The 230,686-nt window shown below is 41.7% G+C and carries 221 protein-coding genes, 5 tRNA genes, 1 other RNA gene and 2 pseudogenes (2 of these 229 only partly in view); 89 read left to right on the top strand and 140 right to left on the bottom strand.

The window, feature by feature from the left end; translation table 11 throughout:
* Both WC407_RS01750 and WC407_RS01745 read right to left on the bottom strand, forming a co-directional pair.
* A protein-coding gene (locus WC407_RS01750; RefSeq protein WP_373020538.1) for an FAD-dependent oxidoreductase crosses the window boundary here: on the bottom strand, positions 1-1,030 show its 5' portion. Its footprint begins 683 nt before the window's first position; only the first 1,030 of its 1,713 coding nucleotides appear in the window; it begins with the start codon at positions 1,028-1,030; the stop codon falls past the left edge of the window.
* A gap of 177 nt (positions 1,031-1,207) precedes the next feature.
* Entirely contained in the window at positions 1,208-2,401 is a 1,194-nt protein-coding gene (locus WC407_RS01745; protein WP_373020536.1) for a GGDEF domain-containing protein, read from the bottom strand.
* A 142-nt stretch (positions 2,402-2,543) separates the two neighbouring features.
* Here WC407_RS01745 and WC407_RS01740 point away from each other — a divergent pair, with 142 nt between their 5' ends.
* The 3 genes from WC407_RS01740 to WC407_RS01730 are packed head-to-tail and all read left to right on the top strand — an operon-like array spanning position 2,544 to position 5,289.
* Positions 2,544-3,368: a thiamine-phosphate kinase gene (locus WC407_RS01740; protein WP_373020534.1), complete on the top strand. Its 825-nt coding sequence runs from the start codon at positions 2,544-2,546 to the stop codon at positions 3,366-3,368.
* Positions 3,369-3,379: 11 nt separating this feature from the next.
* Complete coding sequence (gene truD / locus WC407_RS01735; protein ID WP_373020526.1) at positions 3,380-4,474, top strand: tRNA pseudouridine(13) synthase TruD; 1,095 nt, start codon at positions 3,380-3,382, stop codon at positions 4,472-4,474.
* On the top strand, positions 4,471-5,289 hold the full coding sequence (locus tag WC407_RS01730; RefSeq protein ID WP_373020524.1) for a phosphatidylserine decarboxylase: 819 nt from the start codon (positions 4,471-4,473) through the stop codon (positions 5,287-5,289). The genes truD and WC407_RS01730 overlap by 4 nt, the downstream gene beginning before the upstream one ends.
* On the opposite strand, the gene WC407_RS01725 is transcribed toward WC407_RS01730, so the two are convergent.
* The 11 genes from WC407_RS01725 to folD all read right to left on the bottom strand — a co-directional run bounded on the left by WC407_RS01725 (position 5,286) and on the right by folD (position 14,087).
* A complete protein-coding gene (locus WC407_RS01725; protein ID WP_373020522.1) occupies positions 5,286-5,882 on the bottom strand; it encodes a hypothetical protein in 597 nt (198 codons plus the stop codon). The genes WC407_RS01730 and WC407_RS01725 overlap by 4 nt on opposite strands.
* Before the next feature lie 19 nt (positions 5,883-5,901).
* On the bottom strand, positions 5,902-7,002 hold the full coding sequence (gene ychF, locus WC407_RS01720) for a redox-regulated ATPase YchF (protein WP_373020520.1): 1,101 nt from the start codon (positions 7,000-7,002) through the stop codon (positions 5,902-5,904).
* Between the two features lie 105 nt (positions 7,003-7,107).
* Positions 7,108-8,541, bottom strand: a complete 1,434-nt coding sequence (locus WC407_RS01715; protein WP_373020518.1) for a leucyl aminopeptidase — start codon at positions 8,539-8,541, stop codon at positions 7,108-7,110.
* Complete coding sequence (locus tag WC407_RS01710; RefSeq protein WP_373020516.1) at positions 8,522-9,115, bottom strand: DedA family protein; 594 nt, start codon at positions 9,113-9,115, stop codon at positions 8,522-8,524. The genes WC407_RS01715 and WC407_RS01710 overlap by 20 nt, the downstream gene beginning before the upstream one ends.
* Positions 9,116-9,123: 8 nt before the next feature.
* The gene (gene trpB / locus WC407_RS01705; protein WP_373020514.1) at positions 9,124-10,323 is read right to left on the bottom strand and encodes a tryptophan synthase subunit beta; all 1,200 of its coding nucleotides are present in this window, start codon (positions 10,321-10,323) and stop codon (positions 9,124-9,126) included.
* Positions 10,323-10,871 carry an adenine phosphoribosyltransferase gene (gene apt, locus WC407_RS01700; RefSeq protein ID WP_373020512.1) on the bottom strand — a complete coding sequence of 183 codons (549 nt, stop codon included), beginning with the start codon at positions 10,869-10,871 and terminating at the stop codon, positions 10,323-10,325. Before apt ends, trpB begins: the two co-directional genes overlap by 1 nt.
* Positions 10,872-10,954: 83 nt before the next feature.
* The gene (locus WC407_RS01695) at positions 10,955-11,287 is read right to left on the bottom strand and encodes a hypothetical protein (RefSeq protein WP_373020510.1); all 333 of its coding nucleotides are present in this window, start codon (positions 11,285-11,287) and stop codon (positions 10,955-10,957) included.
* A gap of 3 nt (positions 11,288-11,290) precedes the next feature.
* Positions 11,291-11,728 carry a ribose 5-phosphate isomerase B gene (rpiB, locus tag WC407_RS01690; RefSeq protein WP_373020508.1) on the bottom strand — a complete coding sequence of 146 codons (438 nt, stop codon included), beginning with the start codon at positions 11,726-11,728 and terminating at the stop codon, positions 11,291-11,293.
* Positions 11,729-11,736: 8 nt separating this feature from the next.
* Complete coding sequence (locus tag WC407_RS01685; protein WP_373020506.1) at positions 11,737-12,420, bottom strand: site-2 protease family protein; 684 nt, start codon at positions 12,418-12,420, stop codon at positions 11,737-11,739.
* The gene (lepB, locus tag WC407_RS01680) at positions 12,401-13,219 is read right to left on the bottom strand and encodes a signal peptidase I (protein WP_373020503.1); all 819 of its coding nucleotides are present in this window, start codon (positions 13,217-13,219) and stop codon (positions 12,401-12,403) included. Before lepB ends, WC407_RS01685 begins: the two co-directional genes overlap by 20 nt.
* 10 nt (positions 13,220-13,229) lie before the next feature.
* Positions 13,230-14,087 (bottom strand): bifunctional methylenetetrahydrofolate dehydrogenase/methenyltetrahydrofolate cyclohydrolase FolD, encoded by an 858-nt coding sequence (folD, locus tag WC407_RS01675; RefSeq protein ID WP_373020496.1) that lies wholly within the window; start codon positions 14,085-14,087, stop codon positions 13,230-13,232.
* A gap of 68 nt (positions 14,088-14,155) precedes the next feature.
* On the opposite strand from folD, the gene WC407_RS01670 reads away from it, so the two are divergent.
* Together WC407_RS01670 and WC407_RS01665 are read left to right on the top strand one after the other, a co-directional pair.
* Positions 14,156-14,518 carry a cytochrome c gene (locus tag WC407_RS01670; protein WP_373020494.1) on the top strand — a complete coding sequence of 121 codons (363 nt, stop codon included), beginning with the start codon at positions 14,156-14,158 and terminating at the stop codon, positions 14,516-14,518.
* Complete coding sequence (locus WC407_RS01665) at positions 14,487-15,431, top strand: CoA ester lyase (RefSeq protein WP_373020492.1); 945 nt, start codon at positions 14,487-14,489, stop codon at positions 15,429-15,431. The genes WC407_RS01670 and WC407_RS01665 overlap by 32 nt, the downstream gene beginning before the upstream one ends.
* Here the strand turns inward: WC407_RS01665 and WC407_RS01660 are convergent.
* From WC407_RS01660 to WC407_RS01645, 4 genes are all read right to left on the bottom strand, one after another.
* The gene (locus WC407_RS01660; RefSeq protein ID WP_373020490.1) at positions 15,418-17,256 is read right to left on the bottom strand and encodes a GGDEF domain-containing protein; all 1,839 of its coding nucleotides are present in this window, start codon (positions 17,254-17,256) and stop codon (positions 15,418-15,420) included. The genes WC407_RS01665 and WC407_RS01660 overlap by 14 nt on opposite strands.
* A 102-nt stretch (positions 17,257-17,358) precedes the next feature.
* Positions 17,359-18,210: a hypothetical protein gene (locus WC407_RS01655; RefSeq protein WP_373020488.1), complete on the bottom strand. Its 852-nt coding sequence runs from the start codon at positions 18,208-18,210 to the stop codon at positions 17,359-17,361.
* A 104-nt stretch (positions 18,211-18,314) separates the two neighbouring features.
* Positions 18,315-20,831, bottom strand: coding sequence for an ATP-dependent helicase HrpB (gene hrpB / locus WC407_RS01650; protein WP_373020482.1), 2,517 nt, complete (start codon positions 20,829-20,831; stop codon positions 18,315-18,317).
* Between the two features lie 16 nt (positions 20,832-20,847).
* Positions 20,848-22,062, bottom strand: a complete 1,215-nt coding sequence (locus tag WC407_RS01645) for a putative glycoside hydrolase (RefSeq protein WP_373020480.1) — start codon at positions 22,060-22,062, stop codon at positions 20,848-20,850.
* Positions 22,063-22,177: 115 nt separating this feature from the next.
* On the opposite strand from WC407_RS01645, the gene WC407_RS01640 reads away from it, so the two are divergent.
* From WC407_RS01640 to arfB, 4 genes are read left to right on the top strand one after another with little or no spacing between them, the layout of a single operon-like run.
* Positions 22,178-23,554 carry a DEAD/DEAH box helicase gene (locus tag WC407_RS01640; RefSeq protein ID WP_373020478.1) on the top strand — a complete coding sequence of 459 codons (1,377 nt, stop codon included), beginning with the start codon at positions 22,178-22,180 and terminating at the stop codon, positions 23,552-23,554.
* A 53-nt stretch (positions 23,555-23,607) separates the two neighbouring features.
* Positions 23,608-23,898: a nucleotidyltransferase family protein gene (locus WC407_RS01635; protein ID WP_373020476.1), complete on the top strand. Its 291-nt coding sequence runs from the start codon at positions 23,608-23,610 to the stop codon at positions 23,896-23,898.
* A complete protein-coding gene (locus WC407_RS01630) occupies positions 23,891-24,283 on the top strand; it encodes a DUF86 domain-containing protein (RefSeq protein WP_373020474.1) in 393 nt (130 codons plus the stop codon). Before WC407_RS01635 ends, WC407_RS01630 begins: the two co-directional genes overlap by 8 nt.
* Positions 24,258-24,680 (top strand): alternative ribosome rescue aminoacyl-tRNA hydrolase ArfB, encoded by a 423-nt coding sequence (gene arfB / locus WC407_RS01625; RefSeq protein WP_373020472.1) that lies wholly within the window; start codon positions 24,258-24,260, stop codon positions 24,678-24,680. The genes WC407_RS01630 and arfB overlap by 26 nt, the downstream gene beginning before the upstream one ends.
* On the opposite strand, the gene WC407_RS01620 is transcribed toward arfB, so the two are convergent.
* From WC407_RS01620 to WC407_RS01610, 3 genes are all read right to left on the bottom strand, one after another.
* Positions 24,681-25,319 carry a hypothetical protein gene (locus WC407_RS01620; protein WP_373020468.1) on the bottom strand — a complete coding sequence of 213 codons (639 nt, stop codon included), beginning with the start codon at positions 25,317-25,319 and terminating at the stop codon, positions 24,681-24,683.
* A 77-nt stretch (positions 25,320-25,396) separates the two neighbouring features.
* Positions 25,397-25,750 (bottom strand): DUF86 domain-containing protein, encoded by a 354-nt coding sequence (locus WC407_RS01615; protein ID WP_373020466.1) that lies wholly within the window; start codon positions 25,748-25,750, stop codon positions 25,397-25,399.
* On the bottom strand, positions 25,743-26,057 hold the full coding sequence (locus WC407_RS01610; RefSeq protein ID WP_373020464.1) for a nucleotidyltransferase family protein: 315 nt from the start codon (positions 26,055-26,057) through the stop codon (positions 25,743-25,745). The genes WC407_RS01615 and WC407_RS01610 overlap by 8 nt, the downstream gene beginning before the upstream one ends.
* A 50-nt stretch (positions 26,058-26,107) precedes the next feature.
* Here WC407_RS01610 and WC407_RS01605 point away from each other — a divergent pair, with 50 nt between their 5' ends.
* Complete coding sequence (locus WC407_RS01605; protein ID WP_373020461.1) at positions 26,108-26,983, top strand: alpha/beta hydrolase; 876 nt, start codon at positions 26,108-26,110, stop codon at positions 26,981-26,983.
* Positions 26,984-27,017: 34 nt separating this feature from the next.
* Here WC407_RS01605 and WC407_RS01600 read toward each other — a convergent pair whose 3' ends face one another.
* Complete coding sequence (locus WC407_RS01600) at positions 27,018-27,497, bottom strand: peptidylprolyl isomerase (protein WP_373020458.1); 480 nt, start codon at positions 27,495-27,497, stop codon at positions 27,018-27,020.
* A complete protein-coding gene (locus WC407_RS01595; RefSeq protein WP_373020456.1) occupies positions 27,484-27,957 on the bottom strand; it encodes a peptidylprolyl isomerase in 474 nt (157 codons plus the stop codon). The genes WC407_RS01600 and WC407_RS01595 overlap by 14 nt, the downstream gene beginning before the upstream one ends.
* A 159-nt stretch (positions 27,958-28,116) precedes the next feature.
* On the opposite strand from WC407_RS01595, the gene WC407_RS01590 reads away from it, so the two are divergent.
* Positions 28,117-28,530 (top strand): molybdopterin-binding protein, encoded by a 414-nt coding sequence (locus WC407_RS01590; RefSeq protein WP_373020454.1) that lies wholly within the window; start codon positions 28,117-28,119, stop codon positions 28,528-28,530.
* A gap of 60 nt (positions 28,531-28,590) precedes the next feature.
* Here WC407_RS01590 and WC407_RS01585 read toward each other — a convergent pair whose 3' ends face one another.
* The 30 genes from WC407_RS01585 to WC407_RS01440 all read right to left on the bottom strand — a co-directional run bounded on the left by WC407_RS01585 (position 28,591) and on the right by WC407_RS01440 (position 55,928).
* Positions 28,591-29,493: an ABC transporter ATP-binding protein gene (locus WC407_RS01585; RefSeq protein ID WP_373020452.1), complete on the bottom strand. Its 903-nt coding sequence runs from the start codon at positions 29,491-29,493 to the stop codon at positions 28,591-28,593.
* On the bottom strand, positions 29,490-30,164 hold the full coding sequence (gene modB / locus WC407_RS01580) for a molybdate ABC transporter permease subunit (RefSeq protein ID WP_373020449.1): 675 nt from the start codon (positions 30,162-30,164) through the stop codon (positions 29,490-29,492). Before modB ends, WC407_RS01585 begins: the two co-directional genes overlap by 4 nt.
* Positions 30,154-30,555 (bottom strand): hypothetical protein, encoded by a 402-nt coding sequence (locus tag WC407_RS01575; protein ID WP_373020447.1) that lies wholly within the window; start codon positions 30,553-30,555, stop codon positions 30,154-30,156. The genes modB and WC407_RS01575 overlap by 11 nt, the downstream gene beginning before the upstream one ends.
* Positions 30,552-31,400 carry a ModD protein gene (modD, locus tag WC407_RS01570; protein WP_373020445.1) on the bottom strand — a complete coding sequence of 283 codons (849 nt, stop codon included), beginning with the start codon at positions 31,398-31,400 and terminating at the stop codon, positions 30,552-30,554. The genes WC407_RS01575 and modD overlap by 4 nt, the downstream gene beginning before the upstream one ends.
* A complete protein-coding gene (locus tag WC407_RS01565; RefSeq protein WP_373020443.1) occupies positions 31,397-32,191 on the bottom strand; it encodes a class I SAM-dependent methyltransferase in 795 nt (264 codons plus the stop codon). Before WC407_RS01565 ends, modD begins: the two co-directional genes overlap by 4 nt.
* 61 nt (positions 32,192-32,252) lie before the next feature.
* The gene (locus WC407_RS01560) at positions 32,253-34,328 is read right to left on the bottom strand and encodes a TonB-dependent receptor plug domain-containing protein (RefSeq protein WP_373020439.1); all 2,076 of its coding nucleotides are present in this window, start codon (positions 34,326-34,328) and stop codon (positions 32,253-32,255) included.
* A 15-nt stretch (positions 34,329-34,343) separates the two neighbouring features.
* The gene (locus WC407_RS01555) at positions 34,344-35,354 is read right to left on the bottom strand and encodes an LLM class flavin-dependent oxidoreductase (protein ID WP_373020437.1); all 1,011 of its coding nucleotides are present in this window, start codon (positions 35,352-35,354) and stop codon (positions 34,344-34,346) included.
* Complete coding sequence (locus WC407_RS01550; protein WP_373020435.1) at positions 35,351-36,331, bottom strand: LLM class flavin-dependent oxidoreductase; 981 nt, start codon at positions 36,329-36,331, stop codon at positions 35,351-35,353. Before WC407_RS01550 ends, WC407_RS01555 begins: the two co-directional genes overlap by 4 nt.
* A gap of 54 nt (positions 36,332-36,385) precedes the next feature.
* On the bottom strand, positions 36,386-37,357 hold the full coding sequence (locus WC407_RS01545; protein ID WP_373020433.1) for an ABC transporter substrate-binding protein: 972 nt from the start codon (positions 37,355-37,357) through the stop codon (positions 36,386-36,388).
* Positions 37,354-38,145: an ABC transporter ATP-binding protein gene (locus WC407_RS01540; protein WP_373020428.1), complete on the bottom strand. Its 792-nt coding sequence runs from the start codon at positions 38,143-38,145 to the stop codon at positions 37,354-37,356. Before WC407_RS01540 ends, WC407_RS01545 begins: the two co-directional genes overlap by 4 nt.
* Positions 38,136-39,155: a FecCD family ABC transporter permease gene (locus WC407_RS01535; protein ID WP_373020426.1), complete on the bottom strand. Its 1,020-nt coding sequence runs from the start codon at positions 39,153-39,155 to the stop codon at positions 38,136-38,138. Before WC407_RS01535 ends, WC407_RS01540 begins: the two co-directional genes overlap by 10 nt.
* A gap of 8 nt (positions 39,156-39,163) precedes the next feature.
* Positions 39,164-41,416: a TonB-dependent receptor gene (locus tag WC407_RS01530; protein WP_373020424.1), complete on the bottom strand. Its 2,253-nt coding sequence runs from the start codon at positions 41,414-41,416 to the stop codon at positions 39,164-39,166.
* Positions 41,413-42,435 carry an ABC transporter substrate-binding protein gene (locus tag WC407_RS01525; protein ID WP_373020422.1) on the bottom strand — a complete coding sequence of 341 codons (1,023 nt, stop codon included), beginning with the start codon at positions 42,433-42,435 and terminating at the stop codon, positions 41,413-41,415. Before WC407_RS01525 ends, WC407_RS01530 begins: the two co-directional genes overlap by 4 nt.
* 10 nt (positions 42,436-42,445) lie before the next feature.
* On the bottom strand, positions 42,446-43,210 hold the full coding sequence (locus WC407_RS01520; protein WP_373020420.1) for a TonB family protein: 765 nt from the start codon (positions 43,208-43,210) through the stop codon (positions 42,446-42,448).
* The gene (locus WC407_RS01515) at positions 43,207-43,770 is read right to left on the bottom strand and encodes a globin (protein WP_373020416.1); all 564 of its coding nucleotides are present in this window, start codon (positions 43,768-43,770) and stop codon (positions 43,207-43,209) included. Before WC407_RS01515 ends, WC407_RS01520 begins: the two co-directional genes overlap by 4 nt.
* A 40-nt stretch (positions 43,771-43,810) precedes the next feature.
* On the bottom strand, positions 43,811-44,563 hold the full coding sequence (modA, locus tag WC407_RS01510; protein ID WP_373020414.1) for a molybdate ABC transporter substrate-binding protein: 753 nt from the start codon (positions 44,561-44,563) through the stop codon (positions 43,811-43,813).
* A 220-nt stretch (positions 44,564-44,783) separates the two neighbouring features.
* Entirely contained in the window at positions 44,784-45,428 is a 645-nt protein-coding gene (locus WC407_RS01505) for a hypothetical protein (protein WP_373020412.1), read from the bottom strand.
* Positions 45,429-45,545: 117 nt separating this feature from the next.
* Positions 45,546-45,785 (bottom strand): DUF2442 domain-containing protein, encoded by a 240-nt coding sequence (locus tag WC407_RS01500; RefSeq protein WP_373020408.1) that lies wholly within the window; start codon positions 45,783-45,785, stop codon positions 45,546-45,548.
* A gap of 9 nt (positions 45,786-45,794) precedes the next feature.
* Complete coding sequence (locus WC407_RS01495) at positions 45,795-46,064, bottom strand: DUF4160 domain-containing protein (protein WP_373020406.1); 270 nt, start codon at positions 46,062-46,064, stop codon at positions 45,795-45,797.
* Between the two features lie 61 nt (positions 46,065-46,125).
* Positions 46,126-46,902 (bottom strand): TOBE domain-containing protein, encoded by a 777-nt coding sequence (locus tag WC407_RS01490; RefSeq protein WP_373020404.1) that lies wholly within the window; start codon positions 46,900-46,902, stop codon positions 46,126-46,128.
* Positions 46,903-46,911: 9 nt separating this feature from the next.
* Complete coding sequence (locus tag WC407_RS01485; protein ID WP_373020402.1) at positions 46,912-47,436, bottom strand: hypothetical protein; 525 nt, start codon at positions 47,434-47,436, stop codon at positions 46,912-46,914.
* A gap of 36 nt (positions 47,437-47,472) precedes the next feature.
* Positions 47,473-48,264, bottom strand: coding sequence for a shikimate dehydrogenase (locus WC407_RS01480; RefSeq protein WP_373020397.1), 792 nt, complete (start codon positions 48,262-48,264; stop codon positions 47,473-47,475).
* Positions 48,261-49,673: an anthranilate synthase component I family protein gene (locus WC407_RS01475; RefSeq protein WP_373020395.1), complete on the bottom strand. Its 1,413-nt coding sequence runs from the start codon at positions 49,671-49,673 to the stop codon at positions 48,261-48,263. Before WC407_RS01475 ends, WC407_RS01480 begins: the two co-directional genes overlap by 4 nt.
* Before the next feature lie 3 nt (positions 49,674-49,676).
* Positions 49,677-50,573 (bottom strand): SPOR domain-containing protein, encoded by an 897-nt coding sequence (locus WC407_RS01470; protein WP_373020393.1) that lies wholly within the window; start codon positions 50,571-50,573, stop codon positions 49,677-49,679.
* Positions 50,574-50,618: 45 nt separating this feature from the next.
* A complete protein-coding gene (locus tag WC407_RS01465; RefSeq protein WP_373020391.1) occupies positions 50,619-51,161 on the bottom strand; it encodes a DUF1882 domain-containing protein in 543 nt (180 codons plus the stop codon).
* Positions 51,162-51,180: 19 nt separating this feature from the next.
* The gene (locus WC407_RS01460) at positions 51,181-52,428 is read right to left on the bottom strand and encodes a serine hydroxymethyltransferase (RefSeq protein ID WP_373020387.1); all 1,248 of its coding nucleotides are present in this window, start codon (positions 52,426-52,428) and stop codon (positions 51,181-51,183) included.
* On the bottom strand, positions 52,425-53,939 hold the full coding sequence (lysS, locus tag WC407_RS01455; RefSeq protein WP_373020385.1) for a lysine--tRNA ligase: 1,515 nt from the start codon (positions 53,937-53,939) through the stop codon (positions 52,425-52,427). The genes WC407_RS01460 and lysS overlap by 4 nt, the downstream gene beginning before the upstream one ends.
* Before the next feature lie 16 nt (positions 53,940-53,955).
* Positions 53,956-54,441: a Fur family transcriptional regulator gene (locus WC407_RS01450; protein WP_373020383.1), complete on the bottom strand. Its 486-nt coding sequence runs from the start codon at positions 54,439-54,441 to the stop codon at positions 53,956-53,958.
* A 3-nt stretch (positions 54,442-54,444) separates the two neighbouring features.
* A complete protein-coding gene (locus WC407_RS01445) occupies positions 54,445-55,002 on the bottom strand; it encodes a CvpA family protein (RefSeq protein ID WP_373020381.1) in 558 nt (185 codons plus the stop codon).
* Positions 55,002-55,928: a GGDEF domain-containing protein gene (locus tag WC407_RS01440; RefSeq protein ID WP_373020379.1), complete on the bottom strand. Its 927-nt coding sequence runs from the start codon at positions 55,926-55,928 to the stop codon at positions 55,002-55,004. Before WC407_RS01440 ends, WC407_RS01445 begins: the two co-directional genes overlap by 1 nt.
* A 163-nt stretch (positions 55,929-56,091) precedes the next feature.
* Between WC407_RS01440 and WC407_RS01435 the strand changes: the two genes are divergently transcribed.
* A complete protein-coding gene (locus WC407_RS01435; RefSeq protein WP_373020376.1) occupies positions 56,092-57,438 on the top strand; it encodes a class II 3-deoxy-7-phosphoheptulonate synthase in 1,347 nt (448 codons plus the stop codon).
* An 8-nt stretch (positions 57,439-57,446) separates the two neighbouring features.
* On the opposite strand, the gene WC407_RS01430 is transcribed toward WC407_RS01435, so the two are convergent.
* The 4 genes from WC407_RS01430 to gatC all read right to left on the bottom strand — a co-directional run bounded on the left by WC407_RS01430 (position 57,447) and on the right by gatC (position 59,694).
* Positions 57,447-57,848 (bottom strand): Fur family transcriptional regulator, encoded by a 402-nt coding sequence (locus tag WC407_RS01430; RefSeq protein ID WP_373020374.1) that lies wholly within the window; start codon positions 57,846-57,848, stop codon positions 57,447-57,449.
* 140 nt (positions 57,849-57,988) lie between these two features.
* On the bottom strand, positions 57,989-59,059 hold the full coding sequence (locus tag WC407_RS01425; RefSeq protein ID WP_373020372.1) for a type IV pilus twitching motility protein PilT: 1,071 nt from the start codon (positions 59,057-59,059) through the stop codon (positions 57,989-57,991).
* Positions 59,056-59,400: an arsenate reductase family protein gene (locus tag WC407_RS01420; RefSeq protein ID WP_373020370.1), complete on the bottom strand. Its 345-nt coding sequence runs from the start codon at positions 59,398-59,400 to the stop codon at positions 59,056-59,058. Before WC407_RS01420 ends, WC407_RS01425 begins: the two co-directional genes overlap by 4 nt.
* A 3-nt stretch (positions 59,401-59,403) precedes the next feature.
* On the bottom strand, positions 59,404-59,694 hold the full coding sequence (gene gatC / locus WC407_RS01415) for an Asp-tRNA(Asn)/Glu-tRNA(Gln) amidotransferase subunit GatC (protein ID WP_373020364.1): 291 nt from the start codon (positions 59,692-59,694) through the stop codon (positions 59,404-59,406).
* A gap of 127 nt (positions 59,695-59,821) precedes the next feature.
* On the opposite strand from gatC, the gene WC407_RS01410 reads away from it, so the two are divergent.
* From WC407_RS01410 to WC407_RS01375, 8 genes are all read left to right on the top strand, one after another.
* Positions 59,822-60,418 (top strand): hypothetical protein, encoded by a 597-nt coding sequence (locus WC407_RS01410; RefSeq protein ID WP_373020362.1) that lies wholly within the window; start codon positions 59,822-59,824, stop codon positions 60,416-60,418.
* Positions 60,415-61,416 carry a hypothetical protein gene (locus WC407_RS01405; protein WP_373020360.1) on the top strand — a complete coding sequence of 334 codons (1,002 nt, stop codon included), beginning with the start codon at positions 60,415-60,417 and terminating at the stop codon, positions 61,414-61,416. Before WC407_RS01410 ends, WC407_RS01405 begins: the two co-directional genes overlap by 4 nt.
* The gene (locus tag WC407_RS01400) at positions 61,416-62,267 is read left to right on the top strand and encodes a tyrosine-type recombinase/integrase (RefSeq protein WP_373020358.1); all 852 of its coding nucleotides are present in this window, start codon (positions 61,416-61,418) and stop codon (positions 62,265-62,267) included. Before WC407_RS01405 ends, WC407_RS01400 begins: the two co-directional genes overlap by 1 nt.
* Positions 62,254-62,871: a type III pantothenate kinase gene (locus WC407_RS01395; protein ID WP_373020356.1), complete on the top strand. Its 618-nt coding sequence runs from the start codon at positions 62,254-62,256 to the stop codon at positions 62,869-62,871. Before WC407_RS01400 ends, WC407_RS01395 begins: the two co-directional genes overlap by 14 nt.
* Complete coding sequence (gene hisG / locus WC407_RS01390) at positions 62,865-63,485, top strand: ATP phosphoribosyltransferase (protein ID WP_373020354.1); 621 nt, start codon at positions 62,865-62,867, stop codon at positions 63,483-63,485. The genes WC407_RS01395 and hisG overlap by 7 nt, the downstream gene beginning before the upstream one ends.
* A gap of 64 nt (positions 63,486-63,549) precedes the next feature.
* Positions 63,550-64,068, top strand: coding sequence for a glycine zipper 2TM domain-containing protein (locus tag WC407_RS01385; RefSeq protein ID WP_373020351.1), 519 nt, complete (start codon positions 63,550-63,552; stop codon positions 64,066-64,068).
* Between the two features lie 107 nt (positions 64,069-64,175).
* The gene (gene gap / locus WC407_RS01380) at positions 64,176-65,171 is read left to right on the top strand and encodes a type I glyceraldehyde-3-phosphate dehydrogenase (RefSeq protein WP_373020349.1); all 996 of its coding nucleotides are present in this window, start codon (positions 64,176-64,178) and stop codon (positions 65,169-65,171) included.
* Complete coding sequence (locus tag WC407_RS01375; RefSeq protein ID WP_373020347.1) at positions 65,171-66,409, top strand: glucose-6-phosphate isomerase; 1,239 nt, start codon at positions 65,171-65,173, stop codon at positions 66,407-66,409. Before gap ends, WC407_RS01375 begins: the two co-directional genes overlap by 1 nt.
* A gap of 20 nt (positions 66,410-66,429) precedes the next feature.
* Here the strand turns inward: WC407_RS01375 and WC407_RS01370 are convergent, their stop codons facing one another.
* From WC407_RS01370 to flgL, 7 genes and pseudogenes are all read right to left on the bottom strand, one after another.
* Positions 66,430-66,774 (bottom strand): CZB domain-containing protein, encoded by a 345-nt coding sequence (locus tag WC407_RS01370; RefSeq protein WP_373021090.1) that lies wholly within the window; start codon positions 66,772-66,774, stop codon positions 66,430-66,432.
* 45 nt (positions 66,775-66,819) lie between these two features.
* Positions 66,820-67,434 (bottom strand): annotated as a pseudogene (locus WC407_RS01365) (methyl-accepting chemotaxis protein); the annotation flags it as partial.
* 421 nt (positions 67,435-67,855) lie between these two features.
* A complete protein-coding gene (locus WC407_RS01360) occupies positions 67,856-68,344 on the bottom strand; it encodes a PAS domain-containing protein (protein ID WP_373020343.1) in 489 nt (162 codons plus the stop codon).
* Positions 68,345-68,387: 43 nt separating this feature from the next.
* Positions 68,388-69,740, bottom strand: coding sequence for an ATP-dependent RNA helicase DbpA (dbpA, locus tag WC407_RS01355; RefSeq protein WP_373020341.1), 1,353 nt, complete (start codon positions 69,738-69,740; stop codon positions 68,388-68,390).
* 80 nt (positions 69,741-69,820) lie between these two features.
* Complete coding sequence (gene acnB / locus WC407_RS01350; RefSeq protein WP_373020339.1) at positions 69,821-72,430, bottom strand: bifunctional aconitate hydratase 2/2-methylisocitrate dehydratase; 2,610 nt, start codon at positions 72,428-72,430, stop codon at positions 69,821-69,823.
* Between the two features lie 228 nt (positions 72,431-72,658).
* The gene (locus tag WC407_RS01345; RefSeq protein WP_373020337.1) at positions 72,659-74,875 is read right to left on the bottom strand and encodes a DNA translocase FtsK 4TM domain-containing protein; all 2,217 of its coding nucleotides are present in this window, start codon (positions 74,873-74,875) and stop codon (positions 72,659-72,661) included.
* Between the two features lie 118 nt (positions 74,876-74,993).
* The gene (flgL, locus tag WC407_RS01340; RefSeq protein ID WP_373020335.1) at positions 74,994-77,096 is read right to left on the bottom strand and encodes a flagellar hook-associated protein FlgL; all 2,103 of its coding nucleotides are present in this window, start codon (positions 77,094-77,096) and stop codon (positions 74,994-74,996) included.
* A gap of 147 nt (positions 77,097-77,243) precedes the next feature.
* Here flgL and WC407_RS01335 point away from each other — a divergent pair.
* Together WC407_RS01335 and WC407_RS01330 are read left to right on the top strand one after the other, a co-directional pair.
* Positions 77,244-77,327 (top strand) — tRNA-Leu (locus WC407_RS01335).
* Between the two features lie 513 nt (positions 77,328-77,840).
* On the top strand, positions 77,841-78,443 hold the full coding sequence (locus tag WC407_RS01330; RefSeq protein ID WP_373020333.1) for a gamma-glutamylcyclotransferase: 603 nt from the start codon (positions 77,841-77,843) through the stop codon (positions 78,441-78,443).
* 194 nt (positions 78,444-78,637) lie between these two features.
* Here WC407_RS01330 and WC407_RS01325 read toward each other — a convergent pair whose 3' ends face one another.
* Entirely contained in the window at positions 78,638-78,838 is a 201-nt protein-coding gene (locus tag WC407_RS01325) for a helix-turn-helix domain-containing protein (RefSeq protein WP_373021089.1), read from the bottom strand.
* Between WC407_RS01325 and WC407_RS01320 the strand changes: the two genes are divergently transcribed.
* Positions 78,812-79,198, top strand: coding sequence for a lysozyme inhibitor LprI family protein (locus WC407_RS01320; protein ID WP_373020330.1), 387 nt, complete (start codon positions 78,812-78,814; stop codon positions 79,196-79,198). The two genes, WC407_RS01325 and WC407_RS01320, sit on opposite strands and share 27 nt — an antisense overlap.
* A 215-nt stretch (positions 79,199-79,413) precedes the next feature.
* Here WC407_RS01320 and WC407_RS01315 read toward each other — a convergent pair whose 3' ends face one another.
* Positions 79,414-80,247, bottom strand: a complete 834-nt coding sequence (locus WC407_RS01315) for a DEAD/DEAH box helicase family protein (protein WP_373020328.1) — start codon at positions 80,245-80,247, stop codon at positions 79,414-79,416.
* A 71-nt stretch (positions 80,248-80,318) separates the two neighbouring features.
* Entirely contained in the window at positions 80,319-80,879 is a 561-nt protein-coding gene (locus WC407_RS01310) for a recombinase family protein (protein ID WP_373020326.1), read from the bottom strand.
* 285 nt (positions 80,880-81,164) lie between these two features.
* Here WC407_RS01310 and WC407_RS01305 point away from each other — a divergent pair, with 285 nt between their 5' ends.
* From WC407_RS01305 to WC407_RS01255, 11 genes are all read left to right on the top strand, one after another.
* Complete coding sequence (locus WC407_RS01305; RefSeq protein ID WP_373020324.1) at positions 81,165-82,112, top strand: fatty acid desaturase; 948 nt, start codon at positions 81,165-81,167, stop codon at positions 82,110-82,112.
* Positions 82,113-82,273: 161 nt separating this feature from the next.
* Complete coding sequence (locus tag WC407_RS01300) at positions 82,274-82,756, top strand: hypothetical protein (RefSeq protein ID WP_373020322.1); 483 nt, start codon at positions 82,274-82,276, stop codon at positions 82,754-82,756.
* Complete coding sequence (locus tag WC407_RS01295; protein WP_373020315.1) at positions 82,749-83,360, top strand: hypothetical protein; 612 nt, start codon at positions 82,749-82,751, stop codon at positions 83,358-83,360. The genes WC407_RS01300 and WC407_RS01295 overlap by 8 nt, the downstream gene beginning before the upstream one ends.
* Positions 83,361-83,372: 12 nt before the next feature.
* The gene (locus WC407_RS01290; protein ID WP_373020313.1) at positions 83,373-84,098 is read left to right on the top strand and encodes a hypothetical protein; all 726 of its coding nucleotides are present in this window, start codon (positions 83,373-83,375) and stop codon (positions 84,096-84,098) included.
* A complete protein-coding gene (locus WC407_RS01285; RefSeq protein ID WP_373020311.1) occupies positions 84,074-85,609 on the top strand; it encodes a GH3 auxin-responsive promoter family protein in 1,536 nt (511 codons plus the stop codon). Before WC407_RS01290 ends, WC407_RS01285 begins: the two co-directional genes overlap by 25 nt.
* Positions 85,584-86,957: a radical SAM protein gene (locus WC407_RS01280; RefSeq protein WP_373020309.1), complete on the top strand. Its 1,374-nt coding sequence runs from the start codon at positions 85,584-85,586 to the stop codon at positions 86,955-86,957. The genes WC407_RS01285 and WC407_RS01280 overlap by 26 nt, the downstream gene beginning before the upstream one ends.
* A 5-nt stretch (positions 86,958-86,962) precedes the next feature.
* The gene (locus WC407_RS01275; protein WP_373020307.1) at positions 86,963-88,321 is read left to right on the top strand and encodes a radical SAM protein; all 1,359 of its coding nucleotides are present in this window, start codon (positions 86,963-86,965) and stop codon (positions 88,319-88,321) included.
* Positions 88,321-89,439 carry a hypothetical protein gene (locus WC407_RS01270; RefSeq protein WP_373020305.1) on the top strand — a complete coding sequence of 373 codons (1,119 nt, stop codon included), beginning with the start codon at positions 88,321-88,323 and terminating at the stop codon, positions 89,437-89,439. Before WC407_RS01275 ends, WC407_RS01270 begins: the two co-directional genes overlap by 1 nt.
* Positions 89,436-90,749, top strand: a complete 1,314-nt coding sequence (locus WC407_RS01265; protein WP_373020303.1) for a radical SAM protein — start codon at positions 89,436-89,438, stop codon at positions 90,747-90,749. Before WC407_RS01270 ends, WC407_RS01265 begins: the two co-directional genes overlap by 4 nt.
* Before the next feature lies 1 nt (position 90,750).
* Positions 90,751-92,082 (top strand): radical SAM protein, encoded by a 1,332-nt coding sequence (locus tag WC407_RS01260; protein WP_373020297.1) that lies wholly within the window; start codon positions 90,751-90,753, stop codon positions 92,080-92,082.
* A complete protein-coding gene (locus WC407_RS01255) occupies positions 92,079-92,765 on the top strand; it encodes a hypothetical protein (protein WP_373020295.1) in 687 nt (228 codons plus the stop codon). The genes WC407_RS01260 and WC407_RS01255 overlap by 4 nt, the downstream gene beginning before the upstream one ends.
* A 236-nt stretch (positions 92,766-93,001) precedes the next feature.
* On the opposite strand, the gene WC407_RS01250 is transcribed toward WC407_RS01255, so the two are convergent.
* Both WC407_RS01250 and WC407_RS01245 read right to left on the bottom strand, forming a co-directional pair.
* The gene (locus tag WC407_RS01250) at positions 93,002-94,252 is read right to left on the bottom strand and encodes a Fic family protein (RefSeq protein WP_373020293.1); all 1,251 of its coding nucleotides are present in this window, start codon (positions 94,250-94,252) and stop codon (positions 93,002-93,004) included.
* A 149-nt stretch (positions 94,253-94,401) separates the two neighbouring features.
* Positions 94,402-95,691 (bottom strand): tyrosine-type recombinase/integrase, encoded by a 1,290-nt coding sequence (locus tag WC407_RS01245; protein WP_373020291.1) that lies wholly within the window; start codon positions 95,689-95,691, stop codon positions 94,402-94,404.
* Between the two features lie 158 nt (positions 95,692-95,849).
* Here WC407_RS01245 and WC407_RS01240 point away from each other — a divergent pair.
* Positions 95,850-95,940, top strand: a tRNA-OTHER gene (locus tag WC407_RS01240).
* Between the two features lie 278 nt (positions 95,941-96,218).
* Here WC407_RS01240 and WC407_RS01235 read toward each other — a convergent pair.
* On the bottom strand, positions 96,219-97,004 hold the full coding sequence (locus WC407_RS01235; RefSeq protein ID WP_373020285.1) for a DNA adenine methylase: 786 nt from the start codon (positions 97,002-97,004) through the stop codon (positions 96,219-96,221).
* Positions 97,005-97,106: 102 nt separating this feature from the next.
* Entirely contained in the window at positions 97,107-97,349 is a 243-nt protein-coding gene (locus WC407_RS01230) for a hypothetical protein (protein WP_373020283.1), read from the bottom strand.
* Between the two features lie 379 nt (positions 97,350-97,728).
* Here WC407_RS01230 and WC407_RS01225 point away from each other — a divergent pair, with 379 nt between their 5' ends.
* The 3 genes from WC407_RS01225 to WC407_RS01215 all read left to right on the top strand — a co-directional run bounded on the left by WC407_RS01225 (position 97,729) and on the right by WC407_RS01215 (position 100,347).
* Positions 97,729-98,952 (top strand): tyrosine-type recombinase/integrase, encoded by a 1,224-nt coding sequence (locus WC407_RS01225; protein WP_373020281.1) that lies wholly within the window; start codon positions 97,729-97,731, stop codon positions 98,950-98,952.
* Positions 98,953-99,022: 70 nt separating this feature from the next.
* Positions 99,023-99,631: a hypothetical protein gene (locus tag WC407_RS01220; protein ID WP_373020279.1), complete on the top strand. Its 609-nt coding sequence runs from the start codon at positions 99,023-99,025 to the stop codon at positions 99,629-99,631.
* Positions 99,628-100,347, top strand: a complete 720-nt coding sequence (locus tag WC407_RS01215) for a nucleotidyl transferase AbiEii/AbiGii toxin family protein (RefSeq protein ID WP_373020276.1) — start codon at positions 99,628-99,630, stop codon at positions 100,345-100,347. Before WC407_RS01220 ends, WC407_RS01215 begins: the two co-directional genes overlap by 4 nt.
* Positions 100,348-100,511: 164 nt before the next feature.
* On the opposite strand, the gene WC407_RS01210 is transcribed toward WC407_RS01215, so the two are convergent.
* The 5 genes from WC407_RS01210 to WC407_RS01190 all read right to left on the bottom strand — a co-directional run bounded on the left by WC407_RS01210 (position 100,512) and on the right by WC407_RS01190 (position 106,001).
* Positions 100,512-101,702 (bottom strand): DUF445 domain-containing protein, encoded by a 1,191-nt coding sequence (locus tag WC407_RS01210; protein ID WP_373020274.1) that lies wholly within the window; start codon positions 101,700-101,702, stop codon positions 100,512-100,514.
* A gap of 133 nt (positions 101,703-101,835) precedes the next feature.
* Positions 101,836-102,774: a hypothetical protein gene (locus WC407_RS01205; RefSeq protein WP_373020272.1), complete on the bottom strand. Its 939-nt coding sequence runs from the start codon at positions 102,772-102,774 to the stop codon at positions 101,836-101,838.
* A 3-nt stretch (positions 102,775-102,777) separates the two neighbouring features.
* Positions 102,778-104,478, bottom strand: coding sequence for a hypothetical protein (locus tag WC407_RS01200; protein WP_373020270.1), 1,701 nt, complete (start codon positions 104,476-104,478; stop codon positions 102,778-102,780).
* A 416-nt stretch (positions 104,479-104,894) separates the two neighbouring features.
* Entirely contained in the window at positions 104,895-105,065 is a 171-nt protein-coding gene (locus WC407_RS01195; protein WP_373020266.1) for a hypothetical protein, read from the bottom strand.
* A gap of 54 nt (positions 105,066-105,119) precedes the next feature.
* The gene (locus WC407_RS01190) at positions 105,120-106,001 is read right to left on the bottom strand and encodes a helix-turn-helix transcriptional regulator (RefSeq protein WP_373020264.1); all 882 of its coding nucleotides are present in this window, start codon (positions 105,999-106,001) and stop codon (positions 105,120-105,122) included.
* 431 nt (positions 106,002-106,432) lie between these two features.
* Here WC407_RS01190 and WC407_RS01185 point away from each other — a divergent pair, with 431 nt between their 5' ends.
* The 6 genes from WC407_RS01185 (at position 106,433) to WC407_RS01160 (ending at position 110,879) form a co-directional block, all read left to right on the top strand.
* On the top strand, positions 106,433-107,248 hold the full coding sequence (locus WC407_RS01185; protein ID WP_373020262.1) for a DUF932 domain-containing protein: 816 nt from the start codon (positions 106,433-106,435) through the stop codon (positions 107,246-107,248).
* Between the two features lie 32 nt (positions 107,249-107,280).
* The gene (locus WC407_RS01180) at positions 107,281-107,862 is read left to right on the top strand and encodes a hypothetical protein (protein WP_373020257.1); all 582 of its coding nucleotides are present in this window, start codon (positions 107,281-107,283) and stop codon (positions 107,860-107,862) included.
* Entirely contained in the window at positions 107,859-108,551 is a 693-nt protein-coding gene (locus tag WC407_RS01175) for a Rad52/Rad22 family DNA repair protein (protein WP_373020255.1), read from the top strand. Before WC407_RS01180 ends, WC407_RS01175 begins: the two co-directional genes overlap by 4 nt.
* A complete protein-coding gene (locus tag WC407_RS01170) occupies positions 108,521-108,856 on the top strand; it encodes a DUF2958 domain-containing protein (RefSeq protein ID WP_373020253.1) in 336 nt (111 codons plus the stop codon). The genes WC407_RS01175 and WC407_RS01170 overlap by 31 nt, the downstream gene beginning before the upstream one ends.
* 809 nt (positions 108,857-109,665) lie before the next feature.
* Positions 109,666-110,556, top strand: coding sequence for a hypothetical protein (locus WC407_RS01165; protein WP_373020251.1), 891 nt, complete (start codon positions 109,666-109,668; stop codon positions 110,554-110,556).
* 113 nt (positions 110,557-110,669) lie between these two features.
* The gene (locus WC407_RS01160; RefSeq protein WP_373020249.1) at positions 110,670-110,879 is read left to right on the top strand and encodes a DNA-binding protein; all 210 of its coding nucleotides are present in this window, start codon (positions 110,670-110,672) and stop codon (positions 110,877-110,879) included.
* Between the two features lie 193 nt (positions 110,880-111,072).
* On the opposite strand, the gene WC407_RS01155 is transcribed toward WC407_RS01160, so the two are convergent.
* From WC407_RS01155 to WC407_RS01120, 8 genes are all read right to left on the bottom strand, one after another.
* Positions 111,073-111,606, bottom strand: a complete 534-nt coding sequence (locus WC407_RS01155; RefSeq protein WP_373020245.1) for a hypothetical protein — start codon at positions 111,604-111,606, stop codon at positions 111,073-111,075.
* Between the two features lie 127 nt (positions 111,607-111,733).
* Positions 111,734-113,341 (bottom strand): type I restriction-modification system subunit M, encoded by a 1,608-nt coding sequence (locus WC407_RS01150; protein WP_373020243.1) that lies wholly within the window; start codon positions 113,339-113,341, stop codon positions 111,734-111,736.
* Positions 113,338-114,513, bottom strand: a complete 1,176-nt coding sequence (locus WC407_RS01145; RefSeq protein ID WP_373020241.1) for an AAA family ATPase — start codon at positions 114,511-114,513, stop codon at positions 113,338-113,340. The genes WC407_RS01150 and WC407_RS01145 overlap by 4 nt, the downstream gene beginning before the upstream one ends.
* 10 nt (positions 114,514-114,523) lie before the next feature.
* Positions 114,524-115,291 (bottom strand): DUF1828 domain-containing protein, encoded by a 768-nt coding sequence (locus tag WC407_RS01140; protein ID WP_373020239.1) that lies wholly within the window; start codon positions 115,289-115,291, stop codon positions 114,524-114,526.
* Positions 115,279-115,794, bottom strand: coding sequence for a hypothetical protein (locus tag WC407_RS01135; RefSeq protein ID WP_373020237.1), 516 nt, complete (start codon positions 115,792-115,794; stop codon positions 115,279-115,281). Before WC407_RS01135 ends, WC407_RS01140 begins: the two co-directional genes overlap by 13 nt.
* Positions 115,794-117,038 (bottom strand): restriction endonuclease subunit S, encoded by a 1,245-nt coding sequence (locus WC407_RS01130; protein ID WP_373020235.1) that lies wholly within the window; start codon positions 117,036-117,038, stop codon positions 115,794-115,796. The genes WC407_RS01135 and WC407_RS01130 overlap by 1 nt, the downstream gene beginning before the upstream one ends.
* On the bottom strand, positions 117,031-119,985 hold the full coding sequence (locus tag WC407_RS01125; protein ID WP_373020233.1) for a type I restriction endonuclease subunit R: 2,955 nt from the start codon (positions 119,983-119,985) through the stop codon (positions 117,031-117,033). Before WC407_RS01125 ends, WC407_RS01130 begins: the two co-directional genes overlap by 8 nt.
* Before the next feature lie 204 nt (positions 119,986-120,189).
* Positions 120,190-121,206 carry a hypothetical protein gene (locus WC407_RS01120; RefSeq protein WP_373020231.1) on the bottom strand — a complete coding sequence of 339 codons (1,017 nt, stop codon included), beginning with the start codon at positions 121,204-121,206 and terminating at the stop codon, positions 120,190-120,192.
* A gap of 201 nt (positions 121,207-121,407) precedes the next feature.
* On the opposite strand from WC407_RS01120, the gene WC407_RS01115 reads away from it, so the two are divergent.
* Positions 121,408-122,100 carry a recombinase family protein gene (locus tag WC407_RS01115; protein WP_373020229.1) on the top strand — a complete coding sequence of 231 codons (693 nt, stop codon included), beginning with the start codon at positions 121,408-121,410 and terminating at the stop codon, positions 122,098-122,100.
* 134 nt (positions 122,101-122,234) lie between these two features.
* Here WC407_RS01115 and WC407_RS01110 read toward each other — a convergent pair.
* The 3 genes from WC407_RS01110 to WC407_RS01100 all read right to left on the bottom strand — a co-directional run bounded on the left by WC407_RS01110 (position 122,235) and on the right by WC407_RS01100 (position 122,533).
* A tRNA-Met gene (locus WC407_RS01110) sits at positions 122,235-122,311 on the bottom strand.
* Positions 122,312-122,371: 60 nt separating this feature from the next.
* Positions 122,372-122,448: transfer RNA gene (locus WC407_RS01105), tRNA-Met, on the bottom strand.
* 10 nt (positions 122,449-122,458) lie between these two features.
* A tRNA-Gln gene (locus WC407_RS01100) sits at positions 122,459-122,533 on the bottom strand.
* Between the two features lie 158 nt (positions 122,534-122,691).
* Here WC407_RS01100 and WC407_RS01095 point away from each other — a divergent pair.
* The gene (locus WC407_RS01095; RefSeq protein WP_373020227.1) at positions 122,692-123,729 is read left to right on the top strand and encodes a bifunctional 3,4-dihydroxy-2-butanone 4-phosphate synthase/GTP cyclohydrolase II; all 1,038 of its coding nucleotides are present in this window, start codon (positions 122,692-122,694) and stop codon (positions 123,727-123,729) included.
* 25 nt (positions 123,730-123,754) lie between these two features.
* Here WC407_RS01095 and WC407_RS01090 read toward each other — a convergent pair whose 3' ends face one another.
* The 11 genes from WC407_RS01090 to flgA are packed head-to-tail and all read right to left on the bottom strand — an operon-like array spanning position 123,755 to position 132,750.
* Entirely contained in the window at positions 123,755-124,162 is a 408-nt protein-coding gene (locus WC407_RS01090; RefSeq protein WP_373020225.1) for a glycine zipper 2TM domain-containing protein, read from the bottom strand.
* A gap of 3 nt (positions 124,163-124,165) precedes the next feature.
* Positions 124,166-124,786, bottom strand: coding sequence for a penicillin-binding protein activator LpoB (locus tag WC407_RS01085; protein ID WP_373020220.1), 621 nt, complete (start codon positions 124,784-124,786; stop codon positions 124,166-124,168).
* A 12-nt stretch (positions 124,787-124,798) separates the two neighbouring features.
* A complete protein-coding gene (locus WC407_RS01080; RefSeq protein WP_373020218.1) occupies positions 124,799-125,155 on the bottom strand; it encodes a DUF1425 domain-containing protein in 357 nt (118 codons plus the stop codon).
* A complete protein-coding gene (locus WC407_RS01075; RefSeq protein ID WP_373020216.1) occupies positions 125,142-126,524 on the bottom strand; it encodes a COG3014 family protein in 1,383 nt (460 codons plus the stop codon). The genes WC407_RS01080 and WC407_RS01075 overlap by 14 nt, the downstream gene beginning before the upstream one ends.
* A 22-nt stretch (positions 126,525-126,546) precedes the next feature.
* Entirely contained in the window at positions 126,547-127,248 is a 702-nt protein-coding gene (cysE, locus tag WC407_RS01070) for a serine O-acetyltransferase (RefSeq protein WP_373020214.1), read from the bottom strand.
* A gap of 9 nt (positions 127,249-127,257) precedes the next feature.
* Positions 127,258-129,087 carry a biosynthetic arginine decarboxylase gene (gene speA, locus WC407_RS01065; protein ID WP_373020212.1) on the bottom strand — a complete coding sequence of 610 codons (1,830 nt, stop codon included), beginning with the start codon at positions 129,085-129,087 and terminating at the stop codon, positions 127,258-127,260.
* A complete protein-coding gene (hisS, locus tag WC407_RS01060) occupies positions 129,084-130,313 on the bottom strand; it encodes a histidine--tRNA ligase (RefSeq protein ID WP_373020210.1) in 1,230 nt (409 codons plus the stop codon). The genes speA and hisS overlap by 4 nt, the downstream gene beginning before the upstream one ends.
* On the bottom strand, positions 130,310-130,891 hold the full coding sequence (gene tmk / locus WC407_RS01055) for a dTMP kinase (protein WP_373020208.1): 582 nt from the start codon (positions 130,889-130,891) through the stop codon (positions 130,310-130,312). The genes hisS and tmk overlap by 4 nt, the downstream gene beginning before the upstream one ends.
* On the bottom strand, positions 130,876-131,367 hold the full coding sequence (gene coaD / locus WC407_RS01050; protein WP_373020206.1) for a pantetheine-phosphate adenylyltransferase: 492 nt from the start codon (positions 131,365-131,367) through the stop codon (positions 130,876-130,878). The genes tmk and coaD overlap by 16 nt, the downstream gene beginning before the upstream one ends.
* Complete coding sequence (locus WC407_RS01045) at positions 131,360-131,890, bottom strand: UbiX family flavin prenyltransferase (RefSeq protein WP_373020204.1); 531 nt, start codon at positions 131,888-131,890, stop codon at positions 131,360-131,362. Before WC407_RS01045 ends, coaD begins: the two co-directional genes overlap by 8 nt.
* The gene (gene flgA / locus WC407_RS01040; protein WP_373020199.1) at positions 131,887-132,750 is read right to left on the bottom strand and encodes a flagellar basal body P-ring formation chaperone FlgA; all 864 of its coding nucleotides are present in this window, start codon (positions 132,748-132,750) and stop codon (positions 131,887-131,889) included. Before flgA ends, WC407_RS01045 begins: the two co-directional genes overlap by 4 nt.
* 81 nt (positions 132,751-132,831) lie before the next feature.
* On the opposite strand from flgA, the gene WC407_RS01035 reads away from it, so the two are divergent.
* Positions 132,832-135,177, top strand: a complete 2,346-nt coding sequence (locus WC407_RS01035; RefSeq protein ID WP_373020197.1) for an EAL domain-containing protein — start codon at positions 132,832-132,834, stop codon at positions 135,175-135,177.
* Here WC407_RS01035 and WC407_RS01030 read toward each other — a convergent pair.
* Complete coding sequence (locus WC407_RS01030; RefSeq protein WP_373020195.1) at positions 135,174-136,844, bottom strand: SulP family inorganic anion transporter; 1,671 nt, start codon at positions 136,842-136,844, stop codon at positions 135,174-135,176. The genes WC407_RS01035 and WC407_RS01030 overlap by 4 nt on opposite strands.
* Positions 136,845-136,957: 113 nt before the next feature.
* Between WC407_RS01030 and WC407_RS01025 the strand changes: the two genes are divergently transcribed.
* Both WC407_RS01025 and WC407_RS01020 read left to right on the top strand, forming a co-directional pair.
* Positions 136,958-137,584 carry a hypothetical protein gene (locus tag WC407_RS01025; RefSeq protein ID WP_373020193.1) on the top strand — a complete coding sequence of 209 codons (627 nt, stop codon included), beginning with the start codon at positions 136,958-136,960 and terminating at the stop codon, positions 137,582-137,584.
* Entirely contained in the window at positions 137,581-137,988 is a 408-nt protein-coding gene (locus tag WC407_RS01020) for a hypothetical protein (protein ID WP_373020190.1), read from the top strand. The genes WC407_RS01025 and WC407_RS01020 overlap by 4 nt, the downstream gene beginning before the upstream one ends.
* On the opposite strand, the gene WC407_RS01015 is transcribed toward WC407_RS01020, so the two are convergent.
* From WC407_RS01015 to WC407_RS00950, 14 genes are all read right to left on the bottom strand, one after another.
* Positions 137,981-139,156 carry an MFS transporter gene (locus WC407_RS01015; protein ID WP_373020188.1) on the bottom strand — a complete coding sequence of 392 codons (1,176 nt, stop codon included), beginning with the start codon at positions 139,154-139,156 and terminating at the stop codon, positions 137,981-137,983. The genes WC407_RS01020 and WC407_RS01015 overlap by 8 nt on opposite strands.
* Before the next feature lie 148 nt (positions 139,157-139,304).
* Entirely contained in the window at positions 139,305-139,874 is a 570-nt protein-coding gene (locus tag WC407_RS01010; protein WP_373020186.1) for an ABC transporter substrate-binding protein, read from the bottom strand.
* Positions 139,875-139,972: 98 nt separating this feature from the next.
* Complete coding sequence (locus tag WC407_RS01005; RefSeq protein ID WP_373020182.1) at positions 139,973-141,376, bottom strand: chloride channel protein; 1,404 nt, start codon at positions 141,374-141,376, stop codon at positions 139,973-139,975.
* Between the two features lie 153 nt (positions 141,377-141,529).
* A complete protein-coding gene (locus tag WC407_RS01000; RefSeq protein WP_373020180.1) occupies positions 141,530-142,285 on the bottom strand; it encodes a hypothetical protein in 756 nt (251 codons plus the stop codon).
* A gap of 13 nt (positions 142,286-142,298) precedes the next feature.
* Positions 142,299-145,865: a pyruvate:ferredoxin (flavodoxin) oxidoreductase gene (gene nifJ / locus WC407_RS00995; RefSeq protein WP_373020178.1), complete on the bottom strand. Its 3,567-nt coding sequence runs from the start codon at positions 145,863-145,865 to the stop codon at positions 142,299-142,301.
* Positions 145,866-145,935: 70 nt separating this feature from the next.
* On the bottom strand, positions 145,936-146,883 hold the full coding sequence (locus WC407_RS00990) for a cation diffusion facilitator family transporter (RefSeq protein WP_373020176.1): 948 nt from the start codon (positions 146,881-146,883) through the stop codon (positions 145,936-145,938).
* Positions 146,880-149,945, bottom strand: coding sequence for an efflux RND transporter permease subunit (locus WC407_RS00985; protein ID WP_373020172.1), 3,066 nt, complete (start codon positions 149,943-149,945; stop codon positions 146,880-146,882). The genes WC407_RS00990 and WC407_RS00985 overlap by 4 nt, the downstream gene beginning before the upstream one ends.
* Before the next feature lie 3 nt (positions 149,946-149,948).
* Positions 149,949-151,019 carry an efflux RND transporter periplasmic adaptor subunit gene (locus WC407_RS00980; protein WP_373020170.1) on the bottom strand — a complete coding sequence of 357 codons (1,071 nt, stop codon included), beginning with the start codon at positions 151,017-151,019 and terminating at the stop codon, positions 149,949-149,951.
* Positions 151,016-152,299, bottom strand: coding sequence for a TolC family protein (locus tag WC407_RS00975; protein ID WP_373020168.1), 1,284 nt, complete (start codon positions 152,297-152,299; stop codon positions 151,016-151,018). Before WC407_RS00975 ends, WC407_RS00980 begins: the two co-directional genes overlap by 4 nt.
* A 7-nt stretch (positions 152,300-152,306) precedes the next feature.
* Positions 152,307-152,543, bottom strand: a complete 237-nt coding sequence (locus WC407_RS00970) for a thioredoxin family protein (RefSeq protein WP_373020164.1) — start codon at positions 152,541-152,543, stop codon at positions 152,307-152,309.
* Entirely contained in the window at positions 152,540-152,800 is a 261-nt protein-coding gene (locus tag WC407_RS00965) for a hypothetical protein (RefSeq protein WP_373020162.1), read from the bottom strand. Before WC407_RS00965 ends, WC407_RS00970 begins: the two co-directional genes overlap by 4 nt.
* Before the next feature lie 16 nt (positions 152,801-152,816).
* A complete protein-coding gene (locus WC407_RS00960) occupies positions 152,817-153,767 on the bottom strand; it encodes a permease (protein ID WP_373021088.1) in 951 nt (316 codons plus the stop codon).
* Entirely contained in the window at positions 153,767-154,171 is a 405-nt protein-coding gene (locus tag WC407_RS00955; protein ID WP_373020160.1) for an arsenate reductase ArsC, read from the bottom strand. The genes WC407_RS00960 and WC407_RS00955 overlap by 1 nt, the downstream gene beginning before the upstream one ends.
* On the bottom strand, positions 154,168-154,491 hold the full coding sequence (locus tag WC407_RS00950; RefSeq protein ID WP_373020156.1) for an ArsR/SmtB family transcription factor: 324 nt from the start codon (positions 154,489-154,491) through the stop codon (positions 154,168-154,170). The genes WC407_RS00955 and WC407_RS00950 overlap by 4 nt, the downstream gene beginning before the upstream one ends.
* Positions 154,492-154,572: 81 nt before the next feature.
* Between WC407_RS00950 and WC407_RS00945 the strand changes: the two genes are divergently transcribed.
* From WC407_RS00945 to WC407_RS00895, 11 genes are all read left to right on the top strand, one after another.
* The gene (locus WC407_RS00945; RefSeq protein WP_373020154.1) at positions 154,573-155,847 is read left to right on the top strand and encodes an arsenic transporter; all 1,275 of its coding nucleotides are present in this window, start codon (positions 154,573-154,575) and stop codon (positions 155,845-155,847) included.
* 204 nt (positions 155,848-156,051) lie between these two features.
* Complete coding sequence (locus WC407_RS00940) at positions 156,052-156,585, top strand: EF-hand domain-containing protein (protein ID WP_373020152.1); 534 nt, start codon at positions 156,052-156,054, stop codon at positions 156,583-156,585.
* Positions 156,586-156,601: 16 nt separating this feature from the next.
* A complete protein-coding gene (locus WC407_RS00935) occupies positions 156,602-157,429 on the top strand; it encodes an FAD:protein FMN transferase (RefSeq protein WP_373020150.1) in 828 nt (275 codons plus the stop codon).
* Between the two features lie 333 nt (positions 157,430-157,762).
* Positions 157,763-161,053, top strand: coding sequence for a PAS domain S-box protein (locus WC407_RS00930; protein WP_373020148.1), 3,291 nt, complete (start codon positions 157,763-157,765; stop codon positions 161,051-161,053).
* 111 nt (positions 161,054-161,164) lie between these two features.
* Positions 161,165-162,352, top strand: a complete 1,188-nt coding sequence (locus WC407_RS00925) for a TolC family protein (protein ID WP_373020146.1) — start codon at positions 161,165-161,167, stop codon at positions 162,350-162,352.
* Positions 162,349-163,413 (top strand): efflux RND transporter periplasmic adaptor subunit, encoded by a 1,065-nt coding sequence (locus tag WC407_RS00920; protein ID WP_373020144.1) that lies wholly within the window; start codon positions 162,349-162,351, stop codon positions 163,411-163,413. The genes WC407_RS00925 and WC407_RS00920 overlap by 4 nt, the downstream gene beginning before the upstream one ends.
* A complete protein-coding gene (locus WC407_RS00915; protein ID WP_373020141.1) occupies positions 163,410-166,481 on the top strand; it encodes an efflux RND transporter permease subunit in 3,072 nt (1,023 codons plus the stop codon). The genes WC407_RS00920 and WC407_RS00915 overlap by 4 nt, the downstream gene beginning before the upstream one ends.
* On the top strand, positions 166,478-166,783 hold the full coding sequence (locus WC407_RS00910) for a DUF3240 family protein (protein WP_373020139.1): 306 nt from the start codon (positions 166,478-166,480) through the stop codon (positions 166,781-166,783). Before WC407_RS00915 ends, WC407_RS00910 begins: the two co-directional genes overlap by 4 nt.
* A gap of 2 nt (positions 166,784-166,785) precedes the next feature.
* A complete protein-coding gene (locus WC407_RS00905) occupies positions 166,786-167,436 on the top strand; it encodes a response regulator transcription factor (RefSeq protein ID WP_373020137.1) in 651 nt (216 codons plus the stop codon).
* Positions 167,423-168,640, top strand: coding sequence for a sensor histidine kinase (locus WC407_RS00900; RefSeq protein WP_373020134.1), 1,218 nt, complete (start codon positions 167,423-167,425; stop codon positions 168,638-168,640). The genes WC407_RS00905 and WC407_RS00900 overlap by 14 nt, the downstream gene beginning before the upstream one ends.
* A gap of 26 nt (positions 168,641-168,666) precedes the next feature.
* Positions 168,667-169,944, top strand: coding sequence for an OprD family outer membrane porin (locus tag WC407_RS00895; protein WP_373020132.1), 1,278 nt, complete (start codon positions 168,667-168,669; stop codon positions 169,942-169,944).
* A 44-nt stretch (positions 169,945-169,988) separates the two neighbouring features.
* Here WC407_RS00895 and WC407_RS00890 read toward each other — a convergent pair whose 3' ends face one another.
* The 4 genes from WC407_RS00890 to lolA form a co-directional block, all read right to left on the bottom strand.
* Positions 169,989-171,233 (bottom strand): ArsS family sensor histidine kinase, encoded by a 1,245-nt coding sequence (locus WC407_RS00890; protein WP_373020130.1) that lies wholly within the window; start codon positions 171,231-171,233, stop codon positions 169,989-169,991.
* The gene (locus tag WC407_RS00885; RefSeq protein WP_373020128.1) at positions 171,226-171,894 is read right to left on the bottom strand and encodes a response regulator transcription factor; all 669 of its coding nucleotides are present in this window, start codon (positions 171,892-171,894) and stop codon (positions 171,226-171,228) included. The genes WC407_RS00890 and WC407_RS00885 overlap by 8 nt, the downstream gene beginning before the upstream one ends.
* 61 nt (positions 171,895-171,955) lie before the next feature.
* Positions 171,956-172,669: an EF-hand domain-containing protein gene (locus tag WC407_RS00880; protein ID WP_373020125.1), complete on the bottom strand. Its 714-nt coding sequence runs from the start codon at positions 172,667-172,669 to the stop codon at positions 171,956-171,958.
* Between the two features lie 100 nt (positions 172,670-172,769).
* Entirely contained in the window at positions 172,770-173,285 is a 516-nt protein-coding gene (lolA, locus tag WC407_RS00875) for a LolA-like outer membrane lipoprotein chaperone (protein ID WP_373020121.1), read from the bottom strand.
* A 117-nt stretch (positions 173,286-173,402) separates the two neighbouring features.
* On the opposite strand from lolA, the gene secA reads away from it, so the two are divergent.
* From secA to WC407_RS00860, 3 genes are read left to right on the top strand one after another with little or no spacing between them, the layout of a single operon-like run.
* The gene (secA, locus tag WC407_RS00870; RefSeq protein ID WP_373020119.1) at positions 173,403-175,970 is read left to right on the top strand and encodes a preprotein translocase subunit SecA; all 2,568 of its coding nucleotides are present in this window, start codon (positions 173,403-173,405) and stop codon (positions 175,968-175,970) included.
* On the top strand, positions 175,967-177,163 hold the full coding sequence (locus WC407_RS00865) for an ABC transporter permease (protein ID WP_373020117.1): 1,197 nt from the start codon (positions 175,967-175,969) through the stop codon (positions 177,161-177,163). The genes secA and WC407_RS00865 overlap by 4 nt, the downstream gene beginning before the upstream one ends.
* A 9-nt stretch (positions 177,164-177,172) precedes the next feature.
* Positions 177,173-177,886 carry a ZIP family metal transporter gene (locus WC407_RS00860; protein WP_373020115.1) on the top strand — a complete coding sequence of 238 codons (714 nt, stop codon included), beginning with the start codon at positions 177,173-177,175 and terminating at the stop codon, positions 177,884-177,886.
* Here WC407_RS00860 and WC407_RS00855 read toward each other — a convergent pair whose 3' ends face one another.
* Entirely contained in the window at positions 177,887-181,066 is a 3,180-nt protein-coding gene (locus tag WC407_RS00855; protein ID WP_373020111.1) for an AsmA-like C-terminal domain-containing protein, read from the bottom strand.
* Between WC407_RS00855 and mltG the strand changes: the two genes are divergently transcribed.
* From mltG to rnpB, 12 genes are all read left to right on the top strand, one after another.
* The gene (gene mltG / locus WC407_RS00850) at positions 181,065-181,940 is read left to right on the top strand and encodes an endolytic transglycosylase MltG (RefSeq protein WP_373020109.1); all 876 of its coding nucleotides are present in this window, start codon (positions 181,065-181,067) and stop codon (positions 181,938-181,940) included. The genes WC407_RS00855 and mltG overlap by 2 nt on opposite strands.
* Before the next feature lie 101 nt (positions 181,941-182,041).
* Positions 182,042-184,237, top strand: a complete 2,196-nt coding sequence (locus WC407_RS00845; RefSeq protein WP_373020106.1) for an NADP-dependent isocitrate dehydrogenase — start codon at positions 182,042-182,044, stop codon at positions 184,235-184,237.
* 144 nt (positions 184,238-184,381) lie between these two features.
* A complete protein-coding gene (gene mdh, locus WC407_RS00840) occupies positions 184,382-185,341 on the top strand; it encodes a malate dehydrogenase (RefSeq protein WP_373020104.1) in 960 nt (319 codons plus the stop codon).
* Positions 185,341-186,732, top strand: a complete 1,392-nt coding sequence (fumC, locus tag WC407_RS00835; RefSeq protein WP_373020102.1) for a class II fumarate hydratase — start codon at positions 185,341-185,343, stop codon at positions 186,730-186,732. Before mdh ends, fumC begins: the two co-directional genes overlap by 1 nt.
* A gap of 20 nt (positions 186,733-186,752) precedes the next feature.
* A complete protein-coding gene (gene sucC, locus WC407_RS00830) occupies positions 186,753-187,922 on the top strand; it encodes an ADP-forming succinate--CoA ligase subunit beta (protein WP_373020100.1) in 1,170 nt (389 codons plus the stop codon).
* Between the two features lie 3 nt (positions 187,923-187,925).
* Positions 187,926-188,798 (top strand): succinate--CoA ligase subunit alpha, encoded by an 873-nt coding sequence (sucD, locus tag WC407_RS00825; RefSeq protein ID WP_373020096.1) that lies wholly within the window; start codon positions 187,926-187,928, stop codon positions 188,796-188,798.
* Positions 188,798-189,097 carry a heavy-metal-associated domain-containing protein gene (locus tag WC407_RS00820; protein ID WP_373020094.1) on the top strand — a complete coding sequence of 100 codons (300 nt, stop codon included), beginning with the start codon at positions 188,798-188,800 and terminating at the stop codon, positions 189,095-189,097. Before sucD ends, WC407_RS00820 begins: the two co-directional genes overlap by 1 nt.
* A 23-nt stretch (positions 189,098-189,120) precedes the next feature.
* Positions 189,121-189,450 carry a 4Fe-4S dicluster domain-containing protein gene (locus WC407_RS00815; RefSeq protein WP_373020092.1) on the top strand — a complete coding sequence of 110 codons (330 nt, stop codon included), beginning with the start codon at positions 189,121-189,123 and terminating at the stop codon, positions 189,448-189,450.
* Positions 189,450-190,601, top strand: coding sequence for a 2-oxoglutarate synthase subunit alpha (locus tag WC407_RS00810; protein ID WP_373020090.1), 1,152 nt, complete (start codon positions 189,450-189,452; stop codon positions 190,599-190,601). Before WC407_RS00815 ends, WC407_RS00810 begins: the two co-directional genes overlap by 1 nt.
* Positions 190,601-191,455 (top strand): 2-oxoglutarate ferredoxin oxidoreductase subunit beta, encoded by an 855-nt coding sequence (locus tag WC407_RS00805; protein WP_373020087.1) that lies wholly within the window; start codon positions 190,601-190,603, stop codon positions 191,453-191,455. The genes WC407_RS00810 and WC407_RS00805 overlap by 1 nt, the downstream gene beginning before the upstream one ends.
* 9 nt (positions 191,456-191,464) lie before the next feature.
* A complete protein-coding gene (locus tag WC407_RS00800; RefSeq protein WP_373020085.1) occupies positions 191,465-192,028 on the top strand; it encodes a 2-oxoacid:acceptor oxidoreductase family protein in 564 nt (187 codons plus the stop codon).
* An 81-nt stretch (positions 192,029-192,109) separates the two neighbouring features.
* An RNA gene (gene rnpB, locus WC407_RS00795) (RNase P RNA component class A) lies at positions 192,110-192,440 on the top strand.
* 70 nt (positions 192,441-192,510) lie between these two features.
* Here the strand turns inward: rnpB and WC407_RS00790 are convergent.
* The 11 genes from WC407_RS00790 to WC407_RS00740 all read right to left on the bottom strand — a co-directional run bounded on the left by WC407_RS00790 (position 192,511) and on the right by WC407_RS00740 (position 205,850).
* Positions 192,511-193,521, bottom strand: coding sequence for a site-specific integrase (locus tag WC407_RS00790; RefSeq protein WP_373020083.1), 1,011 nt, complete (start codon positions 193,519-193,521; stop codon positions 192,511-192,513).
* A 50-nt stretch (positions 193,522-193,571) separates the two neighbouring features.
* Complete coding sequence (locus tag WC407_RS00785; protein ID WP_373020081.1) at positions 193,572-193,787, bottom strand: hypothetical protein; 216 nt, start codon at positions 193,785-193,787, stop codon at positions 193,572-193,574.
* A gap of 8 nt (positions 193,788-193,795) precedes the next feature.
* The gene (locus tag WC407_RS00780) at positions 193,796-195,100 is read right to left on the bottom strand and encodes a hypothetical protein (protein ID WP_373020077.1); all 1,305 of its coding nucleotides are present in this window, start codon (positions 195,098-195,100) and stop codon (positions 193,796-193,798) included.
* Between the two features lie 188 nt (positions 195,101-195,288).
* Complete coding sequence (locus WC407_RS00775) at positions 195,289-195,546, bottom strand: hypothetical protein (protein WP_373020075.1); 258 nt, start codon at positions 195,544-195,546, stop codon at positions 195,289-195,291.
* Positions 195,547-195,680: 134 nt separating this feature from the next.
* Entirely contained in the window at positions 195,681-196,730 is a 1,050-nt protein-coding gene (locus WC407_RS00770; RefSeq protein ID WP_373020073.1) for a hypothetical protein, read from the bottom strand.
* Complete coding sequence (locus WC407_RS00765; RefSeq protein ID WP_373020071.1) at positions 196,730-197,500, bottom strand: nuclease-related domain-containing protein; 771 nt, start codon at positions 197,498-197,500, stop codon at positions 196,730-196,732. The genes WC407_RS00770 and WC407_RS00765 overlap by 1 nt, the downstream gene beginning before the upstream one ends.
* Before the next feature lie 28 nt (positions 197,501-197,528).
* Positions 197,529-199,841, bottom strand: coding sequence for a hypothetical protein (locus tag WC407_RS00760; RefSeq protein ID WP_373020069.1), 2,313 nt, complete (start codon positions 199,839-199,841; stop codon positions 197,529-197,531).
* Positions 199,838-202,369, bottom strand: coding sequence for a hypothetical protein (locus WC407_RS00755; RefSeq protein ID WP_373020067.1), 2,532 nt, complete (start codon positions 202,367-202,369; stop codon positions 199,838-199,840). The genes WC407_RS00760 and WC407_RS00755 overlap by 4 nt, the downstream gene beginning before the upstream one ends.
* Positions 202,370-202,810: 441 nt before the next feature.
* Positions 202,811-203,884, bottom strand: coding sequence for an HD domain-containing phosphohydrolase (locus tag WC407_RS00750; RefSeq protein WP_373020062.1), 1,074 nt, complete (start codon positions 203,882-203,884; stop codon positions 202,811-202,813).
* A 41-nt stretch (positions 203,885-203,925) separates the two neighbouring features.
* Positions 203,926-204,291 carry a response regulator gene (locus WC407_RS00745; protein ID WP_373020060.1) on the bottom strand — a complete coding sequence of 122 codons (366 nt, stop codon included), beginning with the start codon at positions 204,289-204,291 and terminating at the stop codon, positions 203,926-203,928.
* Positions 204,288-205,850: a PAS domain-containing sensor histidine kinase gene (locus tag WC407_RS00740; RefSeq protein ID WP_373020058.1), complete on the bottom strand. Its 1,563-nt coding sequence runs from the start codon at positions 205,848-205,850 to the stop codon at positions 204,288-204,290. Before WC407_RS00740 ends, WC407_RS00745 begins: the two co-directional genes overlap by 4 nt.
* Positions 205,851-206,488: 638 nt before the next feature.
* Here WC407_RS00740 and WC407_RS00735 point away from each other — a divergent pair.
* Both WC407_RS00735 and WC407_RS00730 read left to right on the top strand, forming a co-directional pair.
* Complete coding sequence (locus WC407_RS00735) at positions 206,489-206,779, top strand: type II toxin-antitoxin system RelE/ParE family toxin (protein WP_373020056.1); 291 nt, start codon at positions 206,489-206,491, stop codon at positions 206,777-206,779.
* Positions 206,780-206,781: 2 nt separating this feature from the next.
* Positions 206,782-207,075, top strand: a complete 294-nt coding sequence (locus WC407_RS00730) for an addiction module antidote protein (RefSeq protein ID WP_373020053.1) — start codon at positions 206,782-206,784, stop codon at positions 207,073-207,075.
* An 11-nt stretch (positions 207,076-207,086) separates the two neighbouring features.
* On the opposite strand, the pseudogene WC407_RS00725 reads toward WC407_RS00730, so the two are convergent.
* The 4 genes and pseudogenes from WC407_RS00725 to WC407_RS00710 form a co-directional block, all read right to left on the bottom strand.
* Positions 207,087-207,341 (bottom strand): annotated as a pseudogene (locus WC407_RS00725) (helix-turn-helix domain-containing protein); the annotation flags it as partial.
* A 379-nt stretch (positions 207,342-207,720) separates the two neighbouring features.
* On the bottom strand, positions 207,721-209,958 hold the full coding sequence (locus WC407_RS00720; RefSeq protein ID WP_373020051.1) for a DEAD/DEAH box helicase family protein: 2,238 nt from the start codon (positions 209,956-209,958) through the stop codon (positions 207,721-207,723).
* A 3-nt stretch (positions 209,959-209,961) separates the two neighbouring features.
* Entirely contained in the window at positions 209,962-211,182 is a 1,221-nt protein-coding gene (locus WC407_RS00715) for an ATP-binding protein (RefSeq protein WP_373020049.1), read from the bottom strand.
* Between the two features lie 49 nt (positions 211,183-211,231).
* Positions 211,232-211,783 (bottom strand): recombinase family protein, encoded by a 552-nt coding sequence (locus WC407_RS00710; RefSeq protein ID WP_373020047.1) that lies wholly within the window; start codon positions 211,781-211,783, stop codon positions 211,232-211,234.
* 385 nt (positions 211,784-212,168) lie between these two features.
* Between WC407_RS00710 and WC407_RS00705 the strand changes: the two genes are divergently transcribed.
* The 4 genes from WC407_RS00705 to WC407_RS00690 are packed head-to-tail and all read left to right on the top strand — an operon-like array spanning position 212,169 to position 215,032.
* On the top strand, positions 212,169-213,068 hold the full coding sequence (locus WC407_RS00705; RefSeq protein ID WP_373020045.1) for a helix-turn-helix domain-containing protein: 900 nt from the start codon (positions 212,169-212,171) through the stop codon (positions 213,066-213,068).
* Complete coding sequence (locus WC407_RS00700; protein WP_373020043.1) at positions 213,058-213,453, top strand: hypothetical protein; 396 nt, start codon at positions 213,058-213,060, stop codon at positions 213,451-213,453. The genes WC407_RS00705 and WC407_RS00700 overlap by 11 nt, the downstream gene beginning before the upstream one ends.
* Entirely contained in the window at positions 213,450-214,658 is a 1,209-nt protein-coding gene (locus tag WC407_RS00695; protein ID WP_373020041.1) for a tyrosine-type recombinase/integrase, read from the top strand. The genes WC407_RS00700 and WC407_RS00695 overlap by 4 nt, the downstream gene beginning before the upstream one ends.
* Positions 214,655-215,032, top strand: a complete 378-nt coding sequence (locus tag WC407_RS00690) for a YbgC/FadM family acyl-CoA thioesterase (protein ID WP_373020036.1) — start codon at positions 214,655-214,657, stop codon at positions 215,030-215,032. The genes WC407_RS00695 and WC407_RS00690 overlap by 4 nt, the downstream gene beginning before the upstream one ends.
* Here WC407_RS00690 and WC407_RS00685 read toward each other — a convergent pair.
* Genes WC407_RS00685 through WC407_RS00665 form a run of 5 tightly spaced genes read right to left on the bottom strand, consistent with a single transcriptional unit; the run spans position 215,024 to position 218,437 of the window.
* A complete protein-coding gene (locus WC407_RS00685) occupies positions 215,024-215,479 on the bottom strand; it encodes an ankyrin repeat domain-containing protein (protein WP_373020034.1) in 456 nt (151 codons plus the stop codon). The two genes, WC407_RS00690 and WC407_RS00685, sit on opposite strands and share 9 nt — an antisense overlap.
* Positions 215,476-215,985, bottom strand: coding sequence for a ferritin-like domain-containing protein (locus WC407_RS00680; RefSeq protein WP_373020032.1), 510 nt, complete (start codon positions 215,983-215,985; stop codon positions 215,476-215,478). Before WC407_RS00680 ends, WC407_RS00685 begins: the two co-directional genes overlap by 4 nt.
* Before the next feature lie 60 nt (positions 215,986-216,045).
* The gene (locus WC407_RS00675) at positions 216,046-216,681 is read right to left on the bottom strand and encodes a Crp/Fnr family transcriptional regulator (RefSeq protein ID WP_373020030.1); all 636 of its coding nucleotides are present in this window, start codon (positions 216,679-216,681) and stop codon (positions 216,046-216,048) included.
* A gap of 2 nt (positions 216,682-216,683) precedes the next feature.
* Positions 216,684-217,778, bottom strand: coding sequence for a hypothetical protein (locus WC407_RS00670; protein ID WP_373020028.1), 1,095 nt, complete (start codon positions 217,776-217,778; stop codon positions 216,684-216,686).
* Positions 217,775-218,437 carry a uracil-DNA glycosylase family protein gene (locus WC407_RS00665; RefSeq protein WP_373020023.1) on the bottom strand — a complete coding sequence of 221 codons (663 nt, stop codon included), beginning with the start codon at positions 218,435-218,437 and terminating at the stop codon, positions 217,775-217,777. The genes WC407_RS00670 and WC407_RS00665 overlap by 4 nt, the downstream gene beginning before the upstream one ends.
* A gap of 117 nt (positions 218,438-218,554) precedes the next feature.
* Here WC407_RS00665 and WC407_RS00660 point away from each other — a divergent pair, with 117 nt between their 5' ends.
* Positions 218,555-219,250 (top strand): tetratricopeptide repeat protein, encoded by a 696-nt coding sequence (locus tag WC407_RS00660; protein ID WP_373020021.1) that lies wholly within the window; start codon positions 218,555-218,557, stop codon positions 219,248-219,250.
* An 85-nt stretch (positions 219,251-219,335) separates the two neighbouring features.
* Positions 219,336-221,498, top strand: a complete 2,163-nt coding sequence (locus tag WC407_RS00655) for an EAL domain-containing protein (RefSeq protein WP_373020019.1) — start codon at positions 219,336-219,338, stop codon at positions 221,496-221,498.
* 53 nt (positions 221,499-221,551) lie between these two features.
* Here the strand turns inward: WC407_RS00655 and WC407_RS00650 are convergent, their stop codons facing one another.
* Positions 221,552-221,971 (bottom strand): class II SORL domain-containing protein, encoded by a 420-nt coding sequence (locus WC407_RS00650; protein WP_373020014.1) that lies wholly within the window; start codon positions 221,969-221,971, stop codon positions 221,552-221,554.
* 169 nt (positions 221,972-222,140) lie between these two features.
* Here WC407_RS00650 and glyS point away from each other — a divergent pair, with 169 nt between their 5' ends.
* Together glyS and WC407_RS00640 are read left to right on the top strand one after the other, a co-directional pair.
* Positions 222,141-224,177 (top strand): glycine--tRNA ligase subunit beta, encoded by a 2,037-nt coding sequence (glyS, locus tag WC407_RS00645; RefSeq protein WP_373020012.1) that lies wholly within the window; start codon positions 222,141-222,143, stop codon positions 224,175-224,177.
* Positions 224,149-225,291, top strand: a complete 1,143-nt coding sequence (locus tag WC407_RS00640; RefSeq protein WP_373020010.1) for an NAD(P)/FAD-dependent oxidoreductase — start codon at positions 224,149-224,151, stop codon at positions 225,289-225,291. The genes glyS and WC407_RS00640 overlap by 29 nt, the downstream gene beginning before the upstream one ends.
* Here WC407_RS00640 and WC407_RS00635 read toward each other — a convergent pair.
* Complete coding sequence (locus WC407_RS00635; RefSeq protein WP_373020008.1) at positions 225,282-225,746, bottom strand: hypothetical protein; 465 nt, start codon at positions 225,744-225,746, stop codon at positions 225,282-225,284. The genes WC407_RS00640 and WC407_RS00635 overlap by 10 nt on opposite strands.
* Before the next feature lie 11 nt (positions 225,747-225,757).
* Positions 225,758-226,549, bottom strand: coding sequence for a C40 family peptidase (locus WC407_RS00630; RefSeq protein ID WP_373020005.1), 792 nt, complete (start codon positions 226,547-226,549; stop codon positions 225,758-225,760).
* Between the two features lie 134 nt (positions 226,550-226,683).
* On the opposite strand from WC407_RS00630, the gene hemH reads away from it, so the two are divergent.
* The 4 genes from hemH to WC407_RS00610 all read left to right on the top strand — a co-directional run.
* Positions 226,684-227,631, top strand: a complete 948-nt coding sequence (gene hemH / locus WC407_RS00625) for a ferrochelatase (protein ID WP_373020003.1) — start codon at positions 226,684-226,686, stop codon at positions 227,629-227,631.
* Between the two features lie 70 nt (positions 227,632-227,701).
* Complete coding sequence (locus tag WC407_RS00620) at positions 227,702-228,943, top strand: hypothetical protein (protein ID WP_373020001.1); 1,242 nt, start codon at positions 227,702-227,704, stop codon at positions 228,941-228,943.
* A 30-nt stretch (positions 228,944-228,973) separates the two neighbouring features.
* Complete coding sequence (locus WC407_RS00615) at positions 228,974-229,684, top strand: DUF695 domain-containing protein (RefSeq protein ID WP_373019999.1); 711 nt, start codon at positions 228,974-228,976, stop codon at positions 229,682-229,684.
* On the top strand, positions 229,684-230,686 hold the 5' portion of the coding sequence (locus tag WC407_RS00610; RefSeq protein ID WP_373019997.1) for an MFS transporter. It continues 833 nt past the right edge of the window; 1,003 of the gene's 1,836 nt are visible here — the first part of the coding sequence; it begins with the start codon at positions 229,684-229,686; its stop codon lies off the right edge, out of view. Before WC407_RS00615 ends, WC407_RS00610 begins: the two co-directional genes overlap by 1 nt.

The raw sequence follows: 230,686 nt of genomic DNA, 5'->3' as shown, positions 1-230,686 counted from the left end.
AGTGCGCCGTAGCCGAGATGAGGATCGGTTCTTTAATCATATCAAGGCCGAGGAATGTGATCGCGAGATCGCGAAGTTCCGGAAGGCGTTCCATGATTTTTTCTTTACCAAGGTGGACAAGGTCAATATAGACGGCATCTTTACGTGGGCCTACACCGCGACCCTCGCGGATCTCTTGGATAATAGCGCGGGCAACAACGTCCCGTGACGCTAGCTCCATGGCGTTAGGAGCGTATTTTTCCATAAAACGCTCACCCAGTGAGTTAAGGAGTTTTCCCCCCTCACCGCGAGCCGCTTCAGAAATCAAAACACCGTTTCCTGAAAGTCCTGACGGGTGAAATTGAACGAATTCCATATCTTCGAGAGGGAGACCGTGGCGTGCAACAAGAGATAACCCATCACCCGTATTGGCGTGGGCATTGGAATTGATTTTAAATGCTCTCGCGTAACCGCCGGTTGCAAACATGACCGCTTTGGCATTGAAAATCGCTTTTTCGCTGTTTCGGATGTTGTAGGCAGCTACACCGTATACTTTTCCCTCAGTATAAAGCAAGTCGGCAACGTACCATTCGTCCCAAAACTCAACACCTTCACGAAATGCTTGTTCGTATATGGTTTGGAGCAATGTTAAGCCGGTACGGTCTTTTGCAAAACAGGCACGAGGTGAAGATTGTCCGCCAAAAGGGCGTTGTGCAATAGTGCCATCAGCGTTACGGCTAAATGCCGCACCCATGCGCTCAACCCATCGGATTGTTTCGGGTGCTTTTTCACACATAAATTGAACGACATCTTGATCTGCGAGATAATCGGACCCTTTTACGGTATCAAATTCATGAAGTTCAACGCTGTCAGCTTCGCTGAAAGCGGCATTGATGCCGCCTTGTGCCGCACCGGAGTGAGAGCGCAGGGGATGAAGCTTGGTAATTACGGCTACCTTTTTACCTGCTTTTTGCAATTCACGAGCCGCAGCACATCCGGCTAAGCCGGCTCCTACGATCACCGCATCATAAGTATAAACGGGAATACTCATACGCCATCCTTGAGTGTAAAATCTATTTGTCGATTATAGCGTGCCGCTCCTTGGGCAAGATTAAAAACAGTTATGTGAGCGTAGAGTTTTGGAAAGTAGGGAGTCTTGTCCAAAATAGTAACAAACTGGAACTCTTGCACGCTCATAATGAGTGGAAAAGTTACAGTCTACGACGTTTTATCGATAAGAGTCGGTTCGCCCTCTGAGTTGTGCGATCCGATTCCCACCGGTTTCTTTGGCTTTTTCGATCAGTTTGATCCCCTCTTCAATGATGTCTTCAAGAGATTTAACTGGTGGTTTTAAAAGAAATCCGGCGCTCAAAGTAATTTTGATGGGGCCTTTAGTCGTACTGAACGTTGATTCTGCAACCGACTGAATAATTTTATCGCATTCACTTAATGCAATTTCTTTGCTATTCCGAGAGAGGAAAAAAACTATATGGTCATTCTCCAAATGAGCAATTGTGTCCAACGGTTGTTCGTACATGGAAATAATATCGCCTAGTTTTTTGAATATAGCGGCCATATCCTCTTTCGTGAGGGAATTAACAAGGGAAGTGTAGTGATCAATTTCAAATGCGCATAAGAACAGGGTATTCGCTGCTCGCCCAGCTTTTTTTGCATTAAATGTTATGATGAGTCCTTTCTCGTTATTTAAACCGCTGGCAGGGTGTAATAGCGCAGGACTGGTAGTTGTTTGTGACGATTTGCGCGCAAGCCGTTTAAGGACAAAATCAAACTCTTTAGTAAAAACACTCGCTTTTGTCCCCTCCAAATCTAAGGCACACGCTTGGTCAATATCGTGATAAATTTGATTGAGTCGACGGTGGTAGAGAAAGAAAATTATAAAGATATAGATAAAAATAACTATAGCCGTCAATTTTGTGGTAGAAGCTACTTTACTCATTATGTGTATCTGGTAATCCATCATACGGTCTATATCTCCGAGATAGATGGTGCGTGATTGCATCATACGTGTGTGCATAGCATCACGTGCAGAGGGCATTGCCTCGATCCAAAATAGTGTGCTGTCTTGAAAATTTTGAGAAGAGGTCGATAACGTTTGCATTAATGAAATTTGGTCGTTACTCGAAGCAAAAATAGAATCTAAAAACGTTTCTTCTCCTGAATGTTTAACCGAAAGGACTATCTCAGAGAGAGCCCCATTTATCTCGATAGAAGCCATTTTTAGATCAGCTGTAGAATTGGTAATGATTTTTTCTATCAATATATGTTGATTTTTTAGGGCAGTTAAGCGTTCTCCATATTCGTCTAAATGAAAAAGTTCTAACGTTAAAAAAAAGATTCCGGCAGCTAGAAGCAACAAAAATAGTTTGAGGTTTGAAAAGATTTTGTGAATTGAGAGGTGCAAGCACAATCCTTTTACAGTAATTTTTGTCTATCTTTATGAAGAATTATTTTATCACGTATACGTTAATACGAAACTCTTAATCCATACTTTACCCAATTTTTATTATAATAGAGTAATTAATTAGAGTTGTAGTGGGCGAATAGTGAACAGTGAGCAATATTTTATCCACGCTATGAGAAGTGTTCACTCCAAGATCGGGGATGACGGTGCGGTGTTGGGGCGTGCGGTTTACAGCAAAGATGTTTTTTTTGAAAATGTCCATTTCAAACGCACTTGGCTCACCCCATACCAAATCGGTGCTAAAGCAATGATTATTAATGTCTCTGACGCGATCGCTATGAATGCGACTCCACGTTACGCGCTATTAGGGATTGCAATGCCTTCTACCATCAATCGGCATGCAATGGATGAGCTTGCGCGGGGTCTTAAAGAGAGTGCTGATGCGTATGGGATTGAGATTATCGGAGGCGATACCATCGCCAACGTTAAACTCGATATATCTATTACGATTATTTCGGATTCGGCAAAGCCGCTTATGCGTCATGGGCTTAAAATCGGAGATAAAATTGCTTATACCGGTGTAATCGGCCAATCAGTAAAGCAGTTACGCTATCTTTTAGCCAGAGGAAAGGTGCATACGCAAAGCCGGTTTGTAAAGCCGATTTTACGTCAAAAATTTATCCAAGAGTCCCGTCCGTATCTACGGTGCGGTATGGATATTTCGGATGGTCTCTTTAGTGATATGAGTAAACTCTGTTCGCTGAATCGCCTCGGTATCCGATGGGAGAAGCACATCTCCAAATCTATCGGATGCAGCGGAGAGGAGTATGAGATGCTCATTGCATTTTCGCCCCGGAATGAAAAAACCGTTCGACGGATTGCGTTGCATACGCGTACTCCGATTCGTATCGTTGCTACCGCAAGACGCGGAAAGTTTATTAATCGCTGTAAAGCGCATCATTTTTAGGATATATCATTATGGAACGTCAATACTATCTTCCTCACAGCCCTATCGAGTTTCATTTCAGACAAAGTCCTCGTGATTTCGTCGTCGATGAGATACCGTTATACCCTTTTAGCGGAGAGGGGGAACATCTGGTCTTACATGTACGTAAGAAGAACCTTTCAACGTGGCAAATGGTGGATATCTTCAGTAATCATCTTGGGATTAAAGGACGTGATATCGGTTACGCCGGATTAAAAGATAAAAATGCGCAGACCAAGCAGTATATTTCTATTCCGAAAAAGTTTGAAGCCGCGCTAGAAAATTTTGAACACGAGGGGATTAAAATACTTGATCGTGTTTATCATAACAATAAAATTCGGATCGGCCATCTCAAAGGGAACCGATTCTTTATCCGTCTCAAAAAAGTAACCCCGGTTGCCGCCACCAAGATTACCCAAGCCCTTCGAATTATTAAACGTCAGGGGATGCCCAACTATTTCGGTTTTCAACGTTTTGGTATAGGGGGAGAAAATTATAAAAAAGGGCAAGCGATTTTAGAGGGAACTCTCAAAGAACGGAATAAAAAATTGTCTCAGTTTTATGTCAATGCCTATCAGAGTTTTCTCTTTAATGACTGGCTCAGCCGCCGTATTGAAATTTCTAAAATGGTAGAGGGGTTTGGAATTGATGAACTTTTGAGTGTTTTACCTCTTCCAAAAGAAGAAATTCTTACAATGAAAGCACAAAAACACCCTTTTAAATTGATACACGGCGATGTGATGATGCATTATCCGTACGGTAAGCTTTTCAATTATGAAGAGGAAAGCGAAGTAGAGCGATTTGAAAAAAAAGATATCTCATTCACGGGATTGCTCAGCGGAAAGCGAGCCACAAAAGCCGTTGGTTTGGCTGGAGAGATTGAAAACAACTACGATACGATCACCACGGGAATTGACGGAGCGCGACGCTACGGCTGGATATTTCCTGAAGAGTGTGAGGGCGAATACAAAGAGAATGAAGCATGGTATGAACTTCATTTTACCCTCCCTAAAGGGTGTTATGCAACGGTATTAATTGAAGAGATTGCTAAAAGAGAAATTCAAAGTGATGAGGAACAAGATACATGAATAAACGACATATGACTTCTGCACTCTCTCAAGTGTTTGGACGATTTGCGTCAAAAGCCCATTCGGTGAGAGTCCAGAATGCCATTAACCACAGTTATGTACGGATGATGGGATTGGATATGGGTGAATTTGACTCCCCTGAATCGTATCCGACATTGAATGCTTTGTTTACCCGAACATTGAAGCATAAAAGGGTCTTTTCATCGGATCCTCGTGATGTTATCAGTCCGTGTGATTCTTTGATTACGGAATGCGGTGTGATCCATGATGACTTAGCACTGCAGATAAAAGGGATGAACTACAGTGTAGACGCCTTTTTTGGAGATCATATCAGTGATGAGTACAAAAAAAGTGTCCATAACGGGTCGTTTATCAATTTTTATCTTTCTCCGCGCGATTATCACCGTTATCATGCTCCTCTTGATATGCAAATTCTTGGTGCGGTTCATATTCCCGGGAAACTTTATCCGGTGAATATTCCGACACTCAAGAAAAAAGTGAATCTTTTTATTGAAAATGAGCGGGTAGTGTTGGAGTGTTTGAATGGGGAAGGGAAACGATTTTTCCTAATTCTTGTGGGTGCGCTTAATGTGGGTAAAATGGAGGTGAGTTTTGAACCTCGTATCCAAACCAATACGGTTTTAACCCCGACACACTATTCGTACAGCGGGCTCTATTTGAGTAAAGGGGATGATTTCGGATGTTTTCAGATGGGTTCAACCATTGTTATGATCTGCGAACCGAATATGATTGAACTGGGAGTTTCAAGCGGGCATAACGTTAAATTTGCTCAAACGATAGCCCGTCTTTACTAAACTCGAATTTTAAGCTGAACGCTTAGATGTTTATCTTCGGTATAAATATCGATAGTGCTATCTACAGGGGGATGGAGTTTTGTTAATGCTCCTTGGACAGAGTGAAATACATGAAAAAATTTCGGATACATCGGCGCTGTAATATGCTCGATATGCCCTTTATGAATAATGCGTGCCAAGGTTTCAATGGCACTGTAGTAGACGGTTTTATTGATACTGCGCTGAATACGGTAGGCGCGTAACAGCTCGATATTATTAATTAACACCTGACGCTCTTCCTCACACAGCAAACGATTCTCATGTGCATGTTTGATCTGGGAAGCAATTTCGGCTTCTACCAGAGTTTGTCGTTCTTCAATTTCACGGTCTAATTGGGGGTCATAACGGCGGATCAGAGCAAATATTATTTCCGGAGTAATGGGTTTGTCACCTGTTAAGCAGGTATATGATTTGTCTTCGATGTATTCATGATCCAGTGCTTGGATCAGCTCTGCTGCAATACTAAGATAAACGAATTTATCCTCTTTGTTGTGATCGAATTCGATCCCATGTGCTGAAATAAGCGGTTTGGGCCCGGCGTATTCGAGAGTCATAACAATCCTTTTTCAGTGATTACACGTTAAATCTAAAATGCATTATATCACCATCGGCAACAATATACTCTTTTCCTTCCAAACGCATTTTCCCTGCTTCTTTGGCTTTGGCTTCACCGCCGCAGGTAACAAAATCGTTATACGCGATCACTTCAGCACGGATAAACCCTTTTTCAAAATCATTGTGGATTACCGCTGCTGCTTTAGGTGCGGTGGTGTTTTTGTAGATCGTCCATGCTCTAACCTCTTTGACCCCTGCCGTGAAATAGCTCATAAGACCTAGCTTGTCGAACCCTTTACGGATGATTTGCTCCAAGCCTGATTCTTCGACACCGAGATCACGTAAAAACTCATCCCGCTCATCTTCGTCTAATCCGACCAATTCTTCTTCGATTTTAGCGCAGAGTTTGATCACTTCACAACCGTGTTTAGCCGCATGTTCGCGGAGACGTTGAACGTATTCATTGTCTTCAGTGAGACCGTCTTCATCGACATTTGCACCGTACATGATCTCTTTGGCGCTGAGCAGGCGGACTTCGCTGATGAGTTTTTCATACATTTCCGAATCGGCTTTTGGGAAGTTGCGGGCAAGATTTCCTTCCGCCAAAAACTCTGCCAGTTCTTCGGCAAATACCGCCATTGCTGCGGCATCTTTTTCATTTTTCGCCTGTTTTTTGAGTCTCTCGATACGGTTGGTCAATACTTCGATATCGGCGAAGATAAGTTCATTCTCGATGATTTCAACGTCGAGCAATGGATCGATGCGCCCTTCGGTATGGACGATATTTTCATCATCAAAACAACGGACAATTTGTAAAATCACTTCGGTTTCACGGATATTGGAGAGGAATTTGTTTCCCAACCCTTCCCCTTTGCTTGCCCCTTTAACGAGACCTGCGATGTCCACGAAATCGAGAGTAGAATATTGGATGCGTTCAGGATTGACGATTGCTGCGAGGGCATCGAGACGTTTGTCGGGAACGGGAACGGTTGCTTTGTTCGGTTCAATGGTACAGAACGGATAGTTGGCTGCTTCGGCATTTTGTGCTTTGGTCAGTGCGTTAAAGGTGGTTGATTTTCCGACGTTTGGTAGTCCTACGAGTCCGATTGATAATCCCATTAATTAATTCCTTGTCTTATGTTATTTTTACGCCAAAGGGGAAAAGCCCCTTTAGCTACGCTAATGCTGAGTTCTCTTCGGCAGAGTGCCCAGCCCACTCGTGTGCTATTTTAAATTTAGCAGCCATTCCATGCTCATACGCACACCTGCACCCGTACCGCCGTAGGTATGAACATCCCATGCACTCTCGGTGTAGGCAGAGCCTGCAATATCGAAGTGGACCCATTTTTCTTTCATCTCTTCATCGATAAAATTATCGAGGAACAATGCTGCTGTGATCGCTCCGCCGTAAGGTTTGGATGAGACGTTGCAGACATCGGCGAGGTCGCTTTTGATCAGTTTTTTGAGGTGGCGATTGAACGGCAAGTTTCCGCAGTATTCACCGCTTTGTTTTGCCGCATTGAGCCACTCTTGTTTGAGTGCTTCGTTGTGTCCCATCACTCCCGTCGTGTACGGTCCAAGTGCTACCATACATGCACCTGTGAGGGTAGCGTAGTCGAAGATGTAGTCCGCTTTGACATACTCTTGGGCATAGCCTAGAACGTCAGCGAGGACGAGCCGTCCTTCGGCATCGGTGTTGCGCACTTCGATGGTTTTGCCGTTTTTGGCACGGAGGACATCGTCCGGCTTGTAGGCGTTACCGCCGATCATGTTCTCGACTGCTCCGATCAGCGCATGTACTTCGATATCGAGTTTTAGCTCGCTTACCGCTTTGATAATCCCCATTACGGCGCAGGCTCCCGCTTTGTCCATTTTCATCGTTACCATCGATGCGGCGGCTTTAAGGCTGAGCCCGCCGCTGTCGTAGGTGAGACCTTTACCCACAAGGGTGATCACTTTACGAGGATTTTTAGGTTTGTAGGCGAGATGGATCAGACGGGGAGGATTGGTTGATGCCCGTCCTACCGCCAGCATCGCATTCATATTTTCGGCTTCAAGTCCGTTTACGTCGAGAATGGTACATTCCAGATTATTGCTTTTGGCAAGTGAATCGGCGGTTACTGCCATCCCTTGAGGGGTCATGTCATAAGGGGTTTGATTGACCAAATTACGGACGAAATTGGTCGCTTTAGCAATGATAAGGGTTTGGTTTAAAATTGCTTCTAGAGTGTCAATGGCATTGGATGATCCATCGTTGTTTTCATTGGAAAAAATCACTTCGATCAGTTTAGAGGGTTTAGGTTCTGATTTGTAACTCTCAAACGTATAGCTCCCCAAAACCGCCCCTTCAACTAATGCACGGAAACGCTCAGGGGTGTATTGGGCACATTTGAGTGAACTATAAGCGTAGTTCATTGCAGATTTGAGAGCACAAGCCATGGCAGAACGGTAAAGCTCATCGCTCATCTCTTTATCGATGCCGCAGACAAGAAGGCGGTGTTCATGGAGCGCACAGAGTTGTTCTTGTTCCGCTTTAAATCCCGCTTGGGTTAAGAGGGCGTGATGCGGATGGGATTCAAGTGCTTTTGCAGTGACAAACTCCAATGTGAGATCGGCTCCGATTTGTTCGAGAGGTTGGTTATACAGTTTGACGTTCACGGCGTTTCTCCAAAAGTTTTTTTTCAAGTCGGTTTAGATTATAGACAATAGTAGTGACGATAACAATAATAAGGGGGATAGCTAAGAACCAGTGGCATTTGATCCATGTTATCAGGGCTAGCAGTTCATCTCCGTAATAGTAGGCCGGGATTATCGTCATAGATGCCCAAAAAACGGCGCTGATAAAGTTGATAATGGCAAATTGGCGACCGGAATATTTTGTCAGCCCTATGGCCATAGGGATAACCGTACGCATCCCGTACATATAGCGTTGGAAAAAAATAATCGGCCAACCGTATTTTTTTAACAAAAGGTGGGCAATCGCAAATTTACGCCGTTGTGAACGAAGTTTATTGTGAATATAGTTTTTATTGAATCGTCCAATGTAAAAATAGATCTGATCTCCTATAAATCCTCCAAAGGCACCTACGAAGAGGGCAATAGGCAAGAACATATCTCCGGTATGAGACATAATACCGGCCATAATAAGCCCAAGTTCACCCTCTAATATACTCCACGCAAAGAGGACAATATAGCCGTATTCTTTGAGCCATTCTAAGAATAGATGTTCCACTAATCCCCTTAGTTATCGAAATTCAAAAGTTGTTTGGCCTGTATCATATCCTTGTCTCCGCGACCGGAGATATTGACAATAATGAGTTTGTCTTTGATATCGGTCATTTTTTTCAGATAGGCAACCGCATGGGAGGATTCAAATGCCGGGATAATCCCCTCAGCACGGCTGAGCCATACGAAGGCATCGAGAGCCTCGGCATCGGTGATGTTGTCGTAACTGACCGTACCGTTGTCTTTATGGAAGGCGTGTTCGGGTCCGATACCGGGATAATCAAGACCTGCCGAGATGGAGTGCGCTTCGAGAATCTGACCGTCATCATCTTGGAGGAGGTAGCTCATCTGACCGTGCAGCACCCCAGGGCGACCTTTGAGGAGAGAACAGCCGTGTTTGTCGGTATCGACTCCCAATCCTCCTGCTTCGATCCCGATACAGCGCACCTCTTTATCTTCCAAAAAGTGCTGAAATGTTCCGATAGCATTGGAACCTCCACCGATACAAGCGATAACGTAATCGGGAAGAGCGTTCTCTTTTTCTAAAATCTGGGCACGGGCTTCACAGCCGATGATCGCCTGAAAATCACGTACCATCATAGGATATGGGTGTGGTCCTGCCACGGTGCCAATGATATAAAAAGTATCGCGCGCATGGGTGACCCAGTGGCGGATTGCGTCATTCATCGCATCTTTCAGGGTTTTAGAACCGCTTTGTACCGCATGAACTTTTGCCCCCAGCAGTTTCATCCGAAAGACATTGAGCTCTTGACGCTCTACGTCTTTTGCTCCCATGAAGATTTCACACTCTAATCCGAGGAGTGCGGCAATAGTCGCGGTGGCAACTCCGTGTTGACCCGCACCCGTTTCGGCGATCACTTTTTTCTTGCCGAGACGTTTTGCCATTAATCCTTGCGCTATAACATTATTGACTTTATGTGCACCCGTATGGTTCAAATCTTCGCGTTTGAGATAAATTTTGGCACCAAGTTCCTCAGAGAGGTTAGCGGCATAGTAAAGTGGGCTAGGGCGGCCGACGTAATCGACCAGATAACTGTCTACCTCTTTCCAAAATTCTTTATCAAATCGGATTTGCTGATACGCTTCATCCAGCTCAAGTAAGGCCGGCATAAGGGTTTCTGGGACATAGCGTCCGCCGAAAATGCCGAAATGTCCATCAATAGGATCAAAGGGGGAAGGTTTGGGAATGTACATTAATCGACTCCAATTACAGTATAGACTTCAGTTAACTCACGGAGTTTGGATTGGCCGCTTAAAAAATCAAGCCCCATGATAAAGCAGGCTTCGACACATTCGGCACCCACTTTATTAATAAGATTTGCTGCCGCGTAAGCCGTTCCTCCGGTCGCGATTAGATCGTCGATCAGGAGAACTTTCGGATTTTGAACGTTGCTGAAAGCATCGATATGGATCTCTACTTCATCGACACCGTATTCAAGAGCGTATTTCTCCGATACGGTAGTGTAGGGGAGTTTCCCTTTTTTGCGAATGGGGACAAATCCTACTCCAAGCATCTGTGCCAATGCCGCGCCGAAGATAAAACCGCGTGCATCGATGCCGGCAATATGCGTTAGATTATACGATTGATAGCGCTCTTTTAAATGGTTCATAAGCAATGCATAGGCATCTTTATTATTCAAAAGGGTGGTAATGTCTTTGAATACGATTCCAGGTTTCGGAAAATCGGGAATATCGCGGATTGATCGGATTAAAAATTCTTTATCGTGCATATTTAACGTCATATAAACCCTTCATAAATTTTTTGTCTCATATAGAGAGAAGTGCTTCAGTGCTTTGTCAGCTTTTTTACTACCGGGTTTGCACCCTAAATTAATGCGTCTATACGCCCTTCAAGCTCTTTGATCTTGTTCTGGAGACGGTCTGTTTCTGAACGATGCTTTGAATTACGGGTTTTAAGGGCTTTGAGTTCGTTACGAAGATTATTCAACTCTTCACTCAGAATATCCACATTCCCCAAGGCACGCTGAAGTTGAATTTGATATTTTCGTATCAAAATCTCTGCCTCTTTAAGGGTCATTTTCATCATTTCGCTCGAACGCTGCTCTTTGACGGTGATACTTCGAAAATAGAACATTTTTACTAAAAAGAAGAGTGCTCCCAAGGTAACAACAGTAAGCAATGACCACTCTAGAAACATCGTTTATCCTTTGATTGCTTCGATTTTATCAACACGGCCGCAGTGGCGACCACCCTCGAATGTTCCTGCGATCCATGCGTCTAAAATTGATTCTGCAACTCCTTGACCTACAATCCGTTCTCCGAAACACAGCACATTGGCATCGTTATGACCGCGTGCTACCGTAGCGGTATAGGCATCATGGCACAGCGCCGCGCGAATTCCATGAAAGCGGTTGGCTGCCATGGACATACCGATACCTGAGCCGCAAATTAATATGCCGTGTGCTGTTGGATCGGCAAGGACGTTTTCGCACACTTTTACGGCATAGTCCGGATAATCAACACGTTCTTTTTCAAAGGGGCCGAGATCGATAACCTCGTGCCCTTTTTGACGGAGGATCTCCACTGTAAAGTTTTTCATATCGATCCCTGCATGATCGGTTGCGACGTAAAATTTCATAGTGCTCCTTATTTTAACAATAAATTTAATACAGAATTGATAGGCCACATAACCAACGGTACTTTAAGCGGAGTGACCAATATAATGATGATAACAATCATTCCATAAGGTTCGGCTTTGGCGAAAAATTCGGCAACTTTTTGAAGACGATATTTTAAACTCAGGTAGATGAGAACATGGGCACCGTCAAAACTCGGAATAGGGAGGAGGTTAAATACTGCCAAAACGACGTTGATCAGCAATAATTTCATGATCAGTATGTAACCAAACAGGTACGCGACGTCACTCCCTTCGCTTGGTTGTACAAGAGAGAGCAGTACTATGGAGGAGAGGGTTGCTAAAAATAGGTTATAGGCTATTCCCGCCAAACTCACTTGTATTGCTGCATTGTATCCGCCATTACGGATGACAGTTTGCATATTGACCGGCACCGGTTTTGCCCATCCGAAGAGAAATCCATTGCTTGCCCCGAGGAGTACAGGTATAAAATAGGTCATGAGAGGGACAAGAATCGAACCGAAAGGATCGATATGGGTGAGGGGATTGATACTCAGCCGTCCTTGGCTTTTTGCGGTATTATCGCCGTATTTGTATGCGACCCAGCCGTGCATGATCTCATGACCGATAATGGCGATGAGGAGGGCTATGATCGCTGCAGCGATTTCGAGCAAATCAATAGAGTTCATGGTCATTGGCGTCTTGTCGTACTCTCTCGGCGATGGCACGATCCAATGGCCCTTTTTGTTCTAAATCACTCGGAGTTTTTCCGATGCGGTCCCAGCGGACAACATAATCGTCATCCATGCTGAAATAGACAAACCACGGAGTTCCCTCGATAAGACCGTAAGGGACGGCTCCCCAAAATCGGCTGTCGTTTGAGTGGTCGCGGTTGTCCCCCATCATAAAGTATTGTTTTTCAGGGACCACAACGGGGCCGAAATTGAAAATCTCCATCGGCATCATTCCATCATTGACAATTCGCTCATCATTATGAATCCCCGGATGTTGTGCGATATAAGGATTTTTAACCCAAAGTTTCCCTTCAATCTCTACAAATTCAGAACCTGCGAATGCTTTGCGGATGTATTCATCCCCCTCATGCGGGTGGATATAGAGGACTTTGTCCATTACAAACAGTTCGTCTCCCGGTAGGGCAACACAACGTTTGACGTAGTGAAGCTGCGTATTGTTCGGATATCGGAAAATTACAATATCTCCGCGTTTAGGTTCGTCACCGTCGAGAATGTGTCCGTCTGTTCCGGGAATTAATGGAATTTCAAGAAAAGGGATATGGGGTGTAGAGATACCGTACGCAAACTTTTTGGCAAACAGATGATCGCCGATAAGGAGTGAATCTTTCATAGATCCGCTAGGGATTCGAAACGCTTGAGCGACGAAAAAAATGACAAACAAGACGATGATAATCGTCCCTGTCCATGAATTGGAAAATTTGTATGCACTGTGTAAGCTGTTGAGTACTTTTTTCTTCATAGGGGTATTATTATCTCTCTTCTTTAGCATGATTTTGAGCGGCTTTGAGGGTGTTGGCAAGGAGCATGGCTATTGTCATTGGTCCGACGCCGCCCGGTACCGGGGTGATGTAGGAGGATTTAGGGGCGACGGCATCATAATCGACGTCACCCACGAGGCGGCCATCAGGGGTACGATTGATGCCGATATCGATAACGATGGCATCGGGTTTTACCATATCTTCTTTAATAAGATTGATTACCCCTGCACCTACAAGTAGAATGTCGGCTTCACGGGTATGCGCGGCAAGGTCACGGGTGTGGATATGGGTAATCGTAACGGTAGAGAAAGCATTGAGCAAAAGGGCTGCCATCGGTTTTCCGACGATATTGGATGCGCCGACGATAACGGCATTCATCCCTTTGGGATCGATATGGTATTCAGCCAATAATTTCATCACACCCAGCGGTGTACACGGTACGAAACCATCCAGTCCCGTAGCGAGGCGTCCTACATTGTACGGGTGAAAACCGTCTACGTCTTTGGAGGGGGCAACAATTTCGAGGATTTTAGTCGTGTCGATATGCGAAGGCAAAGGGAGTTGGATCAAAATACCGTCAATGTTGGGGTTTAGATTCATCATTTCGATGGTTTTAACGATCGCTTCTTGAGAGATGTCTTCGGGCATTTCATGGGTTACCGAATAAAATCCGGCGCGGTCACACGCCTTTTTTTTCATCCCGACATACGCTTGACTCGCCGGATCATGTCCGACAAGCAAAACGGCTAATCCAGGGACACGCCCCGTATTTTTTTTGAGTTCTTTGGCTTCGATAGTAACGTTTTCTTCGATCTTTTTTGCGAGAGCTTTACCGTCAAGTAGTTGCATTTAGTCACCGTCAAATTGTTTTTGGGTATGATACCGTCAAAAGACTAATAAACGGTTAAAGGGATCATGTGCGAGGGATATTTGCGTTATTTTTGACGATTAGCCTATACGGTGCAGAATCGTTTATTACCAAGGAAGAATACGCAAGTGGGCTTTACCACAATCCGCGCGGCATTGGGTGCCATTTATGCCATGGCGAAGGGGGCGAAGGAAAGCTCATTGCCCGGTACCGAGATAAAGGTGAGATGAAGACTTTTGCCGGAGCACCGATTAATAAGATAACTTTTAGAGATTTTTACGATAAGGTGAACAGTCAAATTGTGGGTATGCCTCGATACTATTTAACCGATACTGAGATCCAAACGCTCTATTATTATCTCCACCGTGAGGAGTTTAAACGTGCCGCTCAAAAACCAAGAAAAGCTCAATAATCTGGTTACTTCTGGAAATCTTGAAACACTCCGCTCTTTAGCCGTTCCTACTGCTAGAATCCAAAATCACTCCCTCTCTTTTCGCAGCGCCATGATGCTTTCGACCTATAATCTTAAACATTTGTCTAAAATCCCACTTCTTAACGCCGAGTGTATTATGCTCAATCTAGAAGACGGTGTAAGTTCTGCACAAAAGCCTTATGCTCTTGTTTTATGTGCAATGGCACTCGCTTCTAACCCTCAAATCGACAAAAAACTGGTCGTACGGGTAAATCCTCTGAATGAGGGGGGAGCCGAAGAGATAGATTATTTAAACCCGTTTATGCCCGATGCGATCCGTATTCCTAAGATTCGAACGATAGAGGATGTACAACGGGCATTAGAATTGATCGATGAGGGGATCGAAGTGCATCTCTCCATCGAGACCAAAGAGGCATGGTTGAATTTAAAAGAGTTGGCGATCAGTCCACGGATAAAAGTCTATTACTTAGGTGTCCTTGATTTTTTTGCTGATTTGGGACTTTCTCAAAGTCTCCTTATTCCGGATAATCCGACTGCGCACTATCTGCTCTCCCATTTTTTAATTACCAGCCGTGCTTGTGGTGTTAAACCCGTGTCTTTTGTCTACCAAGATCATAAAAACAGTGACGGACTTCGCAATTGGCTGGAGTTGGAAAAAATGATGGGATTAGAGGCCAAAGGGTGTATCTCTCCGACTCAGGTCGAATTTATTCACGAGATGTTTGGACATAAAGAGCATGAGATCATGCGGTGTCATGAAATTGTAAAGCTGTTCGAAGAACACCGTGCACGCGGAATCATCGGATTTGTGGATGAGCGGTACGGGTTTATCGACGAGCCGATTTACAAAGGGGCATTAGCAGTACTTTCTCATACGACTACCCCTCGATAACAACCTGATCTCTCCCTCTCTCTTTTGCCATATAGAGGGCATTATCAGTTTTATGTATTAATGCTTCTATGGTGTCATCCGTTTTGAGTTCGGCTACACCGATACTTATAGTGAGATGTCCTAACGTGTTGAAGTTATAGTCCGATATTGCTTGACGAAGTTTTTCTCCTATATCGGCGGCACCATTTTTTGATGTTTCCGGGCATATTATCATAAATTCTTCTCCGCCGTATCTTCCAATGAGATCACTTGTTCGGATATTTTGTGAAAGTATCTGGGCAACGGTTGTTAATGCGTAATCTCCGAGTTGATGTCCGTAGGTATCATTAACATTTTTAAAATAGTCAATATCAATCATGAGCAATGTTAAGGCTCTTTGATAACGTTTTGCTTTTTGGACTTCATTGCCGATACATTCATCAAGTTTTCTTCGATTATATATTCCGGTTAACTGATCAATGATCGAAATGCGTTCCAGCTCTTTTTTGGCGGTAATATCAATACCCACAGATATGTATGAAATAAGATTATCGTTTTCATCTTTGATAGGGATGATTGTCTCTTCAAGCCAATACGCTTTCCCGCTTTTATCCTTATTTTTTAGTTCACCATTCCACTCTTTATTGAGTTTTATTGTTTTCCAAAGGTCGGTATAAACTTCATCTGGTGTGTCAGTGTGTCTAATAATATTCATTTTTTTACCGATCAAATCTTCCTTCGAATATCCTGAAACTTTTTCGAACGCACTGCTTACGGCAGTAATGATACTATTGGTTTTGGTAGTAACAGAGATGACATATTTATCGATGATATCGGAAAATCTTTTGAGTTCATTGTTTGACATTAAAAGGGCTTTTTGAAGTTTTGAAGGGACACTAGAAGCATACATGGCAAGAGGAATACTGAGAATAATACTAAGAATAATCACGACTAAAGCAGATTGAATATTAGAGATAATAAGTGAATATTTATATTCAGCTTTTGGCTTTAGTACTAAAATAGCGTCATCGTCGTTGTTTAAAATATCATCTAGCGGGTAAGCATAATAATTTTCCCCTTTATGAACACCGGCAAGAATTTTGGATACTTCAGTCGGGAAGTCTGTCCTTAGTTGATTGGAGTTATGGGTATATTTTGACCATGAAAATTTATCGTTGGGGTGGATAATAATATTCCCTTCTCTATCGATAATGTAGTGTTCAAATACCGGTGATGTTCTTAGGCTCTCTAAAAGCTTATTGGTAAGCATATTGATGATTACTATCCCCATGAATTTGTCTTTGTTATAAATAGGAGTTACTATGCGGATGGTAGGTCGAAACGGGACTTCTATCTTGCCGTTTTCAATATTCAAATCCAGTTTGGAGTGCCAGATGTGATCGGGAGCCATTTTACTAGTAATTTGAAAATAGTCCCGATTGCTTTTATCCTGAAGGTTTGAATCTTTTACTACAAACGGTGTACTTGATTCTTTGAGCCTGTCAACCCGTATCTTCTCTTGTCCTGTCGCATCGATAAATCGGGCTTGCATAATCAGATTATCAGACATAGCAATGGCAAAAAAAAGATTGGTAACATTCTCCTTGTTTTCGTTGTTTGGTTTTTGAATATATTCTCGGAGTGTTTTGTTAGTGGCGAGGGCTATAACCATACTGTCCATTTTATACATGGCCGGTTTGAGGGTATTCATTTTTTTATTGAATGCGACCTCTTCGGCATTTTTGTTAATACGATCTTGGACATGAATCATCTGGAGTTTATATCCGATCAATGATCCAAAAAGGGCAATGACAATGCCGAAAATGATAAAGTAAATTGTAAACATAAATCTAAAATTTTTTTGCGTCATGAATCTTCCTATATCGAGATAAAGAAAGTTTGATTGTACTGTATAAAATTGAAATTTGATTATGAAGTGGAAGCGCTCTTAATAGCCGGTAAGGTTATACCAAACGCGGTAGCGGATCAGTGTCTTTTGCTCAGGGCGCGGATATTTTGCATAAGCGAGTTCGATCGTCTCCTTGGTCGTATCATCGAGGATAGAGAGCTGACTGTTTTTAAGCAGGTGCATATCGGAGATACTTCCGTCGGGATAGAGATAAAATTCAACCATATTGGTATCGTTGATTCGTATGTTGTCAGGAATTTTTGAGCGGCCGTAGCGATCAAGTACCCCTTGGGTAATACGGCGCATGGCCTCTTGGTTGTCAATAATGTATTTTTGCTCCCCGGCGGAGAGCTCATTAAATTTATCACCGTAAAGACGTTGGATACTGTCGCTAATCCGTGTCATTGATCCTTTGGGCGCGGATTGGGCGCTTGGATCGGCTTTTGAGAGATAATCGTACAACCCTTGGGATTTGATCGGTTCTCGCTCAATCGTTGCGACGGTTTTGGCAACATGACGCTCAAAGGCTTTTTTGGGCTCAATCGGTGTTGTTACGGGTTGAGAAACCGGAGTAGGTTGTTTTACCGGCGGCTGTGGTTTGGGGGGCTGCGGTGTGGGGACACTCTTATTCGGTTTTATGAGTTGCTCACCTCTGGGGATGGAACGTGTCTTAGTTATTTTCGGAATATCATTTTTGATGATAGCCTCTTTAGATGCATTCGGATGCTCTTTTAACGAGAGTTTAAAGCGCTGTTCTTGTGGTGGAGGGGGAGGCTGTTTCTGTGGTTTCGGGACAAACAGATTAAAAATAACAAGCAATAAAACGACTATAAAATGGACGAGAAAAGCGATGATGAGTGCATATAAAGAATAAGAGTGAGTTCGCTTCATGGTCTCGCAAAATAGTGTAAATGGTTTAAGGTCGGCAATTGTATCGGGATTTTACTTGAATTCGTTAAATGAATAACAAACGCCATGCTCGTCTGGAGTATTATTTAGGTATTCATAAACTTTTTGGTTCGGCTTGTTGCTTGCGCATGATGGGGATCATCGGGCCAATAATGTTTCGGATATCTCCCTTTTAGCTCTTTTTTGACGTCATTGTACGAACCGTTCCAAAATCCGACGAGATCGCGGGTCATTTGGATAGGGCGGTGAGCAGGCGAGAGGAGATGGATCAGCAGCGGCAGTTTTTCCTCCCAAACGTTTGGATGCGCATTGAGACCGAACAGTTCTTGTATCCGTACTGCTAAAACGGGGGATTCTGGATCGGAATAATCGATACCAAATCGGTTCCCGGTTGGTGCGAGATAGTATTCAGGAAAAAGGTGATCGAGGCGTTTGAGGCTCTCCCAATCAAGAGCAGAAGAGAGAATGGTATAAAGATCGAGTGTTTGCAGATCGCGTAATGAATTGTGCCTCGTAAGATGCGGCAGCAGCCACGATTCCAACGTTTCAAGAAGTTCTGAATCGCTATAGGAATGGTTACGTTTTTCGTGGTGATGCAAGCAGCGAAGCCGATAGAGAAAGGAGCGTCCCTTTTCCGACCACGGCAGAGATCCCAATCCACTGATACGGATCCCTTCACACAGTTTTTTGGCTACTTTATCTTTGTCTTGAGCTTCTATGGAGCGAGACTCAAGGAGGATGGCACCCAGCTGCGTGATTTCCCGACTTTCGACCCGCTGAGTCTGTTCATTCCACGTGAGCGTTTGTTCGGTGGAAATCAAATGGGAAAAACGGTTGTGGACCGCTTCGTCAGTGATGGGAGCACACAAATGGATACGCGAGGTTTTGGTGTCTCCGTCACTCCGAGCAATGATGAGCCACTCACGACCGGAGAGATCGTCTCTGCTATCCAGCATTGCCTCTTTACCGGTGGCAGTGAGATAACGATTCGTAGAGGTTTGACGGATACGAGCAATACGGTCAGGATAGGCCATAGCCAGTAAAACAGCAACGGTTTCATCCGAACACTCCGTATCGAAACCGATCGATATTCTCAAACGCTGTGCAAGCTCTCGGACACTGATACGGAGCTGATCCAGTCTGTCATGCAGGTGGGGCGGAATCGTGCGATTTTGAAGATAATCTCTTAAAAGCCAAAATCGCTCCCGAATGTCGGCAGATTTCTCTTGTAATCCGGCAAACGGATCGCGTTCGCTTAAGAGGGTGGCCAGTAGAATCGCTTCGCTTTGATACCCTTGGTGTTTTGCCGCCATAATCATATGGGCAAGTCGCGGATGAAGTCCCAGAGTAAGGAGGGATGTCCCATGCGCAGTGATACGTTTCGGTGAATGGAGTGCATCTAATCCCTCCAAGAGGGTATACGCCTGTTCGAGTGCGTGAGAAGGGGGTGGATCGATCCATCGCAGTTCGTTGGCACTCGAACCCCACGCGCTTAACTCTAATGCGAGGGGGGTAAGATCGCATTGGAGTATTTCAGCCTCGCTGTGGGGTGCGAGGGAGTGGTGGGCAATTTCACTCCATAACCGATAACAGCTCCCTTCGCATAGGCGACCTGCACGTCCGGCACGCTGTGTTGCGGAGGCACGGGAAATTTTTTGGGTGACCAGTCGCTCCATCCCGCTCGAAGCGTCAAATTTAACGACCCTTTCCAATCCCGAATCGATCACGATTTTCACCCGGTCAATCGTGAGGCTGGTTTCGGCGATATTGGTCGCTAATATCACTTTTCGCATTTTAGCCGGGGTGATGGCTCTCTCTTGATCGGCTTTTGAAAGATCACCGTAAAGAGGGGCTATAAGCAGCTCGGAGGATCTCTCTTTGGCATAACTTTTTAGGAGAAGTTCAAGCGATTTTATTTCACGAACTCCGGGTAAGAAAATCAAAATATCTCCGCTCTCTTTCTCTAAAACCTCACAGCTCAGGGTGAAAAGAGGAGGGACAATATTGTTAGGATCGATCGGTGTTGTATTGGGCTTTAGATGGGTGAGGGCAACGGGATAGCTTTTTCCCTCACTGGTGATGATCGGTGCCGATTCCAATAGTGTACTTAATCCGCGTGTATCGAGGGTTGCCGACATCACCATGATTTTGAGATCATCGCGCAGACACTCTTGTGTTTGAAGGGCAAAAGCTAGGGAGAGGTCACTGTGCAGATGCCGTTCGTGAAACTCATCAAAGATGATAAGGGCGACATTTTCCAGAGTAGGATCGCTTTGGAGACGACGGGTGAGAATCCCCTCCGTAACCACCAAGATTTGGATTTGATCACTCACTTTTTTTTCAGAACGGATTTGATATCCGACCCTCATTCCGACAGACTCTCCGAGCAATTGTGCCATCCGTGAAGCACTTGCACGAGCCGCAAGGCGTCTGGGCTCAAGCATAATGATTTGTTTTCCCTCAAGCCAGGGTTCATTTAACAAAGAGAGGGGGACGGCAGTTGTTTTACCCGCTCCGGGAGGAGCTTGCAGTATGAGACGGTTATGATTGCTGAGTGTTTGACGTAGGGTCTCAATAACGTCGTGGATAGGGAGGGTATTCATGCGGCAATGATATAAATCAGAGCTTCATCAATCCGGCGGCTGTGTAAACGTTACGCGGATTCCACAAAATCCATCCGCAGCTTCCGAAATCATCGCTGGCACGGATTTGATCTCGTATCTCTTTCTCTCCGTAGATGCGGCGGTCAAAGGCGTAATCACGGAAGGCTTGGAGCCATGGACGGTAACAAAGCGGTGAATTGGCCGATTTTTTCAAGGCATTATCAAGCGAGAGTTTAACGATCTCGTAGTTCGCCGCTACCGGATTGCGATACCCCGGAATTCCTGCATTAAAGCCGGATGGGTAGAGCATCGGAGAGAGATAATCGACATACGGTGAAAGGGCATCGACACGTTGACCGATTTCAATGTCGGCATCATGCCAGCTGACGTATCCGAAGATATCGGCAGAGATAAAGACGTTGTAGGGGAGGAGACGTTCGCGGGCCGCTTCCAAAAATCCGGAAATCGCTTTTACCCTCTCGGACTGAGTGTTTTCGACCGAAAATTTCACCCCTTTTCGATCCGGAAATCGGACATAGTCAAATTGAATTTCATCAAATCCCGCCGCTGCAGCTTCTGCCGCGATACTTATGATGTAGTCGCGCGGTTCTTTGCGTGAGGCATCGATCCAGTAAAGACCTTCTTTGTCTTTGAAAAGCGATCCGTCTGTCGTTCGTACACCCATATCCGGATGAGCTGTGACATAAGGGGTATCTTTAAAGGAGACAATACGGGCAATGGCGTATATTTTTTCTTTATGGAGATCAGCAACGAATTTTTTAATATCTTTGAACAAAACAACGTCCTGCGCACCGATACTGTTGGCCGTAGGGTTGGCCGTTTTAAACGCGATTTGTCCGCGATCCATTTTCACATCGATAACAAAGGCATTGATCTCGGTCGTTTGACGAAGGTGTTTGGCATTTCCCATGATTTTGCTGCTTGTAGCACCGAAACTGGAGAGATAGAGTGCTTTTGGGATAAAACGGTTCAGATACATTTTTCCGCCGCTTGTGTAAAACTTGCGATCATACCCGACGGCTCGTACCCCAATCATGCTAGAAGCCGGTACTCTAAACGACCCGTTGCAATCGCTTCGATACTCTTTGTTCTGCGAAATAATAATCGCATTTTGGATCGGTTTGGAGGTCGCTTTGTCGTAAATGACTCCGCTGATCGACGCTCCCCATGTTAAGGTTACACACACTGCTAAAACAACTAATACCTTCAATTTTCGCCCTTGTAATCTAATGGCGACATCGTAGCAAAAAAAAGTCCATATAGAGGAGGATTGAAGCGATAAAATGTTAAAATTAATGAATTAGATACCAAAAAAGGGTAAAACCATGTCATTCACGACTCTGGGGCTCACTCCCCACCTACTCGATACCCTAGCACAAAAAGGGTACACGGAGCCGACACCGATCCAAACCCAAGTGATTCCGCTCGTATTACGAGGACGTGATATTCTCGGCGCGGCACAAACCGGGACAGGAAAAACCGCAGCGTTTGCCTTGCCGATCATCCAAAAACTCATCAAAGATACCGAGGCAGGACGTTCAAGCGCCCGTGCCCTCATTATCGTACCGACACGTGAACTCGCTTCTCAAGTGGCAACGGCGGTAGAGTCGTATGCTGAGGGGCTGGATATCACCTGTATCGCTCTGTACGGCGGAGCCAATATGGCTCGTCAGGCCAAGGAACTGGGTGAGGGTGTCGATATTATCGTTGCAACCCCCGGTCGTCTGATCGAACTCAACAAACAAGGGCATGTGCCGTTGTCAAAAATCGAATATTTGGTATTCGACGAAGCCGATACGATTTTCGATATGGGATTTATTCGCGAAGTGGAGCAGATCATTGATTTGCTTCCCCTCTCTCGCCAAAACATGCTCTTTTCGGCAACATTAACCCCGGCCGTAAAACAGTTGAGCGAAAAAATTCTCAAAAAACCGCTTCTTGTTGAGATCGATAACCTAAAAGCCGCCGATATGACGCTGCGTCAAGTGGTTCATCCGGTCGAAAAAAGTCGAAAAAAAGAGCTGTTGTCCTTTATCATCGGTTCAAACAATTATCCCCAAGTCCTCATCTTCACCCGCACCAAGATCGAAGCCGATGAGGTGAGTAATGATTTGACCCTCAGCGGGCTTAAAAACGTCGTTATCCACGGCGACAAAAAACACGGGGCAAGGGATCGCGCACTGAGTGAGTTTCGAGAGGGAACCGCCCGTATTCTCGTCGCGACCGATATCGCTGCACGCGGTTTGGACATCGAGGGGCTTCCGGTCGTTATTAACTACGATATTCCCCACGTCAGTACCGACTACCTCCACCGTATCGGACGAACCGGACGTGCAGGCAATGAGGGGTTGGCAATCACGCTTCTCTCCTCCGCAGAGCACCACTCATGGGAAAAAATCATAGCGATGCTGGGTAAAAATGTCGAAACCGTTTTGGTCGAGGGATTTGAGCCTCCGGCCAGTGAAGGGCTCCTCAAAACGCGCGGTAAAAGCATGAGCAAAGATGTCGAGAAAAAAGGTAAAACGGCCGGAGCTTTCGGTAACAAGCGTAAAAAAGAGCCGGTTCAATCGAAATTTGCCTCCAAACGTGGACCGCGTTTAGCACGCGATGAACCTGCCGGTAAGAGCCCGTCTGGCAGAGACAGTGCCTTCGGCAATAGCAAAAAACCTTCACCGAAAAAATCGGGCGGACGGGGGAGATAATAGATCGAGTAGAATATGCTACAATCACTCTATCTAAAATCAAAAGGACACGGATGCAAAAAGATCAAGCTCTTGATATTTTAAAGCAGTTTAAAGATGATTTTGCCGATCATTTTGGGATCATCCGTATAGGTCTTTTTGGCTCAACTGTTCGTAATGAAGCGAACTCAAACAGTGATATCGATGTTGTAGTAGAAACCAAAACGCCGGATATGTTTGCTATCGTCCATGCTAAAAATACTCTCGAAGAACTTTTTCATCTCAATGTTGATCTCATCCGCTATCGTGAAAAAATGAATCCCTATCTTAAACGCAGTATCGAAAATGAGGCTGTCTTTGTCTGATAACAATCGAGTCCTCATTATCCTCGAACAAATCAATGAGGCACTTAAAACGGTTTTAAGTCGTTTTGAACCTGTAAAAAATAGCAACTCTTTTACCGATTCGCCAGCAGGAAAAGAAAAGCTTGACGGTATTTGTATGCAACTTATTGCTATCGGTGAAAGTCTAAAAAAAATAGATAAATTAACGGATAAGCAATTACTTCAAGAATATACAGATATAGACTGGACGGGTGCAAAAGGGGTGAGAGATATCATTTCTCACCATTATTTTGATATTGATGCCGAAGAGATTTTTTGGATTTGTGATCAGCAGATTAAACCGATGCAACAGACAATAGAAAAAATGATAAGAGATATCCATGTTACAAATCTCCCATACCGTTAGTATCCCCGACGCTGAGATCGAGATAACTGCTATCCGCTCCCAAGGAGCGGGCGGGCAAAACGTCAATAAAGTCTCCACCGCGATCCACCTCCGCTTCGATATTAACGCCTCGTCCCTTAGCGACTTCTACAAAGAACGGCTCCTTGCCATTACCGACCACCGCATTACCAAAGAGGGGATCATCAACATCAAATCTCAAGAGTCGAGAAGTCAGGAAGAGAATAAAGAAGCGGCGTTGGAGAGGCTAACAGAGCTTATCAAAAGCGTTACCATCGTTCAAAAAAAGCGCCGCGCGACCAAACCGACCCGCAACTCTCAAAAGCGACGGATGGACAGCAAAACGAAGCATGGGAATATTAAGAAGATGCGAGGGAAAGTTGACAAAGGGGAAGGGTAATTAATTACTCTTCTCAGATTTAATAGTTTGACATAATACTTCAATTTTTTGACAGAAAAAGACACCAAATATTATAAGTAAATTGAGATAGTTGTCATCTTCCAATAGTGCTTTAAATGAGTTTATTTTTATTGATGATGGATGAATTAATTTTGAGCATAATTTATGAATAGCTTGATAGTCAAGTAAATAATCATAGTCGATTGCTAGATTTTTAATATTAAATTCACGCTTTGATTCAAATGGGCTATTTGCTAAACTTTCATTTATAAAATCTTGAATATCATGTAATTCAGAGATGTCCTGATTATGGCTAGAAAAAAGATTCATAAACCCATTTTGAAGATCAATTGAATCTTTGTGCATTTGACCATACCAGTCATTTAAGCCCTCTTGATTGGTCGATACATGTTTTGTTATTAGATATAGCTCAAAGATATTTCTAACTTGAAGACTTGTAAGTGTTAAATCGCTTCTTCCGGTAATAAATCTCTCCACTTCTCGTAAGATTTCTTCTAAAAGATTGATTAGTGCCATATTAAGTTGATTATATGTTTTGTTTCGAAGATGCATTAAACAATCTTCAATAATTGTTTTAGTGATATTCAAATTTTCAAGATGGTTCAATGGTGTATCCATACTTCTTTATGCCGAAGCTTTCGGAACCAACACTTCGAGCGGAATATGAAGCTGTGCTGAGAGGTTTGAGATCATATTCATGAGAGAATCTTTTTGATTCCTTGTTTGATAACCGGAAACCTCTCTTCAATCACGTTTTCAACGATATAAAGATCGATCCCCTCGTAGTCATGGGCGATGAAATTGCGAAGCTCATAGCTCCCTTTGATATCTTGTTTTTCGAAGTTTGATAGGATTTCGAGCTCACCTGAGTGTAAGAGTTTATCGAACTGTTCTGCAATAGAGGTGAGGTGCATGAGGATCGAAGCGCGGGAGTTCTCTTCATCTTCGAGTGCTTTTATGATTGAACCGCTGTTTCGGACGATATTTTCGATAAATCCGATTTTCTTATCGATAACGCGAATTCGCTCCATCGCTCTGTCGCTATACATAGATGATATCCTTGATGATAGAGTCTTTCATACTCGAAGTACTGTCCAAATCAAAAATATCGCTGCTGCGATGAAACTTTTCAAAGATTCGCTGTTTAATCTTCGCAACTTCGTCAAAATAGGTGTATGCATTACGATATTGTAGATAATTTTCCTCTTTTTTAATCGCGATGTCGATGTCACTGTATAGGGTGTTTTCTCCGCGTGCATAACTGCCAAATAGGCCGAGTTGGACGATGCCGTCACTGTGAAGTTCGTGTTTAAGCTCGTGGAGGTAATTTAAAATATGTTCTTTTGTCGGTTTCATAATGATTATTATACAATGGCTAACAGAAAAATAGATACAAAGAGGGGACTATGAAATATATTGGATATCTTTTAATAGCTGTAATGATTTCATCCGGGGCGGAAGCCGGAGTGATCCGTGATTGGATCACAAACCGCTCTCACAGCGAAGCGTCTTCTCAAATTAAAAAGCTCTCCGATCTTTCTTACGGAGAGGACAAAAAACAGTCTCTCGATCTCTATCTCCCCGCAAATCCTAAAAACGCTCCTATTATTGTAATGGTTCACGGCGGTGCATGGAAAATGGGGGATAAAAAATCGGAGAACGTTGTTCAAAATAAAATGAATCGATGGGTTTCGAAAGGGGCTATATTTGTATCGCTCAACTACCGATTAGTCCCGAAGGTGGATCCGCAGCAACAAGCTGAGGATGTCGCAACGGCTCTTGCGTATGTTGAGTCGCACGCAGTTTCGTGGGGCGGAGATGCTTCAAAAGTGATTTTGATGGGGCATTCAGCGGGGGCACATTTGGTCTCGTTGATCTCGGCTAATCCTCAAAAATACGTTTCGCTCGGTCTCAAACCGTGGCTTGGGACGGTTTCGCTCGATACGGCGACAATGGATTTGGTACAGACGATGGAGCGAAAACATTACGATTTTTACGATGATGTGTTTGGACGTGATAAAAATGTTTGGATGCAGGATTCTCCGCTCTATCAGCTTGATCGTTCCGCTCCCCCAATGTTGCTTGTATGTTCAAGCGTGCGAGACGATAAACCGTGTGAGGCTTCGAAGCCGTTTATGGCAAAAGGGACGAATATGGGGTTGCGAATCGAGATGAGCGAACAACCGCTTAGCCATGGCGAGATTAATGATGAACTCGGCAAGCCAAACGGTTATACCGAGAGGGTAGAGCAGTTTATCCGCTCCCTTGGAGTTGCTCTATAGAGTTACCACGCAAACACATTGCGGTGATAAAACATTATGAAGCACTCCACAGGGGTATGAATTGTTTCGCCGCAATCTCTTTTTTGCTGGCGGTTCTTAATCCCTGTACGGTTCCCTCAAAAACAAGATTCATTCCTGCTAAAGGATGATTGGCATCAAGTACGGCGCGATCGGATTGAATCTCCGTAACGGTATAGATCACGACATCATCCGGGGCGCTTTCCAAATAGCCATCGATCTGCATCCCGATCTCTATATCCTCAGGGAGATCCGATAGCGCTTCGACAACCACCAGCTCATCGTTGTATTCGCCGAATGATTCTTTCGGTGTCAGTGCGACTTTGAACGAATCGCCGATATTTTTACCCTCTAACGCCTCTTCTATAGGTTTGAAAATATTGTCGTATCCGCCATGCAGATAAACAATAGGTGCTTTCCCCTCATCGACGATATTTCCCTTTTCATCTGTAACGTGATAATTAAGGGTAACCACGGTGTTTTTAGTGATGGGCATGAAACTCCAACACCTCTTTAATCTCCTCTTGGGTCGCCTCGTGAATATCCAAGACCGTCCCTTCGAAAATAAGATCCATCCCCGCGAGCGGATGATTCCCATCGAGGGTTGCTTGATTACCCGTTATTTCGGTGACGGTATAGATGACAACATCTTCGGAATCTTCATCGAAATATCCATCAAGCTCCATCCCGACGCTTACTTCTACCGGAAGTTCGCTGAGTGCTTCGGTGACAACGAGAGAGGGATCGTATTCTCCGAATGCTTTATCGGCTGAAAGGGTGATTTTAAACGACTCTCCGATACGTTTACCCTCTAACGCTTTTTCAACCGTGGGGAAAATATGACCGTAACCGCCGTGGAGATAAACAAGGGACTCTTCCTCTTCATGAAGAAGATTCCCCTCCGTGTCGTTAATGTGGTAATCGAGGGTGACGATACAGTTTTTTGTTATTATCATGCTATTTCCTTCATGGTCAATTATATTTGGTAGAGATGAACGTTTAGGATGCAATAATATAGTAAAAATATATAATAAAGCATTATGTCAAAAATTAGAAAAAAAATATTTTAAGTAAAATTGTTTCATACTATTGTGTTTTAATTACAAAGGAGCAATATGAAAACGAGTGCACGTAATGAGTTAAAAGGGTCAATTACCGAAATTAAGGCGGGTCAAATTAACAGTGAGATCGTACTATCGGTCGGAGGAGTCGTTTTAAAAGCGGTTATAACGAATGAATCGGTAGAAGAGATGAATTTATCTATTGGTGAGAGTGTCTATGCCATTATTAAAGCACCGTTTGTAATGGTGGCTAAAGAAAAACCGGGGAAAATCAGTACTCGTAATATCATTGAAACAACCGTTAAAGAAGTTAAGAACGGTATGGTAAACAGTGAATTAAAATTGGCGATGGGGGATCAAGTCTTAACCGCTGTTATAACCGAAGATGCAGCAGAAGATTTGGATTTCAAAGTAGGTGATACGGTGTATGCGCTTATCAAGGCCAGTTTCATTATCCTCGCAAAATAATTCTTTATTTTTGGGCAAAGTCTAAAACCCCGTCGTATTGAAAAACGAGAGACTGGATGATTATTTTTTATTGTAGTGATGTAAAAAATTATCCATCGGCATTACGATAGGGTTAAATGCTTTCGATGAAATGATCGCTTTTTCTCCTACGTGAAGTTCTGATGCCTCTGTTCTGCTGATGACGGTACGTACTATCGAGGAGCCTACCAGCAGTGTGATAACCATGGCCGGAAAATCCTCTTCTATTTTTAACACCTCTCCTATGAGCTGAAGTTTGCCGCTCAGGGTTTTGGGGCTGAAAAAATCCATCGGATCAGCAATACGGACTATTTTACCCAGCTCAACGGAAGCCAGCCGGTCGGAGAGCTTGACCGTTTCGGCAATGTCGTGGCTTACCAGCAGTGTGGTGACCCCTAGACGTTCATGGATCAAGGCAAGCTCATCTTGGAGCTTTTGGCGCATCGATGGATCAAGCGCCGATAGCGGCTCATCCAATAAAAGTATTTTAGGATGGCGTACCAAAGCCCGAGCAAGGGCTACACGTTGTTTTTGGCCTCCTGAGAGGGTGGCGGGGAGACGGTTCGAGAGTTGCGTTAATTCGACAAGTTCGATTAACTCATCCACATTGCGATATTGTTCTTCGTTATCGGCAGCAAATAAGAGATTGTCTCGTACGCTCATGGTGGGGAAGAGGGCATAATCTTGGAAGACAAATCCGATGCTCCGTTTTTGAGGGGGCAGGCTGATTTTTTTGGTACTGTCAAACCACACTTCGTCATCCACTTCGATGATACCGCGATCCGGTGTTTCCAAGCCTGCTATCAGACGCAGGAGCGTTGTTTTCCCCGCACCGGAGGGGCCGAAAAGGGTCAGAAACTCGCTATCACGGATACTGAGCTCGAAATGGGCGTTAAGTGGCCCTTCGGCGGTATCGAGATGCTTGGTAATATTAAGACGTATCATCGCATCTCCCCCAAAGACTTTTTATTGAGGGTATAAACGAGGAGTAAGATCGCAAAGGTGACCGCAAAGAGGGTAAGGGCGTATTGGTGCGCCATCGCGTAGTTGAGCGACTCGACTTCGTCATAGATAGCGATGGAGGCGACACGTGTTTCACCGGGGATATTTCCCCCGATCATCAAAATGACCCCGAACTCTCCCACCGTATGGGCAAATGCGAGGACAATACCTGAAATCAATCCGTGACGAATGGAGGGGAGGACAACTTTTAGCATTGTCTCTACTTTGGATTTGCCGAGAGTATAGGCGGCTTCGATAATCGAGAGAGGGACTTGGGAGAGTGCTGACTGGATCGGATGAACCATAAAGGGGAGACTGAAAAGGACCGAGGCGACCACCAGCCCCTCGAAACTAAATGCCAGCCGAATACCGTGTTCGGTGAGAAAACTTCCGATCATAGATGCGGGGCTAAAGGCGAGGAGGAGATAAAACCCCAATACGGATGGCGGGAGGACGAGAGGCATGGATACGACGGTTTCGATTACGCTTTTAAATCGCATTTTCCCGAACACTAAAAAAGAGGCGAGGGGAATCGCAATCATTAAAAGGATAGCCGTGGTAATAGCCGCGAGCTTGAAGGTCAAGAGCATTGTGGTTAGAAATTCAGATTCCATTCGAGCCTCGCAGCAGTGAAATTTCGCTGGGTTGCACCATCCAGTAGACGTCGTCACCTTCACGTATGTCGAGGGTATCGAAGGTCAACGTCGGAACCAATGCCGTGATTGACATATCGCCATAGGTGAGGGTAATTTGGGAGAGGACGATTCCCCGCTCTATCCGAAGGACTAGGGCATAGTGGATATTGGCGGTAGTGGCGCTCAAGAGATTGGAGAGGATTACTTCGGTCTCTTTGAACGCCAAGGTGACGTTTGTCCCCAGCAGTTCCTCTGCATCGGAGGCTTCCGCGAGGAGAAGGTGAAACGGATGATCTCCTACGGCTACGGTGAGGATACTGAGATGCTCGGATGTCGTGAGCGCGGTGATGGTAGCGGGTAAAATATTCATAACGGTTCAATTCTCACTTTGATATCGGCACTCTGTGCGTTGTAGGGTGATGAGGTGACGATCATATCGACGCCGCATCCTGCGTATTCGGCGATATTTTTGGTACTGATTCCCCCTGTGGCGATCAAGGTAATATGGGGATAATCGGTGCGGAGGATTCGGACGGCATCGGCTAACTTGGTGAGGGGAAGTTTTTCCATCTGGAGAATGTCGGCTCCCATTGCGGCAAATTTCAAGGCCTCAGCGATATCACATACTTCAATGACGATTTTTTTCTCGGGATTGGATTTTTTAGTTTTACGGAGCGCTTCCGCAAACGCTTCATCATTCGCAAAAAAGATACGGTGATAATCAAATACGAGGATCGATTCGGAGAGACCCAAACGGTGGGCGACGCCACCGCCCGATTCGACCGCTTTGATCGCTATTTTTTTCGTAAACGGAGCCGTTTTACGGGTGGTGGCGACGACAATGTCGGGATTGACGGATCGGGCTAAGAGCACGGCTTCGCGGGTGTAGGTGGCGATGCCCCCTGCGTAGTCGAGGAGGTTTTGGATACTTTTCCATACGCGGTGGATATTTCCCGCTTCGCCGTGCGCTTCTAAAAAGATACTTTTGGGAGGGATAAGGGTACCTGATTTAACAAAACCGTCAATCTCCAGACCGTAGAGTCCGCACAATCGAACCGCCTCTTCGGTACATGCGGCGACCAACGGACGATCTCGGGTAGAGAAGGTGATACGGGCGCGCTGATCGGTGATTCCCAGTGATGCGGTGGTTAAATCGCCGTAGGGGACATCTTCGGCGAGGATGAGTTCAAGTTCCTGGTCACTTAATAAAATCATTGGGCGGTCTCCCATCCGATAAATGCCCAGTTAACTGCGCGAGGAGGTCTGCTTTGTCCGATGATTACGTCGCGGTAGTATTGGCGTGCTTTGGTTTTTTGTTCTTCGCTCAACTCATGTACGCTCCAAATCAACGACTCGACGAACTCCTCTTCGGTTCCGCTTCGGACACTTCCTCGACCTGTTTCGATGTAATCGACACGGGGGAGGTAGCCTTGAGAATAGAGAAGAATCGGGATGTACCAGTAGTCGGGTTTGGTTTTAACCTTTTTACCGATGGTATCGAGGATATTCATATCGACAAAACTTCCCCCCACTTTGTAGGTGAGGTAGCATGCTTTGGTAGCATGAGCGGACATCTTAGAGAGAGCCGCATCGATATCGGAGACTTCCATTGAGCGTGATGCAACGACGATATCGGCCTGGGGCAAAGCGCTCCAGTCATCGTCCCAACTAAGGTGATATGTCTTAATATTAGTAACCCCTTCGCGCGCAGCATAGGCTTTTAGCTCTTCAAGCATTTGTGCGGAGAAGTCAATGGCAATCACCTCTTTGACCAATTTTGCCAAAGGGATTGCTAGGGTTCCCGGTCCGCATCCAATGTCAAGAACCACTTCATCTCCGGTGATATTCATGCGTGATATGAAATCGTTCACATAAGGGGTGTTGATAACAGAGGCTGCCATATCGGCAGATTTTTCATCCCAGTCACTGCTGGTTTTACCTTTGAAATCGGTAGTCGCTTTATGCTCACGGTACATTTGGGCAAAATCGATCGGTTCTAAAAACATGGTCTCTCCTACGTTGTTATTATTATACTTAAATATCGGGGAGATCGACTCCCCAAGGTGATTAAAATTTGTAACGGACATTGCCGAAAAATATTCGTCCTGCTTCCGGAAAACCGTAACTATAGTAGTTGTTGCGATCTAATACGTTATTGATACCGAAATCACAGGATAGTGCTTTAGTCACATGATAGGTGCCTTTTGTATTCCATACAGAGAGAGATCCGGTGTTGTCATAGATATTTTTAGTAGCTGCGCCTGAGCCGGTAGTACCGATGGATGCATAGCGGTCTGAATCATATTCAAACGTATTGAACCATGTGAATTTTTCCATCGGGGTATATGCAGCGGTGAGAATGAGCTTGTTTTCCGGAATATCGGTAATTTTTTGACTCTCATCCGCTTCATTGGTCATTTTGAGGTACGTATAACTTCCATTAAATACCAGTGAATCCAAAGGTGCATATACGGTGGAAAGTTCAAACCCTTTTAAGCTCACTTTACCGACATTTTGGAGTTGTTGCTGTTGGGTGTAGAGGCTACCGCTTTTATACCACAACGGTATATAAGCGCTTTGGATGTAATCGCTCACATCGGCATAAAAAATGGCCCCACTGATGGAGGCCGTTCCCCATCTCTTAGTCGCACCAATTTCGTAATTGATAGTTTTTTCGGAATTTAATTCAGGATTTGGGACAAAGGTATTGAATTTAAACGAATAGCGGTCTTTGATAGAGGGAATTCGACTTTTGTGTGCTACCCCGCCATACCATGTGAGCGAATCATCTATTTTTCCGTCCAGCTTGAACATAGGGTTAAACATTCCTGTACTTCCATTGCTAAACTCTGGAGCGGTGGTATATCCGGTTGTTGTATTTTGGCTTACACCCAGGGTATCATTATAGTATGCGGTATTGGATTTACCGTATTGAGTGTTTTGAGCCGTATCGATTTTTTCTTTATCATAGCTCCCCCCAAAGGTGAGCTTGAGCGCATTGGAAAAGACATGGGTATCTTCTACTCCAAAGGATCCGATAGTATCTTTCATCTCATAAACAGCCGCTTGATTATCTCCACCTTCTTTGTGATCGTCTATTTTATAGTGAAGAGCCATTTTAAGGGTATTGATCGTGGAAAGTTTTACCCCTGTTTCCACTGATGCTCCCTTGGTGTTTTCATCATACCAGCTAGGATTTCCTATGCCGCCAAAAGAGTAGGTTGAGTAAGTCGGAGACGTATACATTGCAAGTGAATTTTGAAATTTGTCATAAAACACGCGGCTTTTGAGATACCAATTGCCAAAGTCGGTTTTGGAGAGGAAATAAAGACTTTGTTTATTCCAATAGTTCCATTGCCAAAATTTTGCACTGTTTTGATTGACAAGACTTGCGTAGGGAGGGACACCTTTGTCAGCATTTTGCCGAATATAGTTGATAGAATATTCATCCGTTGCATTCGGAGTATAGCCTGCTTTTAGATTAATTTTATCATCTTTGGCATACGAATTGTTGCGGCTCCCTCCATCTTCATAGGTAAGTCCTGATGGAAAATTATGTGATAGCGGATAATCGTCCTGTTGTGTTTTAGATGCGGAAGCTTGTACGTAATAGCTCCCTTGGTTGCTTCCCATATTGATGTATCCGGTACGTCCATTTCCGCTGAATGCACCGATACCCATATCCCCTTCGAACGATTTGGTCGGTTTTTTGGTGACAAGATTGATCGCACCGGCAAAGGTATTGGCCCCTAGAAGCGGTGACGTAAGCCCTTTTGAAACTTCAATCTGAGAAAGATCAAATGTCGTGAAACGGGAAAAATCGACGTATCCGTCATACGGCACGGCAATAGGGATACCGTCAATATAGAGGGGCGCATGTTTCACATCAAAGCCGCGGATCATAATCATCTGCTCATTTCGAGCACCAAAATTCTGGATTGTAGCACCCGGCAAAAGATTGAGTGCTTCGACAATAGTTTTTCGCTCCTGATCTTGGATCTCTTGAGCATCAATAACGGTTATAGTAGAGTTTGTTGCTTCTCCGACGCCGTTAACGTCGATTTTACCCAGATCAAAGACGCCATCAGCGCCATAAAGCGCCGATACAGCAGCGAGTGAGAGTACGAAAATGTGTTTCTTCATTGGTTTTCCTTACGTTTAAAGATGGGGTCTAATATGGGTGTTGAACACGTTGAGCATCATTCGATTTTGGCTTGAATCGGCGGATGATGGTTTGAGGATGAGATGGATATTCGGTAGCTCCTTTTGGATGATTTTAATGGTATTCAGACATTCTCGGTACGTTCCGATAATGCCGTTGTCGAAAAATTTTTGCCCATCGAAAAAGGCTTCACGCTCTTTAAGAATAGCGTCGTATTGTTCGCGATTCCACTTGGGTGCGGGAATCTCAGAAGAGGCAGCACGCATTGATTTGACGAAATGATCGATGGAGGGGCGAGCGATGCGGTAGGCATCGTCATGGCTATCAGCGACACAAAATACCCGCATGAGTACGATTTCAGGGTTGACTCCTGCGATAGAGTGATAAAGATTTTGTGCTTCGATACACTCGTTTAAACTCGCCCCTTGCGACATCAACAGCCCGTATCCCTGACGTGCAGCGAAGCGGATTGTTTCGGGATTGGCAAAGGTGGCTATGAAAAAAGGGATTCTTTTTTGGAGCGGTTTGGGTTGGGTTTGAACATTATCAAATGTCATATACTTTCCCTCATACGAAGTGGGTAATGGGTTATGTAATAGTTCATCGATTACCTCTACTGTTTCGAACATGAGTGTTCGTAACTCTTCTGGATTGCGTGAAAAATGGCGTGTATCCGGGGCAAATCCACCCTTGGCAAATCCGGCATTAATCCGTCCGTCGGAGAGGTTATCCAACACAGCAATCGTCTCAGCTAATCGAACAGGGTGATAAAACGGGGTAAGAAAGCCTGCTGTTCCCAGACGAATACACCCCGTTCGAGCTGCAGAATAGGCTATCATTGCCGCAGGATCAGGAATGACACTGAACCCATTAAAATGGTGCTCACCGAACCATGCTTCATCAAATCCGAGTTGATCGGCTAACTCAACCAGACGCAGTTGTTCCATAATACTCTCTTGAATGCTCCCTCCGAAATGTTCGGTAAGGCAAAACAGACCTATTTTCATTTAATCTCCTTAACGTCAGTGAGCTGAGGACGGATGTCACGGGTAAATATTTCCATCAACTCCCTCGTTCGATGGTTATCCATCGCCGCAGGTTTGATAACGAGAGAGCAGGGATCGACACTTTCGCGAAGTTGCTCAATCGCTTCAACGCATTCATCAACACTGCCCAGTATGGCATTATTCAAATGGCGTTCAGGATCGAGAAAGTCGGTATGGGCAATATGGGGATTGTCCCGCATTCGGCTCAAAAAACGCTCAATGGAAGGGAGCACTTCGCTGCGAGCCTCTTTCCGATTTTTGGCGACTAGAAACGTTTTAAAGACTGCGACTTTTTTGGAGGAATTACCGCCGCATTGTTCATAATACGCCAGATGGCGGCGAATCATCTCAACGCTCCACGGCTGTGCGGCTAAGAGTTTGTGATTATGACGTGCCGCATACGCAATCCCCTCATCACTATGAGTTGCGTGATAAATAGGGATCGGTAATTGAAGCGGTTTTGGTGTGAGGGTGACATTTTCGAGATTAAAACGTTCTCCGCGATAGCTGACATGTTCTTCGTAGAGGAGTTTTTCCAATATCTCGGCAACCTCCAATGAGACCGTGCGACTCTCATCAGGCATTATTCCGAAATTACGAAACTGTTCATCAAAAGGTCCCCCTTTGGCAATCCCTAGATTGAGCCGACCTCGGGAGAGGAGATCGATCGTTGCAATATCTTCTGCCAAACGGATCGGGTTGTAAAAGGGGAGCAGTACTGCGGCACTGCCGAGTCGTATCTTAGAAGTTTTAGCCGCTGCATATGCCATGATCGGTAAAAGTGCTGAGCTGATAGAACGATTATTAAAATGGTGTTCCGCCATCCACATCTCGTCAAATCCGAGTTGTTCTGCGTGAAGCATCAGTTCAAACTGTGAATCAAAAGCGTCGATATGACCGATTTTGTTTTCAAAAAGGGCAAATAGTCCGATGTTCATATTCTCTCCATAATTGTAATATCTTTTTTGATATAATGATAGTCAAAAAAACGGCTAACCCCGATAAGAGGGGAAAAATATTTTTTCAAACCGTTTTTTCTCCTGATCGATCGGTTTGATCAAATCGGGATAAAACGCATGTATTAGCCACCGTATTCCCAACAATCTCATAAATGACGGTGGGCGGGTTATGTAATTAAACGGAACGGCAGGGATGCTCAGTACTCGACCTGCTTTAACGGCACGGAGCATTTTCCATTGAGGATTTGATATGATCGAATCGGCAAAGGGCTTTTCCATTGCAATGATGACATCAGGGTCCGAAAAAAGTATTCTCTCCATGGACATTTTTTCCATTCCGTAGTTGGAGCTCATCTTACAATCGATTGCATTTTTTCCACCACTGTAGATAAATGGCTCCAGATGAAACGACCCTTCGCATTCACTGGAAAGTCCGTCTACCCCCTCGGCAAAGTAGTAGCGAACGTCTTTGCGGGCATTAACTTTGGTCTGCAGCGATTGGATAAGTCCTAACGTGTCTTTGGTATAGGCAATAAGTTCTTGCGCACGTTTGGTATTTCCGGTGAGTCTACCGAAAAGGTCGAATTGTCCTATGAGATCGTTAATCGATTCATTGTGAACCATCAGAACCGGAATACCGAGTGCGGAGAATTTTTTTAGATGATTCTCAGCCCCTGTCGCACCCCCCCACATGAGGATAACATCAGGTTTTACACTTGCCAAAATCTCATAATTCGGGGTATTTCCCTGTCCGAAAAAACCTCCGACAATTGGACGTGAAACAGCGGTACCGACGTAAGGTTTTTGTTCATCGTTGAACGGGAAATTGAGTGCTGCTACAAGGTTTGGATCAAATGCTAAAAGGCTCATAGTAAGAGGAGGGTGAGATGCATAGATTTTGGTGATGTTATCGGGTATCGTGACCACTCTTCCGTAGTCGTCGATAATGGTACGTGCTTGTATATTTGTAATCAGCAAGGCGATAATGAGGAAAAATATTCTCATAGGGTTCCTTTGTTAAAGATGGGGAGACAGCGGGTATGGGAATTATGGACGATGAGATCGGCTTCGATACCGTATACATCATGGATCATCTCAGGAGTAATCACCTCTTCGGGAAGGCCGTCTGCGATAATTTTACCGTGGTTCATGACCGCAACACGGCTGGAAACCAGTAGGGCATGATCGGGATAATGGGTTGTTTTGAGAAAGGTATACCCTTGGGCACTGAGTGTGACGATCAGTTCCAAAAGACGGATTTGATTGCCGTAATCCAGCCCCGATACCGGCTCATCCATGATAAAGGTATCAACCCCTTGGGTAAGGGCACGTGCGAGAAGTACCATTTGCTTTTGTCCGCCGCTGAGCTGACCGAACGGGCGTGCAGCCAAATCGGAAATTCCGACTCTCTCCAGTGACTCCTGTGCAATGCGATGATCCGCGGCCGAAGGGGCAGCGAAGAATCCTAGTTTAGAGACCCTCCCCATAAGAACCATCTCCAACACGCTGTAGTTAAAGGGGACATTGTGATATTGTGGGATATAGGCGATATGCTCTGCGATTTCACGGTGCGAATAGCGGTGAAGGGTTTTGTTATGGAGCCATATTTCACCTCGTTTGGGATGGATGAGTTTAAGGATGAGACGGATCAGAGTACTTTTGCCGCATCCGTTGGGTCCCAGTAGGCTTACTACTTCGCCGCGACGAAGGGTGAAATCGATCCCCTCTAAAACGCTGCGGGTAGGGTAGGAAAAATGGAGGTCATTGACCGTGATAAGAGGTTTTAGTTCCATGCTGCCCTCGCGTTTTTAAGTACGATGATAAAGACGGGGATACCGATGAGTGAAGTGAGAATACCGATAGGAACTTCGACACTGAATGCCAGACGAGAAATCGTATCGGCGAGGAGCAAAAATGCCCCGCCCACTATCGCCGAAAGGGGCATTAACAGACGATGTGACGGCCCCACCGCCATACGGATGATATGGGGGATAATAAGGCCGATCCATCCAATGATACCTGCCATCACGACTGAGAGCGAACTCGCCAGTGTCGCCAGAGTAATAGCACCCAGCCGAACCATCGTGACATTGATCCCCAGAGCTTTTGCCTCTTCATCACCTAAACTCATAAGATCAAAATATTTACCCAATACGATCATCCCTATGATACTGGTGAGCATTGGAATCGAGATCAGCAATACCCCGTGCAGATCTGCCATTGTTAGGCTTCCCATCAGCCAATAGACGATAGCGGGGAGGGTACTGTAGGGGTCGGCAAGGTATTTGATGATCGAGAGGAGCGAGGTAAAGAGCGCACTGCTGATAACACCGCCGAGTACCAGCATCACCGTTGAGCGTGAGTTGGTGACCATTGTCCCGATGAGTACTGCGACACCGACGGCGACAAAACCGAATACAAAGGCGAGCAATTGGACGACGTACCATTGATCGCTTATGAGCATCCCCATTGCCGCACCGAAGGATGCACCTGCCAATACCCCTAAAATTCCGGGAGAGACGAGTGGATTGACGAACATCGCCTGAAATGCGGCACCCGAAGTTGCAAGTGCCGAGCCGATGAGAATAGCAAGCAGTACGCGCGGAAGGCGGATTTGAAGGATGATATTATCGAGCAAGGTATAGGTATCGTTTCCTATACCGCCGAATACTTTAAACTGGAGGTAGCCGATCAGCGTATCCAATGTGATCGGGTATTGTCCCCACAGGAGGGATAATGTAGCGGCAACGATCAACAGTAGGGTCGCGCCTATTATCCATCCGGCCGGTTTAATCTTTTTCATCATAATCCTTAAAACTTCAGATTGATACTGCCGTAAAGCCCGAATGGTGCACCCGTTTGGTAGGTTGTTGCTGTTGTCGAAGCGGCCAAAAAGTTATCTGCCGTATTGATCGTTGAAATGTATTTTACGTTGGTTAGATTGGTTCCGGTGAGACGGAATACGGCATTTTTAGATCCCATAAAACTGTCCATTCGGTATGCCATATCAAAATCGACAAGGGTAGAGGGATCAATTTTCTGAGTATTTTGTACATCTCCCCAGCGACTGGAGGTATAACGGACACTCGGTGTCAATGTCCATTTGCCTAGATGATAAGAGAGTGCCGCTTTCGCCATATATTCAGGTGCATCGGGAAGTTGTTTTCCATCCGTATTTACTGTAGTGGTCGCACTGCTGCTGAAATTTTGGGTAAAGGTGTATTTGTTGTAGGATAATCCCAACAAAAATTCGAGTTGTTCATTAATTGGACCGTAGGCAGATAGTTCAGCACCGTATCCGAGCGCATTTCCGACATTGGTAGGATACATTACCGCATACTGTGCATCATAAACAGTCGCCTGTTTGTTTTTAACAAATGAAACATACAAATTAGGATTTAGCGTAATGGCGCCGACCATAGTTTTGAGTCCAAGATCAATGTTATCAGAGATTTCAAGACCTTGTTTATCCCATAGCTGCTGGAGCGTTACCCCTTTGGCGACGAAACTGGCTCGGCTAGAGACATACGATGGAAAAAGATTAACATCAAATCCGTACGTGCGGGCATAATCGACATAAAGTGTCGTATCGTTGGTTAGGTTATAGCCTAAATAGAGCGAAGGGATAAAGGTATGAAACGTTTTGGCATCTACACTCGCCCATGGATCAAGTGTTCCGGTAGCAATAGCGGTATTGTAGTCTGAGCTTGTAGCGGCATTGGTTCCATTGGTATAGCTGTGGAGCGATCCAAGTTTGAAGGTTTGGTAGCGTGCTCCGATAAGATAATTAAATCGATCCATCGTCCCGCTTAACTGTAAAAAGGGTGATTGAATCGTATGATAGCCATTGTCAGCCAAAGTAGCATACCCGTCATAAACAAGATTTCCGCTGGCATCCACTTTGTATTTTGTCTGATCTGAGGGTGGTCCTGGCGGCAGTTGTTTGTGAAACCAGTATCCGATTTTGGTATTGAATGCTTCGGAAAACTCATGATCATAAGCGGCGACTCCCCCAAATACATCATGGTTCATATGCCAGTCTATCACACGGTTGGTAGCAGTAGGAGTTGCAAGATTTCCACTGGAATACCAATAATCACCGCTGTCTTTTTTGTAATAGGGTTTAAATGAAAAGGTGTCTTTGATCGTCGGTTTGTACTCAAAATTGGCTAATACGGTCGTGGTATCAAAGCTTTGTTTATTCCAATCATAATAATTGACATTATTGGAGGTTGTGGGATGTGCCGTTCCAAAATCTTTGTTATAAAACTGTCCCAAATTGGTTGCTTCGGTATAGGAAAGATTATAATAGTTGTGATGATCATCGGAATTTTTGATTGCGAAGAGCTCGGCTTTAAAGGCATTGTTCGGTTGATACTTCAGTCCGAACATTCCATTGGTACGTTTAAGGTCTCCTGAGCCTTTTGTTTTGTCAGCGGAGGTTTGGGAAAATGAGCCAAATACACTTACGTCCCCAATTTTGCCGGTATCAAAACGGACAAAAGTGCGATTAAAACTGTCCTTACCTAACGATTGGGAAATATTGGCTCCCATTGTATCACTTGGACGCAAGATATCCATATTGACCTTACCGATAAGACTGGAAAACCCGAGATTTTTATCTACGGGGAGATATCCTTTAAACAGATCAATCGAGGCGACATTTTCCATATCCATCATCAATTTTCCTCCGCCCGGATTGCTGGATACGGGGAGAGATTCGATAGAGTAAACCCCTCCGGGGCCTGTTTGTGATTTCCCACGGATACGGATTGGATCATGGTATGAGGGTTCATTTGACCCTGCAGGATCGACAGGGGTAAAATTCACCGATGGCGAAAACTGGATAATGCTGTAAGGATTCATATTGGCTTGTGTCCCCAGCGTTGCGATGCTTTTTGCGGTAAAGGTTTGATGATTTTCATGCGCCGATAGATTACCATCGGCAATGAGCTGGTCGTTATCGCTTTGCGTATCGGTTACGACGATCCGCTCGATGGTGATTGGATTCGCGGCAAGTACCGCACACGCGGCAATCGAGATCATAAGGGGGGAAAGTTTCATTGCTTTTCTCCAATTAAATTTTTGGTTTGCTGATCGCTGAGTTTCACCCCTAAAAAGAGGGTGTAGAACTCTTTAATTCGTTGATTAAGATCGATTTTATAGGTATCAGGATGGAAGGTATGCGCAAGCCATTGGACACCGATAACACGCATAAAAGAGGGCGGACGGTCAACCCAGTTGAACGGTGCAGTCGGAACCAAATAGACGCGCCCTTTTTTAATCGCGTGAAGGTGCTGCCACATAGGATCATTCACAAGATCATTGTAAACGGCACGATTTTGGACGATAATCACTTCCGGATCATACGTCAGAAGCGTTTCGAAGCTGATCTTCTCCAGTCCCAAAAGACCGCTTTGCTGGCACTTATGGACGTTTTCCCCTCCGGCGAAATTCAGTGCTTCGACATGAAAGGAGGTATCGCACTCGGTGGAAAGACCATCCGTTCCCTCCGCATAGTAATAGCGGGTGGGTTTGACCTTAGCGACGCTTGTTTGCACCTCATGAATGACTTTTTGCGAATAGAGGGCCAAGACATCTCCTCGCTTTTGAGCGCCTAATGCTTCTCCCACGAGACGGAACGCTTTAGGCATGTCGCTTACTTCGCGAAAAGAGACGGAGAGGGTAGGAATTTTTGTTTTCTCAATCTCACGGCTCACCGTTTGTACCAACATATCATCTTTCCATACAAGTATGAGTTGAGGTTTATAGGCCATGAGTGTTTCAAGATTGATGCTTTGACCCCCTCCGTGGAACGATCCGACGACGGGTAGAGAGAGAAAACTTTTACTCAAAAATTGCTCATCCGCACTGTTGTTTGGATTTTTAGCCGCAAAATTCAGCCCTACCATGGTGTCAGGTTTAATGGCATAGAGGAGATAATTCATTGGTGGAGATGAACCAAAAACACGATCAACATGATCGGGGATCGTTACAGGATGATTGTCCATATCAGTGATGGTTTTTGCACTGAGTGAAAAAGCAATTACCGATAAAAGGATGAGATGCACTATAGCTTTCATAGGAAGCTCCTTAAGATTTTTTGAGGGAAAAGGCGATGGGAATTTTCAAAAAGAGGGTTTTGTCCAGAGGGGGATAATCACCATTTAACGACAGTACCGTTTGAACCGCCTTGCTATCAAGCAAAGAACTGCCGCTTGTGGTGAGAACCTCCACTTTTTCGACATAACCGTCTTGTTTGAGGATAAACGATACGACTACTACCCCCTCTAGCCCCAGCTTTCGGGCGATTGATGGGTAGGTTATTGCATCTTCGATCATGGTGCGTATGCGCCCCAGTGTTGCTCCATTAAACTCATCATTGGACGTTTTTGGTAATTCGTTCATTAATGCAGTAGGGGTGATTTTAGGAGAATCATGTGCAACAATTGGATGATCCAAATGAGGTGAATCATCCGTTGTTTGGCTGAGTTGTGATGGAGCAACACCGGGGCGCACGGGCGAGGGTTGAGGCGTAAACGTCTCAGGAGAGACCGTAGAAGGGAGCGACGGTTTCGCCTGAGGGGTTGATGCACATGGTTTTAAAACGCTCACCGGTGTGTTAGCAGGTGCAGAAATATCGATAGGGGCAGTGAGCGATGAGGGGGCGTAATCAGCTAATGAAATCGTAATAGGCAGTTCCTCAGGGACAGAGGCAGGTTTGAATGCGCTAAGATAAAGGGCAGAAGCCAGCAATATACCGTGCACTGCCAAAGAAGCGGTGAACGATTTCGCGGTTAATGCGGAATTTTTACATTGTATCTTATTAGATATAACGATAGGGTTTAAAAAAATCATACTTCACTCCAAATAGCATCATGCGCGTGACGTTGGATATCCGCCGTAGTCGTTCGTCGATTAATCATCCGAATGGATAAGGGTTCTATCCAGTTCCAAAACTCATGAATACATTCATCCGGCATGTGCAGATCTTTTATCGTTTTTTTATACATCATCAGCCAAATTTCTCTCCCCTTTTCATCAATAGTAATGTGGAAGTGGCGCATTCTAAGAGCCGGATGACCGTGTATAGGGGTATAACATTTCTCACCGCCAAGTGCTTCGACGAAGAAATCGGCGGTTTTTTCGGTTGCGAAATTAAACATCTCATCATTAGCGGGAAAGAGATTGCCAATAACACTTTTTCGAAGCAATTGATGGTGATGGCGTACCATTTTACGTATGTTCTCTTCTCCCCACGTTTGAAAGAGGAGATTAGAGGGAAACGGCACTTCGGGATAGACAAAATCAATTTTTGCTTCAGCGGTATGCGGTGTTTCACTCGCTCCGATAAAGGGTTTGGTACCGCAAGCATTGAACGATGCTACCGGTATCCCTTTGGGTGTAAACAGTGTCATGGCTTTCCTCCTATGAAATTAAAAGTAATTAAAGTTGCAATTATTGTTTTGGACAACGATAGCCGTTAGCTTTGAGAATCGCCTGCGCTTTTGCCGAAGAGATAAAGCGGATGAATTTTTTGGCGGCAATTTGATTTTCGGGTAAACCGTTTTTGAGTCCCACCATCGCTTGATCGATGGTGTTGTATGCTTTTGGATCGATTTCGACCCATTTGCCGACATTTTTCATTTCGGGGGACATGACAATAGATTTCGCCATAAATCCGACATCGACCGCTTTGGTGGTGACATAAGCCCCCACTTGAGAGATCGATTCCGCCGTAATAATTTTGGATGCGGCATTATCTATTTTGTAATATTTCATCGCGTTCATCGCTTCGATACCATAGGGTGCCGTTTTTGGATTGGCGACAGCAATTCTTTTAACGCTTGGGTCAGCAATAATGGCGATCCCTTTTGATAAATCCACGCCGGTATCGCTCCATAGAATCAAGGTTCCATACGCATACACTTGCGGTGGCGTGGTAGTAAATCCACCCTGAGCCAATTTAGCGGGATATTCGACATCCGCTGAAAGAAATGCATCATAGGGCGCACCGCTCATGATTTGCTGGGTAAGTTTACCGGATGCCCCCGTAATGATTTTGACGTCGATCCCGCTTTCTTTGCTAAATTCACGCGCAATGTCATCAAGCGCGTATTTGAGATTGGCGGCAGCCGCCACCGTGATCGTTTGGGCAGCCATCGCCGTAGCAAAGGCAAGCGAGGCGAGTAAAATTTTTAACGGTTTCATAAAAACTCCTTTGTATCTGTTTTAATATTATGGTAATAACAAACTTAACAATGCAAAAACGATTCGCAGAAAAAGGCGACATTTTCGTTATGTTTTGTAAGATATAACGAAATTATAGGGAAAATGGCTTAAAGTTTTTAGGATAGAGACAAAAAAGTGTTATTTGCTATAGGAAAAAATGGAGAAAGTTGAGAACTAGTCTATCTTAATTTTCTCATTCCTAGATTGGTTTTTTAACTGTATTTTTAGTTGCTACCCAGCCATTTAAATAATGAAAAAAGATATTGACTGACTCTGTAAAGCAATCAACAGTTTCTACCCAAGACCACTCTGGATATTGTAGGTCTTCTTTTCCAATTTTGATACTTAATGTTCGCGTATCATTATTGACTTTTTCAACAGCATTAAATAAATGCTTCGCTGAAAAGTGGATATAACCACTTAAATTATCATACACATCTTTGAGCCATGGGTACTCTTTAGAGAGTGTATCAACTAAATAGCGGTCTGTCATTTTATTGCCTGCCCTATCCTTAATATTTCTGATATGTTTTCCAGAAATAATTTCATTAGCAAAATCCTGTGGTGAATCAACTATCCATATTGCTGAAAAGCGCATGAAAGTATCTAATTGAACTCTTAATAATGAACGTGCAGCCGTCATATTCTGAGCTTCAACTAGTGTAATAAATCCTTCCGTATTGCTTGTTGTCCGTTTCATTGCTCCTATAGCAATGAGGTCAATTGGAAATAGATTTCCACCATCGGCAGAAAACATATTCATACCGACTTTTAATAACTCAATTTCAGTCTTCTTCAAATCAGATAGTGAATCATTTAATTTTTTAGGGGCTTTTTTGCTCATTATCTTTCTTTGGTAGGAAATTTATTCTCTCGTTTCCACTTTCTAAGTGGGAATACTGGTGGCTGAATATTTATACACTCCCACTTGGGAGAGCGGGAGCAAGGAAGGGCGTTTGCCTCAAGATGATGGAACACTCTCCAAATAAAGAGTTTCAGGGGCGATATCTATCTCATCTGACCAAACGACGGTGCCGTATTCCACTTTTGCCATATCGAAGAAATATTTATCTTTTAATTTTTGAAATGGTTTTTTTTCTAACAATGGTTTACAGTCGAATTCTCTTACTTCACCGTTTTCAAATTTTAGCCATAAGGTAAAATCATTTTTTGGTTTTACATTGATTACATCGATTAGCATCATAAACTCCTATTTTAAGGGTTCAATTTTATAAGGTTGTTCACCTGAAATAGCCAATTCCCAATCGGCTATTAATTCATCTTTATGTATCTCCATCCAAGCCTGTACGAGTCTTTTTTGCTTATTTGGCAAATCTCCTTCAAGCATTTCTGCCGTATCAATACAAAAAATTGCTTTAGAATCTTGATATCTTACATGGATATGAGGTAAATTGTGTTGTTTATTATCATAGTAAAAAATCATTACCACAATCCCATAAAACATACTGATCGTCGGCATCATTGATCCTTAAAATTTCTTAAAACAATTATATCCAAAAAATAAAAGAGATGACGAGAGGTTACAACCCGATAATAATATGCAACGGTGAGATAATCGCGTAGGCAGTCCTGCCGACTTCCAAATTTTGGAGGGCATCTTGTTTTTCAAGGGCGATGAGAAGCGTTCCTCCTGCGAGACGAAGAGCAATCTCGATATTATCCCCTGATCGTTCAAGGGTTTCTATGGTGCCGGAGAGGAGATTATCTCCAGCCTCGGAAGAGGGGGGTACGGAGACGACATGAATATCGCTGGATTTGATGATAGCATACGTGTCACATCCGATGCTCAATCCCATGTTCTCTACCGATTTGGCGGTGATGGTAGAGCGGAGGGTGTCTGAACCGCTGAGGGCTAGGGTGAGGGTAGAATGCAGTCCGTTGCTTTCAATAGATGAGAGGGTTGCGGGAAGCTGATTGCGTGCACTGGTGGTGAGAAAGGTACGACTGAGGATTCGGGCGAGCCGTTCGGGATCGTTGCCCGCTTCGGAAAAGCGGTCGATAAATTGGCGATGCAATTCGTTTAAACGGTGAAACGTAGAAATCAGCTCGCGGGCATAGGGGGTGAGTTTTGTCCCTCCGCCCCCTTTGCCTCCGGTTGTCCGTTCGATGAGAGGCTGATCGGCCAGGGCATTCATCCCGTTGATCCGCTCCCATGCCGCTTTGTAGCTCATTTTCATCTCTTTGGCGGCAGCATGGATTGATCCGATCTTATCGATCCTCTCCAACAGTTCTATCCGTCCTGAGCCTAGAAAACTTTGCCCCTCTTTGGTGAGCCAAAAACGCCCGTCAATTTTCATGCGTCCTCTTTATTCGCTGATTGCTTCACTGGCGGTGGGTGAGTCGGTAAAGTTGAGCACTTTTTTCGTCACGTTCACCGGACAGAAAAAGAAGATTTCGAAGATAGGATTCATCACCGTGGTATCTTCATCAAGGATGTCGAATGCTTTGAAGGTAAACCCTTTTCCATCTGATTCGTTATTCATGGCAACCGTGAATGTCAATGGTCCGAGAGAGCGAAGCATGTTGGTCACATTTTTAAAAGATTTGTCCTCTTTGGAAACCATAAGATTTTGGTTCTCTTCACTGCGGGCATTCATGCGGACGCCCAGAAGGGTAAGATTATCGCGGTGGACATTTTTGTTCCATTTGATAAGCCCTTTGGGGAATCGAAGCAATGAATTTTTCGAGATAAGCGGATGGGGAGAGGTGTTTTTAATCGTCTCCAAGAGCTTTAGAAAAGAGTTTTTTCCACCAATCAAAGCGGCAAGGGAAAGTAATTGATCACGGAGGAGAATTTTTTCAGCTTCATTGAGCTGGTGGAAACGGCACATATAGAGCCTTTACAATAAGATGTGACATTATAGCGCTTAGTAGTGGAAACTTTCCCGCATGATCGGTTTAATGACCTCTGTATCGTATTGACAATGCAAAAAAAGGTGATTGGCGAGTACCCCTTGGGCAAGTAACATATCTGAACCGTCTTTGTAGGGGAGGTCAGTGATTTTGATTTCACGTAAAAACGGGGTCTCTTTGCCGTAAATAACATCAATAGCCCCTTTTGTCCGTGAGAGAAGTTCCATGAGAAGAGTTCGCGGGATCGGAAGCTCCTCATCGGATAACCCCGCCGAAGTGGTGTTAATAATTAGATCATATGTATCAACGGTAAAATCATCCCACGTGCAGGCATTAAGACCTTCTGAGAGAAAATATTCCAGTCGTCCTGACGAACGGTTAAGGATCGTAGGGGTGATTTCTCCTTGACGCAGTGCGATAGAGAGGGCGCGAGCAGTTCCTCCTGCCCCGAGTATGAGGGCATTTCGGACAGGGCCGAACGATTGGATCGCGCTCATAAATCCATCTGCATCGGTGTTGTATCCGATGAGACGTTCATTTTCGAGGACAAGGGTATTGACAGCTTGGATCGTTTTGGCGATACCGCGTACTTCGTCACATTGCGCGTAAGCAGCTTCTTTATGGGGAACGGTGACATTGGCCCCGCTGAGCCCTTTGGCAAAAAAAACGTTACGGAGTTCGGAGCCCTCATCGAGTTGTGTACGGGTATAACAGGCCGATATCCCTAATGCTTTAAACACGGTGTTGTGCATAAGAGGAGAACGTGAATGAGAGACGGGATTCCCAAATATGGTAAAAATTTTCATCGCGGGTCTAATAAATCATCCAGCGTACTGGTAAGGGCTCCGAGTTTGTTAGTAACTTCGAGGTATTCAAGTTCGTTTTGCGAATCGGCGACGACTCCGGCTCCTGCTTGCAAGATCACTTGGTCGGGTTTGATAAGGGCGGTTCGGATTGTTATTGCACTGTCCATATTGCCGTCAAATCCAAAGTAGCCGATGGTTCCACTGTAAAAGCCCCGTTTGACTCCCTCATATTCGGCGATCAATTCCATGGCACGGATTTTAGGGGCACCGGTCATGGTTCCGGCAGTAAAGGTTGCTGCGAGGAGATCAAACATATCTTTATCTTCCGCAATTTGAGCATGGACATCCGAGACAATATGCATGACATGCGAATATCGCTCTACGTGCATCATCTCTTCAACCCTTACCGTACCGGTTTTTGCTACGCGGCCGACATCATTACGACCTAAATCAATGAGCATCAGATGCTCTGCCAACTCTTTGGGATCGGAGAGAAGTTCCTCTTCGAGCTCTTCGTCACGTTGTTTGGTATTTCCCCGTTTACGGGTTCCGGCAATCGGTCTTAGGAGAATATCGCCATCACTTAGACGTACCATAACTTCCGGAGAGCTGCCGACGATACTGAAACCCTCATACTCCATCAAATACATATACGGAGAAGGATTTTTAAGGCGTAAAATACGGTAAAAACTAAACGGATCAACCTTGGCATGACGGACATAGCGATTGGTCATCAGAATCTGAAACACATCCCCGCTTTTGATCATCTCTTTGGATTTATCGACCATCGAGAAAAATTGTTCTTTCGTATGGATGAAATCTCCACCTTGATCTTCACGTATAGGGGTGAGTGGCGTGTAGTTATAGGGTGCTTTGAGGGCTGATTCGATCGATTTGAATTGCTCTTGAAACGCTTGCAAAGAGGACAATATTGTAATGGTTGCATCTTTATGCGATAGAACAAGGGTTAATTTTGGGAGGATGAGATCCATATCGGGGATATCGGTTTGATCCTCTAAGTGGGACATAGATGCATCCAATACGGGCTCAAATACTTTCACCATGTCATAGCCGATATAGCCGATAAACCCGTCTACATAACCGATTTTCAACTCTTGAGCTATATCTCGATACATTTTTGGATCAATCTCGCGGTAATACTCTTTTAAAAATACAAAAGGGGAGAGGGAAAGGGTGTTTATCGTTCCTGATGCATCGGTATAGGTTGTTGTTTTAGAACGGTAAACAAGACGTTCACGCGCACCAATCACTAAAATCGTATAGTTTCCGTCACTTTTACCGGCACTTTCAAATAAAAAACTGACTTCTCCGGGGAAAAGGGTTTTAACTTTTTCATAGACGGCGATAGGGGCAAACTGATCGAGAGAAAAACGACGAGATTCGATCACGCGTTATCCCTTTACTTTAAATGCGTGGGATTCGATATTCTTACGAACGGTTCCTAATACGTCATTTGCTGCTTTTTCACCTTGGAACGGTCCGATCATTACTTTGGTTACTGCGCCGCTTGGAACATTGGTGTATTTCAAGCCGCTTGCATTAAGTTGCTCATAGAGTGCTTTGTTCGGGGTATTGGTAAATGAGCCTACTTGGATATACCATGTTCCACCGGCCTCGGCTGCTTTTTGTGCCGGTTTTTCCGTTACTTTTTCGACCGGTTTCTCGACGACTTTATCGGCAGATTTTACTGCAGGAGCCGGCTGAGCTTTTTTGACTTCGGCAGATTTTGTTGTTTTGATCGTCGGCGTATTGACAACCGGAGCTGTTTTTTTAATTGGAGCAGGTTGCACGGCTGTCTCTACCGGTTTGGCTTGGATCGGTTTAGAGACAATTTTGGGGGCGGTTGGGGCAGGAATTGCTGCTGGAATATTTTGCGGTACCGGTTTGCTTTGAACCACCGGAGCGTTTTGTTGAGCTACGGGTACAGATGCCGGAACAACAGTGTTTTGTGCCGGAGCATTGGAAAAAGACTCTTGCTTGATTTTTTGGGCAATTTGACCTAAGTCTTCTGAGCTTTTGGCAGCTTGTGCACTGTTATTTCCCTCTTGGATGACCTCTACCGGCTCAAATAACGGGTCATTGATAATTTCCGTAGGAGCAGAGGGTTCAGGCGGTGTTGCAGCTTGCGGAGCAGTTTCCGTGCTTTCACTTTTCAGTGAATTCATAATAACCAATACAATAATCAGAATAAGGGTTAATGTTGCAATCGCAAGGAGCAATTTTTTGCTTCCAGAACTTCCGCCACTTTTATTGAGGATGATATCGTTGAGTTCGTTTTTTTCTTCCATTTGAGTATCCTTGAATTTTAATCCGATTTTTCGCTTAAGACGATCTTACATGTGCTTTGACCACGAAGCACCGCGCTCTTTTGCGTAGACCTCGTAGGGAAGATTGAGAATATTATATTCCGGCGGTAAATCAAGAGAAGGGAACATTCTCCACTGTTTTGGTTGTTTCGCGGCTAATTTCATGGAGATCATTTTACCCAGTTGATCGGCTTCTTGTAAAGTTGTATGCCCTTTATGGATATAAACATGCAAATGCCCCGGTGTTTTGGTCTCAAAAGCGGTGAAATTGATGTAGCCCTCTTCTCGAAGTAAGAGTTGCGTTTTATGGTAAAAACGTTGTGGATCGGTGCCGTTATAATCAATGACAATATTTTCTACTTTATTGAATTGATTAATTAGCGAATGGGCAACCGTTATTTGCCCTTTAAGGTGTTGATCGATGATCGCTTGGGTAAGTGACTTATCGATTCGCTCATATTTATTAAAAAGGGTACGCCCTTTGAAATCGATTTTATTGACAACGTTATCGTGCTTGAGCCAGTAATGATCTGAAATCATTTTAATTAGTTTCATATCCATCGAAGTCATACGTGCGACACCTTTTTTATTAATATGTAGATTGTTTATAAATGACGAATCCGCGTGCTAATGCCTTTAACTCTTCTTTGATAGTGGCTTGTTTCTCGACGTTTTCAATATCATCCAAAACATCGGCAATTTTATTGGCGATAAGTTCAAACTCTTTCTCTTTCATACCGCGTGACGTCAAAGCAGGGCTTCCGATACGGACACCCGAGGTAACAAACGGTGAACGTGTTTCGCCGGGAACCGTATTTTTATTTACGGTAATCCCTGCACGTCCGAGAGCTGCATCGGCCTCTTTTCCGCTGAACGGTTTGTTCAGGAAGGAAACGAGGATAAGATGGTTGTCGGTTCCCCCGCTGACGATATCATAACCGCGTTTCATTAATACATCTGCCAATACAGCCGCATTCGCTTTCACTTGCTTAGCGTATACTTTCCATTCAGGGGATAGATTGAATTTAAATCCGACCGCTTTTGCCGCAATAACATGAACCAACGGTCCACCTTGAAGCGCAGGGAAAATAGCGGAATTGATTTTTTTAGCAATCTCTTCGTCATTGGTCATAATCATACCGCCGCGAGGTCCTGCGAGGGTTTTGTGGGTTGTTGTGGTGACAACATCCGCATACGGGAATGGGCTTGGATGCTCACCGGCACATACGAGACCTGCGATATGAGCGATGTCAGCGAACAAAAGTGCCCCGACCGCATCGGCGATTTCACGGAACTTAGCGAAATCGATCTCGCGAGCATACGCAGACGCACCACAAACGATGATTTTCGGTTGAACGATTTTTGCAATATCCATAACACGCTCATAGTTGATACGACCATCAAGCTCTACTCCGTAGGAAAAACTGTGATAGTTTTTACCCGAAAAGCTAACTTTAGAACCGTGAGTCAAATGTCCGCCGTGGCTGAGATCCATCCCTAATAATTTATCACCCGCTTGAAGAAGCGCTGCATATACCGCACCGTTTGCAGATGAACCCGAATGGGGCTGTACGTTGGCAAAATTACATCCGAAAAGTTCACAGGCACGATCAATAGCCAATTGTTCGACACCATCAGCGTATTCACATCCGCCGTAGTAACGTTTAGCCGGGTAGCCTTCGGCATATTTATTGGTAAAAACACTTCCCATCGCTTCCATAACGGCAGGGAGGGTAAAGTTTTCCGAAGCGATCATCTCTAGGTGATCCGTTTGGCGTTCGAGCTCTTGCTCACATAGGGTGTAAATTTCGTTATCGAATTCTTTGAGGAAACTCATTCTTCTTCTCCGTTGTTAAGTTGGTTGTTGTGCGGTTTCATAGCCGGGAAGAGCAATACGTCCCGGATCGAGTGTTGGTTGGTTAGCATCATGACAAGGCGATCGATTCCGATCCCCTGACCCGCTGTCGGTGCCATACCGTAGCTAAGCGCGGTGACGAAATCTTCATCCATCTCATGGGCTTCATCATCTCCCGAATCTTTGGCTGCCATTTGTCCTTCGAAACGTTCCAGTTGATCCACCGGATCATTAAGTTCACTAAAGGCATTGGCAATTTCACGTCCGGCAATGAAAAGCTCAAAGCGGTCGGTCAGTTCAGGTCGTTCATCATTACGGCGTGCAAGCGGCGAAATTTCAACTGGGTAATGGGTAATAAAGGTTGGATTGATCAATTTCGATTCAACAAATTCATCAAAAAGTTCCCCCTGAAGCTGTCCAAGGTTCATGTTTGCCTTGGCTTCGAGCTTATTGGATCTAAGATAGGCCAAAATAGCTTCTTTGTCATTAACGATCTCTTCGGGAACACCACCGATGACGCTCAGACTTTTAATCAGTTCGATTTCGGTGAATTGATCGAAATCGACTTCGAGCTCACTGTACGGGAGACGTTTCGGCAACTCAAGATGATCGAAAAGATAGTCGAAATACTCTTTGGTGATTTCAATTAAGTCTTTATAGGTTTTATACGCCCAGTAAAACTCGATAGAGGTAAACTCAGGGTTATGGGTCGCATCCATCCCTTCATTACGAAAGTTTCGGTTAATTTCAAAGACCGCTTCAAATCCGCCGACAATAAGACGTTTGAGGTAGAGTTCCGGTGCGATACGTAAATATCGATCAACTCCAAGGGCATTATGGTGGGTGATGAACGGTTTTGCATTCGCTCCGCCGGCGATTGGATGCATCATCGGAGTTTCAACTTCCAAGAATCCTTTATCTTCAAAAAAGCGACGAGTCAGGCTGATCACTTTTGAACGGATATGAAATGTTTTACGCACTTCGGAATTCATGATCAAATCAAGGTAGCGCTGGCGATAACGCATCTCTTTGTCTTGAATACCGTGAAACTTTTCAGGTAGAGGAGAGATCGCTTTAGTGAGCATTTTAAGGCTGTCGGCATGAAGAGAAAGTTCCCCGTGCTGAGTCACGAACGGATATCCGCTCACTTCAATAATATCTCCAACTTCGAAAAGCTTTTTGAAAACATCGTTGTAAAAGTTCTCAGGAAGGTTATCCCGCGCAACGTAAATCTGGAGCATACCGCTCTCATCTTCGATTTTGATAAAGCTTGCTTTTCCCATCAAACGGTACAGTTTGATCCGTCCGGCTACCGTGTAATGACGGTGATCATCACGTTGTTCTTCTCTTTTAAAGAGATCTGAATTAACGTTGTGAAATTTATCAATGGTCGTATTGCGGGCAGAATTATTTGCATACGGATCGATTCCGAGTGCTCTGAGATTTTGTGCTTTCTCAATCCGTTGTTGTACGTATTGGTTGTCGAATGCCAATGGGGTTCCTTTTTACTTAAGTAGTTTGTGATTTTTCTTGGCATGTTTTACAAATGCCGTAAATCTGCATAGAGTGTTCTTGCATAACAAATCCGAGCTCTTCACTGATCTTTTTTTGACGTAGTTCGATTGCTTCATCGACAAACTCGGTGATACTGCCGCATCCGGTGCAAATGATGTGATCGTGATGATCTTTGGCACCAAGCTCGTATTTTTTTCCCTGAGCACCAAAAGATAATGAAGTGACCATCTCTGAATCTTCAAGGAGAGAGAGTGTCCGATATACGGTAGCAATACCGGTGTTTAAGTCCGGGTGTTTCTCTTGTATGAGATGGTGTAACCCCTCCGGGGTAAGATGCTCATCCGAATTGTAGAGCATTTCTAAAATGACTTCACGCTGAATCGTAAACTTTAGTCCGTTAGCTTTGAGCAATTGTTTGAAATCACTCAAAAGCTTATTGTATTCTACGGTTCGTTCCGTAAAATCGGTATACGCGTTCATGAATTATTTCTCCTTGCCTTGCTTCGAATCGGTGCTGCTACTTTCATTTTTATCATTCATCAAAGAGGTGACATCCTCCGTCTCAATATGGAGGATAAAGTCACCTGTGGCCATCATCGGTTCAAAGAAAATACTGCTTTTCATTTTTTCTCCGAAGTTTTCACGGATAGCAGTAACACTAAACAGCGCGTAAACGATTACGGATATAATAAAGAAAAATTTGCTTGCACCAACAATAAATCCCAACGCACGATCCACACTGCCCAAACCGCTAAGAGAGCTCAGTTTTTTAAATCCTGCCCCTAATGCGACCATTAAAAGCCAAAAAATTCCAAGGGCAAAGATAAAACCCACTAAATTAATCGCCGTCACCGTCTCGAAATGAAACAAATTGTCACTTAAAAATTTACCGATGAGCCCACCAATGTGAGAAGCAATAAAAATACCTCCAACAATGCCGACAAGACCGAAAACTTCTTTCGAAAAGCCGTTTAGCAATCCTTTTAATCCCAATAGCAGTACGATTGACCCAACAGCAACATCAAAATAATTCAAATCCATTAAAACTCCATTTCCATTCTATCTTTACCATTATTTTTAGCTCGGTACAAAGCAGTATCGGAACGCCCTATAATCGTATCGATAGAGTCCCCTTCGGTAATCTTTGTTAATCCGATACTGAGTGTTACCGGAATCTGTTTATTTTGGAAGAGGGGTTTATTGTTACGACACAGACTTAATAGCCGTTCTCCAACCAGACGGGCCCCTTCAATGTCGGTACGGTTAAGGAGGATGATAAACTCTTCTCCTCCGAATCGGTAAACCCTATCTCCGTCTCGAAGGGCTTTTTTAAAGAGTTTTGCAATAAAAATTAGAACTTTATCTCCGGCAATATGACCAAATTGGTCGTTAATCGATTTGAAATTATCAACATCAAGCATCAGTGCAAAAATTTCAAAATCCAAATGCTCTTTGGTTAGGACAGCTTTTAGATGTTCTTGGAGCGCGTGGCGATTGAATGTTTTAGTCAATGGGTCTAATGACGTTTTGATTTCCAAGTTTTTGACTTGATCCACAAGCCCTTTTATCACTTGATTGGCACGAACGACTTCATCGCTCAAATGTGTTTGTATATCATTGAATTTTTGAGATATTTTTCCAAAATCGATAAGATCCGACGAGGATGTTTCTTCAATGAGTTCGGCATGCTTTTCCGTAATTTTTTCAATCGTCTCATTGCTGGCGGAATACGAATCAATACTTTTTTGAGCAAGAATTTTGTATTCGTTGATCGAACATTCTTTGTAAGCTTCAAGATCAAATTCGCCGTTTGTATAGGCTTCAAGTAAGTCTTGTACGGCAGTTGTAATTATTTCGGCAAATTCAGCAGGGGTCACATTCGCCTGACGTCCTTTGGCCGCATCAAGATGTGCCGATAGCTGTTGACACAAATGGGCTAAAAAAGGGTTGTTTTCGCTGTATGACATCAGTAGCCTTGAATATCTTAAAATGATGATATTATACTTTTTAAAACATAAATCTAACTTTTGGTACCTTTAATCAGTCCCTTTTTAGGATAAAACGATAGAATTCGGATACTTTAAAAAAAAATTAACGTTTTTACGAACGGTGCGAATAGGAGACGATGTAATGAGCGCTTGGAGCCGATCGAGCTGGAGAGATAAACCGATAAAACAGCAACCTACATATCCTAATCCGATAGAGTTGGAAAAAATTGAAGCACAGCTTCGTAACTATCCACCGTTAGTATTTGCGGGAGAAGCGCGTACACTCAAGAAAAATTTTGCTGACGTGTGTGAAGGAAAGGCCTTTTTGCTTCAAGGCGGTGATTGCGCTGAAAGTTTTTCAGAATTTCATGCACATAATATACGAGATACATTTAAAGTCATTATGCAAATGGCGGTTGTCATGACATTCGCTGGTGGGGTTCCTGTTGTGAAAATAGGACGTCTTGGCGGGCAGTTTGCAAAACCGCGTTCATCGGACAATGAAAGCCTTGATGGTTTGACATTGCCGAGCTATCGCGGCGATATTATTAACGGTGTCGATTTTAATGAACAAGCACGTATCCCTGATCCGCATCGAATGGTTCAAGCGTATAACCAATCGGCTGCAACACTTAATTTATTACGTGCATTTGCTTCAGGCGGTCTTGCCGATCTGCATCAAGTTCATGCGTGGAATCTTGGTTTTGTCGGGCAAAACGAGATGACTAAAAAATACGATGAACTATCGCGTCAAATCGATGATTCCCTCCGTTTTATGGCGGCGTGCGGAATAACTTCCGATACCTATCGCACATTGAGAGAGACCGATTTTTACACCTCTCACGAAGCGTTATTGCTCAATTATGAAGAGGCATTTACCCGTCAAGACTCCTTAACGGGTGAGTGGTACGATGTCTCATCGCATATGCTTTGGATTGGAGATCGTACCCGTCAGCTTGATGGTGCACACGTTGAGTTTATGCGTGGAATTCAAAATCCGATCGGCGTTAAAGCCGGCCCTTCTATGGATCCGGAGGATTTAATCCGATTGTGTGATGTTCTTAACCCGAATAATGAAGCAGGGCGGCTCAATGTAATCGTTCGAATGGGTGCGGATAAGGTTGCTGATGGAATGCCTGCATTGATCCGTGCGGTTGAGAGAGAAGGTAAAAAAGTACTTTGGAGTTGTGACCCGATGCACGGTAATACGATCACGAGTAACGGATATAAAACCCGTCCGGTTGACTCGGTACTCAAAGAGATGAAACAGTTTTTTCAAGTGCATAGAGCTGAGGGGACATATGCAGGAGGGGTACACTTGGAAATGACAGGGAAAAATGTTACTGAGTGTTTAGGCGGATCGTTTGAGATTACGTCAGAAAATCTAAAAAGCCGTTACCATACCCACTGTGATCCTCGTCTAAATGCGGATCAATCGCTCGAACTTGCTTTCTTAATTGCTGATACCCTTAAAGAAGCACATCGTTAAAAGCAAAGCTATTTTTGACATTTCGGGCAAATGCCCGAAATAACAATCGACACTTCATCTGCAATATAATTACTTTCCTGAATCGTATTTTTTAAGAGTTGTATCGAATCGAATGGAATATCGATGAGCTCTCCACACCTCTTACAGAGTGCATGCGCATGAGGCTGCTTTTCAATTTCATATTTTGACTTCATACCCGGAACTTTTACTTCCCGTATTAAGCTTACTTCCATCATTGTATGAATATTTTTATAGAGAGTGGCCAAGGAGATCGAGGCAAAAATTTCCCGAATCAGATAAAAAAGTTCATCTATACTGATATGTCCTGCACGCTGCATTAATGCAATAATTGCCATACGCTGCGGTGTAGCTTTTAACTGATACTTCTGAAGTAGGTTTTGATAATTCATAATAAAGAATTATAAGAAGAATTTGCAAGAAGTTTACTAAAATGAAGCGAACACGAGAAAAAATTCAAGCTATTTTTAGAACATCAGTGTGAAGTTATCCCCTTGACCCAAGAATAGGACTTGGGTAATTTTAAAAGTACTTACAGTGTGCTGATAAAACGAAGAAGTTCGTCGGGCTTATTGGAATATTGCATTGCAGTCTCTTTGCTAACAATTTTTTTGCGTAAAAATTCGACAATCTCTTGGGTTTGGGTTGTCATATTTGTCCCCGTTTGATTCAACTGCATTTGGGAATAAAGTTGATGTACTTTGTCTTCACGGATAAGATTGGCGATAGCAGGATTGGTGATCATAATCTCTTGGGCAGCAATACGTCCCCCGCCTATTTTTGGTAATAGTGCTTGAGAGATAACAGCAATCAATGAGGTTGAAAGTTGCGCACGAACTTGTGGCTGCTCATCTCCTGAAAAAACGTCAATGATACGGTTGATAGTTTGAGGTGCCGAGTTGGTATGGAGTGTTCCAAAAACCAAGTGACCGGTTTCGGCCGCAGTTAGAGCCGCTGAAATAGTTTCGCGATCACGCATCTCCCCAATCAGAATTACGTCAGGATCTTCACGCAAAGCATATTTAAGTGCTGCAGAGAAACTTTTTGTGTCAGTACCGACATTACGGTGCGAAAATAGGGCTTTTTTATTGGTGTGTACAAACTCTACAGGATCTTCAACGGTGATAATATGTCTGGCTTCATTCATATTGATCTCATTAAGCATCGCTGCAAGGGTGGTTGATTTACCACTACCGGTCGGACCGGTTACAAGGATCAGCCCTTTTTCACGTTTAATAATCTCTTTAAAGATTTTTTTGGCATTCAGATCATCAAGCGAAGGGATGATAACCGGAATGATACGAAAAGCACAGGCAACCTCGTCCATTGTTTTATAGTAATTGGCACGGAATCGGCCTACTTCAGGGATTACAATAGAAAAATCGAGTTCATTGTTCTCTTCAAATGCCTTTTTTTGTTTTTCCGTCAAAAGAGTATAGGCCATCTCTTCAATATCTTTTCCGTCCATTACCGGAAGATTAAGGGCTACCAAGCGTCCATCAATGCGGATTTGCGGTTCTGATCGGCTAACGAGGTGTAAGTCGGATGCTTTGTACGCGACTACACTTTTAAGGAGTTTGTGGATATCTAATGCGTTATTCATGAGTTAAATATTCCTTCGTATTGGTGTAAATCAAAGCCAACGATTAAGTCGGCATCTGTTTCAATAACAGGCCGTTTGATGAGACGATTATCTTTGGCCATCCATTCGATTTTACCGTGCTCGTCGAGATTGAGAGATTTGAGTTCCAACGTACGGTAGGTTGTCCCTTTTGTATTGAGTAAGCGTGAAATATCACTCCGTTTAACCCAATTTTGGATCACTTCTTGAGAGACGGGAGATGATTTAAAATCGTGGAAGATATAGGGAATATGCTTTGTATCTAGAAACTGGAGTGCTTTTTTGACACTACCGCAATTTTTGATTCCATAGATATGAATCATAAGTTACTCGATGATTTTCGGTACGATGAAAAAATGTTCACCCGCATGGGGTGCATGGGCAAAAATATTATCGTTGATAGCTCTATCAACATGTCCCATATCCTCACGAAGAGGTGTCGCGGCATTACTCATAGCAAAAGTAGGATCGATCCCTTCGGTGGAAAGTTCAGAAAGATTATCAACAAATGAGACGATTTCACTCAATTGGGAAATCATCTCCTCACGTTGTTCTTGCGGGATTTGAAGATAGGATAGCTTTTCCAACCGTTGTAATAAAGTTTCGTCGATTTGCATGGTTGCCTTTCGTGAGGGAATGTGAAAATTATTGTACCGAAAAAAAAGGAAGATTCACTCGGTTTACAAATATTTAACGAATCATAAGATATGATTGTACAATTTATGATAAAAAACAGGAGCATTTTTGAGTCTGAAAGAAAATATTGAGGCCCTCAAAGAGGAGCTGAATTCCGAAGAAAAATTTTTCGAAAGTGCGGTGAGAACGGAACGTTTTGTAAAACGGTACCAAAAACCTTTAATCGGAAGTGTAGTTACTTTATTACTCGCTTCCGGTGGTGCAATTGCGTATAGCGCTTATACCAATGCGAAAATTGAGAGTTCGAACGTGGCATTTAATACACTTCTTTCCAATCCCAAGGATACAGTTGCATTAAAAACGCTTAAAAATGATAATCCTGAGCTATATGATGTTTGGAGCCTTTCTCAGGGAATCGCACGAAATGATGTGACTCTTTTAGACTCTTTAAAAAATTCAAAAGCTTTTGGAGTCTCCGATATCGCTAGCTATGAGTCTGCTGCAATTAATGAGGACAAAGCCGGACTTGAGAGTTATACCAAAACACAAGGGGCGTTATATAAAGACCTTGCTTTGGTTGAACTTGCTGTAATGGCTATTCATCAAGGTAATATTTCCCAAGCGCATGAACAGATTGCCCTTATTCCGGAAGATTCACCTATGTATCAAGTGGGACGTTCGTTATCTCACTACGGAGTGAAATGATGAGGACTATTTTACAGGGATCGTTGATTTTATCGATGTTCATTTTTAGCGGGTGTTCTCATAAAGAGGTCTATAAACCGGAAAATATAAAAGGGACTTGGGAAAGTGCTGGCCGTTTAAGCGGCTCAATTCAGCAGGTTTCTCAATCAGCGGCTGTATTGGAAAATGGAAATTTGCTAGCTCATGACGGTGAAAAACATCTTAAAATCCCGCATGATTTTAAACTGATTAATCTAAGTGACGGATGGATTATTACCGAAAGCCCGGAGAGTAATTTGGTGTTGTTCCCTGAAGATGGTACGGACACTAAAGTGACTTTTGAATTAAAACGGGGTGTTGCCGCTGCCAGTATTCAAGGAGATACGGTAGCTGTATTGTTTAGCAATAATGAAATGGCTCTGTATTCTCTTGAGAGTAAAAAACTTCTCTTTAAAGAGACGTCGAATGCTCCAATTGCAGTGGATGCACGGATTGCCAATCCTTATTTTCTCAAAGAATTGGCACTCTTTTTAACTTTGGATGGGAAAGTTGTAATTGTCAATACACAAACCAAACAGGTATTGCGATCGGTTGTTATTAGTTCGGATGAACTTTTCAACAATGTGACTTATTTGAATGTCATTGAAAATAATCTTATTGCTTCAACAGGAAGTGGGATTTTAGCGCTATCACAAAAAGAGGCTCGTGAAAAATACGAGCTTCGTAATATCGCGTATACGGCGGATGGAATTTGGCTGACAACAAAACAGGGAGAAGTGATCGCCCTTAGTCCGACATTGCAATTTAAAGCCAAGAAGAAATTCCCTTTTGCCCACTTTGTGGGGATCAGTGTTCAGAAAGACCGCGTGTATGTTTTGGAACAAGAGGGGTATATGATTGCGCTGAGCAAAAATCTTCTTGCGTATGATATTTATAATATTGATATGAAAAGAGATAATAAGATTTTCGTTGGCGACGGACGGTTCTATTTCGATAATCGCTATCTTGAAATTAAGTAATGTCTCCAAGCCTTGATGCTTTTATAGAATACATCACGGTTATTAAAGCACTCAGCCCGCGTACTATTGAAGCGTATAGCCACGATTTAAGCGAGATCGAAAAGAGTACACACAAAGATCTTATCTCATTAGATTCCAAAACTGTTTTTACAGTATTGGGAACTATTGTCAATAAGCGAACCCTCAATCGTAAACTTTCTGCGATAAACTCTTTTTTGGATTTTTGCCATCGAAATCGTTTTGACTCTGCTTCCTCGAAATTTCCCCTCTCTAAAATACCCAAAAATCTTCCTAAATACTTGACCTATGACACAATCCAAACCGGACTTGAATGGATTGAGCGAAGCGAATGGATTGGATTACGCGATTACGCCATGATCCTTTTTTTATATGCGACCGGTGCACGTATTAGTGAATGTCTTGCGGCGGAAGAGGGGGATATCGAGGGGGAATGGCTCCGTATCCGTCATGGGAAAGGGGAAAAAGAGCGTTATGTCCCTATTGCGGAGGAAGCATTGAGAGCATTACGAAGGTATCAAGATGCATCTCCCTATAGTAAGAGAACCTTATGGCTTAATTATCGCGGTGAACCGCTTAGCCGTATATCTGCCTTTAAAATTACCCAGAAATATTTGGGAGTTTCACCTCATGCATTGCGTCATTCCTATGCGACGGCACTTATTCTCGGCGGTGCGGATCTGCGTGTCGTCCAAGAGTTGCTCGGACATGCATCACTGTTAACGACACAGATATATACCCATGTCCAAAAGCATAATCTTCAAGAGACGGTATTGAAACATCATCCGATGGCAAATCTCTCAGCAAAAGGAGATCAAAATGATTCTTTGTGATATTGGCAATACTTCGGTTGATCTATTCCGTGATGGGCAGCGCATCAAGTTAAGTCTAGATGAGTTTGATCCTGGATCGATAGACGTTGATATCTATTATGTCAGTGTTAATGCCTTTTTTAATGAACGTATTCAAAACCATCCGAATTGGCATGATCTGCGAGAACTCATCGACTGGGATAAATACTATCCTACGATGGGCATTGACCGAATTATGGTGTGTGAAGCGGTAGAAACGGGTGTTATCGTCGATGCAGGGAGCGCCATTACGGTCGATGTCATGGGTGGCGGGATCTATCAGGGAGGATTTATCGCATTGGGGCTTCGTACAGCACAAGAAGCATATGGAAGGCTCTCTCCTGCATTGAATATGTCATTTAACTTTGAGGTAGATTTGGCTAAAATGGCAAAAAATACTCCCGATGCACTCACTGTCGGTTTTTTGGCTCCTTTGATCTTTAAGATCGAGAGCTTGGGAAAACCCATTTATGTGACCGGAGGGGATGCCGTACTGTTGTCCCGCTTTTTTAGCGAGGCAGTGGTGGATGAAGATCTGATCTTCAAGGGGATGATAAAGTTGATAGAAAAAGGTGTTAAATGCTAAGTGTCGCACTCCCGAAAGGGCGGATTGCCGAAGATACGTTGGAAATTTTTGAGACTATTTTCGGGAGCAGTTTTAAATTTGATGATCGTAAATTGATCCTTCAGACCGAAAATTTTAAATTTTTGCTGGTAAGAAATCAGGATGTAGCAACGTATGTTTATCATCAAGCTGCCGATATCGGGGTTGTAGGACTCGATACACTGGAAGAGCAGGGGTTGGATGTGATTCGCTTACTTGATCTGCAAAAGGGGAAATGCCGTGTCGCTATTGGTATGCGTGCGGGGGAAAAACCGGATTTTACGAAAAGTGAGATCAAAGTTGCAACCAAAATGGTGAACATCACCAAGCGCTATTTTGCCGAACGTGCCGTAGCTGCCGATATTATCAAACTCTACGGTTCGATTGAACTCGCTCCGCTTGTCGGGCTTGCTGATATGATTGTGGATGTGGTTGAAACCGGGAGCACGATGAAGCAAAACGGGCTAGAAGTGGTTGAAACGATTATGGAATCAACGACGCACCTTATCGCCAATAAAAACAGTTTTTTTGAGAAAAAAACTGAAATCTTAGATATTTATGAAAAAATAAATACTCTTTTGTATGCTAACAAGTAAAAAATTCACTATTGGTTAACAATTACCCTCTAGAATCTCAAAAATATATATAAAGGATATGACAATGTCAAAAATTATAGTTCCAGCCGCATTATCTCTACTTTTAGGAAGTTCTGTATTAATGGCAGACAGTTTTACGACGGTTGAATATGTCAATGTAATACGTTCTGTTCCAAGCTATTCAACCGTCCAAGAACAAGTTCCCAATGAAAAATGTTATGATGTTCAGGAACAAGTTAATTCAGGAGACGGTGGAAATAACGATGTCATTGGTGCCGTCGCCGGAGGTGCTTTGGGTGGAGTCTTGGGCCATAATGTTGGAGGCGGAACCGGAAAGACTGCAGCTACAGTCGCTGGAGCCGTTCTTGGAACATTAGCCGGCCAAAATGTGGGGAGTAAATACAATACCCCAACCAATGCAACCTATCGGACCGTTCGTCGGTGTGAAGTGGTTAATACCGTTCAAACCCGCCAGATTCTGAATGGTTATAGTAATGTGGCTAAGTTTAAAGGTAAAGAGATTGTGGTTGACAGCGATCAAGCGCTTAAACAAATTCCGGTTACCGTCACGTACAGTTACTAAGTTTATATGCCCGCAAGACGGGCATTTCACTTCCACTCTTAATCCTTTTTTAGCCTTTTTTAGTTAATATACTTTATATTTTTTAGAAGAATTGTAGAGGAGACTTTATGGCACTTAAAGTAGCAATCAACGGTACCGGAAGAATCGGAATAATCGTAGCAAAAATTATTGCTGAGCGTAGCGATATCGAGTTGGTAGCGCTTAATACCACCTCAAAACCGGAAATGTTGGAGTATCTTCTTAAATTTGACAGTGTACATCGCGGTATTGATGCCAAAGTTATTGATGAAAATACTATTGCGATCGGTGGCAAAAATGTTCGTATGTTTCGAGACCGTAATATTGAGAATGTTGATTTCGGGAGTATGGGTGCAGAAATTGTTATTGAGTGTACCGGTGTTTTCTTAGATCAAGAAAGTTGTCAAAAACATCTCAAAAATGGTGTTAAAAAAGTCATTATGTCGGCTCCTGCAAAGGATGATTCTCCAACGTATGTATATGGTGTTAATTCTGATGCCTATAAAGGTGAAGCAATTATCTCTAATGCCAGTTGTACAACGAACTGTCTTGGTCCAATTTGTAAAGTGCTTGATGATGCATTCGGAATTGAGAATGCTCTTATGACCACTATTCACTCCTACACAAATGATCAAAATATATTAGATGTTAAACATGCAAAAGACCCTCGTCGTGCTCGCGCGGCTGCTTTAAATATGATTCCTACCTCTACGGGAGCGGCTAAAGCAATAGGGAAAGTAATGCCACATCTCCTTGGAAAGTTAAACGGTTATGCAATGCGTGTGCCCACTCCGGATGTGTCGGTCGTAGACTTGACCGCTAATCTCTCTACGACAGTTACCAAAGAAGATATTCATGCTGCATTTAATACTGCAAGTACTGGGGCTTTCAAGGGACTAATTGAAGTAGATACTGACAAACGTGTATCGTGTGATTTCATAGGTTCAACTTTCAGTGCTACCTATGTACCTGATATGACCAGTGTGGTCAATGGTACTACGGTAAAAGTATTAGCTTGGTATGACAACGAGTGGGGATACAGCAGTCGTTTAGTAGATATGACGGTTCTTATCGGCACCCATTAATGCCTACGTTTACTAACCACTTCAATACTAAAACGCTTGACCCTTTTACATTAGAAAAAGGGTATGAAGCATTGCTCTATGAGATGCAAAGCGGAAATATAGGGTATTATGATCTACCCAAAAGTTCAGTTGCTTTGGTTGAAGAAATTACACCATTGCGTTTAGAGATCGAGAAATACTATGATACGATTGCCGTTGTCGGTATTGGTGGTTCTTCCCTTGGAATTAAAGCGATTGATCGTTTACTGCGTCCTAAGACTCCAAACGCAAAAAAAATTGTTTATTTTGAAAACTCAGATCCGGTAAGCATTCTTCATGAAATGAATCGTATTGACAAAACTAGAACCTTATTTATAATTATTTCCAAATCAGGTGGGACGGTAGAGACTCTTTCTATTTTTAAACGATTGATTATTACTTTTGACCTTGTTTTAGACCATTCTCAACAAATCCTTATTATTAGTGATGAGGGATCAATCTTATCCCAATTTGCAGATGAATATCATTTAAGACGATTTGTCATCCCAGCAAATGTAGGAGGACGTTTTTCGGTCTTGAGTTCGGTAGGTATAGTACCACTCACTTTGGCAGGTTTTGATACGCTATCTGTACTTCACGGTGCGCAAGATTTTCTAGAGAGATTTTTGGCGCGTAAAGAGGAACATGTAATTCAAAAAGCCTCTTATTACGTCACCCATTCAGCACGTATGCCTATGAATGTGTTGTTCGCGTATTCTGATATGTTTGAAGAGTTTGGAAAGTGGGTTGTTCAATTATGGGGGGAATCACTTGGAAAGCGTAACCGTTGTGGAGAGCGCGTAGGATTGACTCCTATCTCACTTATCGGTTCCGTTGACCAACACTCCTTTTTGCAGCTTATTATTGAAGGCCCATTGAATAAAACAGTTACGTTTATGCATATAAAACACTCTGACGTAGAGCTATTGATTCCGAAGCTTTCTCTCAAATATCTTGAAAAAAGTGATTTCGTTAATGGGATAAGTTTTAACCATTTGATAAATGCCCAATGTCAAGCAACAATGCAAAGCGTATTGCAAAGCGGAGCAAGTGTTGACGAGATCGAATGGGATAAATTGGATGAAGCCTCCATCGGAGAGATGATCCTTTATTATGAGCTTCTGACCTCACTTAGCGGTGCATTATTGGAAATTAATACCTATGATCAACCGGGTGTGGAGCTTGGTAAACAGATCTTAGCGGGTTATTTTCAAAAATAAAACGTTTTTAGGGATATTGCCTAAGAACGTTTTATGATGAGATGATCTTCAGATTCTTTGTTAAGTGCATCCATGAGCTTGAATAGTGTTTGGCTTGCCTCTTCCATTGACTGAAAATTCGTGAGAATTTCTTCTTTATGATCAATCGAATGATCTCCATCTTCAACAAAGATCAGATTGCTGTGCACTTTGTTATGGACCAATGTGTGAGGAGCTTCAATCTCTCTATAACTTGGTAAATGAGAGAACCGTTCTTTTCCTGCACCTGTTTCGTACCATTTCCCTAATCGACAGTTGTGATGATCGGTAAAATGGTCTTCACTTTGTCCGTTAGCGATCGCTTTATAGGCATTGGATTTAAACATGATATGATCAATTTTAGACAATGTAATGAATGTCGTATTCTCAATAGCCGTTGTTTGAAGGGCAGCTTTTTTGGCATTTTCGTTGAACATATGAAGTGTGTGGGTAAATGATTCAATGGATTGACTTGACTCATTAGCGATATCACTCATATCTTCAGCGTTAGAGTGGATTTCCGTGGTCTCTTGCTGGAGAGTTTGTACTGCAATAGCGATTTCCCCTGTTGCTTTCTGCGTCCGTTCGGCAAGTTTTCGTACTTCGTCTGCGACGACGGCGAATCCTCGTCCGTGTTCTCCTGCTCGTGCTGCTTCGATAGCGGCATTGAGGGCGAGAAGATTGGTCTGATCAGCAATGTCTTTGATCAAATTGACAACGGAGGATATTTCACTGGTCTTTTCATTGAGTGAATTGATCGCATCGGCAGAGGTTTGAACCAATTCAATGAGCCGGCTGAGTTTGATGTTAATAATCTCTAATTCACTGACGGAGTTGGATGAGCTTTCGGAAGTTGTTTGACTGATTTCGGCAATTGTGTGCAGTCTTTTGATGGTATTTTGTAAATCACCTTGGATGACTTCCAATCCCCCTCCGACACCCGAACCGATTTTCCCAAGTTCGCTGTTGAGTACTGACTTTTGTATATGGATATAGGTAGAGTGCATCGATTCAATCGCTTTGTTAACGTAATTACTTGCCTCTTTGAACTCACCTTGGAGCCCTCTGATAATAATTCGACGATGGAATTCATCGCGGCTTGCAGCTTCGACACTGGCACGAATTTCGCGCATAAATACTTCGGTTTGATCAAGCATATTGTTGGTATTCCAACACAAAGCGCTTAACTCACCAAAGTCTTCTATGTGCGTTATCCGATTTTCGAGATTTCCTGTTTCAGCCCCTTTTATGACGGCAGCGACTTCATGAATTGTTTTTTGAGCTTTACGTATATTTATAAAAACAAACCATGCCAAAGCAAAGTTTGCAATATTGAGAAGTCGAATCCAACTCCATCCATACAACACTATTTCAACTAATAAGCCTATGACAAAAAGGGCGATTGAAACAATATTGGCATATTGAACTTTAGAGAGAGAGGATAAATTCGTCATAAGAGATCCCTTTGTCTTTAAGTAATTGGTTTAGTGCTGCTTCAGAAGCATTGATTCCACCACTGCGTTCTTTTTGGAGTAATGACGCATAAAGCGGTTTGATGGCTTCAAGTGCTTTTTTTGAGGGTTTACGGCGAACAGAATGATAATTACTTATTTTCCGATCGGAAGCAAACGATGGTGTTACATGGGCAAAAACCCAATAATAGTCACCGTTCTTTGTTTTATTTTTCACATAGGCAAATATTTCTTTTCCCTCTTTAATTCGGTTCCATAAGAGCTTGAATATGACAGAGGGCATATCAGAATGTCTTAATATATTATGTGGTTGATTAATAATTTCAAGTTCAGTGTATCCTGACATTTGGATAAAAAGCGAATTTCCATAGGTTATATTCCCCTTTAAATCGGTTTTAGAGATAATAAATTCTTCTTCACTAAATAGTAATTCTTGATTGGCCATAACGCTCCTTCTATATCCTAAAACATACCATAAACGGTTTTCGTTAGTGTAACAGCCATTTCCTGAATGTTTTCCCTTTTATTGGGCGATTGACAAATTTTTGGTAGATACTTTCAGCTTTGTTACGAGGAACCGCAACATAACTGAGATGATCGAGTTGATCGATTTTACCGATCTCTTCATGTGTTAATCCACATTCATTAATAAGCGCCCCAACAATGTCTCCTGCACGCAATTTTTCTTTTTTACCTGCATCGATACAGATAGTGCGCATCAAGGTCTCAATAGAAAATTTTTCTCGAATATCAGGAAGATCGATAGGGGTAACAGGGCGTTTAAGTTCCATAAAACGTTCATACTGATGGTGATTGACGAGGGTGATAGCGATGCCATTTTTCCCAGCACGTCCAGTTCTACCTATACGGTGTGTATAGCGCTCATTTTGAATTGGTACTTCGTAGTTAATGATGGCGTCAAGACCTTCAATATCGATTCCCCGTCCAGCGACATCGGTCGCAACGAGAATAGGGGCACTTAAGTTACGAAACTGGATGATTGCTTCATTGCGGTCAAATTGCTCCATATCTCCATGCAGGGTTAGAACATGGATACCTATACGGTTAAGATCGTCACATAAGGCATTCGCATCCACTTTGGTATTACAGAAAATGATCGTATTGGTAATGTCGTGAAGATGGAGCACTTTGGCAATAGCCGGAAGCTTATCATTACACAGATAGGCGATCTCTTCGATTTTAGGCTTGCTGATAGCGTGCTGGGCTTGGAGCATTACCGGATTTTTCATAAACTCTGAGGTGATCGTTTGAATCGAATCGGGAAACGTAGCGGAGAAAAGGAGCGTTTGTCGTGATGGTGGGGTAAATCCCAAGATCGAGGTAATATCTTCGATAAAACCCATATCGATCATCTGATCGGCTTCATCCAGAACGACGGTTTGTATTTGTGCTGAATCAAAGGCATCCATTTGAAGGAGCTTTAAAACACGCCCCGGAGTACCGACGATGATGTGTGCCCCGTGTTTGAGTGAATGGAGTTGTCCACGCATCGGGACACCGCCACAGAGGGTAAGAATCTTGATATTGCCAATTTCGGAGGCGAGTGAGCGGAGTACTTTTGCCACTTGTTCGGCAAGCTCACGGGTAGGACAGAGGATAAGGGACTGGATACCGAAAGATTTAGGGTTAATTCGATCCAATACTCCTAAACCGAAGGCTAAGGTTTTTCCGCTTCCGGTAGCTGCTTGGGCGATGCAATCTTTTTTGTCCAGAATGACAGGAAGAGAAGTCGCTTGTATGGGGGTCATAGTGGTGAATTCAAGGCGTTTTAATGCCTCTTTTAGAGGTGTGCGTAACGCTAAAGAGTCGAATGAGGACATTGTGTCGCTTTGTAATATAGATAAGGGATTATAGCACAGATGGGGGAAACCCCACAAAGAGGGGTTTTGGGAGGGGCTACTTATACGGCTTTAATAGTAACACCGTATTTTTCTTCAGCAACGTTGCGCGCTTGAAGTGAATACGAAGAAATTTCATTAAAGTTGAGATATTTATAGACTTGATCCGCTTTTCCTGCCAATTTCTCAGGAACGATGCTCATATACTCAGCTACTGTTGGAATATGTCCGAGTTTTGCACATACGGATGCTAATTCAGCTGAACCGAGGTAAACTTGTGTCCCTTTACCTAGACGGTTGTCAAAGTTACGTGTAGAGGTTGAGAATACGGTTGAACCTTCACGTGAACTTGCTTGGTTACCCATACAGAGTGAACAGCCTGGAACTTCCGTTTGTGCTTCGATTGCTTTATAAACGTCGTAATACCCTTCGTTGATGAGTTGTTGCTCATCCATACGGGTAGGCGGAACGATCCAGAATTTCTCAACCGCAATTTTGCCTTCGCCGCGCATTACTTCACCCGCCGCGCGATAGTGACCGATATTGGTCATACAGCTTCCGAGGAATACTTCGTTGATTTCAGTTCCAGCAACTTCGCTGAGCAATTTAACATTGTCAGGATCGTTCGGACATGCCAAGATCGGTTCGGTTACTTCTGCAAGATCGATTTCAATAATCGCAGCATATTCCGCATCCGCATCTGGTTCCATCAATGTAGGAGCGGCTAACCACTCTTTCATTTTATCGGCACGGCGTTGAAGAGTACGAGCATCTTCGTAACCATCAGCTACCATTGCTTCGATCAACGTAACGTTGGATTTTAAGTATTCGATAACAGGTTCTTTGTTCAAACGGACGGTACAAGCCGCCGCCGAACGCTCAGCTGAAGCATCGGAAAGTTCGAACGCTTGCTCTACTTTCATATTCGGAAGACCTTCGATCTCCAAAACACGTCCGTTGAAGATGTTCTTTTTCCCTTTTTTCTCAACCGTCAAAAGACCTTGTTTGATTGCATAATATGGGATTGCGTTAACGAGATCACGCAATGTGATACCCGGTTGCATTTCACCTTTAAAGCGAACAAGAACGGATTCTGGCATCTCAAGTGGCATAGAACCGGTAACAGCTGCGAACGCTACAAGACCTGAACCTGCAGGGAAACTTACACCGATTGGGAAACGAGTATGGCTATCACCGCCGGTTCCGACCATGTCAGGAAGAACCATACGATTCAACCATGAATGGATAACACCATCCGCCGGACGAAGAGCGACACCGCTGCGTGAACTGATGAATGTCGGCAATGTTGCGTGCAATTTCACGTCAGACGGCTTAGGATATGCCGCTGTATGACAGAAAGATTGTAATACAAAATCCGCCGAGAAACCAAGAGCAGAAAGTTCTTTGATCTCATCACGTGTCATCGGGCCTGTTGTATCTTGGCTACCTACGGTACTGGTGATCGGCTCACAGTACATACCAGGGCGTACGCCCTCCATACCACATGCTTTACCCACCATTTTTTGTGCAAGAGTGTACCCTTTACCGGTATCGGCAGGTTGGATAGGAGTTGCAAACACGGTAGCCGGCTCCATACCAAGAGCGGTGCGCGCTTTTGCTGTCAAACCGCGACCGATAATAAGTGGAATACGTCCGCCCGCACGTACTTCGTCTTCGATGGTGTTCGGGCGAAGTGAAAAATTAGCGATTACGGTACCATTTTTAGTGATGGTACCTGCTTTCGTATCGATATCGAGTACATCGCCCGTTTCCATTTGAGATACATCAGCTTCGATCGGAAGTGCACCGGAGTCTTCACAGGTTGCAAAGAAGATCGGAGCAATGATACTTCCGATAACGACACCTCCTGTGCGTTTGTTCGGGATCCCCGGAATATCATCACCCATATGCCACTGGACAGAGTTCGCAGCAGATTTTCGGCTTGAACCGGTTCCAACAACATCACCAACATAAGCGATTTGCATCCCTTTTTCTTTCAGTTCAGCGATTTTAGCAATACCTTCAGGCATTTTTGCGCTTAGCATAGTTGTCGCATGAAGTGGAATGTCTGAGCGAGTAAATGCTGCACTCGCAGGAGAGAGATCATCCGTATTGGTTTCACCCGGGAATTTGAAAACAACAACACTGAATTTTTCAGCCAAAGTTTTTTTACTGGTAAACCACTCTGCATCAGCCCATGATTGGAGTACCTCTTTTGCAAAGTTGTTAGTTTTTGAAAGATCGACGATATCATTGAACGCATCGTATACCAAAAGAGTATGCTTGAGCTCATGAGCAGCTTCGTTTGCAATAGCATCATTGCTCAGTGCATCGATAAGAGGTTTAACATTGTAACCTCCAACCATTTTACCGAGGATTTTGATTGCCGCTTTTTTATGATCATTGTTGTTGATGTCACTGTTACCTGCCAAGAAAGCTTTTACTTCCCCTTGAACGACCTGATGCAAAAATGCCGCTTTTACATATGCGCCATCATCAACACCAGGGTTGACACGTTCTGCCAACATTTCAACTAATTCACTGCTTTTAGAACTCTCGCTTGTGATGAGTGCTACTAATTCGGTAACTTGCTCTTTCGTAAGGGGAAATGGAGGGATTCCCTGTGCTGCGCGTTCCGCTAAATGTGCTTTGTATTCGTCCATAAAAGCCATTGTGACTCCTGTGCCAGTTAATTTTAAATGATTATATCAGAAGAAAAAAACCGTTTTGAGTATATGTTACAAATATACTCACTAATATTGTTAATAGTAAGCTTATATGTGTAATAAAGTTACATACTTAACTTCATGAAAAAAATAAAGAGATATAAAAAAAGAAAAAGGAGTTTAAAGTGAGAAAATAATTAACACTATTCTCCATAATAGGAGAAAGTTCAAATTCTAAAAGGGATCGTTAATAATAATATCGCGATTCCCTTTGGCATTGGGGGCAGATAAAATACCGTTGTTTTCAAGTTGTTCAATAAGAGTGGCAGAACGGTTATAACCAATTTGAAGTCTACGCTGAAGATAACTGATAGAGGTTTTTTGTTCACTAAGGATAATGTTTTTAGCCTCTTCGTACAGTTCATCAAGAGGTTTGTTGTCAATAGTATCATTACTACCTTTTAGGGTACTACCATTATCTGCTAAGAATCGGCGATCATAATCAGGTTCACGTTGTGCTTTGAGAAAATCGACTACTTTCTCAATTTCACTTTCTGTACTCCATGGCGCGTGCAAACGGACAAGTCCGCTCATGCCGGGAGGAGTGAAAAGCATATCTCCACGTCCGAGAAGAGATTCCGCTCCCATTCCATCAAGGATGATTTTACTGTCAATTTTTTGTCCGACTTTGTAACTGATTCGTGAGGGAAGGTTGGCTTTAATAAGACCTGTTACGACATCAACACTCGGACGTTGGGTTGCTACGATGAGATGGATACCGCTGGCTCGTGCCATTTGAGCCAATCGTGCGATCGAATATTCGACATCCTTTCCGCTTGTCATCATCAAATCGGCAAGTTCATCGATAATCACAACGATGTAGGGGAGTGGATCCCGTTTTTCTACCTTTGCTTTTTCATTGAAGTTTTCGATATTTTTGGTACGTGTTTCACTCATCAGCTGATAGCGACGTTCCATTTCACTTACCATATTATTGAGGGCTGAAATAGCCTCTTTTGGTTTGGTTATAACGGGAGTAAGAAGATGGGGAATATCGTTATAAACTGAAAATTCAAGCATTTTAGGATCAATCATCAATAAGCGCAGTTGATCGGGCGAATTTTTATACAATAAACTCAAGATCATTGAATTTATTCCGACACTTTTACCGCTTCCGGTAGTTCCTGCGATGAGAAGATGCGGGAGTTTTTTCAAATCAGTAATAAACGGATTTCCGACAATATCTTTCCCCAGTATAAGAGTGAGCGGAGAGGCCGCTTCTTGAAACAGTTTACTTTCTAGCATTTCTCGTAAATAAATTGTCTCTACCGTTTTATTGGGGATCTCGATTCCAACCACATCTTTTCCTGGAATGGGGGCCTGAATTCGGATGGTCTGGGCACGCAATGCCATTGCCAAATCATCTTGTAGTCCCAGTATTTTAGAGACTTTGATATTGGCCGCCGGTTTAAACTCAAATGTAGAAACAACAGGACCTGCGTAGGTACGAACCACATCGCCGTCAATATTAAAATGTGCTAGTTTCTCTATCAAATCACGGATTTTGTCATCCAGTTCCGCCTCATCGACCGTATTTTGTTTTTTTGGAGCATTTTGAAAAAATTCTACGGGAGGAAGTTTGAAATTTTTTGGCTTTTCACTGATGCCACGATCAATTTGATCTAAAAGAATTTTATTCTCTTCGAGTTCTTCTACGACTAGGGCATGTTGCTTGGATTCTTTAACTTTTTTTGCCATAGAGAGAATCGTTGATTCTTTAGGTTCTGAAGGAAGTGGTATATCATCCACTTGAAAGGTTGTTTCACTCTTATGGTTGGAAGTAACTTTATCATCTATAGGTGGAATCGGTGTTGAGAGTGTATGTATTGGGAATTCCACTGCAGGCGAGGGATCAAACGAACGGGTATCAAAAAGAGGTTTCTCTTCGGTAGGATCATTTTTAGGTTCCAATTCATAAACGTCTGTGGAAGGTTTAGTAACTTTTAGTTGTTGTTTTTTTGGGGATACTAGGGGCTTATCCATATATTCTTTAAGTGGACGTGCTAATTCGGAAAGTGTTTGTTCGAGCACCAGTACAACCGATACGCTGACGAGTATCAGCCAAAATATCCATAACCCGAATGCCCCGATATAAACAGCTAAAAAATCGGCGATAGTTCCGCCGAAAGCTCCACGATACGGACCCGTAACTACCATTGCCTGAAAAAAGAGGAGGGCAAAAAATAACAGGGAGAATACCCCTCCAATTTCAAGACGTCTGTGAATATTACTCTCATGTTTATATACATAAAACAAAGGAACCATTAACAGTAAAAGATAGGTATATGCAACGTAGCCAAAAATATAGATATTGGCGGAGGCAAAAGAAGCACCGTATGCACCGATAATAGAACTATCAGCAATTATAGTTGCAATTCCAAGATAAAACAAAATGCCGAAACCGACGATAAACAGAGTGTCACGTAAAATAGGAGATCCTTGAAATAAGGTTGAAAAGTAAGTAGATTATAGCAAAAAAGGGGAGAAAGAACCCTTTTATTGCAGAATGCTATAAATAATTGACGAGAGAAAGTTTTGAAATTTTAGAGATACCAGAGAGCATAGCTTGGTAATTCGTAGTGAGTTGCGTCATTTGAAGAGTTGCTTGGGCAACGTCTGTGTCCATTACACTCGATTGTAGAGTTTTAGTACTGACGATTAGCATATCGGTTCGATCCGAAGAGGCCTGTAAAACTTGCGAGTATGAACCTGCTTCCGTCTGCATTCTTGTTACATGATTGTTTAAATCATCTATCTTTTGAATAGAATTTTGTATTCCAACATTTCTTGGATCGGATGCACTGGTACCATCCGCTCTGGTTTTTCCCTCTTCTACTGATTTTATGGTTTCTTCAATGGTAGCAAAAAAATTAGTTTTTGGATCACTGATTGTGAGCGCATTGTTGGCATTAAAATTGAGAATAGAACCCGGTATTCCGGCCGCGGCATTGGCTCCGGTAAAGTTTGAAGAGGAGCTGTCATATATAGACATTTGCGCTTTAGTAACGGGTGCAGTTTTGTCATTGAAAATGATTTTTCCTGACGCATCAAGTGTTGTTGAACCTAAGGTATTTGCTGTCGTAATAGCCGCATCGTAATTAGCGGCAGTTCCTGGTGCCGCTGCTGGTAGCGAATTGGTTGTAGCCATGTTAACAACATCCATAAGCTGTTGGTAAGTCATTGTGTCGGCATTAACCGCAGCGCGAGGGACATTGGTGTTGAATATAGAATAATTCGTTATTCCACCATCAAGTGAAAAGGTCGAGCCCGCTGTTTTTAAATCGATTTGCATCGTATATGCGGCTCCGGTTATTGTTTTTCCGGATACGGTTAATTGTTGAGCATTCAGTGTTGCAGGACTTGCGACATCAAGCAATTTAGTAGAGGGGATAGCAAATGAATTATCTGCTTTTACAATTTGGGATACATTCGATGAAAGCTGGGCACCCGATTGGGTAAAGTTTGTTCGGTCGTAGTTAATCCCTTCAATGGTATTTGGAACACCGGCAGGAGTGGTAAATCCACTTTTTGTGAATTCTTTGACATAGAGTAAATTAGGTGTTGCTGTTGGACCAACAACATTTTGAAAATCTGTAGTTCCTGCTTGAAGTGAATCAATATTAGTAACATTGGCTGTATCGACACCTACAGGGTTAAAGTCGATAGCACCTACCATCTGAAAATCAAGTTTACTAGAGCCACTATGTTTGTCTTGTATCTCAATTTGGCCATTAGCATTCATCGAAACATTAACTTGATTAGGACCGTATACATTAGAAATTTTTTGGAGTAAATTATCGACAGTATCTGTAGTATTGAGATCAATTTGTTGTTTGAATGTTGTACCGTCTGTTTTTGTCCCTTGTACATAAAAATGGGCTTGCCTTGGGTCGTTAGTGGTAATATTATCCGTATCACCAATCAAATCACGGATTGTACTTGAGGGGGATATATAGGTAGGCGTTCCCGAATCACGTGCCATACTTGGGTCTTGCATAATATCAGGGTATTGTTGTGTTAAACTGAGCTGAGGAACGTTGGTCGTAATATTGCGGCTTATTTGTGTTTCTTGCCCTGAAAAAAGTTGAGCACCGGATATATTATATTTTTGCTTTACCCCTGAACCTAAAAATGCTTCAAGATTTTGATCATTCCCATGATAAACTCCATTTGCATCGATTGGCTTTTGTGTGGTGGCAGTTCCTGAAAAGAGATACGCTCCACCAATCGATGTGTTGGCAAGGGATAATAAATGACTTTGTAAACCGCGTAATTCTTTTGCAATTGCTTGTAGACTTGTATTAGAATTTGTAGGGTTAGCGGCATTGATCAATTTTACTTTCATAGAATCGAGAGTTTTTGTAATTTCGCCAATCGTTGTATCGGTTTGTGTACTGGTTTTATAAGCACTTTGTGCACTGGTTTTTACTTGTGTAAGAGTAGTTATTTCATCATTAAGACGCAGTGAGTCAATAGAAGCACTTGGATCTTCATACGCATATTGTATTTTTTGCCCGGAAGAAATCTGTTGGTTGACGTCAAAAAGTTGCTGATTTATTTTGTTGTTTTCACCATAAATATTATTGTAAAACGATGATGTTGTTACTCTCACGTCAAATCCTTGTGTGCAAGTTAATTTAAGATTAAAGCAAATTAAGTTCCATACTCAATATCGGCAAAAGTGATTAATTTATTAGTCTATGCAATTTTACATAGTTTTAAGCAAACCACCCCTATAATTCCATCTCTTCACAAGCATGCCAGTGTGGTGAAATGGTAGACACGCCGGATTCAAAATCCGGTATAGCGATATGTGGCGGTTCGAGTCCGCCCACTGGTACCACTCCTTAGAAATCCCCATAAACAAGCGCTTTCAATAGGTTTCAAAATCACAAAAAGTTATATTGTTTTTTTGTGAAAAATACAACGGGTGCCAAAAACGGGTATCAATTTACTGTCAATAGATATATTGACTTATCTACATTTGTATTTACTTTGAGAAAAGAATACTTATTCTTTCAAATCATTTGTCTATGATTCTTCTTTTTACTCTTATCATTTCTATGGTCAATATGACACTTTTATTTATCATTTCACAGACAATAAGCCAGCCACTTCAGTTTTTAGTGCATATTTCACCAAGTGTTACAATAGACTTTCTAAAGTACACCAAGAAGTAGCCACAGAATCACTAGAATATTTCTTTAAAAGAGTCAGATAGGTTTTAAAAATCTAGCTTATCTCTTATAATAAATACAAAAAAATCCCTATTAATTGGGATTTAATATAAAATTAAACGTGACACTTTTATAGAATAAGTTCTATAATTCAGTCACGATAAATAAGGAGGAATGCAATGCAAACAATCGATAAGCTTGAGCGTAAAATAAACGCTTTGCCTATAGATGTAGTAGTTCCTTTTTCCGATGTGAATATACAGGGTGTTTCCAAAGACACCATCAGAAAATATTTGCACCGACTGCATGAACGCGGCAGTATCTCTATAGTTCAAAGAGGGCATTTTAAGCGTATAGAGCCTTTTCATGAACTTTTGTTCGTCTACGGTTCGCTAAAAAAAGGATTTTATAACAACATACTTTTGGAAAAATCGACACGGAGATTAGGCAAAGCGTCTACGGTTGGTAAATTCGCTATGTTCGAAGATAGTTTTGGAAATTACCCGTATTTAGTCAACAAACCGATAAATAGAATATTGGGTGAACTTTACGAGATTCAGCGTAAAGAGCTTTTAGAGCGGATCGATGAGTTTGAGGGTGTGCCTGATTACTATAAAAGAAAAAGGATCAAAGTTAAAACACATGAGGGCGTGTGTTTCGCTTACGCATACATCCGAGTAGGTGTCGATATTCCCGTTGATCAAAAGCCATTGAAAGTTTGGAAAAATAATAGTGACTATAAAGTCGGAGAATTGAAAAGTTTTTTGGAAAAGTTGCAGTAGGTTATATCCTCTGCAACTACAAGATACCATTCCAAAGCCGATAACGAGCTAGATATTCATAATATTACGCAGAATGCTGACTATCTATAAGGGTATGAATTTTGATTTAACATTGACAACATTAAAAGATGCGATTTTTTGATGCGGTGGAGAAGATCAAAAATCAAATACTAATTTTTATAAAGTGATAAACTTTATCTCTCTACGTTTGCCACTTCTTCATGCTTGAAAAATTCGCAAACATCGACTTCCAACACATCCGCAATTTTGACCAAATGCTCAATATTAAAATGCTTATTGTTGATTCCAAGCTCTGCCATAGAAACTGTACCTACGGCTTTATGTTCGATTGCCAATGCAAGACTTAGTTGGGAAACATTTTTTGCTTTGCGGATGGATTTTACGTTCTGTCCGATTTGTTTGTAGAAGTAAAATTATCTCCTGCACATTCAAAATGCGTCGATAAATCTGAAGGCGTTACATCGATGATGCTTGAATGTGATGCTAAAGAGTACAAAATTCAAGATGCTAAATTGAACAAAATGTATAAAGCAGCCATGTCGAAATTGGATACCCAAGGAAAAGCAAGGCTCAAAAATGTTCAACGTATTTGGGTGCAATACAAAGAAGCGAAATGTAGTTTTTACGATGGGTTGAACGGTGGAACGGTTGACGCATTTAACTCGTCAGGGTGCACAGTCCAAGAAACCGCTCTTCGGGCACAAGAACTCGAAGATATTGCAGGAATGCTGTAATTTTATAAGTATTACTCTCGTAAGTATTAGAGTCACACATAAAAGTGTGGCTCTAACACCACTAATCTGACCACAAAAATCTAAAATATCGTCTCCAACTGAATCCAATCTACCCTTCACGAACTCCGCAATAGATGTATTGCTGAATAGCAATAGAATCTCCGCTGATAAACAACAAGCACCGCCGTTTCTTCCCCATAAATCTTGATTTCCAACTACTTTAAATCACATATCATTAAGCTGTTGTCAATTATAATCAAGTCAAAAAAATGTGATGATAGAGTTTGTTCTTCATTACGTATGACGTTTAACATCGTTGGATAAGTCGAAATATAAAGTCTTCTATCTTTTGAAATCGTACTTTCTCCAAATTTTGGCCAGTAAGGCTCATTTGGCATATACTCCTTAAAAGCTTCAATCGCTTGTTCACGTAGAGCAATTCTATCTATTAGGAAAAGCGTATTTTTAACAATTCCAGCACGCATTAGTGCATCAATCAAAGCGATTGTAGTTCTAGTTTTTCCGGTACCGGTAGCCATTACAAGTAGAAAATCTCTTCTTTTTCTGTCGATTGCCTCCATTACAGAACGTATAGCACTGACTTGGTAATCCCGACCAGCAATTTTGGTATCAATAAATTCATGTGAAAGAGATTTTTTATACTTTTTGATATGTCTTAATCGCTCTAGATCTTCTCGTGAGGGGTAGCTATAAATTTTTCTAGGTGGATAGTTTCCAATATCCCAGAAATAAATATCATTCCCATTAGTATAAAAACAAAATGGCAAGTCGATCGATAATTCTTTTTGAAGATTTTGGCAATATTGTTTTGCTTGCTCACGACCAAGTTCTGCATCTCTAGATGATTTTTTTGCTTCGACTACGGCTAGTGGTTTGCCATCTTTTGCGTATAAAACATAATCTATATATTCTTTAGTAGTTGCAATCAATAATTCTTCAACCACAAGAGCTTTATTAGCAATATTCCAACCGGCTTGCATTAAATGTTGATCAATTAATTCTTTTCGTGTTATTTTCTCACTAATCAAGCGCGTTTTATCCCATATTCAAGATATTTTACTGTTCAATAATATTGAAGATTGATTATACAATATTAACTTTAGATACGATTCAAAGTGTCGATCAATGTTGATCTTTTCACTTCGAACGTTCGACAAACTGCCGCTTTTGACATCCCGTTATTTAACGCTTCCAAAATAGCATCCATCTTTTCCTGTGGAATTGCTCTCGGACGTCCACCAACTCGCCCCCGTTTTTTTGCGGCTGCCAATCCAGCATTAACCCGTTCTTGGATCAATGAACGTTCAAACTGTGCTAAGGCTCCAAACACATGAAATAAAAGCTCACCTGATGGACTGGATGTATCCATTCCTTCTGTCAGAGATTTGAATCCAATACCTTTAGATTTGAGCTGATTGACGATTTCGATGAGATGCGGTAGTGATCGACCAAGACGATCAAGTTTCCAAACCACAAGAGTGTCACTGGATTTTATATATTCGAGCGCTTGAGCTAAACCAGCACGATCATCTTTGGATCCTGAAGCTTTGTCTTCAAATATATGCCGTTCATCTATTCCTGCACTTATTAATGCATCCCGTTGTAAATCTGTACTTTGTCGATCACCGTCTGTTGATACCCGCATATATCCTATTAGCATGTCGGAAAACCCTAAAAGTTAGTATTCGTATATTATACAATTCCGATAGTGTTTTTCGTATGGAATATCACAGCTTTTTTGGCTTTAAAAGTAGGGTCGGGGAAAGTGTATGGAAAATACTTATATTCCGTCATAATGAAAATGTAAAACATAGTGAGAATGAGGAAGAGTTCAGTGTTTGAATTCCTTCATTTCAAAAAAACTACCTTCACCAATCATTAATAATTCAGCCATATAAAGTTTATATGAGTTACAATTTATTAACTTGAAATTTTTGGTGAAAGTATGAGTTATACAAATAGTATTAATAGCACTCCTATTCCAGAAAAAAGAAATTTAGCTATCTTTTTTATAGTTCTCCCAACAACGTGGTGGCTCTTGTGGGTAGCTTCGCATAGTACTTTTCTCTATATGTTTCTAGCTGCATGGGCCTATTCTTTATTACATAACACAATCTTTTCTTTGTTGCATGAAGCTGCACATGGCGTTTTATCAAATAACAGATTACGAAATGATTTTTTTGGTATTGTAAGTGCAGCTACCTTTCCTACTTCATTTACGATGCAAAAAATTGCTCACTTGGGGCACCACGAGCGTAATAGAACTGATAAAGAGCTCTATGATTATTATCTCCCCTCTGAGTCAAAAACTGTGCGTAATATTTGGATGTATGGCGGTAATCTGTTTGGCTTATATTGGTTTATGATCCCCTTGAGTAATTTACTGATTCTCGTCGCTCCAACATACTTTACTTCGGAACGTTTTATCCATGGTCCTGCTAGAGCTCTTGGTTTTGAATCGTATCTTGAAGAGATTGCTCAGCACTCAATTACACGCATTTGGTTTGAATGTTTGCTGGCTCTTGTATATCAAGTAGCACTCTATTATCTGCTGGATTTGAGTTGGCAGGGTTGGTTATTATGTCATTGGTTCTTTGCTCTACATTGGTCGGCATTACAGTATGTTGACCATGCATGGAGTCCACGCGATGTGATCAATGGTGCATGGAATCTTAAAGTGTTGTCTATTTCACGTTTGCTGGCATTGAACTATCACTACCATTTAGCCCATCATCGTCATCCTCAAGTTCCATGGATTTATTTGCCTCAATATGTTAATGTTAATGAGCTGCAACCGACATTTTGGTCGATTTATTCAACGTTATGGGGTGGTGTTAGACCTGCACCGCCGATGTATTCACCTGCACAATTTCCGTTTAAGGCTCAAGAATGAATGAGTCTATGACCCGCGTTCTATCGACAGAAGAATATAATACTAAGGCTATATGGAAGACATATGGGTATTGGGCTTTCTGGGTAGGGATAGCCTTTTTTTCTGTTTATCCATTTTGTAATTGGCTTAGTGCTCAACGTGCAAATGTTTACCATCTATATTTGAATACAGAGTTATCTATCCCTTTTATCCCTGATTTCATTTGGCTCTATATGTCGCTGTATCTCCTTTTTATTCTTCCTCCTTTTTTCTTGGGAGTTTCACAGTTAAAGTTACTTGGCAAACGTATTATTCTAGGTACGCTCATTAGCGGAGGGATATTTTTGCTTTTTCCCTCACAGCTGGGATTTGAGCGTGTTATTCCCAATGGATTTTATGGTGAGATGTTCACCAATATTTTTTCTCTTGATCTTCCTCATAATATGGCACCATCATTGCATGTAGTATATAGTGCATTTATTCTATTGGCGGTAGTTGAGTCCTCATCAAAAAAATCAGTTCGTATGATGCTGCTGTTATGGTTATTGCTGATTATGATCTCAACGTTAATGGTTCATCAGCACCATATTCTTGATATCGTGTCGGCAATGGCGATTATGCTTTTGGTTACATTAACATTCATTAAAGGAGAGAAAAATGTTTAAATGGGTTTTTATCATACTGGTGTCCCTGGGTGGGTTTAACTTTCTTTCGGCTGCTGCCGATGAGCCGGATCATGCAATTCATGAAGAGCTTCGGGGCGTTCTTGGTGGGATTCAAAACGCGGTTAATACCGAACATTATGATCAACTTGGTCAATATTTTCATAAGAATATGAGAGTTACTACCAGCAATCAAGAAATACTCGGTTCACATGAAGATATCACCAAATTTTTCAACTTCTGGTTCGGTCCAGGCGGTTTTTTAAAAAAAGTTGAGATGAAATTTGATGCCGATGCTTTGACAGAGTTTTATGCTGATAAAACAATCGGAGTTGTTCGTGGATCGGGAGTTGAGAATTGCTATTTGTCCGATAGCCGATTTTTTCCGATGAAGACACGTTGGACGGCCACCGTTATTAAAGATGATGATGGAAAATGGCGAATACTTACATTGCATATCGGAATAAACTTTTTGGATAATCCGGTGTTAAGTGTCGCTAAAGAAAGTGCAAATTATTTTGGGATTATCGGTGGAGTTGCAGGACTTTTGATCGGGTTGTTGATCGGATTTTTTGTATGGCGCAAGCGCAAACCTTTGAGTTTATAGGCTCGTGTATTGATGCATCAATATTCTACCTGTTTTAGAGATATTCACTCATTATCGGAAGATGAAATAAATGCCATTGCAACGTTGTATCTTTGTTATTACGATGGTTCAGATCAATCGATTGTTATCTCCGATCTGAAAAAAAAGACACAAATTTTGTTGTTGTTTCATGAGGCCGTATTGATCGGATTTACGACATTTGAACTCTACGATCGTATATGGGACAATCGACTGATTAGTGTTATATATTCAGGGGATACGATTGTGCATCATAAACACTGGGGTCAGCAGGCGCTGGCTTTTGCGTGGATACGTTTTATTGGGGAATTGAAACGGTTGGCGCCTCAGAAACCGATTTATTGGTTTCTGATCGTTAAGGGGCATCGAACCTATAAGTATTTACCGGCATTTACCAAATCGTTTTACCCGCACTGGTCCATCGACCGTAGCGATTTAAAACCGCTTTTGGATTTTCTTGCAGAAGAAAAATTTGGTGAATTTTACGATAAAAACAGCGGTATCATTGCCTATGAGCGTTCTCGTGGACATCTAAAAAGTACTTTTGTTTCACCGTTGGAAAAGGAGACAGGGAAGCCTTCAGTGCAGTTCTTTTTGGAGCGTAATCCGAAGTACGGTGAAGGGGATGAACTTGCATGTATCTGTGATTTTGATGATACGAATCTCAGACCTTTCACTAAGCGGATACTCCAGGAGTGCAGTATGGAGAAAACAGCTTGAACCAAGCAGGTGCGGATTCATTGCGAAAGAGGCAAGAAAAATGGCTTATGGAATGTCTACAACATAATGCCATGAGCCGTTATGGGCAAGATTATCGGTTTGAAGAAATAGAGACCATCCAAATGTATCAAGAAAATGTACCGATGGTGGATTATGAAACCATTGAACCATTGATAATGCGGATGGCGATAGGGGAAGCAGATGTATTGTTTCAAGGAGTCCCCATTGCCTTTGAAGTGACCGGAGGCAGCGCAGGCGGGGGAAAACTAATCCCTTATACCGAGAAAAGCTTTGAAGATTTTCAGAGTGCGATTTTGCCGTGGTTATTTGATGTTTCGCAGCGATACGGCATTAGCGGAAAAGCGGCTTATTGGTCGATCAGTCCTGCCTTGCGGCGCGCTACCGCTACCGATGGAGGGATCAAAATCGGTGTATCGGATGCGGAATATTTAGGAGATATTGCTACAGGAACTTTTAATGCTTCGCCAGTTGTTCCATCATGGGTGGGAGAGCTGTATGACATCGATAAATGGCAATTGGTTACACTGTACTGGCTAATACGATGCAAGGAACTTGAGCTAATTTCCGTTTGGAGCCCAACATTTTTATTGATGATTATGGAAGTGCTCGAAGAACGTTCTGATGAGCTTTTATTCCTCTTTGCCGAAGGAGGTATGATAGCTGAGTATGTATTATCTCCCGATGGGGATGCTTGCGAGCGATTGAGGAATTATTTGGTGAATAAAGAGAGTGCGACGCTTTGGCCACGGATTAAACTGATCAGTTGCTGGCAAGACGGCTCATCGAGACCGTTTTTTGAACGGTTGAAGCATCGATTTCCTCATGCCTCCTTTCAGTCTAAGGGCTTGATCTCTACAGAGGGTGTCGTCACGATGCCAAATGCGGATGGATTACCATTGCTGTCATCGGCTTCTGGGTTTTATGAGTTTATAGATGTTAATGGAGATAATTATTTAGCACATGAACTTGCAACCGATAAAATCTACGAAATTATTCTAACCACTTCCGGTGGGCTATATCGTTACCGGACAGGTGATATGCTACAGTGTGAAGGATATGAAAATAATTTACCAATATTACGTTTTATGGGAAGAAAAGGGATCGTTTCGGATATGGTTGGTGAAAAATTGAACGAGGTTTTCGTTCGAAGTGCTTTGCAATCTATCGGAAGCTTTTCAATGCTGATACCGGATAAGAGGATAACTCCTCATTATATTCTTCTGAGTGATTTACCAGACACCCCTGATAAAACAATAGAGGTGGAAAAAAAACTGATGGAGAATCCACAGTATGCGTATGCGCGAAAAATAGGTCAGTTAGGATCATTAGAGCCTCTTATCATAAAAGATGCCATGCTCTTGTATATCGAGTATAAGACCAATACCGGCAGCAGAGTCGGGGATATAAAAATACCCTCTTTAAACAGTGATGATGAGTGGATCCAGATTATTATAGGAAATAATAATGAAAATAGTACTGATCTCTCCTAAAGGACCGCTCTATCGACACAGAGGGGGTATTTTTAAAAAATCCCTTCGTTATCAGCCTTTAACATTAACAACATTAGCCGCACTGGTACCTGAAGATCTTAATGCGGAGATTCAACTGATTGATGAAAGCATTCAGGTAATTCCTGAAAATCTTGAAGCTGATATCGTTGGAATGACGGTGATTACCGGTACGGCAAAACGGAGTTATGAACTGGCCGCACAATTCAGACAACAAGGGATATTTGTGGTATTGGGTGGTCCACATGTTACTTTGGTCCCCGAAGAAGCGGCTGAACATGCCGATGCTATTTGCGTCGGTTATGCCGAACAGAGCTGGCCGCAATTGTTACGAGATTTTAAAGAAAAACAACCAAAACATAGATACGACCAAGACAGTACGTTTACCCTGGAAGGTTCTCCGTTTCCCAAGCGCGATCTTTTTAATAAACACTCATTTTTGACCCAAGCTGTCTTTGAAGCAACACGTTCTTGCGCTCATCATTGTGATTTTTGTGTAGCTCCGAGCGCATGGGGAAGCAAGCAGTATCAGCACCCTGTTGACTGGGTAATTGAAGATATTAAACGACTCGGGCAAAAGAAAATTATTTTTGTGGATTTGAATCTAATTTCCGATAAGGGATACGCTACAGAGCTTTTTACACAGTTGATACCGTTGAATATTCAATGGTTCGGATTATCTACGGTGCTGATTGCGCATGATGATCATCTATTGGAACTGATGGCACGAAGCGGATGCAAAGGGTTGCTTTTGGGTCTTGAGACGGTTTCAGAAACGAGCTTAAAAGAGACGCATAAGCAATTTAACGCATCGGTCAATTATTATGATCTCATCAAAAAACTGCATGGGCTGGGTATCTCTATACAGGGGTGTTTTGTTTTTGGTCTTGATAACGATTTGATCGATGTTTTTGATGAAACAGTTGAGTTTGTCCTTGAAACCGGTATCGATTTGCCTCGTTATGCTGTGCTTACCCCTTTTCCGGGGACTCCGTTGTATCAAAGACTCAATGATGAAGGGCGAATTTTGACCCGTGATTGGGAATTGTATGACGGTCAGCATGTCGTATTTGAACCCAAGCAAATGAGTGTGGAAGAACTTCTTCTTGGTCATGAGCGAGCATGGAAAAAAACATATACGTATTCAAATATTGCCAAACGTTTATGGCAAGCAAAGAACTTTCAATCCCTCGCCATTACTTCAAATCTTGGGTATCGATTTTATGCCAACAATCTCGATAAGTTCTATAACTGCGATTGGCATATTCAATCTATGATGCCCAATCCGCTTGCCGGATTTGGGACTGAGATCAAAACGATGAAGCGTTGAGAGCGATGCATATTACGATCATTCATCCGGCAATAGGGCATATTAAAAATGAACGATATATTCGTTCATGGCAGATGGAGCCTCTACCAGCTGCTGCTATTGCCGGATTGACTCCTGATGATGTCGAGATTAGTTTTTATGATGATCGTATGGAGAAGATTCCTTTTGATAATTCTACCGACGCTGTGGCTATTTCCGTTGAAACTTACACAGCCAAGCGGGCTTATCAAATAGCAAGTGAATATCGTAGAAGAAACATACCGGTCATAATGGGAGGATTTCATGCAACACTGCTTCCTGATGAAGTAGAACAGTATGCTGATGCAGTTCTTATCGGCGAAGCAGAAACGATTTGGAAAGAGGTTGTTTCAGATATTAAAAACGGAAAATTGCAACAACGGTACAAAAGCGATGAACGACCATCATTAGCGGATATACGATTAGACCGTTCTATATTTAAAGGGAAACGTTATCTCCCAATAGGGTTGGTTGAGACGGGGAGAGGTTGCCGGTTTTCATGTGAATTTTGTGCTATTCAATCTTATTTTGAGAGCACCCACCGTACACGACCAATTGAGGATATCATCACAGAGATAGAATCGCTTAAAAAAGAGAAAAATATTTTCTTCTTCGTGGATGATAATTTTATCGGCAATATCAAAGAGGCAAAAGAACTTTTACGTGCACTGATACCGCTTAAAATCCGATGGATTACCCAGATGAGTATCGATGGAGCATTCGATGATGAACTTTTGTCACTGCTGAATGCAAGCGGTTGCAAAGGGGTTCTGATCGGATTTGAAAGTCTGGATGAAAAAAACCTCAAATTGATGAACAAAAGCTTCAATACGATGCATGGGGGGTATTCTAAAGCCCTTGAAAATCTTCGTCGGCATAACATCCGCATTTACGCCACATTTGTCTTCGGCTATGACCACGATACGATGGATTCATTTGATGAGGCGGTAGATTTTGCACAAGAGCATCAGTTTTATATAGCGGCCTTTAATCATTTGACCCCTTTTCCAGGTACTCCACTCTATACTCAGCTTGAAGCACAGGGACGATTGAGGTTTAAACAATGGTGGCTTGATGATAATTACCGCTATAACGATTTACCGTTCTCTCCTCGTAACATGCTGCCTGAAGAAGTGACCAGCCAATGTGTTGCCACTCGGCGTAAATTTTACAGTTTTTCGAGTATTTTCAAGCGGGTTTTCGGTAAAGCAAATCGAAGCGATGGATTCATGCTACGCAACTATTTACCGATTAACTTTATGCACCGCAAGGATGTCAGCAGCCGAAACGGCTATCCTCTGGGGGATGAAAACTGGACGGGTGAACTGTTGAGAGTGAAGCGATAATGGCAGAGTATCGAATCAAGGATACACTTTATCGTCTCGCTACGCCTAAAGACGATACGACGCTCAAACGTCTCCTGCATGAGAACCCTATGAAATCGTGGGTCAATATTTCCACGGAACGTGAACCGTCTTATTTTGATGGAGCATCATTGATGGGAGAAACGTATGCTCTCATCGCCCAAGATGCCATCGTTGAAGAGAATATTATCGGTATGTATTCGTGTTCGTATTTACCGGTTCATATTGACGGTAAACCTGAAATGATCGGGTATCTTGGAGGATTACGTGTTGTCTCTGAATTTAGGCACAAAATCCACTATATCAAGCATGGGTTTGAAGCCCTAAAGAAAATCGTCCCTTTGCGTGGGAGTGTGCCGTTTTATTTTACAAGCATTGCCAGTGAAAACACTATAGCACGTAGATTACTCGAAGCAAATATGAGTGGGATGCCCTGTTATTCGCCTGTAGGTGAGATGACAACGATGATTTTTTCGGTTAATCAAGGAAAAAATGGAGGGATACTGGTTCAGGCCAGATCAGAAGACATTTCGGATATTGTCTCCTATTACAATAAGAGAGCCTCATCCTATCAGTTATCCCCGTATTTGAGTGAGGAATGGCTGCAAAATACTGCCGGACATCTGGGATTGGATATTAGTGATTTTTGGCTACTCAGAGATAAAAATGGAGTGCTACGTTGCTGTTTTGCTCTTTGGGATCAACGGGCGTTTAAACAGAGTGTTGTAAAAGGATATAAAGCTCCGCTCAACCATTTACGAATACTTTACAATGGATATGCTCGAATGATGAAACGGGTGGAATTGCCTCAGGCTGGAAAAGCATTGGAACATCTTTATGTAGCTTTTTTCGCTTGCGATGACGACGACACCGATTTGGCCGTCAATGTGCTCAAAGAAGCTGCTTATATTGCCCGTGCAAAAGGGGCGACAAGTTGTGTGATGGGGATATCCTCACAGCATGTACTATTACCGATTCTAAAGCACACGCTTAAGCCTGAAATTTACCGAACACAGATCGAGGTAGTAACGCTGAAGGGGGATGATCAATACACGAACACGTCTGAGCGGATCATACAACCTGAGGTGGCATTATTATGAGACTAGAACGCCTAACGCTTATACGTCCCAACATGGGCAATTATCGCTCAAACGATGCATTGCCACCACTTTCTATCGCAATCTTGGCTGCACGTACCCCTAGCGATATTGAAATTCGCTTTTTTGACGATCGTATTGAAAGTATTCCTGAAGACGACACTCCTGATTTAGTGGCACTAAGTGTCGAAACGTTTACCGCACGCAGGGCATACGAAATAGCCAAAGCGTATCGGAGTCGTGGAATAGCTGTTGTCATGGGAGGATACCATCCGACACTGATGGGCGAAGAGGTACTTGAACATGCGGACTCCATTGTTGTTGGTGATGCGGAAGAGTGCTGGGAAAGGTTACTGAATGATTTTAAAGAGGGGAATCTTCAACAGCATTATAGTGGAGGCAATGCTCACTCACTGGATGATTATCGAATCGACCGCACTATCTTCAAGGGTAAAAAATATATTCCTGTAGAGTTGGTTCAATACAGTCGAGGATGCAGGTTTACCTGCGAATTTTGTTCGATTGATGCTTTTTATAAAAACAGCGTACGGGTTCGACCGGTTCAAAACATTGTAGAAGAAATTGCCACTTTGGATAGAAAAAAGCTCCTTTTCTTTGTGGATGATAATCTTTTCAGTTCAAAAAAAGAGCTTTATGAACTTTTGGATGCCATTACACCTCTTAAATTCAGATGGTCATGTCAAATCAGTATCGATGCAGCACGGGATGATGCACTGCTGGACCGTTTGGCGGAATCGGGATGTATTTTTGTTCTCATCGGCTTTGAATCGCTCAGCGAGGAGAATCTAAAGCAGATGGGGAAAAGTTGGAACAAGGTGAGCGGTGATTACCTTGAAATTGTCAAAAAATTTCATAGAAGGGGGATGTCCGTTTATGGTACTTTTGTATTCGGTTATGATCATGACACTCCCGAACTCATCGAAAAAAGTTTGGCGTTTGCACTCGAAGCAAAACTGGAAATCGCCAATTTCAATCCGTTGACCCCGACTCCCGGATCAGCACTTTATGATCGGCTCAAGAGTGAAGGGCGGCTCATCCATGAACTGTGGTGGCAAGATTCATCGTATCGTTACGGTGACGCTATTTTTTCACCCAAAGCGATGAGCCCTGATGTGTTTTCCGAAAAATGTTTCGAGGCTAAAAAACGGTTTTATTCATGGAATTCCATAGCATATCGGCTTTTGCTCAGCGATACAAAATTTAACCTCTTTAGATTTGCTATGGTCGCATTAGCTAACATCGTATCGCGTAAAGAGGTACTGAAAAAACATCATCGGCATCTGGGAAAATAGCATGAAAATAACCTTGATAAAACCAACCATCGGACGCCTTGAACATAGTCTTTATGTCGATGAGGGACGTATGGAGCCATTGATGCTCGGTGTACTTGCCGGTCTCACTCCCGATGAACATGAGGTAGTTTTGCATGATGACCGCATGGAATCAATCCCCTATGATGAACCGACTGATTTGGTTGCTATCACCGTCGAGACCTATACAGCACGGCGTGCCTATGAGATCGCCTCAGAGTATCGCGAACGCGGTGTTCCTGTCATTATGGGGGGGATGCATGTTTCTTTGGTTCCCGAAGAGGTAGGGCAGTATGCCGACAGTATTTTTATCGGTGATGCAGAAACCTTATGGGCTCATGTTCTTGATGATGTTAAACACAATAAACTACAAAAGGTATATAAAGCTCCTCCCGGCATCGGTCAAATCGGAGGAGTGAAACCCAGACGGGATCTGTACAAAGGCAAAGGCTACCTGCCTATGTCATTGATGCAATTTTCACGCGGTTGTCGGTATGAATGCAACTTTTGCGCAGTTAGCCGTTATTTTGATAAAAAACATTACATACGGCGTATTGATGAAGTATTAGAAGAGATTGCAGAGCAAGACCGAAAGTTTATTTTCTTTGTGGATGACAATATCGCTTCACATAAACATGCACTCAAAGAGCTCTGCCAAGAACTTATACCGATGAAGATAAACTGGATCAGTCAGGCAAGTTTGGATATAACGCATGACAAAGAGATTATGAAATTGATGGCCGATAGCGGATGTATCGGCAATGTTATGGGCTTTGAATCAATCACGCCTGAGAGTTTAAAAGATGCAAAGAAAGTTTCGAATATCCGTGGCTTTTCAAATTATGAACGTGAAATCGAAACACTGCGCGATCACGCGATGCAAACATGGGCCGCATTTACTCTCGGATATGATAATGACACGTATGACTCTGTTCTGGCGACGATGGAATTTGCCCGAAAAAATAAATTTACATTTGCGGCATTCAATATTTTAATGCCGTATCCAAATACCCCTTTATACGAGCAGCTTGAACGCGAAAATCGACTCTTGTATTATGGAAAATGGTGGCTTCATCCCGAATATCGCTTTAATCAGGCAGCCTTTATCCCCACTCGAATGACGTCCGATGAATTGACAAAGGCTTGTCATGAAGCGCGAGAACAATTCAACAGTATCCCATCATTACTTTATCGCTTTTCCGATGTAAAAACCAATCTCAAATCTTTATGGCGCGCTACAAATTTTCTCCGTTATGCACTCTTATTTCGAAAAGAAGTTTACAAAAAACACAGAATGAAATTTGGACTCAAATGATGAATAAAAAATTCTTTACTTACTACCAATACATCGGGCCTATTGTATTAACACCGCTCTCTTTTTGGCTCTGGTGGCATACCTATGATGGCAATATGACATTGACATTGATCGCATGGCTGGTACCGGTACTTTTTGCGTATATCGTTCCGGGAATCGGTACAAACGTACTTAAAGTATGGGAGTTTAATACCAAATATCGGTTGGGAAGGTTTAGACCCCATCACGGGTTTGTGTTTGGCAGTGCGACATCAACACTTGCATGGTTATGTCATACCCAAATGGCAGTAAATATGGTTGACGTCTTACAGACAGCATTTGTTTTGGCTTCTGTATTGGGATTTTGGAACGTGATTTATGATATCAAGGCTATTAAAGCCGGTATTTTGATCGTTTATAATCAACCTTGGGCAGATGGCAAAGATGCTGAAGCCATCACTATGGACTATGCGCCTATATTTTTTGCTGGATTTGGGTTAGTTTATGGATTTGGCCTTGGGGTTGCAGAATTACTTTATATGAAAGGATTGATGAATACGACTTTTTCAATACTATATATCACCTTTTTACTCGGGATATCTATAGCTATTCCTGTCGTTCTTTACCGAAAACGTTCATTATGTAAACATGGGCATTCAGGGTGCAGACCTATTCAAAAGAATGAACCTGAAATAGTTTTATAAGATGCATTGTGTAGATATTTTTCAATATAATTTATCTTTTAATCAAATTATATCGACGCTTTAATAAGAACTTTGACGTATATGAACCGCATTTTCTTTCACTTGAAAAACGATCGTATATTTTTTGTGTATCAAATCTCTAATGGTTTCATTATCAATATGCAGACTACTTCTCCAACGCATCAGCCTTGATAATAAAGTTTCAATTGTTTTTTTTATATTAAATATTGGATGCTCTATTTTTTTGGGCGTCCAACACTTTTTTTCTTTGACATATCTTTAGCGTGTAGTGTCACAATCGGCATGAGTTCTGGAAATACAAATGATGCCATATGGGCTGGAAATCTCAAACGTATTGCACCTTTTGGTGATGGTGATGCAATAAAATCCCTTCTTAATAGCTCTTGAATAACATTAGTGGTTGTTCTATCACTTGCACCTATGACCTGCGCCATAGCGCCTCGTGAACTTTCACCATGGACTAATAAGTGCTTAAAAATTTGGATGGAACCTTTAGGAAACGATTCTACCCCTATAACTCCGGTATTTGCAAAGGTTACATATTGATCAATTCTATCAGCAAGTCCATCTGTTTTTAATAAGCCTCCCATATAATCAACCTGATCTTCTGCAACTTCAAGCATATATTTTACAAACTCTTTGAGTGCAGCCGTCGATAAATCACCCTTACCGTCGTATGAACCTTGCTTAATCATGTCGGCATGTTTTAAATAGCTTTTGTAATCATCGACTGACCGTGCCAACCCTCGGGAGATATTCCATAATCCATACCCGCTTAGCCCGGAGCCGATAAGTGCACCGTCTAAAACCAATCGAGATACTCTGCCGTTTCCATCCAGGAAAGGATGTATCCAAACGAGACGGTGATGAGAAGCGAGTACATAGAGTAATTTTTTCGCAACCGATGTTTGCTTGAACGCACGTTGATAGTGATCTGAATACTCCATCATCAAGCCGGATAATTCCTCGGATGGGGGTGCAATATATCTACCGACCGACACATCTCTTGTTCGATACTCACCGGGTACCATTTCAACAATTTCATTAGTATCGGAATGGCTTATTTTTAAAAATTTCTCCATTCCGTCTTGGGTATACATTTCACGATGTACAAAGCGTATAAAATCACTATCAAAAGGTGATGTATTTGAGATAAGATTTTCAATTTTACGCTGGGTATGAATGTGCGCTATCGATAATTTTTGAAGCTTGCTGCTATTTTCTTCTTCAGAAAATTCTTGTTTCATCGCTTTTTCGATATCGACTGGGTGTGTGCCGTCTGATTCGATACGGTTCGAATAATAGCTGTTGGTAATACGTAAAAGCTCTTTTATTTCATCCAATACGTCATTATTAAGCCCACCTAGCAAGATTGCACTCTTCATGCATATTCGCTCCGACCACTGTAGTAAATCATCATCCAGTTCACCTCTTAAATTTAGAGGAGCGATCGGTGTAAAAGTCATGATGGTACTCCTGAATAGATATAAACAATTGTAGCATAATTATTGCTGATTAATTTTCTGATTTAAAATGCTTTAAATATGGACTTTTTTGCAATTATGTATAAAATTATTGCTGATTAATTTTCAGATAAAGAAGTAACCAAAATTTATTAGCTATTCAAAAACATACTCAACTGCTCAATAGACTTTTCAGGAAACATCGCTTGTAACTGTTTTAATTTCTCATCATTAACTTCAATAACTTTATTTTCATCTAAAAGTCCATCAAGTGCAGTATCTACAATTGGACCGACTGTTGTGTTTTTCATAGTTGCGTATCGTGATGCAATGCCGCTAGGTAGATGCCCTAAAACCGTATCGACAATATTATCACTCTGCAACATCTGATTCATAAGATATTCACCCAGTAGCTTTCTTAAATCATGCATTCTCGTAAATGGGAATTTATTATCATCACTCACGCGCATCCAATGGTTTCTCAATGTGGCTTCACAAAGTGGTTTTTTATTATCTGAGCTTTTAAAAACGAATCCTTTCATCTTATCGATCTTTTTAATGCCTACTAGAGCTTCGAGAGTGGCAAATAATCGATTTGATAGCTTATAGGTCATATTGATACCTGCTTTATTCGAAATCTCTCTGATGGTGTAGGTACGATCTTCAAAATTTATATCTTCCCATTTGAGAGCAAGAACTTCTCCTCTTCTTCTTCCATGTAACAACCACATAAAAACTTCTCTATACGGCGACACCGGATAATTCCTTAGTGCTTGCGCGACAGCTTTTGATTTTTCCAATGGTAAATCCAAGTTGGACTTATTTCTTAAAGGAGGTAATCCCTTCATCGATGCTGGGGAGATTAGAACAAATTCTGTAGTTGACTTATTGATTTCACTATAAATATAGTTCACGACTTGATAGGTTCTTCTTTGGGTTCGATCTGATCTATTTGCATTTTTTAACGTATTAGCAATATCTCTAATATCATTGGGTGCTATTTTGTTTAACGGCTTATTGTATATTGGTTGCAACCAGTTTTTATAGAACTGCATTTCAGTCGAGTTATCTTTCCCATTCTTTGTCTCTTTATTGCGAATGAGTTCCCACGCATTCTCAAATGTCATATCTGGCTTGATGACCTCAGAAGATTTTTTCTTGTATATATCGTTATTGAGTTCATCCATCAATTCTTCATATCTTTTGGAGGCTTCTTTTATTGCGTCTAGTAAAGTTGTGTTTTTATCAAAAGTCATTGTCTCTTTGTTAATAGACCTTTTCCCATTAAGAACTTTTGATGCTCTGACTTGAATTTTATATGGCTTTGTAAAAGTGATATTGGTATTAACTATTTGACCATCTACAATTTTACTAGATGGAATTTGCCCATCATCTTTGTAGGTTAAACCAGCAGTTCTACGATTCTTCAAATTAAAATTCATGTGGACTCCACGGGTATCATTTTTGGTTAAAACGGGTATCAATTTACTGGAAACGGGTATCAATTTAACAATATTTGGCTGTGGTAAATTGTAGCTAGTTGTATCTAATGATTATATAAAGAAGCCCGTATAATAGGGGTTTTGAGTGGGTATTTATAGCTAGTTGTAGTTTGATATAGATTGAATATTAATTGGATTCAAAATCCGGTGCAGCGATGCGTGGCGGTTCGAGTCCGCCCACTGGTACCACAACCAATGATTTTATAGTCATTTTTCCCCAGCTAAACCCCCTAAAATACGAGCTTTAAAAACTTCCCTAAATATAAAAGAAAACTTAGTGTACAACCGATTTTAAAATGATAGTAATTTGAATTTAAAATGATAGTAACATACCTTTTTTAAGCTAAATATGAACAAATCACTATAATTTCATATTCAAATCTAAATAACTGCAATATTCATCAATTACAATCAATTACTTGCATTTTAAATTCAAATCCTAAAAAGTTATTAGGAAGCATCGCCTCCTAATAGTTCGTAATAAACACCTCCCGCACTGTCTTCTTACTTCCCGCCCCTCGAAGGGTATAGTTAATCTCTTTGGTGGATGTAATCTTCATATCCGCATATAGCTCTCTAACGAGTTCACAATCGTTATAGCTCAATAGAAACTTACCTTTGATGCCATGAAGCAGCTCTGAGAGCTGACGGTGCTCTGCCTCTCCAAAACCGCCCGTATGTTGATAGTACTTCTCGGTCGATACGTAAGGCGGGTCGCAGTAGAAGAACGCGTCCTCTTTGTCATAGGTAGTGATCAGCTTATCGAAGCTCATGTGCTCTATTGTGACAAACTTCAACCGTTTAGACCACTGTCCGAAGTCTTTGTAGATATCTTTTGGTCTGCGTCCACTCTTAGCCATCATAGCAAACGTCGTCCCTTTGGCTCCGAAGCTCTGAGACAGGAGGTAAAAATAGAAAGCAGCTCGTTCGATATTATTCCGTGGCTTCATACGTCCGGATAGAATATCAGCGAATAGTTCCCGGCTGATCAGTAGAGTACTCAGGTACATCGATAGGGATTGTGGATTAGTGCGGATAGCGCGATGGAGGTTGATCAGCTCACCGTTAATGTCGTTGACAACTTCGGCTTGTTTGATGGTACAGGACTTGCGGTATATAACGTTGAGAGCACCTCCAAATACTTCGACATAGAGCCGATGATCAGGGAAGAGTGCGACTATATCGTCGGCGAGTTTTGATTTTCCACCTATCCAAGCAAACGGGGCTTTGAGGGGGACTTTACGATGCTGCATATAATTTCCTGACACCGTGTCATATTTTCACGGTCGAATTAAGATACCGGAGATAATTCCGGTACCGCAGCTTTCTGTCAGAGGTTGGCTGTGGGACTTATTTTACTTACACTTCTCTATTGCCGCCTCCAAATCATAAACATAGCTCTCCAGCTTCGGATAGTTTTCCAAACGTGCTTTTAACCATGTCACATTTTCACCGCCTTCATCGCTCATTTGTGGCTTGATGATATGAGGTACCTCGCATTTTTTTGTGATCGTGATAGGTTCACATGGGGATACTTTAGCAGCGCACCCGGAGAAGATCAAAACTACGGTCAAGACTATTAAATAAAACGTTTTCATGATTGATTAACTCCTGAAATAATTGGCATTATGCTCAAATCAATATACGATATCTGAATCAAAATATTTGTGTTGTACTTGATAGCTTGAAGAGGGTAGTAAAAGTGAGTAAAGTCACGCTTAAATGGCTATTTATTGGAGTTTTGTTGGTTGCGGAAACAGGATTTGAACCTGTGACCTACGGGTTATGAGCCTGCAAATTCAAGAAAAGTATAAGTATATACAAATGACTACAATGACTCAATAAATCCCTTAATATAGGGATTTTATAAGGTATAAGTAGCTACAATAAGCTATACAGAAGTGTACTTGATTTTGCTTAGGTACACCACAAAATTGAGTTTTTGGTGTACCTATCGGTGTACCTAAAAGAGATGTTATGAAGCATATAAATATTGATATAGCCAATAAAGATTGCAGGGGAATAAGTCTTATTGAAGAAGATAACTTTCCTTTGGACTTAATATCCGATATTAAACAATATAAGCCTATCGGAAAATATAAACTGCAATTGAGAGTTACAATAAGTACGGAATATAAAAAGCATCAGAAAAAAATTATTAAAGAATTCAATAATAATCAAACTCTCTTACAAGCAATTAGTTTCATGAATGCCCAAAGAGACGTAATACAAAACTCTTTGAAAGATGGTTCGATACAAAAAGAAAGGATCGCAAAAAAGTTATCTCTTAATAGCGGTCTAATGGATGGAAACAGTTGCCTGAATGATGTGTTTGATGATTATATACAAGGGAAGAAAAATACGTTAAAACCAAAAACAATTCTCTCTTATGAAGGATTCTATAAAACGTGGTTACGAGATGGAATCGGTGAATTAAAGGTTGTAAACATTTCACGAGCTGATCTACAAGCGGTAATTTATAAAATATTATCTCTCAGAGCGCCAAGAACCGCAAAAACAATAAAAGAAGTGTTAAACCCAATCTTTAAAAATTTTGTACATTCTGGCTTTATTACCAGTAATCCGGTAGAGCTATTAGAATTTAAAAAATTTGACAATGTGAAGAATCCAGAATTGTCTGATGGGCAGATAAAAGCTCTTTACGAAGCTATCAATAACTATGTTTCTGAGCCGTTTAGAAGCATATTTGTATGGCTGGCAACAGGTAGAAGGGTAAATGAAGTTCTTTCGCTCCAATGGAATAATCTCAATTTGAACACGAATACGTATACTATTTTGCCTGAAAACAATAAAGCCGGCAAACGGATGGAATACGTTTTAGATGACGATTTACTCTATATCGTAAATAATATTCCCAAAAAAGGTGAATATATTTTTCCTGCTATCAAAAATCCAAAGTTAAAAATGCACAACGACACGCTAAAAAAACACTGGATAAAAATATTAGAAGATGCTAATTTGGTTAAAATTGATAAAAAGACAACTAAAATTATCCCAATGGTACGAATACATGATCTTCGACATATTGTTGGATTAAAACTTGTCAATGCTGGGGTGAGTTTGGAAGTTATCGCCAGTGTTCTTGGGCATACGACCACCAACATTACCAAAAGATATTCTAAAGTCAGAACTGAAACGGCTGGAAAAGCATTATCTCAGTTTAAAGAGCTTATTAAATAATGGCTAATATGATTGTATAATTTCCGATATACGGATATAATACAATCGTCTGAATGTGGAGGAAGTGACCATGACAACTGCTCAAATTACGCAAATGTTTCATATCTCTGACAGTACTCTCAGCGATTGGGAATCCAATCCTAAACGTCAAAGACTCCTTACTCTCCTCCGTTCTATGAGCGTTGATGAGGCTCAATCGTATTTGCAACCTAAAAATATTCCATCCAAATTCAGTTCCAAAACCCGTTTTATCAAACTGCGAAAAGAGTGGTTTACTATCGATCTGTTATGGTCACGTCAAGATCGCTCTTTGATAGAGATCAATACTCTTATATCCATTTATCTCTCAACACCTAATCAAAACGATACGCAAACCCTGCTTCGTTTATTTGGTATTGAACGGGTTCAATCGGTTTTATTAAAATTAAAAGAGACTATGGCTTTAGAAGACTATAACGAGGCAAAAGAGCAAATTGATTTTGCGATAGATGCGGAGGGTTATTATGCTATTCATCCTCTTCCTCCGATGGAAGAGCTTTTACGTCATCCTAAAGTTCGCTATATTGCTTACTTGGCAAAACAGTATAGTACTGATGAGTTAGTAAGGATGGCTCAAGAGAGAAAAGTGCCTTTTAATTCTATCTTTCAGATCAAAAAAATGATGGGGTATAGCGCATGACCGAAGCAATAAAAAAGATACTCCCCGTTATTCAGGATCATGAAATTTTTAAACAACATGATTTTAGGTTGGTGGGTGGAACCGCTTTATCGTACCATATTAACCATCGTATTTCCGAAGATTTAGATTTTTGTTTGACACAAGAACTTCCATTGGAAGCGATACAGAGATTTATCGAATTTTGTATTGAAACATTCGGTATGGATAATATCCATTACATCGAACCATCACAAGCGATTAAAGAAGATTTTTTACTCGGTGGAGATAATGTCGAATACTACCTCCAGACGTGGATGGTCAACGGTATAAAAATTCAGTTTTTTGATGGCGGAAGCAACACCGGAACCAAAGAGTTCTTAGTGCAAGATCACTATACAACTATCGGAAATATCAAAATAGCATCTATCGATACTATTTTCAAAATGAAATCGTTGATGTTCTATAAACGGACTAAATCGAGAGATTTGTACGACATGCTTTGTTTTTATGGTTTAAAAGAGGATCAATTTACTCCGCAAGAGACCAAAAAAATTATTATGAGATATGAACCGCTATATTGCAATGATGAGTATTTTAGAACGATGTGGCTGGCTAGTTTTAAAAGTAAGAAGTATATGGAAGAAAGAGATGAGGGATTGGCAGGGCTTGTTGGCGAGCCGAAATCATTTGAGACTATGAGAGTAGAGTTGATAGAAATTTTTAATAATTACAGATAAATTGAATGCCATTGAAATATTGATTGACTCAGATGTTCAGATCGAAGAATCTCTCTTTTCGATCTGTTTGTTGCACGAAATGTAATGCCTCATTAGATCACGAGGATCAATTACGTCACTCATTGGGGTGATTATTTATGATTTTGTTGTCTTAGACGCATTTTCTAAAATACAAACTGACTGATCAAATAGATCATCAATCCTGCAATACCACCGACGACCGCTCCGTTGATACGGATGAATTGTAAATCCTTTCCGATTTCAAGCTCTAATTTTTCGGCTACCTCTTTACTGTCCCAACTCTTCACGGTAGATGCTATGAAATGGCTAATAACACCTTTGTACTCAATCAATTTGTCGATTACCGTTGTCTTAATGAATCCATTGATTTTGTTTTTCAATGGTTCATCTTGATTTAGTCCACTGCCCAAGTTTTGGAACATATCGGTTAGAGCATTTTTGATTTTTGACTCTTCTTTTCGAGATAAATCGTTAAGCACCCATGTTTTTATTTCATTCCAAATACCGTTAATGTATTCATTAACCTCATGATTATGGGAGAGCTTGTAGATGAAATCATTGATATTGTCTTGCATTTCCGGTGATGATTTGAGCTTTTCTACCATTTCTACGATGTAGTGATTTACTTTTTTTCTAACGTCACTTGAAGGGCGTTTTGCGTCACGTAAAAAAGCGTCAATACCGTTGATTATTCCGTTCGCAATTGTTTCATCTGCCACTCCAAGTGACCACCACGGGGTTTTTTCGGATACTCTTGTATGGATACGATTTGCGTAATTATGAAATTCAATATGCACTTTTTCGAGTATCGTCGTAAACAGTTCCTGATGTCGTCCATCTTTGGTAAGTGTATCTAATCCTGTGCCTAGCCATTTGCCGAAATTGATCGATTCAAGTTTGTTTATAAATTGAGCATGGATAAATCGTTTAACATCGTCATCGTTAACAACGTTTAAAATACCGGGGATTATGTCTTTGACAATGAGATTAGATACTTTGAGAGCATTTGATCTTTCGGCTAGCCAATGTGATGCTTTTTCAGCAAAATCAAATTCATTAATTTTCGGCTCTAATCTCTCTCGAGTTAAAAATTCTCCGGCGACGAATTGTCCAAGGTTTTCTCCGATGCTATCTTTGTTGTTAGGAATCAATGCTGTGTGTGGGATAGGTAAACCCATAGGACGACGGAAAAGTGCTACTACTGCGAACCAGTCGGCTAATCCACCGACCATTGCAGCTTCGCTAAATGCTTTTAGTGCTTCAACATGAAAGTGCATTCCTATCAAATAACCGATAAAGGCGAGTGCAAGTACTGACAAAGCAATTAATTTCATTCGTTGTAATTCTTTGTTCTTATCGACAAATATATTTATTGCACTCTTCATTAACTTCCATTTTTCACTAGTTTTTATAATTTATCTTATTAAATTGTCTCTACATGGTGATCTAGCAAAGACTTAAAATATTTTATTTAAAAAATAAATATGCAATAGAAGAAAATGAGACTACTGCAAGGACACTAAAAATAGCCACTATTTTATTGTTATATTTATGTTGATTCTCACGGTAAAGTTTGAATTCTTCTTGCATTGTATTAAAATTATTTTTTACTTCTATAAAACGATTGTCGGTATAGGTTGTAAATGCAGCAAGTTTCTCTTGTTCGGCAGAAAATGCTACAGTTGTTTCTGAAAATATAGTATTAATATCAGATAATTTATCCGCTAAAGAATCATTCTCAGATTCCAAAGTCTGACATCGGTCGATAATATCATCTACATTTTTTTTCGTATGCTCTTCTAAAACTGAAATTTTTGATGAAATCTCTACAAGAGTTTTTTCTTGCTGTTCTGTGATCCAATTACGGGATTTTTCCATCGAATCCAAAAGATCATCACGAGTATGTTGTATCTCGTTAGCTATGGAAATAAGCTTTTTTGCACCATCTTGCGTTAATCCTCTAAGTTCAAAGTACTCATTCACCAATTTTTCAAGATCAGCATTCTGTTTTGCTAATACTTCATGCTGTTTTTCTATTTCATGTGTCTGTGACTCAATTTGTTCAGTTTGATTTTTGATGATTCCTTGCTGTCTTGCTAATTCTTCTTGTTGCTGTTGCAAGTACTGAGATTGAGTGACACTAATCACCATCAATTGACCAAGTGATTTTGAAAATTCTGCTTGTATTTCAGTGGCATCCAATTGGGCATTTTTCATAGTATTGTCAAAAATATTTAATTTCGCCCAAAAACTTCTATTTTCATGAGCGTCACGAGCCTTTTTAAAATCATCCAAACGAGCATGATTATCTCTAAATTTTTTTATCAATCCTTTCATATCAACTTGCTTAAGTAGATCATCACTAATTGTGACTTGCGACATTTCTCTTATTATTACTTCTGTCATGGTTTATATTTCCTTTTTATTTTGTTCATACGCTAATAGAAGGCTATCTAATTCATCGTCCATACGTTGAAAATTAGATAACCCTTCTTTCATCGTTGATAGTGTAGTAGCCCTTACTGTGACAGCATGTTCAGCATGAAAAACTGCATTATTGAGATGGGTGTTACTTTCCGATAAAGCTATCTCTATTTGATTGTACTCTGCGATACATAACTGGTATTGTTTCGAGTTATTAAACTGCGATTCGACCATTTGTGCTACATGTTCAAATAATGCCACATTTGCTTCCATATATTCAATTTGAGCACTTAACATCTCCGTACCGCTTTCATTAAGCCAGTCGAAGAATTTATCAATGGCGAATATAACCAAAGCTGTCACAACCCCAGTTAACAATCCCGTAATAACAGGTGAAATAAAAGGCGCTAAAGGTGCCAAGATCGGGATAGAAAGAAGAAATGCTTCAATAGATTTTTCGAAAATTATACCCAAGCTGGTGGTTATCACAGTAGCAATAATTTTGCTGGCATTCCGTGCAACGTCAACGCCACTCATATCTTTTGGCGGATTCATTATTAATTTTACCGCTTCCCATAATCCTTTTAATCCTTCTCGGATAACCGTAACAATTTTTGCTGAAGTAGTGACAATATTATTGATAATAAAAGTCAAAAGGTTACTAATAAACCCTTGCACCCCACCAGATAAAACACTTTTCAAGATATGCTCAGCTTTAGCTTTAATTTTTTCAATAATATTACGCATTGCTTCTATGAGATGATCCACAAAATTTTCTTTTAGCGTTGGATCATTTGCAATGCGTTTGACTTCTATAAAAGAACTATTAACAAATTCATGCAAAACAAGTCCCATTGCTTGTCGTAATGCATTCCTCCCTGCTTCTTCAGCTCCAGTAAGCAAAAGTTCTTTTCCTTGTTTTATCGCTTGTTTTTTTCCTTGTTCATGTTTAATATGTTTTTTTGATTCTTTGTATGCTTTTTCAGCCAACTCAGGATTTAATTTATAATATTCTGCATTAGTCATATTTGGGTTACCAGTTTCTTTAGCATGATCCTTAGAAATTGGTGCATTAGCCCATTCCTTTAGATCCTGATCTCCTTTTGAACTATTCATACTGCCTTCAGCAAAAATCAAATTTGTTTCATCGCTTGATATTTTAACTCTATCATCTAACCTTTCTTCGGTATCTTTACCAGTTGCAAATAGATGACTTTTTGAATCTCTCTCTACTTCGCCTACAGATGTTATATGTTCAGCATCAATCCTATTTCCCTGCTTATCGATTGTCGTACCAGTTTTAACACCTAAGACTTTCCCAGTATATTCATCTATAACCTCTTGCCCATTATGCATAGATTGGTATGTGTCTTTTTTCCATTTGTCTTTAGCTTTATCATGTAGTTTTCTATCAACATTGTTATTTAAAGCGCTTTGCCATTCATCATATCTTGCTTGATCCTCATCAGTTGCAACGACACTTTTTTCAAAATTATGCCGAGTTGTTACATTCCCGCCATCTTTATCATCAAACATTGCAGGAGTTAATCCAAATGGACCGATAATTTGCTTTATCACTTCATCTTTGCAACTATCAAGAAGTTCATCAACTCTTTGTTTCTTGAGTTCTTGACGTGATGGGTTGTTCACTTGTTTTATTATTAATTCTTGATTACTTTCATCCATAGCATTCTTCTTTTCAATGTGAAATTTTTATGAAATATAACTTTCGATGTTATATAAACTCTATTTAAGGCACTCTTTTTTGCAAGGTATAAAAAGCAATATATGCCTCAAGCATATATTAACGTTTCTGAATGAAACAGTGTTTTATTTTGTTAAAAATTCTTTTAAAAGATCGAGTACCCCGATATCTCTATTCTTTTCCATCTCTGATGTACATTTGGGACAGCGATTCATAAAAGCACTAGGGTCTAGTGCATCACTTTTTTGAGTGACCACTTTTGAATAGCCACATTTGGGACAAACCCATTTAAACGGTTTTGGCGCAACCACTTCAAGCCTCTATACTTTCGTATAATTTTTTATCTGCTTCGAAAAAAACTGCTTTGACAGAATCGGAAAAACTTAACCCTCTGCCGCTAATCGCTAAGATTGTTTTCATTTTCTTCCTCCAAGGTATTATCTGTATCATCGCTTCCCTCATCTTCGTCTTCGTGGTGAGGGCAATAGCACTCCTCTTCATCGAGATACTTTTTGAGTGCGTATCCAGTTGCTACTCCGGCAATGCCACCTAATAAAACTCTTAACATGCTATCTCCTTGTAATCGTTTGATACAAGAAGTGTAATATCTCTTTTAGACAGGTTATGTCTTTTTTATGTACTCTTGTAAATTTTGGAGAAATTTTTTTTGTAAATATTCGGGTTCGATGATCGTAATATGGGGGAGCCAGTATTGAACGATTCGAAGAATCTCTTCATCGTAGGAGATTTTTGTTTTTATGATCAGATTGGAAGGTGTGTGCTTTAGAACGGTTTGATTGGGGAAAATCTTTCGTTTCAAAAAGTATTCGGAAACTTCGGGAGAAATTTCAAGGGTTACATCAAACATAGTTTGCGAAAACCAATTTGAATTAGGATTCTTGAGTGTTTCTAAAAAATCGGCTTTGGGTTCGAATCGTTCCTTATCCAGTATCTGTATGTTGGTAATTTTGGAAAAGCTGAAGTTTTTCAATACCTCCCCATCGTCTGCGACGAGATACCAAATACCGTGTTGGTTGACCAGCTTGTAAGGGTGGAGTAAGCGGGGTTTATCTTTGTAAATACAACGGATAGGAATATTCTCTAAAATAGCAGCAGTAATGGATGTGAATTCATCTGATTTATTCGAAAGATCTTCGTGTGTTGGTGGTTTGATAAAATACGCTGATCGAATTTTGGTGTTTAAAATATCCGCGATGAAATCATCGGATAAGCTTGGAAAGAGATGCTTCACGCCGCTTAGAGCTGCAAAGTTTTTAATGTCATCATATGAGAGTTTCCCCAAAGCATAAGGTTCGAGGGAATAACATCCCTTTTTATCAGAGTGAATTGGTAGAAACGAGAATGCTTTAATGTCTCTTTCGATAGTTTTTGTGCTAACGCCGTATTCTTCCGCTAGTTCAGAGACGCTAACATTTTCCCCGACATTGAGTTTTCCAAGTATAGAACTAAGTCGGGCAAGGATTTTATCTCTGTCATTTTTCATCTATTGTTCCATTTTTTTTTGTGAATAATAACACAAACTGCTTTTTTAGACGACTCAATATTGCATTTTGGTGTGTTGAGTAATTAAAATGATATCTCTATGTACGGCATATATGCCGTACATAGAGATTCATCTGAGCATTGTCTGACTTTGATTAGCTTGCCTATAGATGTTTAAAAATAGCGATATATTTCTCCCATTAACCTCTCATTACCGCCGATTAATTCCTACAAAAAATTGACTTCCAATTCTTTTTACCCCCATATTATCAAATTGTATCCAATATAAAATCCCCCAAAAGGAGCACTAATGTTCCCCATTTCGCAGTGCTTAAGCATCGTAATCGCAGTTGCTACCATAGTAGTTAAAACTCTCAACGATCAAAGTCCTAAATCAGGCTCTTGATTGTTCAACCATACAAAGGATCAAAAATGTTAACAATGCCATTGACCCAAGTTCAGCTCCTAGAGCAATGCCCCGCGCTCTTCACCAGTGCTCCTCATACTAGTACCTCAGATCAATACCACTTCGTAAACACAGTTGAAGTCATCGATGAAATTCGTCAACACAGTTGGTTTCCTGTATCCGTCCAAGAAGCCTCCGTACGAGATGAGGACAAAGCGGGATTTCAGCGTCACCTAGTGCGCTTCCGTCATTTCGATGACCTTGTTAATCCAAAAGCAAATGCTGTAGAGCTGTTGCTCTTCAATTCCCATGACCGTAGTACCGCATTTTCTATTAGTGTGGGCATTTACCGCTTTGTCTGTGCGAATGGTCTTGTTGTGGCTGACAGCGTGTTTGAGAGCTATAAAATCAAACACATCGGAGATCGTGAGAACGATGTCACTACTGCTATCGCTAATATTGGTACATTCAAACCACTTCTGCAAAAGAAGATCGACACTTTTGAAGCTATTATCCTCACTCCCACTGAGCAAGAATCATTTGCAAGAGCAGCGATACCGCTACGGTTTGATGAACAGCTTCAAGTTGATCACCGTGACTTGCTTATTCCCCATAGGGTAGAGGATGAGAAATCGGATCTCTACACTACCCTAAATATCATCCAAGAGAACCTCCTGCGTGGAAATGTAAAAGGGGTCAATACTCAAACAGGACGCAACTTCACTTCGAGAGAAATTACGTCCATATCCAAGGATGTTGATGTCAATAAGGGGCTCTGGGGTATTGCAGAACGAATCGCTTCTATTAAATCACCTGAGTCAACCATGGCTATTGCAGCCTAACCATTACACCTACACCACAAAGGAACGTCATCATGAAGACAGAAAGTTACAGACTCGTCAAAGAGATGGAACACATTAACCCTACGAACGTCGATTGGTTTAAGCATCAGATCAGAGGCATATTAGAGTCGCAAAAGCCTTTTCACGTCAAATGCGATTATATCGGACTCTCATTCCAAGAAATTGACGAAAAGATTGAATTCCTTGCATCACAGATCAAAGAGATTCAGACCATGAAAAAATCGTTAGAGAGTGCGAAGAGCATAGCACTTGAAGCCGTCGCCTCTGTATTGGGGGAATACGGAGTGGATCGTATTGATGGAACAATGATTAGCTCAATAACCATCACCCCCTCTAAAACTAAGATCAAAAACACTCTCACCATCCTCGATGCCAATGCTCTCATCTCATTGGGGTATGTCAATGTCACCATCGATGAAAAATCAATCATGGAAGCCATGTGTACTATAGAGGGGATGGAGGAGGTCGATCAATACGTTGAAATGATTGTTACGGAAGAGCATATCCCGTCTCATATCAAAGTCAATACAAAACGAAGCAGCGCCAACAATCAAGCGACAGAACTGCTGAAATATACAGAGGATGCAGCATGAGCACTCAACAGGAGGAAGAAATGTTCACAGAAAAACAGATACAGGCATTACGCTATAACCTCGATGGAAGCCGTGTAAAAACCCGGCAGCAAGGTAATATCAATCTCTCTTATTTGGAGGGATATGATCTAATCGATACTGCGAATACCGTATTCGGATTTGGAAACTGGAGTTACAGTATCAGCTCTCTAGAGCAAGTCAGCGAAGAGACAAATGAGAAGCAGAACAAAGTCCTAGCATACAAAGCTGTAGTCAAAGTCATTGTCCAAGACCTGCATCACTCTAAACATACTTCGAGAGAAGATTGCGGATTCGGGACAGGTATCGCCAAGCAATATGCCGATGCTCATGAGTCGGGAGCCAAAGAAGCTGTGACCGACGCACTTAAACGAGCTTTACGTACTTTCGGATCACAATTTGGAAATGCCCTATACGATAAACAGCAACGCAATGTCGATCACATACCGCAAGTGCAAGATACAGCCTCACCCTCACCACCCGTCAATCAATCAATCCGACATGCCAATGCATCGTCCTTGCAGCAGCTAGGGCTAGAGGTTCAGGAACATAATGGGGAACTGATAGTTTTAGGGAGTACGTATGGGAAGCAGGAATCGCTAAAAAAGGAAGGGTTTAGATGGGATTCTCGGCGTAAGGTATGGTGGCAAAGCTCTCAAAAAGTCGCGTGATGATGAGCATATTAATACCTCTAGAATTTCTAAACGTTATTCCTGATTTGTACGAAACGGAAGAAATATTCGATCCAATATGCTATATCAAACTGTTCACACCAGATAGCAATTGGACGTGGTACGTTATAGAGTACTCAAAACAAGACTCAAAAACGTGTTTTGGCTTCGTTCAAGGTTTTGAGTGTGAATTAGAATATTTCACTCTTGATGAATTAGAATCGATACGCGGCTCATTAGGACTTCCAATTGAGCGAGATTTATCATTTAAGCCCACACTATTATCCAAGATTAAAAGAGGGTGAAAACTAAGGAATCCCCCCAGAGGGCTAACGCCGTATTCTTCCGCTAGTTCAGAGACGCTAACACTTTCTCCGACATTGAGTTTTCCAAGTATAGAACTAAGTCGGGCAAGGATTTTATCTCTGTCATTTTTCATTTATTATAACATATACTACTTTTTAAATGTTATACACGTTGTCGTCAACTCTGTATTATGAAAATTCAGTGTAAATTCTATAAGCGCTTTGGTAAGGGATAGTTTTTTGTTTTTATAAGGAGAAAATAGATCATTGTTTGGTGTCATCCTATTCAGACTGAGGAGAATAAAAAAGGATGACAATTGCATTTTACCATAAAATGACAGTTTGATCCTCAAAATCCACATTCTACTACTATTCAAGATTCTTAAAAAGAAGAAAACCTTCTTGATGAGATTATCAAAACATTTAACGAACGATGGTTTCAAGTTGTGATGCAACTAGAAGAGTAGCGGATAAAATTTACCTCATTAATGGATAAGGTAAAAACACACCAATCCGGTTATATTAATACCTGCTTTCGATGATCTATTTTTTTTTGATGGATATAAGCTCTTGGAATTGAAGAATTGTCACGAGGTATTTCTAAGTACATATTTTTTTAAATAAATCTCTTTGGATGAAAGAGAATAAAAATAGCTAATCGACTGAATAAATCTAATATTTGCCGTCTTTAATTGTCATTCCTACTAGAGACTTATTCCATTCCTATAATATAAGAGGTATTGAAAGGTATTAGTTTTATAAAAGATATCTATCTTTTATTCTCTTATCTTTCATACGGGAGAGGTAAGATGAAATACCTAACCACCATAGATACAGTCAGTTTACAAATAGATACTTATGATGAAGTTACTCGTAACTTCATTGTAGATGGAATACTCTCACTCTTGCATAAAAATAAGCTTTATATTGCACAGAAAGATTATCCTATTAACCTGCATTCAAACTTTTTTATCAGAGAGTATAAAATCTACTCTCAGGGTGTAGTTTTAGCGAGTATTCGGATGGGGAGTTTTTCTATGAAAAATACTTTAAACAATATAGTGACAACATATTATATTGCTGTCGAGTTCGCTGGTTTAAAAAGATATCATGATCAAACGGATGCAATCACTAACAAGACATTGCTTGGTATCTGTGCCTATCTCAATAGCAGAAATATTTTCTACAAACTAACGGGGCTCGATATTAGCATTGATCTACACACGAAGTTTGAAAATGTATTGGCGCTTTGTACAAAGAGATCGCCTAAAACCTCTTATTATATGGCTAATGAAGCACAATTTTATCCAACTACCTATTACATAGAAAAAATTTCAGAAGGTAATGAAGATGAAGTGGTACAACGATCCTATCTGTATGATAAATCTTTCAAAGAAAATTTGCCATATGCCATTACACGATTTGAATTAAAGCTGGAGCAAAAGTTCTTTAATAAGTATCGAGATACATTAGTGTATTCAATTGCTAAGACATTCAAAAAATATCATGTGATGTATGTACCTGTTAAAAAAGAGAGGCAATATTTAATGGAGCAATATGATAATCATGCGATTCTAAGAGATAGAGACATCAAGAGGATAGGATTTGATAACTATAGATGCCATTTTGATATCACAGTGGTCAATAGCTTTATTGTTCGCATATTCTCTATCAAGGAGCAAGACTTATTATCATCCTGATTTCGGAATATAAATTATTCCGCAATTGTAAATCTACTATTGAAATAAAAATTTTAACACTTCCTCTCTATTGAGAAAAACCCTCTAATTCAACATCACTCAGGAAAACCACCATGAAAACGAACTACGATGAACTTCTTCCCAAAGCTATATTATATAGTCTGCGCACCGTAGAAGAAATAGGATTAATTAAAGTAGATATGATGAAGAAACTGATCGCAAAAAGAGAACTTGAGATTATCAAAATTGGCAATAAAATTCATATTTCAAGAATCGAATTAATACGGTATCTTGAAAAAAATACTATTGAAGCTACAAACTAAGTTAAAACTTCACTCCTTATACACAATCTTCATCCCTTAATTATTCCAATCTTTCAAAAACGTGTAAAATTCACTCGGAGTTTCCAGCCGTTTCACAAACATGTTTCTAGATTTTCAACGGCGAATCAGGCTGTAAAATTGTAGATTAAAGCTACGCTTCGACCTCTTCTTTTTTTCGATTTGAGTTAAATTATCACTCTTCATCAGAGTAAATCTTCTCTTTAAATTTTAACTCGATCTCTTTGTTAAGATGCTCTTGCTCTATTGAGATGATGTGGATTAACTCATCTATTTTACGTTCAAATTCACTATCACCACCTTGATCTACTTTGTAATTTAGCTCGAAATGGGCGATTTGTTTAATCATCTCTTCTTCTGATAGGTTATCATTATCTTCATTGCTATATTCCATCTCATGTGCATGTCGTAGGCTCTGAAAAGCTACTCCCAATTTATGAGTTGAGTATGAAGCATGATCGAGATAAGTATTACGAAGCTCTAAAAAGAATTGGTAATATTCAATCTCATATCGTGAACGGTCACGGTCTTTGAGAAATGACAGGTATTTTTCCCGTTTTTCGATTAGAGCATTGAGGGGATTGTAGAGGTTTTTAAGTTTTTCTTTTGCTTTGTCGTAACGGCGATTTTGTGAGTAAATATAATATGCTATGCCTGTGCTGAATAAGACAGCGAAAAAAGGGAGTAGGGCATTACAGTTGGTGAACACTAAAACATCCTTTTATATTGCGCCCATTCGGAGACGATGAGTAAATTGCCTATGACTTTGAGAGATTAAAGATATTTTTTGGAGATGGTCATATGTTTTCTTTCTATTTAATATGTGCCTATTTTGATCACGGTAACAGCGGCAACCCAAGCTCTTTTAAGAACTCATTATGTTTTTGGGTTGATTTGATAATGCTATCTTCCAATGTGACCAATGTATCATTAACTTCTTTTAGATCGATCTCTTTTTCTGCCACGGCTGTGCTGATATATCGCGAGATATTGAGGTTATACCCCTCACGTTCGACCTCTTCCATTGATACGCGACGAGAATAGCGATCTTCCTCTTTACGGTATTGATACGTCGAAATGATTTTTTCAATATCTTTCGGACGTAGTTTATTTTGACGTTTCCCTTTTTCAAAATGTTCACTGGCATTGATAAAGAGGACATCATCTGATTTTTTACATTTTTTAAGTACCAAAATACATACAGGAATCCCAGTAGAAAAGAACAAATTAGACGGTAAGCCGATCACCGTGTCGATATGACCGTCTTTGAGGAGCTTCGTGCGGATACGCTCTTCTGCACCGCCTCGAAACAGTACCCCATGCGGTAGGATGATCGCCATCGTCCCCTCTTTACCCAAAAAGTGGAACCCGTGGAGTAAAAAGGCAAAATCGGCGGCGGATTTGGGTGCTAACCCATAGTTTTTAAAACGGAAATCATCCCCCATCGCATCGGTTGGATCCCATCGGTAGCTAAACGGCGGATTGGCAACAATCGCATCAAAGTGCATTTTTTTAGCGGGATTGGATTCGCGTAGCATCTCCCAATCGTTGAGGAGTGAATCACCGTGATGGATTTCAAACTCGTTATCTTTGACTCCGTGCAGGAGCATATTCATCCGTGCGAGGTTGTAGGTCGTGATATTTTTCTCTTGTCCGTATATCTTACCGATACCATGACTCCCTAATTGCTTACGGACATTGAGGAGCAATGACCCAGAACCGCACGCGAAGTCAAATACACGCTCCAGTTTTTTCTTTTTGCCCGTGGTCGGGTCTTGACTGTCGAGGGTCACTATCTCTGAGAGAATGCTTGAGATTTGTTGAGGGGTATAAAACTCTCCCGCTTTTTTACCACTTCCTGCCGCGAATTGTCCTATGAGGTACTCATACGCATCACCTAAAACATCGCTATTGGTCGAAAAGTTGGCGATCCCTTCGGCGATTTTAGAGATGATAGTGCAGAGTTTGGTATTACGCGCCGTATAGTTTTTACCGAGCTTTTCAGAATCTAGGTTAATTTCCGAAAATAACCCCACAAAATTAGCCTCAAACGATTCATTTTCGATATATTTGAACCCTTTGTGCAAATTATGTAGTAGCTCTTCGTTTTGGGTACGCGCTAACTCAGCGATGGCACTCCACAGATATTCAGGCTGGATGACATAATGCACCTTTCGACGCATCTGTTTTTCAAACTCCACTATATCATTAGGATTTGCGTGATACCACAGTTGAAGGGGTGAGGTAGTTGGTGTAGCACTATTATCGGGATAATCGCTCCCTAACTCTTTTTGTACCGCACTCTCATAGTTGTCTGAGAGGTAGCGTAAAAATAAAAATGAGAGCATATAATCGCGGAAATCATCGGCGTTCATCGCCCCGCGTAAATCATCGGCGATAGCCCAGAGTGTCGCCCCTAATAGTCTTTGTTCTTGTTCGCTCATGATTGGCTCTCTTGTGTAATATTTTCAGGGAAAAGTTCAGGATTAAAATGATATTTATTTATAAAGTTATTAAAGATTTTACGAAAGTGTTCTTTATTTTCATCGACCATTTCTTTTGGTTCAAATAGAGAGTAATTTCCATGACTTAATATATTTATCATTCTTGAATAAATTATTTCTTCCTCATCCGAAGCTGATTGAATACAATCAGAAAATTTCTTTAATCCTAAAAATGTGGAAGTTTTTTCCATAATATTTCGTAAAACATTGAAATGATAAGCATAAAGTTTGCCACTTTCTACTGCTTGATGCAACTCTTTTATGATGGCAACATGATGAAAGAAAGGTGTTTCTTTTGTATATTGCAATGTATACTCATTAGTCTCTTTAACTTTATTTAGAAAATATGGTTTTAATTTTCCTTTTTCATTAAGTTCGTTCCACATAACATTATAAAAGAGAGAATGGTGTGAAGATATAATAACTTTTAATTTGTTATTGCTATCTTTGAGTAGTTGCGCTAAATGACTTGCCACATATATTGCATTATTATCATCAAGCGATGAAATAGGGTCATCAATATATAAATATTTTACCCATTTATACTCTTCATGTTCATCTATTGCTAATTGCGCAATAGCGAGAAAGAAACACCATATAAATATACTTTCTTCACCTCGTGATATTTTAATATTGTCAATAGTTCTCATAGTACCGTCGATCAAAGCTTCACGATTAAAATTTACAGTTCGATATTTAATTTCTTTTCCCGTTACTATGTCTATTCCATCTTCAATCTTAATTGAAAAATTAAAGTCTACATAACGATGCAAAAATTTTCTGATTTTATCTTCTATCTCTAAGCTTTCCAAATCAGGAAAGAATTTAGAATGAGCATTCATAGTCAAAACTCTTTCATTATCACCCTCTAAATCATTGTCCCAATGAAAAAGATCCTCTGTAAAAGCATTAAAATACAATGTGTCTCGTTCAGTTTCTTTTTTACCTGCTTCTTTGAACTCCATCGATAATCTTGTCTTACCTGTACCGTTATAAGCAAAAAGTAAAACATATTTATAATCTTTAGAATTTGGATGCTCTTTTAAATCATCACGCAAATAAGTTACTAATTCTTCAATTATTGGAAATGTATGTATTATTGGCGTACTCATTTATTCATCTTTATGCCACTAACTCATCAATAAAGTTGTGTTTTTGACTCCAAAGAATTGGTTTAATGTTATATTCATTTATTGCAGCGATTAAATCCGATTTGATAGAGATTTCATCATTAAGTATGATGTATCCGCTGCCGTTTCTTTTTTCTCTTGTATCTTCAAAGGCAAAAAGTGTTGCTTTTAAGTTTTCGGATTTAGGACGATTCAGTAATTTTATAGTCCGTTCAGGAGCATTTTTTGATTTCGGTATGAGATACTCAAATTTATGGTTAAAATGCGATTTTCCCTCTAAAATAATATTTGAGGTGTATCGTATATCTTTCTCATCAAAATACAATCCAACATCTTCAAAAAAGAGATTCATCACTTTGCTTTGAGCTAATACAAACATATCATTTACACTTAGAAGAGCTTGAATAAGATTATGTTTTTTATGTGCAAAGTTTTCGGCGGTTGCATTGACAAAAAGGCTTTTCTTTTTATCTTGTTGCACTCCGAAACCATTTAAAACCGTGAGTAGTTCTTTTGTTCTTTTTGGAGAATTGAACTCCAAACCGCTTAATTCTAAATCGGTTAATGTCAGCCCATTATCTGTTAAAGTAATGTTATTTTTATTTTCTTTATCAAAAATGGCATATATAGTTATAAAATCATTTCTTCTATCTAAAAACGGTGTTTCGATTTCAAAAATATTATCTTCAATTTTATCGATAGTAATACTTTCTTTGATAAAATCAATGTATTTGTCGACTAAGCCGTTTATATCATACATAGTAAATCCTTCATATTAAAGGCAGGTAATACTGTTACGTTGCAGTATAGGCAAAACTCTTTAGTTTGATCTAAAATATCATCAGATTGCCCAAAATCAAATTCAGAGATAGGAAATGCCCATTTTTCACCGTACCCATCTATATAAAAATGAATATGCGTTTGGTTACTAAAGCGTACATCTGTATATTTTTTCATGAGTTCTACAATCGAACTCTCTAGATTATTTGGAATATGATCCAACGCCGGATTATGATGTCCACCGAAAAAATCCAATCGTCTCAAAACAATATTTTCTTGCGCTCTCTTTTGAAATGTTTTCTTTTTGAGTGATAAAGATTTTCTGCTTATATCAAGTGAAAACAGTTCATCTTTAAATCGTTCATCTTTTGCACTTAATGAAATTGTCAAAATCTCATTAGGATTTGGTAATTTGTAACTTCTTGATTCGGTTTCTTTTTCCAAACCAAATAATAGTTTTGCTTGCTCGTTTGTAAGTGCCATTACGATTCCTTTACCGATGGAAAAAGCTGTTGCATCAAAGCTTTTTTATGCTCTTTGAGGGCTTGGACTTTTGCGGTTTGTGCGGTAATCAGATCATCGAAAGACGAGAGACAATCGGCGATTTTTTGTTGTTCTTCCTGATTTGATGGTATCAATATTGGACAGTTTAAAACATCTTCTTTTCTAAGATTTGTTTGTTTTACTCCATCATCGAACGATAAAAAGTATTTATTTCGATCAAGAATATAAAAAAGAAATTTACTAACTGCTTTTTTTGATGATAATCTACAAATGCGCTGATTTACAGTGTATAAATCATCTGATTCTACTAAATAACACTTGGCAATTGCTCTTCCATTTGGAACATCACTCAGTACCATTAAAATATCATCTACGTTTGCAGGACAAAAAGCTTTATTAGTATATTTCCTTATATCGCCTTCTGTTGATATAAATTTTGAATTTACGACTATGTACTTGCCATTTTCAGAAATATCATTTTCATGGGCTTTTCCATTTTCATAATTCACGACTTCATCAAGTATTTTTTCCTCCCACTCAGGTGCATCTTTAAACTCAGAAAATCGCAATTTCGGAACACTCTCCCCCTCGGAGGGGAAAATCTGTTGCATCAGGGCTTTTTTATGCTCTTTGAGGGCTTGAGATTTTGCGGTTTGTGCGGTAATCAGATCATCGATAGACAAGAAGCATTCGGCAATTTTTTTTTGTTCTGAGAGAGAGGGAAATGGTAAAATAACAGAGGTCAATACTTCTTGTCCTACATTATATCTTGTACTTCCAGCTGATTTTGAAGTTATTTGATTTCTTGATAAATTTGTTTTTAGTAATTTATTCAAAAAAACTGGTTCATAATCGGTTATTTTTTTTCCTCTTATTACAAAACCACCAAATGTTGCCGTGCTATATTTATCTAAATAAACACTTGCCGTACCAACTTCTTCCTGAGTTTCTGAGCTACGTTGAAATAATATATCTCCATATTCTACGAGGTATTTATTCATCACTGCTTCATCCACATTAACACTACCTATAATCTTATCATGGGTAATAAACTCATTATTTAAAATATCTAAAACATTAATAAACTTATAGCCTTTTCCATATTGTTCTTTTGTTGCATTAATTCCATTTTTGAATTCTAATAAATCGCCTAATGCTTTCTCTTCCCACTCAGGCGCATCTTTAAACTCAGGAAATCGCAATGTCGGGATATTTTTACTCATACGCACTCAATCCCGAAATCTCTTGCTCACCCGCTAATTTTCTAAGTATGGGGATCAAGTCTTCCATAATCTCCGACTCTTTTTTGGCTCTCACTTTCCATCCTAACTCTTGCGGAGCTAACAAATCACTGAGCAGTTCCCCATCGAATATAAAGCGGTTCATTATCAGTTCGACAAAATCACTAAATGCTTTTTTATCAATGCCGTGCTTGGTTGCTATCTCATCTAGTTTATGAGCCGATAGTTGGGATTTGAATTCTTCATACCCTTTTTTGATCTCTTCTTCACTCAGACCTGAGCCGACTTCTAGCGTGTTGATATACGCCGTTATGTCTTCTCTCTCACCTAAAAATTTCGCATCGGAGTCGATAATACCGATCAGTTGTTCTTTAGTCATTTTTTGTTTTTTGGTGGTTTGGGTGTAGCGTGCGATTAGATTCATAATAAAATCATAATCGACCACCGCAGAGGCAAAAAGGACAAACTCGAAATCAAGCTGATCGACGACACTCGATGAATCGGCATCTTTCCCCTGTTTATCTCTGAGCCGCTGTGCGACATCTAAATACATCCCTCTAAAGGCTCGGAGGGTATCGTTAGGGATGACACTCTCGATGCTCTCTTTGTTCTCATCATTCAAATCGGTGTATTGGTCGAGCTGTGTTTTAAGCCGTTGTACCTCTTTGAAAAGGTTGATAAATTGCCCTCTCGCTTCGTCGCCTTTGAGGTTTGATACTGCTTCGGGTTTGTTCTCTAAGCCTTGTGAGTTCATAAATTTCTCTAATGCACTCACTGCCTCGCCCAGTTTATCAATGACCAATGGGGCGGAATCAACGAGCCATATATCTTTGGCAGGCTTCGCCGATTTGCCTGAGAAGAGGGCTATCGCTTCTTCTACCTCGTTTTGCTGTCCTCTGAAATCGAGGATATTACCGTAGGGTTTCGTATCGTTTAGGATACGATTGGTGCGTGAAAATGCTTGGATCAATCCGTGGTATTTTAGATTTTTATCGACATAGAGGGTGTTGAGATACTGTGAGTCGAATCCTGTGAGGAGCATATCGACGACGATGACAATATCGATTTTGTTTTTGTGGGCATAGTCTTTGTTGGGGTATTTGTGCTCTTTAATCCGTTTTTGGACGTCTTGGTAATAGAGGTCGAAATTCGCTAGATTATGATTGGTGCCGAATTGGGCATTGTAATCATCCATGATATTTTTTAGGGCTGCTTTTTTCTCATTAGGAGCTACGGAGTTATCCTCTTTTTCTTGCGGTAAATCTTCTTGGAGCTGTTTGACATCACTGTTCCCCTCTGAGGGCGGAGAGAAAACACACGCGATATTGAGCGGGGTGAACTCCTCATCGTTTTGGGTTCTTTGCGATTGTAGCTCTTTAAAAAGCTTGTGAAACTCTATCGCTTCATTGATAGAAGCAGTCGCGAAAACCGCATTAAATTTACGCCCTGATGTTGCCCCGTCGTGTTTATCCAAAATCGCTTCTACTATCGCTTTTTTGGTGATGGAATCACCTGTTTTGACTTTTGCATCGGGTTTGTAATAATCGATATGAAATCGCAGTACATTCTCATCATCGATGGCATTGGTAATCGTATAGGCGTGCAGTTCTCGCTCGAATACATCGGATGTTGTTTTAAAACTTCCATCCGTTCCATCGAATTGTTTATACGTGGCATTTGCTTCAAAAATCGGTGTACCCGTAAAACCGAAAAGCTGTGCTTTTGGGAAGAACTCTTTGATCGCTTTGTGGTTGTCACCGAACTGTGAGCGGTGACACTCATCGAAAATAAAAACGATCCGTTTATCGCTGAGTGGTTTTAGCTGTTCTTTGTATTTTTTTGCATTGTTATCATCCAGTGCAAGCCCTAACTTTTGGATCGTGGTGACGATCACCTTGTCGGCATAGTCAGTCGATAGGAGTCTTTTGACGAGTGTATCGGTGTTGGTGTTCTCTTCGACGCACTTTTCTTGGAATCGGTTAAACTCTTCGCGGGTTTGACGGTCTAGGTCTTTTCTATCAACCACAAAAAGACATTTCTCGATGTTGGGGTTGTCTTTTAGGAGTGTGGATGCTTTGAACGAGGTGAGTGTTTTACCGCTTCCCGTCGTGTGCCAGATATAGCCGTTACCGCAGTTTTCATGGATACATTCTACGATTGCCTTGACCGCATACATTTGATACGGTCGCATCATCAACAGTTTTTGCTCAACCGCGACCAAAACCATATAACGGCTAATCATCTCCCCTAAAGTACATTTGCTCAAGAAGTGTTCAGCAAAGCTATCAAGACGGGTGATTTTAATGTTCTCTTTGTCGGCAAAGCGGTAGATAGGTAAAAATCGCTCATCCGCATCAAAACTAAAGTGACGATTGTTATTGTTGGCGAAATACCACGTATTGGTGTGATTGCTCACGACAAACAGCTGAATAAACGACAAGAGAGTTTTGGTGTAGCCGTTGCCCGGATCATTTTTATAATCAACGATCTGTTGCATTGCACGACGAGGGCTGATTTCTAACGTTTTAAGTTCGATTTGTACGACGGGGACACCGTTAAGGAGTAAAATAACATCATAGCGATGGTGGCTGTTGTCGGTGTTCATACGAAGCTGATTAATCACCTCAAAGCTATTTTTGCACCAATCTTTGATATTGACAAGGGTGTAATTTAGAGGCGTATCATCATCTCTTTTAAAAGTATTGCGTTCTCGTAGAATCTTGGCGGAAGCAAAAACATCACCCGTGATGATACTATCCATCAAACGGGCAAATTCTGCATCACTGAGATTGACATGGTTGAGTTCTTGGAATTTTTGGCGGAAGTTTTGATTGAGCGATTCACGGTCACGAATATCTGAACGATAGGTGTATTTTAAATCTTCTAGTTTTTTGATAAAGTCTAGTTCGATTTTATTTTCTTTTATCATCCGTATATCCTAAATAATACTTTGTCGTGTCTCATTGCTACAAGTTAAATGTGTAAGTGTTTATATTATACAGAAACAAACCTAATCTATTTCAATACATGGCACTGAAATGGTGTATGATTTTCCTATGCCCTCAATCGGTTTAGGCTGATCGAGTTGGGATAAAGAGCAGTTAAAACTGCATACTTTACTTGAATCGTCTAATTATCTTGGAATGGTCTTGGGACGTTTATACAAATCGAACAGTTCTTCAACTTCTTCAACAGAGGTATCTGTAATCGTCGCAATAGAATAAGCATCCAATTCTTTATTAGGGTGCGATTTAATAAATCGTATTAATTTTGAAGCAATATCGAGTTTTATATGCTGTTTCATATCGATTGATAAGTCATAGGCTTTAAAAGATTTTGATGTGCTAAGTGGAAAGTTTTTGAGTTTCTTGCTATTTTTGCTAAATGTTTTACTTTTAATCCCTAAAGCATCTCGAAAATAATTTCCTGCATTTGTGGGGTTGATTTTAGCTATTAAAAATGTTAAATGATATATATGCACTGCTAAATTTGATGTCAAAATATTTTTATGTTTCAAAAGTTGGATATCAGTGTTTATATTTTTAGTGATTTGTTCATAATTAGTACGGTAAGTTTGCACACCCAATGACGATATAAACTCTATTCTATATTGGAGAATTGTCTGCATATTCTGCTTAACACCATCGGTTACTAACATGACTGGATCGGATTTATAATCGTCAAGGTAGTAATTAGAACGCTCTGGTAAACTTTGAGGTTCTAGATTGGCATATTGAAGAACCTTTATATTTTTATTAAATACCTGAGATGCTTCATTCGCACAAACGAAGAGTATTTGCTTATTGTATGCTTTAAAAATTTTAATCAATGATTCGACTTTTGTGATACTCGTATGATCCAAAAAGAATATCATATTTTTAACGAGCTGATTGGGCTCATTATCCTCAACTCTTAGACTGTTACCAACATTTGCTCTAAAATGTTTATAAGGATCTGAAATAGACTTGATTCTGGACAAATCATTCACATGACATGCTATGGTGGATTCAAACTTTTTTAATAAATTTATCATTTCATTGGCACTAAATACTGGGGATGATGAGATTAGCAATACAGCAATATTTTCATGATTCATACATGTATTAGTAAACCAATTTAAAAGTAGTGTTTCGAGTGCCATATCTTCCATATCAACTTCCTAAGATTCAAAGAAATAGCTAAAAGTATACTATTACAATGGTTTAAATTTGCATTATATACTAGTAAAAAACTAGTTATGATCGTTAATTGTTTACAATAAAAATTCATTTTATGTTAAAATACTGCATGTTTATTTTATGTAAATTACAACCATATTAATTTCATATTGTTATTTTATAAAGGAATATAATTGGAAGAAATTATATATAAGGTTGAATATTCTGATAAGGAATATTCACAAGCAATAAGGGATCAAGATGAAGCGATAGATTTATACATTAATAATATTAATACTAAGGATTATAAAATTGAACAATCAAATCCATTAAAAAATGTACATAGTTTTGATAGAAAGATAGATAAAATGATTGATTCTATGAAAGAGCATGACTGTTTGACGATAAGCCACCTAAATATTTTAGGTAACTCAATTCATAGAATTTTAAAGAGGGTGGATACTCTTTATTTTAAAAAATGCAGACTATATGTCATCATAGGAAATATTCATATCGATCCAAATGATACTTCCAGTGGAATTTATTTGATTCTTGGTATGTATAAAATCAGTAAAGCTCTAAATGATAGCAAGACAAAAGAAGTCAAAAAAAAATTAAAATTTAATGGAACAAAGACGGGTCGAGTCGCTGGCAAAACATATAAATCGAAGTTTGATCAATTTAAAAGAAAAATTATGACGATGTATTCAAAAGGTATAAGTAAAAAAAAGATTTGCGAAACTATTGGAACAGGTACACCGCAAGCTATTGGCAAGTATATAAAAGCGATAAAAGAAAAAGAACTTACAAAAAAACCAAAAAAACGCGATTCAAAAAAAGCTTATATCGTGAAAAAAGTAAATGACGAGGTTAAATTTAATATTTGATTTGAGTGTAATTGACCTATGATTTGAATTGGCGATTTTAATCATAAAATTTTTGGTGTACCTTTTGGTGTACCTTGATGTTTTTGAATGGCATGAAGTGAATGAATTTAAAGTAGGTTTTTGAATGAATTTTTTGGTTGCGGAAACAGGATTTGAACCTATGACCTCGAGGTTATGAGCCTCGCGAGCTACCGTGCTGCTCTATTCCGCGACATAAAAGTGGTTGTAAAGATAAGTGTTTTAAATATTAGAAGAAATAATATCTAGTGTTTGGTTGCGGAAGCAGGATTTGAACCTACGACCTTCGGGTTATGAGCCCGACGAGCTACCGGACTGCTCTATTCCGCGATATAAAATTTGGATGGGGTAGTAGGACTCGAACCTACAATCTACAGTACCAAAAACTGTTGGCATACCATTTGCCTATACCCCAACATTGTGTTGTGAGGCCGAAATTATAGACACTTTTCTAGAATTTGTCAAGTGCTTTTTATGCACTTGTATAAAAAATATCATTTTCTTGATTGTCATTGATTTTTAAACCTTTTACCCTATAATTGCCTAACTATATTAATATAAAAAGAGTATTGAATGTCAGCAGTGCAACGAGTATTGGACGCTATTGAAGAATTTAAAAAAGGTCGAATGGTTATTATGGTCGATGATGAGGATCGTGAGAATGAAGGGGATTTAGTCTATGCCTCTGTTTTTTCAACCCCTGAACATGTCAATTTTATGGCTACTCATGCAAAAGGGCTGATTTGTGTAGCGATTAATCCCTCTATTGCCAAGCGCCTGAATTTAGAACCGATGGTCAAATCCAATACCTCGATGCACGAAACAGCATTTACCGTATCGGTGGATGCAACAGCGGCTACAACGGGTATTTCGACGGCAGAACGTGATATGACGATCCGTATTCTTGCCAATCCGATTTCTCAGCCTTCTGAATTGGTTGCACCCGGACATATATTCCCCCTTATAGCCAAAGAGGGGGGAACCTTGGTACGAATCGGTCATACGGAAGGATCGGTCGATCTGTGCCGCTTATCAGGCCTTGCAGAATCAGCGGTTATCTGTGAGATTATGAAAGAAGACGGAACGATGGCCCGTCGGGATGATCTTGATGTTTTTGCGGTAAAACACGGACTAAAAACCGTTTATATTTCGGATATTGTCGAATTTCGTTTGGCCAATGAAATACTGGTTCGAGCGATCTCCGAAGAGGAGATTGAGTTTTTTGGCGTCAATGTAAAAAAATATGAATTTTTGGATCATCAAGACAACCGACACAGTGCCGTTGTTTTTTACAAAGCAGGAGAGACCGCAAACGTCAAAGTGCATAATGTTATCCCTGATATTGAACTTTTGCTCAATCAAAGCCGTTATACCCAATTGATAGACTCTATCCATTATTTGAAACAAAACAGCGGGGTATTATTATTTATAAACAAACCGAACCATCAGCAGGTGAATATGAAAGAGTACGGTATCGGTGCTCAAATATTGAAAACACTCGGTGTACGGCATATGCGGCTAATATCGGAGAGTAAAGTACCGGATTTCGCAGGATTAAGCGGATTCGGATTGAATGTCTTGGAGATTATCAATCCGACAGAAAGCAACTAAGGGATAGGGCGTAAAGCGCCCATACTCATCGAATAATATTGCATTTTCGTATCAGCTGATATTGAGGTTCTGTTTGTCTGGTGCCGCTGTTAGCCCCTATGGCTGTCCCTAGGACGGCTCCCCCTATGGTAGCGGCAGCATTGCCCCCTCCGCGTCCGAATTGGTGTCCTATAACCCCTCCGATAACACCGCCTACGATTGCCCCTGCCGTATTTGGGCTGTTTCCCCCTTGGTAGGTTCCATTGATAGGTACTTGTTCATACCAGCACTCTTCATGCTGCATAGTTTGGTAGGGTACAGCTGTCTGTTGGGGGGAAGCGGTATCTCTTTGAACGGGGACATATTCTTGTCCGTCAATGAAGACACTGTTGGCAGCGTGCAATCCCATACACGATGATAGGAAAAGGGCGATCGGGAAAGATAACTTTTTCATCGCTTACCATCCTACCGATGATTTGGAGGTGACTTTGCGGATCTCTTTCTCATCGGCCCATACAATTTCTCCACTTTGCGGATCTACAAGCTCTAGGGAGATATTGTAATAGACATCTTGCACGGTGTCATTGGCTTTTTTGATGGATCGGACGTTTCCGGTGATGATGTAGTCCGCATCGCTCATCGCTTTGAGTTGGGTTTTTGTCGTAGCCGATGTCGTCAAATCTCGTTCATCAGCAACTTCACCCAGATTGGCTTTGTCGGCTAAAAAGCGCACTTGCCCCGATTTGAGCAATTTGATCCGGATCTTATCGGTAATGGCTTTTGTGTCGATGTGCTCATAGGTGAGATTATTGACAGTACGGAGACGTACTTTCGGTGCTTGGGCCGCTTTCGTGATATAACGTGTTTCGAGGAGTGATTGCGTCATGCTTTCTGCCGTTGATTGTAAATCCGATGAGCCGAAATCTGCGGTTACCGTTTCCACTGCTTTGGCATCGCCGTATTTGACTTTAGAGTCATAGCCAACCATTCCTGCACCTCCCGGTGTCGCACAACCGCTCATAAGAATGGCGGTGGCACTTGCTGCCAAAAGAAGAGATGTTTTAATCGTGTAATGCATCAGAGATCCTTTTTAAAGTTTTTCGGGGATGGAAACGACAATTTTATAGGTGGTCACTTCCGGCAAATTAGACATTTCGACAATTTGAACTTTTTGATTTTTATGAATAACTATCGGTTTCCACGCAGTAGTATCTTTTAGGACACCATTGGAATCAAACCATTCGATTCGGTAGACGAACCCTTCCACTTCATCAAAATCGTCATTTTCAAGATCGGCAATGACTTTCAGGAAACTTCCCTCTTTTATGCTTTTATGTTGGATGATATCGACACGTTTATCTCCGATGATGTTTACCTCTTTGGAGGAACATCCCAGGAATAAGAGAGATGCGCTAAGCGCGATTAAAACTTTTTTAGTAGGTAACATAGTCAATCCTTATATTGTCTGGAGTTAGGTAAGAGACCAGAACAACAGCCCCTTTTTTATCCGAAGGGAGAGAAAATCTCTCTTCTTGTCCGTTGAGTGTGATGGTGAGATTTTCACCTTTATACGCTTGAAGTTTTGCAATATACCCCGAATTGGGTAACACTTCCCAGTTTCGATGGCCTGAGTCAGCAAATGAACTTCCGGCATCCATTGCTAATGATGCCACAAATCCCCCTAAAATTCCAAAATGATCCGAGGCCTGTTTTGCAGCAATAGCTTTGGTTGTAGCACGTACAACCGATTTCGCAAGCTCTCCGGGAAGTTCATCTTTGAGTGTTTTATAGGCCATGACGTTACTTTTTAAGAGGCGAGGGGGCTGCATTCGCAGTCTATCCGTGGAAATGCTTACCAATGTAAGATCGTTGAGGGGTGGATTATAGGCAGGCAAATCAATACTGGTGTAGTCAGCACCGTGGAAGATGGGAAAACGGACTTTCTCAATTTTCAAGGAGGGGGCTTCTCCGGAAAGTACAATGACGGTAATATCCATTTTCGCCAAAGAGAGGGTTGCTTGATTGGATTTTTGGGATGGAAGTTTGTTCTGCGGTAAGTTTAGAAATGCTTTTGAGACATCCGGATTAAGGGCTAGTGCCCGCTTGAGACTAATTTCACCGGCATTTCCGGATGCGGCAGATTGACCTGAAATATCGAGGATAATACTGCTAAGGGTATAAGAAAAGGGGTCTTGGTAGTTGTTCGCCATAGATCGGACATCGCTGTCTTCGAGCATAGCCGCCATCGAATACCCCTGCGGAATATAGGAGGTATCATTCCCCTGTCGCTGTGCTTTTACTTTTTCTTCGGAGGCCTCTTTTATTTTTTCTTCACTCTCTTTAAGCCAAAACTCTTGACGTTGTTCCATCCGTCTCATCTCAACTGACGCCCCTTCAAAATCTCCGATCATAAGGTAATTAAGGGCATTGAGGGTATGCATCAAAGTCCGTTCGTACCCCTTGCCGTAATAGGTCTCAGACCCTTTTGATAACAAAGCAGAACCGAGGAACGATCCCACATTGCGCAAGCTGATAGTTGCTCTGTTTTCATACTCATCCAGAATGGCATACGCATGCTCAAACGATTGGATAGAGAGATTGAAATCTCCGTTGGCTTGTTGCAATCGTGCGAGATCGAGCCAATACCAATATTGATTGTTATCGGATGTATCGGTGCTGAGGGTGGCAAGGGTATAGGGAAAAGTGTTTTTTGAAAGCCCCGAAAGCAGTTGCTGTGCATTAAGAGATCCGGCTTGAGCACTGGGAGTAGAAAAAAAACTTGTTACCAAGCAAAACGTTAATACAGCGGAGCGCATTGGTTACCTATCCTAATGAGGATTAATGTTTCATAGCCTTGATAAACGATTCGTAAATATTTTCAAGCTGTAAATCTTGCTCTAAAATTTCTTTGTTGTCCTGAACCATATAGTGTTCCAAAACAGCAACCCTCCGAAGGAGATATTCGAACATCTCTTTATTGATATCGGGAAGTTTATTGTGACTGAACGGATCTTTGTCTCGCCCTTTTTGGATGACATGGGCAGGGATGCCGATGGCTGTGCTGTTGTCGGGGACTTCACGAACTACGACCGAGTTTGCACCAATTTTGGAATTGGCTCCGATGGTGATATTTCCCAGTACTTTTGCCCCCGCACCGATGACGACTCCGCTTTTGATCGTAGGGTGACGTTTACCGGCGACAAGGCTCACCCCTCCAAGGGTGACCCCTTGATAAATGAGTACATCATCCTCGATCACGGTTGTTTGCCCGATGACAACACCGAACCCATGGTCGATAAAGACACGACGGCCGATCGTAGCTCCCGGATGGATATCAATGTTGGTGAAAAGCTGATTTATACCCATCAATATGCGGGCAACGGCACGAAAGCCGTTTCGATAGAGGCGATTGGAAATCCGGTACCAAAAAATGGCCCAAACACCCGGATAGTTAAAGAAAAGTTCGATTCGAGAACTGATGGCGGGATCATTTTTATAAACGTTCGAAAAATCTTCGGCAATCTCTGAGAAAAGTCCCAAGTGCAATCCTTATCGTGTGGTTCTTAAGTATCCGTTTTGGTAGAGGTACATTTCTAGTTTTTGAAGTGTATCACTTTTTTCTTCTTCTGTAATAAAGTCGCTAATCGCGAGTTTATTTTTAAGGTTAGTCAGAAGTTTAGAGGCGTCGTAGCCGATATCTTCGAGGATATTGAGAACATTATCCGATTCGGTAAAGTTTTCGATCTCATACCCGTTATCGTTGATAAGGATCGTACACTCACTGGGGTGAGTAAAGAGGTTATGATTCATCCCTAAGGTCTCTTGATAGGCTCCGACGTTGAAAAAGGCTAGGAAGTACTCTTCTTCGTCCAAATCGATATCGTGCAGATAAAGAGGAGTTTCGGGCTTGAACCGAATCTCTCCGTCGCTGTCACATGTGATATCCCATAAGCTTGCCGCACGGATAGCGGGGATATCGAGTCGATCGAGCGGCATAATCGGGAACTGCTGCTGCAATCCCCAATAGTCAGGGATGCTTTGGAATATGGAGCTGTTAATCAAATAGCGCTCTTGCAGTTTGACCTGAAGGCGTTCGATCTCCGGCATAGGGTTGTCTTGAGAGAGATAAAGCGATTTTTTGATGATTTGATGGACCAAAATTTCGGCATTGGATCGGTCTTGCAAGTCGATGTGCCCCAAGTTAAACAAGGTAAGTAAGGATTCCATATGGTCGAGTGCATCATGCATATACTCAATACAGGTACGAGGAGCGAGGAGAGAATTAAGCTCTCGCAACTCTTCAATCAACGGTGGATTTTGCTCTTTGAGCTTAAGCGATTTTGCCTGATAATCGTGTGAAAAAAGCTCTAAAACCGGGGCAATCAAAACAGAATGTGCCGCAACGATAAAACGGCCTGATTCGGTAAAAATATCGGGGTGGGCTACCCCTTTCGCGTTCATGATTTCTCTCAGCAAGAAGACCACACTGTTGGAAAATTCTTCAAGGGTGTAGTTACGCATACGGGTGGAGGTATGCTGAGAATACTCGACCGCTAAACCTCCCCCGATATTGATGGCATGCAGGTTGTCCGCACCCATTTTTTTGAGCTCGGCGTAAATATTTCCCGCTTCGCGCAACACTCGCTTTAATGGGGCGATATCTTGCATCTGAGAACCGATATGAAAATGGATCATACTGAAATGCTGCAGCATATTGTTCTCTTGGAGCATCGATATGGCTTCGATCAGTTCGGTAGAGGTGAGTCCGAATTTGGCACTCATACCGCTGCTTTTCGCCCAAATGCCGCTTCCCTCAGATTGGAGGCGGACACGGATACCGATGTGTGGGACTTTTAGATTGCATTGCTGTGCAACGTCAATGATCCACTCCAGCTCACCGAGACCCTCAATCGTGATTGTGATATTGTGTCCCATCTGTGCCGCCATAAAGCCCAACGTAACCATCTCTTCGTCTTTGAACCCGTTGACGGTAATAGGAGAACCGATCGGTGTTTTAGCCATGGCTAACGCAAGCTCCGCTTTGGAACCCGCTTCGAGACCGTAGCAGTATTTTTCACCGAGTTCGACCACTGCATCGACAGCTTCGGGGAATTGATTGACTTTGAGCGGGAATACGGCATGAAAATGTCCCGTATAATCGTTTTCGAAAATAGCGCGGCGAAAATTCGAATAGAGCATATCGATTTGTTTACCGATAATATGGGGGAAACGTAAAATCAGCGGACCGCGAAGATTGGTTTTGCGTATCTGCTGGGTTATTTCAAGCAGAGAAGGGGAACTTTTATAATTGACTTTAACTTTCCCTTGGTCGATCATAAAATTGTTTTCGCCCCAAATATCTATTCCGTAATTTTTCATGCGTTCTCTTTAGTGGTGAAATGGGTGAGGGGAATGGCAGATTCTTGTTTTTCAACTAAATCTTTGACCCAAATGGTCCCCTCTAGACGTTCGTTTTCTCCGATGACGGCACAATAACGGGCATTAATGCGATCAGCCCCTTTAAGATGGGCTTTAAGGCTTTTTGCATCGTATTCTACGACCGCTTTTTGGGTACGGCGGATGGCTTCGGCGGCTTGGAGAATTTGGGGCAATGAGGCGTCGTCCATTGCTCCGAGATAATACCCTTCGCGCACAGGCTCAGGCATAACAATAAGCTCAAGAAGCCGCTCGATCCCCAGGGCGAATCCGACAGCCGGAGTGGGTTTTCCGTCTAAAAATTCGATGAGTCGGTCATAGCGTCCCCCTCCGGCGATCGCGCTTTGCGAACCGATATTGTCGCTGACGAATTCAAAGGCTGTTTTGGAATAGTAATCCAATCCGCGTACAAGATTCGTATCGATTTCATAGGCGATATTGTGCTGATCCAGAATGGTTTTTAAGGTGTTGAAATCGCTCTGGCACCCTTCACAAAGGTTGTTGATCAGTTTTGGTGCGCGGGTATAGAGGTTTTGACACGCTTCATTTTTACAATCCAGGACACGTATAGGGTTAGTCGATTTGCGGCGGATACAATCACCGCAGATAGCGTCACCGCACTCTTCGATAAACGCGACGAGTTTTGTTCGGTATGCGGGCATACAGTTTTGGTCGCCTAAGGAATTTAGTTTGAGTCGATAGCCGATCCCAAGTGCTTTGAGTATATCGGCAACCATCATAATCATCAATGCGTCTTCATAAACCGAATCGACTCCGAAGCTCTCAACCCCGAATTGGTGAAATTCACGTAAACGCCCTTTTTGAGGACGCTCATAACGAAACATCGGCCCGTTGTAGTAAAAACGGTGGATCCCCCCTTTTTTATCCAACTTATGCTGAACGAATGCACGGACGACTCCTGCTGTCCCCTCCGGACGAAGACAAACATCGTTTTCCCCTTTGTCGATGAACTGATACATCTCTTTGCCGACAATATCGCTTGATTCGCCCACGGAGCGTTTAAACAGTGCGGTCTCTTCGAGAAGAGGGGTTTCTATGTAATGAAAACCGTAACGTTTGGCGATGGCAGAGGCTGTCGTTAAAAAGTATTCAAAACGTTCATAATCATCGACGAGGATGTCATTCATTCCACGCAAAGATTGGATCATAAGGCTCCTTTTATAAGGGTTGAGATTTCATGTGTAATTGTATCGCGTGATTGTGTCGCATCGATTACATGGGTTTGGATTCCTAGGGCATAGGCTGCGGAAATAAGGGCATCTTGTATAGCAAGCAGATAATCAATCCCCCGCGATTCGATAGAATCGTGCTCTTTTTGACTGAGGCGGAAGCTGAGTTCTTCGGGGGTCAGCTTTAGGATAAAGACGCTTTCAGGGAGAGTGCCGCCCGTCACCAACCGGTTGAGTAATACCAGAGTCGCTTCATCACACAAATTCTGGACACTGGCATAGGCCATTCCCGATACTGCGGAACGATCACTGATAATCAGCTTATTCCTATTAGGGACGATAATGGATTCGGTATGTTCCGCACGATCAGCTAAAAAAAGGAAGAGTTCTGCCGTTTTACTTTTAAGATTGCCGTGTAAGACCATATTTCGGATCTCTATTCCCACCGTTGTCCCACCCGGCTCTTTGGTAATGAGTGCGTCCGGAAAAAGGGTGCGTAAACACTCAATTTGGGTGCTTTTTCCTGCGGTATCGATCCCCTCTATTGCAACGTACATGATTTCATGCTCCAGATAACATTTTGGACAGCGATTGGGAGGAGATGTTCCGTTTTCCCGTTGAATTTAAGCAGATTACGGACAATGGAGGAACTGATAAAGGCGTGTTTGAGTTTTGGCATCAGGTACACTGTTTCTATCGTGGGATCAAGAGAGTTATTAAGATACCCCAATTGCAGTTCAAATTCAAAATCACTCACCGCTCGAAGTCCTCGGATAAGTACCGTAGCTCCGAGTGTATTGGCAAGTTCTACCGTGAGATTGTCAAATCCTACCACACGAACTCTCTCTAAACCTTTTACGGCAAGTTTAGTCATTTCAACCCGTTCTTCTAGGCTAAACATCGGCTTTTTATCCCGTGATTCAGCGACGGCAATAATCACCTCATCGAAAAGTTTGATGCCTCGTTCGATAATGTCAAAATGGCCGTTGGTAACAGGATCAAAAGTTCCCGGGTAGAGTGCTATTTTATGCATGGCTGTCGTCCCATCGTTTGTAAAGAGAATTTTCGATACCCATCAAATCGAACCATTTTCCGATCATGAAATTTTCCATCTCTTCTAATGTATTTTGTTCTCCGTAATAGGCAAGAACCGGCGGTGCAATGATAACCCCCATCATGGAAAGTTTATGCATGTTTTCCAGTGCAATGGGAGAAAAGGGGATCTCTCTTGGAGCCAATACGAGTGTGCGGCGTTCCTTTATCATGACCGCTGCTGCACGGGTGATCAGATTGTCGGCAATACCGCATGCGATTTTGGCGAGGGTATTCATGCTGCACGGAGTGATGATCATCGCATCGGCACCATAAGAACCGGAGGCAACGGAAACCCAAATTTCGTGATTTTCATGCACTTTTAGGTTTTCTTCTTTGTCCAAAACGATTTGGGCATGTTCGGAGAGTATCAGGTGCTTATTCACCGAAGCTGGGAGGGCATGGAGCAGTTTTAACCCCAGATTCGCGCCGCTGGCACCGCTGATACCGACCACAATTTTCATAGAAGTTCCACCCGATTTTCTCCGATCACTTTGGCTTTGACACGTTTGCCGTCATTTTTTTGGATCGTAATCATATCATACAGTGCACCCTCTTGCGTTGCGGTAGCGTCAAACTCTACACTAACGCTATCGGATTGAATAACTACCGTCACCTTTTGACCTCGTAAAACGAGCGGTACCTCTTCAATATTGCGCTCCGTTAAAAGGGTACCTGCTTTAAATGAGGTGCGAAAGCGATACTGTTTTGAGGGGGGAACCGTAAGTGGCGAATCATTGAACATGCTAAAGGGAATCCTCTTCGATTCAACGTTACTATCGCTTAGTACTTCTTTGCGCTCAACTTTTTGAGCCGTATGGAGGACATTTATGGTTGCAGTAACACTGTAATCGAAATAGTAACGAATCCCTTGTTCGTCAGGAATATAAAACGTCCCTTTGGCACTTTGAAAAAATTTTGGTTCATAGGCGACTTTGGAATTTTTGGGAAGAGACTTGATATATCCGTGCGGTATTATTTGAATATGATCAATAATCATGGTGGGATAGTGTTCTAAAAGTGCGCTAGAGAGCTGTTTCTCAAGTAGTGTTAAATCGATGGGGCTGAGTTGAGTAAAATTGACAAAACGGACTGTACCTAAATCGATAGCGATTCCATGGAGTTCAAAAGATTTGGAAAGTACTTGAGCATTAATGCGATAGTGCGTCGTTCCATCGGGAATACGCAAGAGTTCAAATTTTTGTGGCAGTTCCGGAAAGAGATCATTAGAATAGATAACTTGATGTTCAAAAAGGTAATTTTCCTGAAGATCATATGCCTCAATGTGGATAAAAAAAAGGGCTAAAAGGATCAATTTAATCATTGTGCAATTGTAACACACGCTATTTGTTTTTCATCTGTATTGCGTTATCCTATGCTCATATAATCGTAACCAGTGAGTATTATGTTTTTAAAAAATAAAGATCTTTTATCGGGATTAAATAGCGATGAAAAAGAGCGTATTCGGTGTGAGCAGGTCTCGATGGCCTATAAGCAGTCTTTTGCATCAATTTTACCACTTTTTTTCGGTGCATCGGTTGTTTTATACCTTTTTATCGGAACATCGATTATCGCCTATGTTGTAGGTTGGTTCATTCTTGTGACGGCTACGCTGTTCTGGCGCTTAAGGTTATTACGCTCCCATCGCACCCATTATGAAAATCACGCGCTAAAAAGTTGGGAACGGTATTTTTCTTATATGATATTGACCTCTTCCTTGGTATGGGGCAGTGCAGCATTTTTTATTTTTAAATCTTCGAATCCGCTCCATGAATATTTTTTAATTTTCTTGATTTCAGGAATAGCTTCGGTGGCTTCGGGGACGTTAGCGTCTCTTTTTGGAGTTACCATCCTTTTTTTATTCGTGTTGCTTGCCCCATTGTTTGGTATGATGTTCTTTCATCCCGGAGTTGAATATCAAATGATGGGGATACTCGTTGGCGCTTTTTTTATATTGCTGATAACGGGGTCAAAGCGGATTCATACGAATATTATGAATGCATTAAAATCCAAAATTCTTTACCAAAAAGCGATGGATGCATTGGCCCTGTCCAATGAGCACTTTGAGACTATTTTTAAAGAGGCACCTGCCGGTATATTTTATTATAATAATGATTTGGTGGTTATAGATTCTAATACAGAGATGATGAATATATTACAGATTGACCGCAACCGCATGATCGGATTGGACTTAAAGCAACTTCCGGATACTTCCTTAAACGAGGCTATAAGTGCACATCAGCAAGGCAAAAAAGGGTACTATGAAGGCCCTTATACGACGAAGTATCAACAACTGAAGTTATGGGTTACCTTGAAGACCACCCCAATGTATGATGCCCAGCGCAATATTATCGGTGGTGTTGCTATTGTTACCGATATTACCGATCGGATACTTGCTGAAGAGAAAATGAAGCATCAAGCCTATTTTGATGCATTGACGGATATTCCCAACCGTGTTTTGCTCCAAGACCGTATTAACCAGGCATTAGCACAGTATCGCCGTCACGGAACTTTAATAGCGGTAATGTTTTTGGATTTAGACCATTTTAAAAGTATCAATGATTCTTTGGGGCACCATATTGGAGATGCATTGCTAATTGAAACCGCTATGCGTATTGTCAGCGTATGCCGAGAAGGGGATACTGTGGCCCGTTTAGGGGGGGATGAATTTGTTGTTTTATTAAACGATCTAGGAGATGATCCGCATATTGCCGCGATCAAAGCGGAAGTGGTGAGTGAAAAAATACATGAGGCGCTTTCCTATCCTTTTAATGTGGGGCTTAATGAACCGATAATAACCAGTTCGAGTATTGGGGTTGTTTTAGTGAGTTCAAAGGAACAAACTTCGGATGATTTATTAAAGTATGCCGACACGGCAATGTATCAAGCTAAAAAAGAGGGTCGAAATACGACACGATTTTATCAAGAACAAATGGATCAGTGGATTAAAAAACGTCTCTTTTTGGAAAATGGTCTCCGTTATGCCATTAAAAATGGGGAACTGGAGCTTTTTTATCAGCCGGTGATTAAAATTTCGACGAAGAAAATTGTGGGTGCCGAGGCGTTATTGCGATGGAACCATCCTCAGATGGGGATCGTTATGCCGGATGAAATGATCGATATTGCCGAAGAGAGCGGTTTGATTGTTTCTATCGGCGAATGGGTATTGCGTGAAGCATGTACCCAATTTGTCCGATGGAGGACCAATAATATCAGCAAATCCCATATTGAACGGATAGCCGTCAATGTGAGCGCGGTACAGTTTCGTCAAAGTGACTTCGTTGATAAGGTGATACGGATTGTCGCTGAGAGTGGAATCGTCCCTTCGATGCTGGAATTGGAACTGACGGAATCAATGATCATCGACAAAGTGGATACCGTGATCGATAAAATGAACCGTCTGCGTACAGCGGGAATCAGCCTTTCAATGGATGATTTCGGTACGGGGTATTCTTCGCTTGCGTATCTTAAACGGCTTCCCTTTACGACACTCAAAATCGATCGCAGTTTTGTCCGCGATATTATGTCGGATAAGGATGATGCGGCATTGGTTGAAACCATCCTTTCGATGGCATCTATTTTTAATCTCGATGTGATTGCAGAAGGGGTTGAGACGATTGAGCAATTTACCTTCTTGGAGCTTCACGGATGCGAATATTTTCAAGGGTATTTGTGCAGTAAGCCGGTACAAGCCAATACGTTTGAAGAATTACTTAATCAAGATGTGCAGCGGTGTCAAGTACACCCCTAAACGTTATAGGCATTTAGGACTTCATTAACTCTAAGGATCGCTTTGTCGATGTGATCGACGATATTTTCTTGCCCGATCTTTTCATCGATGTGAGATTGGGAGATAAAGCGTCTAACTTGCGGATTTACCCCTGAGAGTATCAGCACTGTATCGTTATTGGCTAGACGTTCCTGCAAGGTTTCAAGTGCGTGTAACCCTGCTGCATCGATAAGCGGGACATAGCGCATTCGGAGAATAAATATTTTTGGCGGAATTTGAAAGAGGAGGAGGGTATCAACCAGTTTTTCGGCGACACCGAAAAAGAGGGGTCCTTGAATCTCATATACCTCTACACCCTCTGGGATCAATTTATGGTGGATTGAATCGTGATCATCTTCGTCACTTTCTACGGAGTGTATTTGGGTCGCTTTCATCATTTGATCGATAAAGAGGATGGAAGCGAGGGCAATTCCTGCTTGGATGGCGAAGTTTAGATCAACTAAGACGGTCAGCGTAAAGGTTACGATTAAAACAATCCGATCACTGCGTGGGGCTTGCATAATTTCTCGGACATGTTTAAGTTCGGACATATTCCATGCAACAACCATCAAAATAGCGGCTAATGCAGCAAGAGGAACTTTTACAATCAGGGGTGAGAGTAAGAGCATAAACAAAAAGAGCCATACTGCATGCATTATCCCTGCAACCGGAGTACGTGCTCCCGCTTTAACATTAGTAGCGGTGCGGGCTATAGCTCCGGTAGCCGGGAGTCCTCCAAAAATAGCCGAAGCGATATTGGCAATTCCCTGCCCCAGCAGTTCGGCATTCGATTTATGACGTGTACCGCTCATCCCGTCGGCAACGACTGCAGAGAGAAGCGATTCGATTGCGGCAAGGGTTGCAATCGTGATGGCATCGGGGAGGAGGAGACGCATTTTTTCAAACGTGATTTCGGGCCATACGGGAGTCGGAAGCATAGAGGGGATCGCACCGAATCGACTTTCTATCGTCTCAACAGGGAGGTTTAAAAGCCAAACCGCCAGTCCAGAGAGAACCACAACGACAATCGGTCCCGGAACTTTCGGGATATAGCGTTTGGTGAGAAGGATGATACCGATAGAGGCAAGAGCGACGAGGATGGCGATAAAATTGGTTTCGTGAAGATGAGCGACGTAGACGGTGAGTTTGTCGATAAAGTCAGGGGGAACCGTCGAGATGGAAAGTCCAAAGAAATCGCGTATCTGTGAAAATGCGATGAGCAATGCAATCCCGGAAGTAAACCCAATGATGACGGGGTAGGGGATGAATTTGATCATCTCTCCTGCGCGAAAGAATGCCATAAGGATCAGTATTCCCCCTGCCATCAATGTGGCGAGTACCAATCCCTCATAGCCGTGTTTCATGGCAACCGTAGCAACGGTAACGATGAATGCGGCGGTAGGTCCACCGATCTGATAACGGCTCCCTCCGTGTGCCGAGATCAAAAATCCCGCAACGATTGCGGTAAAGAGTCCCCTCTCAGGGGGGAGATTGGATGCGATAGCGATTGCCATTGCAAGGGGGAGCGCGACAATGGCAACGGCAAGTCCGGCAATGGTATCGGCACTGAAATCAGCCCATGAATAACCTTGACGACGGAAGAGGGTAACAAGTTTTGGCTCTAAAGAGTCGTGAATCGAGCGCAGCATCGAAAATCATCCTTGGATAACGTGTTCCGACAGTGTAGCACTTGATATCGGTCAAGTCAAATTATCCGTTATTTCTTTATAATCTCAACACTTTATTTAGGGCAAGGCAACACATGAAAACTCCCGATTTTTTTACTCTTATACCGTCAATTACGATGGCTGATCCGTTGGCAGAGGTGTTGGGGGCGGCAGAGAACGGTATTCTGGAATATCACTACGAAGAGGTGGTGAAATTGGCGGGACACTCCTGTCCTACGGTTGCAGGTGCATATCTGATGATTCAAAAGGGGTTAAAGGCGCTTTACGGTGATGAAACACCTGTTCGAGGAAAGATAAAAGTGATGATGAAAGGCAAACTCGGAGAGGGTGTTGTGGGGGTGATCGCCAATGTGGCATCCATGATTACGGGTGCGACTGAAAAAGGAGGTTTTCATGGTTTGGGAGGGCAATTTGATCGACGCGATTTGTTGAGCTATGAAATAACCATGGAGGGCGAAATGGCATTGGAGCGTACGGATAGCGGTGAACGGGTTGTATTGAGCTATGATCCTACCATCGTACCTGCCGATTCTCAGTTGGGAGCATTATTGCCGTTGATACTTACGGATAAAGCGGATGCTCCTGCACGAACGTTATTTGGAACACTTTGGCAAGAGAGGGTTGCGCGTATTATGATCGATTATCGGGATGATGTCCGTTTGGTCGGTTGTATAAAAGAAAAGAGTGAGGAACATAAATGAAACTGCTTTGGCTCTTGACACTGGCTTGGTATACACTGTGGGGCGTGGATGGATACACGGTTTATCAAAAACAGTGTATGAAATGCCACGTCGAAATGATGGAAAAACAAGAGGTTGTGAAGAAGCTAGGTTCATTAAAAGCTCCGCCGATGGTCGAAGTTTCCACTCGTCTTAAAGAGAATATTATTATCGCGGATGAAGACAGCGATGTTAAACGGCGTGTAATTATCGCATTTATCAAAGATTACATCGAAAATCCGAGCGTTCAATACAGTATGTGCAGTTCCATGGCAATCGAAAAATTCGGGATCATGCCTTCTTTAAAAGGGAAACTCTCAAGCTCAGAGCGACAAGCGGTTGCGGAATGGGTGTATGATCGGTACAGCAAAGTGGTGTTTAAATAGAGTGGTGGATTAGATGGCGGCGCATACTAAAAAGGGCAATCGCTAAAATCGGTGCCGAAGCGGATGCAATCAGAAAAGGGATGTTGTTTCCGTAATGATCCCACAGCCATCCTGCACTTGCCAAAGAGGTGAGCGTCGTAATTCCGACTGCCGTATAATAGACACCGTATGCCGTCGCTTTGAGTTCTTTCGGAGCCGTATCCGAGATAATTGCTTTGGCCAGAGCGTTAAAGCCGCCGGCAAAAAATCCGTAAATCCCGAATCCGAGCCATACTCCTCCCACTGAGCCTGAAGCCATAGCGAGTGCCCCTAAACCAAATGCCATATAGACACATGCGAGCAAAGCGGGTTTGCCGAAACGATCGGCCGCTTTTCCGATGGGTATGGCAAACGCCGATTGGTTGAGATTATAGAGGGCATAGGCGAGGGGTATCATGGCGAGGGAGAGACCGTTGTTTTCCGCTTTGAGGAGCATAAAGGAGTAGTTCATGGCAAAGAGGCTAAAGAGGCTCTGAAATCCCACCAGCCAATAAAACGGTGCAGGGAGCGCTTCGGGGTGGAAACGGCGAGTGGGAGCAGGGGTGAAGGGGACATCGGTGACCCAAAAAATGAGGATCATCATGGATACAAGCCCCGGTATCAGACTGATGGCAAAAATCGTCCGAAATGTCCCTTCGCTCTCCCCTAGCCACCACAAACATCCAAAGGCGGTGAGTGAACCCGCAAGTGCCCCCGCACCGTCCATCATCTTGTGGAATCCGAATACAAAGCCGCTGATCTCTTTTGGGGTATAGGCACTGATGAGCGCGTCACGCGGAGCGACCCGTACCCCTTTGGCCAGACGGTCTCCGATGCGGATGGTTGCTATCATTGTGGCACTTTGAGCGAAAAAGGCGAGAGGTTTGATGAGGTTTGACATTCCGTATCCGAACAGCGTGATCCCTTTGCGTTTACCGAGGCGATCGGAGTAGAACCCCGATAGGGCAATCAGCATCGCAACCCCAAATTCGGCTGTCCCCTCGATGAGTCCGATTTCACTTTTGGTCGCGTGTAAAAATCGCTCAAGGAAAAGAGGGAGCAGTGGAAGGATCATCTCGGTGGAAAAATCGGTAAAAAAACTGTTGGCTCCGAGGGCGATAATGTTTTTGTTGAGGGATAAGAGTTTCATGGATCTCTTTTGAATAAAGATAAAATCCAATTTTACCCCTATTTTAGGTGGTTTTTGTTAAAACTTTTAGTGAGTTTTTGTATTTTCCACAAGAATTTGAATATTATTGATGTCATCGAAAAAAGAGCAGTTCTCATCATTACAAACTTTATTTGTCCGACAATAAGAATAATAAAGAAGCTTCTTTTAGTTCAGAAGAAATATTTTTTGATTCTATTTTTAACTGTTGACCGAAAGAATCAATAGTTTGGTCAGGATGATTATTAATATAGGTAAGCGTTGAATTCCAACCATCCAGCAGAACACTTACTTTCTGAGCATTTTTTTCAGCAATAGATTTGCGCATTATTAAAACATTCATATTCGGATTGGAAGAAGGCTCAGGTATATCTGCTTTTGATGGTGAAATTCGCATATAAAATATTATTTTAAAAGCATTAGATTCTTTCACCATTTTTTGAGCACGAGCCAGTCTGATAGTAGCAACATCAATCTTGCCACTGGATAGCTCCGCTGAGAGTTCTACATCTGTTTTGACAGTAGAAATTTTAATCTCATCAGCTGAATAATAACCTAAAATCTGTCCTAAATATAATATTTGACTGGATATTTTCTCATTTATTCCAACTTTTAATGGTTCATTGTCATGAGGTTTTGTACATCCAGTACTAACTACCAATAGAAGAGTTAAAAAAAAAGTAATAAAAATATTTTTCATCAAAATATTTTATCTAGAAATATTAAATGACATGGATAGAATTACGTTATTTTGATAAATAATATTGATTTTATGACATAGATACTTGAATAAAAGTATTATTGCTCGCTTTGATCTTTTTTCGCTTTTTTATCTTCCCATTTAAAACGTTTGTAATGAAATGAATTGGTCAAATTTTTAACTTTATTGATATCTTTCATATTGATACTAATGGAGGTATTTTCAATATTATTTCCTTCGCCAATAGTAATATTATCAGCTTTTCTTAGAGACAATTTCTGAGAGTTAAAAATACTTCGGTGTCCTGTAATCAAAAATGCAATTACAACGCTCAGTGCCGCATAGTTTGACATATTAACACCGAAAAGCTCAACTGCCATAATGATCGATGCGATAGGGGTATTAGTTGTTCCTGCAAGAACGCTTACGAATCCTAAAGCAGCAAAAAGAGCGATATGATCTCCGATGAAATGACCAAAAGCAATACCGCTTGTGGCGCCGACAAAAAATATGGGAGTAATAACTCCGCCGCTTCCCCCCGAACCCAAAGTTACCGCGGTAAATATTGTTTTCATAATGAAATCATACCAATGTATATTTTCAGATAAAAGAGCGACGGGGTCAAGTGCATGAGCGATGGTTGGTAGCCCGAGACCTAAATATTTATCAGATATGAAATATGACAAACCCACTAGAAGCAGACCACCCACAAATGCTTTTAAATATCTGTTGTAAGGAATTTTTTTAATCCAAGATTCTATATGGTTCATCAAAGTAATAAAAGAGTCTGAAACAATACCGAAAAATATACCGGCAAGTACAACTTGACCGATCAGTGTCAAATTTAAATGAAGTGATTGATAAAAACTGATATCGTAAACTTCATAATGAACTCCAAAAAATTGTGCGGTCGTGTATGCAGCAAATCCTGCTATAAAAGAGGGTAAAAGGACATCGTACAAAATGACCCCGATAATGAGTACCTCGATACCAAAGATGGCACCCGCAATAGGTGTACCGAATACAGAAGCAAATCCCGCACTAATTCCGCATATAACCAATTTTTTTCGATCTGGTTTGGAAAACTTTAGCAATGTTGCAACAAAGGAAGCAGCACCTGCACCGATTTGAGCGCCCGGCCCTTCTTTCCCGACGGATCCTCCTGAAAAAATGGTCAGAACTGTCGCAACCAATTTAACGGGAATTACTTTTGCATTGATATATCCGTCTTCTTTGTGTATTGCTTCAATTACTTTTTCGGTACCGTGGCCTGATGCATTTTTATCAAAAGTTCTGACAATCCAAACGGTAAGCATAAGGGCAAAAGGTAATGTATAGTAAAAATGAAACGGTAAAAGTGCGCGCGTGTCTTGTGCCGCATGAACTGTTTTAATAAAAATCGACATTAAAAAGCCGATCATAATGCCAGTTAGTGATGATAAAAATAGCCACTTGGCAACACTGAAGAAAATGACAGTTTGTTCGGTAATATGTTTTTTCATAGCGTGTCTTTGAGGGGAAGAAGTGTTAACAGTATAACTTTGATTGGTTAATCAACGATCACAATATTTGGATCCATATATTTGATAAAAAACGTATATTTCGAGTTTGAGCAGAAGCTCTATTTTTCAAAAATTCTAAACAATCAATGCTTCTCACAAATTAGAATAATCATTGTTCCGCCATACTTCTTTGGCGACCGCCAGCACTAAGACGACTGTAAAAAACACCGAGGATCCGACCGTACCAAGATCAAGCCCCCCCTTTTCGTGGGTTTTGGTCAAGAGATCACCGAAAGTAGCCCCGAAAGGGCGCGTCAGTACAAATGCCAGCCAAAAGAGGAGAACTTTCGATACGTTCGTTTTATAATGAAACAGAGCGATCAGAGCCAGTATAGCACTGATTAGCAGGGCGCTTTGGGCAAATCCCATTCCTATCTCATCGGCTAAAAAATCACCTGCAGCCGTTCCGAGCGTATTGGCCACTAAAAATGCCATCCAGTAAAAAAGTTCAGCTCCGGTGGTGGTAATAGACTCGACGTTGATACTTTTTTCTTTGATATACCATCCCCATAGGATGAGAGCCAAAAGCGACACGAGGAGAAGTGAACCACTGGTATATCCGAGTCCGAGTGTACGGTCGATAAAATCTGAAATAGCGGTCCCTGCGATTGCCGTGGCGGTAAAAGTTAGCCAATAGAGTATCGGCTCGTACCGCTTCATAATGAGTTTAATCGATAAGAGTATTAGAAATACACCCATAAACAGGACAATAGTATTGCCATACCCGATATCATAGGTCATGGAAAACATATCGGCTCCCGTCTCGCCCAGAGTGGTTGATGCAATTTTGATTACCCAATATAAGAACAGGATGTGCGGGACGCGGTTAGTGAGGGGGTGTGTATTCATTCAATAAAAGCCTCTATGAAAAATCGTCTTTTGCCAGTAAACTGTAATGTTTGAACATCTCTTGAGCATGTTCGGAAGCACTTTGAAGAAATCGTTTAGCTGACGCAGTATCGCTTTGTGACAGGGAACTGAATCGCGTTTCATTCATCATATACTCTTCCACCGGAATTTGTGGACCTTTGTAGTCTAGATTCATCGGATTTTTCCCTTCTTTGATACGCTCGGGATGGTAGCGAAACAACGGCCAAAGTCCTGATTCGACAGCCAGTTTTTGCTGATTCATTCCGTAACGCAAATCGTATCCGTGGGCGATACAATGCGAATAGGCGATAATTATCGAAACCCCATCATAGGCTTCGGCTTCGATAAATGCTTTGAGGGTTTGGGTGTCATTGGCCCCCATCGCGACACGGGCGACATAGACATCAGGATAGGAGAGTGCCATAAGGGCGAGATCTTTGGCCGATTTGCTTTTTCCTCCGGCGGCAAATTTAGCGACGGCACCTACGGGTGTAGCTTTGGACTGTTGTCCTCCGGTATTGGAATACACTTGGGTATCCAAAACAAGGATATTGACATTTTTCCCACTGGCAAGAACATGATCGAGCCCCCCATAACCGATATCATACGCCCATCCGTCTCCTCCGACAATCCAGAGCGATTTTTTGACGAGATAGTCGGCGATATCGAGCAAGCGAAAAGCCTCTTCCGTGGTGAGCGTTTTTAAATGCTCTTTTAGGAGTTCAATCCGTTCGCGCTGCATATTTATCTGGATTTCATCGTGTTGATCCGCTGTGAGTATCGCTTCCACCAGTGTGGGATCAAGCTGATCTTCTATGAGCAGTATAAGATCATGGGCATATTGAGCGTGTTGGTCAAGTGCAAGCCGCATCCCCAATCCAAACTCGGCATTGTCTTCAAAAAGCGAATTGGACCAGGCTACTCCACGCCCTTGAGCGTTTTTACTCCAGGGGGTTGTGGGGAGATTACCGCCATAAATGGATGAGCATCCTGTCGCGTTGGCAACCATCATCCGATCGCCGAACAGTTGGCTAAGAAGCTTTAGATAAGGGGTCTCTCCGCATCCTGGGCATGCACCGGAAAATTCAAAAAGAGGTTCTAAAAATTGGCTCTCTTTGACCTTGGCATGATCGAGCTTGCTCCGTTCAAACGGGGGAAGTGACGTGAAATAGTCCCATGCGACGATGCCGCTTTCTCGGAGCGGCATTTGGGGAACCATATTGATCGCTTTATGGTTTGGATCCATTTTATCACTTGCGGGACATATTTCAACGCACAGTGCGCATCCGGTACAATCTTCGACTGAAACTTGAAGGGTATAGCGGTCGGTGGAGGTGAAATTTTTCCCTTTGGCAGGGAGGGTTATAAATCCATCAGGAGCGTTAGCCAAGAGGGATTCATCCGCAATAGTGGAGCGAATAACTGCGTGGGGGCAAACCATGACACATTTATTGCATTCAATGCACAGATGGCTTTCCCACTGCGGAACCTCTGTGGCAATATTGCGCTTTTCATAACGGGTAGTTCCACTGGGCCATGTTCCATCAAAAGGTATCGCACTGACGGGGAGCTCATCTCCGTGCCCTTCGATGAGTGGAGAAATGATGGAAGTGATAAAGGGGTTGTCCGTCCCTTGTATCGTATTATGAAGGAGTAAGGTACTGTCAATCTCCTGGCCAATGGGTATTTCGAAAAGATGCTCAATACTTTGATCGACCGCATTGAGGTTGTTTTGAACCGTTGTCTCTCCTTGTTTGGCGTAACTGTGAGTGATTGATTCTTTGATGAAAGTGATTGCTTCTTTACGCGGGAGTATCTCAGAAAGGGCAAAAAAACAAACTTGCATAATGGTATTAATCCGAGCTCCAAGTCCGTTGTCTTTTGCAATTTTGTACGCATCAATAGTGAAAAAACGGATACGTTTATCTCTCATCTCCTCTTGAACGCTTCGCGGCAGACGATGCCAAATTTCATTGTGAGGGAAAGAGGTGTTGAGGAGGAATAGCGCCCCCTCTTTGGCGTAAGAGAGAATCTCGAATTTTTCCAGAAATACGCTCTGATGACATGCGACAAAATCGGCATGACGAATCAAATAGGTAGAGCGGATAGGATGGGGACCGAAGCGCAGATGTGACGTTGTCATGGAACCTGATTTTTTCGAATCGTAGACAAAATACCCTTGGACAAAATTGTCGCTGTGGGTTCCGATGATTTTAATCGAATTTTTGTTCGCCCCCACCGTCCCATCGGCACCGAGACCGAAAAAGATTGCTTCGTACGTTTCGGATGAGAGAATGGAAAGATCATGTTCCCACTCCAAACTGGTATGGGTTAGATCATCATTGATCCCGATCGTAAAATGATTTTTAGGATGAGGCTCTGAGAGATTATCAAAAACCGCTTTGATCATACCCGGGGTGAACTCTTTGGAAGAGAGACCATAGCGTCCTCCGACGATAAACGGCATAGGAAACGAAGCTTCCCCTTCCGTGCAAGCTTCGTTCAATGCAGTAGTGATGTCAAGATAGAGAGGCTCTCCCTGAGAACCCGGCTCTTTGGTTCGATCTAAAACGGCAATAGCCCTGACCGTAGAGGGGAGTGCGGCAATAAGATGGGCTTTCGAAAAAGGACGGTATAAGCGGACTTTGATGACGCCGACTTTTTCACCTTGTGCTACCCAATATTCGACGGATTCATGTACCGCTTCGGCTCCTGATCCCATCAAAATAATAAGGCGTTGTGCATCGGGAGCACCGATATACTCAAAGAGCTGATAACGACGTCCGGAAAATTGGGCAAAACGCTCTAGGGTTTCCTCTAAAATGAGAGGGAGAGCATTGTAAAAACGGTTGGCACTTTCGCGTCCTTGAAAATAAACATCAGGATTTTGGGACGTTCCCCGAATAAAGGGATGATCGGGAGTGAGGGCACGTTCTCGATGGGCATGAATCGTGTTGTTATCCAGCATGGCTTTGATCGTGGCGTCGTCGATCAAGGTGATCTTATCCACTTCATGCGACGTTCGGAACCCGTCGAAAAAATGGAGAAACGGAATACGGCTTTTCAGCGATGCTACTTGAGAAATAAGGGCAAAATCGTGCGCTTCCTGGACATTTCCTGAACATAACAGGGCAAATCCGCTCTGACGGGTGGCCATAACGTCCGAATGGTCACCAAAGATAGAGAGTGCTTGTGCCGCAAGGGAACGTGCTGCAACATGAAATACGGTTGGAGTGAGTTCTCCCGCAATTTTGTACATATCTGGAATCATAAGAAGGAGCCCCTGAGAAGCGGTAAACGTTGTTGTTAATGCTCCGCTTTGCAGTGCTCCGTGCACCGCGCCGGCAGCTCCCCCTTCGCTTTGCATTTCGATGACTTCAGGGACAGTGCCGAAAATATTGGTTTTTCCTTGCGAGGAGTAGAGGTCACAGAGTTCTCCCATTACAGATGCGGGGGTAATGGGATAGATAGCAATGACTTCATTGGTGGCATGAGCGATACGTGCAACAGCTTCATTGGCATCTATCGTAGCGAGGTTTGGATCAGTGTGGTGGTGCATCTTCTCCCCTTTGTTTTTCAAAGGATTTTATTGTAATACGGGATGCATTAAAAACTTCATAAAAGCTAATTTAATGGTTATGCTCACTGTGTCCATCGCATTGTCCATTACCGCCGTCATACTTCACTGTTTCAGGTTGAAGAAGAATATGGGTAGCTCCGGCATGTGAAAGGTCATGGCGAAGGGTTTCGATAATGGTTTCAACTTCTCCAAGGGTTAATGTTTCATCAAGGACAATATGGGCGGAAAAATAATGCTCACGGCTGGAGGGGTGATTGAGATGGATATCATGCGTTTGGCAGACCATCGGATGGTTGATAAGGATAGTCGAGAGCTTCGCTACCATTTTAGGATCGGCACGATCCATAAGGCTGTGAAACGATCTCGCTAAAAGCTTGCCGCTGGCGATGAAAATCACCAATGCAAAGAGTAACGATAAAACGGAGTCTATCCACGGTATCCCCCATAAGATCATCGCTCCTCCGCCCAATACGACGGCGAGGGAGAGAATTGCATCGCTTGCCATGTGCCAAAAGGCGGCACGGACGTTGAGATCGTGCTCCGCTTCCTCTTCTTCGTCATCATCATGGGTATGCACATGAGCATGTCCCCCTAAGATTACGGCACTGGCAGCATTGACGAGCAGTGCCACCCCCGCCGTAATCATGGTAAGCCATCCGTTTACCGGCATCGGGTGCAGCAGACGATCCACCGCCTCCACCGCTACCCATATCATCAAGAGGGATAAAAAGCCAGCATTGATAAAGGTAGCCATCATCTCAGAGCGGACATATCCATACGTCATTTCAGCGTTAGCCGGACGAGTTCCAAGGCCAAGTGCAATTACTGTGACGACAAGGGCGAGAACATCGCTTAGGTTATGCCATGCGTCAGAGAGCAGTGCGAGTGACCCGCTGATAACACCGACGGTACTCTCTATGATAACGATGGCAATATTGAGGGCAATGACCAATGCAACACGGCGTTGATCGGCTGATAGGTTTTTAATTATGCTCATACCTCTCCTTTCGTATCGATGCTGTATGCCGCTAACGGCACATAGACAAGAGTTAGCAATGTCCCCACCAGCAACCCTCCGATGGCGACATCGGCCAGTGGGCTGAGACGCTCCAGCCCCACTGCCCATTCAAACGCTATAGGGAGCATCCCCGCAATCGTTCCGAAAGCCGTCATCATAACGGGGCGGAAACGGACTTTGACCGATTCAACGGCACTCTCATACGGCGGATTGGTTTTTCGATGCGCTTGATAAAAATCGATCAACAGAACTGAGTTCTTGATGATGATACCAAACAGCAATAAGATTCCCAACATGCTTGGCATACAGCTGGGTTTGTCAAACAGCAGCATCCCCCATGCAGCACCGATCATTGAGAGGGGGAGGACGAGAATCATTACCCCTGCCAGACGTGCCGAAGCATAGATCGCCGTGAGGACGACGAAGAGCAATAATACGCCCACTCCGATCGCTTTAATCATCCGTTTGAATGAATCGTTGAGCTGAACGATGTCCCCTTGCTGTGTCACCGTAGTACTGTTCAATGTGAGTTGTTTGATCACCGCCTCAGCATCGTCGGTGATATGGGTGATGGGGCGCTTGGCACGATAGCCGTTGACATCCAGACTGTAAAGCAGTCCGTCACGCTCTAATTTGGCAGGCGTCATTTGTGTATTTAACGTCGCAACGGCACTCAAAGGGATGATTCCGGCATTGGAATTGATCGGAAGGTTTTCCAGCGAGAGAGGGTGTTCTTGGAAACTCCCTGCCAAATAAAGACGCACGGGCTGATTGTTCATCGAGGCAAGATTACCGCTGAGGGCGACGATTTGACCCCGTATAGGTATTTGGCTCAAAATAGAGAGGGGAGTGAGACCGTACGAGAGGGCTTTATCGGTGTCGATGGAGACGTCGATCTCGCTCATATCCTCCCGCCAGCTTGGGGTGATGCTCGTTAGTCCGCGCACCTCTTGCAACGAGGCGATGAGCGTTTTGGCGTCCGTGTACAATTCATCGGGGACGGCGGAGGTGAGCCGGATATCGAGCGGTGCTTTGATCGACGAATTGGCCGTTGCGCCGAAATCGTACACATCGACCGATTTGACCCCTGCGAGCGTGCCCAGCTGAGAGCGAATCTCCTCTTCAATTTGCCAGAGCGTTTTGGTTCTCTCGAAGCGATTGGTACACAGAATCGTCATAGTGGCTTCGGTAGAGAGACTGCCGCTTCCCAACGATAATACCCCCTCTTCGCTCCCGAATGCCGTGGAGCTGGTGCGGACATACTTTTGGTTATTCAACCATCCGAAGAAGGGTTTGAGTTTGGCCGTGGCATCTTCGACACGATCGTTGGAGCTAAAGGCTATTTTGACCTTGACAATTCCCGTGTCCATCGGCGGCATCGCATCTTTACCGATGAGAGGCATGACCACTTTCATACTTACGACGAGCAGTGCCAAGACACCGACAACCAGGAGGGCTTTACGCCATGCCGTACGTCCGGTATTGGAAAAGTGCAAGATGGAGAGATACGGCGAAACAAGACGCCCCATCGTGTTTTGATAAAAGTGCTCAAATCCCACTTCAAACCGATTTTTCGTGACACCGTTACGATAGAGATAAGCTGAAAACTTCGGTATTAAGGTGATTGAGAGGATATAAGAGACGATGAGGGCAATGATGAGGGTCGAAATCAAAGGGCGGTAGATCGTCTGAGGAAAATCGCCTACGAACATGAGCGGTGCGATAATGACGATCGTCGCAATCGTTCCGGCAAAGACGGGGGCGATGACTTCGCGGGTTCCGTGGATGATCGCATCTTCGAGACTCTCGTGCATCTCAACCAGATGGCGTTCGATATTCTCCAACACCACCACGGCATCATCGACGAGCATCCCTAACGCCAAAATAATCGCCGTATAGACGACGATGTTCAACTCTCCTCCGCCAAGCCAAATCACCCCGATGGTGCCTAAAAAGACGAGTGGAATTGAGAGGGCTGCTGCGGCAATGGCGCGTAAGTTGCCCAAGAAAAACAACAAAACAATAAGGGTAAAAATGATCGCGTCTCGCAACGCTTCGAGCATATTGGAGTTGGCGGTTTCGATCAGGTCACGCTGCGTATCGACGATTGTAAAATCGATATTGGGATACTTTTTGGAAAGTTGTGCAATTTGGTCGCGGGCGATTTTGCTGGTCGCTAAAACACTCCCTTTGGCGGAGCGTTGAATAGAAAGAGCGATCGATTCCGTGCCGTTTCCGAAATAGGCGCTGAAAGGTTCCTCTTCGCTCCATGACACACTCGCAATATCCCCTAGACGGAGGTTGGGAGCAACGCTGAGATTGCTTAGACTCTCCGGATCGCTTTTTTCTCCGTAATAGGTGAGGGTCGTAAACCCGTCGTTGTTTTTCACGAATCCCAAAGGGGTGTCTTTATCCAAAGCACTAATGGTTTTGGCGATTGTCTCCATATCCAGATGCGCGCTTGCGACTTTGGCGGAATCGAGGCGGATGCTCAAGGCGCTTTGATGTCCCCCGAACACTTCGACATTGCCGATCCCCGGAGTGGAGAGGAGGCGAGGTTTGATAAAACTGTCGGAAATTTTACGAATATCTGCTAAGGTGAGGGTAGCATTTTTAGGAGACATCGAGACCACTTCGACGGGGAGGGTAAACGCCCCCGTAACATAAACCGTCGGGTTGAGTCCTGCGGGGAGTTTGGCTTTGGCAGTGGAAAGAGCATTGGTTACATCAACCGCTGCCCCCTCAAGCCCTTTGTCGTATTCAAACTCGGCGCGAACGATCGAGAAATTTGCCATATTGGTGGAGCTGACGGTTCGGATGAGCCCAAGACGTGCAATCTCCTCTTCGATCGGTTTGGAGACGGAACTTGCGGCAACTTTGGCCGTCATCCCCGGAGCCTGCGTAATTACAACGACCGTGGGGCGATCCGAATCGGGGAAGAGATTTTTCGGCAATGTTGCCAGACCGATAACCCCTGTGATGAGCATCGTTAAGACGATAGCGACCAGATGGTAGGGTCGGCGGTAAAAAAATTCGAACATGGGTTACTCTTTGGCGGCGAGTGAGGCACCGCCGAGGAGTTTGAGAAGGATATCGGGTTTGGCGAGAGCAAGGCGGCCGCTTGGAACACTCTGAGCAACAAATCCTTCATCCCCTTGGGCTACAACGCGAATTTCATGCGCTTTGGCACTATGCCCATCGACCACCAAGACATAGGCTTTCGCTTCTTTGAGCAAGACCGCTTCGCGGGGTAGAAAGATCCCATTTCCCTCGAACGTCACCATTTTTGTCTCGATACGGGCACCGGAGGGGAGATTTAAAGCCATATCGGCGCGGTATTCATCCATACCGTTATTGTTTTGCAAAAAGTGCAGTGGAGAGCGGCGCTTCTCATAAAGGAGCGTTTTAGCCGGGGTTCCGAGAGCGACGCGCACCCACAGATAGGAGCCATTTTTTGCACGAATAGAAGCCAACGGTTTGCCTGGAGTTGCCACATCGCCTACGGCGGCAAAGGTTTCACCGACGATTCCCTCAACCGGGGCGCGAAGGGTTGCGTAGTCCAACTGCGTATTGAGATTCGCAATGTCTGATTTGATCTGTGATTGTTTGGATTTCACACCGCTTAAATCCGCTCCCAGCAGTGCAATACGGGACTCTTCCCCCTGAGATTGCTCGATCGAAGCCCCCTTAACGGCGAGGAGTTCAAGGGTCCGTTTATGAGACTCTTTTTCATGCTCCAAGGCAAGCGCTTTGGCTTTTTCTTCGTTTAGAGCGGCTCCAAGGACACTGTTTAACCCCTCTTTTTTTGCGACCAAATCACGATTATCCAAACGGACAACAACCTCTCCGGCTTTAACGCTTGTCCCCGAGGGGAGTATGGAGAGGACGCTGGCGGGAAATTTGGCACCCAAAGAGGCGTCACGGTCATTTTTGACCAGTGCCAATACCGGAGCAGTGAGGGTGACATTTCCCTCACTCGGAGTGAACGTTTTTACGCTCAGATCGTAACTGATGAGTACTGGGGTAGCGGCATTGGCAGCCATTTTCTTTTTGACCGCAACGACGGCTCCGATGATGAGCAAGAGGATGAGGACTAGGGTGATACTTTTTTTCATTGGACGATCTCCTTAAAATCTTTTCCACTTATGGCGGTACGCTGGGCAATATTTTGCCAGAGGGTTGCATCGATGGCGTAGAGGGCAGCTTTGGCACTGAAGAGGGCATCTTCGTAGCGCAGATACTCTTCTTGAACCATCCGCTCCGTGGAGTAGGCGACGCGAGCCGTTTTAAGCATCTCTTCGTAGTTGGCAACGCTTTGCAGCGCAAGGAGCCGCGATTGTTTCAATAGGGCGTATTGATCGCTCAAAGCGGTGTAGGTATTGTGAGTCTCCAGAGTTGTTTGGGAGAGGGATACGCGCGCTTTTTGTTCTTCGATGCGTGAGAGTTCTATAGCGCTGAGACGCTCTTTATCAAACAGCGGCATGGTGAGGGTCAGGGCAACGCTTCCGTAATCGCGTGAGACAGAATCGCCGTTGTTGTACGCTTCACCCATCCTATGAAAATACGCAGCGTTCGCAACCAGTGTAGGATAGAGAGACTCTTTTGCCGCACGACCTGTAAGATTGGCCACTTTTACCTCTTGCTCTTTTGCCGATACCGCAAGATATTCATGATTGTCATCCTCTTCTATCAAGCGCATCGGGACGGAGTGGCCGATTTTTTTATCGGTAAGGATGGCAATGGTTTTTTGGGTTTCGAGAATGGCGTTGTGAGTCTCTTGGACTTTCAGACGGGTTTGATTGATCTGCTCATCCACTTTGGTGAGTTCGATTTCAGCGGTACGGCCGTTTCGGGTTTTAATCCGGATACTCTCTTGGGTAGAAGCGAGGGAACGCTCTTTCGCCTCCAGAGCCAAAGTGAGATTTTCAAGGTACTCAAGACGTGCATTGGAAGCGATGAGAAGCGCATCACGTTCGGCGATTGAAATACGTCGTTTAAGTGATTGAGAGGTGACGTTTTCACGTGCTTTTTCGGTATTGGTGAGCAACGTTTTGACAAACAGCGGCATGGATACCGTGGCTCCCGCAGAGGTCATGGTTTGTACATACGGGTATGGCCCTCCCGATGCACTGATTTGAGAAAGTTCAGTTATCGTGACCGGGCGCAGGTTGGTGGGGGTATTGAAATGTTCAATACTTCCGAGGAGAGATAACTTCGGGTACAGCGCAGCAGCTGCGGCATCCGATTGGGCTTCCGCACTGTTTAGCGCGAGATCGGAGAGTTGCTGATTGGGGGCTTTATGTGCTGCGTCCAGCCATTCGTGTATCGTATCGGCATAGAGTGCAGAACTTATGAACAAAAGGGAGAAGGCGAGTGAGAGGGGATAGTGTTTCATAAAGACTCTAATGCGCTTTGATCAATTCGATAATTTCAGCGACACTGAGTAATTTTCCGGTACTGAGCACTTTTCCATCAATGACGAGTCCTGGGGTACTCATAACACCGTATTCCATTATCTTCATGATGTCTTCGACCTTTTCGATTTGAGCAAATTTACCGCTTTGAGCTACCGCTTGTTTCGTCGCCTCTTCGAGGGCTTTGCATTTGGAACAGCCCGTTCCTAATATTTCGATTTTCATTGGTGGTCTCCTATCAGACACTCTTGCATCATCGGTGCTAAGGTTTGGGCATCCACATCCCCGGTAATGGTGATGGTAGAACCTCCTTCAACGTTAGCGAGCTTGATCGATTCGATCTTTTGCATCATTGCAGGGTCACATTCACACGAACATTCTCCACTTTTACACGCCTCTATTTTTGCGCTTAACTCTTCGGTGCTAAAGCCGGTAAGAAAAGCTTTTACTCCGCCTGTATGGTTCATCATTTCTATTTTCATATTAACTCCTATTAAGTTATAAAATTGCGTTAAACAAGTATCCGACACCGATTATACCCAGCGTTACCGTACCAAAAAAAATGGCAATGAGTTTGAAGCTCATGATCCGCTTGAGAATCATTGCCTCAGGCAGCGAAAGGGCGGTGATCGCCATCATAAACGACAATGCCGTCCCCATCAGCATCCCTTTGGAGGTGAGCACTTCAATGAGAGGCATCACCCCTGCGGCATTAGAGTACATAGGTACGCCCAGTAGGGTTACAAGAGGAACTGCAAAGATATTATCCGCTCCGGCAACAGAGGTGATAAACTCGGTGGGGACATATCCGTGGATAAAAGCACCCACTCCGACACCGGCAAGGACATAGATCCATGTTTTGGTGAGTATGTCCCCAGTATACTCTTTGGCATCTTTGAGTCGAATACCAAAGGTAATTTTTTGATCCTCTGCCGTGATCTCTCCATGAATCGGTTTAACCTCGATGAGGATCTCTTTTTCCAGTTTGAGACGTCCAATGACAATACCGCCGATGATGGCTACCATCAAACCAAATCCGATATACGATGCCGCCACTTTCCATCCGAACATGGTTAACAGCATCGCAATAGCGATTTCATTATTGAGCGGTGCGGAGATGAGGTAGCTAAACGTCACTCCAAGCGGAATACGTGCCTGTAAAAAGCCCAAAAAGAGCGGAATAGCCGAGCACGAGCAAAATGGGGTGATGATCCCAAACAGAGCGGCGAGGACATTTCCGGTGAACTCGTGCTTTTTACTCAAATATACTCGAACCTTCTCGGTAGAAAAGTACGAGCGGAGCAGGGTAATCGCAAAGATAATCGTGGTGAGTAAAAAGAGGATTTTTACCGTATCGTAGATAAAAAAGTTGAGGGCATCGGCGAGTTTATCACCACGTGATAGACTAAACCACTGATAAACGATGGTATTGACGCTCTCTTGCCACATCAGTCGCACAGCTCCGCTTTAATGATCGGCAATAGAGTTTCTTCAATAAGAGCGAGTGTGTTCGCATACTCTGCCACCTCTTTTCCACTTGGGTCCTCGAACGCGACATGGATCGTTTTTACCGCTTTAGGGAACATAGGACACGTTTCATGTGCATGATCGCAGACGGTGACGACGAGATCGAACGGAGTATCGATAACCGTATCGATCACTTTGGAGTGATAATCCTCTCTCCAGTACCCTTTAGATTCCAAAAGCGCTTGCGCGTGAGGATTCACTTTTCCGCTGGCTTTGACCCCTGAACTTTGGGCAAATACACAATCTCCCATTTTTGCATTAATCAAAGCTTCACCCATGATCGAGCGGCAGCTGTTGCCGGTACAGAGGATAAGGACATTTTTCATAATTTACAATCTCCAGTTTCAGATAGTTTAATAAGTGGGGGAAGTTCAATTCCCAAACAGCGGATTTCAGCCAATGCCTCACTACGGAAGCGATCAAGAGGGGAACGGATAGAATAATACGCCCATGTACCGCATCGATCGACCCGTAAAAATCCTCCCTCTTTGAGGATTTTGAGGTGGCGGGATAGGCGTGATTGTATCATCCCGAAACTCTCTTGGAGATCACAGACACAGAGTGCCCCGTGCGTATCCAAAAAGGCGAGGAGTTTGATACGGGTTTCGTCGTTAAGTGATGATACGGTTTCCAGAAAAACATCCATGCATGACCTCCGATTTGTGACAGTGTAACGAAATAAAAATAATATATCAAGATATATTGATATTATGATACAATTTCCCCAATGAAGCTTTCGGAGATGAATATGGTTTTAGCGGTAGGGGTATTTTTAGCGACTTTGGTATTTGTTATATGGCAGCCCAGAGGGTTGCAGATCGGAACGACTGCCGTCGTCGGAGCGTTGATTGCTTTAGTACTGGGAGTCGTCAGTCTAGGTGACGTATGGACGGTAACCTCCATCGTATGGGACGCAACCCTGGCATTTATCGGAATCATACTCCTCTCGATGGTACTCGATGAGATCGGATTTTTTGAATGGGCGGCGCTGAAGATGGCACGGCTCAGCGGCGGAAACGGTCATTTGATGTTTGTCTATATCCTCCTTCTTGGAGCTATCGTATCGGCTTTTTTTGCCAATGACGGTGCAGCATTGATCCTGACCCCCATTGTGCTTGCAAAGATGAAGCATCTTAAATTGAATCCGTTAGCGATGTTCGCTTTTTTGATGGCGGGGGGATTTATCGGCGACAGTGCCTCCAATCCCTTAGTAATCAGTAATCTTACCAATATCGTAACGGCGGGGTATTTTCACCTAGGATTTTGGGAATACGCTAAAACGATGGCTTTGCCGAACCTTCTCAGCATCATCGCATCTATCGCGGTATTATGGGTCTACTTTCGAAAAGAGATTCCGAACCGCATCGATATATCGGAATTGGCAATCCCTGAGTCCGTTATCAAAAATAGGACAATGTTCCGCCTCAGCTGGTGGTTTTTAGCTCTTTTAATGATCGGCTATTTTATCGGCGACCGCTATCATCTCCCCGTGTCGCTATTCGCCCTCGGCGGAGCATTGATCTTTCTTGCTATCGCGACCTATTTTAAAGCGACCAAACCGATTATGACGATCAAAGCGGCACCGTGGCAGGTCGTATGGTTCAGTATCGGCCTTTACGTCGTTGTCTACGGTCTTAAAAACGGAGGACTTACGACCTATTTGGCAGGATTGATTACCCAGTTGCAGGCGATGGGTAATGTCTATGCCGTGATCGGTACGGGCTTTCTCTCCGCTATCCTCAGCTCGGTCATGAACAACATGCCCACCATCATGGTGATGGATATCGCAATTGGCGAAGCGGGGAATCATGCACTGGCGTATGCCAATATCATCGGCTGTAATCTCGGACCTAAAATGACCCCGATAGGATCGCTCGCGACCTTGCTGTGGCTTCATGTTCTGGCGCAAAAAGGGGTCAAGATCGGATGGGGTGAGTATATGAAAGTAGGGCTGGTTATTACACCGCCGGTGTTGCTAATAGCATTACTTGGGCTAATTTAAGCCCCCTTCGAAGAATTTTATTTACCTTTATACCGACAATGAATAAATGTTCACACTAACTTCACACTCGTTATGTTAAAGTTTCTATGCCAGTGTTATATATATTAGAATAACTTATTATAAATATAAGACTAAAATATAATTGGTACGCTTTTTGCTTGCTTTTTAAGTGCTTAAAAACACAATTCTTCGAAGGAGGTTATTATGACAATCGGCAGTTCTCTAATGGCATCTCAGTATACGAACTCAAACGTTCAAGCCCAAAGCGGTGCGAGTGGATATGCTAGTCAAGGTGGAGGTGTAGACTTTAGCTCTATGGCTCAACAGTTTATGTCAACAATGGATACGAATAAAAGCGGTTCAGTTGATAAAGCGGAATTCTCTCAAGCAGCGCAAGCATTAGCGCAAAATGCCAATAACAGCAGTAGCAGCAACGTCAATGCCGCATTTGCTAAAATTGATACAAACGGCGATGGTCAAATCAGCTCGGATGAAATGATGGCTGCTTTAAAACAAGCCAGCACTCAAACACAAGGCAAACATCATCACGGTCATCATCATCATTCTTCTGATGCAAGTGCATCTACTGCGACTTCACAATCGACTCAAACAGACTCATCCACTCAAGCGTCAACTATGAGTGATGTACAAAAGTCTTTGTTTAATAAGATTATGGCAACCTACGGTAATTCGGCTCTTTCGCTTTCAACAGGTACATCTGCAACTACTGTAGCTTAACGGATCTGTATTGTATTTGTACAATTTTGAAACGTTTACAACGCCTTGTGAGCTTCATATTGAAGCTCATACCCAATCAGAAGCCGATAATGCGGCTCAAACAATTTTCTTTCATACCAAGCAGTTTGAACATCGCTATAGTTATTTTAGCAAAACTTCCGAGATTTATGCCATTAATCACCGAGAAACAAACACGCTCAATATCAGTGATGAACTGACGGGTATTCTTCAAATGGCGATTTTTTATAAAAGAATTACTCAAGGAGTTTTTGATGTTGCTTTATCTGGCACACTCAAAGCATCATTAAAAGCGCCAACATTTGAAGAGTATACTCAACAACGAAAAGAACTGCTGCAATTTGCTTCGTTGGAACATGTCACTCTTGTAGGAAATTGTCTTAGCTTTTCTAATGATTTTACAAAAATAGATTTAGGCGGTATCGTAAAAGAGTACGCCGTCGATCAAGCGGTATTACAATTGCAATCCTTGGGTATCCCGTCCGCTTTGATTAATTTTGGCGGGGATATTTCTGCTTATGGTAGCTGTCATGATCTCCCTTGGAAAATTGGAATTGAAGATCCGGTTTCATCTGATATGAATTTAATAGAAGTTGAGCTTCACGATCAATCCCTATGTACATCAGGACACTCTAAACGTTACACTACCATTGAAGATCAAAATATTACACATATCGTGGGTGCTTCGCAAAACATTCAGCAATATACGCAAGTGAGTATTATTGCACCTACAACGCTTGATGCCGGGATATGGAGCACTGCGTTACTGATTAATCCAGACCTTAAGCTCCCCCCGCATCTTCAACTCATATACGGATTACAATAAAGATACCATGAAAGTGATTTCAGATTTGAAGATTGTCAATGTGAGCGAAAAGTTCTTGTGAATATACAACCCTAATTGCCTTTTGAAGTACATATAAAATCGGATTTTTTAATACAATGCTTACCGCATATCGGATAGAATTACCCCTTCACTATCTTAATGTGTTCAAAGAGTATGAATGAGAAAAAAATTGCTTCTATCTGAATTTATATGAAAAAGATCTCTTTTTTTGTCCTTATTGTAGGACTCTGCCTCAGCTTGGTATTGAGTTTTTTAGTCCATAAACAAAATCAGAGAACGGTTTTAACCGATTTTCTTGGTCACACTGAGCGCATGACAACCATAATTGTCGATACAATGGATGCCAATAAACAACTGTTGTATGATGGGGTTGGACTTTTTGAAGCAAAAGGTTCGTTAAATCGCTCTGAATGGAAGCGCTATATTGATGCCACAAAGATGGAAAAGCATTACCCCGGCATTCAGGGAATTGGATACAGTGCTGTCCTTCAACCAAACGAATTACAGCACCATATTCAAGATATCCGCGCAGAAGGGTTCTCCGGATATTCGGTTCATCCAGAAGGGAGCCGAGATTTTTATACACCGGTCATATATCTAGAACCCTTTAACGAACGTAATCAACGAGCTTTTGGCTATGACATGTTTACCGAAAGTGTTCGGCGTCAAGCCATAATACAAGCCATAGAGAGTACTCAAGCATCAATGAGTGGAAAAGTGCGGCTTATACAGGAAAACGGTACGGATGAACAAGCGGGGTTGCTGCTGTATGTTCCGCTTTACAAAAAGAATATGCCTCTAACAACCCGACATGAGCGTTGGGCTGCGATTCAGGGGGTTGTTTTTGCGCCACTGCGTACAAAAAAACTTTTTTCCCATGTTTTGAAGAATTCCATTACAGATATTAAGCTTAGAATTTACGATGGAAACAGTACAGATACGGGTACTTTGCTTTTTGATTCATCCCCAAAAGCAAAAATACGAAATGATCTATCTTTTAACAAAACCGTATCCATTAATGGACGTCATTGGATATTGGAGTATTCTGCACTGGAAAATTTTGATCGTGATTATGACGCGCAAGCTTATTTGATTATTTTGATCAGTGGATTTGCAATCAGTTTTTTACTTTACGGTCTTTTAAATTCGCTTGCTCGTACAAAAGAAAAAGCACAATCTTTGGCGGATGCAATGACCAAAGAACTTCATGATAATAAAGAAGAGTTAAGTACCCACAAACGACTGTTCCAAACGATTCTTGATGCAATACCCCATATCATCTTACTTAAAGATCGAGACGGTAAGTTTGTTTATGCCAATCAAACGCTTGCCGATATGTATGGAACTACCTCAGAAGCAATGATGGGAAAAGATGATACGTTTTTTACGGGAGATAAAGAGCAAACCGATATGTTTACAAAATTTATCCAAGAGACCATTGCTTCCGGTAAGACACAAACTTATTATAAAGATGTTAAAAATCCTAAAACAGGAGAAATTCGAAATTATCAGTCCATCAAAAAGCCCATTTCGATTGGATCGGATGGGAATACGAATGTCCTTATTGTCTCAAGCGATTTCACTGAAATGCATGAATTAAATAAGACGATTGCCGATGAACGGCATCGTTATAAAACACTCATGGAGCTAGCATCCGATGGGGTTCATATTCTTGATACAGAGGGAAAACTCATTGAATTTAGCGACTCCTTTGCCAAAATGCTTGGGTATTCCAGAGAGGAAATGAAAGATTTTACGGTTCACAACTGGGAAGCAATGATACCGTCGGATGATCTCATTGCTGTTTTGAATGAATATATGAAAGAACCGGTAACCTTTGAGACAAAGCATCGAAGGAAAGATGGGACGATTCGTGACGTCCAAATTGTTGCCAGTGGTCTTGAAATAGATGGGAAAATGTATCAATATGCATCAGCAAGAGATATTTCTGAACAAAAACGTTATCAAGACAATTTACAAAATATGCTTGAACAAAGTCCTATTGCTGTTCGAATAGTGAAGCAAGGAAAACGCGAAGTTATTTTTGCCAATCAGGCCTATGCACGACTCATTCAATCGGATAAAATATCGGTTATTGGAAAAAATCCGCGTGATTACTATGCAAATAAAAATGAATTTGATGCAATTGTTACTCGACTGGAGAATAACGAAACCATTATTAATAAACTCGTTCAGCTTACTATTAATGGCCAAGCAGTATGGGCACTAGCCTCTTATATCCCTATGGAATTTGATGGAGAAGAGTGTATCCTAGGATGGTTTTATGATATTACTGAGCAGATAAAACTCCAAGAAGAGCTTGTAAAGCAACGTGACTTTGTTGACACAATCTTCGATACAGCAAAAACCATTATGGCCGTTATTGATCAAGATGGACGGATGATCCGTTTTAATAAAATGGGCGAAGAAGTTATGGGGTACTCTCAGGAAGAGGTTGCCAGCGAACCCTTTTTCTGGGCGAGATTTTTATTGCCTGATCAACAAGCAGATGTCATAAAGATGTTTGAGCATGTTCACGAAAATGGAATTAAATCGCGCTATATCAACGATTGGATTGGAAAAGACGGAAAACAGCATACGTTTGATTGGTCTAATTCTCTTATACCCATTCAAAATGGTACGGCACAATATTTAGTAACAATTGGTATCGATATCACGGAACAAAAAAAAGTTCAAGAAAGCTTGAAACAGCAAAAAGAGGAGTTAGAAACCATTTTCAATATTTCACGCGATGGAATCGCTGTTCTCGATCTGGAATCAAGATTTCTTGAGGTAAACGCGGCCTATTTGAATATGACCGGTTTTACGCGCGAAGAGCTCTTGGCAACATCATGTATCGAGCTTAGCACACCGGAAACACGCTTACTCGCCATTGAAGCGATAAATATCGCTCTGAAACAAGGGTTTCTCGATTCTTTTGAAAAAACCTGTATTGTTAAAAATGGAAAACGGGTGACGGTTAGTATGTCGGTATCTTTGATGCCTGATCAACAACGCTTTTTAATCAGTGTCAAAGATATTACACAAATGAAAGAGCATGAGCATCAGCTGGAATATATTGCCCATTATGATCCTTTAACGGGACTTCCAAATCGTATATTACAATCAGACCGTTTGCGCCAATCGATGATGCAGGTAGAACGCCGTGGAGTACATATAGCCATTGTCTATCTTGACCTTGATGGATTTAAAGGGATTAACGACTCTTATGGTCATGCTGCGGGAGATCAGTTATTAATTGAACTGTCGGTGCGGATGAGACAAGGACTTCGTGAGGGGGATACCCTTTCTCGTATTGGAGGAGATGAATTTATAGCAATATTGCCAGACCTCTCTGATACCTCTGCAGCATTGCCTATTATTAATCGATTACTTGAAGCTGCTGCAGAGCCTGTTTTACTTGGAGATTTGCTTGTACATGTATCCGCAAGTATCGGAGTGACTTTTTATCCCCAAAACGATGATATGGATGCCGATCAGTTGATTCGTCAAGCAGATCAGGCTATGTACAAAGCCAAACAATCGGGTAAAAATCACTATCATATTTTCAATCCGGAAGATGATACTGTAAGTATGTTATGAAAATCTAACGGGTGTCAACAAGGCTCATTGATAGAATAAAACTAATGATTTCTTCATTTAGGACAGGTATGATTGTCCCTTAAAAAATTTTTGAATTTTTAAGGGATAATCATGCGTTTTATCTGGCTTCAGATTCTGGCACTTCCTCTTTTGGCTGCCCCTTACACTATGGGCGAGTTGATGGATCATGCGGTTCAAAACGACGCTTCCTTGAAAGCGGATCGTGAGATATTACAGCAATATTTTTATCAAAAAGAGTCGGTAAAACTCTGGGACAATCCTGAACTGTCTCTCTCCTATACGAATACCAAACCGGAAGGGATTGAGCGAAAAAACGAATATGGTATCGCTGTTATACAATCGATTCAAAAGCCTGCCCTCCGATCGGCTAAACAGCGACTATTGGATGCAAAAATACTGCAACTCAATGCGCTTATTTCCCAAAAAGAGAATGAAATAAATGGGAATGTACGGCAAAAAACGTACCTCTATACGATCGCCTCTATGATGTCTGATAAAGCGGATGAGACACTCTCTTTGGCCTCTGCCTTACGTCAAAAAGGGGAAAAAAAGTTTCAGCAAGGGGCCATTTCCAAAGTGGATCTGCTTAAACTGAAAGTTGAAGAAGAGAAAGTTGCCCAAGAGGCAAAAACGGCATTAATGAAGCGTGACATTGCCGTGCAGACACTTGCCGCGAGCGCACGGTTAGCTACAAGTGTTGAACTCACTCACCCCAATCTTCCGCAACCGCTTCCTAATGATTTTGAGATTGTACTGGATACTTTGCCGATGTTGTCGTATTTTAAAGCGGCCAATGATGAATACCGTGCCGAAAAAGAGGTAGCTATTGAATCGGTTATTCCGGGATTTAAAGCAGGATTGGGATATCAGGAGATGTACGATCAGAAAGCGCTAATCGCTTCGGTGTCGATTCCGATCCCAATCTTGCATCGCAATGAACCACTTATTAAAAATGCTGAAAGCAAATTGGCAGAAAATAACCTCCGCGAACAGGCATACCGCTATGAAACAGGACAAAAAATTATCCGGTATCAGCAGATGCTTCGTTCGCTTTCGATGCTAATGGTGTCTCAGCAGGGGGTTATCACTCAGGCAAAAGAGATGGAATCCATGGCTCAAAAAAGTTATGACGAGGGATATGGGACATTGCTTGAACTCATTGATGCCCGTCGTGTCCTTTTAACCAATCAAAAAGAGCTGTATACCACCCTCGAAAATTATTACGACACACTCGGCGAAATACAAAAAATTATCCCCCCCATTGAGGAAACAAAATGAAAAAATTACTAATTATCCCACTTGCCGGAGCTATCATTGCCCTAAGCGGGAATGAAATCATCCTCACATCGAAGCAAATAGCCGATATTGGGATTGTTACAGCACCGCTCACAACAAGTGAAACCCTCTCTCAGTCGAATCTTCCGGCAACCGTTGTCATTCCGCCGCGTCAGCTCTCCATTGCGTCATCCATGCAAGGCGGGGTCGTCCAAAAAGTTTTTGTCGGTGTCGGCGATACGATACGAGCAGGGCAAACGGTCGCTTTGGTCTCCTCTACGGAGGGGCTGACCTTGCAGCGTGAGTATTTGCAAACGGCATCGCGGCTGAGTCGATTGGAATCTCTCGTAAAAAAAGATGAAACACTCTATAAAGAGGGGATTATTTCCGAACGCGAATTTCTCAAAAGCAAACAGGAAACAGCGCTTCTCTCAACCGAACTGGCTGAAAAGAGGGGGATGATGAAAATGATGGGGGTTTCTCCTTCGAATACGGGGACATTGAATACCACCAGCGCGGTAAAAGCACCCATCAACGGAATCGTTCTTGAGCAGTCTGCCATCATCGGTCAAAAAATTGATGCGATGAGCCCGATTTACAAGATTGCCGATCTCTCAACCTTGTGGATTGAGATACAAACTCCCGCATCCATTGCTAAGAGCATCAAAGTCGGAGATATGATTCGGACCAATTTGGGGGCAATGGCCAAAGTGATAAAAATATCAAGTGGTGTTGAACTCCAAAATCAGTCGGTCATCATCCGCGCTGTAATCACTGCAGGCAAAGAACTGGTTCGTCCCGGACAGTTTGTTCAGGCTGCAGTCCAAACACCCAGCGTCAGAAGTATCGTCGTCCCCAAAAATGGGTTGATCCGCAACAAAGGGGAGAATATTGTGTTTGTCAAAACATCCAGAGGCTTTTCACCGATCAGCGTTAAGATTCTGAAAGAGGAGTGTACAACCTTTATTATTTCGGGGCCACTTAAAGGAAACGAACAGATTGCTATACGGGGAATTATACCGCTTAAAGGGATCTGGCTTGGCGGCAAGGGTAATTCAAAATGAATAAACTGATTTCTCTGGCACTGACTCAGCGTGTTCTTGTCTTTGTCGCAATGATCATGCTTCTAGTGGGTGGATATACCGCTTTTAAAAAGCTCCCGTTTGACGCTTTTCCTGAAGTCTCTTCTCCTCAGGTTAAAATCATTATGAAAGCACCGGGAATGACTCCCGAAGAGGTCGAAACCCGCATTATTGCCCCTATCGAGACGGAGATGTTGGGGATACCAAACCAAAAACTTCTCCGTTCTACTGCCAAATACGGTATATCCGATATAACTATCGATTTTAAAGAGGGGACCGATATTTATTGGGCACGCGCTCAAATCAGTGAAAAACTAAACGGTATGATGGGTTCTCTCCCCGCGTCAGCCAGTGGCGGTTTAGCCCCTATTACGACCCCGCTCGGTGAAATATTTATGTTTACCGTAGAAGGAAACCTTACCCTTGCCGAAAAACGGACGCTGCTTGATTGGACGATTCGGCCGATTTTGCGAACGATCCCGGGAGTAGCCGATTTTAACAGCCTTGGCGGTGAAGTCAAAAGTTATTTGGTTAAACCGAATTACTCGATACTGGGACCTCTCGGTATATCGGTCAAAGAGATTGAGACTGCGCTAAAATCGAATAATAAAAATGACGGTGCCGGACGGATACATGAGGGGGAAGAGGCATTTTTGGTTCGTTCGGAGGGGAATATAAAAAACCTCGATGATATTCGCTCTATTGTCCTGCGAAATACGGATGGTCGAATTGTCCGTGTCGGAGATGTTGCTGTCGTAGAATTTGATAAACTCACTCGAAGCGGTTTTATGACTAAAAATGGGATAAGTGAGACGGTGGCAGGACAAGTGTTATCACTCAAAGGGGCAAATGCTCGGGATATTACGGCAGAGGTTAAAGAGAAGCTTTCAGCGATCAAACTTCCTAAAGGGGTGAGTCTTGATGTTTATTATGACCGAAGTAATCTTGTAGACAAGTCTATTTATACGGTCTCTAAAGCTCTGATTGAGGCGGTTGTCCTTGTTCTTATTCTTTTATTGCTTTTCTTGGGTGATTTTCGTGCGGCGATTACGGTCGCAGTGATGGTTCCTATGGCAGTATTGGCTACGTTTATACTGATTCGTCAATTCGGTATGTCGGCTAATCTTATGAGTCTTGGGGGGCTTACCATTGCTATCGGGATGCTGGTTGACTCAGGGATTGTTGTCGTTGAAAATATTATCGGACATTTGGGACAATCTCATGGCAAAAATATCCCTAAACTGCATATTATTTATCGAGCGACCAAAGAGGTTTCCACTCCGGTGGTATCAGGGATTATAATTATCGCGATGGTCTTTTTACCGCTGATGTCACTCGAAGGGATCGAGGGTAAAATGTTTATCCCTGTCGCCTTGACTATCATCTTTGCATTGCTGGCATCTTTGATACTCTCCATGACCGTTATCCCTGTTCTGGCTTCCGTCTTTCTCAAAGTAGAGGATGATCATGAGTCATGGCTTGTTCGTAAACTGATGGCACTGTATTCTCCTGCACTGGTTTGGGCACTGGCTAACGGCCGAAAAGTGACATTGGGGGCGATTGGGGCACTTTTCCTTGCCGGTCTACTGTATACTCAAATCGGTAAGACGTTTATGCCGACGCTTGATGAGGGCGATGTTGTCATTAGCTTTGAAACCATCCCCTCTGTCAATATTGACGCATCCAAAGAGCTGATACTTCGTATTGAAAAAAAGATGATGGAACGTATACCTGAAATAAAGACGATCGTTGCCCGTACCGGTTCCGATGAATTGGGACTTGATCCTATGGGATTGGGGCAAAGCGATGCTTTTTTTGTGCTTAAACCTATGAATGAATGGCGGGTACACGATAAAGAGTGGATTTTAAATGAGATGCGTCAAGTTGTCGTAGGCTTTCCCGGAGTTACCTTTAGTTTTGGGCAGCCTATCGAGATGAGGATTTCTGAAATGCTTACGGGTGTTCGCGGTGATGTGGCGCTCAAGATATTCGGGACAGATCTGACTAAACTAAACCAAATAGCCTTGCAAATTCAAGATATATTGAAAAAAACGGATGGAAGTATCGATGTATTGACGCCGATAAATGAAGGGATGCAGTATCTTCGAATCGATATTGATCGTCTTGCTGTTGGAAATTTTGGATTGAGTGTGGATGAAGTTCAAGAGTTACTCAAGACGGCGTTGGAGGGGAGCCAAATTGGAATTGTCATTCAAGAGGGGCGTCGCAGCCCTGTTATTGTACGAGGAGAAAATAACTTTCGTGATTCGGTTAGTGCTTTCAGTAATATGCTTATCGCTCTCCCGAACGGTAAAAGCGTCCCTTTAAGTGCTTTGGCTAAAATAGAGCGGATCGAAGGGCCTGTATTGATTAATCGCGAAAGCGGCATGAGGATGTCGGTGATTCGCAGTAATGTTCAAGGTCGGGATCTCGTCAGTTTTGTCGAAGAAGCCAAAGCCAAAGTAGCTAAAGAGGTTGATCTTCCGGATGGATATTATCTCAAGTGGGGCGGGGAATTTGAAAATCAGCAACGCGCTGCGGCACGACTCGCCATCGTTGTTCCCATAGCGATTGCTTTTATCTTTTTGCTCCTCTTTATTACCTTTGGTTCTATGAAACAGGCTGGACTTGTTTTGACTAATATTCCTTTTGCTATGATTGGTGGAGTGGTTGCATTATGGTTATCAGGCGAATATCTATCGGTTCCGGCATCCGTGGGTTTCATTGCATTATTAGGAATCGCTGTTTTGAATGGTGTTGTAATGGTCACCTATTTTAACCAGCTGCGCTCACTGGGACACTCCATACACGTGGTGGTGGTCGAAGGGGCTAAACGACGATTTAGACCGGTTATGATGACGGCGAGTATTGCCGCCTTTGGACTTGTACCTTTGCTCTTTGCTACGGGGCCGGGATCGGAGATCCAGAAACCTTTGGCTATTGTTGTTATCGGAGGATTGATTACATCAACCCTATTGACACTGATTCTTCTGCCGATTTTTTATCGATGGCTGGAATCGACCCAAACTGAAAAAGAGGAGCTTGCATGAGTGAAACACGCCAGCTTATGACCATCGTCATCACACCGGACATTGAAGATATCGTTGTCGATTGGCTCCTTGATCGACCTGAAATCGAGCGATTTAACTCCTATCAAGTTAAATCATACAACAAAGAGCACTCAAGCTACACTGCGATAGAAAAGGTGACGGGATGGAAACGTAAGATTGCCATACGGGTTTTATTTCCTACCGAAATTATCCCTGAAATCATTCGGCAGATGAAAGTCGAATTCGCAAATTCAGGTATTTACTATCGCATTACCCCATTTTTTGATGATGGTGTTATCTGATTATGCGAATATTGATTGTTGAAGACGACCCTGATCTTCGGGAGCTTTTGGAGTCAATACTTTCGGCTAAATACACGGTGGACGCCGTAGGCGATTCCGCCGTTGCTGTGGAATACATCGATGCTTACCGTTACAGTGTTATTTTGATCGATCGGAATCTGCTGGGGAGTGATGTCGGATTGCGTCTTATTCCTCCCAGTAAAGCAAAAAATCCGCATTGCGGTATTTTGGTTATGAGTGCTTACGGCAGCGCCGAGGATAAAATCGAAGGACTTAATCAGGGGGCAGATGATTACATCGAAAAACCGTTTGATATCGGTGAACTGCTTGCCCGAATCAATGCTCTTTCACGCCGCTTTGCACCCTCTCAGTTAGTATGGGACGGAGTCAGTATTGATATCACTACGCGGCAGGTTACTCTCAATGCCCAAGCCGTTATCTTGACAAAAAAAGAAGATGCTCTCCTTTTTACCCTGTTAGGACGGCTAGGGCATATCGTTTCTCGCGATGAAATTATCGACAGTATTTATGAACATCCCGGAGATGTTGCGTCAAACACGATCGATGTGCTGATTAACAGCCTCCGAAAAAAATTGAGTCCGGAATTGATAAAAACCATAAAAACCCGAGGATACATGATTGAACACCCTTAAGAGTAAAATCATCGCTTTTTTTCTTGTTACAGCATTTATGATTTTTTCATCTCTCGCTGTTTTGATCCTCAAAATGGAACGGCAAGACCGGATCGAAGAGTTAAACACTTTGCTCTATCATATATCCTCCGAAATCACAGCAGAGTATCTTGATCTCTCTAACCCTGTCGCCGATCTTAGCTACCTTCAGGGGATCGATACCGTACGCACTCTGAGCGCCGATAACGCTATCAGTAATCCACTGTTTGAGATTATTTCCAATCCATCACAGCAAAAAAAGAGTAATGATCGTATTTCGGTCATCTCGAAACTTTCGAACGGATACTATTTTGTGGTTAGCAGTGATACCCATCTTATTGACAAAAATCTTGGACATTTGACGGTTAAACTCTATCTCTCTTTTTTTGGTGCGTTGAGCTTGTTAACCCTCTTGTTTTATCTTATATTGCGGAAATTGCTAGAACCGATGGAAGAGCTGGTCCGTGCTTGTGATACGATTGATTTAGAAGGGCATCCTGAGCATTTGCCAATCTCATCTGCGAGTATTGAAATTCAGAGGCTTGGTTCTGCTTTGCAGAGTTTGGTCGATAAAGTAGCATTTTTTCGAGATAAAGAGCGCGATATGTTCAAAGAAGCCGCCCATCAGATCAAAACCCCTATGGCAATTTTGAAGGCGCGATTGGATCACTATTCGCTTGATCCATCGGCTGATAAGGAAAAATTTCTGATTCAAGCAAACGGTGATATCGCAAAACTTCTGAAATATCTCAAAGAGCTGCTTCTGGTCCATCAAAGCCAAATATCTAAAAATGAATCCGCTGAGCGTATCGATATGGCAAATCTCATTTCAGGTATAACGACGTATGCCGCCCCATTATTGCAACGCAAAGAGCAGTCTGTTATTTTGGAAACCGAGTCAACCTTTTCGGTTACAACGTATCGAAATTCTCTGATGAAACTTATTTTAACCATTTTAGAAAATTGTATCAATCACGCTCCCACCGGATCTTCGATCACGATAACCTTGAGTGCATCCGACTCTAAAATCACTTTTGCTAATAGAATATCAAACCACCATATGCCGACACTGTTTAATTCCAATCTCGGACTTAAAATAATCCGAGAACTCTCTACCTCACTAAATATAAGTGTTACGGTGGAAGAGTCAGATACCGTTTTTCTTCTCTCTCTTAAGTTAAAATAGCAAACTGTTTTAGGGTAAGGATCACAATGGCTTCATCAAAATATGCTACACAACGACTTATCGGGTTTGGTGCTACTTTGATGGTTTCGGCAGGAATAAGCGTTTCTTGCAGTGCAGAGAGCCTTGAAGATGTTTTTAAGAAGGGGAAAGTGAGCGGTCAGCTTCGAGCCTTCTGGAATGACGGACAGCGAGAATTGAAGGTTGATCGTACGGCTCTTACCGTCGGGGGGATACTCTCCTATCAGACAGCACCGATTGCAGGGATTAATGCCGGGGTTTCATTTTATTCGAGCAACGGTATCACTTCACTGACGCATATGCCCGAGTCGGGGCAGACCCATAACCTCAATCTCGATGGCAGTTCTATTAACACCCTTGGCGAAGCCTATCTCCAATATAAAGGGGAGGATACCTTGATCATATACGGGCGGCAGCGGCTTGATTTTCCATTGGCCAATGATTATTACAACCGGATGCTCCCTAATACTTTTGAAGCATTGTATATTGAGAATCGTTCACTCACCAACACCCTTTTCAAAGCCGCATATATTACGGGCTGGAAGTACAAGGCCGACGACACCTTTCGCTCTGCGACCTATGCGCTTGGAGTCGACAGTGACATCGTGGTATTAGGAACAATTTACACTCCGACCCCTTCGCTAAAATTCGAAGTATATGATACCTATGTGGCAGACGTGTTACACTCTCCCTATCTGCAATTTACCGACAATGCGATCTGGATCTCTTCGGGCGGGATTAAACTTTCCGGAGCTGTACAGTACATGCGTGAAAACAGTGTCGGGTTAAATGCGGCAGGAGAAATGAATACCTATCTCCTGGGAGGCAAGTTCATCGTAACGAAAGGGGAGTGGAGTCTGAGAACTCTGTATACTCGCATCGGCAATCAAACCTTGCAAGGGACGGGGGGACGTACTGAAAAAATGGGATGGGGCAAATTTGTTACTTTCACCGATTTGCAGATTGACGGGGAAGGGATCAATGCCGATGCAAAAGCCTACGGAGCAATTATTACCTATCGTCCGTTGCCTACGTTTGAAATTTCGGCTAAATACATGTATATTGACCAAAACGACGCGGTACAGTCGAATCCCTCGTCGATCACCCTCAATCCCCGTCCTGACTCGAATGAATACAATATTGATGCAACCTATCAACCGCGTAAAGCGTTTCGTCTGCGGACTAGGTTTGCGCGGATCGATTACGACAGCGGTAGTACGGATCTTTATAAGCGACAGGCGTACGATGAGACGAACATCCGCATCATCGCCGATTATCTGTTTTAGTTATACGCGCGTAGTGTTTCGTGTCTAAAGAGATGATATATTTGTTAATATAGGATAATCCCAAAACAGTTGTACTCTTCTTTGTATCGATAGTGGAGTCTAAAACCATGTTTTTTAATGATCGAATCGGTAATGTAAAGCCCTAATCCTAAACCCACCGATGAGTTCTCATATGGACGGTTAAACGGCTTGGAAAAGGTTTGATTTTCGACGGGAAGCGGTTCCCCGATACTGCAAATGGTAATTTCATTGGTGCTAATATTCAATATAGGTTTTCCTACTGAATATTTCAGAGCATTATCGAGAAGATTTTTTAGAACAATGGTAAAAAGCTCGAAATCGACTTTGACAATGAGTTGGGACTTTTCCCCCTTGATGCAGATACTCTCTTTATTGCACAGCAGCACATCGCAGGCATGATCGATTAAATCAACAAAGCGGTACTCTTGAAGATTTAATTTCCACTCACCGCTGCTAAATTGCTCCATTTTTGCAAACTCTCCCAGCAGATAATCCATTCGCTCAAATATATGTTTAAGTCGCTCTTGATCCGATGAGGGTGTTAAGCAATCAGTAGTGAGAGAACCTTTCATAATCGGCGTTTTGAGCTCGTGCAGAATGTTGCGTAAAAAGAGGGACCGAGCCTCACGCATTGCGGAGATTTTTTCGAGTGTGAGATTAAATTCGTGGGTTATTTGGGAAATCTCATCTTGGCCGCTAATCGGAAGATCCAGATGTGGATCGCCCTCTTTAAAGGCGATAATGGAGTTTTTAAGTCGGTGTAGAGGTAGAAGTTTGCGGAGTAGATAGCCGAAGAAAAGTAAAATGAGACTGTCGATAGCGATCAAAATGATCCAAAACATCATTAGAGAATGGGGCTGAATATCTTCCAATACCACGGATCGAAAGTGTCTCATCTCCTGTGGCGGCGGTAGTTTGAATCCAAATCGTTGGAAAGAAGGTGGTGGTGGCGGTCGAAAATTGACAAAAAAAGTGTGTCCCTCATACTCAATCATTTTTCCGAAGGGAAGAGATATGACGGTTGTCCCCTTAGACAATAGTATATTCGAAGATAGACTTGAGGGGTGAATCATCAGTTGTGACAATTCGGCGGAAAAATCATGCTGATTGTGGTGAAATAATCGATCTGCCAAGAGAAATCGACGTATTTGCTCTACCTCGTGTTGTTTGGAAAAGTGTTGATATGCTATCCAAAAGAGGCCGTTGATAAGAGCAAAAATAAGGATGAAGAAGAGGGTGATCAGCCGGATAATGGAGTGCTTATTCATTGATAAATTTGTATCCTACCCCGCGTACCGAGACTATGTAGCGTGGGTTTTTAGGATCATCCCCAATTTTTTGGCGTATACGTCCCATGATGACATCAATGCTTTTCAGACTGCTTTCGTATCGGATAGAGCCGATATTGAGAAGGAGTTCTTCACGTGAAATAACGTAACGATCTTTTTTAATCATATAGGTGACAATATCGTATTCTGCTTGGGTAAGATGCAACACAACAGCATCACGTGAAATTTCATGACGCTCTTCATCGATTTCAAAAGGAGTTGATTTTTTGGGCAATGCCGGATGGATACGACGCATAATTGCATCAATACGGAAGATAAGCTCTTGTGGATCATAAGGTTTGGGGAGATAATCATCCGCACCGCGCGAAAAGCCCATCATTTTATCCCGTAAATCAGAACGCGCAGAGGATATGATGATGGGGATAGGGCTCTCTTGGCGTATAAGGCGGCATATCTCCATCCCGTCCATCTGAGGTAAAGAGAGGTCCAGCACTAAAAGGTCAAATGAAGTCGTTTGAAAAAGGCTAAGTCCCTCTAGCGGAGTAAGAACAACAGTTACATCAATGTCATCTTTATGAAGACGTGATTTTAACAATTGTCCTAATTCAATATCATCTTCAATCATTAAAACATTAACCATGATTCGATTATATCGGGGGATAAGTAAATAGAAAGTAACATGCCCTGAAGGGCATGTAAAATTATGCACTAACGCTTAAAAGCGAAGTTGAACTCGTAGAAGAGGGATTGTTCCCGTAGTAGGAGAGAATATTTTTGAGCATAAAGTCGCTCAATTTTTGAGATGAGGTATCCGTTTGCGACGTTGATGAAGCAGTTGAAGAACCTGATGTTGATGTCGTGCCGCTATTTTTACCGGACGAATCGGTTTTTGAATTCTCTAACGATGTCAACAGCTCATCGATGCTAACTGTACCGTCTTTGTTGGTATCCAATGCAGAGAAAAGCTTGCTACTTGTCGAAGTACTTGACGTGCTGTTAGAGCTGTCCGATGATGCAGAGGAAGAATCGCTTGGCGGAGGAGGTGGCATTCCGCCCAGAGGTGGCATACTGCCGTCTTTTCCTTGCGGCGGTTTCATGTTTTTAAGTGCCGCCATCAGCTCATCCGTACTTAAACTGCCATCACTGTTGGTATCGAGCTTATTGAAAGCATCGGTAGTACTGGTACTGCTGCTAGTACTCGTTGAACTATTATTGTTGCTAGAGTTAGATGCTAGGGCTTGCGCCGCAGCACTAAATTCGGCTGAATCGATTGAACCGCTGTTATTGGTGTCCATCGAGCTCAGTAACTTTTTAGCCAAATCTTCAAAACTCGGTTTGTCCGTTTGTTTCGATGAAGATGTCCCGGAAGAACTGTAAGACGAATACGCACTGCTGTAGTTGGAACTAACGGTCATGACATACTCCTTATCGGGTGTAGCAAGAAAATTTTCTTACTCAACCAAAATAATAAGGGTTCTATAGTAACTAATGGGTAACATCGAGTGAGGTTTTGTATTAATCTTTAATAACGTCAAAATCGGCAGGGATCGTCGGTTTAAAACGAGAGGACTCGATAGGTTTATTTTGAGAAGGGTTGAGAAATTTGATGCTCACACGGTTGTCATATCCGTCGGTATAACTGATACTGTTCAATAAATCATTTTTGAATACGATATTATAGGTTTGCCCTTTGACTACAGCGGCGTAGCGCTCATCATCAAGCCGTTTGGCTTTTTGGATGATTTGTAAAAAATCGATCTCGTTATCGAGGGTACGCAACGTAACTTGCTCAATTTGAGGTTCGATGACCGTGACCTTTTGAGCGTTGACATAAACACTTTTTTGGATCGGTTTTTGATAAACCCACAAAGCACTTTGCGGTTTGGCTGCCCACAGCTCACCGCTGTATCGGATCGTTTTACCGTTATCGTCGACAATCGATTGTTCAAAACGAGAATTGAATGAGTTGATATTTATGGGTGCAGCAAAAAGGGATGCGGCAATCAGAGTACTAAAGAGAAAAAAACGCACATAATTTCCTTGAAGAATGAATTAAGACATTGTATCTAATCGTCATTAACCAAAACCATAGATTTCGTATGCTAAAATCAGCGACTTTTTCAATACTGTTCATAATGAAGGCTTTTAATGCTCCAATCACTCGTCGGAAAAATTTTCGGTACCAAGAATGATCGCGAAATCAAAAAATATATTAAACGTGTAGCTCAAATCAATGCACAAGAATCCCATTTTAGCGCATTAAGCGATGAAGAACTCCAAAATGCGTTTACTGCTCTAAAAGAGTCTGTCCGAAATAATACCAAAACATTGGATGACGTTTTAGTCGATTCATTTGCAATTACCCGTGAGGCGAGTAAGCGTGTCCTTGGGATGCGTCATTTTGACGTTCAGCTCATCGGAGGGATGGTACTGCACGAAGGGCGTATCGCCGAAATGAAAACGGGGGAGGGTAAAACGCTTGTTGCTACCTTAGCCGTTACCTTAAATGCGATGAGCGGTCATGGCGTTCATGTTGTTACCGTCAATGATTATCTTGCTGAGCGTGACGGTGCACAGATGTCTGAATTGTATGGCTTTTTGGGCTATGACACCGGGATTATTCTAGAAGGGGGCTACGATCCGGTCAATAAACGTGCTCAATATGCGGCTGACATTACTTATGGAACCAATAATGAATTCGGATTTGATTATCTTCGTGACAATATGACCTACTCTAAAGAGCATATGGTTCAGCGCGCCCACTCTTTTGTTATCGTCGATGAGGTGGACTCGATTCTGATCGATGAGGCGCGAACGCCGCTTATTATCTCCGGTCCTACCAACCGTACATTGGAAAACTACACCAGAGCCGATGCAGTTGCCAAAGCATTGATCCGTGATGAGCACTTTACCGTGGATGAAAAAGATCGCCTTATTCTCATCACCGAAGAGGGATTCGGACGTGCCGAAGAGCTTTTTGGCGTGGATAATCTTTACAGCATCGAAAACTCTGCCCTTTCGCATCACCTCGATCAGGCATTGAAAGCCAACTATATTTTTGAAGTGGACGTCGATTACGTAATTCAAGACAATCAAGTGGTTATCGTCGATGAATTCACGGGACGACTCTCTGAGGGGCGACGTTATTCAGAAGGGCTGCATCAGGCACTGGAGGCCAAAGAGGGTGTCATCATTAAAGAAGAGACGCAGACCCTCGCTGATATTACGTTCCAAAACTATTTTAGAATGTATAAGAAAATCGGGGGTATGACGGGTACGGCGCAAACCGAAGCGACCGAATTCTCTCAAATTTATAATCTTGACGTTATCTCAATCCCTACCAATGTTCCGGTCATCCGTAAAGATTTGAATGATTTGATCTACAAAACCGAAGCGGAAAAATTTGCTGCAGTTATTGCAAAAATTCGAGAACTGCATGCAGTCGGTCAGCCTATTCTTATTGGTACCGCATCGATTGAAAAATCGGAAAAGCTTCATGAGCTGATCAAAGGGGAAAAAATTCCTCATACGGTACTTAATGCGAAAAATCATGCCCAAGAAGGGGAGATTATCAAAAATGCGGGTCAAATCGGGGCTATTACGATTGCCACCAATATGGCAGGACGCGGGGTCGATATCAAGGTAAGTGACGAAGTAAAAGCGCTTGGAGGACTTTATATCCTCGGTACCGAGCGCCACGAGAACCGTCGTATTGACAACCAGTTACGCGGACGCGCCGGTCGTCAGGGTGATCCGGGAACCAGTCAGTTTTATCTCTCATTGGAAGATAATTTACTTCGCATTTTCGGTTCGGATAAGATCAAATCGATCATGGAGCGTCTCGGTGTCGAAGACGGGGAGTACATTGAATCGGCAATGGTGACCCGTGCCGTTGAAAAAGCGCAGAAAAAAGTCGAAAATATGCATTTTGAAGGGCGTAAACATATTGTAGAATACGATGATGTTGCCAATGAACAGCGTAAAATCGTTTATAAGTTCCGTGGTGAACTTCTCGATCCTGAATATCATATTACGGATAAAATTGATTTGATTCGCAGCCAATATGTGGATCGAACTCTCGCAAATTGCGGTATTTTTGAAGGTATCTCGGAAGATGAAATCGATCTTGAACGTCTTGTATTGATGGTAAAAGAAGAGATGAATGCGGACATAGACCTCTCTGTCTTTGTGGAAAAAACCGTTTCATCGATCAATGAAACGTTACTTGCTGCCTTAAAACTTCAGTATGATGAAAAAATGTCGGTGGTTGATGATGCATTGCGTTCTAATATTGAGCGTGAGATCTATCTTAAAACCCTTGATACCGCATGGCGAGAGCACCTCTATCAGATGGACAGTATGAAAACGGGTATCCGTTTGCGTGCCTACAATCAAAAAGATCCTCTTGTCGAGTATAAAAAAGAGAGTTTTAATCTCTTTAGTGAACTGGTAGAGACCATTAAATACGACACGATAAAAACTCTCCACGTTATCCGTTTCAAAGTGGATAGTGCTGAAGAGGAAGCTGAAGCATTCGCACGACAATTAGAGATCGAGAAAAAACAAGAGGCATATCAAATGTCTTTGAATCATTCCGATCATGAAGCCGAAGAGAAAAAAATCTCCCGTAATGATGATTGCCCGTGCGGAAGCGGCTTGAAATTTAAAAATTGCTGCGGCAAATCGGGACCTAAAAAAGGGGTATTTGCCTCTTGAATATCGTCCCTTATCTTGTTAAGCGATTTTTGCGCTTTGACAAAGAGCAGCCTTTCATCTTCCTCTCGGCACTTCTTGCCTTTTCCGGCATTGCCCTTGGGGTGATGGTTCTTATTATTGCTATGGCCCTCATGAATGGGTTTGATAATGAGTTCAAGAAAAAACTCACTGTTATGAATTATCCCCTCACCATTCAGCCAAAATTTTACGGTACGGCTAATACAGATTTACTCAATGATCTCCGTTCCAGATTTCCCGAACTTTCCTTTAGCCCTTATGTCACCTCTGCTGTCCTTTCACGCGGCGGCGATCAGATGGAAGGGGGATATCTCTTCGGCGTCGATTTCAATGCGGAGGCTGCTGTCAACTCTGTCGTCAAAGAAGGATTAAAAGGGGGTGTTCCTGAGGGATTTGAAGTGATGGTTGGAAAGAGCTTACAAGAAGAATTTCTTCTCAAAAAAGGGGATAAGCTTACCTATATTTTTACCCAGATGGAGCCGGGCGGTTTGGCACTTACACCAAAAATCAAGCGGTTTAAAGAGGTATCGACCTTTAACTCCGGTTTGAGTGCGTACGACAAAGGATTCTCCTATACCTCTTTGGACGCGTTACAGCGAATCTTGGGGATACCTTCAAATCTCTATGACGGCATTCATGTCCACTCTCCTAATCCGGAAGCCGATATCAAACGTATATCTGCTGTTTTACCCGATACAGTATCAATTCGGGGATGGTGGGAAGATAACGGTAATTTCTTTGCCGCTCTCAAAATGGAAAAAATGTCGCTCTTTATCGTGCTGATGCTTATTATTCTCATCGCCGCGATCAATATCATCTCCTCGCTTCTGATGACGGTTATGAATCGCCGTAGCGAAATTGCCCTCCTTGTTTCACTGGGGGCATCCAAAGAAGAAGTAAAGAAAATCTTTTTGGTTTTGGGGATCGTGATCGGAATTTTGGGTATTGCAACGGGGACAATTCTCGGTCTTTTTGGAATTTGGGTACTCAGTACATTCCAAATCATTTCACTCCCTGCCGATGTCTATCCCACCTCTACGCTCCCCCTTGATTTGAGTATGGTTGACTTCTTTTCGATCATTATCGGTGCCTTCGTGATCGTATTGCTTTCCGCTTGGTATCCGGCGAAAAAAGCTTCAGAAGTGGACGTACTTACCGTTCTTCGAAACGAATAAAGGATGTTTATGTCACCCTGGCTCGCTATGCTCATCCCCGCTGTTGTCGCCTCACTCGGCGGCGTACTGGCTATTTTTTGGAACCCTTCGCATCATGCCCGCAGCCTTATTCAGCATTTTGCTGCAGGGGTAGTCTTAGCTGCTTTAGCGGTGGAAGTCTTACCCGAATTGGGACGCGAACATGCCCCCGCATGGGTTTTAATCAGCGCTTTTACGATCGGCGGAATTCTCATGTATATCATGAAGCTGTGGAGTATACGATTAGAGGAAAAAACTGAACATCTGGGTGACAACGCTTTTAATTACGGTCTCATTGCCGCGACGTTTATCGATGTAGCCGTAGACGGTTTTATTATCGGGGCTGGATTCGCAGCAGGGGGAAGTACGGGATTGATCTTAGCCCTCGGCTTATCGGTAGAGCTGCTCTTCCTAGGGCTCTCCTTGGTATCAGAGACGATCAAAGGGTGGCGCGTTGTTATTATGACGCTATTGCTCGCGGGTGTGGTACTCAGCTGTACCTTATTGGGCAACTATCTGTTGGCGGGGGCTTCGACGAGTGTTATTAGTGCTATCTTAGCCTTCGGTGTTGCAGCGCTGCTTTATCTGGTCACCGACGAGCTTTTGGTAGAAGCGCACGTTATCGAGGAAAAACCCTCTTCAACCCTTTGGCTCTTCGCCGGATTTCTCGTCTTTTGGAGCATTCAGCTTTTTAGCGGAGAATAATTACTTTTTCTTTTCGTCCGGTATCATCCATAAAAAGGGATAGACCAGCGTCCGTTTGAGAATATTGAACGGTGCGGTCACGATCTCTTTGGCAATTGCTGTTTCTACTTTTGGATCATCCAATTTCCCGTTGATTGTTACCGTAGTTGATATGGAGCCGTCCTCTCCGAAGAGGATGTATCCCACCATCGGTACTTTGGAAAGCTTTGCCCCTAAATCGGTTTTAAGGGTTAATGTACCAAGAAGTGTTTGGGTATTGATATTGGCATGACCCTCTCCCAAAATTTTCATTTCAGGAGAGTTGAGGGTAAAATTATCGACATTTAGTATCCCTTTGTTGTAAGAATAATGGGCATAGCCCTCTTTGACCGGTAGCCCTTGCGTATTGTAGTTTGGAAGTGAAAAGGTTGCCAGGGAAGGGATTGTGTTCACAAACGCCAAAACATTGTTTAGGACTTTATAATCTTTCAGAATGGTATTTTCGACACGCATAATGCCATCAAATGAATCACTATCTCCTTTGGCCTGAAAAGAGAAGCTTCCTCCCTTAAAATCACTAAACATAAAGAGATGCTCCATAAATGTGTCATTAAACTCGTGTCCGTCTATATAAAAAAATCCGTCACGCATTTTAAGGGTAGCTGAGCCTTGCATATGGTGGAGTGTTGCATCCAAATCATCGTTGTGTAAAGTCGCATCAAGGGTATCCGCAACGATTTTACGCCCTTTCATCAGGTAGAGATAGGTGTCAGTTCCGTTGATATGAATGGGGAGTGAAGTGGAAGATTGATTCGAATCCATTGTGTTTTTTTGCTGATGATCGGAAAGAAATTTTGTGAGTTGTGGCATATTTATACCTGCATTATTGGCGCGAATAGTAATAAAACTCGGTGTTTGCGTGAGCATGATGCGGTCATTAACACGCATAGTGTATTGATTTTCCTGATAGGTACCACTGAAGTGGTAACGAGAAATCGGCTGATCATTAATAACCATTAAAGCATAGGGATAATTAATCTCTCCGTCAAACCCATATCGTGAGCTCTCTCCGGTGTAAAAGAGGTTCAGATATCCGTTATTAATGTTGTAATGACGTAACAAAGGTGATTTATTGGAGAGTAAAGCAATATCGCTCAACGAAATTTTCCATCCATTCGGAATGGTTGTAAAATGGGCTTTAAGTGTTTCAGCATTTAAATTGATCTCATCCCCGCTTGCATCGAGAGCAAGATCAATGGACTCTTTTGATTCCATGAGGGGGACTAGCTTTGGATTTATGGCCACCATATTGCTAACGTGTATGTTTCCTTTTTGGCTATCAAGATGGTACTTTCCACTCAAATTGCCTTTTAGTATATCGCCGAATACGGTTCCTATGCGATCATATGAGATATCATCTCCTTTTAATGAAGCATTTAACGGTGAAATCTGTACGGGGAGTTGATTGATTGTCCAGCTGGATAGATTGGGAATGTGTACGGTAGAAAGAGCATCGTTATAGTGAAGATCAATATTTAATGGGGCATTGCGAAGGACAACTTCACGAATGTGTAAGGCATCTAGAGTTAGTCGAACATCCGTTTGCTTTGCTGTTCCGTCAAAGACAGCATTGAAATGACCGCGAATTTTATCGGAGATAGTAAACGGCACTGTCTGAACGGCAGTGTAGGCACGGTGATAGTCAAACGGTGTACGAAACGGGTCAATTTTTAGTTTTTCACCCAGTACATTCCAGGTAGAGGGCATAACATTCAGGGTGTCATGATCCGGTGCAATGATGTAATCCACACGCAAGGGGTCACGAGTATCGAAAAGGGTTATATATTTATCTTTGCCTATCGGTGAAACCTTGTAAGCAGCGATAGAGACAATCCCTCGGCCATTGTGGGCATCGTATTCACCATCGACACGTGCATCTGCAATATTGTTACCGTAATGGGCAATGAAATGATCAAAACTTACATGCGTATTGTTCAGCGAAACAATACCATTTTCACTGCGAAGTGCGACTTGTCCCAATAAAATATCAGAGGCAGTCGGTTGAAATATCCCTTTTGCAGTTGTATCGAGAGAATACAGATTTACGCAGAGGTGCAAATCAACATCGCATTCACCGGATTGTTGCTTGAGAGGTAGATCAATCTTATAAAAATGCAATAAATTTAAAATGGGATCGTTCAGCTTAGCGTGATGTGTGCGTATAAAAGCATCAAGCATTGTATGCGGAGTGGTAAAGTCGATATAAAGATAGCTCTGTTCCGTCGGAAGCCCATAAAATGTACCGGATTTGGGATAGATGTAAAGTTTTCCGTCAGTGAATTTTAAATCAACGTTTGGTGCTTTTATCGGCTCAAATCCCTGTGCAAATGTGTACTCCCCAGAAATGACGGTAGCCTCTGCGCGCAAGTTGTTCAATAGCTCTTCGGGTTTATTGTAATGAAATTTTCCGTGAAGTGTATGCAGCGAAAGGGAAGATGCTTTGGCGTAATCAACAATCCACGGGGAGATTTGAGGGTCAACACCTAGGAAGCGGATAAGAGGGCGTATTGTAGTGAATTCATGTTCGGCATCTACAACAATAGTTAGTGTATCGGTATTTCCAACAGCAGTAATGCTTATCTGCGGTGTTTGCGGCAGGGCAAGGTTTATATGTGCTATTAACGTCTGCTCTTTGAGCTTTATACTCATCTTACCTGAAATATTTGCATCCATAAAACGAATTTGCGGGAGGATAAGATAAAAAGATTTGTCGTTGAGTGAAAATTTTCCCGGATAATCATGTAAACCTTGATGGAGTACAATTTTGCCCAAAGAGCCTTTTGTATAGTTAACTGAGGCGCTGATATCTTTATATTGAATAGTATTAATATTGACTTTTTCTACCCAAGCTTCGAATATACGGATAATAGAGGGGAGTTTTGAAAGGGGTTCAAGGGTGAGTGGGGTGTTGTCTCTTTTGAGATCACTTAAGTCAATCTTTGAGGCACTAATAAGGAGCGCATTGTCCCATTTTAGGTATAATTCCTCGATTTTGATTGCTCCTAGTTTGAGGCGATCAACCCTAATTCCCTCTAATAAAGCGATAAATGTGAAAAAGAAAACCAAAAAAACAAAAGCTAAAAAAAGACCGATTCTAAAATGGATTTTTGGAATCACTCTTATAATGATTTTGTCGTTCATGACCTACCTATTCTCCACTGTCACATCACCCAAAATCGTCTATATACCGCAAGGATCCGTTTTCAAAAGTATAGCACACCTGCAAAACGAAGGGGTTAACCTTTATAAAATTGATGGGTTGATATTACGTTTGATGGGAAAACCTCAACAAGGTTGGATTGATATTAAAGAGAAGAGTATGACGCGTCTTGAGTATCTCTATCGACTGACGACTGCAAAAGCAGCAACACGTGAGATTACATTAATCCCGGGTGAAACTACGGTTGTCTTTTTAGATCAGCTAGCAAAAGAGCTTGATCTTACTAATATAAAATTAATGAGTTCGTATAAAAAGCATGCCCCACTACCGGAGGGGAATTTTGTTCCGGACACCTATAGTATCCCCAACGGCATTAGTGAAGAAAATTTAATCGTTTATCTACTTGATACTTCTAAAGAACGGATGAAATCGTGGTCTTTGGAAATGCTTGGTAGCTATAATAAGGAAAAATGGTTACAAATAGTAACAAAAGCATCGGTTATCCAAAAAGAGGCTGCTTCTGAAGCGGATATGCCATTTGTCAGTTCCGTAATCGATAATAGACTCAAAAAAGAGATGAGATTGCAAATGGATGGGACATTAAACTACGGAGAATATTCCCATCAAGTCGTAACAGCTAAACGAATTAGAATGGACAAAACCCCCTATAATACGTATAAACACAAGGGTCTTCCTGACTATCCTGTCTGTAATGTAGGAAAGATTGCTCTCAATGCAGCTCTTCATCCTGTACGCAGTGATTATCTTTATTTCGTTCGTGGTAAAAATGGGGAGCATGTGTACAGTAGTTACTTTTCTACACACCATCAAAACATAGTAAATGCTACAAAATGAAACATATTTGCAAGTTTTCCCCCTCATTCAACCCTTAAATAGAAAAACTGCCTCACACTAGTGTTATGATGCTTCTATAAAAATAATGACAGGAGAACCTGATGGCAAAAATCATTTGGTCAGTAATTGATGAAGCACCGGCACTAGCGACTTATTCGCTACTTCCAATCGTAAATGCATTCACACAAGCCGCAGGCGTTGAAGTTGTAACAAGTGACATTTCACTTGCAGGTCGCGTTATCGCTACATTCCCAGAACGTATGAGCGATACTCAACGTATCCCAGATAATCTTGCTCAATTGGGTGTTATTGCTACTCAGCCTGATGGCAATATTATTAAGCTCCCTAATATTTCGGCTTCAATCCCACAACTAAAAGCGTGTATTGAAGAGCTTCAAGCTCAAGGTTACGATCTTCCAAATTACCCAGAAGAGCCTAAAACAGACGAAGAAAAAGAGATTTTTGCACGTTATGCAACTTGTCTTGGTTCGGCCGTTAATCCGGTTCTTCGTGAAGGTAACTCAGACCGTCGTGCTGCGGTTGCGGTTAAAAACTTTGCTAAGAAAAACCCGCACAAACTTCGTGCATGGGATGAGGGTTCAAAAACTCGTGTTGCGCACATGAACAGCGGTGATTTCTTCGCCAATGAGCAATCAATCACTAAAAAAGGTGACGGCAAAGTAACTATCGCTTTGAATGGAAAAACTCTTAAAGAGATCAATGCAGTTGACAAAGAGGTTCTTGACGGTACATTCATGTCTGCTGCGTCACTTCGTTCATTCTTGGCAGAATCTATCGCAGAAGCGAAAGAGAAAAACATCCTTTGGTCGATCCATCTTAAAGCTACAATGATGAAGGTTTCTGACCCAATTATGTTCGGTCATGCTGTTAGTGTATTCTTCAAAGACGTGTTTGAAAAATACGCAGCAGAATTTAAAGAGATCGGTGTTAATCCGAATCTCGGACTTGGTGATTTGTACAAAAAATTGGCAAAACTTCCAGCGGATAAAAAAGCGGAGATTGAAGCGGCTATTATGGCGGTTTATCCGACACAACCTTCAATGGCGATGGTTGACTCTGACAAAGGGATTACCAATCTTCACGCATCAAACGATGTAATTATCGATGCTTCATTACCTGTTGTGGTACGTGATGGCGGTAAAATGTGGAATCCGGCAGGAAAAGTTGAACAGTGTGTTGTAACTATTCCGGATCGTTGTTATGCAACGATGTATTCTGAAATCATTGAAGATTGCAAGAAAAACGGACAGTTCGATGTAACGACTATGGGTTCTGTCTCTAATGTCGGTTTGATGGCTCAAAAAGCGGAAGAGTACGGCTCACACCCGACAACATTCGAAATTGCAGAAGACGGTGTTGTTACTGTAACTGATGAGAGTGGCGTATTGATGAGCTTCAACGTAGAAAAAGGTGATATCTGGCGTATGTCGAGAGCAAAAGATATCCCGATCAAAGACTGGGTACGTCTTGCGGTTGAACGTGCAGAGATCGAAAACGTTCCGGTTGTCTTCTGGTTGGACGAAAAACGTGCTCACGATGCTGAAATTATCAAAAAAGTGAACGCATACCTTCCTGAATTCAATAAATCAGGGATCGAGTACCACATTTTGGCGCCGGAAAAAGCGATGGCGTTCTCTCTTAAACGGGTACGTGCAGGGCAAAACACCATTTCAGCAACCGGTAACGTTCTTCGTGACTATTTGACTGACCTTTTCCCAATCCTTGAGCTTGGAACATCGGCTAAAATGCTCTCAATCGTTCCTCTTCTTGCTGGTGGGGGATTATTTGAAACCGGTGCTGGCGGATCAGCTCCGAAACACGTAGAGCAATTCATAAACGAGGGTCACCTTCGTTGGGATTCATTGGGTGAGTTTTTGGCTCTTGCAGAGTCACTACGTCACATCAACAAAACCAAAAAAGATAACAAATTGAGCGCTCTTACAACGGCATTGGATGAAGCAAACGCGGCGTATTTGGATAATAACAAAGAACCGTCACGTAAAGCAGGCGAGCCGGATAACAAAGCAAGCCACTTTTTCTTAGCACAATACTGGGCAAAAGCGTTGGCTGAGCAAACGGTAGATGCAGAACTTGCATCAAAATTTGCTAATGTGGCTAAAGCATTGTCTGATAATGAAGCTAAAATTATGGAAGAGCTTCTTTCGGTAGAGGGTAAAGCACAAGATATCGGTGGTTATTTTCACCCGGATAGCACTAAAGCTGAAAAAGCAATGCGTCCATCTGCTACTTTGAACGCAATTATTGCATCGATCTAAATCATTTCCGGCTTAGGCCGGAAATCGTTTTTTATCTGTAGAGACGCTCTATAGATAAAAGACGATTAAATCGTCTTTCATTTATTTTTAACTTTGATTATAATGAAGAAAAAATAATAGTGATATGACACTAGGAGTACGAAAATGGTAAAAGGAAAACGTGTCGGAATCATAGGGGCAGGAAACGTCGGTTCGACGATTGCCTATTCACTTGCGATGCTCGGCTCATGCCATGAAATTATTTTGCGCGATAATAAAATTGAAATAGCTAAAGGCAAAGCGCTCGATATGTCTCAGGCTGCTGCTGCTGTTCGTTCACACTCTACGGTAACGGTTGCTGAGAGCATGGCGGATTTGACTGATTGTGATGTCGTGGTTATTACCGCAGGCAGTCCTCGTCTTCCGGGGATGAGTCGTGATGATTTATTGATGATTAATGCGAATGTTACACGCGATGTCATTGCCGGAGTAGCTCAATATTCTCCGAATGCAATCGTCATTATGGTTTCTAATCCACTGGATGCAATGACGTATGTAGCCCTTAAAGAGAGTGGCTTTGACCGCAGTCGTGTTATCGGAATGGCAGGAGTGCTTGACAGTGCCCGTATGGCAGCTTTTATTCAAGAAAAACTGGGCTATGGCGGCGGACAGATTCGTGCATCGGTTATGGGTGGGCATGGAGATGATATGGTACCTCTTCCACGCTATTCAACGGTAGCTGGTGTACCGTTGAGCGATGTACTGACAAATGACGAGATTGATGAAATCGTACAGCGAACACGCAAAGGCGGTGCCGAAATTGTTGCATTGCTTCAAACGGGATCAGCCTATTATGCCCCTGCAAAAGCGACAGCAATTATGGTAGAGGCAATTTTAAAAGACACCAAACAAATTCATCCGTGTGCCGTTTATTTAGAAGGGGAATACGGTTTTCATGATGTCGTCAGCGGTGTACCTGTTATGCTGGGTGCAAACGGTGCTGAAAAAATTATTGAAGTGACGTTGAATGATGTAGAAAAAGAGATGTTTGCAGCATCATGTGCATCGGTGCAGTCATTGATCACTACCCTAAATACAAATAATTTCTTTCAAGGAGCAAAATAATGGGCTTTCGCGTAGAAAAAGATACGATGGGTGAAGTTCGTGTACCGAATGATACCTACTGGGGGGCGCAGACACAGCGTTCATTAGAAAATTTCCAAATCGGAGAAGAGAAGATGCCGTATGAAATTACGCGTGCTTTTTCTCTTTTGAAAAAAGCGGTTGCACTTGTAAACTGCGATTTGGGTATGCTCTCTCGTGAAAAAGCGGATGCTATTGCTCAGGCTGCCGATGAAATGTTAGACGGTAAACTTGATGCACATTATCCGCTCGTCGTATGGCAAACCGGTTCGGGTACCCAATCGAATATGAACAATAATGAAGTTTTAGCAAGCCGTGCAACCGAAATTTTGGGCGGTGATTTCCGTACCCAAAAATTGGTTCACCCGAATGATGATGTTAACAAATCACAAAGTTCAAACGACACTTATCCGACGGCATTGCACGTCGCATCGGTTATAGCGGTTGAGACACGGTTATTACCGGCAATTGATCATTTACGCAAAACGTTGATCGCAAAAAGTGAAGCGTTTAGTGATATCGTTAAAATCGGACGTACGCACCTTCAAGATGCGACACCGCTGACTCTGGGACAAGAGATCAGCGGTTGGGTTGAGATGCTCAATAAATGTGAAAAAATGGCAAAAGATTCTCTTGAATCGGTTCGTGAACTAGCCCTTGGCGGTACAGCGGTTGGAACAGGCCTTAATGCCCATCCTGAACTGGGAGCACGTGTCGCGGCAAAATTGAGCGAGCTTACAGGTCATCAATTTGTTACTGCACCGAACAAATTCCATGCATTGACTAGCCATGATGCCCTTGTATTTGCACACGGTGCTCTAAAGGCACTTGCGGCTGATATGATGAAAATAGCGAATGACGTCCGTTGGTTGGCATCCGGACCACGTTGTGGCATTGGTGAGATTACTATTCCTGAGAATGAACCGGGTTCATCGATCATGCCGGGCAAAGTGAACCCGACACAATCTGAAGCGGTCACGATGGTTGCATGCCAGGTTATGGGGAACGATGCATGTATCGGTTTCGCGGCAAGCCAAGGTAATTTTGAGCTAAACGTATTCAAACCGGTTATCGCTTACAACTTTTTGCAATCGGTTCGTTTACTTGCAGATTCTATTGTGTCATTCAATGATAACTGTGCGGTAGGGATCGAGCCGGTACGTGATCAAATCGATGCGTATTTGAATAACTCATTGATGTTAGTGACAGCATTGAATCCGTACATCGGTTATGAAAATGCGGCAAAAATCGCCAAAACAGCCCACAAAGAGAACTCAACACTGAAAGAGACCGCGATCAAACTCGGTCTTCTTAGTGCGGAAGAGTTCGATAAATATGTCATCCCAGAAGAGATGACAAGACCAATAGCGTAAACTTATAACAGGAGGAATGGATGAATATTCACGAATATCAAGCAAAAGAATTATTCAAAAAGTATAATGTACCAACATTGCGCGGGCACATTGCATTTACACCCGATGAGGCGGTAAAAGCGGCTCAAGAACTGGGTGGAAATATTTGGGTTGTTAAAGCTCAAATCCATGCCGGTGGGCGCGGTTTAGGCGGTGGTGTAAAGCTGGCTAAATCAACTTCTGAAGTACGTGAAATGGCGGCTCAAATTTTGGGTATGCAGCTTGTAACGCACCAAACAGGACCTGAAGGTAAGCTCGTTCAAAAAGTGTATATCGAAGAGGGTGCCGATATCAAAAAAGAGTACTATCTTGGTCTCTTGCTGGATCGTGCTCTTGAAATGCCGATTATGATGGCTTCTACTGAGGGTGGTATGGCGATTGAAGATGTTGCTCATAACACACCTGAAAAAATTATCAAAGTCTCCATCGATCCGTTGACCGGTTTCCAATCATTCCACGGTCGAAAATTGGCCTTTGGTTTGGGTCTTCCGGTTGAAGAGATCAATACGTTTATCAAATTTGCATCGGCACTTTATAACGTTTACATGGATCACGATGCCGAGATGATTGAAATCAATCCGTTGGTTAAAACGGGTGACGGTAAATTTTTGGCACTCGATGCTAAAATGGGATTTGATAACAATGCGTTGTACCGTCAATCTCAAGTCAATGAAATGCGTGATTTGAGCGAAGAAGAACCGACGGAAATCGAAGCAGGCAAATTCGGTCTCAGCTATATCAAACTCGACGGTGATGTAGGCTGTATGGTTAACGGTGCGGGACTCGCGATGGGTACGATGGATACCATCAATTATGAGGGCGGTAAACCGGCCAATTTCCTTGATGTCGGCGGCTCTGCAAGTGCAGAAACCGTTGCAAAAGGGTTTGATATTATTCTCAAAGATCCGAATGTAAAAGCGATTTTCGTCAACATCTTCGGTGGAATCGTTCGTTGTGACCGTGTTGCTAACGGGATTATCGAAGCAACAAAAATCACCAATGTAAACGTACCGGTTATCGTACGTCTTGATGGAACCAACGCTATCGAAGCGGCTGAAATTTTAAATAATGCCGGTATCGCGAATATCGTAGCGGCAACCGATCTTGCAGACGGTGCGCGCAAAGCCGTTGCAGCAGCTAAGGGGGAGTAATTAATGTCTATTTTGGTCAACAAAGATACAAAAGTTATCGTACAAGGTTTTACAGGTAAAGAGGGGACGTTCCATGCAGAACAATGTATGGCATACGGTACCAAAATCGTCGGCGGTGTTACACCGGGCAAAGGGGGGCAAGAGCACCTCGGCCAACCGGTATTTAATACAGTAGAAGAAGCAGTGCGCACTACGGGTGCAACCGTCTCTATGATCTTTGTTCCGCCGGCTTTCGTCTCTGATGCGGTTATGGAAGCGGCAGACGCGGGAATTAGCCTTGCGGTTATTATTACCGAAGGTGCTCCGGTCAAAGATATGATGTATGCCAAAGCATACGCGGTTAAGAAAGATATGATGACCATCGGGCCGAACTGTCCGGGAATTATTACGGCAGATGAATGCAAAATTGGAATTATGCCGGGATTCATTTTCAAAAAAGGGAATGTCGGTTTGATCTCTAAATCGGGTACGTTGACGTATGAATCTGCGAACCAAGTGGTTAAAGAGGGATACGGTATTACGACTGCGGTCGGTATCGGCGGTGACCCGATTATCGGACTTTCATACAAACAATTGTTGCCGATGTTCGAAGCAGATCCTGAAACGCATGCAATCGTTATGATTGGTGAGATCGGTGGAGATTTAGAAATCCAAGCGGCCGCGTATATCAAAGAGCATATTACTAAACCGGTTGTTGCTTTCATCGCGGGCCAAACGGCACCTGCGGGTAAACGTATGGGACATGCTGGAGCGATTATCTCCGGAGGTGCCGGTACAGCGGCTGAGAAAATGGCAGCGTTAGAAGCCGCTGGTGTCAAAGTAGTGGTTTCTCCGGCAGATATCGGTAAAGCATTAGCTGAAGTGATGAAAAAATAATGATTACCGTTTTTGAGGTAGCTAATATTCGATGCGGCGGGTGTGCCAATACGATTACAAAAGCCCTCAAAGAAGTTGGATTTAAAGAAGTCAGTGTTGATCTCTCGTGCGAGCCTCGTAAAGTAACGGTAGATATTGCTAACGATGCGCAATTAGCACAATTTAAAGCGGTATTAAGAAATCTCGGTTATCCTCTCTCAGGTGATGACGAGGGCTCTATCGATAATGCCGCTCTTAAGCTCAAGAGTTTTGTCTCTTGCGCAGTAGGCAAATTTACGACAGTAAATGATTCCGATTAATTTTAATTTTGTGAGGAGTACAGATGTTTAAAACGATTAATCCAGGTAATGTCCCGGTGTGGGTCAATACCGATAACTGTAAAGCATGTGATATTTGTGTATCAGTATGTCCATCGGGTGTACTTGGCATGCGATATGAGCCTACATCGACTTTGGGTGCGATGATTTCGATCAACCATCCGGAGAGCTGTATCGGTTGTAATGAGTGTGAGCTTACCTGTCCTGATTTCGCAATTTATGTTGCAGACAAAGCAGATTATAAATTTGCAAAATTGACCGATGAAGCAAAAGCACGTCAAGCAGCTATTATCGCAAATAAGTATATGTCTTTAGACCAAGCAGGAGTCAAGTAATGGCAAGAGAAGTAATTTCTACAGGTAATGAGTTATCAGCACTCGGTGCTTTTGATGCAGGTTGTATGTTTTTCGGTGGATATCCGATTACGCCATCATCGGAAGTAATGCATGAGATGTCCGATCTTCTACCGACTGTCGGTGGAAAATTTATCCAAATGGAAGATGAAATTGCCGGTATTTCGGTCGCACTCGGTGCTTCTATGGCAGGTACAAAGTCTATGACGGCAACATCTGGACCGGGGATTTCGCTCAAAGCAGAACAAATCGGTTTGGCATTTATTGCTGAAGTACCTTTGGTCATTGTTAACGTTATGCGTGGAGGTCCATCAACCGGTCTTCCGACACGTGTATCCCAAGCGGATATCGGTCAAGCGCAATATCCGACTCACGGTGACTATGCTTCAATCACGTTGTGTGCCGGATCACTCGAAGAGTGTTATACTCAAACCGTACGTGGTTTTAACTTGGCGGAAAAATACATGACTCCGGTATTCGTCCTTTTGGATGAGACGGTCGGTCACATGCACGGTAAAGCGATGCTTCCGGATCTTGAAGAAGTGAAAGCAAAAATCGTTAGCCGTAAACGATTTGACGGAAAACCGGAAGATTACCGTCCATACGACGTTCCGATGAACGAAGCGGCAGTACTTAATCCGATGTTTGAAGGGTACCGTTTCCACTTTACGGGTCTGCATCACGGTCCGACAGGTTTCCCGACGGAAGATGCGGCACAATGCCAATTCAACATCGAGCGTCTTGTAGGTAAAATCAATACCGTTGCGGCAGAAAACGACGGATTGGATGATGAGGCCGATTATGAAGAGTTTATGATGGAGGATGCTGAAGTATGTATGATTGCGTACGGAAGTATCTCTCGCGGTGCTAAAGAAGCAGTTATGAAACTTCGTAATGACGGTATCAAAGCAGGTCTTTTCCGACCAATCGTATTGTGGCCGAGTCCGGCTAAAAAACTCAAAGAGATCGGTAAAAAGTTTGACAAAATTTTCGTGACTGAGCTCAACATGGGTCAATACCTCAAAGAGATTGAGCGTGTAACGGGTCGCAGTGATTTCGGTACGCTTCACAAAGCAAACGGCCGTCCAATCGCACCACTTGAAATGGTAGCAAAAGTTAAGGAGATGTTCTAATGGCTTTCAATTACGATCAATATTTACGTGTAGATAAAATGCCGACACTTTGGTGTTGGGGCTGTGGTGACGGTGTTATCCTTAAATCGGTTATCCGTGCTATCGATAAAATGGGCTGGGATATGGACAAAGTTTGTGTCGTATCGGGTATCGGATGTTCTGGGCGTTTCAGCTCATACATCAACTGTAATACGGTTCACACGACGCACGGCCGTACGATTGCGTATGCTACGGGAATCAAATTGACTCGTCCGGATGCACACGTTATCGTGGTAGCAGGAGATGGTGACGGTCTTGCGATCGGTGGTAACCACACGATCCATGGTTGTCGTCGTAACATCGATTTGAATTTTATTCTTATCAATAACTTTATTTACGGTTTGACCAATTCTCAAATTTCACCGACAACTCCACAAGGTATGTGGTGTGTATCGGCGCAAAACGGTAACATTGATCCAACGTTTGATGCGTGTAAATTGGCTATCGGTGCCGGTGCTTCATTCGTAGCACGTGAGACAATGCTCGATCCTAAAAAATTAGAGAAGATTTTTGTTAAAGGGTTCTCACACAAAGGATTCTCATTCTTTGACATTATGTCAAACTGTCATATCAACCTTGGCCGTAAAAATAAAATGGTCAGTGCAATGGAAAATCTTGAGTGGATCGATAGTATCACGACTCCGTTGAAAAAATGGGAAGCATTGTCACCTGAAGAACAAATGAATAAATTCCCAACGGGTGTATTGCGTGAAGTAGAACAAGCAGAGTACTGTGAGCTTTATGATATGGTTATCGAAGCAGCACAAGGAAAACGCGGAAAAATCACGCAAGACGACTTTGCGAAAAAAATCTAAGGAGAAACCATGAGACATACGATACGATTTACAGGCGTCGGTGGACAAGGGGTTCTTCTCGCCGGTGAAATTATGGCAGCAGCTAAGATCAAACTTGGTGGTCACGGTCTTAAAACGGCTACGTACACTTCACAAGTTCGTGGTGGAGCTACAGTTGTTGATATTACATTGGATGACAATGAAATTTTCTATCCGTATGCAAATGAGGGTGAAATCGATTTCATGCTCTCGGTTGCAAATGTGAGCTATCAACAATTCAAAAACGGTGTTAAACCGGGCGGAATTATCGTTGTTGAGCCAAACTTGGTTCACCCAACGGAAGAAGACCGTAAAAAATGGATCATCGTTGAGATTCCAATCATTACGATCGCAAAAGAAGAGGTCGGAAACGTTATTACTCAATCGGTTGTTGCCTTGGGAATCACCAATGAATTCACCGGAGTACTGGATCCCGAAACTCTTCGTGAAGTAATGCTTTCAAAAGTACCGAAAAAAGTACACGAAGTTAATAATAAAGCATGGGCATTGGGTATCCAATACGCTAAAGAAGCTAAAGCTAAACTTGGAATGTAATTCCACTCGTTCTCCCGCTAGGGAGAATCTCCTTTTATCCTTTTCAAGCCCTTTCTAATCCGTTTTCTTTTATAATTTCAGCAGGTACAACAGGTGATAGCTTGAGCCACAACTCAAGAGGTAAAGTCCGGGCTGCCGTAGGACACGGTTCCATCTAACGGATGGCCACGGTAACGTGAGGGACAGTGCAACAGAGAGAAGACCGCCTGAGCAATCAGGTAAGGGTGAAACGGCGGGGTAAGAGCCCACCAGTCTCATAGGCAACTATGAGAGCTATGTAAACCCAACCGCGCAGCAAGAAACAGATGGTTAGCGTCCTACATTGCTATTGTTTCGCTAGAAGCCTAGAGTGATCTAGGCTGTAGATTAATTATCACTTCATCCAGAACCCGGCTTACGTTGTACCTATTTCTTTCAAAGTCCCTGTACAAGGGAGTTCCAGAGGCCTCTAAAATTTGACTGTGACCGTATTGTGTCTACGATTAGCCAAATAAATTGAAGTCTCTACCTAAATCAATCTGCTTCGAATCAATCACACTCGCATAATGTGCCAATGTTATCTTTGGACTTGAGTGTCCTAACAATCCTGCCAACTCATTAATACTGACAATTCCATCTTGGAGCATGATCGTTGCAAAGGTATGACGTGCTGAATATAGCTTCCGTTTCGGTAACTCGCACTTTTTTAAAAGTGAAGGCCAAATGCGTCTTAATTTCGTTGCATCGTCAATATCTCTAAATAAAAAGAGATGATCGCTTTTGATCTGCTCCAGTTCATTTATGACAAATGAAGGGCAGGGGACTTTTCGAACCGAATTACGTGTTTTTGGTATATCGATACGTCCACGAGTTCGAACCCGTTTTATCTCGATCCATCCATCGGATACGTCATTCGATTGTAGCCCTAAAATTTCTTCTGGTCTCATCCCCGTATGAAATGCAAGCATTAAATACGGTTTTAATATCCCCTCAGCACGTGAAAGAATTAGTTTCACCTCTTCTTTGGTAAAGTATTGGATATTCTCCTGTACATCACCATGAAGCTTTATATTAATTGCGGGATTAGTTTTAAGCACACCATCATCGACGGCGAGTTCAAGCACCTCTTTAAGTACCGTTTTATACGCACCTTTAGAGACCGACTTAATCGGTAGGCTATTGATGTAACTTTTTACATCGAGCCGTGTAATCTTGTCCACATCTAAATTTTTAAATTTCTCATTGACTTTATTCCAGATCGGCTTCTTTACGAAGTAAGATCGGTTTGAGTCTTTAAGAGTTAGAAATATATCAAAGTAATACCCGAATGTTTTGGGTTGTTTCTGATGTATTTCACCTGTTATTATCATGGCTGATAATTTGGGAATGATGTCTTTTTTAACAAACGAACGATTGGCTTTTGTATCTTCCAATCCCGTTGCTTTACGTATCCGATTTCCTTCTACGTAATAATCAACCCACAACTTATTACCACGAACAAAACAATTTGCCAATATTCTATCCTCTCGGACAGAAACGCTATGCGCCGATATTGTACCATGCTTCATATGAGCAATCGATTCAAAATGTTTTCGATACGTTCATCGGTATATTCTCCTGTAATAAGAGAGTGAACCTTTAAAACATCGAAGCGGACGCATTTCCCAATAATAATATAATGTTCATCTTTCTTAATATCAATGGTTTTAAAACGACGGCGTAATGTGTCTGGATGAATATCATAATACTGTGCCAGATGAGGGAGTGATAGATATTTCATACATGAACCTAAAACACATCGGGAATCAATTTCCGTCGTTCTAATTCTTTAGTAAGTAAAGCATGACGATGATTTAGTTCATTATATAAAGGTGTCCCCAAAGGCGTACCGCTTATTTCTTCGGAAAGTTTTTCATCCAGATTCCACAATCCTTCATCACTATACAATTTGAGATCATCTTCAAACGACGGTTGCTCTTTGTATTCTTCATGCAGATTTTTAACGTTCTGTCTGAGATCAAATTCCGCTTTAGCTTTTTGAAGCACATCAAGGAAGAAAAGCATAGTAGGATCATTCCCATGTACAAGTAATCGAGTAATTACCTTTTTCATTGATTTCTCTGCATCTTGCAATGAGTATCGGAAACTGATTTTCTCAATCTTCTCTAAGGGGGTATCAATCTGCATAAAGTCGGTGATATCGTAATGATATTTGATGTGATCCCAGATTGGTGAAGTACTTGCACGTTTTCGATTAGATGAATTCAGAGCTTTTTCACTGATACTATCAGGATCAATAAGACGTATTTGATCGCAGGCGTTTTTAAACAGCACTTTTGCACGTTTGAGTGCATCGTCTATCGTATCGATCCCGAATGTCTTTAAATACTCTCTATGCATCTCAAATTCAACGTTAAAGATCGGTTTCTCTAAATCCATCCCATTGATCCCGAAATGGTTGTGCATGATCTCTCGTTTGATCTGTGATACGGTTGTAAGTTCTTTATGCTTATTATAGATACGGAGCAAAAAAGGTTTCTTTCCGACATAGTACGTTTCAAGTTCATAAGCATTAGAACGCTCACCTATGTTCGCGGAATGATTTTGTTTTTTTGACAAAATCATTTCTTTACGAAGATAGCTGAAATCGTGTTGGATGAACATATTAAGATCGATACGAGTGATCGGAAATACTTTCATAGTGAACTCACCTAAGAATTTCGTATTAACGTATTCTATAAGCGATTTTAAGCCCAAAGTATAGATTCCTATAGCGTTGAGCTGTATTCGTATGTTATGAATGTTCATGGCTTTCTCAGGGTCTTTAAATCCTGATCGAAAAAAGTCGTGATTAAACCAGTGAAACCCGTCTCTACCCATTCCGCTGTAAACGACATCGATTCCGTTAATTTTCACGATGATGTCATTATCAGCGTACTGATAATTGAGAGATTTAAAATAGGCTTTCTTATCTTCGATTTGATTAATGATGTCCTCATATAACCGATCATAGAAAGCACCGCTTTGTGCAAAGTAATAGAGTGTATCAATACCACTTGCATAGGGTATTTTTTCTGCATGAGAATATTGCATAGGTTTTTCCTTTCGACGATAAACGTCTTTTTATTTTTAGAATTTAGAGAAGAGAGAAATGTTTTATGACTTATGTCAGGGGGTGTTACTAGAACCCCCTGAGTAAAAGTTAAGGCGCATAGCTAACGGCAACGAGCCATACAGCGGCATAGCCGCAAGATAGGCTCACAGCCTACGTATGCGCAGAATTAGACACCGTAGAAGATAGTTTTGCCAACTGTGGCAACGTCTACTTCAACGATTTCGTTTTCTTTGCCTTTATAGAGGGCAACTTTAGAAGAGGGGATAGAGAGATCAATAAGCTCTTTGCGTGTATCCCCATTTTTAAGAGGTATCTCCAAGAGCAACTGTATTTTATTTTTACCGCGTACGACCTCACCCGATTCTTTATTGGTGAAATCATTCGAAGTATAGACATTGAGAAGTGTTCCAGATAATTTGATCATAATCAAATCCTTTTTATAAATTTTGGATTTGACAAAGCGCTTTGCCATTTTCGAGTTATATAACGAGGAAAATTATAGGGGATAGGGTGGTCTGAAAGATAGGTTTTTTTTCCCTGAAAATCAGGAAAATTTATTTATATAAACATGGATTTGTGTGATTGAATCTTTGGATCTCTCAAAATGCTATTAGGATAACTAGTTTTATAATATTGATCTGGATTAAAGAAATTACGAAATTTATTTTTATTATTTTTTCCTTCTAAAGCCAATACGGCTGAGCCTCGGAAGTATGTTTTTACATAATAATGTTGAAACTTTTTTATATCTACAGTTACAGTAAACTTTTCGGATAGACTAAACGGCAGTAAAAGTGATTCAATACTATGCTTTAACGCAGACTTATTAATTGCATCATGATTAATATATTCCTCTCCGTCTTCGTCATAACAGTACATTGGAACCATATACAAATTATTATAAAGCTTGATGGCAACTGATCTAAGAATCATCTGTGGTGTTAGGCGATAACCCTCAAAGAAATTTGACAAAGAAGCCAGATAAATAAGATCGCCAATGTTCACAACAAAGGGGACTAGTTCAGGCATATAGAGCTTTATATCGCTTTTAAGGGAGGAGTCTTCTTCTATAATGTCTTCAGGGTCATAAGGAATAGAAATGAATATTTGATTTTCTCGATCATATCTCTGATTGAATCTAATTTTTTTTGAATAATAACTGGCAAGAGCAAGATTTTCGAGTATTAAGTCATCATCTTTTAAAAACAACTCAAATATTTTTAGAGCAATAACTATTCGCTTATTTATTAATGGATCATTAATACTTTGATATATTTCTTGGGAACTAATCAAACCATTGATGTAGGGAATAATATTCTTTCGCTGTTTTTCAAACCGCTTTATTCGATCCCAACGCTCATTAGTAGAGTTTTGTTTTTCTTCAAGATCGATAATGGAGTAAAAGCCATCAAGCAAGATAGTTATAATCTCATCGTAATAATTATGAAGTTCATGTAAATCGGTATGAACTTTTTCTAAAAAAGTGAGTGTATTTTCAATATGTTGATGTTTTTTGAGAATATCAATAAATCCATTTTTACGTATATCATGAACTTGAAGATAGCACTGACTATATGAGATCAAGTTATTAATAAATTCTTTTTGCATTATTTCTCTAATGATCTAATATATCTACTTAGATGGTTTGAAACCAATTGAACATCTTCTAGTGACATGACTTCTTGTTTATTATTCAAAAAAACATGCAAGTTGTCGGGGTTAAGTGCTGATATACCACTACTGAATGCATTCTGCATTTTTACAAACCATCCAGGAAAAACAAGAATAGGCTGAACAGGATATTTCCGCGCGGTAAGTTCCTCAATTAAATCAGATAACCACTTCTTTTCGGCTTTGATTTGTATGATTACGTCATCTCCATAGCTCACACCGTTAAAGAGAAGTTGTTCACCATTAAAAAGTATTTCTGTTTTTCCTTTGATTGGCTTGGAATAAGTTTTTGTTTCAATTAAATAAATACCCTTTGTTGAGACAACAACATGATCAATGTTAAAGTTATTCCCTTTGATATCATGTAAAATCTTTGCTCCATGACTTCTGAGGTTTTCGAGTGATTGACCAACTATTTTTTCGCCATCTCTGCCTTGGCGAAGATTTGTTAACTTAGATCGAATTTGAGTAATTTTATAGGCTGTAAAAGCAGTAAAAATAATTGCCAGAATACTGATTCCAACAGGAGATGGAGGTATTTTAAAATACCAACTATACCATTCAAATGCGGCCATTAAAAGAAGAAAAAGAGAACTTGTTATGTAAGGAGTCGCTTTTTCTTCAATGATTCTATTGATTTCTTCATCAATAGATTGTCCTGCATGGCGAAGGGGCTTATCTTTGAGGGGGGACTTTTTAAGATTCATAATTTAATTCACTTTGTAAAATTTGTATTTAATTTGAAAAGGTAAAAGCTTTACTATTTTTATTTAGAAGCTCTATTTTTTGCAATGTTTCTTCATTGCTTAGCTTCTTATTTATCATCTGGTATGCATGAGCATATTCGTTTCTCAGATTTGTCGTAAATATTCCTGTATCATCACTACCCACAACGACATTCGGCTTCGGATCATTTACATTTTTAAGTCCAAGCCATCTAATCAAGTGATGTTCACTGTATTCTTTATAGTAGCTGATACGTACGTTACTAGTCGGAAGCGTTTCTATCGCAATGTTTTTCTTGTTCAAAAACTCAATCATCATATTCTGCAATAATCTCAGTTCATCTACACCAAATATTTCCAAGGGGATGATCTGAATCATTTTGTTGTATTTTGCGATATTACACCCTTCGTGATAGGCTTCATAAAGCGAACAGGCATCTTCATCGATTTTATTGTATTCTTTCAGTTCTTTTGACTCAAAATCTTCAAATAAACTCGGTTCTCTCCACTTAAATACAATGAATGGATCATATTTTCTATTTTTCCACGCTTGAATGATTTGATACATCGAATAATATTTGCCACTGCCGTATATTTCATTAAAATAACGTCTAATCGATTCTTCCAATTTGGCGAGATATCCATACATTGTTTGAGTTTCAGAACAAAAATTATAAGCAAATACTAGATTGTCGAGCCACTCTCCCCTTTTTATCGTCAATTTACTATCATACAAGCGTTGATTCCATAGTTCCGGCTCAATCCCTAATGCCGTTGCATGTCCTATACGATTTCCTGATTGCATCTCTAAAAAATCCACCGCTTCGTACACCATTCGCAGACCTGAAAGAATATGAACGAAATCTTCTCCGGCATGGTAGGTAAAATTTTTGTATCCCCCAAAAGCCAGTTTTCTAAAAATAGGGGAAAAGACTTCAGGTGATGCGTGCAACTCATTGGCCGCAGAATCAAAACCGACGATTAGATCCTTATAGATATATTGACCTTTTTCGTTATGATATTTCATACTTTCCAGTAAAACTTCAAGCGTCTTTTTGTTTTTAAGTCTCAGTTCTAAATCCCTGAATGTGATGATCTTCTCAGGATTTCGTTTCTCTAAATGTTTCGTAAAATGAGGGACAAGTTTTAATTTGAAGTTTTTTTGAACCTTTTTATCATAACCTCTATAAATATCTCGGAGCAATTGCAATGATTTTGTCAAATCTTCTTTTGGTGCGAATCTTCCTTCTAAAACTGATAATGAGTTACCATACATCCCTTGAAGCTGATAATAGCGATTGTTATAATGTTCTTTTTCTGTCGTCTCACGCAGTTCATTCAGTGTTATTTTTTGGAATTGATCGAAACCAACCTGTGTTTTTTGCTGAACTAATAGTTTTTGGAAATAGGAATAAATCAGTATATAGTAATGAAAAAGATGCCCGAAATAGATACTTTGTGAACTTTCCAAATGTTCCAAACTTCGTATTATGAAAAGCGATTCATACTGCATTTTAGAATCGAGACAAACGTTTTCAATCAAACTCATAGGATGATTTGTCGAGGCAAAGTAGAGTGTTTTTCCAATATCAAACGTCTCTTTGGTAAAGTAAAAATTAGCCTTTTTTTCATCACAGCTACTATCAATCATGGATAACATTTGATCTCGAATCTGAGTAGCGATTTTTAAAAGTCTGTAAAAATCATCTTGTTCAAAATGACCGATTTGGAGATATTGTTCAGTTACGGTCGAGTCTCTAATCGATTTGATAAGGTATGAATAGAATATATGCGGTTGTTGCAGAGCATCGTGCCAAACGATGTCCACCTCTGTCGTGCCGTTAAGATGCATATGCATCTCATTGAGTCCATCATTAATGATACGATCAAGTTGCGGTTCATAGATGGATGGCAATGCAGTTTTGGAGAAGATTGTTCGGATTAAATCTTCGGGGTTAATTCTGAAAGATTCTTTTGATCGTTTGTAAATTTTATAAGAAATAATCAAAAGAGGTGAAACGCCCAAAATTGTATTTTGCCATTTTCCGAACTGTTTATTATTTACATATATTTTTTCGCCTTGAAATTCAAGCATTTTTGAGAGTTCTTCGAGAGTATCGGTTAACAGCTCATTTGTTGACTTACCCTTTGTAAAATCTTCCATAGCATTTTTAAAAATATAATCAGGTTTATAGGGATCTTTACTATGTGCTTCGACAAAGAGATAGTTTTGTAGCTCATTATTGATTAGTGAGCCTTCATGAAAATATTTTTCTAAGATTCTTTGAGAATCAAGAAAGGCTATAGATAATAATATTTTCATTTAATTGAATCAGTCAATAGCTCTTCAAAGACTTTTTTACCAATATTATTATATTCAGTTGTTTTATTTCTAAATCTATTAGTTATAAAATTATCTTTTTGTGTTTCAGTTAATGTTGAGTATTTTTTTAAATCTACTTTACTAATTCTATGTTTTTTTATTATATCTTCTAATATTTCAAGCTGCTCGTCTGCTTCTAAATCCATAAAATTAATTTTGAAAGTAACTTTTTCTAAACTATTAAAATACTTTAATCGATTATTTTCTCGTTTAAAAAGAGGGCATTGAGAAATATAATCATAAAAAGTAACTAAATTAGGATCAGGGGCATAAGTTTTAATTTTATTATAGTAAAATTCTGAATCTTTATCTGGATTTTTCATAAAATCTGCATTTCTTATTGAAAAGTTATCTATTTCCTCTTGATGTCCTTTATTATACAAATTAACTTCTACATAAATTGCATTTAAAAATCCTGCTACAAACATTTCTAAAACTTTATAATAATTTTCAAATTTATTTTTACTGATATTACTGAAAGTATATGAAGTTCTTATCCAAATTTTGGCTAGTACAAACAAAGGTAATTTTTGTACAAGCATTACATTAGAACTCCAGATACGAAGCTCCTTTATCAATTTTTCTTCTATATTATAACTACTCTCATCAGCATCAATTTCTCCACCTAGATTTTTATCTTTATACAAAACAAACTCTAAGATTTGTTGATTGTTAATATATGCTTCATCTTGATTTTCAATATTAGACACGATATCAGACATAAACCCTATAAGGTTAAAAAAAGAAAGAAAATTGTATTGACCAAAAGTCGAACCATTCACTCGGCTTAGTAATAATGAAATATTTTCTTTTTTATCAATTTGCTTCAAATTATTTTGACTGATAAAAACACTACCAAGTAAAATCGGAGATTGACGTGTATTGGTGTTAATACTTGAAATTGATATAAGTCTTTTCGCAATTTTTGAAGATGACTCTCCACTATCTAAAGCGATGTGATCAGTAAAATATTCGATTTCATTTTCTTGTTTTTTATCAATATTTAAAAATTGTTCTAGCACATATCCTACTTTAATAAAATAAGCTAAATAATCATTAGGCACAATTATATTATTTGCCATTGCATTTAAATAAAGCATAACAACATTATCATCATCCTTAGGAAATTCTGGAATCAATTTAAGATGATTATCTCTACTAATATTTTCATTCAAAATATACATTGAAAGAAGATTAAAAAATTCTTCTTTTAATGGCATTTCTAATAAATTGTGTAATTCCAATTTCTTTTTTATTGTTGTATAAAATGTATGTTTTATAGAAGTGATAAAAGCATAATTGTTTTTCTCACCATTCTTATCCCAGGCATGTAGTATCTGTAATACCGATCTAGTAGATTGCTTTAGTAGTGCATTTTGAAAATATTTTGAATAACCACTTTTTTTTGTCAAATATATTTTATTAATCATCTCCTCGATGTAATCAATAAAAGGTTTGGTTTTTTTATCAGAGTCATTTGAGATTAGTATTGAAAGACTATCTTTTAATTTAAGCAGATTCTGTAAATCAATCCTATTCTCGGGTTTTAATACTTTAGTTAAATATTGCTCTTCTAAATGCTCAATTTGACTTACATATACTTCTTTATTATTATTAGTGAATTCATAATCTTTAAGTATTTTTTTTGAATCCATTTTTTGCCATTGTAACTGTCGCACAAGTGTCGAATAAAGATCAATATCACCAAGCATAGTAATAATGAGTTTTCTAGATGTCAAATATTTTCTTAAAATTTCAAGTATATCTACACCTTTATCGAGAGATGTATCAATATCATCTAAGATTAAAAAAAAGGCCTTTTTATCGATAATTTTTAGACTTTCATTTATAAATGAGTGAAAATTCTTTTCAAGATCAACACCTTGTTTGGCATTAGAAAGCCCTTTTTCTAATATTAACTCAGGGGAGTCCCATAAAGTATTATCTTTTAAATGATCAGCACCCACGCCATCAAGCATACAAAGCCCACCGGCAAGTTTTTTCAAGCTCTCTTTCCAACCTTTGTATTGAGAAGCGTTAAAATCACACTTTTGGCATCGCATATAATCATCAACATTATCTTTGATAAGTGTAATAATATTTAATAGAACATGCTCTTTGGTTTCAATTAGTGTCGGATCAATAATGCCAAGTGAACAAATGTTTCGAAGTATTTTTTCATCTTTTTCATCTTTCTTTGCATTCTCAATGCTTAAGATAAAAGATGTTTTGCCCATCCCTCTTTTTCCATTGATTAAAATAGTGTTATGAACTCGATCTATTTTATGATGATTGTTATTATCGTGTCCATCTGTCTTGCAACAATCTATCTGAGTGTTATCATCTTTGATAGCTGTTAAGAAGTTATCTATGAGTTTTCCAAATATCTTTTTTGCTTCAACTTGTATTAAATTCTCTGATTTAAATGGTTTTGTATCTGTTTGGCTCAGATCGATTACAACACTCATAAAATTCCCTTATGTTCATTCAATTTAACCAATTGTATCGAAAAAATACTCCCATGTCGTATACTAATATTAGTTTATTATTAAATATTGTTACAAATATATAAGCAAAAACTGGGCTGTTGATTGTTTATAGAAAGAATATATGGAGAAAAATATTGAATATTTGAGCTATTAATTTTAGATAATGCATTAATGTATTGTGCCTATGTGCATAGCATTTCTGTCACAATACCCTTTGAAAGAGCGTAAAATAGGGCTTTAAAAGCACTCGGCTTACGTTGTACCTATTTCTTTCAAAGTCCCTGTACAAGGGAGTTCTATAGGCATCTACTTTTTGGATTGTGCCTAATAGATCAAAACCTATACCTAATATTTATTGCATTAGAATATTACGAAACTAAATTTACATCTTATCCCTTTTTTGTCCAAGAATCAACGGTGTTAATCTTGTTGAACGTCATCACATCGCTTTTTAATGGCGAGTAGCTCGTCTTGAATAGCAAAGAAAGCATCCACGACCTCAGGATCGAAGTGGCTACCTCTTCCTTCTCTGATAATACCCAGTGACTTCTCCAGAGAAAATGGTTCTTTATAAGGTCGTTTGGAAAGCAGAGCATCGAATACATCGGCAATGGCCGTGATGCGGCCTGCAATTGGTATCTCTCTACCCTTAAGAGCATACGGATAGCCGCTTCCATCCCATTTTTCGTGATGAGACCGGGCGATAACCTCTCCCAATCTGATGAATTCGGCATCCGAGCCCTTGAGAATTTCGGCCCCTATGAGCGCATGCTGCTTCATGATCTCCCATTCCGAAGCATCATGCTTACCTGGTTTCAGGAGTATCTTGTCGGGTATACCGATTTTACCAATATCATGCATGGGCGCTGCATAAAGAATGGTTTCAACGGTATGTTCGTCCAATCCCATTTTGCGGGCTACAGCCGCAGAATATAGGCTCATACGCTTGATGTGCGCGCCGGTATCCTCATCCTTATATTCCGCAGCCATAGATAGTCGATGAATTGTCTCCATCGAAGCTGCCTTTACACTCTCGAGGGCGTGATGTAACTCTTCGGTCCTCTTGGCTACCTCGATCTCCAGTTCTTTTTGGTAATTATTCATCAAGTCATTGTAGGCCTTAACTTTTAGGAGGGAGCGAACCCGGGCCAAAAGCTCGCTCTTATCAACAGGCTTGGAAATAAAATCATCACAACCGGACTCAATCCCCTTCACTCGGTCTTCCGTTTCCCGCAAGGCGGTAACCAGGATTATTGGCAGCTGTCGCATTCTATCATTTTGCCTTACTCTACGGGCGATTTCAAAACCGTCCATCCCGGGCATCATGATATCCAGCAAAATTAGATCGATTGGATAAGTATCAAGCTTCTCCAACGCTTCTGCTCCGTTTGCCGCCGTGACTATTGTATAACCTTGCGGCACAAGATAGGCTTCCATAAGTTCAATGTTCTGCAGCTGATCATCAACAATTAAGATTACTGGAGTGTTTTGCATGTTCTATCTCCTGTCGTTTTAATTTCAATATAGTAAAAAACTTATTTAATGAATTGACTGATTTCTTTTGCAAATGTGCGCGTACTTATCGGTTTGCTCATGTATCCACTGTTCGATATGGCGACGAGCTCTCCCCTTTCTTTTTCCAGGACCGAAGCAGTTACAAAAACAACGGGAATCTCACTTGTCTCTTTGTCTTGACGCAATATCATGATGGCCTCGGTACCGGGCATATCCGGAAGCCGTACATCCATAATAATGATATCCGGTTTTTCTCTCCGAATCATGGCAATGCCATCTGCACCGCTTGCAGCTCCAAATACTTCAAAGCCGGCGACCTCCAAAAGATCTTTTTCCAGCATCAGATTGTTCGCATTATCATCAACGACTACTGCTTTCTTTTTCATTTGACATCTCCTTTCGGGCTATAAATAGGTAGAGTAAACTGGACCGATGTACCTTTATTGACTCCCTCTGATTTTACTGTAAACTTGCCTCCGTGTAGCTCAACCAGCTTTTTTGAAAGAGGTAAGCCGAGTCCTGTCCCCTCAGTTACCCGCGAATAAGGAGTATCAACCCGAAAAAAACCTTCAAATATTTTCTCCCTGTTTTCAGGTGCGATACCGATCCCCGTATCCCAGATCACTATTTCTATCTCGGAATCAATACTCTTTGCTTGAATGCCGATATTGCCACCTTCGGGAGTAAATTTAACCGCGTTTGAAAGCAAGTTGTAAATTATCTCTTTTACCTTGAGCTCATCCGCCTCAATATTCGGCAAATTGTCCTCTATTTCAAGAGACATGTGAAGCTTATTTTTATTGACTAAATCCGCTACCAGCATTGAAATCTCATTCAACAGGCCATGCATGGGGAAGCTGGATAAGGAGAGCGTCATTTTGCCAGCTTCAACTTTTGCCATATCTAGTATCTGATTTATCAGTAAGAGAAGATGCTTGCCGCTGGTTAATACATTATTAACGTATTGTTTCTGTTTCTCATTAAGAGGGCCGAAGGTCTCGTCGAACAGCACTTCGCTGAAACCGTTAATGGAGTTGAGTGGTGTTCTGAGTTCGTGGGACATATTGGAGAGAAATTCTGATTTTACCCGAGCAGCACGTTTTAGCTCGCTAGCCAACTCCTTCAACTCTTCATGGGCTTTTTCCAGACCATCCTCTACGGCTCTGCGTTCGGTAATATTCTCGATGGCCAGAAGGATGATCCGCTCTTTGCCGCTCTCTTGTTCGATTTGACGGGCATTCAAAAGCATGATACGTCTGCCGATGGTGGCAAAATCGTGTTCAACCTCATAATTATCAAAAGTGGTCTTCTGGGGAAGGATGGTTTCGAGCAGTTCCCGAAGTTTGGGGATATCCCACTGTTTATTTCCCAGATCATAGATAAGCTGTCCGAGTGTATCCTCAGGATTAACTTTGAAAAATTCATAGAAGGAACGACTGACGGTGACTACTCTGAGGTCTTGATCTAGCGCAATTAAGGGTTCACGTACCGTGTTAATGATGCTCTCGGCGAACTCGCTGGCTTCATCTGCGGATTTTTTAATAACCGCCAGCTCTTTTCGGGTCTTTTCCAACCCCGCTTCTATCTCTTTACGTTCGGTAATGTCCTCGATAGCCAAAAGAATGATCCGCTCTTTGCCGCTTACTTGTTCGATTTGACGGGCATTCAAAAGCATGATACGTCTGCCGATGGTGGCAAAATCGTGTTCAACCTCATAATTATCAAAAGTGGTCTTCTGGGGAAGGATGGTTTCGAGCAGTTCCCGAAGTTTGGGGATATCCCACTGTTTATTTCCCAGATCATAGATAAGCTGTCCGACGGTATCCTCATGTTTAACTTTAAAAAATTCATAGAAGGAACGACTGACGGAAAGTACCCTTAAGTTTTGATCCAGAACGATTAAGGGTTCACGTACAGTGTTGATAATGCTCTCTGAATAATCCATGAATTTCATCTTTCCTTTCTTTTGGTGATATCTGAGTTCAGATTTACAGGGTTTATATCCCTTGTTTTGCTGAAACTTTAATGGGCTTACTTTCGGCACTAAACAAATTTTATTATGTTATATATAAATTCTAACTGTTTGTTTGTATGTATAGTTAAATTTTATACATTAAAAAATGATAAAAAAGAAATAGGGAATAATAAACTTGATATAGATCAATAACTGGTAACAGATCTATTTTCATGATATTGTTGGTGTTAATTTCAAGCTTATTTCAGAAAAAAGCAGTCTCAAAGAGAGGGTTCTCTATAATCAGCACCATACATTTTTTTCTCAGATAATATCAAAATAAGATGTCTAAAAACAAAGTAGAATAGGGGATTAAGAGATGCAAATACGCGTGTATTATGAAAATACCGTATATGCTCTAATTTTCTAACAATACACAAAACAGGGAGTTTCTTCACGCACAAAACACTCTGATTTAAATAAAAATCATAAATTAAGTCATACTTCTGTCACACTTGTCACACCAAAAAAACTCTTGCATAAGAAAATTATTATTTGCTTTACAACTTCAAAAATTATTTTCCTGTATAACTATTGACACTATGTATCTAAATGGATACAATTTGTCTATGTATAACGTTCAACAAACCCAAAAGTTTTCACAATGGCTGACTAAGCTCAAAGATATGCGTGCGCGTATCGCGATAGTACGTCGCATTGAGCGAGCACAAAGTGGAAATCTCGGAGATGTAAAAAGCGTTGGTGAAAGTGTTTACGAAATGCGCATCGATATGGGACCTGGATATCGGCTTTATTATACGATGCGAGGAGACGAAATGATTATCTTGCTCGTTGGTGGTGATAAATCGACACAACAACGTGATATCGATAAATCTATAGAAATGGCAAAGGAGATATAACCATGGAAACGACATTGACCCAATTTGATATGACACAGTATTTGGATAGCGAAGAAGCGATTGCCGAATACCTTACACAAGTACTTGAAGAAGGTGATACCGATGAATTGATCCGTGCTATCGGTCATATTGCAAAAGCTCGCGGTATGAGTCAAATTGCACAAGAGAGCGGATTAGGACGCGAAAGCCTCTATAAAACATTTGCCCCTGGTTCAAAACCCCGCTTTGATACGATCGCTAAAGTGGTGCATTCTATGGGATTGCATTTTCAGATTACACCTCTTCGAGTATCATAATCAAAAAGGCTTCACGATCCTGGAAAATTTAGAAAGATATTTTTATCTTTCCGTTTTAAAGCATCTAACAACGTCGACCTTTTCACTTCAAATATTCTACAGATTGCCGCCTTCGACATCCCGTTATTTAATGCCTCTATGATTACATCCATCTTTTCTTGAGGAATCGCTCGTGGTCGTCCACCAATACGTCCCCTTTTGCGTGCAGCTTCTAATCCCACATTGACTCGTTCTTTGATGAGTGAACGCTCAAACTGTGCTAGTGAGCAGATTCGTTTTTGGAATCTAGGACATCCCTATATGGAATATAAAACCGATTTGGGGGCAAAGATCCTAACAAGGGGTGAATTTTTAGAGAAATGGAGGAACACGAATGGAGGATAAAAGGTTTCCGCCGATATGTAGGGGTCTTAAAACACGCACCCCGCGATTAGTACGTTGTTCTATATTGTATCACATAGGGGTATGTAGGGGTCTTAAAACATACGGCATAGCGCACATAACAGAGCGTTGATTGTATCACATAGGGGTATGTAGGGGTCTTAAAACCACTGATCTTGTCATAAAATTTCTTTTTGAATTGTATCACATAGGGGTATGTAGGGGTCTTAAAATAGTGGTAATGGCGTATTCATCGATAAACTTTTAGCCAAATAACCCCATAGAACTAACCGGACTAAGCGGTGCGTTTTCTGTTAAATTGCTCAGCCCATACCCCATCTTCTTATACCCTTTTAGCCGTTTGCTAAAACTACTTTTGAGTAATGGCACTTCATGATCGATAAAATCGATAGCTAAACACTCCTGACCCTGACGCCCAATACGTCCAAGATATTGAACCATCCTCTCATCGTAGGAAATCGGCATCGTAAATACAATCGTATCCAAATGACCGATATCGATCCCTTCGCCGATATAACTATTGGTGGAGAGAATGATCGAGGCGTCGGATGTTTGAGCGAACTGTTCACGTTTCATTTTCGTTCCCATCGCCCCATAGAGTAACAATGCATCGATATTCTCTTGTTTGAGGCGATGCCACAAATAATTTAGATGCTCGATCCGCTCACTAAGTACCAATACTTTTCTATGTCTGAGGGTTTTAATCTCATCGATGATCAGTTGATTACGCTCATTGTCTTCACTCAGCTCACCTAGAATCATGGAAAAGTGATTAAGTAACGTTTCGTATTGAGTCGGAACTGTTTTGAGGTGATGGCGCTGTGAGGTTGACTTTTTGATCTCATGGACAATCTCGCCGCATTGAAGACGCATGATTGCTTCCATTCCATCTTTACGTTTTGGAGTGGCACTTAGACCTACGACATATTTACCCTTGAAACGTTTAAGAGGTATTTCAAACGATACAGCAGGGATATGGTGCGCTTCATCGATAATGATTTGTGAATATTCCTCTATCAATTCGGGACGGTTTTTGAGAGATTGAAGTGTTGCTATATCGAGTATACCATTTAAGCTCTTTTTGCCTTTTCCCAATATACCGATAGCTTTGCTATCAATGGAAAAATAACTCATGAGTCTCTCTTTCCATTGATCGATGAGTGCTGTTTTATTGACAAGAATCAGTGTTTTTACACTACGCTTGGCTATGATCGCTGAGGCTACCGCCGTCTTTCCAAATCCAGGCGGAGCGATAAAAAGTGCGTAATCGTATTGCATGAGCGAATTAAAGACATCAATTTGCTGTGGTCGCAGTTCCAATATCAATGGCGGAGTTTCTGTTTTTTCAAGAAGGCGTTTATCTTGAACCTCCAGTTTGATTTTATGTTTCACTCCCAAACGGCGCAACGGTTCTAAGAGCCCTCTCGGAATCACAATATAGCGTTCATTAAGATCATAGGTTGAAACAATACGCGGTGTATTGAACGTGGAGAGTCGTTGTTTCTGGCGCATGAAGAATTCTGGGTTATAGAACGATGCCATCCGCTTCAACAGGTTGAGAAACGATTTGCTTAATCCTTCAAATTCAATGTAAATCGAATCGTGTAAAACCAATTTGAGCCGTTTGGGAGTGGAGAGTTTAACTTTTTCAATCTCCCATGGCATTAACGTTTCTTCGACTCCTAAAGATTGAGCGTAGGTTTGAATCAAAGCACTGAGCCGTGAGGGTGCAATTTTGGAAGCACCGCTCAAATAGCTCCATTGATCACTATAGGGTTGAATGGTATCAATATCGACGAATACCGTTTTACCCTCATTTCGAGAACCGTAATGCAATGGCAGGGCAATTAGATTACCCAGTCCATCATATGGAACATAATCTTGATTGGGGAAAAGGCGATCAAAACTTTTCATATCGATTCCATCACTGTGATCCATTGCTCTGGTAATGATCAGATCACCCAAAATTCGTGCGTCGCGTGCTCTAACGCTGACGGAAAAGAAAAACCAGATATGAAGTCCGTTGCCCGATTTGGATATCTCAAAGGAAGGGGATATTCCCATTTCGAGACATACGGTGTTTATCGCTCTTGCATCATTTAGGAAACTCGATTTATCCAAATCGATGGCAAGGAATGAGCAGAAAGATTGATCTTTCACCGCATACGTGCCAATTCGAATCTTGCCTTCTAAGTGCGATTGGATTACGGCATCGGTTAAAGGGAGGTAGTCATTTCCTTGAAACGTAGCCGTTTTCGGAAAATACCCTTTCTTTAGTCCATCACCGCTGATCCAGTAAGTAGCATAGACATCTTCCCGACCTACAAAGAGAGAACGGTAGAGAGCGATTTTATCTTCTTTGGTGAGGGCGGAGTGTTTTTCGAGTTCCCGTTTGGTTTGAAGGATTTGCGCCTCAATGAAGCGTTTTTGAGATTCAAGAGAATGGAGACGCTCTTTTAATTGATCAATACGGTGTTGCATGGTTTAATACAAAAATCCAAAGAGCCAAAGGGGGATTTTGTTTTTATAGCCTATCTCAATATCATCGGAAGCGACATAGCTGTTTGGGATATCTTTGATTTGCTCAAAGCCTTTATTCTTTCCACCTATTTCAAAAGTGTACTTATCGTCTACTAAAAAATCCCCTTTTTTAGAGGTATAGATCGATTCATCGATAAATCGGTTTTTAGCAGCAAGAGCATTTTTGATCTGATTGACGAAAAACGCTTCTCGCATACTTCCGATATCGACTGACGAAGAGAGGGCATAGGATAGATTAGTGTTTTGCATCAACAGCTTTTCGGGCTTAGAGAGTATGTTATATCCTTTTTCTTTACTTCTCAGTGTGTTGATGATTTTGGCTTGTTCTAAATGATTCAAGTATTCGTATACTTTTGGTCTTGAAATCTGAGTTGCAGATGAGAGATCGGTGATATTAGGGATAAATGGGACATTGATTGCCAAAAGATAGAGAAGCTTTTTGAGCTTTCCGATTTGTGCCATCTCAATTCGGTTAATATAGGGCAAATCGGTTTCAAGGATGAGATTGATCACTTGTACGAGACGTTGGTGAAAATTATCTTTGTCTTCCAATACAAACGGATAGGCACCGTATTCAAGATACTCTTTAAAATATTTGAGTGGTTTGATCTGCTCTGATATATTTGTTGCAATCGCACCATGGTTTTCTAAAAGATCTTCGAGGCTAATAATCTTGTATTCCATAGCACCACTAAGACTTAAATACTCGCGGAACGAAAGGTTTTCAAGAGTATAAATAAGGCTTCTTCGTGAAAGGTCCCCTTTTTGTTTATTGATCTGGAGGATCGAAGAACCTGAAAAGACGACTCGAAGTTCAGAAGCATCATAAATTGCTTTGACATGGCTTGACCAATCGTCATATTTATGAACTTCGTCGATAAACAATATCTCCCCCCCGTAGCTTTCAAACTCCATGGCAAAGTCATAAAGAGATACCGATTGAAAATAGGGGTTGTCGAGCGAAATGTACAGGGCTTTATCGCTTAGCTCATAATGCTCTTTGATATACTGAAGCATCATTGTAGTTTTTCCAAGCCCTCTTTGCCCCAAGATACCGATCGATTTAGAGGTCCAATTGATTTGATCATAAAGGTAACGTTTTTTATCCAATGAAATCGTGCGGAGCCGTTTTGCTTGTTCTTGGAAAAGAGTTTGTAAACTCATATAGGCAACCTAATTATAAATATGTAAAGTAAGATTAACATTATTGCAATTAATTGTCAAGTGTTTGTTCAAAATTACTATTTATTCGGTTCAATACATCAATCAACGTCGATCGCTTCACATCAAACGTCCGACACACTGCCGCTTTCGACATCCCGTTATTCAACGCCAACAAAATAGCATCAATCTTTTCTTGAGGAATCGCTCGTGGTCGTCCACCGATACGTCCTCTTTTTCGCGCCGCTGCCAATCCGGTATTAACACGTTCCTGGATGAGTGAGCGTTCAAACTGTGCCAAAGCGCCGAAGACATGGAATAGTAGTTCACCGGACGGGCTGGATGTATCCATTCCTTCAGTTAGAGACTTGAATCCGACACCTTTGGCTTTGAGATGCGAAACGATCTCGATCAGGTGGGGTAGGGAGCGTCCTAAACGATCAAGTTTCCAAACAACGAGAGTGTTACCCTCTTTAACATATTCTAAAGCTTTGGCCAAACCTACACGGTCATCTTTGGAACCAGAAGCTTTATCTTCAAATATATTTCTTTCATCTACGCCAGCACTCATCAATGCATCACGTTGTAACAGAAATTCAGACATGAAAAGGTCCTCCTCGGATTGGGCCTTTTTTTAATGGGTTGACAAATGTATATAGGTGAAAAGCGTCAAATCCGGTTGATGACGCTAATGGGATGGGAAAGAGATCCGGAAGCTAATCGGAGCCTGTTTCACCGTTGAACTTGAGAACGTTCTCGGTCGAGACTGAGGAAATTGTACACCTGATTTAATGGAATTTCAAGGGGTTTTACTGTGGGAAGAGTAGAAATTTGAAAGAAAATGTAAATTTATTCAAAAGTGGTTTAGTTTGCCATAGCAAAAGAGATATTAAGTAGATGTAAGACTAGATATACAGAAGGAATCATATGTTTGAGATAATTATATTGAGACAAATCATTAAACTAAACAGTCTATTTAAAGGATCACGATGAGCTTTAAAATCATCGGAGCAGCGTTTGACCTACCCCTCTTGGGTAACGACAAGCTCGTATTTCTCGCGCTCTGCGAAAATGCAGACGATTCCACCCGCACTTGTTGTCCATCGTACTCAACTATTCAGAAGAAGGCTTCTTTGGCCAATTCTTCGTTAAAAACTGCGCTTCAAGTCCTTGAAGCGGTGGGTTTAATTTCTATTAAAATCCGCTCAACGAAAGGGGGTGGACGAACGTCCACCCTCTATAAAATTCATGAATTTGATGTTGAAAAATTCGACGTTAAAAATTATAAAAAAATAGCTAGAAAAATCCGTGCTATTCGAAATTTTCGAAAAAAGAAGGATATTCAATCTCCGACAATCGATACAGTCGAAAAATATCCCAATCTCCGAAAATCGGTGGAGTTGGAAGAGAGCCTTCAACCTCCGAAAATCGATACAATTTTGGATCATCAACCTCCGAAATCCGGAGAAGAACCCTTAGCTTCTTCTTTTCAACCCTTAGTTTTAAGAGAAGAAGAGGAGGAGGCGTGCGCGGGCGAGATGGTGCCCGCGACAACTATCCCTCTTCAGTTGCATGGACTCACCGAAAATGACATTCTAGATGCAGTGAAAGAATTGGTACGTCGGAAGCGTCCAAACGATCCGTCGCGGTATGAAGCGCGCTTGTTTGTCCAAATCGAAACCGGGGATCACCGGACCTGCGAAAACGTCCTAAAAATCATCGCCGAGCAGCAAGCTTCGACTCGAGAAAAACCTTGGGAACGTGAGAAACGTCTCAAGCGAGAGCATGGGGAAGCGATGCATTTGGTTTTGCAAAACTGCGGTTTTAACAATCCTGGAGAAGCATATGCGACTATGAAAAATAGAGATGGTATTGACGATGTATTTTGAAGAAAAATTGGACTTAGTCCTTCAAAGACTTGAAGAGACGCAGCAATTGCTCGAACTTTTCATCCCTGATCTTCGTAAAAAGCGACATGTGGCAACGTTTCTCGGAATTACAGAGCAGTCGCTAAACAATTGGCTCAAAGACTCTGATTCTCCGATAGAGCAGGGTGTTCATTATCGACTTGATGGCCGTGGTGAGATTGAATTTATACCCTCTCTAATTATTTCCTTGAAGCGCTCAGGCGGGTATAAAAATCGCCGTGAAAGCAAAAAAGAAATTATTACAGACGAATTCGTACCAGCCAATAACCCGCACACTCAAAAGATTTTGGAAAAAATAGGTAAAATTTCTGCGCGTGAAGAAACTCCGAAAGGAGATGTTCTTTGAAAAATAATTACAAATGTCAATTCGGAGATTTGGTTTTTACAATCCGCGATATAAAGGGAATTTGGAAACTTGATTTTATTTATAATGGGAAACGTCAACGCCCATCAATGGAGATGAAAGCTACATCGGAGAATCTGGAAATGGTCAAAAATGAGATTCTACCGGATCTCTACATGGAACTTACAGGGCGTAAGGTTGATCCGATTGCTCTTAAAATTCAGGCACCAAAGACACCGATTTTTGCTGATTTTGCGGAACGAAGTCTTGCTTTACAACAACATGATGTTGAAGGTCATGTTTTACAAGCAAAGCAGCAAATTTTAGAGCGCGATATTTTGCCATATTTCGGTTCTAGAATGATTAATTCAATACAACCCAGTGAAATCAAAGAGTGGCAAAACATACTCGCTCAACGGTTGTCAATTAGCTCTATAAAAAAATATCGCGGTGTCCTAAATCATATTTTGGATGATGCATGGCGAGATGGACTCATACCTGAGAATCCTGTCGCAAAGGTTAAACTTCCAAAAAATTCAAACGTCAAAGCTACTCGAACAGAGATGCTTCCATTTTCAGAAAATGAAATAGACCTAATTCTAAAAAATGCAAAAGGACAGTTTCGTTGGTTCTTGCAGTTTTCAATATTTACAGGCATTAGACCTGGTGAAGCAGTTGCACTTGATTGGTCGGATATCTGCTTTGATACTAAAAAAATCAAAGTTTCAAAAACCACAAAACGAAGTGGTAAAGGCGGTTATATTGTAGGGAAACCTAAAACGGAAGCATCTAATCGGTCTGTTGATATGTTGCCGCAGGTCGAAGAAGCGTTACGTGCTCAGTTTCTGGAAACTGGTTTAAAAAATGGAAAGGTTTTTTTGAATCGATGGGGAAAACCTTGGCATACACCGGATTTTTTAAATCTAAAATTCAAATTGCTTTTGAGAAACATAGGTCTTACTGAACGCAATATCTATAATACAAGACACACTTTTGCATCTCAGATGCTTGCGAAGAAAATTGATATAGGATGGATTTCAAAAATAATGGGACATTCCAATATTCAAATTACACTTCAAAAATATGCTAAGTATGTTCCGAAGGATGCAAATGAAAGAGAACTGTTTCTCAACCAGTTTGTCACACTTTTTGTCACACCAAAAGAAAATAATGGCTCAAATGCCGATACACAGGGGATAGCAGGATGAATATTCGAGTATATTATGAAGATACCGATGTCGGTGGTGTCGTCTATCACTCCAATTATCTCAATTTTTGTGAACGGGCACGCAGTCAGCTTTTTTTTGATGCAGGCCGATCTCCAATATTGTCAGATGGTCATTTTGTAGCAAAACATATTGAAGCTGATTATATAAAAAGTGCAAAGTTTGGAGATGTAGTAGAGGTAAAAACGGCTCTTTTACAAAGCAGAAACGCTTCCTTTACTTTATTACAAGAGATTTACAGAGATTTAGAGAGACTTTTTACGATGAAGATAGAACTTGTTTATATCAACTTTGAGGGGAATATAGCAAAAATTCCCGATTCAGACAGGGAGTTTCTCGCGACCACCTTACAATAGAGGTTTGAGTTTCGGTTCTTTATTCTTTATCTCTTTTATAATCGTTTGATTACCTTGCATCATAGCAATGTCAACAGGTGTCATTCCATCCTTACTCATTGCATTCGGAGATGCTCCGTGTTTTAGAAGGATAATCGCTATGCTATTGTGTCCCTTCCAAATTGCTAAATGAAGAGGGGTCGCACCGATAGAATCTTGTGCATTGACATCGGCTTTTTTGGAAATAAGATATTCGACAGCCTCACTATTGCCGACCCAGCTGGCATACATCAAAATAGTTTTATTGTTATCGTCTCGCATAGCATTGGCATCTTCCGGAGTTACGACAGAAGCTTTAAAACCGGCAGTATTATTTGTATCCAGCAGTTGCACCAATGTTAAAATATCGGCACCGAATAGACTGCTTCCCATACAAATGGAGAATATGAGCGCATACAAGAGTTTCATGATCGCTTTAGTTCCGCAATAAATTCTTCGATATCATCGAAAAGGGCTTGTAAATCCTCTTCATGCTCGACTTCATCAGCTAGTATTTGAGAAATCATATCATAGGTGATGATGTCTTTTTCACGTGTTATATCGAGGATATTTGAATAAACCCCGATCGCGCATTGTTCCCCTTTTATTGCATCTTTGAGAACATTTCGAACGTCAGGATTTTCAGGTGCATCGTAACCGCAGTTGGAATGTTTAATCCACTCATTAGGATGGAGAATCGGAGTGCCGCCAAGCTGGATAATACGACCACTGATCATAGTTGCATGACGAAGCTCATCGGCGGCATGTTGGGTGAGCTCTACAATTGCCGCATCTTTCATTAGCCCTTTAACTACTTTAGACTCAATGAAATACTGATAGTAAGCAAACCACTCGTCACAATAGGCTTTGTTGAGTAAATCAATGATTGTTTCTGCTTCGATTCCTCGTAACAGTGAAGTCCCGCGTTTGCCCATAATGATCTCCAAAAATTAAGATGGATAAACTCTATCACCCATCCTCTTAAAGGAAAATAATTATCCGCAATACTTTTCTAGAGCATTGAAATTTTTAAGGGTAATCGATTTACCCCCGATGGTTTCAATAATGTTTTCTTTTTTAAGTTTATGAAGCATCCGGGAGAGGGTTTCTGGGGTGATGCTGAGCATTTGAGCAATCTCAATTTGTTTGTGAGAGGTGAAAATATCGGGTTCATCTCGAACCAAGCGGGCAACTTTAGCCATTGCGCTGGGGGCACTGTGTCGTTTAAGGGAGAGTTCCAATGCACCAATTTTTTGAGTTAATGAGGCGATGAGAGAAATACTTAGCCCCATGTCCTCTCGGAGAAGTTCTAAAAATGCTTCACGATCGATTTTTAAGATATCGGAGGAGGAATCACACTCAGCAGATGCAGGAAACGGGATTTGCTTGAGCGTAGCTACTTCGGCGATCAGCGATGGGGCATGGAATTGATGAATCCGCATGGTCTCAGTGGGGGAGGCGGATTTAAAGATGGATACATCTCCACGAAGTAAAAGATGAAAATAACGGCTCTCATCTCCCTCATAAAAAATAATTTCGCCCGTCTCGTAGCTGCGCAGTATGCTGATCTCTTCAACTGCTTTGAGCTGATGCGGGGTTAAATGGCTAAAAAGTTGACAATTTTCAAGCATGGTTAGTGGGAGGTGATTGGCTCAAAACCAAACTCTTTTGCTTTTAGTAGCTCAACCGGATAAATAACCTGAGAATCGATGAGACGCATCGAATATTCTCGTTCTTCATTGCTGAGTTGTGATATTAAAAAGTCAGCCCCGACACTCGTGGCATAATTGATCCAGTCAAAATAGATATCATTATTCATAAGTGCATTCGATTCGGTAACGGCAGGAGGATGCTCGATAATGGAATTGGCAAGTATCATATTTTTGCGATCATGATACTGAGTAAGAGTGATTAATGCAGGGTCAACATTAATCTGTGTAGAGAGGATATTGCGTTCTTTAATCCCATTAAATGTCATTTGGGAGGTCAAAATAGCACTTTTAACGATGGGAAGATGGATAATAATACTTTTCTTATTGAAGGTAGAAGGTTTGGATAGATGAGAGATAATATTGTCCCCCTGTGCATCGATGGCATACGATGCGACACTTTTTTTGCTGCTATCGGTCTCCATAAAAAGCATTTCAGTATTTTTCTTAAGATGGAGCCCTACGGCAGAGTCATCGTAAAAGATCGCGATGGAATTACCCATGTAGGGAAGTAATGCTTGAATTTGTCTAATATAGTCGATAGATCCGAAGACAATAGTATCTGGAGCTTCGGGCATATCACGTTTATGGACCGTCGGGATGAAAACAGGGATTTCTTTTTCCAATGTAGCTATATGCTGCGCACCACTTAATGTTAATGGGGCTAATATTGCATTGAAGCCCTCTTGATGAATTTTAGAGAGGGTAATACGAAGTGATTCAATCGATTCATCAGAGATATCGAAACGCTTAAGGGTGGAGTTTTCTAGATGTTTTCCGAGTAATGTGGCTAATGCAACATTGTAGGTTGATTGGGAATATTTACCGATCACTTTGGGTGCACAAATGAAAGCAATCTTAATCTCTTTTGAGGAGATAGGTAAGTGAGATTGTGAGGATTCGACGGCATTGTTTTGAGCAGAAATAGCGGTTTTTTGGATAACTATCGTACGATCAGCAAATACATTAAAGACAAAAAAGATACTTAATAGAACTATTAAACGGTTAAAAAAAATCATCCCAGACGCCCCTTGATAGTCTGTAAATCACGCATAGCCTCTTTTTTTAATGACGGGTTGCGAAGTAAAAACATTGGATGATACATCGGAATGAGAAGTGCATCGCCATAAGGGATAAGTTCTCCTCGCAGTCGTTCAAAATCACTTCCATCATTGGTTAAGAGCTCATAGGCATCGCTACCCAAAGCGATAATGAGTTTAGGTTTGATAAGGGAGAGTTGTTTGGATAAAAAAGGTATGCAGCTATTGCATTCACTTATTGAAGGATTTTGAAAACCAAACGGCTTACATTTGACTGCATGGGTAAAAAATACCTCTTCAACCCTCATATTAAGTACTTTTTCGATCATATCTCGTAACATAGTTCCTGATCGACCGCTGTAATAACTGTTTCCTTCATCTTCTGCTGCAGAGACAAATGCATCGACAAATACGATTGATGCATTAGGATTTCCAAAACCGAACATACTCTGGGTTCTTGATTTACTTAAATCACACAGATAGCATTTCTCAATAGCACTGTTGAGTGAAGCGAGCGAATCGGGCAGAGCAGTAACACTATTTTGAACATTTGGAATCACAGAATCGACATAGTGATAACCGAGAGCTTTCAAACGGTAAAGATTTTCAAGCAAAGCGAGATTTTGATATGAGTTCATAAAAAGAGTATAAGAAAAAGGGCGTTAAAAAGAGATAAAAAGTTATTAATTAAGGAGGATTGTAGAAACAGGGCTATAATATCTATAATACGTCCGATTCAAAGTAGAGGTATCTTTATGCAAGGTAAAATATTAGATTATAACAATGAGATGAAAAGTGGATTTCTCAGAGATGATAATGGTCATAAATACCATTTCTTTATCGGCGATTGCACAAATCCTGAAAAGCTTCAAGCAGGTTCGTATATTAATTTTGAGCACGATGGTGAACGAGCGACAACCATCACTATTTTAGATCCGAAGGATGATATTGCTGCTGTTAATGCGAAATTTATCAAAACTGAAGCTGCAAAAAAATCGAAAAGAATTATTTCAACGATTATGATTATAGGTTTAGTATTGGGAGTGGGAGGATTTATCGTTACCATCATACTCTCCGAAATAGAAACTCGACAATCGGAAAAACTACAATTGAAATATGAATCGCAAATTTCAAACATACAAAAAGACTTAAATGCAGCCAATTGCTCTGATGCAGCGTTGGAATATGCCCTGGCGAGTGATACGAGAAAAGAGATTTATAAAAAAGGGGCATATTACAGTTTTGAGACACATGCGCAACACGGGCACGGTATAGATATAGCAGAGTGTTTTGTAAAAGAAAAGGATTTTACTAATGCGGTAAAGATATTGGATATTGAAGAAGTTAACGATCCTGACTATCTTAGAAGAGCAGCAATAATTTACAAAAAAGCAGGGGATAAAAACAAAGCAGAAGAATCGTTTAAAAAAGCAAAATCACTTGAACCATAAAATTCATAAATGATAATTATTTAATAAACTAACAAATAAATATATGATAGGATAATAGCAACATGTATTTATGCGAAGGAATTTGATGGATAAAGCACCCAGTTGCTTATCGCTTGAGACGTTAGAGGAAGAAGTTATTCTTACACCATTTGAATACAGTAAAATACTTGATATTCAACAAAATGTTTTAGAATTACTTGCTGTAGGCCATAATCAGCAAGAGGTTATGGAGCGTTTGTGTCAATTAGCTGAGAAAATGCTTTCGGGTTCTGTAGCTTCCATCATGCTTCTTGACCCGAAAACAGGTTTAATGAACGTGATCTCAGCCCCATCAATTCCTGAGGTTGGTCATAAAGCACTGGAAGGGCTAAAACCAGGACCCGGCGGTGGGTCATGCGGTAACGCTGTATTTCATAATGAACCGCAGTTTGTTGTAGATACTAAAACAGATAAACGATGGGCAGATATTCGACAGGTTGCGTATGACTTCAATCTTTGCTCATGCTGGTCAATGCCCATTCGTGATAGTCAAAAGCAGCCGGTCGGAAGTTTCGCCCTTTCATCTTTTGAACACCGCTCTCCTTCAAGTTTTCATAAAAGACTTCTTGAAACATGCGCTTTTATCGTTAATGTTGTATTAAAGCGCTCAGAGTATGAAATGCAAATTGATGCGAATAATCACGATCTTGAACTTCTCGGGACAGCTGTAAAATACGCTACGGATGGGATGATTATTACGGATAGAAACAATAATATCATCAAAGTAAATAATGCCTTTATCCAAACATTTGATTTTCAATTGGACGATGTTATGGGTAAAAATCCAAAAGTACTCGCGTCGGGACGTCATGACAAACATTTTTATGAGCAAATGTGGGAAAAATTATTAAGCGATAAACACTGGAGCGGTGAGATATGGAATCAACGTTCCAACGGTGAAGTATTTCCTGAGTGGATGAGCATCAGCGCCATACTCAATAGCCAAGGGGCAGTTGAAAACTATCTTGCGGTTTTTACGGATTTAAGCATTCTCCGAGACAGTCAAGAAAAAGCACTTAGACTTGCCTACTATGATCAATTAACCGGATTGCCTAATCGTCAAAAAATTGTCTCTGATATGGAACAAAAGAGTCCTACTGCCTGTATGATCTTTAATATCGATGACTTTAAAGAGGTTAATGATTTCTTTGGAATCGATACGGGAGATCAATTATTAAGCCTCATCGGGCAATGGTTTAATGAAATGAATTTGTTTCCCTATCGTATCGATGGAGATGAATTTGCCATATTGATGCATGAAGAAGTATCGTGGGATGAACTTGGCCATCAAATCAAAACATTACTCTCACGTTTTGAAGAGAAAATTTTCATGATCGAAGAAGAGAGTATTAGTATCCGAATGAGTGTTGGCGCTTCTATAGGAAAGGATAAATTGCTGACGCGGGCCGATATAGCACTCAATAGAGCTAAAGAGAATAAAGTGCCGATAGCACTGTATGCGGAAGATGAAAAGGTAGAAGAAACCTATCGAGCCAATATGGCTATGAACGCTACTATCCGTAGTGCCCTTGCTAATCAGCGCATAATATGTCACTATCAGCCAATTGTAAATTTGGTGACGGGGGCAACGGATAAATATGAAACCTTAGTACGAATGTTCAATGAAGAAGGGACAATAATTTCTCCTTTGGATTTTTTACCTATTGCTAAAAAAACCAAATTGTATCCTCAAATTACCCTTGCAGTTATACATCAAGCATGTGCTCTTTTCGCAACGCGAAGCGAGGAATTTTCAGTCAATTTATCGGTCAGTGACATACGTGATTCGCATACAATTAAAGAAATTGTTGAGACTATTATACAAACGGGTACCGCTTCTCGCATTGTTTTTGAAATCCTCGAATCTGAAGGTATCGAAAACTATACTGAAGTTGCAAAATTTATTACTCAGGTAAAAGCGCTAGGCTCAAAAATTGCCATTGATGATTTCGGAACCGGTTACTCCAACTTTGAAAATATTCTAAAGCTTAATGTTGATTACATCAAAATTGATGGTTCCCTTATTCGTGAAATCACCAAGAACTCTCGACACCATATTATTGTTGAAACGATTGTAAGTTTTGCACAGAAAGTCGGTGCTAAGACGATAGCTGAATTTGTAAGTGATGAAGATATATATAATGCAGTTAAACAGTTAGGAATTGATTATTCACAAGGATATTTTACAGGTAAACCGCAAGCTATGTAGCCGCTTGTGAAGTAAGAGACAAAACTTGACCTGCTGGAGGTCAAGTAAAGCAGTTATGAACAGTGTCCGCCACCGCAGCAAGTGCTAGCTTCTTCTACTGTTATTTCAACAGGGGTTGATTCCCATACCCCGTGCTTTGTGCAATAGCCATGAGCGACTAGTGTCAATTTTTTGCCCATTGGAACAATATTAAATGTAACTTCTGCATGATTTTTCTCATTTCCGAGTGTTCCCGGAACGAAATCAGCACGTGCCAATAATGTCTCTCCGTTATACAAAGCGATATTAGCGATGAAATGATCGAAGTCATCCGGATGAGAATATTCGTTCCCCATTTTGACGGTAACGGCAAACTTCTCCCCTTTTTTAGCAGTAGACTCACAGTGAATAAAGGGAGAATGACGGTCGATGTAGTCTTTTTTAGCTTCGCGATCTACGGTGCTGATATCGACGTAACGGTTGATTGTTGGCATAAGGATTCCTTGTTTAATTTTGAATTAATGCAGGCATTGTACACCTCAAAACTTTTAACTACACCTAAATAAGAGACTTTATATCTTATTTAATTTTTTCCAAAGCAACAGCGATTTTTAACCAATAGAGGGGTAAAATCGGGATTTTAAATATGATGATGGACTGACTATGCTAAAACCTCTTTTGATTGAAATCGGTGTCGAAGAACTTCCTGCTGTTCCCCTGCTCAAAGAACTCAGTGAAATAGAGAAAAAATGGGCGGCTGTTTTGGAAAAAAATGCGCTCATGTGTGAATTTGAATTTTATTACACGCCGCGCCGTCTTGTATTGTGGCATCGCGAATTTAAAATACGCCAAGATGACCGTATGGAAGAGTTTTTCGGTGCACCGGTAAAGATTGCGCTCAAAGACGGTGTCCCGACCCCTGCAGCACTCGGATTCGCTAAAAAATGCGGTGTTGAATTTGATCAAATTTCGCGTGCTGAAAAAGGGGGCAAAGAGGTTCTCTATTTTAGTCGAAGCGTAGAGGGACAATCCAGTACGGAAATACTCGGTGATATGATCAACCAATGGATCAAAAGTCTCAATTTCGGCAAATCAATGCGCTGGGGCTCATCGCATGAGAGTTTCATCCGTCCTATCCGATGGATTAATGTTATGATGGAGAACGACACAGTCGATGTCGAGCTTTTCGATGTTCGCTCATCCGCCCACACTTACGTTCACCGTATCAGCCATTTCGAAGCCAAACCGGTTAATTCTATCCACCATTATTTTGATCTTCTTAAAGAGGGTTCCGTCAGCCTCTATCCTGAAGTTCGCCGCAAAACGATTTTGGATGCATTCGCAGCGTTGGAAGAAAAACATGGCATTACCATCGAAATCGATGATGACCTTCTCGATGAAGTTGTTGCGATTACCGAGCATCCGACCCCTTTATTAGGTAACTTTGATGAGAGTTTTCTCGAATTGCCGCCGGAAGTTATTATTACCTCGATGAAGGAACATCAACGCTATTTTCCGGTCTTTAAAAACGGAAAACTCATAAACGCATTTGTCGTTGTATCCAATGCCTTAACCGATGATTTTTCCAAAGTGATCGAAGGGAATGAACGGGTATTACGTCCACGTTTAAGCGATGGACTTTTCTTCTATCGTAATGATCTCAAAAAAGGGCTCAGTACGGCAGGGCTTGAAAAAGTCGTATTTATGAACGGTTTGGGTACGTTGGCAGAGAAAATTTCACGTGAAAAGATTGTTGCATCGACACTTTCCAATTTAATATATGATAATATTAACCCGGCTACTCTGGAGCGGGCTATGGAGTTGGCTAAAGCCGATTTAATGTCCGAGATGGTTTATGAATTCACGGAGCTACAAGGGTTGATGGGGTATTACTATGCTCTTGCCTTAGGAGAATCTGCTGAAGTTGCCATAGCGATCAAAGAGCAATATCTACCGACGGGTGAGGATAGTGCCCTGCCGAGTACTATCCTCAGTGCAATCGTCGCGATGGCGATGAAACTTGATACCCTAATCGGTATGTTCAGTATCGGTGAGATACCGACCGGTTCACGCGATCCGTTTGCTCTTCGTCGTGCCGTAAACGGGATTATCAAAATTGCAGTAGCGCATCAAATCCCGCTAAACTTTTCAATATTGATCGATCAGCTCTCTTCCCTTTATCCGCAGGGTAAAGAGTATAAAAAGAATATTGAAACGTTTATCATTGAGCGTCTGGCCGGAGCCTACGTCGGTATTAATCCATCTATCATCCAATCGGTTGTTGCTAAAGACGCTACGGTTGAACTCGATGTTCTCGAAATCGACCGCAAAATTCGCGCCGTGAATACTATCGCATCATCCGATGCATTTCTTGAAGCGTTCTCCACCTTTAAACGGGTCAGCAATATCCTCAAAGATGAAGCAATGGACAAAGGTTTCAATGTCAATGAGTCGTTGTTTGAAAACGATGCAGAACGCCATCTATATAGTGCCGCAGCCTCTGCGATCTCTGCGAGTTATGGAACACTAGAAGAGCGTTTGGATGCACTTTTTGCTCTTAAAGCACCCCTCGATGCATTTTTCGACAATGTTATGGTTAATGCCGAGGATTTATCTGTCCGTGCTAACCGCAAAGCATTGGTCGGAATGATTTACGCTGAGATTTATTCGATTGCCGACATCAAAAATATCACCTTATGATGTCATAATCATTGGTGCAGGGATAAACGGCTGCTGTAGCGCCTACTATCTCTATAAAGCCGGTTTACGTGTTGCTCTGATTGATCAGAACGGTATTGCATCGGGTGGAAGTGGTGCAGCGGGGGCTTTCATATCCCCGAAAATCTCCAAAGCAGGTGAGCTGAAAGATATTATGTCCGAAGCACACGCCGAAGCACTCGAATTTTATACAACCCGTTTCCCCCAGTTTACCCTTACTAAAGAGCTACTTCATATCGCTAACAGTCCACAGGAAGCCGATAAACTCGAATGTTTTAAACAAGAAACGCAGCTGGAATACTCTACGATAGATAACGTACTAAAATCTCTTCTTACGGAAGAAGCGGCTAATGAGAGTCATATTTACTTTAGTGAGGGTGCCGTTGTAGATGCTCAAGGGGTATGTGAAGCATTGGTTGAAGGGATCGATTTTTTTACGATTAAAGCTGATGCACTCATGTATGAGGATGAATTATGGAAAATAGACCACCTAAGTGCAAAGCACGTTGTTTTATCGATTGGAGCCTACCCGAAACTTTTACCCATCGACTATGTCGGTTTACGAGGGATTTGGGGACATCGTATCGATATTAAAACTTCGACCGATATTCCCTGTATTTTACACCACCATGTTTCTATCTCACCAACGACAAAAGAGGGGATAGTCGCTATCGGAGCAACCCATGATGTCCATTATTCCCCATTTTCAGATCAAGTATATGATATCGAGTCGGGTAGGGCTGTTCTCCTTGAAAAGGCTTCAAAAACATTAAAATTAAATAATATTGAAATCGTCAGAGATTATACCGGTCTTCGTTCCGGTTCTAATGACTATTTACCGATGTTAGGAAATTTAGTAGATGCTCATGCAACACTCTCCCTGTACCCTCATCTACGGCATGGTAAAGCGGTGAATATGCGCGAGTATGTCTACTATCCCAGTCTGACTATGATAAACGGTTCGGGTGGTTATGGATTTGTTTTGGCACCGTATTTGGCAAGGCTATTATCGGAATATTTGAGTGAGGGCAAAGCGATTAATCCTATCCTTTCCCCTTCGCGGTTTTTTCCACGATGGGCAAAGCGTCAGTCGTAAACGACTACACCGTAGTTATCATCTATCCGATAAAACCGTGAATCAGTAGTAATAATCAGCTCATCAAGTCGTGCAAGATGCACATAGCTGTTTTTACCTATTTTGATTCCGTTTTCAAGGAAAAACCGTTTTAGATTGACGAATTTTATATCGTTAACAAACTTATACTCAAATTGATTGTAGAGACGCATCTTTTTATAGCCGAAAATATGGCTGTCTATTCCGAGCTGCGTTGCGGCATATTGGGTTGGAAGGTAGCCCGAAAGATCCGTTAGATCCTCTTCAATATGGGAATATTTGTAGGGGAGAGTCTGTTTCTCAAGAAATACGTATCGACCCAGTTTAACATGACGGGTATCGTTCCAGTATTGATACGCAGGAGACGAGATGTCAAGTTTGGTATACACCTCTTTCCAGAGCCAATGGCGATCAAGAAGTGAGTACAAAGCAGACATCCTCTAAGCCCTTATTCCGTTCCACTGTCGTTGGTGTTAAATGCAAGACGTTTGGCATACAAAAAACGTTGTTGATAATACCCTTTGTCAATAGAATCGTATTGTACTTTTCGAGCATTAAATGACGCATGGATAATTTGACCGCCTCCGGCATAGATAGCTACGTGCGAGGGTTCAGATTTATACGTTCTATAAAAAAGCAGGTCACCGACTTGCAAATCATTGGGATTGACGGTTTCGCCCAGTTGCGCCTGCTCTGCCGCACTGTGGGGCAAGTTGATACCGAATTGACGATAGACTTGCTGAGTAAATCCTGAACAGTCAGTATGACTATTGTCTTTATCTCCGAATCCATAGGGCGTTCCTAAGAAAACTTTTGCTTTGGCAAGAAGTTTTTCTTTTGCTGTTAGAAGATTTTTAATGAGTGATTTAGGTTCATTTTCTGTATCAGCAGATTTTATTTCAGGGCAAGTGATATTGGAATTTTTCGGTGTTGGTTTGTTGACGACTAAAAAGGGGAGACTGTCAGCACCAATATCTTCTTTATCACTGAGAATGGGTTTGGAAGGGATCGGTTCTGTGGCTGCAACGGTTTTAGTATTTTGGGGAGTAGGTGTGAGGGGAGCTGTGACTTTGATAGGTGCTAAAAGTTTGTGGAAAGGAGTTTCGTCTTTTTGAGCTTCATTTGAGCGTTTTATCTCTCGTTCATATTCTAGAAATAATGATGGCTCACGCCTTGGAGAATCTGCATGTGCAGTAATTGTGAGTAAAAGTAATGGTATTGGCATCCACTTTTTAAGCATTCAGCCTCCTCGTTTTTCTCTCGTAAACTCATTATAGATTAAAAAACTTTATATTTTATTATAATTCTTAAATTTAACGAAATGATATGGTACACTTCTTTCAAAAACAGATGGATAATAGGCGGTAAATTAGGATGCGAGAAGCAGTAGTATTGTTAAATATGGGGGGACCTAATAATCTCCAAGAAGTAGAAATGTTTTTAACGAATATGTTTAACGATCCCTATATTATAAGAACCAAAAGTGCATTTTTACGGAAATTGATTGCCTCAATTATAACATGGTCTCGCGTTAAAAAGTCACAAGAAATTTATCGACAGATTGGTGGAAAATCTCCATTGGTCGAATTAACCCGTTCTCTCGTATCAAAGGTTCAAAATGAGATTGGAAACGATGTGATTGTTGATTTTATTATGCGCTATACTCCGCCAATGGCCCATGATGTATGCACCAGACTAAAAGAACAAGGGGTAGAAAAAGTTTATCTTATTCCATTATATCCGCAATATTCCAGTACAACCACACAATCATCATTAGATGATTTTGAAGCAGCAGCACATGCTATCCATTGGGATGTTGTGAGTGTAGAGATAAAACATTTTTTCGAGAATAGTACCTATAATGAATGTTTATTAGAGCGCATTAAAGAAGCTTTGGGACAAGATAGTGCGGATGAGTTTGATCTTGTTTTTTCAGCACATGGACTTCCTCAAAATATTGTTGATAGTGGTGACCCGTATGCGCGCCATGTTACACATCATGTTGCACTCATGAAAATGTTGCTTCAGAAACAAGATATCCATTTTCATGATATTTATTTGGCGTATCAATCTAAAGTGGGGCCTATGCGATGGTTGGAACCTTCCTTGGAATCTGCTCTTGGTTCTTTGAAAAGTAAAAAAATGATTATTCTCCCTATCGCTTTTACCGTTGATAATTCCGAAACCGATTTTGAACTCTCTATCGAGTATGCTGAAGTGGCACATACTATCGGAATTGAAACCTATCGTGTTTGCCGATGTCCGAATGACCACCCTTTATTTGTTAAAACCATTGCTGAGCTATACTCAAAGATGAAATGATGTACTACATTGGCATAATTCAGGTACGAATTATGCTTAAAAGATGTTTACGATTACTGAAGGATAAATGATGTTTGCACCGGATGTTTTACTTTCAATAGGGGTTATGTCTCTCCTGTTTTTACGTCATATCGCCGTTTATAAAGACACCAATAAAATCAACTATACCCCTGTCGTCATTATCGTTGGATTTATTGGCGGAATACTTCATTTTGTATTATTTGCCGAAGATACAACCGTTATGTTGGTAATCAAAGAATCTCTGATTACCTTAAGCGTAGGAGGTGTGTTATCCGTAATAATGAGTGTAATGAGTCAAACCCAAAGTGCTTCTTCATATCAGGCCGATCGGTCTCGTGTACAAGTACTCATTGAGGGGATAGAATCACAAGGCAATGCTCTGGCATCGTATAACGAACGGCTCTCTACCGTTACACAGATGGAAAATTCAACACACGATCAACTGCGAAGTTTATTTAAAGAAGAGCTGGAGGCTTTGCATGGAATTCAAAATAACCAGAAACTTTTTGTCTCCAAAATTGAAGCATTATTAGTGCAACAACAGCTTTCCATGGAAAAATTTGAAGAGTTTACTCTAACCGAACTTCCGGGGCTCGATAATATCGTTCATCGTCATATAGATTTACTGCGAGTTGCCGAACAAGATCATTTTAATCAGCTCAAAGTGGCTACAAAATCAGCCTGTGATGAGAATAAAGAGGTACGCTCGCAGCTGAAAAATATCGATGAAAATCTTCGACTTCTTCAACAAAATCAGGCACCGGATCGGATTGTAGCGATTTTACAAAAAGAGCTGACTTCTGTTATCCACGATTTCGCCCGTCACATTCAAACGTTAGGGGCTAAGAGCGAGGGGATAATGACGACTTTGCTCGAAAACGATGCATTGTTGAGAGGGTCTCGTGAACAAAGTGAATTGATCATGCAGCAAATGGTTCTTTCCTCGAAGCAAATGCGCGAGATGACCCTTCACTCCAAAGAGTTATATGACTCTTTTAAACCGCTCGGATCACTTTTTTCATCGGCTGAAGGGCTTTATAGAGAGTTCTTAAGTGCCCGTGGTAAATTAGGTGAGTTGGTGGTGACGTTAGAGTCTTACGAAAAACAAGAGCATAGGGCTATGCGTGAAAATTTGGAGCGGATTGCAAGCGATGTGAGTGAAAAACTTTATCTTTTACGACAGTCGCTTCCGAAAGTGGAGAGCGTTGAGAAATTTGACACTAAAAATATACAAGAACTCTCCGGCAAGGTAAAGCTTCATCGCAGCTACACGGAAGAGTTGAGCGAATAGGGTACAATATCGAAAAAATAAAGGTGTACCATGGTGGAATTTTACGAGATGAGCGATGATGAGAATGTACCTTTTCGTTGTGAGGTAGAACTCTCGTTAATGGATGACGCTCCGCTCGAAGAGAAGCCATGGTTATTGTGGTTTTTTGTAAAGAGCGACGAACCGCAAGGGGAACATTTTTCCGCCTTTAGAGACGATTTAGAGAAAACACTGCATTCTGAATTGGACACGGTATTTGCCGGAGTCATTATCAAAGACGGATGGGTAGAGTTTTATTTTTACGCACGCGATTCAAAACGTTTTGAAAATATTACCACGGAAGTAATGGCGCGTCATGGTGGTTTTACCTACGACAGAGGTGCATCCAGAGACACAAAATATGAGATGTATTTAGAACGCCTCTATCCGGATGGGTATGCGTCTCTTCGTATACAAAACCGTCACACGATCGAATCGCTTGTTGAAGCGGGAGATGATCTAAAGCTAGAGCGGGAAGTGGAACATTATTTCTTTTTTCAGACCAAAAGTGCTATGGAACGTTCGGTTGCCTTTTTATCTGCCCACGGATTTGTACTTAAAGAGTCTGTAAAAGATGATGAGAGTGATTACGCATACGGTGCCGTTCTCACCAAAACAGAAGCAATTACACCTGAAGTAGTGGAAGAAACTACGGCATTGCTGTATGATACTTCCTTGCAAGAGCACGGTCATTATGAAGGGTGGAGTACGGTACTGGCGTAATGGCAAGTATCTGGAAAACACGAGGGGTTATCCCCTATACCCTTGCATTATTTCTCAACGCTTTTACCGATTTGGGTCACAAAATTATTATTCAAAATACGGTGTTTAAAATCTACGATGACCAAACTCAGATTATCTATACCGCTATTCTCAATGCCCTTATTCTTCTCCCTTTTATTGCACTTTTTACTCCCTCAGGATATGTGTCGCATCGATTTTCAAAAGTTAAGGTAATGCGTTACGGTGCATTTTCGGCGATACTTATCACGTTACTTATTACCCTGTGTTACTATCAGGGATGGTTTTGGATATCGTTTGGTTTAACCCTTTTACTGGCGGTACAAGCCGCCATCTATTCGCCTGCTAAATATGGATATATAAAAGAATTGGCCGGTGAAAAAGGGTTAAGTGCATTGAATGCGATTGTCCAATCGGTTACAACTGTTGCTATTTTATCGGGGATTATCCTTTATACTATTTTCTTTGAAAATTTTCTTCATACTCCTTATAACAATGAAGCGGATATCTTGCATCAGATTGCTCCTTTGGGATGGCTATTGGTGTTGGGGAGTGTCATTGAATTTTTGTTGACCATACGCTTAATAGATACGGGGACTTCTACGTGTGCAAAATTTGAGATACATAACTATGTAAGCGGTCGGTACTTCGGTAAAAATTGGCGTTTGATACGACGTAAGAGGGAGATTTTCGAAGCTATTCTCTTTTTATCCCTCTTTTGGTCCATATCTCAAGTCATATTGGCTGTCTTTGGTGCCTATGCTAAAAGTACTCTTGGAATACATAATACTATTATCGTTCAGGGACTTATGGCATTAGCGGCGATTGGAATTATCCTCGGTTCAATGATAGCGACAAGGTTGTCACGTTATTATTTGCATAAAGGGCTGATCGTCAGCGGTGCTTTACTCCTTACGTTGACACTTTTGATATTACCGAATACGTATTCTTTGAGGATAATCGGAGTAACATTTTTTTGTTTCG

Source organism: Sulfuricurvum sp. (assembly GCF_041651515.1).
In the GTDB taxonomy this organism is placed as follows: Bacteria; Campylobacterota; Campylobacteria; order Campylobacterales; family Sulfurimonadaceae; genus Sulfuricurvum.
This window is presented reverse-complemented; position numbering and strand designations above follow the sequence as displayed.

Coding starts and splice junctions, on each gene's coding strand:
- WC407_RS00975 (WP_373020168.1), bottom strand. CDS start 152,299: ATGAAACACTATCCCCTCTCACTCGCCTTCTCCCTTTTGTTCATAAGT.
- WC407_RS01290 (WP_373020313.1), top strand. CDS start 83,373: ATGCATCAATATTCTACCTGTTTTAGAGATATTCACTCATTATCGGAA.
- dbpA (WP_373020341.1), bottom strand. CDS start 69,740: ATGTCCTCATTCGACTCTTTAGCGTTACGCACACCTCTAAAAGAGGCA.
- WC407_RS00845 (WP_373020106.1), top strand. CDS start 182,042: ATGGCAAAAATCATTTGGTCAGTAATTGATGAAGCACCGGCACTAGCG.
- WC407_RS01465 (WP_373020391.1), bottom strand. CDS start 51,161: ATGACTTCGATGGATATGAAACTAATTAAAATGATTTCAGATCATTAC.
- WC407_RS01135 (WP_373020237.1), bottom strand. CDS start 115,794: ATGGCACTTACAAACGAGCAAGCAAAACTATTATTTGGTTTGGAAAAA.
- WC407_RS01205 (WP_373020272.1), bottom strand. CDS start 102,774: ATGACAGAAGTAATAATAAGAGAAATGTCGCAAGTCACAATTAGTGAT.
- WC407_RS01525 (WP_373020422.1), bottom strand. CDS start 42,435: ATGAAAGCTATAGTGCATCTCATCCTTTTATCGGTAATTGCTTTTTCA.
- WC407_RS00710 (WP_373020047.1), bottom strand. CDS start 211,783: ATGTCTGAATTTCTGTTACAACGTGATGCATTGATGAGTGCTGGCGTA.
- WC407_RS01015 (WP_373020188.1), bottom strand. CDS start 139,156: ATGAAACTCTTATCCCTCAACAAAAACATTATCGCCCTCGGAGCCAAC.
- glyS (WP_373020012.1), top strand. CDS start 222,141: ATGCTAAAACCTCTTTTGATTGAAATCGGTGTCGAAGAACTTCCTGCT.
- WC407_RS01685 (WP_373020506.1), bottom strand. CDS start 12,420: ATGACCATGAACTCTATTGATTTGCTCGAAATCGCTGCAGCGATCATA.
- hisS (WP_373020210.1), bottom strand. CDS start 130,313: ATGATCCAATCTTTGCGTGGAATGAATGACATCCTCGTCGATGATTAT.
- arfB (WP_373020472.1), top strand. CDS start 24,258: ATGTTACAAATCTCCCATACCGTTAGTATCCCCGACGCTGAGATCGAG.
- WC407_RS01085 (WP_373020220.1), bottom strand. CDS start 124,786: ATGCATTACACGATTAAAACATCTCTTCTTTTGGCAGCAAGTGCCACC.
- WC407_RS01120 (WP_373020231.1), bottom strand. CDS start 121,206: ATGGAAGATATGGCACTCGAAACACTACTTTTAAATTGGTTTACTAAT.
- WC407_RS01400 (WP_373020358.1), top strand. CDS start 61,416: ATGTCTCCAAGCCTTGATGCTTTTATAGAATACATCACGGTTATTAAA.
- WC407_RS01620 (WP_373020468.1), bottom strand. CDS start 25,319: ATGGATACACCATTGAACCATCTTGAAAATTTGAATATCACTAAAACA.
- WC407_RS00655 (WP_373020019.1), top strand. CDS start 219,336: ATGGATAAAGCACCCAGTTGCTTATCGCTTGAGACGTTAGAGGAAGAA.
- WC407_RS01585 (WP_373020452.1), bottom strand. CDS start 29,493: ATGATACGTCTTAATATTACCAAGCATCTCGATACCGCCGAAGGGCCA.
- WC407_RS01420 (WP_373020370.1), bottom strand. CDS start 59,400: ATGATTCATATCTATGGAATCAAAAATTGCGGTAGTGTCAAAAAAGCA.
- WC407_RS01000 (WP_373020180.1), bottom strand. CDS start 142,285: ATGAATACACACCCCCTCACTAACCGCGTCCCGCACATCCTGTTCTTA.
- WC407_RS00755 (WP_373020067.1), bottom strand. CDS start 202,369: ATGAGTGTTGTAATCGATCTGAGCCAAACAGATACAAAACCATTTAAA.
- tmk (WP_373020208.1), bottom strand. CDS start 130,891: ATGTACGTTGCAATAGAGGGGATCGATACCGCAGGAAAAAGCACCCAA.
- hemH (WP_373020003.1), top strand. CDS start 226,684: ATGCGAGAAGCAGTAGTATTGTTAAATATGGGGGGACCTAATAATCTC.
- WC407_RS01220 (WP_373020279.1), top strand. CDS start 99,023: ATGACAACTGCTCAAATTACGCAAATGTTTCATATCTCTGACAGTACT.
- WC407_RS00775 (WP_373020075.1), bottom strand. CDS start 195,546: ATGATCAAATTATCTGGAACACTTCTCAATGTCTATACTTCGAATGAT.
- WC407_RS00665 (WP_373020023.1), bottom strand. CDS start 218,437: ATGAACTCATATCAAAATCTCGCTTTGCTTGAAAATCTTTACCGTTTG.
- WC407_RS01615 (WP_373020466.1), bottom strand. CDS start 25,750: ATGTATAGCGACAGAGCGATGGAGCGAATTCGCGTTATCGATAAGAAA.
- WC407_RS01130 (WP_373020235.1), bottom strand. CDS start 117,038: ATGAGTAAAAATATCCCGACATTGCGATTTCCTGAGTTTAAAGATGCG.
- WC407_RS00980 (WP_373020170.1), bottom strand. CDS start 151,019: ATGAAAAAAAGTATCACCCTAGTCCTCATCCTCTTGCTCATCATCGGA.
- sucD (WP_373020096.1), top strand. CDS start 187,926: ATGTCTATTTTGGTCAACAAAGATACAAAAGTTATCGTACAAGGTTTT.
- WC407_RS00770 (WP_373020073.1), bottom strand. CDS start 196,730: ATGCAAAAAGAATTTATTAATAACTTGATCTCATATAGTCAGTGCTAT.
- WC407_RS00805 (WP_373020087.1), top strand. CDS start 190,601: ATGGCTTTCAATTACGATCAATATTTACGTGTAGATAAAATGCCGACA.
- WC407_RS01210 (WP_373020274.1), bottom strand. CDS start 101,702: ATGAAATTAATTGCTTTGTCAGTACTTGCACTCGCCTTTATCGGTTAT.
- WC407_RS00955 (WP_373020160.1), bottom strand. CDS start 154,171: ATGAAAAATGTCCTTATCCTCTGTACCGGCAACAGCTGCCGCTCGATC.
- WC407_RS00675 (WP_373020030.1), bottom strand. CDS start 216,681: ATGCTTGAAAATTGTCAACTTTTTAGCCATTTAACCCCGCATCAGCTC.
- WC407_RS01430 (WP_373020374.1), bottom strand. CDS start 57,848: ATGAATTATCAAAACCTACTTCAGAAGTATCAGTTAAAAGCTACACCG.
- WC407_RS00750 (WP_373020062.1), bottom strand. CDS start 203,884: ATGCAAAACACTCCAGTAATCTTAATTGTTGATGATCAGCTGCAGAAC.
- WC407_RS00990 (WP_373020176.1), bottom strand. CDS start 146,883: ATGAGCATAATTAAAAACCTATCAGCCGATCAACGCCGTGTTGCATTG.
- WC407_RS01385 (WP_373020351.1), top strand. CDS start 63,550: ATGTCAAAAATTATAGTTCCAGCCGCATTATCTCTACTTTTAGGAAGT.
- WC407_RS00650 (WP_373020014.1), bottom strand. CDS start 221,971: ATGCCAACAATCAACCGTTACGTCGATATCAGCACCGTAGATCGCGAA.
- truD (WP_373020526.1), top strand. CDS start 3,380: ATGGAACGTCAATACTATCTTCCTCACAGCCCTATCGAGTTTCATTTC.
- acnB (WP_373020339.1), bottom strand. CDS start 72,430: ATGGCTTTTATGGACGAATACAAAGCACATTTAGCGGAACGCGCAGCA.
- WC407_RS01425 (WP_373020372.1), bottom strand. CDS start 59,059: ATGAATAACGCATTAGATATCCACAAACTCCTTAAAAGTGTAGTCGCG.
- WC407_RS01730 (WP_373020524.1), top strand. CDS start 4,471: ATGAATAAACGACATATGACTTCTGCACTCTCTCAAGTGTTTGGACGA.
- WC407_RS01560 (WP_373020439.1), bottom strand. CDS start 34,328: ATGAAGAAACACATTTTCGTACTCTCACTCGCTGCTGTATCGGCGCTT.
- WC407_RS01025 (WP_373020193.1), top strand. CDS start 136,958: ATGAAAACTCCCGATTTTTTTACTCTTATACCGTCAATTACGATGGCT.
- WC407_RS00800 (WP_373020085.1), top strand. CDS start 191,465: ATGAGACATACGATACGATTTACAGGCGTCGGTGGACAAGGGGTTCTT.
- WC407_RS01530 (WP_373020424.1), bottom strand. CDS start 41,416: ATGAAACTTTCCCCCCTTATGATCTCGATTGCCGCGTGTGCGGTACTT.
- WC407_RS00765 (WP_373020071.1), bottom strand. CDS start 197,500: ATGAATCTTAAAAAGTCCCCCCTCAAAGATAAGCCCCTTCGCCATGCA.
- WC407_RS01165 (WP_373020251.1), top strand. CDS start 109,666: ATGAAATACCTAACCACCATAGATACAGTCAGTTTACAAATAGATACT.
- WC407_RS01215 (WP_373020276.1), top strand. CDS start 99,628: ATGACCGAAGCAATAAAAAAGATACTCCCCGTTATTCAGGATCATGAA.
- WC407_RS00885 (WP_373020128.1), bottom strand. CDS start 171,894: ATGGTTAATGTTTTAATGATTGAAGATGATATTGAATTAGGACAATTG.
- WC407_RS00730 (WP_373020053.1), top strand. CDS start 206,782: ATGGAAACGACATTGACCCAATTTGATATGACACAGTATTTGGATAGC.
- WC407_RS01535 (WP_373020426.1), bottom strand. CDS start 39,155: ATGAAAAAGATTAAACCGGCCGGATGGATAATAGGCGCGACCCTACTG.
- WC407_RS01305 (WP_373020324.1), top strand. CDS start 81,165: ATGAGTTATACAAATAGTATTAATAGCACTCCTATTCCAGAAAAAAGA.
- WC407_RS00660 (WP_373020021.1), top strand. CDS start 218,555: ATGCAAGGTAAAATATTAGATTATAACAATGAGATGAAAAGTGGATTT.
- WC407_RS00735 (WP_373020056.1), top strand. CDS start 206,489: ATGTATAACGTTCAACAAACCCAAAAGTTTTCACAATGGCTGACTAAG.
- WC407_RS01125 (WP_373020233.1), bottom strand. CDS start 119,985: ATGATAAAAGAAAATAAAATCGAACTAGACTTTATCAAAAAACTAGAA.
- secA (WP_373020119.1), top strand. CDS start 173,403: ATGCTCCAATCACTCGTCGGAAAAATTTTCGGTACCAAGAATGATCGC.
- WC407_RS00700 (WP_373020043.1), top strand. CDS start 213,058: ATGTATTTTGAAGAAAAATTGGACTTAGTCCTTCAAAGACTTGAAGAG.
- WC407_RS01600 (WP_373020458.1), bottom strand. CDS start 27,497: ATGCCCATCACTAAAAACACCGTGGTTACCCTTAATTATCACGTTACA.
- WC407_RS01480 (WP_373020397.1), bottom strand. CDS start 48,264: ATGAAAATTTTTACCATATTTGGGAATCCCGTCTCTCATTCACGTTCT.
- WC407_RS01495 (WP_373020406.1), bottom strand. CDS start 46,064: ATGCCGACGATCAGTATGTTTTATGGGATTGTGGTAATGATTTTTTAC.
- apt (WP_373020512.1), bottom strand. CDS start 10,871: ATGACGTTAAATATGCACGATAAAGAATTTTTAATCCGATCAATCCGC.
- WC407_RS00620 (WP_373020001.1), top strand. CDS start 227,702: ATGTTTGCACCGGATGTTTTACTTTCAATAGGGGTTATGTCTCTCCTG.
- WC407_RS00615 (WP_373019999.1), top strand. CDS start 228,974: ATGGTGGAATTTTACGAGATGAGCGATGATGAGAATGTACCTTTTCGT.
- folD (WP_373020496.1), bottom strand. CDS start 14,087: ATGCAACTACTTGACGGTAAAGCTCTCGCAAAAAAGATCGAAGAAAAC.
- WC407_RS01360 (WP_373020343.1), bottom strand. CDS start 68,344: ATGGCCAATCAAGAATTACTATTTAGTGAAGAAGAATTTATTATCTCT.
- trpB (WP_373020514.1), bottom strand. CDS start 10,323: ATGTACATTCCCAAACCTTCCCCCTTTGATCCTATTGATGGACATTTC.
- WC407_RS01695 (WP_373020510.1), bottom strand. CDS start 11,287: ATGTTTCTAGAGTGGTCATTGCTTACTGTTGTTACCTTGGGAGCACTC.
- WC407_RS00670 (WP_373020028.1), bottom strand. CDS start 217,778: ATGATTTTTTTTAACCGTTTAATAGTTCTATTAAGTATCTTTTTTGTC.
- WC407_RS01505 (WP_373020412.1), bottom strand. CDS start 45,428: ATGAGCAAAAAAGCCCCTAAAAAATTAAATGATTCACTATCTGATTTG.
- WC407_RS00680 (WP_373020032.1), bottom strand. CDS start 215,985: ATGGGCAAACGCGGGACTTCACTGTTACGAGGAATCGAAGCAGAAACA.
- WC407_RS01045 (WP_373020204.1), bottom strand. CDS start 131,890: ATGAAAATTGTGGTCGGTATCAGCGGTGCCAGCGGCGCGAATCTGGGG.
- WC407_RS01170 (WP_373020253.1), top strand. CDS start 108,521: ATGGTGGCAAAGCTCTCAAAAAGTCGCGTGATGATGAGCATATTAATA.
- WC407_RS01610 (WP_373020464.1), bottom strand. CDS start 26,057: ATGAAACCGACAAAAGAACATATTTTAAATTACCTCCACGAGCTTAAA.
- WC407_RS00940 (WP_373020152.1), top strand. CDS start 156,052: ATGACAATCGGCAGTTCTCTAATGGCATCTCAGTATACGAACTCAAAC.
- WC407_RS00970 (WP_373020164.1), bottom strand. CDS start 152,543: ATGAAAATCGAAATATTAGGAACGGGCTGTTCCAAATGCAAAGCCCTC.
- flgA (WP_373020199.1), bottom strand. CDS start 132,750: ATGATTAAATTGATCCTTTTAGCCCTTTTTTTTATCCACATTGAGGCA.
- WC407_RS00880 (WP_373020125.1), bottom strand. CDS start 172,669: ATGACCGTTAGTTCCAACTACAGCAGTGCGTATTCGTCTTACAGTTCT.
- WC407_RS00780 (WP_373020077.1), bottom strand. CDS start 195,100: ATGCAATATTCTCATGCAGAAAAAATACCCTATGCAAGTGGTATTGAT.
- mdh (WP_373020104.1), top strand. CDS start 184,382: ATGGTAAAAGGAAAACGTGTCGGAATCATAGGGGCAGGAAACGTCGGT.
- WC407_RS01180 (WP_373020257.1), top strand. CDS start 107,281: ATGAAGACAGAAAGTTACAGACTCGTCAAAGAGATGGAACACATTAAC.
- WC407_RS01020 (WP_373020190.1), top strand. CDS start 137,581: ATGAAACTGCTTTGGCTCTTGACACTGGCTTGGTATACACTGTGGGGC.
- WC407_RS00945 (WP_373020154.1), top strand. CDS start 154,573: ATGAAGCTTTCGGAGATGAATATGGTTTTAGCGGTAGGGGTATTTTTA.
- modA (WP_373020414.1), bottom strand. CDS start 44,563: ATGAAACCGTTAAAAATTTTACTCGCCTCGCTTGCCTTTGCTACGGCG.
- WC407_RS00960 (WP_373021088.1), bottom strand. CDS start 153,767: ATGTGGCAAGAGAGCGTCAATACCATCGTTTATCAGTGGTTTAGTCTA.
- WC407_RS01445 (WP_373020381.1), bottom strand. CDS start 55,002: ATGGATTTGAATTATTTTGATGTTGCTGTTGGGTCAATCGTACTGCTA.
- WC407_RS00890 (WP_373020130.1), bottom strand. CDS start 171,233: ATGAATAAGCACTCCATTATCCGGCTGATCACCCTCTTCTTCATCCTT.
- modB (WP_373020449.1), bottom strand. CDS start 30,164: ATGGAATCTGAATTTCTAACCACAATGCTCTTGACCTTCAAGCTCGCG.
- WC407_RS01460 (WP_373020387.1), bottom strand. CDS start 52,428: ATGAGTTTCCTCAAAGAATTCGATAACGAAATTTACACCCTATGTGAG.
- WC407_RS00920 (WP_373020144.1), top strand. CDS start 162,349: ATGAAAAAATTACTAATTATCCCACTTGCCGGAGCTATCATTGCCCTA.
- WC407_RS01565 (WP_373020443.1), bottom strand. CDS start 32,191: ATGTTTTTAGAACCGATCGATTTTGCCCAAATGTACCGTGAGCATAAA.
- WC407_RS01590 (WP_373020454.1), top strand. CDS start 28,117: ATGAAAACGAGTGCACGTAATGAGTTAAAAGGGTCAATTACCGAAATT.
- modD (WP_373020445.1), bottom strand. CDS start 31,400: ATGATTTTATTAAGTGACCAGGAACTTGAACTCATCCTCGCCGAAGAT.
- rpiB (WP_373020508.1), bottom strand. CDS start 11,728: ATGAAATTTTACGTCGCAACCGATCATGCAGGGATCGATATGAAAAAC.
- WC407_RS00715 (WP_373020049.1), bottom strand. CDS start 211,182: ATGAGTTTACAAACTCTTTTCCAAGAACAAGCAAAACGGCTCCGCACG.
- WC407_RS01195 (WP_373020266.1), bottom strand. CDS start 105,065: ATGTTAAGAGTTTTATTAGGTGGCATTGCCGGAGTAGCAACTGGATAC.
- WC407_RS00895 (WP_373020132.1), top strand. CDS start 168,667: ATGGCTTCATCAAAATATGCTACACAACGACTTATCGGGTTTGGTGCT.
- WC407_RS01485 (WP_373020402.1), bottom strand. CDS start 47,436: ATGTGCCGTTTCCACCAGCTCAATGAAGCTGAAAAAATTCTCCTCCGT.
- WC407_RS00965 (WP_373020162.1), bottom strand. CDS start 152,800: ATGAAAATAGAAATGATGAACCATACAGGCGGAGTAAAAGCTTTTCTT.
- WC407_RS01270 (WP_373020305.1), top strand. CDS start 88,321: ATGGCAGAGTATCGAATCAAGGATACACTTTATCGTCTCGCTACGCCT.
- WC407_RS01640 (WP_373020478.1), top strand. CDS start 22,178: ATGTCATTCACGACTCTGGGGCTCACTCCCCACCTACTCGATACCCTA.
- WC407_RS01660 (WP_373020490.1), bottom strand. CDS start 17,256: ATGTTTACAATTTACTTTATCATTTTCGGCATTGTCATTGCCCTTTTT.
- WC407_RS01295 (WP_373020315.1), top strand. CDS start 82,749: ATGTTTAAATGGGTTTTTATCATACTGGTGTCCCTGGGTGGGTTTAAC.
- WC407_RS00685 (WP_373020034.1), bottom strand. CDS start 215,479: ATGAAACTCTTGTATGCGCTCATATTCTCCATTTGTATGGGAAGCAGT.
- WC407_RS01375 (WP_373020347.1), top strand. CDS start 65,171: ATGCCTACGTTTACTAACCACTTCAATACTAAAACGCTTGACCCTTTT.
- WC407_RS01160 (WP_373020249.1), top strand. CDS start 110,670: ATGAAAACGAACTACGATGAACTTCTTCCCAAAGCTATATTATATAGT.
- fumC (WP_373020102.1), top strand. CDS start 185,341: ATGGGCTTTCGCGTAGAAAAAGATACGATGGGTGAAGTTCGTGTACCG.
- WC407_RS01075 (WP_373020216.1), bottom strand. CDS start 126,524: ATGCGCTCCGCTGTATTAACGTTTTGCTTGGTAACAAGTTTTTTTTCT.
- WC407_RS01545 (WP_373020433.1), bottom strand. CDS start 37,357: ATGAGAATATTTTTCCTCATTATCGCCTTGCTGATTACAAATATACAA.
- WC407_RS00635 (WP_373020008.1), bottom strand. CDS start 225,746: ATGTCTGCTTTGTACTCACTTCTTGATCGCCATTGGCTCTGGAAAGAG.
- WC407_RS01140 (WP_373020239.1), bottom strand. CDS start 115,291: ATGTATGATATAAACGGCTTAGTCGACAAATACATTGATTTTATCAAA.
- WC407_RS01550 (WP_373020435.1), bottom strand. CDS start 36,331: ATGAACATCGGACTATTTGCCCTTTTTGAAAACAAAATCGGTCATATC.
- WC407_RS01245 (WP_373020291.1), bottom strand. CDS start 95,691: ATGAATTTTAATTTGAAGAATCGTAGAACTGCTGGTTTAACCTACAAA.
- WC407_RS01230 (WP_373020283.1), bottom strand. CDS start 97,349: ATGAAAACGTTTTATTTAATAGTCTTGACCGTAGTTTTGATCTTCTCC.
- WC407_RS01190 (WP_373020264.1), bottom strand. CDS start 106,001: ATGAAAAATGACAGAGATAAAATCCTTGCCCGACTTAGTTCTATACTT.
- WC407_RS00925 (WP_373020146.1), top strand. CDS start 161,165: ATGCGTTTTATCTGGCTTCAGATTCTGGCACTTCCTCTTTTGGCTGCC.
- hrpB (WP_373020482.1), bottom strand. CDS start 20,831: ATGAATACCCTCCCTATCCACGACGTTATTGAGACCCTACGTCAAACA.
- WC407_RS00720 (WP_373020051.1), bottom strand. CDS start 209,958: ATGCAACACCGTATTGATCAATTAAAAGAGCGTCTCCATTCTCTTGAA.
- WC407_RS01440 (WP_373020379.1), bottom strand. CDS start 55,928: ATGTCATACAGCGAAAACAACCCTTTTTTAGCCCATTTGTGTCAACAG.
- WC407_RS01595 (WP_373020456.1), bottom strand. CDS start 27,957: ATGATAATAACAAAAAACTGTATCGTCACCCTCGATTACCACATTAAC.
- WC407_RS01555 (WP_373020437.1), bottom strand. CDS start 35,354: ATGAAAATAGGTCTGTTTTGCCTTACCGAACATTTCGGAGGGAGCATT.
- WC407_RS01225 (WP_373020281.1), top strand. CDS start 97,729: ATGAAGCATATAAATATTGATATAGCCAATAAAGATTGCAGGGGAATA.
- WC407_RS01265 (WP_373020303.1), top strand. CDS start 89,436: ATGAGACTAGAACGCCTAACGCTTATACGTCCCAACATGGGCAATTAT.
- WC407_RS01090 (WP_373020225.1), bottom strand. CDS start 124,162: ATGAAAAAGTTATCTTTCCCGATCGCCCTTTTCCTATCATCGTGTATG.
- lepB (WP_373020503.1), bottom strand. CDS start 13,219: ATGAAGAAAAAAGTACTCAACAGCTTACACAGTGCATACAAATTTTCC.
- WC407_RS01395 (WP_373020356.1), top strand. CDS start 62,254: ATGATTCTTTGTGATATTGGCAATACTTCGGTTGATCTATTCCGTGAT.
- WC407_RS00930 (WP_373020148.1), top strand. CDS start 157,763: ATGACAACCATAATTGTCGATACAATGGATGCCAATAAACAACTGTTG.
- mltG (WP_373020109.1), top strand. CDS start 181,065: ATGACCTACCTATTCTCCACTGTCACATCACCCAAAATCGTCTATATA.
- speA (WP_373020212.1), bottom strand. CDS start 129,087: ATGAAAAATTACGGAATAGATATTTGGGGCGAAAACAATTTTATGATC.
- WC407_RS00915 (WP_373020141.1), top strand. CDS start 163,410: ATGAATAAACTGATTTCTCTGGCACTGACTCAGCGTGTTCTTGTCTTT.
- WC407_RS00745 (WP_373020060.1), bottom strand. CDS start 204,291: ATGAAAAAGAAAGCAGTAGTCGTTGATGATAATGCGAACAATCTGATG.
- WC407_RS00985 (WP_373020172.1), bottom strand. CDS start 149,945: ATGTTCGAATTTTTTTACCGCCGACCCTACCATCTGGTCGCTATCGTC.
- WC407_RS01540 (WP_373020428.1), bottom strand. CDS start 38,145: ATGGAACTAAAACCTCTTATCACGGTCAATGACCTCCATTTTTCCTAC.
- WC407_RS00910 (WP_373020139.1), top strand. CDS start 166,478: ATGAGTGAAACACGCCAGCTTATGACCATCGTCATCACACCGGACATT.
- WC407_RS01520 (WP_373020420.1), bottom strand. CDS start 43,210: ATGATTTTTTTAAACCCTATCGTTATATCTAATAAGATACAATGTAAA.
- WC407_RS01655 (WP_373020488.1), bottom strand. CDS start 18,210: ATGAAGCGAACTCACTCTTATTCTTTATATGCACTCATCATCGCTTTT.
- sucC (WP_373020100.1), top strand. CDS start 186,753: ATGAATATTCACGAATATCAAGCAAAAGAATTATTCAAAAAGTATAAT.
- WC407_RS01310 (WP_373020326.1), bottom strand. CDS start 80,879: ATGCTAATAGGATATATGCGGGTATCAACAGACGGTGATCGACAAAGT.
- WC407_RS01235 (WP_373020285.1), bottom strand. CDS start 97,004: ATGCAGCATCGTAAAGTCCCCCTCAAAGCCCCGTTTGCTTGGATAGGT.
- WC407_RS01095 (WP_373020227.1), top strand. CDS start 122,692: ATGTCAGCAGTGCAACGAGTATTGGACGCTATTGAAGAATTTAAAAAA.
- WC407_RS01515 (WP_373020416.1), bottom strand. CDS start 43,770: ATGACACTGTTTACACCCAAAGGGATACCGGTAGCATCGTTCAATGCT.
- WC407_RS01150 (WP_373020243.1), bottom strand. CDS start 113,341: ATGAGCGAACAAGAACAAAGACTATTAGGGGCGACACTCTGGGCTATC.
- WC407_RS00855 (WP_373020111.1), bottom strand. CDS start 181,066: ATGAACGACAAAATCATTATAAGAGTGATTCCAAAAATCCATTTTAGA.
- gap (WP_373020349.1), top strand. CDS start 64,176: ATGGCACTTAAAGTAGCAATCAACGGTACCGGAAGAATCGGAATAATC.
- WC407_RS01470 (WP_373020393.1), bottom strand. CDS start 50,573: ATGGAAGAAAAAAACGAACTCAACGATATCATCCTCAATAAAAGTGGC.
- gatC (WP_373020364.1), bottom strand. CDS start 59,694: ATGCAAATCGACGAAACTTTATTACAACGGTTGGAAAAGCTATCCTAT.
- WC407_RS00815 (WP_373020092.1), top strand. CDS start 189,121: ATGTTTAAAACGATTAATCCAGGTAATGTCCCGGTGTGGGTCAATACC.
- WC407_RS01175 (WP_373020255.1), top strand. CDS start 107,859: ATGAGCACTCAACAGGAGGAAGAAATGTTCACAGAAAAACAGATACAG.
- WC407_RS01405 (WP_373020360.1), top strand. CDS start 60,415: ATGATGAGGACTATTTTACAGGGATCGTTGATTTTATCGATGTTCATT.
- WC407_RS01500 (WP_373020408.1), bottom strand. CDS start 45,785: ATGCTAATCGATGTAATCAATGTAAAACCAAAAAATGATTTTACCTTA.
- WC407_RS00740 (WP_373020058.1), bottom strand. CDS start 205,850: ATGGATTATTCAGAGAGCATTATCAACACTGTACGTGAACCCTTAATC.
- WC407_RS00820 (WP_373020094.1), top strand. CDS start 188,798: ATGATTACCGTTTTTGAGGTAGCTAATATTCGATGCGGCGGGTGTGCC.
- WC407_RS01030 (WP_373020195.1), bottom strand. CDS start 136,844: ATGCTGCGCTCGATTCACGACTCTTTAGAGCCAAAACTTGTTACCCTC.
- WC407_RS01275 (WP_373020307.1), top strand. CDS start 86,963: ATGCATATTACGATCATTCATCCGGCAATAGGGCATATTAAAAATGAA.
- ychF (WP_373020520.1), bottom strand. CDS start 7,002: ATGGGATTATCAATCGGACTCGTAGGACTACCAAACGTCGGAAAATCA.
- WC407_RS00785 (WP_373020081.1), bottom strand. CDS start 193,787: ATGAAATATCTATCACTCCCTCATCTGGCACAGTATTATGATATTCAT.
- WC407_RS01450 (WP_373020383.1), bottom strand. CDS start 54,441: ATGAACGCGTATACCGATTTTACGGAACGAACCGTAGAATACAATAAG.
- WC407_RS01370 (WP_373021090.1), bottom strand. CDS start 66,774: ATGTTTAAATCCAATGCCTATAAAGCGATCGCTAACGGACAAAGTGAA.
- WC407_RS01250 (WP_373020293.1), bottom strand. CDS start 94,252: ATGACTTTTACACCGATCGCTCCTCTAAATTTAAGAGGTGAACTGGAT.
- coaD (WP_373020206.1), bottom strand. CDS start 131,367: ATGCATAAAATAGCACTCTACCCGGGAACTTTTGATCCTGTTACCAAC.
- WC407_RS00860 (WP_373020115.1), top strand. CDS start 177,173: ATGTCACCCTGGCTCGCTATGCTCATCCCCGCTGTTGTCGCCTCACTC.
- WC407_RS00690 (WP_373020036.1), top strand. CDS start 214,655: ATGAATATTCGAGTATATTATGAAGATACCGATGTCGGTGGTGTCGTC.
- WC407_RS01635 (WP_373020476.1), top strand. CDS start 23,608: ATGCAAAAAGATCAAGCTCTTGATATTTTAAAGCAGTTTAAAGATGAT.
- WC407_RS01280 (WP_373020309.1), top strand. CDS start 85,584: ATGAAAATAGTACTGATCTCTCCTAAAGGACCGCTCTATCGACACAGA.
- WC407_RS01435 (WP_373020376.1), top strand. CDS start 56,092: ATGAGCGCTTGGAGCCGATCGAGCTGGAGAGATAAACCGATAAAACAG.
- WC407_RS00630 (WP_373020005.1), bottom strand. CDS start 226,549: ATGCTTAAAAAGTGGATGCCAATACCATTACTTTTACTCACAATTACT.
- WC407_RS01255 (WP_373020295.1), top strand. CDS start 92,079: ATGATGAATAAAAAATTCTTTACTTACTACCAATACATCGGGCCTATT.
- WC407_RS01080 (WP_373020218.1), bottom strand. CDS start 125,155: ATGTTACCTACTAAAAAAGTTTTAATCGCGCTTAGCGCATCTCTCTTA.
- WC407_RS00810 (WP_373020090.1), top strand. CDS start 189,450: ATGGCAAGAGAAGTAATTTCTACAGGTAATGAGTTATCAGCACTCGGT.
- WC407_RS01490 (WP_373020404.1), bottom strand. CDS start 46,902: ATGAAAATTGACGGGCGTTTTTGGCTCACCAAAGAGGGGCAAAGTTTT.
- WC407_RS01035 (WP_373020197.1), top strand. CDS start 132,832: ATGTTTTTAAAAAATAAAGATCTTTTATCGGGATTAAATAGCGATGAA.
- WC407_RS01200 (WP_373020270.1), bottom strand. CDS start 104,478: ATGGATGAAAGTAATCAAGAATTAATAATAAAACAAGTGAACAACCCA.
- WC407_RS01330 (WP_373020333.1), top strand. CDS start 77,841: ATGCAAACAATCGATAAGCTTGAGCGTAAAATAAACGCTTTGCCTATA.
- WC407_RS01605 (WP_373020461.1), top strand. CDS start 26,108: ATGAAATATATTGGATATCTTTTAATAGCTGTAATGATTTCATCCGGG.
- WC407_RS00905 (WP_373020137.1), top strand. CDS start 166,786: ATGCGAATATTGATTGTTGAAGACGACCCTGATCTTCGGGAGCTTTTG.
- hisG (WP_373020354.1), top strand. CDS start 62,865: ATGCTAAGTGTCGCACTCCCGAAAGGGCGGATTGCCGAAGATACGTTG.
- WC407_RS00705 (WP_373020045.1), top strand. CDS start 212,169: ATGAGCTTTAAAATCATCGGAGCAGCGTTTGACCTACCCCTCTTGGGT.
- WC407_RS00760 (WP_373020069.1), bottom strand. CDS start 199,841: ATGAAAATATTATTATCTATAGCCTTTCTTGATTCTCAAAGAATCTTA.
- WC407_RS01005 (WP_373020182.1), bottom strand. CDS start 141,376: ATGAAAAAACATATTACCGAACAAACTGTCATTTTCTTCAGTGTTGCC.
- WC407_RS01575 (WP_373020447.1), bottom strand. CDS start 30,555: ATGAATATTTTACCCGCTACCATCACCGCGCTCACGACATCCGAGCAT.
- nifJ (WP_373020178.1), bottom strand. CDS start 145,865: ATGCACCACCACACTGATCCAAACCTCGCTACGATAGATGCCAATGAA.
- WC407_RS01725 (WP_373020522.1), bottom strand. CDS start 5,882: ATGACTCTCGAATACGCCGGGCCCAAACCGCTTATTTCAGCACATGGG.
- WC407_RS01010 (WP_373020186.1), bottom strand. CDS start 139,874: ATGAAAAATATTTTTATTACTTTTTTTTTAACTCTTCTATTGGTAGTT.
- WC407_RS01185 (WP_373020262.1), top strand. CDS start 106,433: ATGTTAACAATGCCATTGACCCAAGTTCAGCTCCTAGAGCAATGCCCC.
- WC407_RS00950 (WP_373020156.1), bottom strand. CDS start 154,491: ATGGATGTTTTTCTGGAAACCGTATCATCACTTAACGACGAAACCCGT.
- WC407_RS01145 (WP_373020241.1), bottom strand. CDS start 114,513: ATGAGTACGCCAATAATACATACATTTCCAATAATTGAAGAATTAGTA.
- WC407_RS01260 (WP_373020297.1), top strand. CDS start 90,751: ATGAAAATAACCTTGATAAAACCAACCATCGGACGCCTTGAACATAGT.